205 protein-coding genes, 3 tRNA genes, 2 pseudogenes and 1 riboswitch (2 of these 211 running past the window's edge) are annotated in these 230686 nt (G+C 33.2%); of the genes and pseudogenes, 98 read left to right on the forward strand and 112 right to left on the reverse strand.

The window, feature by feature from the left end:
• A protein-coding gene (locus JOOMADRAFT_RS02895) for an SCO family protein (RefSeq protein ID WP_008611213.1) crosses the window boundary here: on the reverse strand, positions 1-7 show its 5' portion. The gene continues 674 nt to the left of window position 1, outside the view; the window shows 7 of its 681 coding nt (coding positions 1-7); the start codon lies at positions 5-7; its stop codon lies beyond the left edge, outside the window.
• Between the two features lie 158 nt (positions 8-165).
• Here JOOMADRAFT_RS02895 and rseP point away from each other — a divergent pair, with 158 nt between their 5' ends.
• From rseP to JOOMADRAFT_RS02995, 20 genes are all read left to right on the forward strand, one after another.
• A complete protein-coding gene (gene rseP / locus JOOMADRAFT_RS02900; RefSeq protein ID WP_008611214.1) occupies positions 166-1491 on the forward strand; it encodes an RIP metalloprotease RseP in 1326 nt (441 codons plus the stop codon).
• A gap of 124 nt (positions 1492-1615) precedes the next feature.
• Positions 1616-1689, forward strand: a tRNA-Asn gene (locus JOOMADRAFT_RS02905).
• 230 nt (positions 1690-1919) lie between these two features.
• A complete protein-coding gene (locus JOOMADRAFT_RS02910; RefSeq protein ID WP_008611215.1) occupies positions 1920-3128 on the forward strand; it encodes a site-specific integrase in 1209 nt (402 codons plus the stop codon).
• 193 nt (positions 3129-3321) lie between these two features.
• Positions 3322-4470, forward strand: a complete 1149-nt coding sequence (locus tag JOOMADRAFT_RS02915; RefSeq protein ID WP_157136647.1) for a hypothetical protein — start codon at positions 3322-3324, stop codon at positions 4468-4470.
• Positions 4471-4591: 121 nt separating this feature from the next.
• Entirely contained in the window at positions 4592-4936 is a 345-nt protein-coding gene (locus tag JOOMADRAFT_RS02920) for a hypothetical protein (RefSeq protein ID WP_008611221.1), read from the forward strand.
• 88 nt (positions 4937-5024) lie between these two features.
• A complete protein-coding gene (locus tag JOOMADRAFT_RS02925) occupies positions 5025-5894 on the forward strand; it encodes an AAA family ATPase (protein WP_008611222.1) in 870 nt (289 codons plus the stop codon).
• The gene (locus JOOMADRAFT_RS02930; RefSeq protein WP_008611223.1) at positions 5857-6864 is read left to right on the forward strand and encodes a DUF3871 family protein; all 1008 of its coding nucleotides are present in this window, start codon (positions 5857-5859) and stop codon (positions 6862-6864) included. Before JOOMADRAFT_RS02925 ends, JOOMADRAFT_RS02930 begins: the two co-directional genes overlap by 38 nt.
• A gap of 104 nt (positions 6865-6968) precedes the next feature.
• Positions 6969-7223 carry a hypothetical protein gene (locus tag JOOMADRAFT_RS02935; protein WP_008611224.1) on the forward strand — a complete coding sequence of 85 codons (255 nt, stop codon included), beginning with the start codon at positions 6969-6971 and terminating at the stop codon, positions 7221-7223.
• Between the two features lie 253 nt (positions 7224-7476).
• Complete coding sequence (locus tag JOOMADRAFT_RS02940) at positions 7477-8175, forward strand: hypothetical protein (RefSeq protein WP_157136648.1); 699 nt, start codon at positions 7477-7479, stop codon at positions 8173-8175.
• 20 nt (positions 8176-8195) lie between these two features.
• Positions 8196-8927, forward strand: coding sequence for a hypothetical protein (locus tag JOOMADRAFT_RS02945; protein ID WP_008611226.1), 732 nt, complete (start codon positions 8196-8198; stop codon positions 8925-8927).
• 115 nt (positions 8928-9042) lie between these two features.
• Positions 9043-10443 carry a primase-helicase family protein gene (locus JOOMADRAFT_RS02950; RefSeq protein WP_008611227.1) on the forward strand — a complete coding sequence of 467 codons (1401 nt, stop codon included), beginning with the start codon at positions 9043-9045 and terminating at the stop codon, positions 10441-10443.
• Between the two features lies 1 nt (position 10444).
• Positions 10445-11092: an NUMOD1 domain-containing DNA-binding protein gene (locus JOOMADRAFT_RS02955; protein ID WP_008611230.1), complete on the forward strand. Its 648-nt coding sequence runs from the start codon at positions 10445-10447 to the stop codon at positions 11090-11092.
• A gap of 123 nt (positions 11093-11215) precedes the next feature.
• Positions 11216-11584, forward strand: a complete 369-nt coding sequence (locus JOOMADRAFT_RS02960) for a hypothetical protein (protein ID WP_008611231.1) — start codon at positions 11216-11218, stop codon at positions 11582-11584.
• An 89-nt stretch (positions 11585-11673) separates the two neighbouring features.
• Positions 11674-14373, forward strand: a complete 2700-nt coding sequence (locus tag JOOMADRAFT_RS02965; protein WP_008611232.1) for a class I SAM-dependent DNA methyltransferase — start codon at positions 11674-11676, stop codon at positions 14371-14373.
• Positions 14374-14377: 4 nt separating this feature from the next.
• Positions 14378-14893: a hypothetical protein gene (locus JOOMADRAFT_RS02970; protein WP_008611233.1), complete on the forward strand. Its 516-nt coding sequence runs from the start codon at positions 14378-14380 to the stop codon at positions 14891-14893.
• Between the two features lie 12 nt (positions 14894-14905).
• Entirely contained in the window at positions 14906-16843 is a 1938-nt protein-coding gene (locus JOOMADRAFT_RS02975) for a DEAD/DEAH box helicase (RefSeq protein ID WP_008611234.1), read from the forward strand.
• A complete protein-coding gene (locus JOOMADRAFT_RS02980) occupies positions 16836-18047 on the forward strand; it encodes a GIY-YIG nuclease family protein (RefSeq protein ID WP_008611235.1) in 1212 nt (403 codons plus the stop codon). The genes JOOMADRAFT_RS02975 and JOOMADRAFT_RS02980 overlap by 8 nt, the downstream gene beginning before the upstream one ends.
• 492 nt (positions 18048-18539) lie before the next feature.
• Positions 18540-18935, forward strand: a complete 396-nt coding sequence (locus JOOMADRAFT_RS02985) for a hypothetical protein (RefSeq protein WP_008611236.1) — start codon at positions 18540-18542, stop codon at positions 18933-18935.
• Between the two features lie 5 nt (positions 18936-18940).
• Positions 18941-19366 carry a J domain-containing protein gene (locus JOOMADRAFT_RS02990; RefSeq protein WP_008611237.1) on the forward strand — a complete coding sequence of 142 codons (426 nt, stop codon included), beginning with the start codon at positions 18941-18943 and terminating at the stop codon, positions 19364-19366.
• 2 nt (positions 19367-19368) lie between these two features.
• Complete coding sequence (locus JOOMADRAFT_RS02995) at positions 19369-19575, forward strand: hypothetical protein (protein WP_008611238.1); 207 nt, start codon at positions 19369-19371, stop codon at positions 19573-19575.
• 203 nt (positions 19576-19778) lie between these two features.
• Here JOOMADRAFT_RS02995 and JOOMADRAFT_RS20110 read toward each other — a convergent pair whose 3' ends face one another.
• A complete protein-coding gene (locus tag JOOMADRAFT_RS20110; RefSeq protein ID WP_157136649.1) occupies positions 19779-19949 on the reverse strand; it encodes a hypothetical protein in 171 nt (56 codons plus the stop codon).
• A gap of 191 nt (positions 19950-20140) precedes the next feature.
• Between JOOMADRAFT_RS20110 and JOOMADRAFT_RS03005 the strand changes: the two genes are divergently transcribed.
• From JOOMADRAFT_RS03005 to JOOMADRAFT_RS03040, 11 genes are all read left to right on the forward strand, one after another.
• On the forward strand, positions 20141-20506 hold the full coding sequence (locus JOOMADRAFT_RS03005; protein ID WP_008611240.1) for a hypothetical protein: 366 nt from the start codon (positions 20141-20143) through the stop codon (positions 20504-20506).
• A gap of 109 nt (positions 20507-20615) precedes the next feature.
• A complete protein-coding gene (locus JOOMADRAFT_RS03010; protein ID WP_008611241.1) occupies positions 20616-22181 on the forward strand; it encodes a type I restriction-modification system subunit M in 1566 nt (521 codons plus the stop codon).
• A gap of 1 nt (position 22182) precedes the next feature.
• Complete coding sequence (locus tag JOOMADRAFT_RS03015; RefSeq protein ID WP_050989651.1) at positions 22183-23004, forward strand: restriction endonuclease subunit S; 822 nt, start codon at positions 22183-22185, stop codon at positions 23002-23004.
• Positions 23005-23055: 51 nt separating this feature from the next.
• A complete protein-coding gene (locus tag JOOMADRAFT_RS19620) occupies positions 23056-23391 on the forward strand; it encodes a restriction endonuclease subunit S (protein WP_050989653.1) in 336 nt (111 codons plus the stop codon).
• Positions 23392-23410: 19 nt separating this feature from the next.
• Entirely contained in the window at positions 23411-24604 is a 1194-nt protein-coding gene (locus tag JOOMADRAFT_RS19625) for a PD-(D/E)XK nuclease family protein (RefSeq protein WP_008611244.1), read from the forward strand.
• The gene (locus tag JOOMADRAFT_RS20620) at positions 24591-24716 is read left to right on the forward strand and encodes a hypothetical protein (RefSeq protein WP_008611245.1); all 126 of its coding nucleotides are present in this window, start codon (positions 24591-24593) and stop codon (positions 24714-24716) included. Before JOOMADRAFT_RS19625 ends, JOOMADRAFT_RS20620 begins: the two co-directional genes overlap by 14 nt.
• A gap of 270 nt (positions 24717-24986) precedes the next feature.
• Positions 24987-25133, forward strand: coding sequence for a hypothetical protein (locus tag JOOMADRAFT_RS20115; RefSeq protein WP_157136650.1), 147 nt, complete (start codon positions 24987-24989; stop codon positions 25131-25133).
• 95 nt (positions 25134-25228) lie between these two features.
• Positions 25229-25762: a calponin homology domain-containing protein gene (locus JOOMADRAFT_RS03025; RefSeq protein ID WP_008611246.1), complete on the forward strand. Its 534-nt coding sequence runs from the start codon at positions 25229-25231 to the stop codon at positions 25760-25762.
• The gene (locus JOOMADRAFT_RS19630) at positions 25759-26232 is read left to right on the forward strand and encodes a helix-turn-helix transcriptional regulator (RefSeq protein WP_008611247.1); all 474 of its coding nucleotides are present in this window, start codon (positions 25759-25761) and stop codon (positions 26230-26232) included. The genes JOOMADRAFT_RS03025 and JOOMADRAFT_RS19630 overlap by 4 nt, the downstream gene beginning before the upstream one ends.
• On the forward strand, positions 26232-26663 hold the full coding sequence (locus tag JOOMADRAFT_RS03035; protein WP_008611248.1) for a hypothetical protein: 432 nt from the start codon (positions 26232-26234) through the stop codon (positions 26661-26663). The genes JOOMADRAFT_RS19630 and JOOMADRAFT_RS03035 overlap by 1 nt, the downstream gene beginning before the upstream one ends.
• A 9-nt stretch (positions 26664-26672) precedes the next feature.
• Complete coding sequence (locus tag JOOMADRAFT_RS03040) at positions 26673-29513, forward strand: type I restriction endonuclease subunit R (RefSeq protein ID WP_008611249.1); 2841 nt, start codon at positions 26673-26675, stop codon at positions 29511-29513.
• 304 nt (positions 29514-29817) lie between these two features.
• Here JOOMADRAFT_RS03040 and JOOMADRAFT_RS03045 read toward each other — a convergent pair.
• A pseudogene (locus JOOMADRAFT_RS03045) lies at positions 29818-30695 on the reverse strand (IS982 family transposase).
• A gap of 103 nt (positions 30696-30798) precedes the next feature.
• On the opposite strand from JOOMADRAFT_RS03045, the gene JOOMADRAFT_RS03050 reads away from it, so the two are divergent.
• Together JOOMADRAFT_RS03050 and JOOMADRAFT_RS19635 are read left to right on the forward strand one after the other, a co-directional pair.
• Positions 30799-31089: a nucleotidyltransferase family protein gene (locus tag JOOMADRAFT_RS03050; protein WP_008611254.1), complete on the forward strand. Its 291-nt coding sequence runs from the start codon at positions 30799-30801 to the stop codon at positions 31087-31089.
• Between the two features lie 52 nt (positions 31090-31141).
• Positions 31142-31354, forward strand: coding sequence for a HepT-like ribonuclease domain-containing protein (locus tag JOOMADRAFT_RS19635; RefSeq protein ID WP_008611255.1), 213 nt, complete (start codon positions 31142-31144; stop codon positions 31352-31354).
• Between the two features lie 203 nt (positions 31355-31557).
• Here the strand turns inward: JOOMADRAFT_RS19635 and JOOMADRAFT_RS03060 are convergent, their stop codons facing one another.
• Positions 31558-31809: a hypothetical protein gene (locus JOOMADRAFT_RS03060; RefSeq protein ID WP_040879493.1), complete on the reverse strand. Its 252-nt coding sequence runs from the start codon at positions 31807-31809 to the stop codon at positions 31558-31560.
• 85 nt (positions 31810-31894) lie between these two features.
• Between JOOMADRAFT_RS03060 and JOOMADRAFT_RS03065 the strand changes: the two genes are divergently transcribed.
• The 4 genes from JOOMADRAFT_RS03065 to JOOMADRAFT_RS03080 all read left to right on the forward strand — a co-directional run bounded on the left by JOOMADRAFT_RS03065 (position 31895) and on the right by JOOMADRAFT_RS03080 (position 35984).
• The gene (locus tag JOOMADRAFT_RS03065) at positions 31895-32173 is read left to right on the forward strand and encodes a transposase (RefSeq protein ID WP_008611014.1); all 279 of its coding nucleotides are present in this window, start codon (positions 31895-31897) and stop codon (positions 32171-32173) included.
• On the forward strand, positions 32170-33018 hold the full coding sequence (locus JOOMADRAFT_RS03070) for an IS3 family transposase (RefSeq protein WP_008611013.1): 849 nt from the start codon (positions 32170-32172) through the stop codon (positions 33016-33018). Before JOOMADRAFT_RS03065 ends, JOOMADRAFT_RS03070 begins: the two co-directional genes overlap by 4 nt.
• A gap of 321 nt (positions 33019-33339) precedes the next feature.
• A complete protein-coding gene (locus JOOMADRAFT_RS03075) occupies positions 33340-33528 on the forward strand; it encodes a nucleotidyltransferase family protein (RefSeq protein ID WP_008611258.1) in 189 nt (62 codons plus the stop codon).
• Between the two features lie 488 nt (positions 33529-34016).
• Positions 34017-35984, forward strand: coding sequence for a M1 family metallopeptidase (locus tag JOOMADRAFT_RS03080; protein ID WP_008611260.1), 1968 nt, complete (start codon positions 34017-34019; stop codon positions 35982-35984).
• Positions 35985-36144: 160 nt separating this feature from the next.
• Here JOOMADRAFT_RS03080 and JOOMADRAFT_RS03085 read toward each other — a convergent pair whose 3' ends face one another.
• Positions 36145-37173: a LacI family DNA-binding transcriptional regulator gene (locus tag JOOMADRAFT_RS03085; RefSeq protein WP_008611262.1), complete on the reverse strand. Its 1029-nt coding sequence runs from the start codon at positions 37171-37173 to the stop codon at positions 36145-36147.
• A gap of 231 nt (positions 37174-37404) precedes the next feature.
• On the opposite strand from JOOMADRAFT_RS03085, the gene kduI reads away from it, so the two are divergent.
• Genes kduI through JOOMADRAFT_RS03100 form a run of 3 tightly spaced genes read left to right on the forward strand, consistent with a single transcriptional unit; the run spans position 37405 to position 40235 of the window.
• A complete protein-coding gene (kduI, locus tag JOOMADRAFT_RS03090) occupies positions 37405-38241 on the forward strand; it encodes a 5-dehydro-4-deoxy-D-glucuronate isomerase (protein ID WP_008611264.1) in 837 nt (278 codons plus the stop codon).
• Positions 38242-39036, forward strand: a complete 795-nt coding sequence (locus JOOMADRAFT_RS03095; protein WP_008611265.1) for a gluconate 5-dehydrogenase — start codon at positions 38242-38244, stop codon at positions 39034-39036.
• A 20-nt stretch (positions 39037-39056) separates the two neighbouring features.
• The gene (locus JOOMADRAFT_RS03100; protein WP_008611266.1) at positions 39057-40235 is read left to right on the forward strand and encodes a DUF4861 domain-containing protein; all 1179 of its coding nucleotides are present in this window, start codon (positions 39057-39059) and stop codon (positions 40233-40235) included.
• 75 nt (positions 40236-40310) lie between these two features.
• On the opposite strand, the gene JOOMADRAFT_RS03105 is transcribed toward JOOMADRAFT_RS03100, so the two are convergent.
• Complete coding sequence (locus JOOMADRAFT_RS03105) at positions 40311-41327, reverse strand: LLM class flavin-dependent oxidoreductase (protein WP_008611268.1); 1017 nt, start codon at positions 41325-41327, stop codon at positions 40311-40313.
• 88 nt (positions 41328-41415) lie between these two features.
• The gene (locus JOOMADRAFT_RS03110; protein WP_040879495.1) at positions 41416-43950 is read right to left on the reverse strand and encodes a zinc-dependent metalloprotease; all 2535 of its coding nucleotides are present in this window, start codon (positions 43948-43950) and stop codon (positions 41416-41418) included.
• A 227-nt stretch (positions 43951-44177) separates the two neighbouring features.
• On the opposite strand from JOOMADRAFT_RS03110, the gene JOOMADRAFT_RS03115 reads away from it, so the two are divergent.
• Positions 44178-45173, forward strand: a complete 996-nt coding sequence (locus tag JOOMADRAFT_RS03115) for a DUF4421 family protein (RefSeq protein WP_008611270.1) — start codon at positions 44178-44180, stop codon at positions 45171-45173.
• A gap of 68 nt (positions 45174-45241) precedes the next feature.
• On the opposite strand, the gene JOOMADRAFT_RS03120 is transcribed toward JOOMADRAFT_RS03115, so the two are convergent.
• Positions 45242-45850: a superoxide dismutase gene (locus tag JOOMADRAFT_RS03120; protein ID WP_008611272.1), complete on the reverse strand. Its 609-nt coding sequence runs from the start codon at positions 45848-45850 to the stop codon at positions 45242-45244.
• Positions 45851-45967: 117 nt separating this feature from the next.
• On the opposite strand from JOOMADRAFT_RS03120, the gene JOOMADRAFT_RS03125 reads away from it, so the two are divergent.
• The 5 genes from JOOMADRAFT_RS03125 to JOOMADRAFT_RS03145 all read left to right on the forward strand — a co-directional run bounded on the left by JOOMADRAFT_RS03125 (position 45968) and on the right by JOOMADRAFT_RS03145 (position 55530).
• A complete protein-coding gene (locus JOOMADRAFT_RS03125; RefSeq protein ID WP_008611273.1) occupies positions 45968-49096 on the forward strand; it encodes a UvrD-helicase domain-containing protein in 3129 nt (1042 codons plus the stop codon).
• 38 nt (positions 49097-49134) lie between these two features.
• A complete protein-coding gene (kbl, locus tag JOOMADRAFT_RS03130) occupies positions 49135-50328 on the forward strand; it encodes a glycine C-acetyltransferase (protein WP_008611274.1) in 1194 nt (397 codons plus the stop codon).
• Between the two features lie 109 nt (positions 50329-50437).
• The gene (locus tag JOOMADRAFT_RS03135) at positions 50438-51787 is read left to right on the forward strand and encodes an OmpA family protein (RefSeq protein ID WP_008611275.1); all 1350 of its coding nucleotides are present in this window, start codon (positions 50438-50440) and stop codon (positions 51785-51787) included.
• A gap of 145 nt (positions 51788-51932) precedes the next feature.
• Entirely contained in the window at positions 51933-54695 is a 2763-nt protein-coding gene (locus tag JOOMADRAFT_RS03140) for a PD-(D/E)XK nuclease family protein (RefSeq protein ID WP_008611276.1), read from the forward strand.
• A complete protein-coding gene (locus JOOMADRAFT_RS03145) occupies positions 54685-55530 on the forward strand; it encodes an alpha/beta hydrolase family protein (protein WP_008611278.1) in 846 nt (281 codons plus the stop codon). The genes JOOMADRAFT_RS03140 and JOOMADRAFT_RS03145 overlap by 11 nt, the downstream gene beginning before the upstream one ends.
• Before the next feature lie 74 nt (positions 55531-55604).
• Here the strand turns inward: JOOMADRAFT_RS03145 and JOOMADRAFT_RS03150 are convergent, their stop codons facing one another.
• The 3 genes from JOOMADRAFT_RS03150 to JOOMADRAFT_RS03160 all read right to left on the reverse strand — a co-directional run bounded on the left by JOOMADRAFT_RS03150 (position 55605) and on the right by JOOMADRAFT_RS03160 (position 58327).
• Positions 55605-56318, reverse strand: coding sequence for an SDR family oxidoreductase (locus JOOMADRAFT_RS03150; protein ID WP_008611279.1), 714 nt, complete (start codon positions 56316-56318; stop codon positions 55605-55607).
• Positions 56319-56514: 196 nt separating this feature from the next.
• Entirely contained in the window at positions 56515-57681 is a 1167-nt protein-coding gene (locus JOOMADRAFT_RS03155) for a hypothetical protein (protein ID WP_008611280.1), read from the reverse strand.
• Positions 57682-57736: 55 nt separating this feature from the next.
• A complete protein-coding gene (locus JOOMADRAFT_RS03160) occupies positions 57737-58327 on the reverse strand; it encodes a riboflavin synthase (protein ID WP_008611281.1) in 591 nt (196 codons plus the stop codon).
• A 283-nt stretch (positions 58328-58610) separates the two neighbouring features.
• On the opposite strand from JOOMADRAFT_RS03160, the gene pdxA reads away from it, so the two are divergent.
• From pdxA to mtgA, 7 genes are all read left to right on the forward strand, one after another.
• Positions 58611-59669, forward strand: coding sequence for a 4-hydroxythreonine-4-phosphate dehydrogenase PdxA (pdxA, locus tag JOOMADRAFT_RS03165; RefSeq protein ID WP_008611282.1), 1059 nt, complete (start codon positions 58611-58613; stop codon positions 59667-59669).
• Between the two features lie 283 nt (positions 59670-59952).
• Entirely contained in the window at positions 59953-60489 is a 537-nt protein-coding gene (locus tag JOOMADRAFT_RS03170; RefSeq protein WP_008611283.1) for a YceD family protein, read from the forward strand.
• Positions 60490-60497: 8 nt separating this feature from the next.
• Entirely contained in the window at positions 60498-60695 is a 198-nt protein-coding gene (gene rpmF / locus JOOMADRAFT_RS03175; RefSeq protein WP_008611284.1) for a 50S ribosomal protein L32, read from the forward strand.
• A gap of 174 nt (positions 60696-60869) precedes the next feature.
• Positions 60870-61871: a beta-ketoacyl-ACP synthase III gene (locus JOOMADRAFT_RS03180; protein ID WP_008611285.1), complete on the forward strand. Its 1002-nt coding sequence runs from the start codon at positions 60870-60872 to the stop codon at positions 61869-61871.
• Between the two features lie 25 nt (positions 61872-61896).
• Complete coding sequence (accB, locus tag JOOMADRAFT_RS03185; RefSeq protein WP_008611286.1) at positions 61897-62391, forward strand: acetyl-CoA carboxylase biotin carboxyl carrier protein; 495 nt, start codon at positions 61897-61899, stop codon at positions 62389-62391.
• Between the two features lie 85 nt (positions 62392-62476).
• Positions 62477-63829: an acetyl-CoA carboxylase biotin carboxylase subunit gene (gene accC, locus JOOMADRAFT_RS03190; protein ID WP_008611287.1), complete on the forward strand. Its 1353-nt coding sequence runs from the start codon at positions 62477-62479 to the stop codon at positions 63827-63829.
• 79 nt (positions 63830-63908) lie between these two features.
• On the forward strand, positions 63909-64595 hold the full coding sequence (gene mtgA / locus JOOMADRAFT_RS03195) for a monofunctional biosynthetic peptidoglycan transglycosylase (RefSeq protein WP_008611289.1): 687 nt from the start codon (positions 63909-63911) through the stop codon (positions 64593-64595).
• On the opposite strand, the gene JOOMADRAFT_RS03200 is transcribed toward mtgA, so the two are convergent.
• On the reverse strand, positions 64596-65588 hold the full coding sequence (locus tag JOOMADRAFT_RS03200; RefSeq protein ID WP_008611290.1) for a sterol desaturase family protein: 993 nt from the start codon (positions 65586-65588) through the stop codon (positions 64596-64598).
• Between the two features lie 233 nt (positions 65589-65821).
• Between JOOMADRAFT_RS03200 and JOOMADRAFT_RS03205 the strand changes: the two genes are divergently transcribed.
• From JOOMADRAFT_RS03205 to JOOMADRAFT_RS03225, 5 genes are all read left to right on the forward strand, one after another.
• Positions 65822-66928 (forward strand): DUF2891 domain-containing protein, encoded by a 1107-nt coding sequence (locus JOOMADRAFT_RS03205; protein WP_008611292.1) that lies wholly within the window; start codon positions 65822-65824, stop codon positions 66926-66928.
• On the forward strand, positions 66929-68131 hold the full coding sequence (locus JOOMADRAFT_RS03210) for an Nramp family divalent metal transporter (protein ID WP_008611293.1): 1203 nt from the start codon (positions 66929-66931) through the stop codon (positions 68129-68131).
• Between the two features lie 10 nt (positions 68132-68141).
• Positions 68142-68606 carry a GreA/GreB family elongation factor gene (locus tag JOOMADRAFT_RS03215; protein ID WP_040879496.1) on the forward strand — a complete coding sequence of 155 codons (465 nt, stop codon included), beginning with the start codon at positions 68142-68144 and terminating at the stop codon, positions 68604-68606.
• Between the two features lie 265 nt (positions 68607-68871).
• Positions 68872-69414, forward strand: a complete 543-nt coding sequence (locus tag JOOMADRAFT_RS03220) for a DUF5004 domain-containing protein (protein WP_008611297.1) — start codon at positions 68872-68874, stop codon at positions 69412-69414.
• A 129-nt stretch (positions 69415-69543) separates the two neighbouring features.
• Complete coding sequence (locus JOOMADRAFT_RS03225) at positions 69544-70359, forward strand: hypothetical protein (RefSeq protein ID WP_008611298.1); 816 nt, start codon at positions 69544-69546, stop codon at positions 70357-70359.
• Here JOOMADRAFT_RS03225 and JOOMADRAFT_RS03230 read toward each other — a convergent pair.
• Entirely contained in the window at positions 70356-71303 is a 948-nt protein-coding gene (locus JOOMADRAFT_RS03230) for an ABC transporter ATP-binding protein (protein WP_008611299.1), read from the reverse strand. The genes JOOMADRAFT_RS03225 and JOOMADRAFT_RS03230 overlap by 4 nt on opposite strands.
• A 138-nt stretch (positions 71304-71441) precedes the next feature.
• On the opposite strand from JOOMADRAFT_RS03230, the gene JOOMADRAFT_RS03235 reads away from it, so the two are divergent.
• Positions 71442-71885, forward strand: coding sequence for a GNAT family N-acetyltransferase (locus JOOMADRAFT_RS03235; protein ID WP_008611300.1), 444 nt, complete (start codon positions 71442-71444; stop codon positions 71883-71885).
• Here the strand turns inward: JOOMADRAFT_RS03235 and JOOMADRAFT_RS03240 are convergent.
• The gene (locus JOOMADRAFT_RS03240; protein WP_008611301.1) at positions 71875-72252 is read right to left on the reverse strand and encodes a hypothetical protein; all 378 of its coding nucleotides are present in this window, start codon (positions 72250-72252) and stop codon (positions 71875-71877) included. The two genes, JOOMADRAFT_RS03235 and JOOMADRAFT_RS03240, sit on opposite strands and share 11 nt — an antisense overlap.
• A gap of 138 nt (positions 72253-72390) precedes the next feature.
• On the opposite strand from JOOMADRAFT_RS03240, the gene JOOMADRAFT_RS03245 reads away from it, so the two are divergent.
• Positions 72391-72777 (forward strand): SpoIIAA family protein, encoded by a 387-nt coding sequence (locus tag JOOMADRAFT_RS03245; RefSeq protein ID WP_008611303.1) that lies wholly within the window; start codon positions 72391-72393, stop codon positions 72775-72777.
• A 55-nt stretch (positions 72778-72832) separates the two neighbouring features.
• On the opposite strand, the gene JOOMADRAFT_RS03250 is transcribed toward JOOMADRAFT_RS03245, so the two are convergent.
• Positions 72833-74557, reverse strand: a complete 1725-nt coding sequence (locus JOOMADRAFT_RS03250) for a hypothetical protein (protein ID WP_008611304.1) — start codon at positions 74555-74557, stop codon at positions 72833-72835.
• A gap of 449 nt (positions 74558-75006) precedes the next feature.
• Between JOOMADRAFT_RS03250 and JOOMADRAFT_RS03255 the strand changes: the two genes are divergently transcribed.
• A complete protein-coding gene (locus JOOMADRAFT_RS03255; RefSeq protein WP_245547646.1) occupies positions 75007-75621 on the forward strand; it encodes a hypothetical protein in 615 nt (204 codons plus the stop codon).
• 39 nt (positions 75622-75660) lie between these two features.
• Here JOOMADRAFT_RS03255 and JOOMADRAFT_RS03260 read toward each other — a convergent pair whose 3' ends face one another.
• From JOOMADRAFT_RS03260 to JOOMADRAFT_RS03280, 5 genes are all read right to left on the reverse strand, one after another.
• A complete protein-coding gene (locus tag JOOMADRAFT_RS03260) occupies positions 75661-77277 on the reverse strand; it encodes a S41 family peptidase (protein WP_008611306.1) in 1617 nt (538 codons plus the stop codon).
• Positions 77278-77406: 129 nt separating this feature from the next.
• Positions 77407-77784, reverse strand: coding sequence for a ribonuclease P protein component (gene rnpA / locus JOOMADRAFT_RS03265; protein ID WP_008611307.1), 378 nt, complete (start codon positions 77782-77784; stop codon positions 77407-77409).
• 283 nt (positions 77785-78067) lie between these two features.
• On the reverse strand, positions 78068-79954 hold the full coding sequence (locus tag JOOMADRAFT_RS03270; RefSeq protein WP_008611309.1) for a M1 family metallopeptidase: 1887 nt from the start codon (positions 79952-79954) through the stop codon (positions 78068-78070).
• A 28-nt stretch (positions 79955-79982) separates the two neighbouring features.
• A complete protein-coding gene (locus JOOMADRAFT_RS03275; protein ID WP_008611311.1) occupies positions 79983-81614 on the reverse strand; it encodes a S8 family serine peptidase in 1632 nt (543 codons plus the stop codon).
• Between the two features lie 10 nt (positions 81615-81624).
• Entirely contained in the window at positions 81625-82485 is an 861-nt protein-coding gene (locus JOOMADRAFT_RS03280) for an MBL fold metallo-hydrolase (protein ID WP_008611313.1), read from the reverse strand.
• A gap of 136 nt (positions 82486-82621) precedes the next feature.
• Between JOOMADRAFT_RS03280 and JOOMADRAFT_RS03285 the strand changes: the two genes are divergently transcribed.
• The gene (locus tag JOOMADRAFT_RS03285) at positions 82622-84499 is read left to right on the forward strand and encodes a cation:proton antiporter (protein ID WP_040879896.1); all 1878 of its coding nucleotides are present in this window, start codon (positions 82622-82624) and stop codon (positions 84497-84499) included.
• Between the two features lie 92 nt (positions 84500-84591).
• Positions 84592-85140, forward strand: coding sequence for a hypothetical protein (locus tag JOOMADRAFT_RS03290; RefSeq protein ID WP_008611315.1), 549 nt, complete (start codon positions 84592-84594; stop codon positions 85138-85140).
• Positions 85141-85203: 63 nt separating this feature from the next.
• Here JOOMADRAFT_RS03290 and lepA read toward each other — a convergent pair whose 3' ends face one another.
• Entirely contained in the window at positions 85204-87000 is a 1797-nt protein-coding gene (lepA, locus tag JOOMADRAFT_RS03295; protein WP_008611316.1) for a translation elongation factor 4, read from the reverse strand.
• A 244-nt stretch (positions 87001-87244) separates the two neighbouring features.
• On the opposite strand from lepA, the gene JOOMADRAFT_RS03300 reads away from it, so the two are divergent.
• The 3 genes from JOOMADRAFT_RS03300 (at position 87245) to dusB (ending at position 92074) form a co-directional block, all read left to right on the forward strand.
• On the forward strand, positions 87245-89587 hold the full coding sequence (locus JOOMADRAFT_RS03300) for an outer membrane beta-barrel protein (RefSeq protein ID WP_169313484.1): 2343 nt from the start codon (positions 87245-87247) through the stop codon (positions 89585-89587).
• Positions 89588-89726: 139 nt separating this feature from the next.
• Positions 89727-90923 carry a C40 family peptidase gene (locus JOOMADRAFT_RS03305; protein ID WP_008611320.1) on the forward strand — a complete coding sequence of 399 codons (1197 nt, stop codon included), beginning with the start codon at positions 89727-89729 and terminating at the stop codon, positions 90921-90923.
• Between the two features lie 158 nt (positions 90924-91081).
• Complete coding sequence (dusB, locus tag JOOMADRAFT_RS03310; protein ID WP_008611321.1) at positions 91082-92074, forward strand: tRNA dihydrouridine synthase DusB; 993 nt, start codon at positions 91082-91084, stop codon at positions 92072-92074.
• 1995 nt (positions 92075-94069) lie between these two features.
• On the opposite strand, the gene JOOMADRAFT_RS03315 is transcribed toward dusB, so the two are convergent.
• From JOOMADRAFT_RS03315 to JOOMADRAFT_RS03370, 12 genes are all read right to left on the reverse strand, one after another.
• Positions 94070-94714 carry a 2OG-Fe(II) oxygenase gene (locus tag JOOMADRAFT_RS03315; RefSeq protein WP_008611322.1) on the reverse strand — a complete coding sequence of 215 codons (645 nt, stop codon included), beginning with the start codon at positions 94712-94714 and terminating at the stop codon, positions 94070-94072.
• 97 nt (positions 94715-94811) lie between these two features.
• Positions 94812-96485, reverse strand: coding sequence for an alpha/beta hydrolase fold domain-containing protein (locus JOOMADRAFT_RS03320; protein ID WP_008611323.1), 1674 nt, complete (start codon positions 96483-96485; stop codon positions 94812-94814).
• Between the two features lie 11 nt (positions 96486-96496).
• A complete protein-coding gene (locus JOOMADRAFT_RS03325; protein ID WP_008611324.1) occupies positions 96497-99133 on the reverse strand; it encodes a glycoside hydrolase family 3 C-terminal domain-containing protein in 2637 nt (878 codons plus the stop codon).
• Positions 99134-99186: 53 nt separating this feature from the next.
• Entirely contained in the window at positions 99187-100860 is a 1674-nt protein-coding gene (locus tag JOOMADRAFT_RS03330) for a glycoside hydrolase family 28 protein (RefSeq protein ID WP_040879501.1), read from the reverse strand.
• Positions 100861-101180: 320 nt separating this feature from the next.
• Positions 101181-103637 carry a glycoside hydrolase family 95 protein gene (locus tag JOOMADRAFT_RS03335; protein ID WP_008611326.1) on the reverse strand — a complete coding sequence of 819 codons (2457 nt, stop codon included), beginning with the start codon at positions 103635-103637 and terminating at the stop codon, positions 101181-101183.
• The gene (locus tag JOOMADRAFT_RS03340) at positions 103627-105273 is read right to left on the reverse strand and encodes a glycoside hydrolase family 43 protein (RefSeq protein ID WP_008611331.1); all 1647 of its coding nucleotides are present in this window, start codon (positions 105271-105273) and stop codon (positions 103627-103629) included. Before JOOMADRAFT_RS03340 ends, JOOMADRAFT_RS03335 begins: the two co-directional genes overlap by 11 nt.
• Positions 105274-105290: 17 nt before the next feature.
• Positions 105291-106697: a glycoside hydrolase family 28 protein gene (locus JOOMADRAFT_RS03345; RefSeq protein WP_008611333.1), complete on the reverse strand. Its 1407-nt coding sequence runs from the start codon at positions 106695-106697 to the stop codon at positions 105291-105293.
• Between the two features lie 23 nt (positions 106698-106720).
• Positions 106721-108925, reverse strand: a complete 2205-nt coding sequence (locus JOOMADRAFT_RS03350) for a pectinesterase family protein (RefSeq protein ID WP_008611334.1) — start codon at positions 108923-108925, stop codon at positions 106721-106723.
• Between the two features lie 4 nt (positions 108926-108929).
• A complete protein-coding gene (locus JOOMADRAFT_RS03355; RefSeq protein WP_008611335.1) occupies positions 108930-110426 on the reverse strand; it encodes a pectate lyase family protein in 1497 nt (498 codons plus the stop codon).
• Positions 110427-110577: 151 nt separating this feature from the next.
• A complete protein-coding gene (locus tag JOOMADRAFT_RS03360) occupies positions 110578-112257 on the reverse strand; it encodes a DUF5123 domain-containing protein (protein WP_008611336.1) in 1680 nt (559 codons plus the stop codon).
• Between the two features lie 21 nt (positions 112258-112278).
• Positions 112279-114105 carry a RagB/SusD family nutrient uptake outer membrane protein gene (locus JOOMADRAFT_RS03365; protein WP_040879898.1) on the reverse strand — a complete coding sequence of 609 codons (1827 nt, stop codon included), beginning with the start codon at positions 114103-114105 and terminating at the stop codon, positions 112279-112281.
• An 11-nt stretch (positions 114106-114116) separates the two neighbouring features.
• Positions 114117-117332 (reverse strand): SusC/RagA family TonB-linked outer membrane protein, encoded by a 3216-nt coding sequence (locus JOOMADRAFT_RS03370; protein ID WP_008611338.1) that lies wholly within the window; start codon positions 117330-117332, stop codon positions 114117-114119.
• Between the two features lie 480 nt (positions 117333-117812).
• On the opposite strand from JOOMADRAFT_RS03370, the gene JOOMADRAFT_RS03375 reads away from it, so the two are divergent.
• The 4 genes from JOOMADRAFT_RS03375 (at position 117813) to JOOMADRAFT_RS03390 (ending at position 121163) form a co-directional block, all read left to right on the forward strand.
• Complete coding sequence (locus JOOMADRAFT_RS03375) at positions 117813-118265, forward strand: 6-pyruvoyl trahydropterin synthase family protein (protein WP_040879503.1); 453 nt, start codon at positions 117813-117815, stop codon at positions 118263-118265.
• Positions 118266-118369: 104 nt separating this feature from the next.
• Positions 118370-119134: a UDP-2,3-diacylglucosamine diphosphatase gene (locus tag JOOMADRAFT_RS03380; protein WP_008611341.1), complete on the forward strand. Its 765-nt coding sequence runs from the start codon at positions 118370-118372 to the stop codon at positions 119132-119134.
• Entirely contained in the window at positions 119118-120005 is an 888-nt protein-coding gene (locus JOOMADRAFT_RS03385; protein ID WP_008611342.1) for an alpha/beta fold hydrolase, read from the forward strand. Before JOOMADRAFT_RS03380 ends, JOOMADRAFT_RS03385 begins: the two co-directional genes overlap by 17 nt.
• Positions 120006-120101: 96 nt before the next feature.
• Positions 120102-121163 carry a transporter substrate-binding domain-containing protein gene (locus tag JOOMADRAFT_RS03390; RefSeq protein ID WP_008611343.1) on the forward strand — a complete coding sequence of 354 codons (1062 nt, stop codon included), beginning with the start codon at positions 120102-120104 and terminating at the stop codon, positions 121161-121163.
• 7 nt (positions 121164-121170) lie between these two features.
• Here the strand turns inward: JOOMADRAFT_RS03390 and JOOMADRAFT_RS03395 are convergent, their stop codons facing one another.
• The 20 genes from JOOMADRAFT_RS03395 to JOOMADRAFT_RS03495 all read right to left on the reverse strand — a co-directional run bounded on the left by JOOMADRAFT_RS03395 (position 121171) and on the right by JOOMADRAFT_RS03495 (position 133892).
• Entirely contained in the window at positions 121171-122133 is a 963-nt protein-coding gene (locus tag JOOMADRAFT_RS03395; protein WP_008611344.1) for an aldo/keto reductase, read from the reverse strand.
• Entirely contained in the window at positions 122133-122408 is a 276-nt protein-coding gene (locus tag JOOMADRAFT_RS03400; RefSeq protein ID WP_008611345.1) for a hypothetical protein, read from the reverse strand. Before JOOMADRAFT_RS03400 ends, JOOMADRAFT_RS03395 begins: the two co-directional genes overlap by 1 nt.
• Positions 122409-122411: 3 nt before the next feature.
• Positions 122412-123638 carry a bifunctional alpha/beta hydrolase/OsmC family protein gene (locus tag JOOMADRAFT_RS03405; RefSeq protein WP_008611346.1) on the reverse strand — a complete coding sequence of 409 codons (1227 nt, stop codon included), beginning with the start codon at positions 123636-123638 and terminating at the stop codon, positions 122412-122414.
• A 158-nt stretch (positions 123639-123796) separates the two neighbouring features.
• The gene (locus tag JOOMADRAFT_RS03410) at positions 123797-124300 is read right to left on the reverse strand and encodes a peptide-methionine (S)-S-oxide reductase (protein ID WP_008611347.1); all 504 of its coding nucleotides are present in this window, start codon (positions 124298-124300) and stop codon (positions 123797-123799) included.
• Positions 124301-124303: 3 nt separating this feature from the next.
• The gene (locus JOOMADRAFT_RS03415; protein WP_008611349.1) at positions 124304-124597 is read right to left on the reverse strand and encodes a DUF427 domain-containing protein; all 294 of its coding nucleotides are present in this window, start codon (positions 124595-124597) and stop codon (positions 124304-124306) included.
• A 26-nt stretch (positions 124598-124623) separates the two neighbouring features.
• Positions 124624-124869, reverse strand: a complete 246-nt coding sequence (locus tag JOOMADRAFT_RS03420; RefSeq protein ID WP_008611350.1) for a hypothetical protein — start codon at positions 124867-124869, stop codon at positions 124624-124626.
• On the reverse strand, positions 124866-125270 hold the full coding sequence (locus tag JOOMADRAFT_RS03425; RefSeq protein ID WP_008611351.1) for a DM13 domain-containing protein: 405 nt from the start codon (positions 125268-125270) through the stop codon (positions 124866-124868). The genes JOOMADRAFT_RS03420 and JOOMADRAFT_RS03425 overlap by 4 nt, the downstream gene beginning before the upstream one ends.
• Before the next feature lie 14 nt (positions 125271-125284).
• Positions 125285-126847 carry a protein adenylyltransferase SelO gene (locus JOOMADRAFT_RS03430; RefSeq protein ID WP_040879902.1) on the reverse strand — a complete coding sequence of 521 codons (1563 nt, stop codon included), beginning with the start codon at positions 126845-126847 and terminating at the stop codon, positions 125285-125287.
• Between the two features lie 13 nt (positions 126848-126860).
• A complete protein-coding gene (locus JOOMADRAFT_RS20465; protein ID WP_008611353.1) occupies positions 126861-127397 on the reverse strand; it encodes an N-acetyltransferase in 537 nt (178 codons plus the stop codon).
• Complete coding sequence (locus tag JOOMADRAFT_RS03445; protein WP_008611354.1) at positions 127397-127888, reverse strand: peroxiredoxin family protein; 492 nt, start codon at positions 127886-127888, stop codon at positions 127397-127399. Before JOOMADRAFT_RS03445 ends, JOOMADRAFT_RS20465 begins: the two co-directional genes overlap by 1 nt.
• A 146-nt stretch (positions 127889-128034) precedes the next feature.
• Positions 128035-128586, reverse strand: a complete 552-nt coding sequence (msrA, locus tag JOOMADRAFT_RS03450; protein WP_008611355.1) for a peptide-methionine (S)-S-oxide reductase MsrA — start codon at positions 128584-128586, stop codon at positions 128035-128037.
• Positions 128576-129034, reverse strand: coding sequence for a peptide-methionine (R)-S-oxide reductase MsrB (gene msrB, locus JOOMADRAFT_RS03455; protein WP_008611356.1), 459 nt, complete (start codon positions 129032-129034; stop codon positions 128576-128578). Before msrB ends, msrA begins: the two co-directional genes overlap by 11 nt.
• 253 nt (positions 129035-129287) lie before the next feature.
• Positions 129288-130979 (reverse strand): single-stranded-DNA-specific exonuclease RecJ, encoded by a 1692-nt coding sequence (recJ, locus tag JOOMADRAFT_RS03460; protein WP_008611357.1) that lies wholly within the window; start codon positions 130977-130979, stop codon positions 129288-129290.
• An 84-nt stretch (positions 130980-131063) separates the two neighbouring features.
• Positions 131064-131489, reverse strand: coding sequence for an OsmC family protein (locus JOOMADRAFT_RS03465; protein WP_008611358.1), 426 nt, complete (start codon positions 131487-131489; stop codon positions 131064-131066).
• Positions 131490-131670: 181 nt separating this feature from the next.
• Entirely contained in the window at positions 131671-132243 is a 573-nt protein-coding gene (locus JOOMADRAFT_RS03470; protein WP_008611359.1) for a uracil-DNA glycosylase family protein, read from the reverse strand.
• 108 nt (positions 132244-132351) lie between these two features.
• Positions 132352-132645, reverse strand: coding sequence for a type II toxin-antitoxin system RelE/ParE family toxin (locus tag JOOMADRAFT_RS03475; RefSeq protein ID WP_008611360.1), 294 nt, complete (start codon positions 132643-132645; stop codon positions 132352-132354).
• A complete protein-coding gene (locus tag JOOMADRAFT_RS03480; RefSeq protein ID WP_008611361.1) occupies positions 132636-132863 on the reverse strand; it encodes a hypothetical protein in 228 nt (75 codons plus the stop codon). The genes JOOMADRAFT_RS03475 and JOOMADRAFT_RS03480 overlap by 10 nt, the downstream gene beginning before the upstream one ends.
• A gap of 139 nt (positions 132864-133002) precedes the next feature.
• The gene (locus tag JOOMADRAFT_RS03485; protein WP_040879507.1) at positions 133003-133191 is read right to left on the reverse strand and encodes a hypothetical protein; all 189 of its coding nucleotides are present in this window, start codon (positions 133189-133191) and stop codon (positions 133003-133005) included.
• Between the two features lie 45 nt (positions 133192-133236).
• Positions 133237-133650: a type II toxin-antitoxin system VapC family toxin gene (locus JOOMADRAFT_RS03490; protein ID WP_008611362.1), complete on the reverse strand. Its 414-nt coding sequence runs from the start codon at positions 133648-133650 to the stop codon at positions 133237-133239.
• Complete coding sequence (locus JOOMADRAFT_RS03495) at positions 133647-133892, reverse strand: DUF6364 family protein (RefSeq protein ID WP_008611363.1); 246 nt, start codon at positions 133890-133892, stop codon at positions 133647-133649. The genes JOOMADRAFT_RS03490 and JOOMADRAFT_RS03495 overlap by 4 nt, the downstream gene beginning before the upstream one ends.
• 403 nt (positions 133893-134295) lie before the next feature.
• Between JOOMADRAFT_RS03495 and JOOMADRAFT_RS03500 the strand changes: the two genes are divergently transcribed.
• Both JOOMADRAFT_RS03500 and JOOMADRAFT_RS03505 read left to right on the forward strand, forming a co-directional pair.
• Positions 134296-134574, forward strand: coding sequence for a transposase (locus JOOMADRAFT_RS03500; RefSeq protein WP_008611014.1), 279 nt, complete (start codon positions 134296-134298; stop codon positions 134572-134574).
• The gene (locus JOOMADRAFT_RS03505) at positions 134571-135419 is read left to right on the forward strand and encodes an IS3 family transposase (protein WP_008611013.1); all 849 of its coding nucleotides are present in this window, start codon (positions 134571-134573) and stop codon (positions 135417-135419) included. The genes JOOMADRAFT_RS03500 and JOOMADRAFT_RS03505 overlap by 4 nt, the downstream gene beginning before the upstream one ends.
• A gap of 209 nt (positions 135420-135628) precedes the next feature.
• Here JOOMADRAFT_RS03505 and JOOMADRAFT_RS20470 read toward each other — a convergent pair.
• The 6 genes and pseudogenes from JOOMADRAFT_RS20470 to JOOMADRAFT_RS03535 all read right to left on the reverse strand — a co-directional run.
• A pseudogene (locus JOOMADRAFT_RS20470) lies at positions 135629-135739 on the reverse strand (type I restriction-modification system subunit M N-terminal domain-containing protein); the annotation flags it as partial.
• Positions 135740-135765: 26 nt separating this feature from the next.
• Positions 135766-136557 carry a nucleotidyl transferase AbiEii/AbiGii toxin family protein gene (locus JOOMADRAFT_RS03515; RefSeq protein WP_008611366.1) on the reverse strand — a complete coding sequence of 264 codons (792 nt, stop codon included), beginning with the start codon at positions 136555-136557 and terminating at the stop codon, positions 135766-135768.
• Complete coding sequence (locus tag JOOMADRAFT_RS03520) at positions 136554-137345, reverse strand: type IV toxin-antitoxin system AbiEi family antitoxin domain-containing protein (RefSeq protein WP_008611367.1); 792 nt, start codon at positions 137343-137345, stop codon at positions 136554-136556. Before JOOMADRAFT_RS03520 ends, JOOMADRAFT_RS03515 begins: the two co-directional genes overlap by 4 nt.
• Before the next feature lie 212 nt (positions 137346-137557).
• The gene (gene rsmI / locus JOOMADRAFT_RS03525; protein ID WP_008611371.1) at positions 137558-138229 is read right to left on the reverse strand and encodes a 16S rRNA (cytidine(1402)-2'-O)-methyltransferase; all 672 of its coding nucleotides are present in this window, start codon (positions 138227-138229) and stop codon (positions 137558-137560) included.
• 48 nt (positions 138230-138277) lie between these two features.
• On the reverse strand, positions 138278-138649 hold the full coding sequence (locus JOOMADRAFT_RS03530) for a DoxX family protein (protein ID WP_008611376.1): 372 nt from the start codon (positions 138647-138649) through the stop codon (positions 138278-138280).
• Between the two features lie 29 nt (positions 138650-138678).
• Entirely contained in the window at positions 138679-139377 is a 699-nt protein-coding gene (locus JOOMADRAFT_RS03535) for a hypothetical protein (RefSeq protein ID WP_008611377.1), read from the reverse strand.
• Positions 139378-139680: 303 nt separating this feature from the next.
• On the opposite strand from JOOMADRAFT_RS03535, the gene JOOMADRAFT_RS03540 reads away from it, so the two are divergent.
• The 3 genes from JOOMADRAFT_RS03540 (at position 139681) to mscL (ending at position 142080) form a co-directional block, all read left to right on the forward strand.
• A complete protein-coding gene (locus tag JOOMADRAFT_RS03540; RefSeq protein WP_008611378.1) occupies positions 139681-140364 on the forward strand; it encodes a thymidine kinase in 684 nt (227 codons plus the stop codon).
• Positions 140330-141433, forward strand: a complete 1104-nt coding sequence (gene alr, locus JOOMADRAFT_RS03545; protein ID WP_040879510.1) for an alanine racemase — start codon at positions 140330-140332, stop codon at positions 141431-141433. The genes JOOMADRAFT_RS03540 and alr overlap by 35 nt, the downstream gene beginning before the upstream one ends.
• A 224-nt stretch (positions 141434-141657) precedes the next feature.
• Positions 141658-142080, forward strand: a complete 423-nt coding sequence (mscL, locus tag JOOMADRAFT_RS03550) for a large-conductance mechanosensitive channel protein MscL (protein WP_008611381.1) — start codon at positions 141658-141660, stop codon at positions 142078-142080.
• Positions 142081-142201: 121 nt separating this feature from the next.
• Here mscL and JOOMADRAFT_RS03555 read toward each other — a convergent pair whose 3' ends face one another.
• The gene (locus tag JOOMADRAFT_RS03555; protein ID WP_008611382.1) at positions 142202-143014 is read right to left on the reverse strand and encodes a tetratricopeptide repeat protein; all 813 of its coding nucleotides are present in this window, start codon (positions 143012-143014) and stop codon (positions 142202-142204) included.
• A 514-nt stretch (positions 143015-143528) separates the two neighbouring features.
• Between JOOMADRAFT_RS03555 and JOOMADRAFT_RS03560 the strand changes: the two genes are divergently transcribed.
• From JOOMADRAFT_RS03560 to JOOMADRAFT_RS03575, 4 genes are all read left to right on the forward strand, one after another.
• Positions 143529-144518, forward strand: coding sequence for an aspartate-semialdehyde dehydrogenase (locus tag JOOMADRAFT_RS03560; protein WP_008611383.1), 990 nt, complete (start codon positions 143529-143531; stop codon positions 144516-144518).
• A 97-nt stretch (positions 144519-144615) separates the two neighbouring features.
• Positions 144616-146775 (forward strand): prolyl oligopeptidase family serine peptidase, encoded by a 2160-nt coding sequence (locus JOOMADRAFT_RS03565; protein ID WP_008611384.1) that lies wholly within the window; start codon positions 144616-144618, stop codon positions 146773-146775.
• Positions 146776-146785: 10 nt separating this feature from the next.
• On the forward strand, positions 146786-148336 hold the full coding sequence (locus JOOMADRAFT_RS03570; RefSeq protein WP_008611385.1) for a M20/M25/M40 family metallo-hydrolase: 1551 nt from the start codon (positions 146786-146788) through the stop codon (positions 148334-148336).
• A gap of 99 nt (positions 148337-148435) precedes the next feature.
• Complete coding sequence (locus tag JOOMADRAFT_RS03575; RefSeq protein WP_008611386.1) at positions 148436-148972, forward strand: DUF1697 domain-containing protein; 537 nt, start codon at positions 148436-148438, stop codon at positions 148970-148972.
• Between the two features lie 557 nt (positions 148973-149529).
• On the opposite strand, the gene thiH is transcribed toward JOOMADRAFT_RS03575, so the two are convergent.
• The 10 genes from thiH to JOOMADRAFT_RS03625 form a co-directional block, all read right to left on the reverse strand.
• Entirely contained in the window at positions 149530-150642 is a 1113-nt protein-coding gene (gene thiH / locus JOOMADRAFT_RS03580; RefSeq protein WP_008611388.1) for a 2-iminoacetate synthase ThiH, read from the reverse strand.
• The gene (locus JOOMADRAFT_RS03585) at positions 150635-151414 is read right to left on the reverse strand and encodes a thiazole synthase (RefSeq protein ID WP_008611390.1); all 780 of its coding nucleotides are present in this window, start codon (positions 151412-151414) and stop codon (positions 150635-150637) included. Before JOOMADRAFT_RS03585 ends, thiH begins: the two co-directional genes overlap by 8 nt.
• Complete coding sequence (locus JOOMADRAFT_RS03590) at positions 151411-152073, reverse strand: thiamine phosphate synthase (RefSeq protein WP_008611391.1); 663 nt, start codon at positions 152071-152073, stop codon at positions 151411-151413. The genes JOOMADRAFT_RS03585 and JOOMADRAFT_RS03590 overlap by 4 nt, the downstream gene beginning before the upstream one ends.
• Positions 152070-152828 (reverse strand): hydroxymethylpyrimidine/phosphomethylpyrimidine kinase, encoded by a 759-nt coding sequence (locus JOOMADRAFT_RS03595; RefSeq protein WP_008611392.1) that lies wholly within the window; start codon positions 152826-152828, stop codon positions 152070-152072. Before JOOMADRAFT_RS03595 ends, JOOMADRAFT_RS03590 begins: the two co-directional genes overlap by 4 nt.
• Positions 152818-153420 (reverse strand): thiamine phosphate synthase, encoded by a 603-nt coding sequence (locus tag JOOMADRAFT_RS03600; RefSeq protein WP_008611393.1) that lies wholly within the window; start codon positions 153418-153420, stop codon positions 152818-152820. Before JOOMADRAFT_RS03600 ends, JOOMADRAFT_RS03595 begins: the two co-directional genes overlap by 11 nt.
• Positions 153421-153776: 356 nt before the next feature.
• Positions 153777-155633 carry a phosphomethylpyrimidine synthase ThiC gene (gene thiC, locus JOOMADRAFT_RS03605; RefSeq protein ID WP_008611394.1) on the reverse strand — a complete coding sequence of 619 codons (1857 nt, stop codon included), beginning with the start codon at positions 155631-155633 and terminating at the stop codon, positions 153777-153779.
• A 152-nt stretch (positions 155634-155785) separates the two neighbouring features.
• Entirely contained in the window at positions 155786-155986 is a 201-nt protein-coding gene (thiS, locus tag JOOMADRAFT_RS03610) for a sulfur carrier protein ThiS (protein WP_008611395.1), read from the reverse strand.
• Positions 155987-156097: 111 nt separating this feature from the next.
• A riboswitch (TPP riboswitch) is annotated at positions 156098-156192 on the reverse strand.
• Positions 156193-156411: 219 nt separating this feature from the next.
• The gene (locus JOOMADRAFT_RS03615) at positions 156412-157077 is read right to left on the reverse strand and encodes a DNA-binding response regulator (protein WP_008611396.1); all 666 of its coding nucleotides are present in this window, start codon (positions 157075-157077) and stop codon (positions 156412-156414) included.
• A gap of 3 nt (positions 157078-157080) precedes the next feature.
• Complete coding sequence (locus JOOMADRAFT_RS03620) at positions 157081-159030, reverse strand: tetratricopeptide repeat-containing sensor histidine kinase (protein WP_008611397.1); 1950 nt, start codon at positions 159028-159030, stop codon at positions 157081-157083.
• A gap of 27 nt (positions 159031-159057) precedes the next feature.
• On the reverse strand, positions 159058-159237 hold the full coding sequence (locus tag JOOMADRAFT_RS03625; RefSeq protein ID WP_008611399.1) for a hypothetical protein: 180 nt from the start codon (positions 159235-159237) through the stop codon (positions 159058-159060).
• A 355-nt stretch (positions 159238-159592) separates the two neighbouring features.
• Between JOOMADRAFT_RS03625 and JOOMADRAFT_RS03630 the strand changes: the two genes are divergently transcribed.
• Positions 159593-160276 (forward strand): hypothetical protein, encoded by a 684-nt coding sequence (locus JOOMADRAFT_RS03630; protein WP_008611400.1) that lies wholly within the window; start codon positions 159593-159595, stop codon positions 160274-160276.
• 70 nt (positions 160277-160346) lie between these two features.
• On the opposite strand, the gene JOOMADRAFT_RS03635 is transcribed toward JOOMADRAFT_RS03630, so the two are convergent.
• Positions 160347-161114: a hypothetical protein gene (locus JOOMADRAFT_RS03635; RefSeq protein WP_008611401.1), complete on the reverse strand. Its 768-nt coding sequence runs from the start codon at positions 161112-161114 to the stop codon at positions 160347-160349.
• A gap of 667 nt (positions 161115-161781) precedes the next feature.
• Between JOOMADRAFT_RS03635 and JOOMADRAFT_RS03640 the strand changes: the two genes are divergently transcribed.
• A complete protein-coding gene (locus JOOMADRAFT_RS03640) occupies positions 161782-162861 on the forward strand; it encodes a DUF2971 domain-containing protein (protein ID WP_008611403.1) in 1080 nt (359 codons plus the stop codon).
• A gap of 148 nt (positions 162862-163009) precedes the next feature.
• Here JOOMADRAFT_RS03640 and JOOMADRAFT_RS03645 read toward each other — a convergent pair whose 3' ends face one another.
• The 3 genes from JOOMADRAFT_RS03645 to mce form a co-directional block, all read right to left on the reverse strand.
• Complete coding sequence (locus tag JOOMADRAFT_RS03645; RefSeq protein ID WP_008611405.1) at positions 163010-164149, reverse strand: Fic family protein; 1140 nt, start codon at positions 164147-164149, stop codon at positions 163010-163012.
• Positions 164150-164367: 218 nt separating this feature from the next.
• Positions 164368-164441, reverse strand: a tRNA-Ile gene (locus JOOMADRAFT_RS03650).
• Positions 164442-164533: 92 nt separating this feature from the next.
• Entirely contained in the window at positions 164534-164944 is a 411-nt protein-coding gene (gene mce, locus JOOMADRAFT_RS03655; RefSeq protein ID WP_008611406.1) for a methylmalonyl-CoA epimerase, read from the reverse strand.
• A 91-nt stretch (positions 164945-165035) separates the two neighbouring features.
• Between mce and rbfA the strand changes: the two genes are divergently transcribed.
• Positions 165036-165428: a 30S ribosome-binding factor RbfA gene (gene rbfA, locus JOOMADRAFT_RS03660; protein ID WP_008611407.1), complete on the forward strand. Its 393-nt coding sequence runs from the start codon at positions 165036-165038 to the stop codon at positions 165426-165428.
• A 3-nt stretch (positions 165429-165431) separates the two neighbouring features.
• Positions 165432-166649, forward strand: a complete 1218-nt coding sequence (locus JOOMADRAFT_RS03665) for an ABC transporter permease (RefSeq protein WP_008611409.1) — start codon at positions 165432-165434, stop codon at positions 166647-166649.
• A gap of 106 nt (positions 166650-166755) precedes the next feature.
• On the opposite strand, the gene JOOMADRAFT_RS03670 is transcribed toward JOOMADRAFT_RS03665, so the two are convergent.
• The 9 genes from JOOMADRAFT_RS03670 to JOOMADRAFT_RS03710 form a co-directional block, all read right to left on the reverse strand.
• A complete protein-coding gene (locus JOOMADRAFT_RS03670; RefSeq protein WP_008611410.1) occupies positions 166756-167325 on the reverse strand; it encodes a hypothetical protein in 570 nt (189 codons plus the stop codon).
• A gap of 229 nt (positions 167326-167554) precedes the next feature.
• Positions 167555-168715: an alpha/beta hydrolase-fold protein gene (locus JOOMADRAFT_RS03675; RefSeq protein ID WP_008611411.1), complete on the reverse strand. Its 1161-nt coding sequence runs from the start codon at positions 168713-168715 to the stop codon at positions 167555-167557.
• A 60-nt stretch (positions 168716-168775) separates the two neighbouring features.
• Positions 168776-169870: a serine hydrolase domain-containing protein gene (locus tag JOOMADRAFT_RS03680; RefSeq protein ID WP_008611412.1), complete on the reverse strand. Its 1095-nt coding sequence runs from the start codon at positions 169868-169870 to the stop codon at positions 168776-168778.
• Between the two features lie 13 nt (positions 169871-169883).
• On the reverse strand, positions 169884-171005 hold the full coding sequence (locus JOOMADRAFT_RS03685) for a DUF418 domain-containing protein (protein WP_245547647.1): 1122 nt from the start codon (positions 171003-171005) through the stop codon (positions 169884-169886).
• Positions 171006-171351: 346 nt separating this feature from the next.
• Complete coding sequence (locus JOOMADRAFT_RS03690; protein WP_008611414.1) at positions 171352-172446, reverse strand: HigA family addiction module antitoxin; 1095 nt, start codon at positions 172444-172446, stop codon at positions 171352-171354.
• 11 nt (positions 172447-172457) lie between these two features.
• On the reverse strand, positions 172458-172721 hold the full coding sequence (locus JOOMADRAFT_RS03695; RefSeq protein ID WP_008611415.1) for a type II toxin-antitoxin system RelE/ParE family toxin: 264 nt from the start codon (positions 172719-172721) through the stop codon (positions 172458-172460).
• A 10-nt stretch (positions 172722-172731) separates the two neighbouring features.
• Positions 172732-172974 carry an NAD(P)H-binding protein gene (locus JOOMADRAFT_RS03700; protein WP_008611417.1) on the reverse strand — a complete coding sequence of 81 codons (243 nt, stop codon included), beginning with the start codon at positions 172972-172974 and terminating at the stop codon, positions 172732-172734.
• A 370-nt stretch (positions 172975-173344) separates the two neighbouring features.
• Positions 173345-173418: transfer RNA gene (locus tag JOOMADRAFT_RS03705), tRNA-Ala, on the reverse strand.
• 25 nt (positions 173419-173443) lie between these two features.
• Positions 173444-174238: a universal stress protein gene (locus JOOMADRAFT_RS03710; RefSeq protein WP_008611419.1), complete on the reverse strand. Its 795-nt coding sequence runs from the start codon at positions 174236-174238 to the stop codon at positions 173444-173446.
• Between the two features lie 234 nt (positions 174239-174472).
• On the opposite strand from JOOMADRAFT_RS03710, the gene JOOMADRAFT_RS03715 reads away from it, so the two are divergent.
• Both JOOMADRAFT_RS03715 and JOOMADRAFT_RS03720 read left to right on the forward strand, forming a co-directional pair.
• Positions 174473-175801, forward strand: coding sequence for an MATE family efflux transporter (locus JOOMADRAFT_RS03715; protein WP_008611421.1), 1329 nt, complete (start codon positions 174473-174475; stop codon positions 175799-175801).
• Positions 175802-175840: 39 nt separating this feature from the next.
• Positions 175841-176608 carry an enoyl-CoA hydratase/isomerase family protein gene (locus JOOMADRAFT_RS03720; protein WP_008611422.1) on the forward strand — a complete coding sequence of 256 codons (768 nt, stop codon included), beginning with the start codon at positions 175841-175843 and terminating at the stop codon, positions 176606-176608.
• Here JOOMADRAFT_RS03720 and JOOMADRAFT_RS03725 read toward each other — a convergent pair.
• The 12 genes from JOOMADRAFT_RS03725 to JOOMADRAFT_RS03780 form a co-directional block, all read right to left on the reverse strand.
• Positions 176598-176945 (reverse strand): hypothetical protein, encoded by a 348-nt coding sequence (locus JOOMADRAFT_RS03725; RefSeq protein ID WP_008611423.1) that lies wholly within the window; start codon positions 176943-176945, stop codon positions 176598-176600. The two genes, JOOMADRAFT_RS03720 and JOOMADRAFT_RS03725, sit on opposite strands and share 11 nt — an antisense overlap.
• A 118-nt stretch (positions 176946-177063) precedes the next feature.
• Positions 177064-178242, reverse strand: coding sequence for an acyl-CoA dehydrogenase family protein (locus JOOMADRAFT_RS03730; RefSeq protein WP_008611425.1), 1179 nt, complete (start codon positions 178240-178242; stop codon positions 177064-177066).
• Between the two features lie 280 nt (positions 178243-178522).
• Entirely contained in the window at positions 178523-178738 is a 216-nt protein-coding gene (locus JOOMADRAFT_RS03735) for a hypothetical protein (RefSeq protein ID WP_008611426.1), read from the reverse strand.
• Between the two features lie 198 nt (positions 178739-178936).
• Entirely contained in the window at positions 178937-179653 is a 717-nt protein-coding gene (locus JOOMADRAFT_RS03740) for a gluconate 2-dehydrogenase subunit 3 family protein (RefSeq protein ID WP_008611427.1), read from the reverse strand.
• A 12-nt stretch (positions 179654-179665) separates the two neighbouring features.
• Positions 179666-181396: a GMC family oxidoreductase gene (locus JOOMADRAFT_RS03745; protein WP_008611428.1), complete on the reverse strand. Its 1731-nt coding sequence runs from the start codon at positions 181394-181396 to the stop codon at positions 179666-179668.
• 79 nt (positions 181397-181475) lie between these two features.
• Positions 181476-183854 carry a GH92 family glycosyl hydrolase gene (locus JOOMADRAFT_RS03750; RefSeq protein ID WP_008611429.1) on the reverse strand — a complete coding sequence of 793 codons (2379 nt, stop codon included), beginning with the start codon at positions 183852-183854 and terminating at the stop codon, positions 181476-181478.
• A gap of 23 nt (positions 183855-183877) precedes the next feature.
• Positions 183878-186163, reverse strand: coding sequence for a GH92 family glycosyl hydrolase (locus JOOMADRAFT_RS03755; protein WP_040879909.1), 2286 nt, complete (start codon positions 186161-186163; stop codon positions 183878-183880).
• 202 nt (positions 186164-186365) lie between these two features.
• Complete coding sequence (locus tag JOOMADRAFT_RS03760) at positions 186366-187865, reverse strand: RagB/SusD family nutrient uptake outer membrane protein (RefSeq protein WP_008611431.1); 1500 nt, start codon at positions 187863-187865, stop codon at positions 186366-186368.
• 18 nt (positions 187866-187883) lie between these two features.
• Positions 187884-190946, reverse strand: a complete 3063-nt coding sequence (locus JOOMADRAFT_RS03765) for a SusC/RagA family TonB-linked outer membrane protein (RefSeq protein ID WP_008611432.1) — start codon at positions 190944-190946, stop codon at positions 187884-187886.
• Between the two features lie 277 nt (positions 190947-191223).
• A complete protein-coding gene (locus JOOMADRAFT_RS03770) occupies positions 191224-191940 on the reverse strand; it encodes a tRNA1(Val) (adenine(37)-N6)-methyltransferase (protein WP_008611433.1) in 717 nt (238 codons plus the stop codon).
• Between the two features lie 38 nt (positions 191941-191978).
• Entirely contained in the window at positions 191979-192503 is a 525-nt protein-coding gene (gene rimM, locus JOOMADRAFT_RS03775; RefSeq protein ID WP_008611434.1) for a ribosome maturation factor RimM, read from the reverse strand.
• A 12-nt stretch (positions 192504-192515) separates the two neighbouring features.
• Positions 192516-193073, reverse strand: a complete 558-nt coding sequence (locus JOOMADRAFT_RS03780; RefSeq protein ID WP_008611435.1) for a 30S ribosomal protein S16 — start codon at positions 193071-193073, stop codon at positions 192516-192518.
• A gap of 484 nt (positions 193074-193557) precedes the next feature.
• Here JOOMADRAFT_RS03780 and JOOMADRAFT_RS19640 point away from each other — a divergent pair, with 484 nt between their 5' ends.
• The 10 genes from JOOMADRAFT_RS19640 (at position 193558) to tyrS (ending at position 205613) form a co-directional block, all read left to right on the forward strand.
• The gene (locus JOOMADRAFT_RS19640) at positions 193558-194451 is read left to right on the forward strand and encodes a hypothetical protein (protein WP_008611436.1); all 894 of its coding nucleotides are present in this window, start codon (positions 193558-193560) and stop codon (positions 194449-194451) included.
• Positions 194452-194682: 231 nt separating this feature from the next.
• Positions 194683-195144 (forward strand): DUF417 family protein, encoded by a 462-nt coding sequence (locus JOOMADRAFT_RS03790; RefSeq protein ID WP_008611438.1) that lies wholly within the window; start codon positions 194683-194685, stop codon positions 195142-195144.
• A 517-nt stretch (positions 195145-195661) separates the two neighbouring features.
• Positions 195662-197959 (forward strand): FdhF/YdeP family oxidoreductase, encoded by a 2298-nt coding sequence (locus JOOMADRAFT_RS03795; RefSeq protein WP_008611439.1) that lies wholly within the window; start codon positions 195662-195664, stop codon positions 197957-197959.
• Between the two features lie 27 nt (positions 197960-197986).
• On the forward strand, positions 197987-199129 hold the full coding sequence (gene hemW / locus JOOMADRAFT_RS03800; RefSeq protein ID WP_008611441.1) for a radical SAM family heme chaperone HemW: 1143 nt from the start codon (positions 197987-197989) through the stop codon (positions 199127-199129).
• A complete protein-coding gene (locus tag JOOMADRAFT_RS03805; protein ID WP_008611442.1) occupies positions 199129-199884 on the forward strand; it encodes a cyclase family protein in 756 nt (251 codons plus the stop codon). The genes hemW and JOOMADRAFT_RS03805 overlap by 1 nt, the downstream gene beginning before the upstream one ends.
• 289 nt (positions 199885-200173) lie before the next feature.
• Positions 200174-201718, forward strand: coding sequence for an IS21 family transposase (gene istA, locus JOOMADRAFT_RS03810; protein ID WP_008610833.1), 1545 nt, complete (start codon positions 200174-200176; stop codon positions 201716-201718).
• 17 nt (positions 201719-201735) lie between these two features.
• A complete protein-coding gene (gene istB / locus JOOMADRAFT_RS03815; protein WP_008610832.1) occupies positions 201736-202482 on the forward strand; it encodes an IS21-like element helper ATPase IstB in 747 nt (248 codons plus the stop codon).
• Positions 202483-202990: 508 nt separating this feature from the next.
• The gene (locus JOOMADRAFT_RS03820; protein WP_008611443.1) at positions 202991-203350 is read left to right on the forward strand and encodes a DUF4260 domain-containing protein; all 360 of its coding nucleotides are present in this window, start codon (positions 202991-202993) and stop codon (positions 203348-203350) included.
• Positions 203343-203990, forward strand: a complete 648-nt coding sequence (locus JOOMADRAFT_RS03825; protein ID WP_008611444.1) for a DUF4230 domain-containing protein — start codon at positions 203343-203345, stop codon at positions 203988-203990. Before JOOMADRAFT_RS03820 ends, JOOMADRAFT_RS03825 begins: the two co-directional genes overlap by 8 nt.
• Positions 203991-204299: 309 nt before the next feature.
• Positions 204300-205613, forward strand: a complete 1314-nt coding sequence (gene tyrS / locus JOOMADRAFT_RS03830; RefSeq protein ID WP_008611445.1) for a tyrosine--tRNA ligase — start codon at positions 204300-204302, stop codon at positions 205611-205613.
• A 165-nt stretch (positions 205614-205778) separates the two neighbouring features.
• On the opposite strand, the gene JOOMADRAFT_RS03835 is transcribed toward tyrS, so the two are convergent.
• From JOOMADRAFT_RS03835 to JOOMADRAFT_RS03895, 13 genes are all read right to left on the reverse strand, one after another.
• Positions 205779-207548 carry a MutS-related protein gene (locus tag JOOMADRAFT_RS03835; protein WP_008611446.1) on the reverse strand — a complete coding sequence of 590 codons (1770 nt, stop codon included), beginning with the start codon at positions 207546-207548 and terminating at the stop codon, positions 205779-205781.
• 127 nt (positions 207549-207675) lie between these two features.
• On the reverse strand, positions 207676-207870 hold the full coding sequence (gene rpsU, locus JOOMADRAFT_RS03840) for a 30S ribosomal protein S21 (protein ID WP_008611447.1): 195 nt from the start codon (positions 207868-207870) through the stop codon (positions 207676-207678).
• A 191-nt stretch (positions 207871-208061) separates the two neighbouring features.
• Complete coding sequence (locus JOOMADRAFT_RS03845; protein ID WP_008611453.1) at positions 208062-209312, reverse strand: NAD(P)/FAD-dependent oxidoreductase; 1251 nt, start codon at positions 209310-209312, stop codon at positions 208062-208064.
• Positions 209313-209345: 33 nt separating this feature from the next.
• Entirely contained in the window at positions 209346-210353 is a 1008-nt protein-coding gene (locus tag JOOMADRAFT_RS03850) for a 4-hydroxyproline epimerase (protein ID WP_008611454.1), read from the reverse strand.
• 11 nt (positions 210354-210364) lie between these two features.
• A complete protein-coding gene (locus tag JOOMADRAFT_RS03855) occupies positions 210365-212101 on the reverse strand; it encodes a DUF885 domain-containing protein (protein ID WP_008611455.1) in 1737 nt (578 codons plus the stop codon).
• A 3-nt stretch (positions 212102-212104) separates the two neighbouring features.
• Positions 212105-213688 (reverse strand): aldehyde dehydrogenase (NADP(+)), encoded by a 1584-nt coding sequence (locus JOOMADRAFT_RS03860; protein WP_008611456.1) that lies wholly within the window; start codon positions 213686-213688, stop codon positions 212105-212107.
• Between the two features lie 144 nt (positions 213689-213832).
• On the reverse strand, positions 213833-214762 hold the full coding sequence (locus tag JOOMADRAFT_RS03865) for a dihydrodipicolinate synthase family protein (protein ID WP_008611457.1): 930 nt from the start codon (positions 214760-214762) through the stop codon (positions 213833-213835).
• A 233-nt stretch (positions 214763-214995) separates the two neighbouring features.
• Positions 214996-215358, reverse strand: coding sequence for an MmcQ/YjbR family DNA-binding protein (locus JOOMADRAFT_RS03870; RefSeq protein WP_008611458.1), 363 nt, complete (start codon positions 215356-215358; stop codon positions 214996-214998).
• A gap of 736 nt (positions 215359-216094) precedes the next feature.
• Complete coding sequence (locus JOOMADRAFT_RS03875) at positions 216095-216787, reverse strand: zinc metallopeptidase (RefSeq protein WP_008611459.1); 693 nt, start codon at positions 216785-216787, stop codon at positions 216095-216097.
• A gap of 95 nt (positions 216788-216882) precedes the next feature.
• Entirely contained in the window at positions 216883-217983 is a 1101-nt protein-coding gene (ald, locus tag JOOMADRAFT_RS03880) for an alanine dehydrogenase (protein ID WP_008611460.1), read from the reverse strand.
• A gap of 376 nt (positions 217984-218359) precedes the next feature.
• Entirely contained in the window at positions 218360-221251 is a 2892-nt protein-coding gene (locus tag JOOMADRAFT_RS03885; RefSeq protein ID WP_008611461.1) for a leucine--tRNA ligase, read from the reverse strand.
• A 313-nt stretch (positions 221252-221564) separates the two neighbouring features.
• Positions 221565-222035, reverse strand: coding sequence for an Lrp/AsnC ligand binding domain-containing protein (locus JOOMADRAFT_RS03890; protein WP_008611462.1), 471 nt, complete (start codon positions 222033-222035; stop codon positions 221565-221567).
• Between the two features lie 173 nt (positions 222036-222208).
• Positions 222209-223309 carry an esterase-like activity of phytase family protein gene (locus JOOMADRAFT_RS03895; protein ID WP_008611463.1) on the reverse strand — a complete coding sequence of 367 codons (1101 nt, stop codon included), beginning with the start codon at positions 223307-223309 and terminating at the stop codon, positions 222209-222211.
• Between the two features lie 74 nt (positions 223310-223383).
• On the opposite strand from JOOMADRAFT_RS03895, the gene JOOMADRAFT_RS03900 reads away from it, so the two are divergent.
• Positions 223384-223791 carry an iron chaperone gene (locus tag JOOMADRAFT_RS03900; RefSeq protein WP_008611464.1) on the forward strand — a complete coding sequence of 136 codons (408 nt, stop codon included), beginning with the start codon at positions 223384-223386 and terminating at the stop codon, positions 223789-223791.
• Positions 223792-223823: 32 nt separating this feature from the next.
• Here the strand turns inward: JOOMADRAFT_RS03900 and JOOMADRAFT_RS03905 are convergent, their stop codons facing one another.
• The gene (locus JOOMADRAFT_RS03905) at positions 223824-225194 is read right to left on the reverse strand and encodes a saccharopine dehydrogenase family protein (protein WP_008611465.1); all 1371 of its coding nucleotides are present in this window, start codon (positions 225192-225194) and stop codon (positions 223824-223826) included.
• A 72-nt stretch (positions 225195-225266) separates the two neighbouring features.
• Between JOOMADRAFT_RS03905 and JOOMADRAFT_RS03910 the strand changes: the two genes are divergently transcribed.
• Both JOOMADRAFT_RS03910 and pckA read left to right on the forward strand, forming a co-directional pair.
• Positions 225267-225656 (forward strand): DUF423 domain-containing protein, encoded by a 390-nt coding sequence (locus JOOMADRAFT_RS03910; protein WP_008611466.1) that lies wholly within the window; start codon positions 225267-225269, stop codon positions 225654-225656.
• Between the two features lie 146 nt (positions 225657-225802).
• Positions 225803-227416 (forward strand): phosphoenolpyruvate carboxykinase (ATP), encoded by a 1614-nt coding sequence (gene pckA, locus JOOMADRAFT_RS03915; protein WP_008611467.1) that lies wholly within the window; start codon positions 225803-225805, stop codon positions 227414-227416.
• A 442-nt stretch (positions 227417-227858) separates the two neighbouring features.
• Here pckA and JOOMADRAFT_RS03920 read toward each other — a convergent pair whose 3' ends face one another.
• The 3 genes in view from JOOMADRAFT_RS03920 to JOOMADRAFT_RS03930 are tightly spaced (at most 9 nt apart) and all read right to left on the reverse strand, a layout consistent with a single transcriptional unit that may run on beyond the window.
• Positions 227859-228605 carry a uroporphyrinogen-III synthase gene (locus JOOMADRAFT_RS03920; RefSeq protein WP_008611468.1) on the reverse strand — a complete coding sequence of 249 codons (747 nt, stop codon included), beginning with the start codon at positions 228603-228605 and terminating at the stop codon, positions 227859-227861.
• Between the two features lie 9 nt (positions 228606-228614).
• Positions 228615-229277: a DUF4271 domain-containing protein gene (locus JOOMADRAFT_RS03925; RefSeq protein WP_008611469.1), complete on the reverse strand. Its 663-nt coding sequence runs from the start codon at positions 229275-229277 to the stop codon at positions 228615-228617.
• Positions 229277-230686, reverse strand: partial view of an ArnT family glycosyltransferase gene (locus JOOMADRAFT_RS03930; RefSeq protein WP_008611470.1) — the 3' portion only. It continues 273 nt past the right edge of the window; only the last 1410 of its 1683 coding nucleotides appear in the window; the start codon falls outside the window, past its right edge; the stop codon is at positions 229277-229279. Before JOOMADRAFT_RS03930 ends, JOOMADRAFT_RS03925 begins: the two co-directional genes overlap by 1 nt.

The raw sequence follows: 230686 nt of genomic DNA on the forward strand, positions 1-230686 counted from the left end.
GTAGCATCTTGTTACATTTAATGTGCTTGCAAAAATACAACAATAGGCAGGAAAAATGAGCTTTTTATCTTAAAACCATCATAAAAACTTAGGCATACTTGATTTTGATTGTGCTATATAGAAGTAAAACGTTACTTTTGTCCGATTGAAAATGAAACCTAATTTATGAGTCCAATTTTAGTTAAGGCTATTCAACTTTTTTTAAGTTTATCTATACTTATTATTTTACATGAGCTTGGTCATTTTATTCCAGCCAAAATCTTTAAAACTCGTGTTGAGAAATTCTTTTTATTCTTTGATGTAAAATTCGCTTTATTCAAAAAGAAAATAGGCGAAACCGAATATGGTATCGGTTGGCTTCCATTGGGAGGTTATGTTAAAATTTCGGGAATGATAGATGAGAGCATGGACAAGGAGCAGATGGCACAACCACCTCAACCATGGGAATTCCGTTCCAAACCAGCTTGGCAACGTTTAATTATTATGTTAGGCGGGGTTACTGTAAACCTTTTACTTGGTTTCTTTATCTATGCCATGGTATTATATGCTTGGGGAAGTAATGAAGTTTCTCAAAATGTTTTTCCAAATGGATTTGCAGTTGCAGATCAAATGGAGCAATATGGATTTAAAGATGGAGACAAAATATTAAAAATTGATGGCAAAGCTCCTGAAAATATACTAGATATAAGCAGATTGGTTGTTGTTAGAGGCATTGAAAATATAGAAGTAAAGCATCCTAACGGCAAAACTGAAACTTTAAGTTTGCCCGATACCTTAGGCACCTATTTATACAAACAAGGAGTTTTAAAACCTTTTACACCCCGTACAGCTCCAATTTTAGATAGTATAGTTCCCGATAGACCTGCTGCTATGGCTGGACTGCAAACTAACGACAGAATTGTTTCTGTAGATGGTAATGCTATTACTTTTGCTGATGAATTTTCCGACAAGCTAAAAAATGCAAACGGGAAGGCTTTAAGTCTTGTTGTTGAAAGAAATAAAATTACCGACACCATATCGGTTACTCCAGAAGAAGATAATACTATTGGAATTTCCTATGGATATTCTTTAACTGAAAAAGATATTACCAAGAAAACATATAGCTTAGCGGAAGCTATTCCTGCAGGAATTAACTACGGATATTGGACCTTAAGAGATTATATAAGCTCCATGAAGTTTCTTTTTACCAAAAAAGGAGCTACAGAAGTAGGTGGATTTGGAACCATTGCGAAGCTTTTTCCTGAGACATGGGACTGGCAAGGATTCTGGCTTTCTACCGCCTTTATATCTATAATTCTGGCATTTATGAACATTTTACCAATTCCAGCACTCGATGGAGGACATGTAATGTTCTTATTATATGAAATGATTACGGGAAGAAAACCAAGTGAAAAATTCTTAGAATATGCACAAATGATTGGTTTCTTTATATTAATTGCATTACTTTTGTACGCCAACGGAAACGACCTTTATAAGGCGATTTTCAAATAAAATAAAAAAGTTTATTTTTTGTTTGGTGTAAAGAAAAAAACATATATATTTGCATCCGCAAAACAGGAATAAAAAGCTTCTCAAGCAAGCATCTATAAAGGCTTAGAAGTATTTAAAAATAAATTCCTCCTTAGCTCAGTTGGTTAGAGCATCTGACTGTTAATCAGAGGGTCCTTGGTTCGAGCCCAAGAGGGGGAGCAAATTCAAATCCAGTCTATTCAAAATAGGCTGGATTTTTTGCTTTATAACACTTTTGAAATGCAGGTTTAGCTACACTAACTGCATTTTACGTATTTCCACTAAAAAGTCAACTTGTTAAGTTTTTGAGAGAAAAAAGGTGTACATCTAGGTGTACCTATACTAAATGTAAGGTGTACATATCTCAAACCAAATTGTATGTCAATTGTTCAACTTAAAATCAATTGATTATGCATCAAAATTCATTAACAATCTTATTTTACTTGCAGCGCGCAAGAATTAATCAAAAAGGGTTATCACCAATCAGGTGTAGAATTACTTATCTAGGGAAAAGAAAGGAATTTTCAACAGGTCAGTTTGTAAGCCCTGATGATTGGAATTCCAAAAAGCAGTTAGCAGTATCTAATGAAAAGAACAACTCCATTCTTAACGCAGAATTAGCACTGATTAGATCTAAAATTGAAAAAGCACATTTAAAATTACAGCTTGAAGAAAACGATTTTACAGTGGACGATATACTTCAAAAGTATCTAAATAAAAAAGTAAAAAAAGAGGATGGTGTTATTAGCTATTTCAAAAAGTACCTAGACAAGCAAGAGAAACTTATAGGGAGGGATATTCAAAAAGCTACATGGAATAAATTTAACTACGTATGTACTCACGTAAGCTCGTTTATCTACAGCAAATACAAAAAGAAAGATTATCCTCTTGAAAAGCTAAATCAGCAGTTTTTAGATGATTTTGAATATTATCTCAAAACAGAGAAGAATCAACGCCAGATCACCATAAATAAAGCTATACAGCGCTTTAGAAAGCCTATGAGAATTGCTGTGTCAGAAGGATATATTGATCGAGACCCTTTTTCTCTACACAAACCTAAAAGAGTAGCTAAAAGTGTAGTATTCTTAAATCAAGAAGAGTTACAGAAGCTAGAGAACTATATTTTACAACAAAATAGATTAAACCTTGTTAGAGACTTATTTATCTTCTGCTGTTATACTGGGTTAGCATATAATGAAATGAACACCCTAAAAAGGGAACATCTAATTAAAGGATTCGATGGTAATAAATGGATACAAATGAAACGTCAAAAAACGGGGAAAGATATATCAGTACCATTACTACCTAAAGCAAATGAAATAATTAAAAAGTACACTTCAGAATCTGAATATGTACTTCCAAAAATGAGTAATCAAAAAATCAATTCTTATCTAAAAGAGATAGCAGCCATCGTTGGTATAGAAAAAAGAGTAACTCATCATACAGCTCGTAAAACTTTTGCTTCTACCGTACTATTATATAATGACGTTCCTATGGAAATTGTAAGTGAACTTTTAGGACATTCAAGTATAAGTATCACTGAAGGGTATTACGGAAAAGTAGTACAAAAGAAAGTTAGCGAACAAATGTACTCTTTATCGAAAAGACTTCAAAAATGAAGCTATAATGAGGAATACCGTAATAAAACACAAAATCAAATAATTAGTTTTAACTTTTTAAAACATATTTAACACAGCAACTATTATGCAAATGACTAAAAAACTCCTTAAAAAGTATAGTTCGACTATATCAAATAAATTAAATGGTTATAAAATTTACTTAATAATAATATTTTTGTTAATTTTTATACCATTGCATTCACAGTATAATTCATTTAAAATCGAAAAACCTTATGACAAATATTCTAAGATTAATGTTGTTCAAGTCGATTTTAGAGATTATAGTACACTAGTACATCTTGAACTTATAAACGGATCTGATATTGGGGAGTACTTTTACATTAATGAAAACTTTATCTTGAAAGACATAGACACAAATAAAGAATATAAGCTTTTAAATAGTTTCAATATACCTCTAGAAAACAGTAATACATTTGCATTTACTAAATCTTATGGAGAAAAAATCAACTTTACACTTGAATTTGAAAAAGCTCCTTCTAATCTTAAGAAATTTGATTTAATTGAAGAAAAAGATAGTGATTCTGCCTTTAATATTTATGGAATTGAAATTAATAAAAGTGAGTCAACCGACATGTTGAACCTAAATGACTACATAGATGAAACTCCTATTAAGTATGTAGGCTATTATTATAAAGATGGTATTCAAATAAAACGTTTTATTGATGAATCAGGGGTAGAAATTGCTCTTTTCTTAACACTTGATAATAGTTATGGAAAATACTTACGCGCTAATATTTTAATAAAAAATTTATCTGGAAATACAGTAAATATAAACCCCGAAAACATTACTGCGTATTATATATCTAAATTAGGCCCCAATCAGTCTGAAGAAGCTAAGATTCTTAGCTATACAGACTATATGAAAAAAGTAAAAAGAAAACAAAATTGGAATGCCTTTGCAACAGCATTTAGTGAAAGTATAGCTGCAGCTGATGCAGGATATTCTAGCTCAACTACAAATTCGTCAACAGCAGCTTTTACAAGCTCATATGGGTCGGCTTATGGGTATAACGGGAATACGTTTACTAGCGCTTATGGTGCATCATACTCATATGGAAATGCATATACATCGAGTCAAACAAACTCATATGATGGCAATGCAGCTTATATGGCACAACAAAATGCAAATAAAAATATTGAAAACTTATCAAGGCAGCAATATCAAATTAAGAAATCTCTAAGCGATGGATACTTGAAAAGAAACTCTATCGAAAATCAAACAGAATATATTGGATATATCAATATTCCTTATAAAAAGAAATTTAAAAAAATAAGAATCGATCTACCACTTAATGGGGAGAATTATGTTTTTATATTCTAATTAAAAAAATTCAGAATTTTTTCTGAAAAACTCACTCTTAACCAACCCACAAAACACCCCACCCTTTTTTAGATTTGGGGAGAATCCCCGTCACTAATATATAAATCTAAAAATATAAATCATGGTTAAAGTAATTGATTTTAAGACTAGAACAAATGATGAGGGGGAAGAATTTAATGTCCTTATCGTACAAGGTGGGGCTGAGCCTATCAGAAGTCAGCAAACAGGTAAACTATACATTACAGCTAAAACAGCATCTGTACCATCTACATTTGATGCAGATACCTGTAAAAGCCTTATTGGAACTTCATTTGAAGGTTCTGTTAAAAGGGTAGAGTGCGAACCTTTTGATTATGTGATGCAAGAAACTGGAGAGGTAATAGAACTATCTCATCGCTATGAACTTGTTAATGAAGAAATGGAAATACTAGAAGAACAAACCTTACCTACAGAAGTAGTAAGATAAATACTAAAATACTTTAGTAACTATATAAAGAGAGCCTATATGAGCTCTCTTTTTTTATTTATAAACTATACAAAAAAAATATATACTCATGAGATTACAGACAGCACAACGTCAACAAGTACGACTTAAAATAGGGTTAAGTGGAGCTAGTGGATTTGGTAAAACTTATTCCGCTTTATTAATAGCATATGGCATCACACAGGATTGGTCTAAAATAGCCTTGATAGATACAGAGAATGGAAGTGGTAGTTTGTACGCTCACTTAGGCAATTATAATGTGTTAGAGCTTAATGCACCATATAGTCCAGAGCGCTACATAGAAGCCATTAAATACTGTGAAAAGGCTAAAATGGAGGTAATTATTATTGACTCTATTTCACACGAATGGCAAGGAAAAGGAGGATGTTTAGAGATACACGAAAAACTTGGAGGAAGATTTCAAGATTGGTCTAAAATAACTCCTCGACACGCTGCTTTTATAGATAGTATTTTACAGTCTAACTGTCACATTATAACAACTGCAAGACGTAAAATAGAATATTCATTGGACACAGATCAAAATGGAAAAGTAAAGGTAACTAAGGTAGGTACAAAAGAGGAAACTCGTAGTGGATTTGAATATGAACTTACAGTAAGCTTTGAACTTATCAATGACAATCATTTAGCTAAAGCATCCAAAGACAGAACAGGGCTCTTTATGAATAAACCAGAGTTTATTGTCAATCAATCCACAGGGAAAAAGCTTATTCAATGGTGCACTTCAGTCTCTAATATAGAAGATGTTAATAAGGAAATTAAACAAACTACCACCATTGAAGGGCTAAAACATATCTATAATAAATATCCACTTTTTCAATCCAAAATAAAGAATAGCATTCTTACTCGCAAAAGAGAATTAGAAACTATTGATGAACAAATAATTGAATCAGCTGAAATCACTAAAACAACAGAGAATTGAACTAATTAAAACAACACCAAATATTATTATTTCTGAGGATGAAGTAATCCAAGAATCTCATGGTAATTTTATTGAAGCTAACACTTCTAAAGTAACCTTAGAGCACCTTAAAAAGGATTGTATTATCCCCGTATTTAGCAAGGACAACGAGACCACCATAAGTCATTATGAGTTTGTTAATTCAATTCATTCAGCCATATCAGAAATCTTCAGCAACAGTCTAATTTTAAAGCCAGATATAAGGGTTTCTCACGTTATAAAGGGTAGAGTTCCAACTGCCATTGGAAAGCCTGCAAAAGAACTGTTAGATCATGAGAAAACCATCTATTGGGAGCGCATGGCATTTATGTTTGAACTCCCTGAAATAACTCGTGTAATCAACGGAAATAAACTCACATTAATGGTGGGTGGAGTAAGAGCATATAATCTAGAAAACCTATACAGTAAAAAAGGTATGGAGAAATTTAAAATCTTCATTGGATTTAAGAATATGGTATGTTGTAATATGTGCATCAGTACAGATGGTTATTTTGGGGAATTACGTGTAAGCGCAATTGATCAATTGATTGAAAAATCATTAGAGTTATTTTCAACATATAATGTAGAAAGACACATGGAGGCTATGGAGTTTTTGGGTAAGCATCAAATATCAGAAAGGCAATTTGCACATTTAATGGGGAAGCTTAAAATGGCTTCACACGCTCCTAAATTATCTAATAGAGAAAAAGGGGTATTTGATATTAATGACGGTCAAATCAACAATGTTATTAAGAATTACTACACAGATGATAACTTCTGTAAGGGCATGGACAACTCTTTAAATCTATGGAATCTCTACAATTTGTTTACAGGTGCCAACAAGTCAAGTTATATTCATAATAATATAGACCGCAATGTTGGTTCTTTTGAATTCTGTACTTCACTTGCAAATTCGTTAGATAGTAATGTGGGAAATTGGTTTTTAAATTAAAAATTCTTGAGTAATTGAAAAGTGTGGATAAGTAAAAAAGCCACTTTTTAATCGTTTTAAGCACATTTTGAACACATACCACATTAATAATATATAGCTAACACGTGAAAAAACAAGAATTAATTCAACTACTCAAATATTCTTCTCCAACGAGTATTTGGGTAGTTTCTTATAAAAATGAACTGCAAGAGCTACAATGCCCAATTAAGGTAATAGCTATTAAAGATATTGGAGGTTTAAAGCAAGGAAAGATATATTCTGTAACCTATATAAAATTAGCTACCAATTTAAAGGTTGTATTCATAATAAAAGGACAACCCTACTTCTATTACCATTTTGAAATATTAACGCCTAGATGATCTAATCAGTAGTTATGCTGTATTTTTACTTTACAACTGTAAAGAATTTTGAGACGGTTTCTACTTTATCAAAAAACCACTGAAAAATAATGAGCTCAATAAAATGTATAATCCCTATTGTTTTACATGGGGGTTGTATATTTTTATAAAAAACTTGACAACTTGTCTAATTACAAATAATATTCATATGAACCATGTTTTGATTACAGATTTTAAAAGTGATAGTACATATTTAAAGCTTCAAAATAGATTCTTGAAGAAATGTGATGCAGGTTCTTTCTATAACAAACAATTTAAAGAGCCAAGGAGGGAAGATTTTGATATAAAGTATAATGAAGGTGAGATAGTATTTAGGAATGATGAATTATTTTCAAAAGATAAATATATTACTGTTTCGTTTCATAAATGGCTAGTTAAAAGAATGAATGTCTTGGCTCAAAATTACATTACATCTTTTAAAGAAATATTGGAAGAAAGACTAATTCTAGACGAAGATCAAGTCAAGTTATTAGCCAAGAAGTATGTCATGGAGGCTATTGAAGTTGAGGAATATGTAAAGAATTCCCAATACCTCAATTATGAATTAAAAAATAAGCTTAAAAATCAGATAAGTAAAATTATAGAATACTTATCCCAAATTCACGTCTTATCAAATTATGGGATTGACGATAGAATAAAAATAAATGCCAATAAAAATGACTTACTCCTTTTATTCTTACTGCTTAGGGAGCATAAATTTATAGATTGCCCCTATGATTCAGAGCTAGGTTTCTTAATAGAAAAATCATTTATGTTCTATGATGAAAAAACGGAAGAATACAAGTATATACAAAAGGCAGGAAAAGAACTCAACAATATAAAGAATAACAACAAGCCAGTAGAGAAATCGTTTAAAAGATTAAAAAAAATCCTTACCTCTATAATTGAATCCAATGATATAGACTCAAATTAATAACATATAATGGTAACTTTATGCATATACATTTAAACCTAAAATTTGAATCATTTATAAATGAAAAGGAATTCATTAGACTTCAGGATAGCTTTATAGCAAAAGATGAAGTGAATCCAACTAGATCATTTTCTAATAAAGTCGAAGATGATATAATTATAAAACTAAACCCTGTTCATCCTGACATGAGGGAATTATATTCCTTAAAAGAAACTTTGAAATTTAATATCACTCGTTTGAGTGAGAACTACGTCAACAAATACAAAGAGGATATTGAAAAGAACAAACTGTTTTCTCCAGAACAAAAATTAGCTTACGCTAAACACCAACTAGAAAAATTAAATACATGGTATTATAGTATTCGTGAAGTAACATTTTTATCAAAGGCTATACAAACATCTCTTTTAAATGAATTGGAAAACACACATGAGTATTTATCAAATTCATTTATTCTACCATCAATAGATGAATCCTCTAAAATTAAGTTTAATATGAACAAGACAGATTTAATTGTATTATTTCAGCTTTTAAGAAAGCATAAAATAATTGAAGATTATTCTGATGCGGAATTAGGTAGACTTATAGAGACAAACTATTTATTTTTAGATAATAGATCAAATTATAAAGCCTTAAAGAATACGAGAAAATTTTTAAATGATATAAAAAAAGGGAATAAAACTGCTGCTAAATCTGAAGAAAGACTAAAAGATTTATTAACAAATAAAATTGATTATGATGTAACCTCCTATTAATAGTGACTTTTTATAGGGGACACTAATTTATCCCCTACGCACATTTAACCTTCGACATACATTTGTCCCAGAATTAGCGCTGATTCTTTTTTATAAATTTTTTAAATTTTCAAAAATGAGAAAAGAACAAATTACAATAGAAGAAAATATCTTCTGGGACAATAACAAAGGAAAAATAGAGATAAATAGCTCTAAATTAGTTGACTTCTTGTCAGCACATGGTTTTGCCAAGGCAATGACATCAGAAACAGACTATCTGTTTGTAAGGGTTGAAAATAATTTGATGAATGAAGTAAAAGAATTCCATATTTCAAATTTTATTCAAGAATTTCTTAAGAAAAATCATCTTACCCAGGTTTATGAGGTTTTTGTAAAAGGTATATCTTCTTATATAACTAGATCAAGGTTGGAGTTATTAAAAACAATACCTTATGAAAATGATAGAGATAATGAGAACTCTACAGCTTTTTACTTTAACAACTGCTTTACAAAAGTATATAAGTTTGGTATAAAGGAATATACTTATGAAGAGTTGGATAAAAAAGTATGGCAAAATAGGATTCTACAAAGAAGTTTTTATGCACCAAAAGAAGGTGAAGTTGGGGACTTTGAAAGATTCATTCATATAATATGTAAAAACGAAGAAGATAGAATCCAAAGTTTTAAGAGTATTCTAGGTTATTTACTCCATAGGCATCAAGACCTTTCTTGTGCAAAAGCAATCATCTTTATGGATGAAAATATTTCTGGGGACAGTACCGCTAATGGAGGAACTGGAAAAGGAATTATTGGTCAAGCTCTTTCCCATTGTAGAGAAGTCGAAACAATGGATGGTAAAAATATCAAAACCAAAAGTTGGTTTAAATACCAAAGAGTAACAAGAACAACCGATATTATCTTTTATGATGATGTTCCACAAGACTTCAATTTAGAAGAATTGTATTCTATTATAACAAATGGAATGCAGATTGAGAAGAAACATAAGGATGAAATTTTTATTCCACCCCATGAAACGCCAAAAATTTTAATAGCATCTAATTACACAGTAAGAGGCACAGGAGGCTCTACTGATAGAAGGAGACGATTTGAATTTGAAATTGCTAACTATTATAGTGATAAATTAACGCCCATGGATGAATTTGGCAGACTATTTTTCGAACAATGGGATGAAGATGAATGGAATAAGTTCTACTATTTTATGATGGAGTGTGCTCAAGTCTTTCTTGATAAAGGACTTATTCCTGTAAAAAGCATAAATCTAGAAAAAAACAAACTAATTAATGAGACTTCTAAAGAATTCTATGAATTCATGAAACTGAATTTTCAACCGAATAGGATATATAACAAAAGGGACTTTCAAGCTAAGTTTGTTAAAGAATATCCCTCATATCAAGATTTAAGCCCTCATTCATTTTCAAAGTCCCTATCAACGTGGGCAGAACATAATAATCTAGATTTTAAAACAAAGTCATCAGGAGGAAATTACCTTTTTACTATGAATAATAAAAAAGATTAGCATGGAAAGGTTAATAGTTTACAAGGTAACTCATAAAGAATCAGGGAAAACCTATATCGGTGCAACATCTAAATCTATAGATGACAGAAAGAAAGACCATGAACAAAAAGCATCTCAAGAAGTAGGCAGTAAATTTCAAGAAGCTATCGGGACATATAGTCCCGAAGCTTTCACTTGGGAACAAATAGATACAGCTAACAGCCCTAATGAATTAGCAGAAAAAGAGAAAAAGTATATTCTTAAATATAATTCAAAAGAAGAAGGTTATAATGCTGATTCTGGTGGTGGTTTAAAAAAGAATATTTATCAATATGATATAGATGGAGAGTTTATAGCAGAATATAACTCTTTAGAAAGTGCAGCTAATGCAGTAAGTGCGTATAAAACTTGTGTAGGTAATGCTTGCATAGGGCAAAATAAAACCTGCAAAGGATATTATTGGAGTTATAACTTATATGATAAATACCCATTGGATAGAGATGCCAGAAAGAAGAAAGTACTTCAATTGGAATTAGATGGCGAAGTAACTGGAGAATTTGATTCTGTATCTGAAGCCAGCGAACTAACAGGTATATCCAAAACTTGTATATCAAGAGTTTGCAGAGGTGAAAGGGAACAAACAGGTGGATTTATATTTAAGTACGCCTAGAAATTAAGGGATGGTAGAAATGCTATCCCTTTTTTTATTTCATTCAAAACCTATCGTTTACGGAATTCCGTATGCATTTTAAAATTGGGTTGGTTAGTTTTGTCTAACAACAACCATAACCTAATGAAAAACACAATTTTAACTATTATATTTATTGTCATTACTTTTAGCGCAAATGCACAATCATGTGGTGAGATATTAGCGTATGTAAAATCTCAAAGTAGAGGAACAACTTATAGTAGTCCTTTAAGCACTGCTATATCGAAAGTTACTTTTTATACTACCAAAATAGACTATAAAACCCATTATTTTGCTGTTGTGTGTTTTAAAGAAAATGAATACTCTTATGATTGTAATGAGTATATTTATCAAGTAGGTCGTGATACACAGTATAATTACGCTTACTATTATCTAGATAGTGCTGGAAAGGCTTTTTGGGAATATATCCAACCGTACAATAAAAATCTAGGGGGTGCTCCAAATTTTAATTAAATTAACACATAGCAAAATATTTATACGAAGACACTAATAAAGTATTACTATTTTTACATCATACTTGTCAATCTACTATATTTTAGTGTATGAATACATCCCAAATAGAAAAAAACGTAATAGCATTAGTTGAAAACTTCAACAAAGAAGAATTTGTATTCGATTTATTAAAGGCATACGGTATATCCAAAACATCGATTACACGTTTAAAGAAGGGTGATTTTAATTTATCTAAAGTAGAAGGAGAAATACTTTATAAGAGCAAAATGCTCTTTAAAGAAGTTGAATCTGGAACACTTCTAACTGTTATCGATGACCTAACAAAAGAACCAGAAGCTCTAAAACACAATCCACGATTTGTAATTGTAACCGATTATAAAACACTAGTAGCTAAAGATATTAGAACAGGTGCAGCTTTAGATATACCAATTCTTGAAATACACAAACACTTTAGCTTCTTTTTACCCTGGGCAGGTCAAGAAAAGTATTCTCAAAAAAACGAGAATTACGCCGATAGAAAAGCGTCATATAAAATGGCGAAGCTCTATGATATATTGGTGACTGAAAACCCAAACATCTATGATGATGGTGGTCATAACCTAAATATCTTTTTATCTCGTTTACTCTTTTGTTTTTTTGCAGAAGATACCGACATATTCCCAATTGAGGGGATGTTTACCGATACTTTAGCGCAACACACTAAAGAAGATGGTAGCGATGTCAATACGTTTTTAGATAGGCTCTTTAAGGTCCTGAACACTAAAGACAATAGTAAAGAAGCATCCCATTTTAGAGAGTTTCCTTATGTAAATGGTGGATTGTTTAGAGATACTATTGTATCACCACAATTTACCAGAGAAGCACGTAAAATTATTTTAGAATGTGGCGATTTAGATTGGAGTGAAATCAACCCAGATATTTTTGGTTCTATGATACAAGCAGTTGTAAATCCTGCATATCGTAGCGGTTTGGGTATGCATTATACCTCTGTTCCTAATATTATGAAGGTGATTGAACCTTTGTTTCTAAATGAGTTGTATGATGAGTTTGAAAAGCATAAAGAAAACCCTAAAAAACTACGTCAATTAATTTATAGAATATCCAAACTTAAAATATTTGACCCTGCTTGTGGTAGCGGTAACTTTTTAATTATTGCTTATAAAGAATTACGAAAATTAGAAATAAAAATTTGGCGACAAATAAATGATTTAGAACCGCAATATTCTTTTGTATTTACAGAAGTAAAGCTATCACAGTTTTATGGTATAGAGTTAGATGATTTTGCTCACGAAATGGCAATTCTATCATTATGGTTAGCAGAACACCAAATGAACAAAATATTTGTAGATGAGTTGTTTGATTTTGGTAGAGCCAAACCTATTTTACCCTTAAAAGAAGCAGGCCATATCACACAAGGTAATGCAACACGTTTAAATTGGGAAGATACCTGTCCTAAAAATGATGGTGATGAAATCTATATTTTAGGGAATCCACCTTATGCAGGTCAAAAGAAACAAGACAAAATTCAAAAAGAAGATTTGAAATTACTGTTTAAAGGCAAAACAAATTATAAAACTTTAGATTATGTTTCTTGTTGGTTTTACAAAGGCTCTAATTATTTAGAAGGAAACATTAAAATGGGACTGGTGTCTACAAATTCTATTTGTCAGGGAAATCAAGTAGGTTTATTGTGGCCTTCTGTTTTAAAAACAGGTAATGTTGAAATATTTTTTGCTGTACCTAACTTTAAATGGACAAATAATGCAAAGGGCAATGCAGGTGTTACTTGCTCTATTATTGGGCTTCAAAGGACAATTAAAAATTTTCAGAAATTAATTTATACAGATAGAAATGTCATCAAAGCATCCAATATTAATGCATATTTAACTGATGGTATAGATATAATAGTTCAAAAAAGAATGACAGCATTGAGTGCATTGCCAAAAATGGTATCGGGTAATATGGCATTGGATGATGGTCATTTGATGTTGACGGAAAAGGAAAAAAATGATATTGTAAACCAATATCCAGATTCCGAAGTATATATTAGAGAAACCACAGGCGCAAATGAATTTATTAAAGGTTTAAAAAGATATTGCCTTTGGATTGAGGATGATGAATTAGAAGATGCTTTAGAGATACCATTCATTAAAAATAGAGTTGAAAGCTGCAAGAAATTTCGAGAAAATGGAGGTGAAGTTGCTCGTACTTTAGTCGATAGAGCACATCAATTTAGATACAGACATCAACCCGTAAATAGTCAAATTATTATTCCATTAACATCTTCAGAAAGAAGAGATTATATCCCAATGGGGTTTCTAGGTGAAAAGGTAGTTATTCAACAAAGCGCACAAGTTTTATATGACCCTGAACCTTTTGTTTTTGGAGTGATAACTTCCAGAATGCATATGGTATGGATTGATGCTGTAGGTGGTAAACTTGAAACTCGTTATAGTTATTCAGTTGGGATTTGTTACAATACTTTTCCATTCCCTGAAATCACCCAAAAACAAAAAGAACAAATTACTTTGCACGTATTTGAAGTTTTGGAAGAACGAGAAAAGTATTCTGATAAAACAATGGCACAATTATACGACCCAGATAAAATGCCTAAAGGCTTAAAAGAAGCGCATCATCAATTAGATTTAGCTATTGAGCGTTGTTATCGTTTAAAACCATTTGAAAGCGATACAGAGCGTTTAGAATATCTTTTTAAGGAATATGAAAAGATGATAAATAAAGATACGTTGTTGGAGAAAACTAAAAAGAAAAGGAAGAAAAAAGCATAGAGAAATGGAACAAGGAATTATAGATGTTTTAAAGAAGCTTAAAAATGATATCCCAGTAGTAAGAACTAAGGAAACTACTAATGTGGAAGATAAGGCTATTGAAAAGTTACTCGCGTTTGATATCATTTCACAAAATAGGCATCAAGTTAAATTAACCTCAAAGGGATATAAGTTTATTGATAAATTGATAAATACTAATAAATCTTTGGAAGACTTTAATTTTTCTGAACCAATAGCCATGGGCATCACAAACAATTTTAATCAAGTTACCATAGGACAGGTCAATCAGAATACGACCAATAGCGTTTTGGAGAAAATGAATATCAAGGTAGTAGTAGAATCATTAAAAGAAGAATTGAGTGAGGAGCAGTTAGCAGAAATACAGAACATTATTGAAACATATAATAAGCCCGATGAGCAGAAAAACAAAATGATAGAAAAACTGAAAACTTTTGGATTGAATGTTATCTCAAATATTGTTGCGGGTATTCTCACTAACCCATCCCTTTACGGAATGTAATTTTTTATAAATATGCCAGATATAGTACACGTAACATACCAACAAACAGGAAAAAGCAAAAGCACCAACGAATTGGGTATGCGAGAAATGCAACAAAAAGCATTTGAAGCGCGTACAGCTCAATATTTATTAATTAAAGCACCGCCAGCTTCTGGTAAATCTCGTGCCTTAATGTTTATTGGTTTAGATAAATTAATTAATCAAGGGATTAAAAAAGTCATCGTTGCAGTTCCAGAAAGGTCTATAGGTAGCTCGTTTGCTAAAACAGAATTAAAAAAGCACGGTTTTTTTGCAGATTGGACACCAAATCCTAAATACAATTTGTGCACACCAGGAGGTGAACAAAGTAAGGTGAAAGCGTTTTTAGAGTTTTTAGATACAGATGAGCAAATCTTAATATGTACGCACGCTACCTTACGCTTTGCCTTTGAAGCAATAGACGAAAAACAATTAAACGACTGCTTATTAGCAATAGATGAATTTCACCACGTATCTGTAGATGGCGATAATAAATTAGGCTTAGTGTTAAGTAATGTAATGTCTAAATCTAATGCACACGTAGTAGCAATGACAGGTTCTTTTTTTAGAGGAGATTCTGTGCCTATTTTGTTACCAGAAGATGAAGAAAAATTTACAAAGGTTAAATACGATTATTACCAACAGTTAAATGGCTATAACTATTTAAAATCATTGGGAATTGGCTATCACTTTTACCAAGGTAGATATACTTCTGCTATCAATGAGATATTAGATGAAAACAAAAAAACCATAGTTCATATTCCAAGTGTAAACTCAGGTGAATCTACTAAAGATAAATATGAAGAAGTAAATAGAATTGTAGATAGCTTAGGAGATTTAGAATACCAAGACCCAGATACAGGTGTATTATATGTAAAAAGTGCTAAAAGTGGCAGGACTTTGAAAATTGCAGACTTAGTACATGACAATCCAAAAGACAGAGATAAAATTCAAGAATATCTCCGTAATGTAAAAAGTGTTGATGATATTGATATCATCATTGCTTTAGGGATGGCAAAAGAAGGTTTTGATTGGCCTTATTGCGAACATGCCCTTACTGTAGGGTACAGAGGTTCTTTAACAGAGATCATTCAAATTATTGGTAGAGCAACAAGAGATAGTGAGAACAAAACGCATTCACAATTTACCAATTTAATAGCGCAACCAGACGCAGAAGATGATTTGGTGAAACTTTCGGTTAATAATATGCTAAAAGCCATAACAGCATCATTATTAATGGAGCAAGTTTTAGCACCAAATTGGAAGTTCAAGCCTAAATTTCCAGAAGAAGAAGAGCAAGACACAGACGAAGATGATGGTACAATAAAAATTAGAGGGTTTAAGCTTCCAAGTTCCCAAAGGGCTAAAGATATTATTGAAAGTGATTTGAATGACTTGAAGGCAAAAATTATGCAAGATGACCAGATGCTTAAAGCAATGCCTGGTAATGTAGATCCAGAGGTTATCAACAAGGTTTTAATACCTAAAATCATTAAAGAAACCTATCCCGATTTATCCAATGAAGAAGTAGAAGCAGTACGCCAACACGTAGTTGTAGATTCTGTTTTTAAAAACGGAACTATTGAAGAACAAGGTGATAAACGTTTTATTCGTATGGCGGATAGTTTTGTTAATATTGATAATATAAATATCGATTTGATAGATACTATAAATCCATTCCAAAAAGCGTTTGAAATATTATCTAAATCGGTAACTGCATCAGTATTTAAAGCAATCCAAGAAACTATTGATGCAACAAGAATAACTATGACTGAGGAAGAAGCCATTATTTTATGGCCTAAAATAAAAAATTGGATAGCAAAAACAGGAGAACAACCAAGTGTTCAATCTTTTGATCCTCAAGAAAGACGTTTAGCAGAAGCTATTATATTTTTAAAAGAGGCGAAACGAAAAGCAGCAGCTAATGAGTAAGAAAAAAACATTAGACGATATATTTAATGATGATGAGTTTGGAATTTTAGATTCTAAACCCAAAAACTCTAATGTGAAAACTGAAGATGAACGTTTAATTGAATCGTTCCAAGAAATTAATGCATTTTTTGAAAAGAATAATCGTGAGCCAGAAGCTACAAATGTTACCGAGTTCAAATTGCTCTCAAGGTTAAAGGCATTAAGAAATGACGTAAAAAAGACGGCAGTTTTAAAACCTTATGACGACCATAATTTACTTAACACCAAAGAAGAAGTAAAGTCAGTTACAGATATTTTAAATGATGATGATTTAGGGATATTAGACACTGAAGAAACCTTATCTATTTTTAAACTAAAAAACGTACCAAGTACAACAGATAGAGCAGAATCTGACTTTGTAGCGCAAAGAACAGCTATGAAAGATGAAGAGTTTTTGCCTTATGAATTGATGTTTAAAAAGGTACATAAAGAATTGAGAGAAGGCAAAAGAAAATTATATATCTATGAAAATGCTGATAAAAACTTAAAAGCTGGTTCATATTATGTGCTTAATGGAGTTTTATTATTCCTTGAAGAAACTAATTTAGAAACAGATAATGTAACGCTTCCTTCGGGAGACAGAGTGCGTAAAGATGGACGCACACGTATTATTTTTGAAAATGGTACGAAGAGTAATATGTTATATCGTTCATTAGATAAAGCTCTTTTACATAGGAATAATGACGGCAAAATAGTATCCCATACAGATGATGAAATAGAAAAAGAGTTATTCGATAAAGTAAATTCTGTAAATGAAGGTGATTTAGAGACTGGATGGATTTATATTTTAAAATCAAAATCTACTCATAAGGACATTGAATCATTATCAAATCTTTATAAAATAGGTTATTCAACAGTTGCAGTGTCTGAACGCATCAAAAACGCATCAAAAGAGCCAACGTATTTAATGGCTGACGTAGATATTGTAGCATCGTACAAAACGTATAATATAAACGCCCAAAAGTTTGAAAATTTAATACATCGCTTTTTTGCAGAAGTATGTCTAAATATTGATATTTTTGACGATAAAGGTAGAAGTATCAGGCCAAGAGAATGGTTTGTAGTTCCTTTACCTATTATTGATAAAGTTATTGAGCTAATACTATCGGGAAACATTGTACAGTACCATTATGACCATAAAAATCAAAAACTGATTAACAATTAAATTTAAAAAAGGCATACAATTCGGCAATAAAAGTTGACGAGTTGACGACATAGCTGGAAAATACAGTATCTCCCAACCCTGGTTCGAGCCCAAGAGGGGGAGCAAAATCAAAATCCAGTCTACAAAATAGACTGGATTTTTTGCTTTTATAAGCTTTTGTAATGCAGGTTTAGCTACATTAACTGCATTTTACGAATTTCCACTAAAAAGTCAACTTGTTAAGTTTTGGGGAGAAATTAGGTGTCCCTTTAGGTGTCCCATTTTCAAAACTGAATTGCATGCCAATTGTTCAACTTAAAACCAATTGGTTATGCATCAAGAAAAATTATCAATCCTTTATGTAGTTAGTAAAACTGCAATACATCTAACTAAATCACATTCTTAAATATAATGAATAAAATTAGTCCTTTACGGAATTCCGTAAGGATAAGACAAAGAGACTTATTATGTTTAAACAAAAATATATCAACCCAAAAAATCATAAATAAACTTATGTGGTATAAAATTATAGAAGTTAAAGAGTGGTTCGGTGATATGGCAGAACGCTACCGCTTAATTAAAGAATTTAACCAAGCTGCTAAAAATTCTTTTATTGTTGGAGTTGCACCAACATTACTCGAAGCAAAAATCACAAAAGGAGATAGTAATTACAGACATGCCTTTTCAAAATGGAGAGGAGGAGGTTTTAGGATTAAGGCTCTCTCAGGAAGACCATTAGAAAAAAGTGAAATGGTAGAAATTGGAAGAGTTGTATTAGACAATGAAAGTCTCACAAGAAAAATGATCTCTCTAGGTTGGGATACCCTAGAAGTTCATGCTAATGCAGGCTATTTAGGAGTTAAATGGCCTTTAAAAGAATATGCAAACATTGGAGGGTTTCTAAATTGAGAATTATGAAAAACATATCATTATTTATTCAAACAAATAAAGAAGTTGAGGTTCTTGCGAATACAGACATCGATATACTTCCATTTTGGATGTGGATTGCAATAGGTGAGCTAATCATTATCATAGCATTATTTCTGAAATTAAAAACTAAAAAGAAACAGTTAGCATTTGGCGGTTTAACAAAAAATAAAGTTAGAAAGGCAAAAGAAGTAGACGTAGATATGGGTGATTTAATGAATAGTATTAATAATTCAAAAAATCTGTATAAAGAATTAAGCAGATCCTGTCATCCAGATCGATTTATCAATTCTAATAAACAAAAAAAAGCAGAAGAGATTTTTCAAGAAATCTCAGAAAATAAAAGAAATTTTAAAAAACTAATGGAACTAAAACAAGAAGCAATTACTGAATTAAATATTAAAATAAAATAAAAATGGAAGAACAAGGAATCATCGTATTTATTCAATTTGGATTAAGAATTGTAGGAGCTGTAGTATGTTCTCAAAAGGCAACAGAATTAAACAGAAGCTCAGGTGGCTGGGGGTTCTTTGGGTTTGTCATGCCAATTATTGCTATGATATGGATTCACTTTATGAAACCAATAATGAAATGGGATGAAAATATTAATGCCAAAAGATAAATACAGTGCGGTTGTAATAAAAAAACTAATGCGGTACTAGTCTTAGGTTTTGTTGCTATGATTAGTACAGCATTTACTACACCTCCATCCGTTTCAAGATTAGCATAAGAATGTGACGTCGCAGAATTCTATAAAGTTGAAGAAACTAAATATTGTAACGAATAGGCCACCTACGATGAAGTATATCTTATTGTAAAAAACAATTATGCATACACAAAAGGAACTGTAATTTTTTGAATGGTATTTTTAAATGAAAACTTCTTATATAAACGTATTTTAAATTGGGTTGGATGTGTTGGTTTAACAATTGGAGTCTCCTTAGGTATTACAGGTGGAGGAGACGCAAATAATAATTCATTAATTTTTAGCGTCATTGTTTTTATTATAGGAGGATTAATGAGTGGAAGGTGTAATTGATATAATTATGGAAATACATAAGAATGAAGTAATAATATTATTATTTCAATAAACTTTCAACTCCAACACCAATCCCCCTCATTACGGTTTTCCGTAAGTCTTTTTTATAAGAGTTAAGTAGTTTTGAGATTATATAAACTACTACCCTATGAAAAACACAATCCTAACTGCCTTTTTGCTGTTATTAACCTACGGAATTCAGGCACAATCTTGTGATGAATTAATGGAATTTGTAAAATCTGAAAGCTATGGATCAACTTATAATAGCCCTAGCAGTACGGCAATTTCCAAGGTTACATTTTACACTACCACCATAGATTATCAAACCTATTATTTTGCTATTGTGTGTTTTAAAAAGAATGAATACTCTTATAATTGTAGCGAGTACTTATACCAAGTAGCTTCTAATACAAAACTTAATTATTCCTACGATTACCTCAACAGTGCAGGAAAAGCATTTTGGAAGCACATCCAGCCTTATAATGAAAATTTAGGGTGTGCACCCGACTTTTAAACCATGTTATTATTTTAATTATTTTAACCATTTTATATATCCTTACATTCATACCTAGAATAAATCATTTGTTTATTTTTACATTTCGTGCTTAAACTAAATACCAAAAATGTCTGAAGATCATAAAAAACTACTCGAACAACAATTGTGGAATATCGCCAATACCCTCCGTGGAAAAATGGGAGCAGATGAGTTTAGAGACTACATCTTGGGCTTTATATTTTACAAATACCTGTCGGAAAAGCAATACATATATGCCAATTACTTACTAGAGGGAGAAGAAGAAACCGATTACCATAAAGTAACCGATGCAGATACTTTGGATGCTATTATGGACGAATCTCTTAATAAACTAGGCTATTTTTTAAAACCTAACGAGCTTTTTCATACCATTGCTGCCAAAGGAAATGCAAAAAATGAAGGGCAAAGCAGTTTTATTCTAGAAGATTTAGAGCGTATTCTTAACAGTATCGAGCAAAGTACCATGGGTACAGAAAGTGAAGACGATTTTGTTAAGCTGTTTGAAGATTTAGATTTAGGAAGCACCAAACTTGGAAGAACAGTAGAGGCTAGAAACGAACTTATTTCTAAAGTTTTATTTCATTTAAATAAAATAGATTTTAAGCTCGAAGATACCGATGCCGATGTTTTAGGAGATGCTTATGAGTATTTAATTGCTCAATTTGCTTCTGGAGCAGGAAAAAAAGCAGGGGAATTTTATACTCCTCAGCAGGTATCTACCATTTTAGCAAAATTAGTTACCGCTGGTAAAAAAAGGCTTAAAAGTGTGTACGATCCAACCTGTGGGAGTGGATCTTTACTGCTACGAGTGGCAAAAGAGGTAGAAGATATAGATGAGTTTTACGGACAAGAACTCAACCGTACTACTTACAACTTGGCTCGTATGAATATGATTTTACACGATGTACACTACCGCCAATTCGATTTAAAGCAAGAAGACACCCTAGAGAACCCACAACACCTCGACCAACGGTTTGAAGCCATTGTAGCCAACCCGCCGTTTTCTGCTAAATGGAAAGGAAAAGACAACCCTTTAAACAACAACGACGAACGGTTTTCTCAATACGGAAAGTTAGCCCCTAGCAGTAAGGCAGATTTTGCTTTTGTACAACATATGATTCACCAACTGGCAGACAATGGCACCATGGCTTGTGTGCTACCCCACGGTGTATTATTTAGAGGAGCTGCAGAAGGACACATACGAGAATACCTTATAAAAAACCTAAACTACCTCGATGCTGTAATAGGCTTGCCTGCCAATATATTTTACGGAACAAGCATTCCTACCTGCATTTTGGTATTGAGTAAATGCCGTACAGAAACCGAAAATGTACTGTTTATAGATGCCTCTCAGCATTTTGAAAAGGTAGGAAACCAAAACCAGCTACGAGGAGAAGATATCGATAAAATTATAGATACTTATAAAGAAAGAACCACTATCGATAAATACAGTTATGTAGCTACTTTAGAAGAAATTGCAGAGAACGACTACAATTTAAACATCCCACGGTATGTAGATACTTTTGAAGAAGAAGAGCCCGTAGACCTACAAGCGGTAGCACAGCAATTACAAGCTTTAGAAGGAAACATACAAGCTGTAGATAAAGAAATAGCCGCATTTTGCAAAGAGCTAGCAATAGAAAAACCTTTTTAAGATGACGGAAAAAAAATTAGTGCCCACCTTGCGGTTTCCTGAGTTTGAAGGAGAGTGGAGTGAAAATAGATTTAAAGATGTTGTGAAGATTAACCAGGGACTTCAGATAGCTATAGCAGATAGACTGATAGAACCTAAGAAAAATGCTTTGTTTTATATAACAAATGAATTTTTAAATCCTAAATCTGGAAAGAAATTTTATATTGAAAATGCTTCAGACTCTGTTAAATGTGATGAAAATGATATCCTGATGACAAGAACAGGAAATACAGGTAAAGTTGTTACAGGGGTAAAGGGAGCATTTCATAATAATTTCTTTAAAATAGCTTATCCAAATACAATTAATAAAAGTTATTTATATAACTTTTTGATCTTACCTAAAACACAAAATAAGATACTTAGATTGGCAGGGACTTCCACTATTCCGGATTTAAATCATTCTGATTTTTACAAGATACAATTCACTTTCCCCACCCTCCCTGAACAACAAAAAATAGCTTCCTTTTTAACATCGGTAGATGAAAAAATACGCTTGTTAACCGAGAAAAAAGCATTGTTGGAACAGTATAAAAAAGGAGTGATGCAGCAACTATTTAGTCAGCAACTCCGCTTTAAAGACGACAATGGCAAAGATTTCCCAGATTGGGGTTCTTTTAAAATAAATGAGATATTTAGCCCTTTTAAAGGCAAAGGAATTCCAAAAGGAGAATTAATTGACGATGGTCAAAATGATTGTATATTATACGGAGAACTCTATACTGTGTATAATGAAGTTATATCGAAGATAGTTAGCAAAACTAATAGCAGTGATGGCTTTCTATAAAAAAAAGGTGATTTATTAATACCTTCATCTACTACAACTACAGGTATTGATTTGGCAAATGTCACAGCCATAAATCATGATAATGTATTACTTGGTGGTGATATAATTGTAATGCGAGCTAAAGAAAAATTAAATAATATATTTTTCGCTTATTATCTGTCAAACTACAAAAAGTATGAAATAGCATCAAGAGCACAAGGCATTACAATTGTTCATCTTTATTTTAATACTATTAAAGATTTGTATATTGATTTTCCATTAGAAAAAGAGCAAACCAAGATAGCAGACTTTTTAAGCAGTATCGATAGCAAAATAGAAAAGGTAGCTACACAGCTACAACACACCCAGCAATTTAAAAAAGGCTTGTTGCAGCAATTGTTTGTGTAAAATGGAGAAAACAACAACTATGAAAATATTACTAGAAAAAGTAGGGACAGTACTTAAACAACAAGAAGCCTCAAGAATAGCCAAAGGAGAAACCTTTAATATCTTTTCTATTCTAAAAATGGAAAGAGCAGAAGTAAATACACACTCTGCTTTTCTAGCCGAGCTACTCAACCCAAAAGGTTCTCACCTAATGGGCGGTGTTTTTTTAGAGGCTTTTCTGTCGGTTATTAATCATCCTACAGCAATAGACATTCCTACCGCCAAAGTGTTTGTAGAATACTACATAGGCATGGTTAAAGAAACCACAGGCGGTCGTATCGATATTCTTATAAAAGATGGTAAAGGAACTTGTATCACCATAGAAAACAAAATAGATGCAGGAGACCAAAACAACCAATTAGTGCGGTATAAAAATTATAATACTGAAAAGAACACTGTTTATTACCTCAATATAGATGGTAAAGACCCTAGCGATAGCAGTAAAGGAGGGTTGGAAACAGGAAACGATTTCTCCATTATTAGTTACAGAGACGAGATTATAGCATGGCTACAGCAATGTTTATACATTTCCGCAGAGCAACCCCTACTTAGAGAGAGCATTAAACAATACCTATTGTTAATTAAAAAAATAACGAACACTTTGGATAATACACAGGAAAAAGAAGTCACAAATCTTATAATAAACCACCTAGAAGAAGCAGAACAAATTGCTGCTAAATACAACAAGGTTTTAGAAGAAATAAGAGAAAATTTTAGAAGTAAATTAAATACTTATTTAAAAAATCTACAGGAAACAGGTGAGTTATTAGAAGAGTTTGGGGTAATAGAGAAACATAAAAATGTTAATGATAGTTATTCAGGGATTTGGATGCCTTTAAAAGAGAATCCTAACAAAATGTTTGGCATAAGTAGTTTTAGCGGCAAAGGGCATGTAAACGGAAATTTCTTTATTGGTTTGTATGACCAGTTAAATAAAGAAAAATACCCTGTAGAAAATTACAACACCATTACTACTAATCCAGACTGGGTACACCATCAGTTACTTACATATACTTTTAATGGAGATTCTGAGTATATAATAAACCTTGGAGATAAAAAGTTTATAAAGTACATCGCAGAAGGTGCTAACTTAGAAAGTGTATTAAAAGAAGTAGAATCACAGATTGATAAATTTATAGATAAGCATATAAAATATCTAAATGGAAGTAAATGATAAAGATACTTTTTTAAACAATGAAGTTTGGGTATTAACATTTGGAGCTGCCTTTCAGCGAGCCAATATTTATAATAAAACAGCTACACAAGCTCAAAAGAAAAAGTTTTAAAAAAAACTCAGGTTTTATATTGAAAAGCTCGTTTTAGAAGAATACCACAAGGAAGGTATTACCGATGAAGTCCATATAAACAACATAAACTCAATAGTAAACTATACAATTAACTATAATAAAGAAAACGATATTTTAAGTAACGGAAAATTAAACTTTGGAGTTAGTCAAAAGCTATTAAATTTATATTTAAAATATAAATGGTGTTTAAAAAAGATTCCTACACCGCCACACTTTCCTGTAGACAGAAGGATACAATCTATTCTTAAAATGAAAAAGATTGCTTCTTGGACACAAATGGACGATTCAAAAGAATACGAAAAAATTATAGCAGCAGTTAGGGACTTGGCAGAAACGGAAGAACTTTCGGTTGCACACTATGAGTTAAAATATTTTCAAAGAAGTCAGAATGACTAAACAGCCAAAAAGTTCCCAGCAGTTTAAAAAAGGCTTGTTGCAGCAATTGTTTGTGTAGTTAAATGATGTTAAAAATAAACCTATAGGTTGATAAAATGAAAATTGTTAATATATTTGTTGAAAAATTGTTTGCCGTAGTTTATAACGATGAAGTTGGAAACGGCTATCAAGACAATGAATATGATAGACTTTTGGATCTTTGGACAGATGTTAATTATCTCAGGGAATTTGCAAAAGAGAATAAGGTAAAAAATGTAAACCAGTTTGTAGAAGATAGGCTGCGAGATGCAGAAAATATAGATGACTTATTACACGATTTAACCGAAGAGAATTTACCATTAGACAACTATTTTCACCAATTAGATAACAATGAAACAGGATTTAAACTTTTATCACTTCGAAAAGGTAAAGCTTCTTCATCAGATGGTTTAAGACTGTATGCTATTAAAATAGACACCAATTGTTTTTTAATAACAGGAGGTGCTATTAAAATGAGCCTTAAGATGAAGGATCACCCCAATACGAGGGAAGAATTAAACAAAATAGAAAGAGTCAAAGAGATGTTGAAAGAAAATGATGTAATCGACAGAGAGTCTTTTTATGAATTCAAAAATGAGCAAAACCAATGACTACCAACGAAGAAAAATTCAAAAAAATTGTTTCTAGCGAAAAAACTACTACACTCCAAAGAAGTAGAAAACGCATAAAGAATAGATCGCGACTAAGAGAGTCTCAAGATATTGCTCTTAAAGTTCTTACCAAACTAGATGAGCTAGGGTGGTCTCAAAAAAAACTTGCAGAAAAGTTAAGTGTATCTCCGCAGCAAATCACTAAGATTGTAAAAGGTAAAGAAAATCTCACCTTAGAAACACAAGTAAAGCTACAGGAAGTATTAGAAATTCCTATTTTGGCTAGTTTCTATGAGAAAAACATTACTAAATTTTCTTTTGAGGAATTTTCAGAGGTTAAGGTCTCTATCAATAACCACATAGTTAGCGAAGGTAAATCTTTTTACAAAGAACAGTTTACTAGGGAGTTTAAAAGTGTTCCACGTAAGGAGATTGCAAAGGATAAATATCATCTATCAGAAATAGCATAATGGAAAATAAAAAGATTGGTTTTGCTCTGGTAGCTCTTAAAACAGAACAATTTGCAAGTTTTGAGGAAAATTATAAAGAAGGTAAAAAAGTAGACCTTAAAACAGGACTGGAATTTAAATTTAATATTGAAGACAAAAATGTGGGGGTATTTGTTACTTTTACATTTGAACAATCTAAGAAGGCTTTCTTAAAAGTTCAGGTCAGTGGTCATTTTAGCATCACAGAAGAAGCTTTTAATGAATTCAGCAAAGAAGATAAAATTATTTTTCCTAAAGGATTTATGTGTCACCTTACAATGCTTGTGGTTAGCTCTGCACGAGGTATATTACATGCTAAGACTGAGGGCTCCAATTTTAATAAATTTTTGCTACCAACAATAGATGTAACGAAGATAGTATCAGATGATATTGAGTTTCATTTATCAGAGTAACATCTAATTATGACCAAACAGCCAGAACAAATACTAGAAAATAACCTTATAGAGCAGTTAGCAGACTTAGGCTATAAAAAGGTTATTCTAAAAGATGAAAAAGAATTACTTGCCAACTTAAAAGCGCAATTAGAGAAGCATAATAAAACTAAGCTATCCAATACTGAATTTGCTCAAGTAACGAACCACCTTAGCAAGGGCAATGTATTTGAAAAGGCTAAAACTCTAAGAGATAAAGTACAATACACCAAAGACAACGGAGAAACAGGGTATTTAGAGTTTATAAATCAGATTCATTGGTGCCAAAATGAGTTTCAGGTAGCACAGCAAATTACACAAGAGGGAAGTTATAAAACCAGATACGATGTTACCTTACTTATAAATGGCTTACCATTAGTACAAATAGAACTTAAAAGAAGAGGTTTAGAGCTTAAAGAAGCCTTTAACCAAATAAACAGGTATCATAGGCATTCTTTTTGGGCTAACACAGGCTTATTTCAGTATGTACAGCTATTTGTTATAAGTAATGGTGTAAACACAAAGTACTATGCTAATAATAAGAAACAGAGTTTTAAACAAACCTTTTTCTGGAGCGAACAAAACAACAAAATCATTTCGCAGTTAAAAGATTTTGCCAATGTATTTTTAGAGCCTTGCCATGTTTCTAAAATGATTACTAAATATGTAGTCCTTAATGAAGCTCAAAAAGCACTTATGGTGCTTCGCCCCTACCAATATTATGCCACAGAAGCTATTGTAGAGCGAGTTAAAAATAGTACCAAGAATGGGTATATTTGGCATACAACAGGATCTGGAAAAACACTAACCTCTTTTAAAGCAAGTCAGTTACTTACACAGCTTCCAAATGTCGATAAAGTGATATTTGTAGTCGACAGAAAAGATTTAGATCACCAAACCACCAAAGAGTTTAATAGTTTTAGTAAAGGGAGTATAGACGGTACGGGCAACACCAATAACCTAGTAAAACAGCTAGAAGACCATACAAAATTAATTGTAACTACCATTCAAAAACTAAATACTGCCATTTCTAAACAGCGGTATTTAAACAGAATTAAACATTTAAAAGAAGAGCGAATTGTTTTTATTTTTGATGAATGTCACCGTAGCCAATTTGGAGAAACTCATAACAGAATAAAAGCTTTTTTTGAAGGAGCACAGATGTTTGGTTTTACAGGAACTCCCATTTTTGCTGAAAATGCAGTTAGTAATGCCTTAGGTAAAAGAACCACAAAAGAACTTTTTGAAGATTGTTTACATAAATATGTTATTACCGATGCTATTAGAGACGGTAATGTACTTCGTTTCTCTATTGAATATATCCAAACTTTTAAGCAAAAGGAACACATACAAGACCTTCAGGTCGAAGATATAGACGATGCAGAAGTACTCAATGCCCCTGAACGATTGGAAGCAGTTACCGATTATATTATTAAAAATCATACTAGAAAAACACACAATAAAACTTTTACAGGAATGTTCTGTACAAGTAGTGTGGATTCTTTAATAAAATACTACGATTTATTTCAGCAGAAAAAAGAGCAAGGAGCACATAGCTTAAAAATTGCTACTATCTTTTCTTACCAAGCTAATGAAGAAGATAAGGATGCAAACGGTTATATGCAGGATCCAGAATTTCTTCAGGCAGCAGAACCAGATGCCGAGTATCAAAATGAGCATTCTAGAGATTCGTTAGATCGTTTTATTAGCGATTACAATGGCATGTATGGCACTAATTACTCCACAAAAAACTCTCAGGATTTTTACAACTACTATAATGATATTGCAAAACGAGTAAAAAATAAACAAGTAGATATCTTATTGGTAGTAAACATGTTTCTTACAGGTTTTGATAGTAAACCATTAAATACATTATATGTAGATAAGAATTTAAAGTACCACGGACTCATACAAGCTTTTTCTAGAACAAACAGGATATTAGACACAGTTAAATCACAAGGGAATATAGTATGTTTTAGAAACTTAAAACAAGCCACAGACGATGCTATTGCACTCTTTTCTAATCCCAATGCTAAAGATGAAATTATCTTAGCACCTTATGAAGATTATATAGAAACATTTAAGGAAGCATTAAAGAACTTAATTAAAGTAGCACCCAGCGTAAGTAGTGTAGATGAATTAAAAGATGAAGAAGAGGAATTAGAATTCATCAAGATGTTTAGAGCATTAATGCGAATAAAAAATGTATTGAGCACTTTTACAGAATTCTCTTATGAAGATGTGGATATGGAGGAGCAGCTGTTTGAAGACTATAAAAGTAAATACCTCGATTTATATGAAAAAACAAAGTCTACTCCCTCTAAAGAAAAAGTTTCCATTTTAAACGATGTCGATTTTGAATTAGAGCTTATCCATAGAGATGAAATAAATGTAGCATACATTTTAAAATTACTAGCAAATATAAAAGATGCTCCTGCTTCTGAAAAAGAGAGTAAGACCAAGGCAATTAAAGAAATATTATCTAGTGAAACTCAGTTAAGAAGTAAGAGAGAGTTAATTGAAAAATTCATTCAAGAACATTTACCGCTTATTGAGGACACAGAAATGATAGAGAGTGAGTTTGATGACTTTTGGAGTAAGGAGAAAGTAAAAGCAATCTCCTCTATAAGTAAAGAAGAGAATCTAGATCCAGAGCAGTTACAGAATGTAATAGGAGACTTTCTGTTTACCGAAAAGAAACCTTTGAGGGATGATGTTATTAACATGATGAATAAGCGCCCTAAGCTTAAAGAAAGAGCCACTGTAGCAGAGAGAATTACAAATAAAATAACAGAGTTTGTAGAAACTTTTATTAGCGGGATAGCTAGTTAAAAAACTATTTTTATTCTATATTTAGAATAAAAATTACAGTATTATAATAAACTAAAAAAAGACATACAATTCGGCAACAAAGGTTGTCAAGCTGGCTTCCAAGCTGGAATAAGTAAAGCTTTTCTAGGACTTGAGAGAGACCCAAGAGGGGAGCAAAATTAGAATCCAGTCTACAAAATAGGCTGGATTTTTTGCTTTTATAAGCTTTTGTAATGCAGGTTTAGCTACATTAACTGTATTTTACGAATTTCCACTAAAAAGTCACTATTTACGTAAATTTATATTAATCATACCCGTTGTGCATTTAGGCAATATTGATTTTTAGGTTATTGATATTTCTGTTGAATTCAAATATGTTTATATATTGAATGACCGTCATAGCCGTAATCTTAGATAATATTCTGTTTTTGAATCCCTCAAAAGATTTAGCATAATTCCTTCGAATCATAAATTGGTCGCAAAGTTGAGAAAACAATGTTTCAATACGCTTTCTGGATTTCTTAAAAACGTACGGCTGCTCCCTATAGTTATGCTGGTTTGTTCTCATAGGGGTTTCAAGTCTAATATTATGATATTCAAATAAATTCAATTGATATTCAGCCGACAAATACCCTTTATCACCAAGTAATATGCAATCACTTAATTGATGCTTTATATCCTTTAAATAATTAATATCGTGCACAGAGGCTGGACTAATATCCATACTTTCGATAACACCCTGAGCAGAACAGACAGCATGTAATTTATATCCATAATAATGGCTTGATTGACTTGCACAATATCCTTTTTCGGGCAGACTGTAGTTTTGTTCTTTACATATCTTACTTCTAGCGCTTCTTGATAATTTACAGACCTCTAACGGCATACTGTCAACAATATAACAATGCTCAGATTTATTCAACTTTCTCACTAATGCCTTGCGAAGTGATTCTCTAAAGAAAACAACTTACGCTTTCTTCTATTGTAGACACTGCGCTCTATTTTGCTGGATAGACCAGCAGGTAACATTCGAAAAAGCTGGCATTCACTATCAACACTCATATATTCTGATGTTAAATCAATAGCTATAAGCTCTTTATCTCTTAATTTAGGTTTACGGATTTGATGTAAATAATCCATTTTACAATCCAATTCTTTTAAAACCTTGAGGATTTTGTCGTAATTTGCTTGAAAGTTGTGCATATAAATTATAGTGTGGTTACTACAATTTACTGCATTTTAGCAGTTTGCACAACTTTTTCTAAATGCACAACGGGTTAATCATGTAATTTGCTATCTTTGATATATGCTAACACAAAGTCAAATAGATATTATTATTGATGCTATGAAACCATTTAATCCTACTAAAATTGGGGTGTTTGGTTCTGTGGCAAGAAATGAAGCTACAAAAAGTAGTGATATTGATATATTATATCAGTTTAAAAATACTATTGGTCTATTCAAGTTAATAGGATTAAAACAGGATTTAGAAAAAAAGCTGAACAAAAAAGTAGACTTAGTATCCGAAAAATATATCAACCCGAAACTTAAGCCTTATATTTTAAATGACTTAAACATTATCTATGGCAATGAATAAAAATCTATTCAGGTTGGAGCATATACAGGAATGTATTGCCTAAATAGAAGAATTGGTTAAGATTATAAAGACCTATGATAATTTTGAGGAAAAATGGATTGAACAAGATTCTGTAATAAGAAATCTTGAAATAATTGGAGAGGCTTCCAACCATATTTCAGATGATTTAAAACAAAAATATCCTGATGTGGCGTGGAATCAAATGAAAGGGATGCGTAATTTTATGACCCATGAATATTTTGGACTTCAATTGGACACTATTTGAGATGCAGCAGTTAATGACATACCAGTACTTAAAAAGCAAATTCAACAAATTATACAGGATATAGCTAAAGGGTAACATTTACCTCTGGCTATTTAGTAGTTTATGCAAAAATTGATTAATCTGAAAAGGAAGAGTTCTACGTTTCTAACTCCTCTATATTGAATTCTAAAAATATTGAATCATTTACAAAATGGTTATTCCTATCATTCAAATGGAATTAAATGTGTAGTTATATCTGGAGGTTTTGGTATAAACCTTTCTAAATTATCATTATAAATATCATAATAATCTTTAAAAAAATAATTCTTAAAAGATATTGGATACACATTATCAGCATTAATTCCATCTACCTTTAGAATATATGGTATTAATTGCTTCTTTAAATTGTAAGAATAATTAAATTCATTAAAATCTAGCTTACTTGATGATAAGTAAAACGAATTTAATGAAGGCAACTTAATTGAATCATTAGCGGCCTGACAATATAATACTCCCCAAATTTAGGACAGGAAATTAAGTTGTAATTTTAACCCTGTCAATATGAAAACATCAAGAAGAAAATTCAGCGCATCCTTTAAGGCCAAAGTAGCCATTGAAGCGATAAAAGAGCAGACAAGTATACCTGAACTTGCTGCCAAATTTGAATTGCATCCAGCCCAAATATCCAATTGGAAGCGAGAGTTTTTAAAAAACGCAGAACTTGCTTTCGAGTCCAAATCAGAAAAAGATACTCCAGCTGTGGATACCGCACCGCTTTATAGTAAGATCGGTCAATTACAAGTTGAGAATGATTTTTTAAAGAAAGTCTTGGGCAAATGAGTACTACTGAAAGAAGACAAAAGGTAGTAAAATCTCATCCAAGGCTGAGTCTTGCACAACAATGTAAAATCCTTAACATTCATCGCTCTGGTCTGTATTATAAGCCTAAAAGTGAGAGTCCATTGAATTTAGAACTGATGAAGGCAATAGATGCGCAGTTCCTGGAACACCCCTATTATGGAGTCGAACGGATGACTGATTATCTCATCCTTGATCTTGGCTACCACGTAAATGTGAAAAGAATAAGACGGCTGTATAAAATTATGGGATTACAGACCATATATAGAAAACCTAAAACCACCATCAGGGATCCTAAAAACTATAAGTACCCTTATCTCTTGAAGGGCTTAGTAATAGACCGCCCTAACCAAGTATGGCAGACTGACATCACCTATATTCCTATGTTCCGTGGCTTTATGTATATGAATGCTATCATTGATGTATATAGTAGAAAAATACTTAATTGGAGTATTTCAAACTCAATGGACAAACAGTGGTGTATCGAGCTTCTTAGAGACACTATCGCTCAATATGGCAATACGGAGATCCATAACTCCGATCAAGGGTCACAATATACCAGCTCCGAATATATTGAAGTGCTTAAAGAACATGATATTCAAATATCTATGGACAGCAAAGGAAGAGCTTTGGATAACATTTTTATTGAGCGCTTCTGGAAGTCTCTTAAATATGAAAAGATCTATCTAAACCCACCAAACGGAGGTCTAGATCTCTATCAAATGGTCACGGAATATATTGAATTCTATAACACCAAAAGAAGGCATACTGAAATAGGAAAAGTACCACCTGATCAAATTTATAATACAAAAAGAATAGCATCATAAATAATTAGATATATATTTAAACTGTCTTACAGATGGGGAGTAGTGTACAATATCCTTTCAAAGAGAAAAATATAAGAGATAAAACTAGTATTCGATTTTTCATTCTTCAGTAATTAAAAAATTATCCTTTTAAAATTATAAATAATAATTGATACCCCATCGATTATTAAACCTAATATTTTGCTAAAAAATTAGGTGGGATTTACTGAGAGTATTTTAAAGAAGCCTAACTTAAACTCAATTAAAAATTACAATAAATGCACTTTTATTCATCTATTTAAGAAAACTCATAGTAATTATCCAACTTGTTATCTTTGATATATGCTAACACAAAGTCAAATAGATATTATTATTGATGCTATGAAACCATTTAACCCTACTAAAATTGGGGTAATTGGTTCTGTAGCAAGAAATGAAGCTACCGAAAGTAGTGATGTTGATATATTGTACTCTTTTAATTCCAAGTATTCTTTATTTTATTTGGTAGAGTTCACAGCTATTCCTCTATAATTAAAGGATAGAAGTTATATGGAATACCGCAGTTTATGACATTCCTAAACCTAAAAAGGAAGTTCAATAAATTATACAAGATATAGCTGAAGAGTAATACTTACTTCTTAGCTTATAAGATTCTTTATACCTCTTACTATATTACAAAAAAATAATAGTCTGAAATTTAGATAATTAACTAAAGACAAGCCTACGAGGTATTGAAAGGAAAATAATTTAATCTATTTCGACCTAGTACACTTCGATATACTCAGAACAGGCTCTGGGAAATATAACCCTCAATTAGGAATTAAAAATCCACCACAACTTAATTAAGTTATAGTAAATTAATCAATCTAGCCTGCAAAGAGGCTGTATTTAGCGTTTCTTTCTTTTTGTTTTAAGATATTTCATATAAAAGCATACGGTTTTTTCATTCAATTCACTAGGTTTGTTCTTTTACAAGAACAATTCAATTTACTTTTTTAATCATTAGAATAATTTTCAATATGAAGATGAAAAATCAATTTCCAAAAGGGAAGCTTTTTCTTTCCTTATTTTTTATGCTTACAGCTTTTACAAGTTATGTTGCAAATGCACAAGGGTTAGACAACAATCAACAAGATTTTAGTGAATTCATGGATCGTAGCGGAAATCGTTATCGTTCGGCCTCTGGAATTCCCGGTCCCGATTATTGGCAAAATGAAGCTGATTATAAGATAAAAGCTACATTAAACGATACTCAACACACCCTAACAGGAGAAATTACTATTAACTACACAAATAATAGTCCAGATGCGCTTCCTTTTATATGGCTGTATTTAGAGCAAAACAGATTTACCGAAAATTCAAGAGGTAACTTAACCACTCCTATTGAAGGGAATCGATACAATGGCGATATTGACGGAGGGTATGAAATTACAAACCTTCAAGCTAAAACTGGAAGAAATACCTCTACAAAACATATTATTACAGATACCAGAATGCAAGTTTGGTTTAAAGAGCCTATAAAAGCAAATGGAGGAACGGCAACAGTTTCTATGAACTTTACTTACAAAATACCTGTTAAAGGAATGGATAGAATGGGAAGACTTGATGTAGAAGACGGAACAATTTATGCTATGGCTCAATGGTATCCACGTACCGCCGTTTATGATGATATTGAAGGTTGGAATGTAGAACCGTATTTAGGTGCGGGAGAGTTTTATTTAGAATATGGCGATTTTGATTATGAAATCACTGCTCCTTACAATCATATTGTAGTAGGTTCTGGTAGGTTAGAAAACCCTAGAGAGGTAATGTCTGAAACCATGAGAAACCGTATGGAAAAGGCTAAAGAAAGTAACGAAACTGTACATATAATAAAGCCAGAAGAAATAAACGATGCTTCTTTAAAGGCTAAACAAAGTGGTACTTTAACTTGGCATTTTACCATGAATAATTCTAGAGATATTGCTTTTGCATCCTCTAAAGCATTTATTTGGGACGCTGCTAAAATAGATCTTCCAAGTGGTAAAAAAGCCTTGGCTCAATCTGTGTATCCTAAAGAAAGCGCAGGCTCTCATGCTTGGAGTCGTTCTACAGAATACTCAAAACATTCTATTGAGAATTATTCAAACAAATGGTATGAATATCCTTATCCTGTGGCTACAAATGTTGCTGCTGATATAGGTGGTATGGAATATCCTGGATTAAATTTTTGTAGCTGGAAAAGTACAGGTGCTGGTTTATGGGGTGTTACCGATCATGAATTTGGACATAACTGGTTTCCTATGATTGTTGGTACTAATGAAAGAAGATATGCTTGGATGGATGAAGGTTTTAATTCTTTTATTAACTATTACAGCACTTTGGAGTTTGGAGAGTATCCAGCCAGACTTAACAAAACAAGAAATATGACGGATTGGTTTAATAGCGAAACTCGTGAAGGTATTGACACTTACCCAGATGTTACCAATTTGAGAAATCTAGGAATGACTGCCTATCGTAAACCTGCTATTGGTTTATTGCTTTTGAGAGAATATATTTTAGGACATGAGCGTTTTGATAATGCTTTTAAATCCTACATAAAAACATGGGCTTATAAACACCCTCAGCCTAAAGATTTCTTTAATCATATGGAAAATGTAGGGGGCGAAAACCTTTCTTGGTTCTTTAAAAATTGGTTTTATGGAACAGGAAATATTGATTTAGCTATTGAAGGTGTAAGACAAAATGAAGATAAAACTGGTTTTATTATTACAATTGCTAATAAAGGAGGAGTTCCTATGCCTGTTAAAATGAAGGTTACACATCGAGATAATTCAATAGAAAACATCACCCTTCCAGTAGAAATATGGCAAAGAGGAGATACATGGAGTTATTTATTAAAAACGGAGGTGCTTCCAATAAGCATAGAGATAGATCCAGACAAGATTTTACCAGACGTGAATTACTCCAATGATACTTGGCCAAGTAATTCTTTTTATAAAAATTAGTTTTATTAGTATTCTAATTTAGAATATCTTTTAAAAAGATAAAGAGGCTGTCTAAAAAGTGATTCATAGTTGTCAAACTCAGGACAACATCTAGAGTCTAGATACTTTTTAGACAGCCTCTTTTTATATCAAAATGAATAAATTTTAAAAACGAAAAAAGTTACTTCTTCCTTTTACTAGATTCTCTTATAATTAATGTGGGACTCAAAGTAACAGATTTAGCTATTGCACTTTCATTATCTGTCCTACTTATTCTATCTAACAATAAATTACACGCTATTCTTCCAATTTCATAACCCGATTGATCTACAGTGGTTAAAGATGGTTCTATGGCTTCAGAAATCGGTTCGTTACTAAACCCAGCCACAGCAACATCTTGAGGCACTTTAATCCCTACAGATTTTAAATACTTAATAGCGCCAATAGCTGCTAAGTCATTTGCAGAAAAAATCCCGTCAAATTCAATCCCTAAATCTATAAGCGTTTTTATAATTTTTCTTCCTTCTTGCTCATTAAGTGCAGAAGTATATACACGGTTTTCTTCAAAAGGTAAATTGTTTTCTTGCAATGCCTGTTTATACCCTTTAAACCTATCTTTATAGATATCTAAAGTTGCAGGTCCTCCTATATGCACAATTTTCCTACATCCTTGATCTATAAGATGCTGTGTTACATCATAAGAAGCTTTTATACTATCTATAAGAACTTTACTATTTGGCATTTCAGATAAAGCTCTATCAAAAAATACTAACGGAATATTACTTAAGTCAAACTGTTTTAAATGGGTATCTTCAGTTGTTTCCATAGAAACAGAAACCAATATCCCATCCACCCTATTTGAAATCAAATTATTTACAATTTTAATTTCCCTTTCAAGCTTCTCCATGGATTGGCAAATAATTACATTATAGCCTTGCGCATAGGATGCTTCTTCAATTCCTGCAATAGTAGACGAAAAAAAATGCCTTGAAATTCTAGGAACAATAACTCCAATGGTATTAGATTTGCTCTTTCTTAAATTTGAAGCTAAAAGATTTCGTTGATACCCAATTTCTTTTGCCTTTTTTAGAACTTTGTCTTTCGTTTTTTGGGTCACTAAATTACTGTTATTAAGAGCTCGGGACACTGTTGAACTATCAATATTCAATAATCTTGCTATCTCATGAATCGTCGGTTTATTCTTTTTCATCAAAAAATTAAAATAATAAGCCCCAGAAGGGGTATTTAATTACATAAAAGTAATATTTAGCACCTACAAATGTACTTATTTCCAATAAATTAATAAGGTCCTATCTAATTGTCTCATACAAACCAACATGAATACTCATCAACTTATTAAATAATATAACAAATTTAAGCTACAATCGATTGTAAAAACAAATACATTTATGTAATTTGCGTAAATTTTACAATTAAAATTATGATTTACAGTAAAAGATACGCTTCTAGTCCGAAAGAAGTTAAACAAATGGATACGGACACCTTAAGAGAGACTTTCTTGATAAACGATTTAATGCAGGAAGATGAGATTAGTCTTACTTATTCTCATTACGACAGATATATTGCTGGTTCTGCAGTTCCTAAAAAGAAAGAACTAAAACTAGAAACTGTTGATTTACTAAAAGCGGAATACTTTCTAGAAAGAAGAGAATTAGGAATTATAAATGTTGGAGCAAAAGGAAGTGTTTCGGTTGATGGAGAAACCTATACCTTAGAGCATAAGGAGGCATTGTATATTGGCTGCGGAAAAAAGGATGTTGTTTTTAAGAGTGAAGATAGCACTAGCCCAGCTAAATTCTATTTCAACTCTGCTCCTGCTCATAAAGAACTTCCTACAAAAAAAGTAGGCATGCAAGAGGCTAATAAATTAGAATTAGGCTCTTTAGAAACTGCAAATCACCGTACGGTAAATCAATTAATTATAGGCGGAATTGTAGAAACTTGTCAGTTACAAATGGGATTAACAGAACTTAAAACTGGGAGTGTTTGGAACACTATGCCTGCACATGTTCATGACAGAAGAATGGAAATTTATTTCTATTTAGATATTCCAGAAGAACAAGCTGTTTGCCATTTCATGGGGGAACCACAAGAAACTCGTCACGTTTGGATGCATAATCACCAAGCAATTATTTCGCCACCATGGTCTATTCATGCAGGTTCTGGTACTTCAAATTATAGTTTTATTTGGGGAATGGCTGGAGAGAATTTAGATTATGCTGATATGGATATTGCAAAAATTAAAGAATTAAGATAAATGAGCTTATCATTATTTAACATAGAAGGAAAAGTAGCTTTAATAACAGGAGCTACACACGGTTTAGGAATGGCAATGGCTATGCAACTTGGAAAAGCCGGTGCTACAATTGTTATAAACGGAAACTCATCACAACAAAAAATAGATGATGCACTAGAAGTTTACAAAAAAGAAAACATTAAAGCTTTTGGATACAAATTCAATGTAACTATAGAATCTGAAGTAGAAGCAGCCATTGCTTCTATAGAAAAAGAAGTAGGTGCCATAGATATTTTGGTAAATAATGCCGGAATTATAAAGAGAATTCCTCTTGAAACTATGGAAGTTGAGGCTTTTAGAGAGGTTATTGATGTAGATTTAGTAGCGCCATTTATAGTATCTAAACATGTAGTAAAAGGTATGATAGCTCGTAAAAGCGGGAAAATTATCAATATCTGCTCCATGATGTCGGAACTTGGTAGAAATACTGTTGGAGCCTATGCCGCTGCCAAAGGAGGTTTAAAAATGCTAACCAAAAATATGGCTACCGAATGGGCTAAGCACAACATCCAAATCAACGGAATTGGACCTGGGTACTTTGCTACCTCCCAAACAGCGCCTATTCGTGTAGACGGACATCCGTTTAACGAATTTATCATTAACAGAACTCCTGCTGCCAAATGGGGAGCACCAGAAGATTTAGGTGGAGCCGCAATATTTTTAGCTTCTCAGGCTAGTAATTTTGTAAACGGACATATACTGTATGTTGATGGAGGTATTTTGGCAACTATAGGAAAACCTTCTAACGAAGATTAAAAATTTATAATTTAACCAAAATGAATAAAAAAGTAAAAGCATACTTCCTCGTTTTCGCTTCATTATTTGCTATTTCTTGTAGTAATGATGGAAAAATTATTACTGTTAAAAACGAATTGAATCTCGACAGGAAATTTGAAACTGTTGAAATTAATTTAAAAGATTTAGCCCCAGATGCGCTAGACGAAGCATATAATTATTGGGGAGTTAGAAATGCAGAAGACAAATCTGAATTAACTTCTCAATTAATTGATATTGATGACGACGGAAAGTGGGATGTGCTTTTATTTCAACCAAAAATTAATGCTTCTTCTGAAATAAAATTTGAAATTTATCCGAAGAAAGATAAGTCTCCAGCAGACACAGCTACTGTATGCTATTCTCGTTTTGTTCCAGAAAGAACCGACGATTATGCGTGGGAAAATAACAAAGTTGCTTTTAGAACTTATGGCCCCGTAGCTCAAAAAATGGTAGAAGATAGTGTGCCAGGCGGAACGCTTTCTAGCGGAATTGACGCTTGGCTAAAACGTGTTGAATATCCAATTATTAATAAATGGTACAAAAAATATGTTTCTGGAACGGGTACTTATCATGAAGATACTGGGGAAGGACTTGACAATTTTCATGTTGGGAGTAGTCGTGGTATTGGTGGAATTGCCAAAAAAGTAGACACCTCTTATTACTTTTCAAAAAACTTTACCAGTTGGAAAACAATTACCAACGGTCCATTGCGTACCAGCTTTGAACTTACTTATGAAGCTTGGGATGCTAACGGAAAAACCATTTCTGAAAAGAAAATCATCTCTCTTGATTACGGTCAGAATGTATCAAGAATAACGCTTCAAGTAGAAGGCGTAAATTCTATCTCACCTGGAATAACACTTCATGAACAAAAAGGTAACACCAACACCAATAAAAAGGAAGGTTGGATGAGTTATTGGGAACCTCATGCCGATTCTGAATTAGGGATGGGAATTGTAACAGCTCCAGAAAACATAGTTAATTTTGATAAATATATTACCAATAAAACAGACGAGAGCAACCTTTTTGCTACGCTAAATTTAAACAATAATAAGGTAACTTATTACGCAGGATTTGGATGGAAAAAAGCAGGAGAATTTACTTCTCAAAAAGAATGGGAAGCTTATCTTTCAGACTTTGCTAAAAAACTAAGCTCCCCATTAAAAGTTATTCAATAATTAAGCTAAATGCTCCAAAGCCTGCCCTGAGTTTAACAAAGGGCTTGCTCCGATGTAGCTTACTATTGCGTAATTTTAAGCAGTAGTTTCAGAAAAAATATCACTTAAAATTTTATAGGATTTTAAGCGCGCTTCATGATTGTAAATGTGTGAAACAGCAATAATTTCTTTTACACCTGTACTTTCCACAAACTTAGAAAGCTCGCTTGCAATTGTATTTTTAGAGCCAATAAAAGTAAAATACATCATATTTTTTATCATGGCTTCTTGTTCCATACTCCAAACTCCATCCATCGAATCAATTGGTGGCGGTAATGGTCGGCGGGTATTTGTAATTATTCCCATTGCAAACTGATATAAACTTGTTGCTAAACGCTGTGCTTCCTCATCTGTTTCGGCGGCTATAACATTTACACAAGCCATTGGATAAGGGGTTTTATTTTCTTCGGAAGCTTTAAATCCTTCAGCATATAAATTAAGGGCATTAAATAATTGCGCAGGTGCAAAATGACTCGCAAAAGCGTATGGCAGTCCCTTTTCAGCAGCTAATTGCGCACTAAAAGTACTAGAACCCAATAAGTAAATCGGAATATCAAGACCCTCCCCTGGAATAGCACGTACTTTAGAATCTTGATTTTCTATAGAAAAATACTGCTGTAATTCCTCAATATCATTCGGAAAATCTTGAACACTTTCTTGTTTTCCTCTCCTTAATGCCTGTGCTGTAAGCTGATCTGTTCCTGGAGCTCTTCCTAAACCTAAATCAATCCGGTTAGGATATAAAGTTGCCAAGGTTCCAAATTGTTCCGCTACAATAAGCGGCGCATGGTTTGGCAACATTACACCTCCAGAACCAATTCGGATGGTAGAGGTTCCTTGTGCCAAATAACCTAATAATACAACTGTTGCAGAACTTACAATACTTTCCATATTATGGTGCTCGGAAACCCAAAAACGGTTGTATCCATATTTTTCGGCGTGTTGCGCTAAATCCAAACTATTCTCAATAGCTTCTATATGTTGTTTTCCTTGAGGAATTGGTACTAAATCTAAAACTGAAAACTTAGTATTTTGTAATATATTTTGAGACATATAATTATCTAGTTTTATTAGTATAAAATGTACCTTTTATGGTCGATAATTATATAAAAACTTACAGAATGAGATAAAGATTTCCTACTTAATTTGTAATCGGACGGTAGCTCCGTTCCATAGAATTTGTATCGCCCACCACCGCTTCAATTTCTTTTAATAAATACTGAAGATGTGCTCTTGAAATCCTATCCGAAACACTAGGAAGGAGGTTTTTTATTCTCCTTTCTAGGTTAATTAAATTATTTAAAGCCAATGCCCTAATATCTGTATTAGCTGTTTTTTCTTCAGAAAGTTTTGCCATTAATCCGGCCAATGGTCCTTGTGCTTCATCTGGCTTGTACAAAGCTATCATATCCGAAACATAGGTTTTCTGAAGTTTTCGTTCATAATCATTTGGACTATAAAACATATCTAAGTCACTCCAAATATAACTGCTTACATCATTCAGATATTCTTCTGGGGTATATGGATCGTTAAAATTATACCTATCTGCAATAAAAGAAATCCTACTCATTCTACTTCCTCCCAAAAGTGTCATCATTAAACTCTCCATCATTTCGGTAGTGGAATTTTTGGTATTTGGTTCTTCAATTTTATTTAAAATTTCATCATTCAAAAGCCAAGTAGGCTCATTAAAAACATATTTATCAATAAATAATAATGCTTCTTTTTGCTTCGCTTTAGAAACAGGTCTATACACATCGCCCTCTTCATTATTAGATTTTGGCGTAACATAAATCCCACCAATATTTTTGGCCACATGAAACAAATAATTACTGTATTGCTTTACCACATCATTATATATTTCTCCTAAATCCTTATAACTTTTTCCTGACTCATCTTTAGTCCATTCCATTAAATTTGGAACCACACGTTGTAAATTTTGAATTCCGTAGAAAGAGGCAACCATAGCATTATCTCCTAAATCTTCCGTTTGAGAACGCGGATCAAAATCTCGACCCTCTCCTCCAAACCACAGTCTCGGATTTTTAGAAATACTATCTACAACCATGGTACTTAGTTGCTCTTTTTCTTTTTCTGAAGAAAGACTATCTGGAAATTGCGAATATCCCCATTGAATTGCCCATTTATCATAATCTCCAATTCTAGGCATTAAATTTTCAACAGAAACACTATCCTCTGGTTGCGCCACATAATTAAAACGTGCATAATCCATAATAGAACTGGTGTGTCCATTTTTGTTGAGCCACTCATTATCTCTCAAACGCTCTACAGGTGTTGCATAACTTGCACCCATATTATGCCTTAGTCCGAGGGTATGCCCTACTTCATGCGAGGAAACAAAACGAATAAGCTCTCCCATCAGCTCCTCATCAAATGTCATTTTCCTTGCTCTTTCATCTACAGCACCTGCCTGAATTAAATACCAATTATGAAGTAGGTTCATTAAATTATGATACCACCCCATATGACTTTCTAAAATTTCCCCACTTCTTGGGTCAACAATATTAGGACCATATGCATTTTTAGAAGGCGAAGCAAAATATCTCAAAACAGAAAACCGAGCATCTTCCAAGCTCATAGAATCGTTAGCTTCTGGCCATTCTTTTCCTACAATTGCATTTTTAAAACCAGCCTGCTCAAATGCTTTTTGCCAATCGTTAATCCCTTGAATAAGATAAGGTCTCCATTTTTTTGGCGTAGCAGGATCTATATAATATACAATTTGCTTTTTAGGCTCCACTAATTCGCCTCGTCTCCATTTTTCAATATCCTCCGCTTTTGGTTCTAATCGCCATCTATGGATATAAATATTTTTATCTACTTTTTGTTGATTATCGCCATACAAAAGATAAGAACTAGCAAAATACCCTACTCGGGGATCATAAAAACGCTTTTTCATTGGCTCTTTAGGCAATAAAATAAAAGAGTTATTTAGCTCTAAAGTAACAACTCCCGACAAGGCAGCAGCAGGAAGACTCTTTTTATTATTGTGAGCTATGCTTGCATTATACGTTTTAACCGTCTTAACTTCTGTATTTATAGGATAACTATTTATTGTTGAAATATAAGACTTGTCTTTTTCCAAAGAAGTTAGATTATAAGTCTCTTTTTGCGATGCACTTAGAGCTAAAAGATTGTTTTCACTATTTATAAAATCGGTAACTTTTATAACAGAAGCAGCATTTTCCTCATTTCTAGCTTTTACATCAAAAGCTTCTAAAATGGGGGTGACATTAGAGTTGTTTACAGCTTTTGCAATAGCATCTTCTTCATTAGCCTGACTTACAAAAGTAGCCACTCTAAGGAATATTTTATTAGAAGGCCCTTTTTCAAAAAATATAGTTTTCTCTCCAATTTCTTCCCCCCCATAATTCCCAGCACCTCCAGGGGTTTTTATAAACCTCGTAACTACCAATATTTCTCTATTTAGCAAACTATCTGGAATTTCAAAATAGTAATCCTCGTTTACTTTATGAACTGTAAAAAGACCTTTTTTAGACTCTGAACCTTCAGGAATAACTTTATCATAAGGCTCAGTTGGCTCAAACGACATTCCTACCTCAGAAGTTTGAGACTGTTTTTGAGTTCCGCAGGAAATAAAAAATACAACCAACAGAATAAAATATATACTTTTTTGAAAAATGTTATTCTCCATGTATAATGCATTCAAATTAAACAAAATAAGAAGTGTAACAAGGCTACACAATTGCATTACAATAACTAAATAGGCACGAATAGGTATTTTAAAGATATAAAATTGAATAAATACTTCCTACTGATTAGGAATGAGTTAACACTTCTAGAACAAGCTTAACAGAATATTAGGAAACTACACAATTGTTCTATAGTTTTACAAAACCAACCTATCTAATTTTTACTTTTGTGAAATTAAAAGATTTTCTTTTTTTCATCATTTTCTTAAGTTTTATTTTAAGCTTAAAAGCTCAAGAGAGTAATCTAGACAGCATCTCTGTAGAAGTAGAGAATATTACTAAATATCCAGATAAAATAACCTTACGCGTAGGTCTTACTAACGAAGCAAATTCTTACGAGATTACCACTCCTTCGGAAGATTTTTCTGTTACTATTGCTCCAAATCAACGTTTGCGCTCTAATATTTCATTACTATTTAGATTTATAGAAATAAATATAGGATACACTCCAGCCTTTTTAAAATTTAATGACGACAACGATGAAAAGGGAAAAACTACTTTTTTTAACATAGGGACACGTTTTTACTACAAAAAATGGATGCAAAACCTAGAATGGAACAAAACAAAAGGATTTTATGTAGACCTAAACGATATTGCGCCTGGGGAACCAAATATAATATTTCCCGACTTTGAAGTGCTTAGAATTGGCGGAAATACTTCCTATATTTTTAATGACAACTTTTCTTTTAGAACTATTTTTAAACAAAATGAATGGCAAAAAAGAAGCGCAGGAAGTTTTGTGCCTACTTTGAGCTATTATTACTCCAGAATTTCTAACGACTCCTCTGATAAAGATAAATTTATAGACATCACCATCGGTCCTTCTTATTTCTACAATTGGGTAATTAACAAACGGTTTATAGTTACTTCTGGTGCACATTTGGGGGTTGGTTACAGCCACATAACTTCTAAATCTAATAATGTTACCACAAGCATGGATGGCCTAAATTACCAAGGGCAAGTAACCTTAGGTTTAGGATATAATATTCCTAATTTCTTTACTGGCGTAAGTCTCAATTCTCAATCTTTTAACCATAATACAGATGGAAACAACAAACTTTCCGACCAACATGCGTATGTAGAATTCCATATTGGCTATCGGTTTGATGCTCCCAAGAAAGTATTAGAAAAAATGAATCAACTACAACAAAAAGTTGGTTTATAAAAAAACAGCCACCTCATTTCGAGATAGCTGTTTTTAAAAATTTTAATCTGCTAATTCTAGCCTATTATTTATTTTTTAGAAGCATAAAGTTCTGCTACTTTCTCCCAATTAATTACATTAAAAAATGCAGAGATATAATCAGGACGCTTGTTTTGGTAATTTAAGTAATAAGCGTGCTCCCAAACATCCAATCCTAAAATTGGATCTCCTCCGCAACCAACACCTGGCATTAGAGAATTATCTTGGTTTGGTGTAGAGCAAACTTCTACTTTTCCACCTTTATGAACACATAACCATGCCCATCCAGAACCAAATCTAGTTCCAGCAGCTGTTGTAAAAGCTTCTTTAAATTTTTCAAAAGAACCAAAAGCGCTATTAATTGCTTCTGCTAATTCTCCAGATGGTTCTCCACCACCGTTTGGAGACATTACTTCCCAGAAAAGACTGTGGTTAAAAAATCCTCCCCCGTTATTTCTAACAGCACCATTATTCATGTCTAGATTTTTAAGAATCTCTTCAATAGATTTTCCTTCTAAATCTGTACCTTTAATAGCATCATTTAATTTGCTTGTATATCCTTGGTGATGTTTTGTATGGTGAATTTCCATAGTTCTTGCATCAATATGTGGTTCTAATGCGTCGTATGCGTACGGTAATTTTGGTAAATCAAAAGCCATTTTTATCTTTTTTTAGTTAATAATATTAGTTCTTCAAATTTAAGAAAAAGCTTCGGAAAACATGGTAATAATTTGTTAATACCTCATAGAGTTTCCTTATTTTGCAATAAACTTTTTATGTTGAATTCTGCACCTTTTCAAATATATAATGCCTCTGCTGGCTCTGGAAAAACTTTTACGCTTGTAAAAAAGTACTTAAGCATCCTTCTGAGTACTTCAAACATAGACACTTTCAAGCAAGTTTTGGCTATCACATTTACAAATAAAGCGGTAAATGAAATGAAGGAGCGGGTGCTAAATAATTTATATGAATTCTCTCAGGAGAGTATTCTAACCAAACCTACACCCCTTTTTTCTATTATTAGTGAAGAACTTGCTATTTCTGAAGAAGAATTAAATGCTAGATCCAAGAAAATACTTACAAGAATTCTACACAACTATGCCTTTTTTGATATTGTAACAATTGATAAATTTAACCATAGATTGCTTCGAACTTTTGCATTTGATTTAAAACTCCCCACTAATTTTGAAGTTTCTTTAGACGAAAAAACATTAACCCGTGAGGCGGTAGACAATCTAATCTATCAGGCAGGAAACAACAAACTTCTTACCGATGTTTTAATAGATTTTGCATTAGAAAAAACCGATGATGATAAAAGTTGGGATATCTCTAGAGAGTTAAACGAAATTGCCAAGCTACTTTCTAACGAAGAATACATACACCATATTGAAGCCTTAGAAAGCAAAAATTTAGAAGATTTTAAAGCGCTAGGAAAACAACTAAAAGAACTGATTGCTGAGCTGGAAACTGCAATTACAAGTAAAGCAAAAAACGTAATTGAAAAATTACACTCAAATCAGCTTGATGCCTCCTCTTTTAACCGCGGAACTTTATATAATCATTTCATTAAAATAATTGAAAATAATATTGCTAGATTATATGAAAATAAGTTAGAAGAAAATTTAATTAACAATAGCCAACTATACACTAAAACCACCAACGACAGTATTAAGTCTACAATAGATGAGATAAGACCTTTTTTGTTAGAAAATTACTTAGAAATTAAAAATCACTTCGGTCAATTAAACTTTCTAAAAAACTTTTATAAAAATTTAGTTCCATTATCTCTTTTAAATGCTATAAATGCGGAGCTTAATAAAATTAAAGAAGAACGTAACTTATTGTTAATCTCCGAATTCAATAGGCTCATTTCTTCTGCTATTGCCAACCAGCCTGCTCCCTTTATTTATGAGCGTATTGGAGAGAAATACAAGCACTATTTTATAGACGAGTTTCAAGACACCTCTTCTATGCAATGGAAAAACATTCAACCTTTAATTTCTAACGCGCTAGAAGCCGAATTACCAAGCGGAAAAACTGGAAGTTTAATGATTGTTGGAGATGCTAAACAGGCTATTTATAGATGGAGAGGTGGAAAAGCAGAACAATTTATAGATTTGTACAATAAAAAGAATCCATTTCAAGCGGAAATAAATGTTGAAAATCTGCCTAAAAACTTCCGTAGTCATGACAAAATAGTAGAATTCAACAACAACTTTTTTCAGCATATTTCTCAATACTTAAATAACGAAACCTATAGAGAACTGTTTGAAAAATACAGTAAACAAGAAACTAACAACAAAGCTGGAGGTTTTATTAATCTTACTTTTATAGACGAAAAAGAGAATAAAGAAAGTGAGGATAATCTCTATTGTACAGCCACTCAAAATGCCATTTCCTCATCTCTAGAAAAAGGATTTACATACAATGATATGTGTATTATAACTAGATCTAAAGCACAAGGAATTACTATTGCGAACTATCTAGCTGAACAAGAAATTCCAATTATTTCTTCGGAGACTTTACTTCTTAAAAACGATAAAAAAGTAGCTTTTTTAATAGATTTAATTACGTATTTTAATCAACCATTAGACGCTGAAATTCACTTAAAGATATTGCGTTTTTTAGCTGAAAAAAATAAGGTAGAAAACCTACACGAATATTACAGTAAAAAGCTCTCCGATATAAATTCAGTATTCGAAGAAGAGAACTTTAATACCAAATATTTCCTACAACTCCCTTTTTATAACGCAGTAGAATATGCTATTAATGCATTTGAAATTAGTAATGGCAACGAAGCTTACTTACAGTTCTTTTTAGATGAAATAATATCTTTTACACAAAACAACAACGACAGTCTGAGTAACTTTCTAGCCTATTGGGAACAAAAGCAAGATAGTTTAAGCATTGTGGCTCCATCGTCTTCAAATGCTATTCAACTAATGACCATCCATAAATCTAAGGGTCTTGAATTTCCTGTGGTAATTTATCCTTTTGCAAATACTAGTATTTACGACTCTCGGAACTTTAATTTATGGTTTCCAGTTGATAAAAACCTTTTTGGAATAGACTACAGTCTCTTTAATTCTAAAAGCGCTATTGAAAACATAAACGACACAGGAAAACTGTTTGTTAAAGAGTATGAGGAAAAAGAAGAGCTCGATAATTTAAACCTATTATATGTTACATTAACACGCGCTGTAGAGCAACTTCATATAATTTGCAAAAGAGAAATTAATACAAAAGGAGAGGAAAATGTAAAAACTTTTGCGGGACTCTTCATTAACTTTTTAAAAGCTGAAGGACTTTGGAATGATAACAACACAGAATACACTCTTGGAGCTCCAGAAAAACATTCAGAAGTAAAAAAGAAACACTTGAGTACTTCTGAAGATATTCCGTTTATATCCAATGCTTCCTTTGGAAACTCCTTTGAATTAATTACTAAAAGTGGCTCTCTATGGGATACAAAGCAGCAAAGAGCCATAGATAAAGGAAATATTTATCATCATTTATTATCTAAAATATTCTTCAGTCATGATGTAATTCCAACCATTGAAGAGGCTATAGGAAATGGCTTAATTCCTGAGACTGAAAAAGAACAATTTGAAAATTATCTTACAAATTTAACTCAACATCCTATGCTAGAAGCCTACTTTACTTCAGCATATAAAATTTTTAATGAACGTGAAATTATTACTGCCAATGGAGTTTTTCTTCGTCCAGATAGATTTGTTGTTAAAAACAACGAAGTAACTATTATTGATTATAAAACTGGTTCTTTTTCTGAAACTTATAAAAACCAAATAAAAGGATACGCAAGCGCTATTTCTGAAATTGGTTACGAAGTGAAAGAAAAATTATTGGTTTTCGTAAATGAGAATGTTGAAATTATACAGGTATAGTTCCAATAATCCTATAACTTTGCAAAAAACAGAATACCATGTACGGAAAAATAAAAGAACACTTAGAACAAGAATTAGCCGATATTAAAGAGGCAGGACTTTATAAGAAAGAACGCATTATAACGTCCAAACAAGGAGCAGAAATTACTGTTGATACTGGAGAAACGGTATTAAACTTTTGTGCAAACAATTACCTTGGCTTATCATCACACCCAGAGGTAATTCAGGCAGCAAAAGACACATTAGATTCTCATGGCTTCGGAATGTCTTCGGTACGCTTTATCTGTGGCACACAAGACATCCACAAGGAACTTGAGGGAAAAATAGCCGAATTCTACGGAACTGAAGACACCATTCTTTATGCAGCCGCTTTTGATGCTAATGGAGGTATTTTTGAACCTTTACTAACTGCCGAAGATGCTATTATTTCAGATTCCTTAAATCATGCATCTATAATTGATGGGGTTAGATTATGCAAGGCAAAACGCTACCGTTATCAAAATAGCGATATGGCAGATCTCGAAAAACAATTACAACAAGCAAATGCAGACGGATCACGCTTTAAAATTATTGTAACAGACGGAGTATTTTCTATGGACGGCTTGGTTGCTCCTCTGGATAAAATTTGTGATCTAGCAGACAAATATGATGCCTTAGTAATGATAGACGAATGTCATGCTACAGGTTTTATTGGAGAGACAGGAAGAGGTACTTTGGAAGAAAAAGGAGTGCTAGATAGAATTGATATTATAACAGGAACCCTTGGAAAAGCACTTGGTGGGGCAATGGGTGGTTATACTACTGGAAAGAAAGAAATTATAGAAATTTTACGTCAGCGTTCTCGTCCATATTTATTCTCAAATTCTCTAGCACCGAATATAGTTGGCGCATCAATAAAAGTTTTCGACATGTTGTCAAAAAGTACAGAACTTAGAGATAAACTTGAAGAAAACACAAAATATTTCAAAAAAGGCATGAAAAATGCGGGTTTTGATATCATTGACGGGGATTCAGCAATAGTTCCAGTAATGCTTTATGATGCCAAATTATCGCAGACTATGGCCGATGAGCTTTTAGAAAAAGGAATATATGTTATAGGATTTTTCTACCCTGTTGTACCTAAAGAAAAAGCTCGAATTAGAGTTCAATTATCGGCTGCGCATACCCGAGAACACTTGGATAGAGCCATAAATGCCTTTACCGAAGTTGGGAAGAAATTAGGGGTAGTTTAAACTACATCTCTTTTCATTTTAACTAAAAAATTATATATTTGTTTTTGTTAATAAGTTGTAACAACTTACATTTGTCTTTAAATTAACACTTAAAATTAAATAATTGAACATGAAACATCTTAGCAAATTACTAGTTGCTGCGTTCCTTTTTGTAGGAATTAGCAACATGAATGCTCAAGACCAAAACAATCCATGGCAAATCGCATTTGGGGTAAACGCAGTTGATGCATACCCAACAAATTCTGATAGACCATATGCTTCTGAAGCTTGGTTCGACGAGTATTTCAACGCAAGTGATCACTGGAACATCCTACCTTCTATTTCTTACGTATCTGTTTCTAAGTACGTAGGTAGTGGAATCTCTTTAGGAGTTCGTGGATCACTTAACAAAATTGAAAACCTTGGTGACACTAGTGTAGATGATTTATCTTACTACGGTGTAGATGGTACTATTAAGTACAACTTTACTCAAGGTCATGTATTTGATCCATTCATCGAAATCGGTGGGGGTTATACATGGTTAGACGAAATTGGAGCTGGAACTCTTAACGGAGGTGTTGGTTTCAATGTATGGTTTACTGAAAACCTTGGTCTTACTGTACAAACTGGATACAAGCATGTATTCGAAGATTACAGCACTCCTCACTTCCAGCACTTAGCTGGTCTTGCTATCAAATTTGGTGGTACTGACTCTGACGGAGATGGTGTATACGATAAAGACGATGCTTGTCCTGAAGTTCCTGGTTTAAAAGCTTTCAACGGTTGTCCTGATTCTGACGGAGATGGTATCGAAGATTCTAAAGATGCTTGTCCTAACGAAGCTGGTACTGCTGACATGAATGGTTGTCCTGATTCTGACGGAGATGGTGTAGCTGATCCTCAAGATGAGTGTCCTAATACTCCAGGTCTTAAAGAATTAGCTGGATGTCCAGATGCTGACGGTGACGGTGTAGCTGATAAAGATGATCAGTGTCCAGATGTTGCTGGTCCTGCTTCTTCTAACGGTTGTCCAGATAAAGACGGAGACGGTGTACTTGACAAAGATGACAAGTGTCCTGAAACTCCTGGAACTGTAGCTAATGACGGATGTCCTGAATTATCTGCTGAAGTTCAAAAAGCATTAAATAACTATGCTAAAACTATCTTGTTTGATACTGGTAAATCTTCTATCAAACCTCAGTCTGAGCAAGTGTTATCTGATATCATTGCAATTCTTAATGAATATCCAAATGCTAAATTTACTGTAGACGGTCACACAGATAGTACTGGTAGTGATTCTCTTAACCAAAGACTTTCTGAGTCTAGAGCTCTTTCTGTGAAAGAATATTTAACTTCTCATGGAATTGACGGATTCAGATTATCTTCTGCTGGTTACGGTGAAACTAAACCAATCGCTTCTAACTCTACTAGAGATGGTAGAGCTCAAAACAGAAGAGTTGAAATTAACTTAGTTAAGTAATTAACTAAATTAGTTCAAACCATATAATAGAAAACGCTCCGATATTCGGAGCGTTTTTTTATTTATTATACTTTAAATTTTGGTAATTTAGTTGTTGTATTCATCCCGAGGATTCGGGACTCATAAAGCGAGTAAATAACAACCAATGAAATCATTCCTAGCTCAAGTAGCCTCAGAAATATATTCCAAACACAAAGAACAATTACCAAATCTTGCTATTATTCTTCCAAGTAAAAGAGCGGTAACTTTTTTAAAAAATGAACTTTTAAACCTTGTTGAAAAAACTACTATTGCTCCTAAAATTATAAGCATTGAAGAATTTATTCAGGAGTTAGCTAACTTGAAATTGGCATCCAATATTCAATTATCATTTGAGCTATATGAAGTCTATAAAAAAATAACTCCCGAAAACGAACAGGAAGACTTTTACGCGTTTACCTCTTGGTCTCAAACTATCTTACAAGATTTTAATGAGATTGATAGATATTTAATTGATACCGAAACATTCTTTTCTCATTTATTTAATATAAAAGAGCTAGACCAATTCCATTGGACCAATGCTGACGACAAGACCATTTTACAAAAAAAATATTTAAAATTCTGGGAAAAACTAAACGTCTATTATACTGTATATAACGAACACCTCCAAAAAAAAGGCATTGGATACCAAGGTATGATTTACCGTGAAGCGAATGATAATGTTGAATACTACATTCAAAACAATATAAACTCAACACATTTATTTATTGGTTTTAATGCGTTGAATAATGCTGAAAAAAATATAATTCAGGAGTTTCTCACCAATACAAATGCTGAAGTTTTTTGGGATATTGACCAAAAATTTATGGATAATAAAGACCATGATGCTGGTCTATTTTTAAGAAACTACAAAGCATCGTGGCCTTATTTTAAGAACAAGGAATTTAAAAATATAAGTAATCATTTTTCAGAAGAAAAAAACATTGAAATTATTGGGGTTCCAAAAAATATAGGGCAAGCAAAATATGTAGGAAAAATTTTAGGAAAATTACAAGGCTCCATAAAAAATACAGCCATTGTTTTAGGAAATGAAAATCTACTAGCTCCTATATTAAATAGCATCCCTTCAGAAATAAATAAAGCAAATATAACAAGTGGATTTCCATTAGATTTATCGCCTTTTGCCTCCTTCTTTGAAACATTATTTGAAATCTGGGAGAAAAATACAGATGGGGTTTGGTACTATCAAGATGTTATAAATATACTTTCGAACCCGATTAGCTATAGCATGACAACAGATACGGCTGAGGAAATCCAACAACTAATTGAAAAAATTAAGAATCAGAACCTCATCTATATCAAACAAAGTGAGTTAGAAACTATAAATAAAACAGGTGCTAAATTATTCATAAACAAAAAAGATACAACCATTTCTTCGGTTATTGATAATTGCTTAGCCATTATCCTATCATTAAAAAACACTTATACTTCGGAAGAACAGAAGAATCCTCTTTTTCTAGAATATCTATATCGCTTTTACGAGGTCTTTAATCAGCTTAAAACATTCAATGCGGAATACAATACAATTACAGGAATAAAAGCACTCAAGAAAATTTATAGTGAATTATTAGCAAGTGAAACTATCGATTTTAAAGGAGAACCTTTAGAAGGCTTACAAATAATGGGAATGCTAGAAAGTAGAAATTTAGATTTTGAAACCGTTATTATAACCTCCGTAAATGAAGGTATTTTACCAACTGGAAAAACTAACAATTCTTTTATTCCTTTCGATTTAAAAACGGTATTTGGTCTCCCCACATACAAAGAAAAGGATGCTATTTATTCCTATCACTTTTACAGATTATTACAACGAGCTAAAAATATTTATTTAGTGTATAATACTGAACCAGATGCTCTTGAAGGAGGGGAAAAAAGCAGACTCTTACAGCAATTAACTATGCTAAAAGAAGAAAAACATGCCATTACTGAAATTGTTGCGAGTCCAACTATAAAAAATAACACTCTTGAATTATCTACAATTACAAAAGACGAAAATGTAATCCATAGACTTAAAGAAATAGCTGCCAAAGGATTTTCACCAACATCGCTAAGTAATTATGTTCGTAACCCATTAGATTTTTACACACAATCTGTTCTTGGAATTAGAGAAACAGAAGAGGTTGAAGAAACTATTGCAGCAAACACATTAGGAACCATAGTACACGACACGCTAGAATCTTTTTACAAACCTTTAGAAGGAAAGTTTATTAGCATTGAGGACCTCAACAAAATGCGGAAAGAACTTAACAAAGAAGTAGCAAATCACTTTTCAAAATCGTATACAGAAACTACCGATTTAAGAGGGAAGAATCTGATTTCTTTTCATGTTGCGAAACGTTATATTCAAAACTTCTTAAATTTTGAAGAAAATAGATTAAAAAGCGGAAAGCAAATCAAAATTCTTCAAATTGAAAGTAATTTAAGAGCTTTGATTCCAATCCAAGCATTAGATTTCCCTGTTTACATTAGAGGTAAAGTAGACCGCGTTGAAGAAGTAGACGGCACTATAAATATTATAGATTATAAAACGGGCAAGGTAGAACAAAAAGATGTTAGCATTACAGATTGGGAGATTCTTACAGAAGATTATAAATACAGTAAAGCGTTTCAGATATTATGTTATGCCTACATGATCCAAAGCGAAACCATTTACAATGAATTTGAAGGAGGAATAATCTCATTTAAAAACATAAAAGGAGGACTTCTAAAATTCAATTTTAAATACGGCTCAAAGCATAATGAGAGACAATATAAAATTGATACTGAAATTCAATCAAAATACAAAGCAGAACTGGAAAAACTAATCCTTGATATATTTAACAAGGAAACTCCTTTCCAAGAAAAAGAAATAAAGACGCATGCATATTAAAAGAAATATAATTTTAGAAGGAAAACATACCAGACCTATCCTAACCGATGTTTACATAAAAGAAGAGTCTAAAAAAAGCCCCATTGTACTATTTTGCCACGGCTACAAAGGTTTTAAAGATTGGGGATATTGGGATTTGGTTGCTAGAGAATTTGCTTCGAATGGATACTGCTTTATTAAATTCAATTTTTCTCATAACGGAGGAACCATAGAACAACCTATTGATTTCCCAGACCTAGAAGCCTTTGCTCTAAATAATTTTAGTATTGAGCTTGATGATGTAAATTCCGTAATAAATTGGATTACAAATTCAGAAAATGAATTTTCTAAAACTATAGATACTTCTAATATTACTTTAATTGGTCATTCTCGTGGTGGCGGAATTGTTACCATAAAAGCTTCCGAAGATAAAAGAATTACCAAACTAATTACTTGGGCAAGTGTAAGCGATTTTAAGGCGCGTTTTGCGGATGAAAAGGCACGTGCATATTGGAAAAGCCAAGGGGTAATCCATGTAGAAAATAGCAGAACAAAACAGCAATTACCCCATTATTATCAATTCTACGAAGATTTTATTGAAAATGAAGAACGCTTCACTATAAAAACTTCAGCAGAAAAAATTGAAATCCCTTTTCTAATTATCCATGGAACAAACGATCCAACTGTCGATTTAAAAGAAGCAAAAGCATTGCATACATGGAATCCAAATAGCAAATTACTTGTTATTGAAGAAGCAGACCATGTTTTTGGTGGCAAACATCCTTGGGAAGAAAAAAAGCTTCCACAACACATGAAACAAGTTGTAGAAGCTTCTCTTAAATTTATTAAAAACTAAATTGCGCTGCTCTGAAAAGAAAGAGATTTGTATCTGACTTAAAATCTGTTTGCTGCAATTTATAGTAAAAAAATTTATTTTTTATCTGGACGCGTTGGTCTTACCTCTATTTTACTAGGCAATGTTCTTGGATTCATTTTTAATAAATCAAGCACAAGCTGCCCAATATCTTCTGGCTGAATTTTCCATGCATCGTCTTTAGAAGGCGTATGATCGTTAAAATGAGAAGCCACAGAACCAGGCATTATGGTAGATACTTTAATATCATATTGACGTAAGTCTAACATTGCAGCTTGCGTAAAACCAACAACTCCAAACTTTGTAGCATTATATCCTGCCGCTGTTGGAAAGAAATTAGTTCCTGCCAAACTTGCTAGCGTTATATAATATCCTTTAGATTGTTTTAAAGCAGCCACAGACGCTTTTAACGTATGGTAGACTCCATTCAAATTTGTATCAATCATTTGGTGCCATTTGTCATCTTCAAGCTCATCAATCGGAGCAAAATGTCCAACTCCAGCATTTGCTAATACCACATCTACTTGCCCCCACTTTTCTTCTATGCTTTTAATTGCATCCTTTTCATCTTGGAGTTTTGTTACATCAGAAGAGAGTCCGAGAACCAAATCTGCATCGTTACTCAAACTCTTTGCAGCTTTTTGAGCGTCTTCTAATTTACGTCCGCTAATTGCAACTTTCATTCCCGCCTCAAGCAAGCTCTCGGCTACTCCATATCCTATTCCTTTTGTACCGCCAGTTATATAGGCTACTTTTCCTTTTAAGTCCATTTATTTTAATTTTTACATAAAGATAAAAGCTTGCTTAGAGACTAAAAAACCAGTAGCGTTATTGTTTTCTTAAAAGGTGCTTATCCCTTCAAAAATTCTATATAACTTTTATGGCATGCCCCTTCGGGTCGGGCTTTCGCTACTCGCTTCCAAATATTTATTTGGAGAGCTCAAACATACCGCTCAATCCCTCATGCTATTTTAAATTAGAAATTGCTCGATACTCGTTGTCTTTTGCATTAACCGTGCTTAAAAAATCGAGCATTTCATTGGTTAGCAACAGCTGATTCTGTTTTTCCCAAAAATCGGGGTTATAAGGATACTTCAGCCTAAAAATATCTTTTTTAACCGAGGCGTTTTTTTGAGTATTTAATTCTTTAAAATTATCGTGGGTAGTAATAATATAGGTACAGTTATAAATATCTTTTTTTGCCGTTTTAATATTAACTACCGCTACTAAAACTTCAACTTTAGCATTTTTTAAAAAATACTTTCGGTTAGTAGCTTTTTCATAAAAGGCATTAACTTCCATATGGGTAGTTCTGTATTTATAGGGACCAGATTTTTCATAATCAACAGAATCTCTTCGAATAACTAAATGGTTTTCGAGAATTGCTTTGTTATTAGAATTAATTTTTAAATAGCCACTATTATTACTATGTATAGCATTTACAATAGAATCTTTTACGGTAAATTCCACCATATCAACTGTGTCATTTATTGCTCCAGATTTAACATCGTATTTATCATTTTCTAAGGGAGCATGTAAAATAAACCAGTTTAGAATCTTTGTAAAATCTCCCAACATAAACTCTACATTTTCTTCTTTCAAACCTGCTTTTCGCATATTTAAAAGCTCCACTTCATAGTTTTTTCTTGGCATTCGATGCTTTTGGGTAGCAAAAAGCTGCTTTCGTTTTAATTTACCTGTAAGGTCTTGCAATTTTAGAACCGTATCATTTTTCTTTAAAAAAGCACGTAATGTAAAACGCTCCTCATACGGAAAAAAGGGATAGTTATTCTCTATACTTTTAGCAAGCTGACTGTAAATATCATTCTTACCAGTTAGCACTACCGCATCTAAAACCACAGTTTCTTCAGCCAGAAATATTATTTTTTTATTTTGAAGCTCATTAAAAGTAGTTCTAATAGGTTTATATCCGAGGTATTTTATAAAAACAGAATCTCCACTAGACGTAAACATAAAAGAACCATCGGCATTGGAAGTAGTATAATTATAATGATTATACACATCTGCAAACTCAATTGGTGCTTTTGTAGTACTATCTAAAAGCACCGCTTGTAGTTGATTTTGACTGTATGTTATTTGTGTACAAAGTAAAAGGAAGAATAAAAATCGCATCCATTCTTAGTTTAGCATCACTAAAAATAACGAATTATATCTACGCTTAAAAAAATTATTTTTGCAAGTCCATTAATCGCGATACATATTTCCCTATAACATCAAATTCTAGGTTTACTTCGTCCCCTATTTTGTAGTTTTTAAAACGGGTATGCTCAAAAGTATATGGAATAATAGCAACGCTAAACTCATCTTTTTTAGAATCTACCACTGTTAAACTAGTTCCATCTATAGTAATGGAGCCTTTTTCTATAGTTACATTATTTTTAGAAGCATCATAAACAAAGGTAAATCGCCAACTTCCGTTTTCTTCAACAATTTTATCGCAAATTCCTGTTTGATCTACATGCCCCTGTACAATGTGCCCATCTAGGCGGGTTCCCATTTTCATGGCGCGTTCTAAATTTACTACATCTCCTGTAGTAAGTTTCCCTAAAGCGGTTTTATCTAGGGTCTCTTTAATTGCCGTTACCGTATACTCATCCCCATTAATAGCAACTACAGTAAGGCATACACCATTATGCGCAACACTTTGGTCTATCTTCAATTCGTTGGTTATCGAACTTTTTATTGTAATATGTAAATTATCAGCTTCTTTTACAATATTCGTTACCAATGCTAACTCTTCTATAATTCCCGTAAACATTTCTATATTTATTAATTAAATTTGCATGTATTCACTTTTAGTCGGATACCAATAAACAAACCTACTAAAGATAACAACAATCCGCAATAGGTCTTTTTATAAACTGAATTGTTACAAGCGCAAAGTAAACAATAGGAAGCCCTCTTAGAGGGATTTAACATAATCAAGGCAATTGCCTCTAAAAAAAAGAGATAAAAAAAGCATCGATTTTTAAAAGATAGCAGCTCCTTGCATAATTAATATAAGGTCTAAAAAACTAAATGTTTAATATCAATATATTCGCATGAAAACAGATAACAGCATAAGAGTGGGAATTTCCATTGGAGATTTAAATGGTATAGGTTGCGAGGTAATTCTTAAAACCTTCGAAGATAGCAGAATGTTGGAGTTTTGTACGCCTGTAATATTTGGATCCACCAAGGTTATAAACTATCAACGCAAAATGCTAAAAATGGAACTTGCTTATAATGGTGTGGATGCTGCAAATAAAGCTGTTGATGGAAAACTAAATGTGGTAAATGTATGGAAGGAAACTCCAAATATAGAACCAGGAAAGGAGACTGAAGAAGGCGGAAAATATGCTTTTTTATCATTAAAAGCAGCTGTTACCGCTTTAAAAAATGATGAAATTGATGTATTAGTTACTGCCCCAATTAATAAGCATAATATTCAATCGGAAGAATTTAATTTCCCTGGCCATACAGATTATTTAGCCAAAGAACTGGAAGGAGAGGCATTAATGTTTATGGTTACAAACGATTTAAAAGTTGGTTTATTAACCGACCATGTGCCCGTAAAAGACGTCAGTAAAAAAATAACAGCCAAATTAGTAGAAACTAAAGTCAATAAAATTTACAACTCTTTAATAGAAGATTTTAGGGTTAGGAAACCAAAAATTGCTGTATTGGGCATTAATCCACATACAGGAGATAATGGGGTTATAGGAAAAGAAGATGACGAAGTACTCCGTCCAATTATTACTAAAATAAACGATTCTGGAAAACTAGTGTATGGTCCCTATGCTGCCGATAGTTTTTTCGGTTCTGGAGCACATCATAATTTCGATGCTATTTTAGCATCTTATCACGACCAAGGTTTGATTCCTTTTAAAACACTTTCCTTCGGAAAAGGAGTAAATTATACGGCAGGGCTATCTAAAGTACGTACCTCTCCAGACCACGGAACGGCTTTTGAAATTGCTGGAAAGGGAGAAGCTAATCATAAATCATTTGAAGAAGCAGTATTTACTGCCCTTCAAATTTTCAAGAATAGAGAAGAATATAAAGAGCTGACAGAAAATCAGCTAAAAAAATTAAGCAAGAAAACACCTGAAAGAAACTAAACTAAGTCCAATGGTTCTTTTTAAGATTGGATTTCCTTTAAAAGACGAATTCAATCTTAAATATATATTCTTTGCAGGTACTTATAGATCTATTACATTTTTGTAGACATCTCTTTAAAACACTAGTGTTTTCTAGTGTTCTCAAAGTGAATTAACTACAAGGATGCGGGAAATGATAGTTATAAACAAAAAAAAGTTAATAACATTATTATCATAAATAAAAATTTATATCTTTGCACCCGCCTTATACTTGAGGTATAGGCAATTAAAACTGATGTTTAAAATGAAGAAGTTCAAGGAGTTTGACATCCAATTTGTAGGATTAAAACAAGGAAAACACCAGTTCGACTTTGAAATAAAGCAAAAGTTCTTTGATGCTTTTGAGTTTGAAGAGTTTAACGATGCCAATGTGCATGTTGATCTTACTTTGGATAAAAAAAGCACTATGTTGGAGTTAACCTTTGAATGTGAAGGATTTGTAAATGTTTATTGCGATTTATCCAATGAGCCTTACGATCAAGAAATCAAAAGTAAACTTCATCTATTAGTTAAGTTTGGTGATGAGTATAACGATGAGAACGAAGAAGTTCTAATTATACCACATAGCGAATATCAAATAAATGTAGCACAATATATTTATGAGATGATCGTACTTTCGGTTCCTAACAAAAGGATTCATCCGGGAGTAAAAGATGGAACTTTATCGACAGAAATTTTAGAGAAACTGGAAGCGTTTCAACCAAAAGAAGAAAAAGAAAATAAAGACGGAGAAACAGATCCTCGATGGGATCAATTGAAAAAACTATTAACGGATAAATAAGATTTAAAATGGCACATCCTAAAAGAAGACAGTCTAGCACAAGAAGAGATAAAAGAAGAACGCATTACAAAGCTACGACTCCTCAAATCGCTACAGACCCAACAACGGGTGAAGCGCATGTGTATCACAGAGCTCACTGGCATGAAGGCAAACTTTATTACAGAGGACAAGTTCTTATCGATAACACAACTGAAGAAGTAGCGTAATGCTAAAAAATTTAGTTAAAAGTTAAAACTCTCACATGAAGTGAGAGTTTTTTTATTCAAAATTTTTCTATAAGTCAAAAACACCCTATTTTGCACCGCTATTCGAAGGAAAATTAGTAAATTCGATTAATTTCCGTCGAATTTTGCCGTTTTTGACAAAAAACTAAGCGAATTATGAATAGACTTAAGGCAGCTATTACAGCTGTAGGAGCATATGTGCCCGAATATGTATTAACCAACCAAATATTGGAAACTATGGTTGATACAAATGATGAATGGATAACTTCTAGAACTGGAATTAAGCAGAGGCATATATTAAAAGAAGAAGGAAAGGGTACTTCGTACCTTGCAATTAAAGCAGCAGAAGACCTCCTTCAAAAAAGTGGTGCCAATCCAGAAGAGATTGACATGGTTATTGTCGGAACGGCAACCCCAGACCAACCCGTAGCAGCAACCGCTGCTTATGTAGCTTCTCAAATAGGAGCTGTAAATGCATTTTCCTACGATTTACAAGCAGCATGTTCCAGCTTTTTATTCGGAATGTCTACCGCTGCTAGTTATATAGAATCTGGACGTTACAAGAAAGTATTACTTATAGGAGCCGATAAAATGTCTTCTATATTAGATTATACCGATAGAACTACCTGTATAATCTTTGGAGATGGAGCTGGAGCCGCTCTTTTTGAACCTAATGAAGAAGGATTAGGATTACAAGATGAGTATTTAAGAAGTGATGGAATTGGAAGAGACTTTCTGAAAATTGAAGCAGGAGGTTCTATTTTACCAGCTTCCGAAGAAACTGTGAAAAATAAACAACATTTTGTATATCAAGATGGTAAAACTGTATTTAAATTTGCTGTTTCAAATATGGCAGATGTTACAGAAAAAATAATGACACGTAATAATCTTACTAAAGAGGACGTTCAATGGCTAGTACCGCATCAAGCTAATAAACGTATTATAGATGCTACTGCTAATCGTGCAGAATTAGATCCATCTAAAGTAATGGTTAATATTCAGAAATACGGTAATACAACTTCGGCAACACTGCCTTTGTTACTTAACGATTATGAAAAGCAACTCAAAAAGGGCGACAATTTAATATTTGCTGCTTTTGGAGGTGGATTTACCTGGGGTTCCATTTATTTAAAATGGGCATATAACGCAAAACAATAGAACTCAAAACTAACAAAACTAAATCATGGATTTAAAAGAGATTCAAAATTTGATCAAATTCGTGGCAAAATCTGGTGCAAGCGAAGTAAAGCTTGAAATGGAGGATGTAAAGATTACTATTAAAACAGGGTCTGAAGACAAAAATGGTGAAACTACTACTTTTGTTCAACAAATCCCTATGAATCAACCAATGCCTCAACAAGGCATTGCTCCTCAACCAGTTGCTGCTCCTGCAGAAACCGAAGCTTCTTCACCAGCTACTAAAGAAGACGACAGTAAATACATTACAATTAAATCGCCAATTATTGGTACATTCTACAGAAGACCTTCTCCAGACAAGCCTAATTTTGCTGAAGTTGGAGATACTATCGCTAAAGGTGATGTACTTTGTATTATTGAAGCGATGAAACTTTTCAATGAAATTGAATCAGAAGTTTCTGGTAAAATTGTAAAAGTATTGGCTGATGAATCTTCTCCTGTTGAATTCGATCAGCCATTATTTTTGGTAGACCCATCATAAGAAATTTGAAAGGATGAATTACTAATGATGAATTTAGAAATCATCATTTAAAAGGATTTAAAATTTAGAATTTAAAATTTCAGAGATGTTTAAAAAAATATTGATCGCAAATAGAGGAGAAATAGCACTTCGTGTTATTAGAACCTGCAAAGAGATGGGCATCAAAACAGTGGCTGTATACTCAAAAGCAGACGAAGAAAGTTTGCATGTACGTTTTGCCGACGAAGCTGTTTGCATTGGTCCAGCACCAAGCAAGGATTCTTATCTTAAAATATCAAGCATTATTGCTGCTGCAGAAATTACAAATGCAGATGCTATCCACCCAGGGTATGGGTTTCTTTCTGAAAATGCTAATTTTTCAAGAATTTGTAAGGAACATGGTATCAAATTTATTGGTGCAGGTCCAGAAATGATTGAAAAAATGGGAGATAAAGCGAGTGCTAAATCTACCATGAAAGCTGCAAAAGTACCTACCGTTCCTGGTTCTGATGGTCTTTTAGAATCTTTAGACCAAACCAAAAAGCTAGCTAAAGAAATGGGATATCCTGTTATGCTAAAAGCTACTGCCGGAGGTGGAGGAAAAGGAATGCGTGCCGTTTGGAAAGAAGAAGATTTACAAAAAGCATACGAAAGTGCTAAACAAGAAGCTGCAGCTTCTTTTGGTAACGATGGTATGTATATGGAAAAACTTATCGAAGAACCTCGACATATAGAAATCCAGGTAGTAGGAGACCAATTCGGAAAAGCATGCCATCTTTCAGAAAGAGATTGCTCAGTACAAAGACGTCATCAAAAACTTACCGAAGAAACTCCTTCTCCATTTATGACCGATGAACTTCGAGATAAAATGGGAAAAGCCGCTGTAAAAGCAGCCGAGTTTATTAAATATGAAGGAGCTGGTACTGTTGAGTTTCTAGTTGATAAGCACCGTAATTTCTATTTTATGGAAATGAATACGCGGATTCAAGTAGAACACCCAATTACAGAACAGGTAATTGATTACGACTTAATCCGTGAACAAATTTTAGTTGCCGCTGGAGTGCCAATTTCTGGTAAAAACTACACTCCAAAACTACACTCTATTGAATGTAGAATTAACGCGGAAGACCCGTATAACGACTTTAGACCTTCTCCAGGAAAAATTACAACTTTACATGCCCCTGGAGGACACGGAGTACGTTTAGACACCCATGTGTATAGCGGCTATATTATCCCTCCAAACTATGACTCTATGATTGCTAAGTTGATTACAACTGCGCAAACAAGAGAAGAAGCTATCAATAAAATGAAGCGTGCTTTGGACGAGTTTGTAATTGAAGGTGTAAAAACTACGATTCCATTTCATAGACAGTTAATGGACGAACCAGATTATATTTCTGGTAACTACACAACTAAGTTTATGGAGACTTTTAAAATGAACCCTCCAGTAGAAGAATAAATCTTCTAGTGTTTTTAAAATATAAACCCGTATCATTTTATACATTTGATACGGGTTTTTTAATTTATTGACGTCGTTTATGAAGGTTTTTCGTTTTCTTTTTAAGGTTTTGCTGTGGTTTATTGGGATTTCTGTTATTTGGGTGTTAATCTATAAATGGGTTCCCGTTCCTGTTACTCCTTTAATGGCAATACGGACTATTCAGCAAAATAATATGCAAGAAACAATCATTTGGAAACACAACTGGGTTTCTATTGATAAAATTTCAAAAAACCTTCAATTGGCAGTTATTTGTAGTGAAGACCAAAAGTTTGAAAAACACAATGGTTTTGATGTGAAAGCAATTGAAAAAGTAATTAAAAACTCATCAGAAGGGAAAAAGCTTAGAGGCGCAAGCACTATAAGTCAGCAAACAGCAAAAAATGTTTTTTTATGGCCTGGAAGAAGCTGGATTAGAAAAGGCTTTGAGGTCTACTTTACTTTTTTAATTGAACAATTATGGAGCAAAGAACGCATTATAGAAATCTATTTAAACAGCATTGAAATGGGAAATGGAATCTACGGAGCGGAAGCAGCTTCTAAATTTTGGTTTCATAAAAAAGCATCCCAATTATCTAAACAAGAAGCCGCAGCAATAGCAGCAATATTACCAAATCCATTGGTTTTAAAAGCTTCTCCAGCATCAAGCTATATTCAGAATAGGAAAAATTGGATTCTAAGGCAGATGAATTTTTACGGTTCCTTCAATTTAAAAAATCCGAAATAATTAATCCATACTTCTCTCTTTTAAAAACTCTTGTCGTACAATTTTTGCAGTTTTATGTTCGCCCGTATGACTCCATCCAGGAGGCATTACTATATAAGCCAGTTTGTTTTTAATGCCAGGAGCATGATATACATCTTTGCAAAGGGCAAAAATTTCACCAAAATAAACATCTATAAAATTTCCAGAATTCATTTTCCGGGTAATCCCGTATTCTATTTTTAAGTTCTTTTCTTCATTTTGAAAGGTTCCAAAAACTTTGTCCCATATATTCAAGAGATTACAAAAATTGGTGTCCATATATAAGGGATTCTTAGCATGATGTACTCTATGATGGGAAGGAGTTAAAATAATTTTATTCAAAAAACCTAGCCTCCCATCTTTAATTAAATTCTCTCCAACATGAATAAATGCTCCATAAGTGCCATCTATAAACATAATAATAAATAGCATTTCTGGTTTGATTCCCGCCAAAATACATACGGTAGTCCGGATTGCATCTGCATAAGGAGCTTCTAAGAAAAAATGTGCATGAGTAACGGAAAGATTCATGTCTTCGGGAGCATGATGTGTAGAATGCAAACACCAAAATAAACGAACTTTATGTCCCCAATAATGATAAAGAAAATGAGCAAACTCCCACACAACATATCCATATAGAAACCAATACCATTTTAGAGATGTTTGTATAGGTGCGTATGGCTCTAATACGCCAATAAGAAAAGTTGTAACTGCAATAGCAATAAACCTACCGATAAAACGATTTAGGACATAAGTCAAAAATGTAATTTTATAAACTTTAGTTTGTGGCTTTTTATAGATTAAACCCAATATAAATTCCAAAAGAATTAATAATGGAATAATAGGAAATATTAAAGCTGTAATCCCTTCATATGTTCTAAGAGCTTCATAATTACCGCTTTGCAAAATATCCCAAGCCTGAGATATCCCTAAAAAATTTATTATTTCTTCAATAAAAGTGTTAAATACATCCATTTTCAACTAGATTAAGAGTCAAAATTTATAATTATTGAAAAATAGTAAAAAATAATCTATATTTCAATAATTAATTACATAAAGCTTGGCTTTGTTAAATAATTGCTTTCAATAACTTATATTTACTTTTAAGTGAAAGGGATTATCTTAGCTTTTTCAGTTTGAGAAAAAATAATACTTTTCAAATATGTACTCCTAAACAACGGCGAAATAAAATTTAATCAAAATAGATTATGACGAAAACTAAATTGCTTTTCATTTTTATAATTACCTTATTATTTAATGCTTGTAAAGGCGATAAAACTAAAAAAGAAACTGTTCAAAATACTGCTCCAATTCCTGTTTTGAATCTTGAGGAGGCTAACCGACTTGCATCCTTACCACTTGAATGTATGCAAATAGAATTTCCTAACAAACTCAACCAAACCCTTCAAGATAGCTCTCAATTAGCAGCACCAAAAAAACTACACCCAGCTTTTTATGGATGTTTCGACTGGCATTCTTCTGTACATGGACATTGGTCTTTAGTTTCACTTTTAAAGCAGTTTCCTTCTTTAAATCATTCAGAAATCATCAGAAAAAAATTAAAAGAGAACATCTCAAAAGAAAATATAGAAGCTGAACTTGCTTATTTTAAAATGAAAGGCAACACCTCTTTCGAAAGAACGTACGGTTGGGCTTGGATCCTAAAATTAGCTGAGGAATTACATACTTGGGACGATCCGCTAGGTAAAGAACTAGAAAAAAATTTAGCGCCATTAACCAATTATATTGCAACTTCATATATTGAATTTCTTCCTAAATTGAATTATCCTATTCGTGTTGGGGAACATACAAATACTGCCTTCGGACTTTCCTTAGCTTGGGATTACGCTTCTACACTTCAAAACAATGAATTACAGACAAGCATAACAGAAACCGTAAACAGATTTTATAAAAGCGATACAAATTGCCCTTTGAGTTGGGAACCAAGCGGATTTGATTTCCTTTCTCCTTGTTTAGAAGAAGCAAACCTTGTAAGAAAAGTATATGCTAAAGAGGATTTTAAAGTTTGGTTAAATAATTTCTTACCTCAATTAACACATTCAGATTTTGAATTAGCTCCAGGAAAAGTGGGCGACAGAGAGGATGGTAAATTAGTTCATTTAGATGGTTTAAATTTTAGTCGCGCATGGTGTTTATATGGCATCGCACAAACACTTCCAGAATATAATCATTTAAAAAATATTGCCAATCAACATATTAATTATTCACTACCAAATATTGTAGACAACAATTACAGTGGCACACATTGGCTAGGAACTTTTGCCTTGTATTCTTTAAACCATGTACCCAAATAAATGTTTAAAAAAGTAGGACCAGGAGTTTTAGTTGCAGCGGCTTTTATTGGGCCGGGAACAGTTACTACCTGTATGTTAACAGGAAATTCTTTTGGATTTTCACTGTTATGGGCAATGTTATTTTCTATAATAGCTACTATTTTTTTACAAGAAATGGCAGCACGTATTGGGATTATAACCCAAAAAGGCTTAGGAGATGTAGTTGCAACCGAAATATACAAACCTTGGTTACGATGGCTTGTTATAACCCTAATTTTAGGAGCAATTGTTATTGGAAACACCGCTTATGAAGGCGGAAATATTGGCGGAGCAACCCTTGGCCTCCAAGCACTATTTGGAACCGAACACTCTTATTTATACCCACTAATTATTGGTAGTTTGGCATTTATATTTTTATACATCGGGAAATATAAAACAATAGAAAAAATTCTTGTTGCTCTAGTAATACTAATGAGTATCTCTTTTATACTCACTGCCATTGTAACCAAACCAAATATTATAGAGATTCTTAAAGGTCTTTTTATACCTACAGCACCAAAAAATAGCCTTCTAAGCATAATAGCCTTAGTTGGAACTACAATTGTACCCTATAATTTATTTCTGCACGCTTCTTTAGTAAGCAAAAAATGGAATAAAACTACAGATTTAAAATATGCACAAAGAGACACTATTCTATCCATTTCCTTAGGCGGACTAGTATCCATAGCTATAATGATTACAGCAGCAAAAACTCAAAGCTTAGAAATAAAAAATGTGCTCGACCTCGCAATTGGACTAGAACCGATTTACGGAAATAGCGCCAAATATTTTATGGGAATAGGACTCTTTGCAGCCGGATTAACCTCTGCCATTACCGCCCCACTAGCTGCCGCATTTGTTGCCAATAGTTGCTTTGGATGGGGTTCTAATATGCAAAACAAACGCTTCAAAGCAGTTTGGATGTTTATAATTATTCTTGGCGTTATTTTAATGTCCTTTGGAATAAAGCCTATTGAAGTTATAAAACTGGCGCAAATAGCAAATGGTATTTTACTCCCTATTATAACCATTTTTTTACTTTGGGCAGTAAACAGAACTTCCATTTTAAAAACATATAAGAATACTTTAATTCAGAATATTATAGGAATCATTATTGTGGTATTAACATTAGGACTTGGAATAATGAGCGTTTTAAAAGTGTTTGGAATACAAGTTTTTGCATAAATTTGAAATGATGAAAACTACAAAAGAACTTTTAATAAGTAAATGCCAAGAGCTTTTAAACCAACGGCTATATCAAGTACAAAAAGCAATTGCCACAATTGAAGAATCTTTTGCTTCTGAAACAAAAAGTAGTGCAGGAGATAAACATGAAACTGGCCGTGCAATGCTTCAATTAGAAAGAGAAAAAGCCGGAAATCGACTTCGGGAAATTGAAAATATGCTGCATGCTTTTTCTAGAATTAACTATGATAAGTCTTCTGAAGAAAAAAATCAAAAAGTCAAAGTAGGTAGTCTTATAAAAACCAACCTTGCTTCTTATTTTATAGCTGTTTCCTTAGGACAACTTACCGTTCAAAATGAGGACATTTATTGCATCTCAGCGCAATCTCCTATTGGACAACTATTATTAGGAAAAACAATTAACGATGACGTTTCTTTTCAATCATCAAAAATAAAAATTCTAGAAATTCATTAATTCGTTATTTATCTTCTTATTACCCGTAAGGGATCCCTTTTAACTTAGATTTCCACTTTAAAAAACTACCTCGAAGTAAGCCTACGAGGTATTTTAAGGAAACTAATTTAATCCTTTTCGACGTAGAACCCTTCGATATACTCAGAACAGGCTCTAGGGAATAAAACCCTCAATGAGGGATTTAAAAAATTAACAGCTTCCTACGCAACCTTTCTTACATTCTTGCTTCTTATAAATATAAAAAACTTAAAAGCATATATTTTAAATGAAAACAAGAAAACTAATTGCAGCTTCTTTAGTTGTAGCACTTACAGGATTATTTATTAGCTGTTCTGACGACGACACAACTAGCTGTGTACCAGATTATACAGGAGCACTTTCTGAACAAGAATCAGGATTTGCTGGAACTTGGAAGCTTACAGCAATTGAATCTAGTAAGGAACTTGATTTAACAGATGATGACGAAGACAATCCAACTACCGATATTTTTATACAACAAACAGATTGTCAAAACGACATCTCATACACATACGGAACCGATAGAAGTTATATTTATGAAGTAGGAGAAAATGCCGAAGATTGTACCAATGCAAGGTCTGGAACTGGTACCTGGAAATTAGGTGGAAACTCTTTAGGTGTTATTTCTGCTTGTTATGAAGATATTCAGAACTTAGAATTTAATACTGAAAGAAATGAATACAAAATTCAAAACACAGGAACCGGTACAGATGTAAACGGGAAATCTTTCCAAATAATTGTTACTTACACTTTTACAAAAGAACTGGCAGATGTAGAGCCTGCTGACTAAAAATAAAGTTTTAGGTTAAAAAGCTGATATATTAATGAAAGTTAATTATCAGCTTTTTTTATGAAAAATCTTAACTGCCTTGTAGGGGAAATAATAATTATATATTTTTATCTATCAAAAATCAACCTGATGAAAAAAATATTAATCCTTTCTAGTTTACTTATCACTTTCTTACTTTTTCCGAATAAAATCCATGCACAATTTTGGAAAAAAATCCAAGACAAGGTAGAAAAAAAGGCAGAAGATGTTACCGATGATATTTTAAATGGAAGTGATAAAAGCACACAAGAAGAAGCGGAAAAAAAGGATGAAATTCCTTACGTAGAAAAAACCTTTTCTTATGTTCCTGGAAAAAACACCTACTTTGAGGATGAGTTTGAAAATGATGATTTCGGAGCTATGCCTACTTATTGGAAAACAAATGGCGTAGGTTCTATAGTTGAAATTTCTGGAATCCCAGGGAAATGGTTAGAGTTAGGACAAAGATCAAGTTTTAAGCTAGATACATTACTGTCAATGCCAGAGAATTTCACCCTTGAATTTGATATCCTAACCCGAAGTGATAAAGCAGAAGACTTAGGGGCTATGAATTTTGGATTCAGCAAAGACAACAGTGTCCGTTCTTGGATTTCTGATGCCTATAACGATAACTCCATTACCTCTACTGAACTACATTTCTGGAATAAAGATGTGACTCACAGTAGCAGTGCTACAGATAACAGAAGCACCTTAGATTTTCCACTAGATGCATACGGAAATACCGTTATACATATCTCTATTGCAGTAAATAATGAGCAAATGAGACTGTACTTAGACAAGTCAAAATTACTAGATGCGAAAATGTTTTTAAACAATCCGAATAAGTATTTTTATATCAGTGCTCCAATATCTTACGACCATGGTGCACAAATTTATATTGGAAACATAAAAATTGCTAAAAACTAAGCCTTTATAGAAAGCATTACTTCTTGGTTCTCATGGAGATTAGAGTTGTGATTAAAAAAAATTGGTTTTCTATTTCTAACACTTTCAATTAAATAATGAGTTCCTTGAAAGTAGCTTTTTTTTACTTTAACTTTTAAAGACGAAGAGGAAACTACTTCCAATTGATGTGGGTATAACAATACTTTTTTAGTTGAAGAATTATCAGGATACAATAAGCTCTTAGGCAATTCATTTACCTCCCCAAAAAGTGAAGCTACGTATTTATTTTTTGGCGTTTCAAATAGTGTTTTAGGATTATCAAAAGCTATTGCCTTCCCCTCTTTTAAAACCATTGTTATATCTGCATAAGCGAGACTGTCCGTATTGTCGTGCGTTGCAGTAATACATGCAATATTTTCTTGTTTTAAATAGCTAAAAATATCGCGTCTTAAAGCATTTTTTTTAAAGTTATCAATATTACTAAAAGGCTCGTCCAGTAAAAGTAATTCTGGCTCTCTTGCCAAAGCTTTTGCTAAAGCTACTCTTTGTTGTTGTCCACCACTTAATTCGGTTGGTTTAATTTTGGCATAGGCTGTCATTCCTACAAGCTCAAGCAATTCTGCAACTCTTTTTTTCTTTTTTCGAGGATAAAAATTAGATAGGAATTTTCCGATATTTTCTTCTACCGTAATAAAAGGCATTAAATCGTAATCCTGAGCAACATATTTTATAAAAGGTTCCCCAGGAACTATGTTATAATTTGGTCCAAGCATGGGTTTTTTATCCCAAAAAAGTTTTCCTTTTTTTAAATCGTATAATCCATAAATAATTTTTAAAAGGGTACTTTTTCCTGAACCACTTTCTCCAATTATAGAGAGGTGTTCTCCTTTATCTAAATCAAAATTAATATTTTTTAAAATAGAGGCTTCCTCATATTCAAAAGAGACCTTTTTTACTTCGAGCATGCTAATTAGGTTTTAGCAAATATAAGAAGTTGAAATAGTATCGAGATGACAACTCATGTAATTATTGAAGAAATAAAAAGTAATAAAATAGATTTTAGCTCTGCTACAAATTAATACTTTTGCAAAAACAATTAATAGATGCTTTCTATAGAAGTAAAATCATTTTCAGCAATTACTAAAGAAGAATTATACGAAATGCTTCAATTACGGAGTGAAGTATTTGTTGTAGAGCAAGATTGCGTATATCAAGATATTGATTACAAAGACCAAAAAGCCTTACATGTTTTAGGGAAAAAAGAGGGGAAACTGGTTGCTTATACCCGTATTTTCAACTCTGGAGATTACTTTGACAACCCAAGTATAGGAAGAGTTATTGTTAAAATGGAGGAACGTAAGTTTGGTTATGGTCATACTATTATGAAAGCTTCTATCGAAGCTATTTATGAACGTTTTGAAAAACAAGACATAGAAATTTCCGCCCAATGCTATTTAAGAAAATTCTACAATTCGCATGGGTTTACTCAAACAAGTGAAGAATATTTAGAGGATGGGATTCCACATATAAAAATGATTAAGAATTAATCTTAATCATTTTTTTATCCATATTTAAATCGTCAAGCATAGTGTTGGTAAACTTATAATGTCCTTTAGTACTAATAATTTTAAATCGGTACGACTTCATCTTACTCAACACATCTAAAAACATCCATTTAGACTTTAATAAGTGTGGTTTTTCTGACTTAACACTAATTTCAAAGAAATGTTTGATTCCTTTTTTGTCTGCAACAATATCTGGAGTAATTATAACATCACTCCCCTTTTTAACAAACGATTTTGGCGTTTCATACCCATCTAAATCGGCTTTAATATTATCAAACCCACGGTTCTCTAAATAATTAACTGATCTGTTTAAAAATTCTGTATAATTTAATTTATCTGTTGCTATCATATATACAGTATACAAATAATAATGTAATTATCCAATTATCAGACAGTTAAATAATGTTAATCTTAGGTTTAGCTATGTTATATTTCTTAAATTTGAAAGTAATGGGTTATATATCTCGTAGAGAAAAATCAACAAATTATGATTTCACAAATTAAAACATTCGAAAGTAATGTGCTTGCTTTTGAAGTCTTTGAGGGCTTTACTAAAGCGGATGAAAAAATATGTCAAAAATTATTTGAAGAGAAGCTAAAGCATGGTTTCGAAAAGGTGAATATCTTGATTAAGTTGGATGAAATTAAAATTTCTAAAAGTAGCACCAAAGCATTTTTTGAAGATATTTTATGGTCTCTTCGGCATTATAAAAAGCTAGGGCATCTAGCAATTGTTGCACATTCTAATATAGTTAAAGTGCTAGTTCCAATAGATAATTTATTTTTTGAACGCGCCAGTAAAGGACGTTATGAAAGGTACTTTGACGCTTCTCAAATGGAGGAAGCTATGATGTTTGTAAATTCAACGGTATAGATTCCCCCGTACCTACATTAATCAATTTTTAAAAAGCATATTCTGAAGGGGTTTACTACCTCAATAAATTCGCTTCACTTAAACTATTTCTCACAGTATCTATAACTAGTTTATAAGCTTTTCGTTGAAATATAAGTCGAAAAGCAAAAGTTAATATTCCACTTCTAGAAATACTTCGTACTAAGCTTCTAATCCTTTTCTTTATAGGAGCCTTATAAGCCTGCTCAAACTCCTCTAAATCAATTTTTGGATATGTAGGGTAGTCTAGAGTAGCATCGGTTCCGTAGTCTTCTAAATTAAACTTTTGATTAAAAGCCTCTATGGTTTTCATGTCTGGAATAATCGGGAAAAAACGTGCTCCATTTTTAGTAGATGGCGGGTTTGTATAAGAAAACCTATCTATAGCTTCCTTTGGAATTTCTTCTCCCAAACGTTTGACAATATTTTCTTCTTTTACTGAAAAATGATATCTCAGAAAATCCTGACAATTTTTTCTTCCTAATTCAAAATCGTGCTTTCTTAATTTTTCATCCATAAAACCCGAAAAACCACTTATAGGAGACGATGCTAAATGATGTTGCTCTCTAATAGCCTCTCCATTTAAAATTGTTTTCCTACTGGGAGCCACCAAAAATTTAGTTCTATCGCTTAAAGATAATGCTTCAAAAATTCCATCTTGATTAAACATCACCTGATTTCTCAATGCCTTAAACATGCCTTTGGCAACACTCAAAATATCTCGCTCAGAATTAAACAACGACGGATTATTATCTTGATTAGGGAACGGATCTACCATTACTACCGCATAATTATCGTTCGTTTTTAGAGTTTTATTTTTTTCATTTAAAACCTTAATCCCAATCCCATAAGGCTCGTTATTTATGAGTCCGCCATCAATAGAATTAAATTTATAACTCTCTTCATTATCTAAAATTAAAGGTGAAATCCCTTTTCGCATCCCGAACAAATATTTTGGGTAACGTTCAATATATTTTTTAGAGATTTCTATCTCCCGAGACTTTAAACCAATTGGAAAGGCTGCGGTACTGAGCGTGGCATCTTTTAAATAATTTATGTCTTGATTTTCGTTAAGGTCTAACACATAAAAAAGTGAATCTTCCTGTGGAGGAACTCCTCTTTCAAACAATTCATTTTTCACTTTATATCTAAAAAAACCGCCATGATTGGTAATAATATTTGCTGAATTGGTTTTACTATCTCCACTAAAATCAACTTTAAAATTAAGGCCTCGAAGATTGGTTGTAGTTAAAATTAAATCCAAATCTTTAGACACAAATGGAGGATAACGCACCTCTGAATTTATTGTTAGTGCTTCGTTGGCAATTTTATCTATAGCAATACTATTAAGTAACGATTCAGGGATTTTATTTTTTGATAAATCGTTGGTATTTAAAAGTTTTTCGAGCGTTTTACTTTTATCATCATCGGCCATTTTGACCCAACATTTGTAAAACAAATTATCCTCTCCTTTTGGGTTTGAACGATTTACAGGTTTATGATTTTTACTCAATAAACTCATCAACGTTAGTGTACCTGTAATACCTCCCGCAGAAGCGCCACTAAGCACATCAATTTCTACGTTATGCATTGGAACAGAATGATTGTATTCTGGATGATTAACTCCTAATTTCCTGTTGGTGGCTTTTGCTTCTTCCCACAGTGTTAAGGTTTCTATTAAATAATCTAGTACTCCACCAGTAAAAGACCCTGCAGAAACAGCACCAGCCATAGTTAAGCATAATTTAAACGATTTGGGCATACGTTTTAATTTTAAATTTCAATAAAGTTACTGTAATACCATTTACCAATGCAATTTACTGGAATAAAATGTACTCTTTCCCTTTCAATTTCAAGATAAAAAAGAGTATGTAGCGAAGACTATGCTTTATTTTTCTGCTTTATATAAAGGAAAAAAATCATCATTTTATTTTACCGTAAATTCAATCAGTAACTACTATAATTACTAAAAAACTCTTAAGATTTTGATAGGATTACAAAAACTATCACAAATTGCCGTGAAACTTGTGTTAAAGGAAACCCAGACAGCTTTGAAATGAGATATATTGGCTTTCCTAATACGCTATACATGTGATAAAATTACTTAATCTATTATTATTTCTCTTCTTACTATTTTTGAGTTCATTCCAGCTATTTTCTCAAGAAGAAAAAAAAGTACTTAAAATCTTTATTTATAAAGATAATATAGCAATGACAAAATTTGGGATTGCCAATATCACAACAAAAACAGAAGGGAGTTATAAGAATGATTTTCATACCATTACAGCCTCAGAAGGCGACCAATTATTTATTGCTTCTGAAGCGTTTAAAAACTTCTATAAAATTGTGGCCACAGAAGATATTATGAATGGTAAAATAGAGGTTTACATTAAAGATGGTGTAATTCAGCTTGAAGAAGTAGTACTTACCGATTACAGAATTAATGTCGGAAAATTAACCGATTATACTCCTAAAACCTACACTCCAGCAGAAAGACGTTTAGCAGCAGCCTCCAAATACCATTACAAAGGAGGAGGAATGTCTGTGAGTTTAGACCCATTAATTAACGCAATAAGCGGACGCACAAAAAAATTAAAAAAACGATTAAAAGCAGAAACTAAAAATATAATTGTTGGTTTTTTAGAAGACAATTACAAAGATTATATTTTAAACGATTTGGATGTTCCGAGGGATCAATTCGGGCTGTTTTGTTATTATATTTCAGAAAAATACAAAGCCATCCATCGTACTCCAGATAGAAGACGGGTAGAAACTCTACTTCGTCGTGGTTATCTTGATTTTGTAAAAGATCCTGCGGAAGAGTAACTCATTAGACTAGGCTTTTCAAAAACGCTATTTATAAAATTACTTCAAGATACTTTTATACTTTGCAGCATCTTTTAAAATTGCAGTTGCATTTTTTATAGCATCGTCATTCTGTAAATAATATTTGTACAAGCCGTCTCTATAGAAGTAACGTACAATAAGTTCGTCTTCAAGGTTTTTTGTAATACTTTCTTGATATTCATCAAGAGATGCTAATTTACTATGATTTATATCTGTAAGTAATTTCTTATAATCATTCTTCACAGACTCTCCAAACTCATCTATTTCTTGACTATTCATTACTTTTTTAAGTGCTTTTTCGGTTTTAGTTTCATAAGTAAATCCACTTTCAGTAACGTATTTTTTAAAGTCTTGATAATCGGTTTCAGAAAAACTAAAATTGTCCATGTTAGTTATTGGGTGTTTATAATAGTAGTCTGTAGCATAATCAAAAAGTACATTGTTAGCTATTAATGCTGAAGTAAGACTATTATCTTTCAATCCCTTCACTTCAAGATCGGGCATTACACCACCACCATCATAAACTTTTCTTCCACTACGAGTTTTAAATTCATTGAAATCCTTCTTAACAACCGCTTTTCCATCTGCATCCCTATTCCAATAATCCATCGACTGGATACAACGTCCACTTGGTGTATAATAACGAGAAATAGTTACTTTAAGCTGGGTTCCATAGTTTAATTTAATAGGACGCTGCACTAATCCTTTTCCAAAACTACGTGCGCCAACAATAACAGCACGATCCAAATCTTGTAAGGCACCACTCACAATTTCACTTGCAGAAGCACTTCTTCCATTAATAAGTATTGCTAACGGAATTTCTGTATCGACAGGATTTCTACGTGTATAATATTCTTGATTGAATTTTTTAACCTTCGATTTTGTACTTACAATAAGTTCCTTTTTAGGCACAAATAAATTACAAACATCTATTGCTTCGGTTAGCAATCCACCTGGATTTCCTCTTAAATCTAAGATAATTTTCTTTGCTCCTCTTTCTTTTAAATCTTCCAAAGCTTCTTCTGTTTGCTTAGAAGCCTTGCTATTAAATTTTGAAAGTACAATGTATCCTGTTTCAGCATCTATCATATTAAAATAAGGGACGGCATCAATTTCTATTTCATCTCTAGAAACCGTTGTAGTCATTGTTTTTCCTTGCCTTTTATAAGCTATAGAAACATTGCTTTTGGTAGCTCCTTTTAATAATTCTGTTGCATCTTCTTTAAAATCTGATACGTTTATGTCTCCAATTTTTACAATTTCGTCTCCAGCTTTTAATCCTGCTTTATCGGCAGGATACCCTTCATAAGGCTCAATAATTAGAAGTCTATCATCATAACTCTTCACTACAGCTCCAATTCCAGAATACTCTCCTGCATTGCTTATTTTAAAACCTTCTACATCCTGCTCATTCATAAAGTTTGTATAAGGATCTAAATCTTCAAGCATGCTTTTTATAGCGGTGTCCATAAGTTCCGCAGGATTCGTTTCATCTACATAATTCATATTTAACTCCTTAAACAACGTAGTAAAAATCTCTACTTGCTTAGCAATTTCAAAAAAATCGTTTTTAAAACTAGTTCCTACTAGTAAAACAATTAATGCTAGTGCTGGAATTATAATTTTCTTCTTCATAATAGCTTCATATTATTTTCTGAAAAATGAGAATTAATACTTCTCATAGTGAAGTACAAGGTACTAGATTCATTAAAATTTAGCAAGTTGAAGATGAATCTATTGAAAAATGACTTTAATTTATCTATACTATGATTCTTTTTTAAGGTGCTCTTGAAATTTTTGGTGCAATTTCTGCATCACACTGTTCAGTTTTTCAAACGTAGGCATTTCTTTGCCAGTATATAAAAACATAAAGCCATAAGAATCTCCTTCAACAGTATCAAAAAAGAGATGTTTATTAAGTCGGTATGCTTCTCGTAGGAGTCTTTTTATTCTATTCCTAGCTACTGCTTTTTTAAAAGAGCGTTTAGAGACGGACACCCCTGCTTTAATTTTTACCTCATCTTCTAGCTTTGTAAAAACTAATCGGATAGGATATTTGGACACAGAATCTCCTTCAGCAAATAACTGGCTAATAAGCGTAGCGCTTTTGAGTTTTTCTTTTGAAGGAAATGACTGATCCATATACTATTTAAAATTGGGTGTAAAAATAAGAAAAGGCTTTATTTAAAAAGCCTTTTCTTTTAGATATGTATGTTTGAACTTGGTATTCTTTCCGTTAATAAGCTAACTTTTTAAAAAATATCCCTCCGTATAACTTTAGTTAAATCAACTATCTCGAGCCAAGCTTACGAGGTGTTCAAAAGAAAATAATTTAATCCTTTTCGACGTAGAACACTTCGGTATACCCAGAACAGGTTCTGGGGAATAAAACCCTCAATGAGGGATTTAAACATTATCCAAACCCTTATTCTGCTTGATATTCGTTATTCTCTCTATTAACATCTGCCATTAATCCAGAAGGATCTACTGCTATTCCTACAATTTCACTCTTTGGAGTATCAATTGTAAAGCTATATGTTGGAAAAGCCCAAGGCCAATCTGGAAGTACTGTTCTTTCAACTCCATCAAATGGATTAGCTTTCTCTCCATGCATCATTCTAAGTGGAGCGTAGAAATACTTAGCAGAACCGTCTTTATACAACACCATTACATCAATAGGCATTGGCATAAGTCCAATACGTTCCATTTCTATTTTTGTTTTCCCGTCTTCTTCAGTAACACTTTTAATTCCGTAATCTATAGTATTGGTAGTTTTAGTCCAATCTGTTAAATACCAATCCAACTGCATTCCTGAAACTTTTTCAGCAGTACGCATAATATCGTTTGGAGTTGGGTGCTTAAATTTAAAATCGTTGTAATACTTTCTAAGTGTTTTCATTACATTATCCTGACCAATAACATACCCTAACTGTGCTAAGAAAACTTCCCCTTTGCTGTATGCAGAAATACTATATGATCTGTTGTAATTATATCTATCTGCATGCGTAGTTTGTGGTTGTTCAAAACCAGAATTTGCTAGTGCGATATAACCTCTATAAGCCCCTTCAAATGGATTTGGTTTGTTTTCTCCCATAATTTGGTTCATACATAAATCGGAAATAAAAGAAGTAAATCCTTCATCCATCCATTCATTTTTAGACTCATTAGAAGCTAAAACATGTTGAAACCAAGAATGCGCAAACTCATGGGCAGTTACTCCTACAAGACTTCCAAATTTACGTTCTCCAGTAATAAGCGTACACATAGCATACTCCATACCACCATCTCCTCCTTGAATAACAGAGTATTGTTTGTAAGGATACTTCCCTACGTTTTTATTATAAAACGCTAGCATTTCTGCTGTTTTTGGCTGAAGTTTTTTCCAGTTTTCTTTAATTTCTTCCTTGTCTTTATAGAAAAAATGAAGCGTTGTACCGCTAGGAGTTTCTAAAGTATCATGAATAAATTCTGGATCTGCTCCCCAAGCAAAATCGTGTACCATAGGTGCTACAAAATGCCATGTAAGTGTTTTTCCTTTTACTTTTTTCTGTTTTGTCCCTTCAGGAAGGTATCCATGTCCAACTTCCTCTGGATTTTGTAAATATCCAGTACCACCTACTACATACTCTTTGTCTAAGGTTAATTTTACATCAAAATCTCCCCAAACGCCTTGGAATTCACGACCAATATATGGGTCTGCATGCCAACCTTCAAAATCATATTCGGCCATTTTAGGGTACCACTGTGTCATAGAAAGAGCAACACCCTCCGCATTATCACGTCCACTTCTACGAATCTGTTGTGGCACTTGCCCGTTAAATTCCATATCAAACTTAACTGTTTGCCCAGGAAGAATCGGTTTATTTAAGGTAACTTCAAGAATAGTTCCTTCTTCGTTATATTTAATAGCAGTTCCATCTTGTTTTAGACTACTTACTCTTAAATACCCTATTTCTGAAGGTGATAGTTTACTAATTCTATCTTCTACTCTTCTATCTGGATCTTGAATTGTTCTACTTCTCACATCCATTTCGCTCCCTGGTTGGAAGGCATTAAAGAATAAATGATAAAATACCGTTTTTAAAGTATCTGGAGAATTGTTGGTATACTTTAGTTCTTGTGTTCCTGTATATTTATAATCTTTTACATCCATATCAACATTCATTTTATAGACAACATGTTGTTGCCAATAAGTTGTTGAATTGGGTTGTATAGTTTCTAATGGATTACCGTTAGTAGGCGTAGTTACTGCAAATGCTTGAGATAGCATAGCAACACTTAAACCTATAGCAGTGATAAATGTTCGTTTCATATATTTGAGTTTAGTTAAAAAGTATGATTTATAACTTCGCTTTTCCGTTTGCAACTTTATCAGCAAGAATCATAGCGTTATAAAGATTTACCATTTTCCCAGATTTTGAAGCCTCTGCAAATGGTTTTTTATAATTTGGATTCCCTCCTAAAATTACATTTGCAGTTGAAGTAAGTCCAGATTGCATAATAATTTTCTTTACTTCTGATGCTTTTAATGAAGGGTAATATGCTCTAATCAATGCTGCAACACCAGCTACCGCAGGGGCTGCCATAGAGGTTCCTTGTAAATACTCATATCCATTGTTTGGAGTAGTAGACCAAATTTTGGTTCCAGGAGCAAAAACATCTACATTATTTTTCCCATAATTAGAGAAAGTAGCTACCATTTCTGGCCCATATTCGTAATTTAAAGCTCCAACAGTTAAGAAATTATCTGCTATTTCTGCAGTATTATTTTCGTTATCGTTTGGATATACATTGTTTTCATCTAAATCCATCGATTCGTTTCCAGCAGCTTTAATAATTAAAACATCTTTTGAAGCCGCATATTTAATAGCGTCCCAAACCCAGTCTTTGTGTGGAGAATAGTATTTACCAAAACTTCCATTTAAAACTTTAGCACCATTGTCTACAGCATAACGTATTGCCAAAGCAACATCTTTATCGTACTCATCTCCATTTGGAACAGTTCGTACTGCCATAATTTTAACATGCTCTGCAACTCCATCCATTCCAACACTGTTATTACGTTCTGCAGCAATAATACCAGCTACATGCGTTCCATGTTTTGCATGCTCTTTATCTCCAATAACATCATTGTTTCCGTATCCAATATCATTAATATCGTCTGGATTATCTCCTACAATACTTCTTCCGTCGAAATCTTTGTTTAGGTTATAATTTAATTGATCTGCAAAATACTCAATTCCTTCTTTTAATTCTTTCTTTACTGCAGGAACAGAATCTTCAAAACTAAACATTTGCATCATCATTCCTTTAGCCGCTTGCCCTTGCTCTGCAGAAGGCTCGTATGCAGCCAACTCCTCTTTAGTATAAACTTCTTTCCCTAATTCTTTTTGAAGAAACGCATCAGCAGCATTTACAGAACTTAAAATCTGCTCATATCTTGTTTTATTTTGAACTGCTTCGTTATACTTTTCATCATATTCTTTTAAAGCTCTTTTATATTCTTCAGAACCGTCGTCTCCTTTTACTAAAATTCTTACAAACTCTAATTGCTCATCATTAGCTTCGCCTAAAAAATTCCATCCATGGATATCATCAACAAAACCATTTTTATCATCGTCAATTCCATTTCCAGGAATCTCATCTTCATTTGTCCAAATTACATTTTTAAGATCTGGATGCTCAATATCAACTCCCGAATCTAAAACTCCAACAATTACTGTTGTAGGCTTTAAACTTTTCAGTTTATTAAAAATATCGCTATAGGCTTTATCTACACTCATCCCAGGAATGGTATCCGTAAGTAAGTCTTTATGCCCCCAATCTTTTAATTGAGTATCTGTAAGTGGATCCACTTTTAATACTACAGAATCTATATTTTCTTCTGGTGTTAAAATTATAGCAGGAGATCCACATCCTACAAATAAGGAAGTTGCAATTGCGCAATAAGCAACAGATTTTTTAATAGTCATTGTCAAATATTTAAATAAATAATTCGTTAAATAAAAAGGTTTCTTTCATCCTAACCCCTTTTTCTGTTTTTTGAAGTGTACACACTTGGTTGTGTGCGTCGTGCTCTAATAATAAATAAAAATTATTATCTGCAGCTGTTTCTAAAAATGTTTTTTTCTCTTCTATGGTAAGTAATGGTCTAGTATCATAACCCATTACATATGGTAACGGAATATGGCCTACGGTTGGAAGTAAATCGGCCATAAAAACTAAGGTTTTATCTTGGTATTTTATATGCGGAATCATTTGTTTATCGGTATGTCCATCTACATAAAGTATATCAAAACCGAGTTCAGAATTCTTTAAAAATCTGTTTTCTGGAACAGAAAGAAAATTTAATTGTCCACTTTCTTGAATGGGGAGAATGTTTTCTGAAAGAAAAGAAGCCTTTTCTCGTGCATTAGGTTTTGTTGCCCATTGCCAGTGGTTTTCATTACTCCAAAAACGTGCGTTTTTAAAAGCAGGTTCATAGCCGTTTTTTTCTTTATTTAACTGAATACAACCGCCACAATGATCAAAATGAAGATGTGTAAGAAAAACATCTGTAATATCATCTCGATGAAAACCGTGCTTTTTAAGTGAAGCATCCAAATTATCATTTCCCCACAAGTAATAATACCCAAAAAACTTATCAGATTGTTTATTCCCTAAGCCTGTATCGACAAGGATAAGTCTGTCGCCATCCTCTATTAATAAAGACCTAGCGGCAATATCAATCATATTATTACTATCGGCAGGATTTGTTTTATTCCAAATTGATTTTGGCACTACTCCAAACATAGCTCCCCCATCTAATTTGAAATTTCCTGTTTCAATTGTGTATAACTTCATGTAAAATGTTATGATTCCAACGCACCGCAAATTAAGAAAAGGGAATAACATTCATCATAAAGACATCTTTTATTAAATGTTTTTTAACATTTTTTTACTATTATTGAAGTTATATTCGCTGTACAATCAAAAATTTATGATAGAGCTTGCTGGAATTGTAATATTGGGGATTATTGCACAATGGGTAGCATGGAGATTTAAAATACCTGCTATTCTACCCCTCATCTTGATAGGAATGTTTGTTGGTCCTTTTTCTACGCTGTTTACGGAAGATGGAACAAAGCTTATTGAACCTATCTGGAACCCGCAATTGGATAAAGGATTATTTCCTGGAGAAGGATTATTTCACTTTGTATCATTAGCCATAAGTGTAATTCTTTTTGAAGGAGGTTTAACTTTAAAGAGAAACGAAGTTTTAAATGTTGGTCCTGTAATTTTTAAACTAATTACCATAGGTACTATAGTTACTTTTTTAGGTGCTGGTTTTGCATCTCATTTTCTCTTTAATTTAAGCTGGCCTATTTCTTTCTTATTTGCCGCTTTAATTATTGTAACTGGTCCAACCGTAATTACCCCTATTCTTAGAAATATCCCTCTGAAAAAAGATATTTCTGCAGTTTTAAAATGGGAAGGTATTTTAATAGACCCAATTGGAGCGGTTGCTGCCGTATTGGTTTTCGAATTTATATCCGTTGGAAAAGGAACAGAATATACCCAACAAGCTTTAGTAGAGTTTGGAAAAACAGTGGTAGTAGGCTTTTCAATCGGGTTTTCTTTTGCATATGCTCTCTATTTTGCCATTAAGAAAAATGCAATTCCTCATTTTTTAATGAATGTAGTTTCTCTTTCTTTTGTAATTGGTGTGTATCTATTATCTGAACAATTTGCTCATGAATCTGGACTACTTTCTGTAGTGGTAATGGGAATGGTACTTGGTAATATAGATTTACCTAATATTAAAGAATTACTCTACTTTAAAGAGTCGCTAAGTGTTTTACTAATTTCCATTCTTTTTATTCTGCTGTCTGCAAATATAAATATGCAAGACTTGTATTTAATTTACAATTGGAATACACTCATCTTATTTGGGTGCGTTGTATTTTTAATTCGCCCAATTGGGGTTATGTTAAGTACCATTAATTCTGGTTTAAAAACAAACGAAAAAGCATTTATAAGTTGGGTAGGCCCTCGTGGTATTGTAGCGGCTGGGATTGCTTCTCTATTTGGAAACCGACTTGTTTTAGAAGGGGAACCTGGCGCAGAGTACATAACACCACTTGTGTTTATGATTGTATTAGGTACTGTACTTTTTAATGCAACAACAGCCAGATTATTTGCTAAAATTTCTGGAGTTTTCTTAAAAGAGTCTACTGGTATTTTAATTGTTGGAGCTTCTAATATTTCTAGAATTATAGCTAAATATCTTCAAAAAAACGGTCGCCATGTTGTGCTTATAGACAGTAATAAAGAAAATATTGAGCGCGCAAAAGGTATGGATTTGGATGCTGAAGAGGCTAATATTTTTTCTGATGATTTAACTAATAATATCGAACTCAACGATATTGGATATCTAATGGCATTAACTGCAAGTGAAGAGGTTAATAAACATGCTATAGAACGCTTCAAAAATCAATTAGGAGAGAACGGCGCTTTTAGATTAATTACAACCGAAGAAATGAAAAGCGATTATATTGAAATGGTAGAATTGCTCTTCTCAAAAAAAGACGATTATATTAACTTAAGTGAAGTTGCCCGCGACTATCCTAAAATTAATGAAGTTGAATTGGAATCTAAAAAGCATTTCTTGGAGCAGATAGAAAAGCTTAACAATGAAAAAGATGCCATTCCTATCTTCATAAAAGACAATAATGAAGACTTGCATATTATTGCTTCTTACACCAGTAATATGGAAATAGCTGAAGGTAATAAATTGGTATATTTAGGAAAACCAATGGATGTAATGGATGTTAAAAACGATAAATCCGACGAAGAAGAAGCTCCCGATAACAATTAAAAAATAATGAAATATCCATTTATAGACACACAGCAGAATAATTATTTGGATGTTCCATTTGACCGTTTAAAAAGTGGTAAAAAAACAAACACATGAAAACTCTCTTTTTAAAACTGATAATTTTCTTACTCGCTATTATTTGGATTTCTAGTTGTGACCAAACACGTTTTCGTAATAAAGGCAATCAACTTTTTGGGGAAAATCCATACCTAGCAACTACAAATTACACATCTAAAGAAGTGCCCGAAGGCTATGCAGAAATTCAAATCGATTCTGCTTTAGCAAACAATTTTGTTGTAAATACAAAATATCATACTACAGATGATAAAATTCTTAAAGTAGAAAAAAACAAGCTTGGAGAGATCCATAAAACTGTTTATAAAGAATTTCATTCTGATCTTTCTGTTTATTATAAAAACAATCTTGTGCTGAAAAAGCGTGTTGAAAAAGATACTTTCAATATAAAAGACAACCCTATGTTAGAAGCTGCATTTATGCAATCTTTTAAACTGAATGAAATTGCTTCTACTACAAATGAAGTAGTATTTTCGGTTACATTTTACAACCCTTCCGCAGAAAATTATATAGATTACGAATTTGTAGTAGACAAAATAGGCGATTATTACATCCGAAAAGTATAACCTACTCTTTTAAAAATATAAACAACATAAAAAAAGACCGTTTTTAACAGTCTTTTTTTATGTTTAATCGTTAAGTTTTAATACCGCCATAAATGCTTGTTGAGGAATTTCAACATTCCCTACTTGACGCATTCTCTTTTTACCTTTTTTCTGTTTCTCTAAAAGTTTTCTTTTACGAGAAATATCTCCTCCGTAACATTTTGCAGTTACATCTTTTCTTAATGCTTTAACCGTTTCTCTAGAAATAATTTTAGCCCCAATTGCAGCTTGAATTGGAATATCAAATTGCTGTCTTGGAATTAATTCTTTCAACTTCTCCACCATTTTCTTACCAATATTATAAGCATTATCGGCATGAATTAATGCTGAAAGGGCATCTACAGAGTTTGCATTTAATAAAATATCTACCCTTACCAATTTAGATTCGTGCATTCCTATAGGCGAATAATCAAATGATGCATATCCTTTTGATACCGTTTTTAAGCGGTCATAAAAATCGAACACTATTTCTGCAAGAGGCATATCAAAAGAAAGCTCAACACGTTCTGGTGTTAAATAAGTTTGATTGGTAATAATTCCTCTTTTTTCAATACATAAAGACATTACTGGACCTACAAAATCGGCTTTTGTAATAATTGTAGCTTTAATATATGGCTCCTCCACCCGATCAATACTTGAAGGGTCTGGAAGATCTGATGGATTGTTTAATATTATCTTTTCGTCTGGGTTCTTCTTAGTATAGGCATGGTAACTAACGTTTGGTACGGTAGTAATAACCGTCATATCAAACTCACGCTCTAAACGTTCCTGAATAATTTCAAGGTGAAGCATTCCTAAGAATCCACAACGGAAACCAAAACCAAGAGCTGCAGAACTTTCTGGAGTAAAAACCAAAGAAGCATCATTCAACTGTAGTTTTTCCATAGCACCTCTAAGCTCTTCATAATCTTCTGTATCTACAGGATATACTCCTGCAAATACCATAGGTTTTACATTTTCAAAACCTGCAATCATATTTTTAGTTGGATTGGCTGAGTCTGTAATAGTATCTCCCACTTTTACCTCTCTAGCATCCTTAATTCCTGTAATTAAATACCCTACATCTCCAGTTTTAACCACTTTTTTAGGGTGCTGAATAAGCTTTAACGTTCCAACCTCATCGGCATCATAAGTTTTTCCAGTGGCCAAAAATTTAATCTTTTGTCCTTTTGAAATTTCTCCATTAATAACTCTAAAATAGGTTTCTACTCCTCTAAACGGATTATAAACAGAGTCAAAAATTAAAGCTTGAAGTGGCTCTTCTGGATTTCCTTTAGGCGGTGGAATTCTTTCAATAATTGCAGAAAGAATTTCCTCAATTCCAATACCTGTTTTGGCGCTAGCAGGAATTACTTCCTCAGCATCACAACCTAATAAATCTACAATATCATCGGTTACTTCTTCTGGATTTGCACTCGGAAGATCCACTTTATTAAGCACTGGAATAATCTCAAGATCATTCTCCAATGCTAAATATAAATTAGAAATTGTTTGCGCTTGGATACTTTGAGCTGCATCTACAACCAGTAAAGCACCTTCACAAGCTGCAATAGAACGAGAAACCTCATACGAGAAATCTACGTGCCCAGGAGTATCTATCAAGTTTAAAATATATTCTTCTCCTTTATATATGTATTCCATTTGAATAGCGTGACTCTTAATGGTAATACCACGTTCACGCTCTAAATCCATACTATCTAAAAGTTGTTCTTTCTTTTCTCGCTCGGTAACAGATCCAGTAAAATCTAATAACCTATCTGCCAACGTACTTTTCCCGTGGTCAATATGAGCGATTATACAAAAGTTTCTTATGTGCTTCATAGCCGTTTATCAATGCAAATTTTCAATCAGCAAATATAAACTATTTTAACACGCTTGAATAAGATATTATTTTTTATTGAAAATATATCAACTATAAATTCTAAATTACAGAGTTAAAAATATAAGGTTTTAAAAAAAAATCTATATTTATAGCCCTAAATCGCCTAAATCCATGCACCGAAACCAAGTTTTAGTACTCCTTTTTTTGCTAGTTACTTGTAAACCTCTTCTTTCACAAGAATTTATGGTTAAAGGAAAAACTATAGATTCTAACAATAGAACACTCTCTTTTGTAAATGTTATGCTTTTAAATGCAAAAGATTCGGTATCTATTGCAGGCACCTCCACTGAAGAAAATGGAACTTTCATTCTCAATAAAATCCCAGAAGGAAATTATATTTTAAAAACTTCTTATATAGGGTATCATAATAATTATAAAAATATAACTGTCCATAATAACTTTAATGCTGATACTATTATCTTAAAGCATGATATAGAAAACTTGGAAGAGGTAACCCTAAGTTTTCAAAAACCACGACTAGAAAAAAAGAATGGGCGACTTATTTTTCAGGTAGAAAATTCCACTTTATCCTCTTTATCTACCTATGAAATTCTACAAAGAACTCCTGGAGTTATCTCTTTAGATGATAAAATTTCAGTAAAAAATTTAAAAACCACCGTCTATATAAATAATAAGAGAGTTTACCTTGATGATAGAGAACTGAAAAATCTCTTGGAAAACTTTGCAGGCAATAATATTGCTTCCATAGAGGTAATTACAAACCCATCGGCAAAATACGATGCTGAAGGTGGTGCTGTACTTAATATAGTTACCTCAAAAAACATTTCTATAGGTTATAAAGGAGCTGTAAATGGGACATGGGAAGATGCTATTTTTCCTAAATATACACTCGGAACAAGTCATTATTACAAAAATAATGTAGTAGATTTTTATGCAGGATATTCTTTCAACCCAAGAAAAGATTATAAAAGAAGCGATAGTTATGTAAATTTTTTTGATGGTAATTTACCAAGCAACCAATGGGAGACCTCTTTATACAAAACAACACGCTCTAAAGCGCATAATTTCAATACTATTTTAGATTTTAATTTAGATGATAAAAATAAAGTAAGCTTTTCTTCCAACATTATTTACAACCCAAGTAAAAGTATTGAAAACAAAGTCAATACCGATGTTTTATCTGCGGAAGACACTAAAGAAAGTAGCTTTAACACCAATAGCGATATTGATATAGACAATACTAATATTACCTTAAACGCAACTTATAATAGAGAAATTGGCAAAAATGGAACCCATTTGGATATTCAAACTAATTATGTTTATTATAACGAAGGAGAAAACCAAATATTAGCAACCGATTATTTTGATGAGAACGACTCTTACCAATACACCAATGCTTTCGATACAGAAGCAAGTCAGAAAAACAATATTTTTACCGGGCAAATAGACTTTTCTAGTCCGTTAGGCGTCAATAATTTAGAATTAGGAGCTAAATACTCTTCTATTAGTAGCGGAAATATAATTGCTTTTTATGGAGATTACACTCCGAGTTCGTCCAGAGATGACCATTTTGATTACGACGAACAGATTTGGGCTTCCTATGCAAATTTCTCACGAGATTGGGACTCATGGTCTTTAGTAGCCGGTTTAAGAGGAGAATACACAGATGCTATCGGGAATTCTGTTGCGCTAGGGACTATAAACAAACAACATTATTTAGAATTGTTTCCTACTTTCAGTTTACACCATCAAGTTTCGGAAAAGCATGAAATAGGAGTAAGCTACAAGCGTGCCATTGCAAGACCGCGCTACCAAAGTTTAAATCCATTTCGATATTATTTAAATGAAAATAATTTTATAGCTGGAAATCCTTATTTAAAACCTTCTATTGAAAATAAAATATCCTTAGACTACACTTTTGATGGAAATTATATTTTTGAAGTGTATTATCAGCAAGAAAAAAACGAATTAAACAATTTAACTTTTCAGAGGAATAATGCACAAGTAGTTTATAATTCTACTTTTAATATTGAAGAATCTTTCCAATACAGCATTGATTTTATCCATTACAGACCAATTACTAAATGGTGGTTTTTAAGTACGTATATGTCTGGTTTTTTCTATGAAATGTCTTTTATAGCTAGAGAAAGTAACGATGCTATACAAACACAAAATACTGTTGGTTATTTCGGACAATTATACAATTCGTTTACCATTTCCAAAGAAAAATCGATATCAGCCGATGTATATCTAGAATATGTATCTAGATTTTTTATTGGAAATTACCTGATGAAAGACCGATTTAAAACAAACATTGGCTTACGTAAAAAACTATGGAACGGCAGAGCAAGCCTAAACATAAATTTAAATGATGTATTTAATACTTATAACATCCCCCTTACCACTAGGTATTTAAACCAAGATAATGGGTATACTGCAAAGCCTGAACAAAGAACATTTACCATTGGCTTTAATTATAAATTTGGAAACTTTAGATTAGCAGATAACAAAAGAAATATCGATTTTAAAGAAGAAGAGAGATTAAAAGAAGAAACAGAATTTTAACACTTCTCTTTAGAAATCTTATGTTACTTTGCATTTTTAACCAACTTTTGGTTATAAAACAACTACTTATAATTAGTTAAAACTAATATAGTATTCAAGGCATTCTAGCTACGTTTTAAAGAATAATAAATATTGACAAATGAATTTTATAAAGAAAAATGTCCTTTTATTTTTAGGAGTTACTACACTATTTATTTCGTGTAAAGAAACTCCTCAAAAGGAAGAAGTAAGTAAAGTTGACCCGATAATTAATTCGGTAAAAGAACAATATGCGCCAGATAAAAGGGTTGCCATGTTTGATATTGAAACTATTAAATCCAATAATGGTTATGTGGTAAAAGGAAGTTCTAATTTACCAGATGCCGTAGCAGATTTAAAAGGGAAACTAAAAGCTGAAAACATCAATTTTGTAGATAGCATTGAGATTTTACCTTCAAAAAAATTAGAAGGAAAAACTCAAGGAATTATAGCAATTTCTGCAGCAAATTTGAGAGGTAATCCAAGGCATTCCGCAGAACTCGTAACGCAAGGAACTTTAGGAATGCCCGTAAATATTTTTAAGAAAGAAGGAAGCTGGTATTTAATCCAAACCCCAGATAAATACATTGCTTGGGTAGATTATGGAGGCGTAACACCTATGGATAAAGAAGAATTTAATACATGGAAAGCTTCAGATAAAATTATTTTTACCGCTACCGCAGGGAGTTCTTATGCTGAAGCAAATGCCAACTCACAAGTAATTTCTGATCTCGTTGGTGGGAATATTTTAAGTTTACTAGACGAGAAAAATGATTTTTATGAAGTAAAATACCCTGACGGAAGGGTTGCTTATCTTAAAAAGAACGAAGCTAAACCTTACAAAGAGTGGATTAACTCTTTAACTCACACCAAAGAAAGCTTAGTAGAAACCTCTAAAACCCTCATGGGCTTACCATATCTATGGGGAGGAACCTCTCCAAAAGGTGTGGACTGTAGCGGATTTACCAAAACTGTATATTTCTTAAACGGAATGGTGATTCCTAGAGATGCTTCCCAACAAATTAATGAAGGAATTTTAGTAGACGATACCAAAGATTTTAGTAAACTAATTCCTGGAGATTTACTTTTCTTTGGAAAAAAAGCAACAGGTTCTACCAAAGAGCGTGTTATTCATGTTGGTATGTGGATTGGCAACAACGAGTTTATTCATTCAGCAGGAAGCGTACATATTAGTAGTATGGATAAAAACGCAGATAATTATGATGAATACAACCTAAACCGCTACTTACGTACTAAACGTATTTTAAATGAAGATTCTAAAGGGCTTATTTACTTGGATAAGAAAAATATTTTTTAATCCTTCCTAAAGAAATCAAACCCTTTATGAGAGATTGGAAAAATTAAACTTCCTCTATGGGGATTAAAATCCTGCTGAGCAGTTTTTTTTAAATCCCTATCTTTGCAAAATCAATAAACGCAAGTTAGAAAACCTATACAGCATTAAAACATAGAACTGTGGCAAAAATTGGAACGATAGATGTTGGAGAATTTCCGCTTTTACTAGCGCCAATGGAAGATGTTAGTGATCCTCCATTTCGTGCATTGTGTAAAGAGCAAGGAGCCGATGTAGTTTATACCGAATTTATCTCTTCGGAAGGTCTTATTCGAGATGCTGCAAAAAGTATGCAAAAACTCGATATCTACGAGAAGGAACGCCCTGTTGGAATCCAGATTTTTGGAGCAGAACTCGACTCTATGCTTCAAGCTATTGATATTGTAGAGAAATCAAATCCAGATATTATTGATATCAATTTTGGATGTCCTGTAAAAAAAGTGGTTAGTAAAAATGCTGGCGCTGGGATTTTAAAAGATATCCCTCTGATGGTAAAACTTACCGAAGAAATGGTAAAGCGCACCAATTTACCTATTACCGTAAAAACTCGTTTAGGTTGGGATGCCGATTCTATAAAAATTGTTGAAGTTGCTGAGCGACTCCAAGACGTTGGAATTAAAGCAATTTCTATTCATGGACGTACTCGTGTCCAAATGTACAAGGGAAATGCTAATTGGGCTCCTATTGCTGAAGTAAAAAATAACCAACGGATGCACATTCCAGTTTTTGGAAATGGAGATGTTGACACTCCAGAAATGGCCGTTAAAATGCGAGACGAATACGGATTAGACGGCGCAATGATTGGGAGAGCTAGTATTGGATACCCTTGGTTTTTTAAAGAAGTAAAACACTTTTTTAAAACTGGAGAACATTTAAATCCGCCTACTATTGAGGAAAGAGTAAAAGCCGCTCGCCGACACCTTCAAATGTCGATAGATTGGAAAGGTGAAAAACTGGGTGTTTTTGAAACTAGAAGACATTATACCAATTATTTTAAAGGGATTCCACACTTTAAAGAATACCGAATGAAAATGGTAACAAGCGATGAATCTGCAGATGTTTTCGCTGCTTTTGATGAAGTAGAGGAAAAGTTTTCTGATTTTCAGTTTGTGTAAAGTATGTTTTTAGATGTTTCATACCCCACAGTCATACCGACCAAAGGGGGCTTCTCATTACCAAAAGCATCCTTGAACAGTCATGTCGACCAAAGGGAGACATCTCACTACCAGAAACATCCTTGAACAGTCATGCTAACCAAAGGAGCCACTCACTACCAAAAGCATCCTTGAACAGTCATGCTGACCAAAGGGAGACATCCCATCCCAAAAATACTCTTGAATTAAAAAACAAGAATGCGATTTCTCCTTTCAGTCGAAAGGACTCGATGATTTGATATATAAAAATTCTTTTCTAAAACTCCACAGTCATGCTAACCAAAAGGAGGCATCTCATTACCAAAAAGCATCCTTGAACAGTCATGTCGACCAAGGGGGACTTCTCATTACCAAAAAGCATCCTTGAACAGTCATGTCGACCAAAGGGGACTTCTCATTACCAAAAGCATCCTCGAACAGTCATGTCGACCAAAGGGAGACATCTCATCCCCAGAAATACTTTTAAATTAAAAAACAAGAATGCGATTTCTCCTTTCAGTCGAAAGGACTCGATGATTTGATATATAAAAATTCTTTTCTAAAACTCCACAGTCATACCCACCAAAGGAGCCACTCACTACCAGAAACATCCTTGAACAGTCATGCCCACCAAAAGGGGACTTCTCATTACCAAAAAGCATCCTTGAACAGTCATGTCGACCAAAGGGGACTTCTCATTACCAAAAGCATCCTCGAACAGTCATGTCGACCAAAGGGAGACATCTCATCCCCAGAAATACTTTTAAATTAAAAAACAAGAATGCGATTTCTCCTTTCAGTCGAAAGGACTCGATGATATGATATATAAAAATTCTTTTCTAAAACTCCACGGTCATGCTAACCAAAGGAGCCATTCACTACCAGAAACATCCTTGAACAGTCATGCCGACCAAAGGGGGACTTCTCATTACCAAAAAGCATCCTTGAACAGTCATGTCGACCAAAGGGGACTTCTCATTACCAAAAGCATCCTCGAACAGTCATGTCGACCAAAGGGAGACATCTCATCCCCAGAAATACTTTTAAATTAAAAAACAAGAATAGCGATTTCTCCTTTCAGTCGAAAGGACTCGATGATTTGATATATAAAAATTCTTTTCTAAAACTCCACGGTCATGCTAACCAAAGGAGCCATTCACTACCAAAAGCATCCTTGAACAGTCATGTCGACCAAGGGGGACTTCTCATTACCAAAAAGCATCCTTGTACAGTCATGTCGACCAAAGGGAGACATCTCATCCCAAAAAATACTCTTGAATTAAAAAACAAGAATGTGATTTCTCCTTTCAGTCGAAAGGACTCGATGATTTGATTTATAAAAATTCTTTTATAAAACTCCACAGTCATGCCCACCAAAAGGAGGCATCTCACTACCAGAAACATCCTTGAACAGTCATGCCGACCAAGGGGGACTTCTCATTACCAAAAAGCATCTTTGAACAGTCATGTCGACCAAAGGGAGACATCTCATCCCCAGAAATACTTTTAAATTAAAAAACAAGAATGCGATTTCTCCCTTTGGTCGAAAGGACTCGATGATTTGATTTATAAAAATTCTTTTCTAAAACTCCACAGTCATGCCCACCAAAAGGAGGCATCTCACTACCAGAAACATCCTTGAACAGTCATGTCGACCAAAGGGAGACATCTCATCCCCAGAAATACTTTTAAATTAAAAAACAAGAATGTGATTTCTCCTTTCAGTCGAAAGGACTCGATGATATGATATATAAAAATTCTTTTCTAAAACTCCACGGTCATGCTAACCAAAGGAGCCATTCACTACCAGAAACATCCTTGAACAGTCATGCCGACCAAAGGGGGACTTCTCATTACCAAAAAGCATCCTTGAACAGTCATGTCGACCAAAGGGAGACATCCCATCCCAAAAATACTCTTGAATTAAAAAACAAGAATGCGATTTCTCCCTTTGATTGAAAGGACTTGTTTACAAAATCATCTTGTCTTCAACCAACCTGTTATACTATATCTTTCGGAAGCGAGTACAGTTTTTACCTCATGTTCTAATAACTGACTTTCAAAAATTACAACTCGCCCAGGAAGTGGATATAAATTTTTTGGAACTTCCATTCCGTTCTCATCTTTATAAATAACAAGTTCTCCTCCATTTTCATTCTTCCAATTTTCATCATTTAAATAACAAACAAAAGAAAGCTTTCGGCGATCATCGTTCTGAAAAGTATCTAAATGTCGCTTATAAAAAGTACCTTCAGGATAGATTGCATAATGAAATTCTTTATGCAAAATCCCTAAAAAACAGGTTTTATTTAAATAATCAATCAGACTATTAATTTTATTAAAGAAAAGCTTTTCAGCAGAATTACTATTTTTTTCATCTATCCAAAGCACAAAATCCCCACGGATAGATTTTATTATTTGCTCTTCAAACTTATTTCCAATAGCTGCCTTTTTAAACTTGTCTTCTTCATATTTATCCAACAAAGAAGCCCTAAGTAAAAAAACTTCCTCAGCAGAAAAGAAATTATCTACAACGCTATACTGTTGTTCCAAAAGATCCTCAATAATTGATTCATATAGTGGGTTTTCAATAAACTCCAACTGATCGAACAACTCATCCATTATGCGCTATTTAAAAAAAGTGCGCAAATATAGACTTTAATTCAATTGGTATTAATTAATTTTTTAATGTAAAAAAACCACTTTAAATCCTCGCTTTTTACTTCAAAGTTTTCTTTAGAAAATCCAATGTGTATTTTAAAGTTGGCTGAAACCATGGATTCATCAACCAAAAAGAATGTGGTGAATCTGGTAATGTATGCACTTCAGCATAAATATTATATTCATCTAACTTTAAAATCATATCGTCTCGCCCTGCATGAAATCTAGGCTGGGCACTATTAACAAACAAAATAGGCGGGGTATCTTCTCCTGCATATTCCAACGGAGATGCCGACTTCCAATTTGTCGGGTTTTCATTTCTTAAACCCCCCAACCATTTTCCTGCTATTTCACTTTCTTCAGCTTCAGGATGAATAAAAGAAGTAATCCCATCAATATTAACAATCGCCTGAACCTTATCTGAGACTGAACTTGAAGTTTTAAAAGATGGATTATTTGGAGTAACTCCTACCAAAGTTGCTAGTTGCGCGCCTGCAGAAGCTCCTAAAACAGCTATTTTATCAGTATCTATTTTTAAATTATCTCCATGAGTTCGCATCCATTTCAATGCATCCTTTATGTCTAAAACAGCTTGCGGATATGGCGCCACCGTACTCAATGTATAATTAATTGACACCGATACATAGCCATTTTCAGCTAACTTTTGAGCCATTATTTTTTGATTTTCTTTACTCCCAGAAATCCATCCACCGCCATGAATTAATAAAACCGCAGGATAATTTTCTTTCTTTTTATTCGGAATAAAAACATCGGCAGTCAAATCTTTCTCCTTCGTAGTTTTATAAATTACATTTTCAATACTTATAATTTCTGAAGATTTATCTTCAGAAATAGGACTAATCTCTGGATAATGTTTTTTTAGTTTCTCATACGTAGTTTCAATAGTATATGGCTTCGGTTTTATAGTGTTTGAAGAAATTCTTTTTAAATCGTTAAAAACCAATTGCGCTATTGCTTCTGCACCTTTAGGCTGAAAGTGAGTGTTATCATTTTGGCCTTCAGGATATGCTTTATATTTTCCTGCAGGTAAATTCATAAAGTAGTTTTTAGTTACAAAATCTTTTCCTTTAGAAGTAAAATACGCTTGCGATAGTCTATTTAAATCGATTAAATTCACATCCATTTCTTCAGCAACTTCTTTTGGGGCTATATCATAATCTCCATGAACATCTTTTAAAACACCATTTTCCCAAGGATAATTTCGAGCCACAGGAGTTAAAATAATTGGCAAACCTCCCTTTTCTCTAGTTTGAGATACATATAAGCGTAAAAACTCTTTATAACCCTCAATATCTACATAACGTTCTGGCTTATTCTCAGCTGCATCATTATGTCCAAATTGCATAATAACGATATCATTTGGTTGTAAATTTTCAAAAACCGATCTCCAACGTCCTTCCTGAAAAAAAGTTCGTGTACTTCTTCCTCCACGAGCACGATCGTCTACAATTACCTGACCTCCAAAAATGAGATTTTTTATTTGAGACAAGCTATCATCCACAAAAAACTGTTGGAATACTTGCCCCCAACCCGTTACTGGATACCGGGTTTCCATATAGTCTTTATCTGGATCATAATCTCCAGTATAATCGGCCATCGTAGAATCGCCTATTAAATAAATTGTAGTCGGTTTCTCTTGAGCTTGTAATATAAAACAGTTAGCAATTATAGTAAACAATAGCAAATACAATGGCTTGTATCTTCTTAACATAATGGTTTTATTTAAAATTCTAATTCGGTAGTTTTTCCTTTTATTTCAACCCTTCCGATTACTGTGTTTGTAGAATTAATATGTTTATTTTCTGTGAAATTTGGTTGTGAACCTCCTACAGAAATAGAGAACCAACCAGGCTCAATTACAAATTTATCATCCTTATTTATCATTGCTAACTCCCTAGGCTGAATAGTAAATTCTACCTTCTGCCTAGCACCTTTTTTTAGATGAATTCTTTTAAACCCAACCAATTCACAAATAGGCCTAGGAGTAGAGCCTTCTTCATCTCTTACATACAATTGAACAACCTCATCGCCATCAAAATCTCCCTCATTAGCAACTTGAACGGAAACTTTTATAGGCTCGTTTATTTTTATTTCTAAAGGAATTTCTAGATTTGAATATTTAAATTTTGTATAACTTAATCCATACCCAAAAGGATAAAGCGGTTCTTTTTTAAAATATTTATACGTCCGCCCATCCATATTATAATCTTCAAAAGGTGGCAAATCGTCAACCGATTTATAATAAGTTACAGGAAGTCTTCCCGCAGGGTTATAATCGCCAAACAATACATTTGCAATAGCATTTCCACCTTCTTGCCCTGGGTAGCCAGCTGAAATTATAGCAGGAATATTCTCTGAAGCCCAATTAATAGATAATGCGCTTCCATTAAGTAATACAAGTACTACTGGTTTTCCTGTAGCAACTACTTCCTTCATTAACTCAACCTGCTTTTTAGGAAGATTTAAGCTAGTACGATCGCCATCGGCAAATCCTTCTACTTCTACCTTCATTTCTTCTCCCTCTAACCGTTCATTTAACCCTAAAGCCAATACTACTACATCCGATTTATTAGCTGCTAATACTGCTTTTTCAAGTTGGTTTTCTGTAGGAATACTCCACATCATTTTTGCAGTAGCATCTCCATAATAATTGTTATATCTTATTTCAATTTTATACTTTTCACCTTCCTCTAAATACATATTTTTTGGGTTTATAACCGCATGATGCTCATGCGTGCCTCCTCCTTTTATAGTATCGGAAATTGTAAACGCCATAAATGGCTTTCCCCAATCGCTAAAATAATACGTCCCCGATTTAGGAGGTGTTATGTAGCCCGACCAACGCACGCTATAATTTCCTATTTTTAAACGTGAGTCTGGCGTATCAATATCCCATTGAAAATTTACAGCTTGATCTACCCTAGTAAAAAGAGGTGCTCCTTTCCATTCTGTACTATTGTAATATGCTGATGTAAGACCTTGCTTTCCGTCTTCTGTAGAAAAATATGCTGATGGAATTACTTCCATAGTTGGGATTCCTTTTGCTAATGGCGCTCCTTCCTCAAAATGTACATTTACTTGTGCTCCCACTTTATTTTTTATTCCTTCTAAAACGGTAACAGGATTTTTTGGCATTCCATTATAATTCCCCCAAAGCGATTGTATATTATCGGCATTTGGACCAATAACAGCTATATTTTTTAGATTTTTAGACAATGGTAAAATAGCATTCTCATTTTTTAATAAGACAATACTTTTTTGAGCCGCTTTAAGTGCTAACACCTTATGTTTTGGATTATTATTTACTGAAAAAGGAATCTTTGCATAAGGTACTTTTTCATCTGAATCAAACATTCCAAGTTTAAAACGTGCACGCATCAATCGGTGAAGCGCAACATCTAAATCTGCTTCTGTAATAAGTCCATCTTGAAGAGCATCTGTAAGTTTTTCATAGGAATTTCCACAGTTTAAATCGCATCCTTCTTTAACCGCCATTGCAGAAGCTTCGGCAGCATCTTTAGCTACATGATGTGTTTTCCACATATCTGCAATTGCTCCACAATCTGAAACTACATAGCCATTAAAGCCCCATTTATCTCTTAAAATAGAATATAACGAATTACTTGCGCTGGCCGCTTCTCCATAAATTCTATTATAAGCCGTCATAATAGAATACACATTCCCATCTTTTACTAAAGTTCGGAAAGCTGGTAAATACGTTTCCCACAAATCTCGTTGAGAAGGAGCTACATCAAACTCATGTCTTAGAGGCTCTGGTCCCGAATGCACAGCAAAGTGTTTTGCGGTAGCCACCACTTTTAAATACTTAGCATTGTTTCCTTGTAATCCTTTTACATATTCTGTTCCTAAAACTCCTGTTAAATATGGATCTTCTCCATAAGTTTCATGACCACGACCCCAGCGAGGGTCTCTAAAAATATTGATGTTAGGCGACCAAAAAGTTAGTCCTTGGTAAATATCATGTTGTCCTCTCCGGAGATACTCATGGTGTTTTGCTCTCGCTTCATCTGAAATTACATTTGCAACCTCAGCAACCAATTCATCATCCCAAGAGGCTGCAATAGTGATAGATTGAGGAAATACTGTTGCATATCCTGCTCGAGCTACGCCGTGTAAAGACTCATTCCACCAGTTGTATGCTGGAATTCCTAATCTTTCAATTGCTGGAGATTGATACAGTAATTGCGCTATTTTTTCGTCTACTGTTAATCTATTTATTAAATCGTTTACACGCTCATCTTCAGGTAATTCGGTATTTTGAAATGGATATTTTTCTGATTGCGAAAAACAAAAATTAAAACTTAAAAAAAGAAATAGAATCGTAGTTAATTGCTTCATAGTTGGTTGGTTTTACTCGATAATTGAGACATAAATATCTCCGAGTTAATTTACTACTGAAAAGATACGGTTTCTTTTGATAATGATTTAGCAATTGATATTTGTTGCTTTACATTGTTAAAGTCTGCCAACTCTAATTTAATCTCAGAAGAAGTTGTACCTAAAACCTTAACGGCCTTTTTACCATTATCAGAAAAAGTAAAACCTTCAACAACAATATCATTAGAATTATAAATGATAAGCGCTTCTGTTTTCTTGCTAATCACTTTTACATTTTTTAGCTGAAGACCACGAGTATCAATTACAGTAATTCCTTCATCAGCTTCAAGCATCGCATTTTCTAAGGTTACATTTTCTAAACTTTTCTCTGGAAGTCCCATAAAAAAAGCTGCTTTTCCTGAATTTGTTGCTATGATATTTTTCATATAAATATTTTTAAAAACAGGAGTTTCTTCAGTTACAGCAACCTTTTGTTCGTCTCTTTGTTCATCTTCTGCATTTTGATTTTCTTCTAAAATAGGAGCGTTTCCGCTATAAAACATATTAAACCGAATAGCTTCCGTAGGAATATTTATCATATTAATGTCAGATATATAGATGTTTTCTACCACTCCCCCTCTTCCACGAGTACTTTTAAAACGCAAACCAACATCGGTTCCAATAAAATTACAATTAGATACATTTATATTTTTTACACCTCCAGACATTTCACTCCCTATTACAAAACCTCCATGAGCATGATAAACGGTATTATTTTTAACAATAACATTTTCAGTAGGAATGCCTCTATCTCGACCGTCTTTATCTTTACCAGATTTAATGCAAATGGCATCGTCTCCAACATCAAAAGTATTATTGTAGATTAAAACATTTTTACAAGATTCTAAATCTAATCCATCTCCATTTTGACTGTACCAAGGATTTCTTACCTTAAGATTTCTTATAATTACATTCTCACTCATTAATGGATGAATATTCCAAGCAGGAGAATTCTGAAATGTTGGCCCATCTAATAACACTTTATTACAATTTACAATGCTTACCATTACTGGACGAAGAAAATCTTTCACCGATTCTAAGTCTTCTTTTTTTGTAAGATTAGGCACATTAAAATATTCTCTGCTATCAAATCCTTTTTTAGAGCTTTTTGTTGGAAACCATATTTTCCCGTCTTCAGAAAGCACTCCTCCAGAAGCTACTAAATTATCCCATTGCTTTGAAGTCATTTTTCCCTTCTTTACAGGTCTCCACGCATCTCCATTTCCATCAATAACACCTTTCCCTGTAATTGCAATATTCTCAACATTCATTGCATTTATTGGAGAGATACAGCGCATGGTATTTAAGCCTTCAAAACTGGTATCAGTCAAAGGATAATCTTCAAAATTTTTACTGAATAACAACAAAGCACCATCTTCTAAATGAAGATTAATATTACTCTTTAATGTAATAGGGCCTGTTAACCAAATACCTCTCGGGATTTTAACAGTTCCACCTCCCTTTTTAGACACCTCACTAATTGCCTTTTCTATAGCTTGTGTATTCTTCTCCAACCCTCCAGCAACGGCACCATATTTTTCAATACTAACAGTTAATTTTGGAAAAGAAACCAACGGCACTTTTGACATCTCAATAGCTACATTTTCATAAATCGAAGAGGGGACAGGCTCAATTTCTTGAGACATTCCTATGGTAAAACTTAATAATATACATATTAGAATATGCATTTTGAAAGTATGAGTATTTTGAAATTTGTTCTTCACAAGAATATATTTATGTTATACATTTTAATTTTAAATCATTAATGTCCTAGTAAAAATACAAGACCGCTTCACTATAAGAAAAAAGACTAAATCTTAACTGCCATAAAACAAGTAGTTTAAAGAAACAACATTACTAAAACCCTCTTTTAATTCATTTTTATTAATAGCTAGGAGTCTATTTTAAAAACCTTCGATTTATTCAGCTCCTTTTACTTATTTCTACACAGAGTCTTTAGGCAAACTCAGGACAAGACCTAGGGACTTAAACCCTCTATGGGATTAAATTATTCTTTGGTTATAAAACTATAAGAAGTTCCTTTTTTTGTAGGAATCTCGTACAAATAAAAATTATACTCCTCTTCGTCTTCTAATTGTGCGTCTTTTGAAATAATAACGTCTTTTATTGACGGATTTTGATAAAACAAATTTTTATTTTCTCCCAATGCTTTTGGTAATTCCTTCCCAGAAGCATCAAGCAAAACTTCTTTTGTACGAATACGCAAATTCCCACCAAGTTTAGACTTAACTTTTACCGATACAAGTTTGTTATGAGTCCAATTTAAATCTACTTCAAAACCACCTCTCGCCATAAGTCCTTTTACACCTCCTTTATCCCAATCGGATGGCAATGCAGGTAAGAGAAATAATGCCTCATCATGAGATTGAATTAACATCTCTGCAATCCCCGCTGTACAACCAAAATTACCATCAATCTGAAAAGGAGGATGCGCATCAAATAAATTAGGATAGGTTCCTCCAGAAGTGGTTCCATCTTCCACCATGGTAAGTTGTTCTTGTATTAATTTATAAGCACGATTTCCATTTAGCATTCTTGCCCAAAAATTTACTTTCCAACCCATAGACCACCCTGTAGATTTATCGCCTCGCTGATTTAATGTATTTCTTGACGCCTGAAATAGTTCTGGATTTTTAAAAGGAGATATTTGAGCCGATGGATATAACCCGTATAAATGAGAGATATGCCTATGTTTATTATTAGGGTTATCCCAATCTTCAATCCACTCTTGTAATTGAGCGTGTTTTCCTATTTGCATAGGCGGTAATTTTGACTTCTTCTCTTCAACCACCTTAATAAAATCGGCATCTATATTTAAAGTTTTTGCTGCAGTAATGACATTATTAAAAACATCAAAAACCAATTGATTATCCATAGTTGTACCATAAGTTACCCCTACACCATCGATGTATTTATTTTCTGGAGAGATGGAAGGCGTTACTACAAGCCATCCATTTTTAGGTTCTTTTTGTAAAACATCAACATAAAAAAGTGCTGTTTCTTTTAAAATTGGATAATACTTTTTTAAAAAATTTATATCTCCTGTAAATAAAAAATGCTGCCATAAATGCTGACTTAACCATGCGCCTCCCATTGGCCAAAATCCATAAAAACCTCCGTCTACAATTCCAGAAATTCGCCATATATCTGTATTATGATGCATATTCCATCCTCTAGCATGATACATTTTATGAGCACTTTCCTTCCCCGTTTCCGATAAATCTTCTAGCATTGAAAATAAAGGAGCATGAAGTTCTGATAAGTTAGTAACTTCTGCTGGCCAATAATTCATTTCAGTATTAATATTTACTGTGTATTTACTGTCCCATGGCGGCGATAATTTATTATTCCAAATTCCTTGCAGGTTTGCTGGTTGCCCGCCTTCTCTAGAACTCGAAATTAATAAATACCGTCCAAATTGAAAGTATAAGGAAATCAAAGATAAATCATGATTTTTAGAAAATGTTTTCAACCTTTCATCTGTAGTTAGATTGCTCAAGTTTTCTTTTCCTAATTTTAAATCTACTCGCTTAAATAAGTCCTGATAATCTTCAATATGGGATTCTAACAATGCTTCTATAGATTTATTTTTAACATTATTTAAAAACTTTAAAGCAACTTCGTCTTCGGCATTAGATAAATCGTTGTACTTTTTAAAGTTTGTACCTATACTTATAAAAAGTAGTACTTCTTGTGCTTTTTCTACACTAAGTTTTCCTTCCCTGCTTACTATTTTTCCTTCTCCAATTATCTTAGGATAAATTAGTGTACTAAACTTTACTTTTCCTGGTTTATTTTCACGGGTTTCACTAACGCCTTTTAAATGAAGTATGTTATTTTCAATAGAAGCTACATGCTTTTGAGCACTTTGAATTTCAATATCAAAATTCAATTTCTCTGATTTATTTGCTTGGAGATGAATTGCCATAACCTGATCTGGATATGAAACAAAATACTGTCTATTGTATTGAACTCCATCGGCCAAATAACTAACTTTTGCTACAGCATTTTCAATATTTAATTCTCTTCGGAAATTGGAAATTTTATTATGGTTTTTAAATGCCAATTTAATATTTCCTACTGTTTGGTATGGCATTCCGTAGTTAGTATTGTCTGGAGTGTTTTTAGGAAAAACTTCTAAAGCTTTTTGTTGAGCTTCTGTATATTTTCCATTAAATAGTAGTTCTCTAATAGACTCTACATCTTGATAATAATCTTTAGCAATATTATTTCCTGGACTACCAGCCCAAACAGTTTCTTCGTTTAGCTGAATTTGATCAACTTTTTCACCTCCATATAACATAGCGCCAATTCTCCCATTTCCTATGGGCAGCGCTTCATTCCAATTATCGGCAGGCTCATCATACCATAAAACATGATTGCTTTGAGCATTCCCAATGGTAATACATAAAAATAATAATAACGTATAAAACTTAGTTTTCATTAGGCTCCACTTTAAACCAATCAAAATCTGCATACCCACCACGTTTTGCTTCTTGAGTACTCACACTAAATATCCCTACTTTGGCACCAATCCATTTTCCTGGTTGTGCCTTAAAAGGTTTTCCTATCTTTTTATAATTTCTTCCATTTTCGCTATAGCTAAACTGACACGTTGCATCTGGAGCTGTAACCGTTACTTTAAAATAAACCTCATTACTTTTGATTCGCTCTTTAGCATTTTCATTTTCTGCATTTCCTTTAATGGCTCCTAAAGCTTCTGTTTGGGTAATATAATACCCCTCTTTATCTAATGAAATGGTAAGGGTTGCATAATCCATCCCCATAATTATAAGTCCAGCGCTTTTACCACTCTCTGCCTCTTCTGGAAACAATTTAACCTTTGTGGATGCTGAAAAATTTGGAGCTGGAAATTTTTGTAATAATAAATTTGGAACCATCCATAAATTAGGACTCTCTTCTGGAACTTTTATAGAGAAAAGTCTTAAATAATCGGTATTTCTAAATTGTGCGTTCCAAAGTACATTTGGATTTGCTTGCCATTGCCATTGCAATCCTAATTCGTCCATATCAAACTCATCAGTCTCAACTGGAGTAACTATAGAATAAGATTTTCCAACATTAGGTTTTTTGTGTATTGCAACTGGCTCTCCAATTCCGTTTTTATCGTAATCTTCTCCCATTACTGGCCAATCGTTTTTCCAACTCATGGGTTGTAAATGCACAATCCTACCATAAGCATCTACGTCTTGAAAATGATAAAACCATGATTCTCCATTTGGAGTATCCACCCACGCTCCTTGATGTGGCCCATTAATTTTAGTACTTCCTTGTTCTAATACGACTTTCTCCTCATAAGGTCCATATACATCTTTAGACCTCAAAATAAGCTGCCATCCTGTAGCAACTCCTCCCGCAGGCGCAAAAATGTAATAATATCCATTTCTCTTATAAAATTTAGACCCTTCAACAGTAGGATGATTTTCATGACCATCAAAAACATGTTTTCCACTATCGAGAACTTTGGTTCCATCAGCATTCATTTCATGAACCGTCAACAAACTTTTTACCCCAGCACGACTCCCAGCCCAAGCGTGTACTATATATGCTTTTCCATTATCATCCCAAAGCGGACTAGGATCAATTGCTCCTTTAGCTTCCATTACTAATACTGGTGCCTCCCATTCTCCAAAAGGATCTTTGGTCTTTACCATATAAATTCCAAAATCTGGATCTCCCCAATAAATATAAACTTCATTGTTATGGTAACGAATACTTGGCGCCCAAACTCCATTACCGTGTTGCGGAACCGAGAAATGGTCTACTGGAACTTGCTCGGGCAACGCATAATTAATTAGCTTCCAATTTACCATGTCCTTAGAGTGTAAAATGGGCAATCCAGGCGCACAGTTAAAGCTGGAGGCAGTCATAAAATAATCGTCTCCCACACGTACCACATCTGGATCTGAATAATCGGCATACAGAATTGGATTTTTATAAGTTCCATCTCCTTGGTCTGCAACCCACACTTTAGACTTATAATTGTCTGGGTTTTGTCCGTAGGAAAAACTTACTAGTAGAGATAAAATAAAAAATAGTTTTGATTGGCGTAAATTCATTCTTGTAAAATAAGTGTTTAATATTGTTTTCCGTTAATTGATGTATTTGTAAATTGAATCGGTTCTGAATGTTCAATAAGCATAGGAGTAGCTGCCTTATTTATTACCACATTTTTAAACGTAATATTTTTAACTGGTAACGCTTCTCTGCCTCGCACTAAAATTCCGTACTTCCCACCATTGTCTACTTTTACATCTTCAATATGAATATTTTTAATAGAAGGCATATAATCTCCTTCTTGATTAGCATAAATTCCGTAGTGTGTATTTACCTTTAAAAAAGCTTCTTTTACTTGACCTACTTCAATATTTTTTACAAAAACATTTTCCACAAAACCTCCTCTAAGAGTATTTGTTTTTATTCTGATAGCTCTATCTAAATTAGGACTATCCATTTTACAGTTTCTAACATATACATTTCGTACGCCCGCAGAAATTTCGCTTCCCATTACTACACCACCATGACCATCTTTCATTTCACAGTTTTCAACCACAATATTTTCACTTGGTATGTTTACACGTCTACCATCATCGTTTCTTCCCGATTTAATGGCAATACAATCATCTCCTGTATCAAATAAGCAATTTTTTATATGAACATTTTTAGAATACTCTGGGTCGCAACCGTCGTTATTTGGTCCATGACTACGAACCGTAACTCCATCCACCGTAATGTTTACAGATTTTATAGGATGCATAACCCAAAAAGGCGCATTGGTAAACGTAACATCCTTAACTAAAATATTTTCACATTCAAATGGCTCAAAAAATGTAGGTCGCAATTGATAACCTTCTCCAAAAACACGTTCTGCAACAGGAGTTCCAGCTTCATTCATTTTTCGAAGTCTCGGAAGATTTACAGAATCTTTTTGCTGAGGCTCTCCTTCAATATGACCGTAACGCTCTGCTCCACACCAAGGCCACCAATTATCTTTCCCTGCTTGTCCGTTAAAAGTTCCTTTTCCTGTTACTGCAATATTTTTTTGTTTATATGCATAGATTAATGGAGAGTAATTCATCAATTCCACCCCTTCATAAGAAGTGTGAACTACAGGCAAATAAGCTTTTTTATCTTTTGTAAAAAGTATTTCTGCTCCTTCTTCTAAATGAAAATTCACATTACTTAATAAATGAATTGGCCCTGTAACATACTTTCCTTTAGGAACAATTACTTTTCCTCCTCCAGCATCATTACATGCTTTTATAGCATCTTTAATAGCTTTTGAATTATTTGTTTCTCCATCGTTTACTGCTCCGTAATCTTTAATATTGAAATTTTTATCAGGAAAGTTAGGCACAACAATTTGACTGATAATTTTATCGGCTGGGTCTTGTAATTCAGCAGTAGCTTTCTTCGACTCTTCTTTACAAGAAAAGCAAGTAAAAATTACAATAAGACTTAAAAATAGATTGTTTAGTTTCATGCGTTAATGATTATTATTCTTATTTAGTTTGGATTCCAGTTATCGTTTCCTTTTAAAACTTCTTCTTTAGTATATTTTTTAATATCCGAAGCTGTTAATTGTTTTGCCCATGGTACACGCTTATTAGACGCTCCTGGACCTGTAGTATTGTATTCAGCATAGAAAGTAGTTTTTTCGGCTTGTGGCTTATTCCAATTATGCCAGCCCTCTGGTTTTATATGGTTTTCCATATAACAATTAATCCAAATGGTTTGCGCATAATCTCGCCAAGGTCTTCCTAAATAAAACGAGTGTTCTTCGGCTTTGCTTAAAAGCTTACAATTGTAAAACACCATTCCGTAATTAGCACTCTTTTCTGTAGAAGCAGCTGTAACATATCCGTGGTCTTTACTCATAATTGTACAGTTCTCAAAAAAAGCGGTAGCCCAACCGAATATATAATCCACCGTTCCCTCTATATAGCAATCTTTATAGTATTGACGACTCTCTTTTCCATGCAAGTAAAGCGTATCTTGATTTCCTAAAAACTTGCAATTATTAAAACACACTCTATCCCCATCTACACGAACTGCAACTGCTTGCCCAACAGGTCCAGCACTATTTTCAAAAGTAATATTTTCAGCATAGAAGTCGTCTCCAAAAACAAAGAAAGAAGTAGAGCCTGTTGTTCCCATTTCTTCTCCAAAAGCATTGTGTTTACTTGCATAATCGTTGAATGTCAATATAGTATTTTCTTTATCTTCTCCAATAAAAGCAACATTAGTTTTAGAAGCTGGGAGTACTAATTTTTCTTTATAGACTCCATTTTTAATAAAAATACGTGTTTGTTTTTTTCTGAAATTTGGCACCTCATCTATTGCTGCTTGAACTGAGGTAAAATCTCCTGTACCGTCTAGACTTACTATATAATCAAACTCCCTTTTTTTAAGAAGAGAATTTGCATAAACTTCCATATTACTATATTCACTTTTAGCAATTATATGTGAATCCTTAATAGTAGGTTTTAAATTATTCTTAAGTTCCCAATCGTCTGGAATTCCATCTTCGTCCTTATCATTTTCTATTGAAACCTCTTTTAAAGTTGGCCAGCCTCCTACATCTTTTTGGGAGTCAATGATTCCATTTTTATAAGTAGCTGTTCCTTTTTTAACTTCAGAAATAATTCTTTTATCTACAGCATCTCTAACCTTGCTTGCTCCTGCATTTTTCAATACCGAGGCATATGATTCTGTTGCTGTTTGTGTGTTTACATTAGTTATTTTTTCTTCTGAAGAAAGTTTTACTTCGTCTAAATCATCAACTAAAAGACCTTTCCAATTATCTTCTGAAATTTCGGAGTTCCCTTCTAAAAAATTACCTTCTACATAAAATTTACCATAAGGCTTATAGGGATTTACAATTCTATTAGTTTTTGATTTTTCGGTTGCAGGTCCTGGTTTATAATAATTATTAATGATATTATAACGTCCTTTTTCACCCCCATAGGTATTGTCTAGTTTCCAATTATAAATGACGTTATTTCTAAAATCAACAAACTCATCTTTTGTATTTGGGGTTGATGAAGAACCGCTAAATCTAGGATTTCGACTACTATTACTTGCAATTAAATTATGATGAAAAGAGGCATTTTGTCCACCCCAAATTCCGCCATATCCATGCGCTCCTTTTTTATGAATAGAACGATTTAATGCCTCGGAAATAATACACCATTGCATGGTGAAGTTTTTGGTATGATAAAATGATGCATTTTCATCGGTAGACCAACTTATAGAACAATGATCAATAATGGCATTTTCGAAACCTCGCCCTCCAAATGCATCGTCTTCTACTCCATACACATCGCCCATTCTAAACCTTAAATATCTAATAATAACATTGTCTGCTTTTACACTTACAGGATATCCTTTTATTGTAATTCCATCGCCAGGAGCCGTTTGTCCAAGAATGGTAAGATCTCCTTTGTTAATATCTAAATCTGACTTTAAATTTATAGTCCCAGAAATATTAAAAACAATAGTTCGGGGACCATTTTTCACAATTCCCTTCCGCAAACTTCCTTCACCATCGTCGTTAAGGTTTGTAACCACATAAACTTGTCCGCCACGACCACCTGTTGCATAGCGACCAAAACCTTCAGCATTTGGAAATGCCAATTGTTGAGCGCTTAAGAAAGCGCTTACAACTAAAAAAAGTGAGAAAAGAAATGTTATTTTTTTCTGATAAAACATTTAATTATTTGTTTTGCTGTTCGGTAATCAATGCTACAAGACTATTTATATAAACTTCTATATTGTCATAAGCAGTACTCAATTCATTTCCGTTAGGATTATTAGCCTCGGGATTAAGCTTCATTTCAATCTTCCAATCGTCTGGCATTCCATCTTTAGAAGAATCTTGTGGTGGCGTTTCACTTTTAAGTTCTGGCCAACCTCCAACATCATTTTGAGAATCTATAATTCCTTTTGAACTTCCATTAGATCCTTCATAGGTATAATTTCCAGCTTCTACTTCTTTAACTATTCTTTGGTCTATTTCATCTCTAACTAAAGAAGAACCCCCAAATTCTAGAACTCTTTTATATGCATCTTGAGCTGTATGTGTAGTAACGTTATTCTCAACATCTAGGGGAGAAGGAAGTCTCATTGCTTGTTTTTCTTCTTCTGAAACCTCTCCATAGCTATGATGGATCTGATTGTAAACTCCATAATTCCAATTATCTTGAGTTACAACTTTACTCCCCTCCATATAATTTCCAGAAATGTAAAATTTTCCCCAAATATCATACACTTCGGTATCTGTATTTTTATTTTTATCTATAGCTATTATTCTATCTCTTTTTGCGGTTGCAGGTCCTGGTTTATAGTAACAATTTACAATATTAACATTCATAGCTTCCCCTCCATAAGCACTATTATTTCCCCAATTATAAATAACGTTATTCCTTAAATCCACCAAATCTGTTAATGCAAAGGCTTTCCCAGCTTGCTCTCCCAAACGCGGATTGCGACTATCATGATGTGCTAGTAAATTATGATGAAAAGATGCTTTTTTACCACCCCAAATACCTCCATAACCATGTGCTCCTTTTTCATGAACAGAGTTTCTTAAACTCTCCGTTACAAAGCACCATTGAAGCGTTGTGTTTTCATTTGCATAGAAAGTTGCCGTTTCGTCGGTACTCCAACTAATAGAGCAATGATCTACAATAATATTTTTTTGAAAGCGTGCTTCTAATCCATCTGCCTGTTGCTGCTCTTCGTCTCCCATTCGAAAACGCAGAAACCTAATGATTACATTGTCTGCTTTAATTAAAACGGGATAATCTTTAATAGTAATTCCATCACCAGGAGCTGTTTGTCCTGCTATAGTAAGATCTCCATTTTCAATAACTAACCTCGATTTTAAACTTATATTTCCAGAAACCTTAAAAAGAATATATCGAGAGCCTGCTGTTTCTATGGCTTTTCTAAAACTACCTTCACCACTATCATTTAAATTAGTTACAAAAAGTACTTTTCCTCCTCTCCCTCCTGTTGTATTCCTACCAAATCCCTCAGCTCCTGGAAAAGCATATGCTTCTTCTTCAATTTGGGGTGGCTTTTCTACGGAGGAGTTTTCTGGTACTGTATCGTCATCATGATTTATTCCTGTTCCGTCGCTATTAGAACAACTCATAAAGCAGGTAATCAATAAAATAAAAAAGGAATATAAACTTGCTTTATATTTCATGTGCTTATATGTATTATTTTAAAATAAAGTTATTTACTAATAAATAATAGTATTTCAATTAATAAAAACAACCAAAGCTAGCACCATTCTATGCCTATTTGAGGTGCTAGCCTTTAGTTGAATTTGCATACTAACTAAAACAAACTAATTATTATAATTGTGCTCTCCATCTAGGATCTCCAGAATTATATTTCCCAGAGAATCCTGTATCTTTAAAATTGAAATCGTTATTATCTACATCTTTCCATAAATCGTCTTGAGTACCAGAATAGTTTCCTACAGGAAATCCTGGAATTTCTTTTCCTTCATTGAAGGAGAAGTTTGACGTACTATAAATATTTAATAACTCAAAATTGGTGCTTTCTAATCCTTCTCCAACTCCTTGAATTCCATATACACCCTCACCAGATTGATCCCAAGAATGTCCGAATATTGAATTCCTTATCTGAATTCCATTAGCTACATTATTATTTCCATCACCTCCTCGGTAACGTAAAAATCTAGCTCCCGTATTGATAAAGTTTGCAAACGTACAGCTTTCAATAACCAAAGATTGAGAGTTGTTTCTAGACTGAACTCCTGTATCTACTTTGTTAAAAGTACTGTTGCTAAAAGTTATGTTATTAAATCTAGCCGTTGGTGTTTCTCCAGCATCCGCAGGATTAGTATCGGCAGTAATAATTCCGTAATTACCAATACTGTCCACTACACTATTATTAATAATGAAATTATCTATCTCTACAGTACCCCTAATACGCATTATTCCTCTTAAAGTTCCAATTTGACAATTTTCAAAACTTACTTCTCTAACATAAATATTATCTGTATTTGGATTGAAAATATAATCTCCTGAAAAATCTTCTCCTCTCAACTCAAGGTCTACAAAACGGATATGATCAATATTAGAATTACCTTCAATATTCCAGTTTCCAGTAGTGTATAATTTTGCCTTTTGTTCTCCAAAACCATACGCTGCTTGAATAGTGATAGATTTTGTTAAATTGTCTCCTGGTAAATCATACGTTACTCCACGTTTTACTAATATAGTTGCTCCATCTGGTGCGGCCGCAACTGCATCTGCAACTGCACTAGCACTTTCATTTTCTCTAATGTCTATTACATTAGGATCGGAAGCATCTATATCTGCAACTTTTGTAGTGTAATTTACCCAACCACGGATATCTTCTCCGCTATAAATTGCAATTTGATATGCTGTTTCCGGACTCAAGCCTTCTACAAAACCTTCCCCATTATCATTCTCTTCTGAAGAAACTGGAGTCTCTTCAAATAAAGGTTCTTGAAGTTTTAAGTCTTCAGCAGCAAAAACTTTAATTCCCGTAACCGCTGCCCCCGCAGGTGTCCATGTTACTCTTGCAGCCACATCGGTAACATCATAAGCTTCAGGGATATTTAAAATAGTTGGAAAACGCTGTGTTCTTACATTCCCTAAATCCGACAATTTACTATCGTACTGAGGATCGGAAGCATGAGCAGTTGCTCTTACTTGATAAAGTGTATTCCAAAACAAATCTTCTCCAACTAATGTTTTATTTATTTCTACATAATTAGTATCTGCTTGAATAGTATATTCTATAGTTGTAAAGGTATCTCTACTAACTTCTAATGTATAAGACTCTGCTTCTTTAAGTTTTCCCATATTTACAATAATGGTATTTCCTTCAGAAAACAAATCTTCATTAAGTACTGGTCTAAAAAGTCTTGTTTGCTCAAAACTTTTATCGTCGTCTTTATCACAGGCATTAAAAAGGGTGATGCACAGCAATAAGCCTAACAACGATTTTATATTAAATATGCTTTTATTGTTTTTCATTTGTTCCTTTTTTAAGTTGATTTAGAATCCGTAACCATCATTTTGCAATGTTCCTTGACTGTTCTCTACGGCTATGGTTGGAATTGGAAAAATATATCTTGCCACTCCTGGATTAGGACCGTTTATATAATTTTCCCAGTCGCGTAAAATCCATTCGTCATATGTAGTGGTATCATCATGTAAATCAAGTAAAAAAGGAACTTGATTCCATGTTTCGTCTGGTGGAGCAACTACTCTTGAGTTTCTATTTAAGATGGTAAATTTCCCTTCTTCATCTAATTTCCAATACATATAATCTGGTAAATCTGTGGTTCCATTATATGCTTCATCTGCTAATTGTTTAAGTCCTTCAACAGTTTCCGACATTTTTTCAGAGTAAATTCCCCAACGGATTAACTCATATTTACGAATCATTTCTCCTCCAAATTCCCATGCGCGCTCGTTTACAATTGCTTCAAAAAATGAATCTTTACTTGAGGAAACACTCGTTAAATACTGATCTACTTTTTCAGCCCAATCGGCATCCTCAAAAGCTCTTTGACGAACTCTTCTAAGTGCATTTTGCGCTTCCATTGTTGGCCCATTTAATTCGTTTTCTGCTTCTGCGTACATTAAAAGTACATCTGCATAACGCATCATTGGCCAGTTAATACCCGTACTTTTTGCCGTTGAAGCTCCAGGTGGCGTTTCCAATAAATGACGTCCCCATTTTCCTTGAGAAATATTCATCGGTCCATCTATAAATTCAGGTTCAAAGTCTGTATTTATTCTGTATAAACCACAGGTAACATCTCTTCTAACATCTAACGTATCAAACGAAAAATAATAGGTAACAGGCATTGCCATATAGTTGTTTCCTGAACCATAATTGTGAGAAGATGTTGGACCTCCTTCTACTTCAATTCCAATATTCCAACCTACATCTCCACTGTTAAGAGAAAAAGGAACTTCAAATAAAACTTCACTATTTACTGGAGTTTGAAAGGTAACGTTGTTTAAGAAAATCTGACGAAAATCTGTCGGTAATGGTCTATCTTTAAGGTCGATTAACTTTTTAGCATAATCTCTCGCAATGGTATAATATTCTTGATAATTACTCCCTCTAGCTTGCGACAAATCTGGCTTTAAATAATAACCTCCTCTTTGCAATGCCAATCTCGCAATCATTGCCAAAGTATATTCTCTGTTAACTTGTTCTACTCCATAACGAGTTTCGTCTGCCCAAAGCATGTTTTCTTCTACTTCGATAAGATTTTGAATCTCACCACTTAGAATTTCATTTCGGTCGGTTTTTGGCAAATTAAAATTATCGCCAGCTACTGGTGCAGCAACTACATAAGGTACATCTCCAAAATAGTAAATTAACATACTATACCAATAAGCTCTTAAAGTATAAGCCTCTCCAAGCAATTGATTCATTGTTTTTCGAACAGTTTCATCCTCATTCTCCAAATTTCCGCTAGCTGTAATACCTTCAATAGAAATATTAGCATCTCTAATGGCTCTATAAGCATTTGTCCATACAATGTCTAAATCTCGGTTACTAGGTAATGCATCTAAATTCCATATTTGGTACCTATCTCCATTACTGTTCCAACCAGATTGATGTTCTATATCTGTATTTCCAGCCATATTGTTGGATAATCTCGAACGAAATGCGTCTTGATTAAAGTAAGAATATATAGCATTAACACCATTTCTGGCATCGTCTACATTGGAATAAATGTAATTATTATCGAAGGTAGAAATCGAATCTGGCTCCATAAAATCGTCACTACACGCACTTGTTACTAGTGTCAATGATAATGAGGCAATTATTATTTTAGCTGAATTATATATATTTTTCATTTTATTGACCATTAAAAAGTTAAGTTAAGACCTATAGTGTACGAACGGCTTCTAGGAAAAGAAGAATAATCTACTCCAGGAGTTAATCCTCCGCCCGATGAGCTCACTTCAGGATCATAACCTGAATAATTTGTCCAGATATGTAAGTTTCTTCCGGTAGCAAAAAGTCTAAATTGACTTAAACCCACTTTAGAAATCCATTGTTTTGGGAAATTATACCCAAATGTTAGGTTGTTTAATCTAAGGAAAGAACCGTCTTCTATTGCCCATGAATGAACAACTGCTCCTGCGATACCATGACTGGCATGAGACCAAATATCTTTATCGCCATTTAATTGCTGTAACTGATTTAAATCTGTTACTACACCTCCTGGTGTTCCGGTATATTGTCCGTCTATATCGATATACGTAAAACGATTGTCAGAATTCATGGTATTCAACATATTACCGTAAGTAACTCTTCGGAATTGGTTATATTGAATTTTTCCTGTGTTATAAACATCATTTCCATATTGATAATTAAAAAATATAGATACATCAAACCCTTTGTAACGAGCATTCACTCCAAAACCTCCTTGGAAGTCTGGCAATGCATTACCTATAACTTGTCTATCGTCTGCATTAATCTCTCCATTTCCATCAAGATCTTTCAATTTTAAGAACCCTGGACGAATGTTTGTATTTCCTACAACACCTCCAGAAGAAGCTATTCCGTCTTTTAAAATGTAATCTCCAGAAGCTTCATCATAACTTTCAAAATCGTTTACGGTATACATTCCATCGGTTACATATCCGTAGATATCTCCAACTTTACCTCCTACTTGTAAGTAATAATCGTTGATATTATTTAAATCGGTACTTGCCCAATTTGATCTAAAGAAACGCTCATTGGTTCCATCTAAAGATTCTATTTTAAAGGTATTAGCTCCAATATTAAAATTAGCCGATAAACTAAAATCTGTATTCTCAATAATATAGGAATTAAGACCAAGCTCAACCCCTTGATTTGAAGTAGAACCAACATTATCCCATTGATTTTCAAAACCTGTATTATTTGGAATAGCAGATTCTAATAGTAAATCCCTTGTTTCGTTTTTGTAGTAATCAAAACTACCTCTTAAACGACTATTAAAGAAGGCAAAATCCAACCCTATATTATTGGTAACAGTAGTTTCCCATTTTAAATCTGGATTATAAAGCACATCACTACTAGGTGTGTAATACACATTATCTATATTTCCAAAACCAGGACCTCTGTTGGTTGTTGCGCCAAATAAGAATTGTGTAGCTGTTGGGTCGATTCTGTCGTTCCCTGTTTCTCCGTAGGTAATTCTCAGTTTTAATTCGTCTATAAAATCAGCATTTTTTAAGAAATCTTCATTCTTTAATTTCCAAGCAAATGCCAATGCTGGAAAAATTCCTAAACGGTTATCTTTTGCAAAACGACTCGATTCATCTCCTCTAAAAGTAAGTGTCCAGATATATTTATCTTGAAGTTGAAAATCCAATCTTCCAAATAAAGAACGCCTGTTTACATCGGTATCTTCTGAGGTTAATAATCTATCTACACGACCAAAAGCCATGTTTGCAAACAACTCTTCTGGAGTAATAGAAAGTCTAAAATCTTCCGCACGAATAAAGCTTCTTTTTCCTCCCGCAGAAGACATTTCAAAACCTAATAAGAAATCTAATTTATAATCTTCTCCCCAATTCTTTTTATAGTTCAAAGTATTTAACCATCTATAAGAATCGTTCTCCCTATTATCTTTTTGTCCCAAAGGCATACTCCCACCATTGTTAAAAGATTCTCCTGTTAAAGGACCATAAAAACGAAGGTCTTCTCTAAATTTCTTTTCGGTTGTAAAAGTTGTTTTAAAGTCTAAATCAGAAAAAATAGACCATGTCAAACCTGCATTCAATACATAACTATTTTCCGTTCTTTTACGCCAATCCTGTTTAACAAGTTCTGTAGGATCTACTAAACTCAATAAGAACTGCTGGTAATCGTCGTCATTATTAGGTTGATTTAAATCTATTTCCAATTCATCTGCAATACCATTTACAGGTCTTGCTTGCACTGCATCTTTAATTTTTAATTGCGCATTGTTAGATGTTCCTGCTCCATCTATAACAGAGTTTGTAATTCTGGTAGACACATCTAAGCGTAGTGGATCTGCTAATTTCTGGTTCAATTTAAAGTTAACTGCTGTTCTCTCATATGCAGAACCTGTTAAAAGTCCTTCATCGTCATTTCTAGAAACACTCAATCTCATTTTGGTCATATCTGTACCCCCGCTAATTGCGATATTGTGATATTGAGATAAACGCGAGCCTCCAAAAAGTTCATCTTGCCAATCGGTTCCTGGCTTAGATTTATACAATTCTATATCATCATATTTTCCAAAATACTTTTCAAAATTATCAACAGATGATTGCCCTTGTAGTTTAGCATACTCATAATTTGCCAGCACATATTCATAAGGAGATAACACCTCATAACGTCTATCTTCTGGAAGTGTATTAAATTGAAAGAAATTGTTATAAGAAATAGAAACTTTCCCAGCAATAGGAGATTTTGTGGTAATTACAATAACTCCATTAGAAGCTTGCGCTCCATAAACAGCAGTTGCTGCTGCATCTTTAAGTACATCTATATTTGCAATATCGTTTGGCGGAATATCGTTAATACTACTTACAATAAATCCATCCACAACATATAATGGAGAGTTATCTTGGGTAATAGATCCACCTCCACGAACTCTAATTTTAATATCTGCTCCAGGCTCTCCATCGGCTGTGGTTACATTTACCCCAGGAAGTCTTCCTGAGAGTGCTTCAGCTGCACTAGAAACTGGAATCTTAGAAATTTCTTTGGCAGACATGGTAGCTACGGATCCTGTCATATCTTGCCTCTTTACTTTTCCGTAACCATAATCAATCAAGACAACTTCATCTAATTGATTAACGTCGGCTTCTAAACTAACATTAATTTCCGACTGATCATTCACCGCTACTTCTTTGGTAATATAGCCGATGTATGAAAAAATTAAGGTAGCACTAGGGTTAGAAACTGTAATATTATAATTCCCATCAAAATCTGTGGCTACCCCATTACTGGTTCCTTTTTCAATAACTGTAACGCCAGGTAAAGGGCCAGAAATATCTGCTGCACTTACTTGCCCAATTACATTAAGCTCTTGGGACGCAATCGTTGTAGTAAAAAACATAAAAAAAAGCAGTATTGAAAAACACCATCATTCTTTAGGAGGACTTTGAACATTGCTTAAACTCAATGAAGAGCTGTAGCAACTTAAAAAGTTTAGGTTTGTCATAAAAGTTATTTTTTGGTTAGCTAGTTTATTTATTCGACTTCAAAAATTCCATCCTTACCGTTTTATGAAAAAATAGTCTATTTGACTATAAGTTTTGATTGCAGTAAAGCACAATTTCATGTAATCGATTGCACAAATATATTTATAAATTACAAATTTCCAAATTTTGATAGCATTTTTTTAATATTCACATAAAAATAGCGCCAATATTATACGAAATAAACGTTTTTAAAGCTAAATAATCAATGCTTATACTGATTTTAATGAATATATGTAATCGATAACATTATGTGGGAAATTTTCTATGAACATCCGTAACCGATAAAAAACAAAACCCATAAAAACTCCCTATCTTTGCATAAAGAACCAAAGGTAATGAGCAACATACGTATAACTAAACAATTTAACTTTGAAACTGGGCACGCCCTATATGGCTATGATGGCAAATGCAGAAACGTACATGGGCATAGCTATAAACTTTCTGTTACAGTTATTGGTACTCCAATAACCGATACTGCCAATGTAAAATTAGGAATGGTGATAGATTTTGGAGATCTAAAAAAAATAGTTAAAGAAGATATTGTTGATGTTTTTGACCATGCTACCGTATTTAATAAAAATACTCCTCACGTAGAATTAGCACAAGAACTCTCTACTCGTGGACACAATGTTATTTTGGTTGATTATCAACCTACAAGCGAAAATATGGTCATAGATTTTGCTGAAAAAATTAAAAAAAGACTTCCTGAGCATATCCAACTGCACTCCTTAAAACTACAAGAAACAGAAACCTCATTTGCCGAATGGTACGCTACAGATAATAACTAGGGCGTTACCCCAAAAGGGGTCGGGTTTTCCGCGCTACACGGTAGCTTGCTTCAACCCCTAACGCAAAAACAATTTTTCTATCTTTACATCTTTAAATACAAAGAATGAATATTCCTGAAGGTAAAAAAGTATATTTCGCATCAGATAACCACTTAGGAGCACCTACTCGAAAAGAAAGTGCAATCCGTGAAAAAAAATTTGTTGCTTGGCTCGACGAAGTAAAGCAAGATGCAGCAGCTATTTTTTTATTAGGAGACTTATTCGACTTTTGGTTTGAATATAAAACAGTAATTCCAAAAGGGTTTTCTAGAACTTTTGGAAAACTAGCAGAGATTACAGATGCCGGAATCCCAATCTATTATTTTGTTGGTAACCACGATTTATGGATGGATGGTTATTTTGAAGAAGAACTCAATATTCCTGTTTATCATACTCCTCAAGAATTTACTTTTAACAATAAAAAATTTTTCATCGGTCACGGAGATGGTCTAGGCCCAGGCGACAAAGGGTACAAACGCATGAAAAAAGTATTTACTAATCCTGTTGCTAAATGGTTTTTTAGATGGCTACATCCAGATCTAGGTGTTAAATTAGCACAATATCTGTCGGTAAAAAACAAACTTATTTCTGGAGATGAGGATATTAAATTTTTAGGCGAAGAGAATGAATGGCTTGTGCAATATTGCAAACGAAAACTAGAAAGTGAACACCGCGATTATTTTGTATTTGGACACCGACACTTACCTCTTGAAATAGATTTGAATAACAATAGTAAATATGTAAATTTAGGAGACTGGATACATTATTATACCTACGCAGAATTTGGCGGAACCGAACTCCGACTAAAAACTTATGATATACAGAAATAACCATAAAAAACACCCTTTAAAAAGAAAGCGTTTTCTCTTTGCGCTGTTTGTGGTTGTTTTATGTGTTTTTTCTCATTTCTTTTTTCAATTTAGAACATCCGATAAAGAAACACTACGTATTTTTAAAAAATCGGAAGTTTCTGCTTCTATAAAATACATCCCTTCAAACATAATTTCTTCTAAAGTAAGGGTTATTCAAACAGGAAATTCTAAAAAAAATACAGTCTTATTTATTCATGGAGCTCCAGGTTCTGGGAACGCTTTTTATGGGTATCTAAAAGATTCTTCCTTATTAAAAAACGCCAAACTAATTACGTTCGATCGTCCCGGTTATGGCTATTCTGGTTTTGGAAAGTCGCTTCCCTCCATAGAAAAACAAGCCTTAATTGTAGATGAAATAATCCAGGCTTTAGATTTGAAAAATGTAATTGTTGTAGGACATTCTTATGGAGGACCAATTGCTGCACTCTCAGCATTAAAAAATAATAAAATAAAAGACATAGTTATGCTTTCTCCAGCAATAGATCCAAATTCAGAAGAATATTTTTGGGTTGGAAATTTTGCCAAATGGAAAGCTACCCGTTGGTTAGTCCCAAGAGCTTTTGTAGTAGCAGCCGATGAAAAATATGCTCATGCCGAAGAATTAAAAACTATGGAAAGTTTATGGAAAAAAATACCAGTTCCTGTGCTTATACTACATGGAAAAAAGGATTTTTTAGCTCCCTATAAAAACATGGAATATGTTGAGGATTATTTCCCAAAAACACTCCTAAATTCCATAACACTTCCAAATGAAAATCATTTTATTCCATGGACAAAACAACAACTTATTATAAAAGAAATTGACTCTCTAATCCAAAATATTCAATAGTTATTTAATTTATAATTATCTCTAATTACAATCTAATCAGTAGATTTTTTTCTGCATCCCAAAGATTTTTATACTTTTGAATAAAATAAAACTACAATGCGCTTTCTCTTCTTTTTACTTTTATCCGCTATAAGCATTCTTAACTTATATCCACAATCGGTTAACGACAGTATTTTACGGGTTGGTTATGGTGGGTCTGAGCCTTTTGTATATACTAATGAAACTCCAAAAGGAATAATTGTAGATGTGTGGCGAGAAATAGCATTTAATGAGGATTTTAAATATAAGCTATATCCATACAAAACAATTGATTCTGGCTTACTTGCAGTAAAAAACAATAAAATTGATGTTTTTATTGGCCCAATAACCATTAATTCTAATCGGGCTCAACATGCTACTTTCTCTCAGCCTTATTTTGATACAGAAATGGCTATTCTGGCTCCCGTACTAGATTTAACTTTTTGGGAACGTATTCAGCCATTTTTTAGTACAACTTTTTTGTATGCCGTGCTTGGTTTGCTATTGGTACTTACCATTGTTGGAATATTATTCTGGCTTGCCGAAGGAAAACATATGGGAGCAGAGTATGGTGAGAGCGCTATAAAAGGAATAGGAACTGGTATTTGGCTTGCTATTGTAACGATGACAACTGTTGGATATGGTGATTATGCTCCAAAAACCATTTTAGGTAGGTTTATTATAGGAAGCTGGATGATTATATCTCTTATTATGGCTACTTCTTTTGTGGCTGGAATTGCTACAACACTCTCTATTACATCCAAGGAAGGAAAAACTATTACTTCTCTTACACATCTAGAAAGTAAAAAAGTTGCCGTGCCATCCAATCAAAAGTTAATAGACAATATTAATATCTTTGGAGGAGAAACGGTAATTGTAACAAATGCCAAGGAAGGTTATAAAAAATTAATGAATGGTGATGTAGATGCATTAGTTTATGATATTGTACCCTTAGAACACATCTTTAAGAATAGTAAAAAAGAGGGGTTTCTTTTAAGTAAAAAGGGTATTTTACCTCAACATTATGGCTTTGCTTTTCCTGAAGCAAATGCATTAAAAAAACAGATTGATATTGAAATATTAAGACTGAAGGAAAGTGGTGAAATTAATAAAATTATAAAAGAATGGGTTAATCGGTAATTCATTCTTAATGCCAATCTAACTTAGCTCTTTCCTCCCAATATTCATTTACAGCAATTTTATGCTTAGTTAATAGTGCAATTTCCGCTTCAGATAATTCAAAAGTATATGCTTTCAAATTATCTATTAATTGAGACTTAGAAGAGGCTCCACTCAAAACAATGGAAGGTTCTATACTATCCATAACATAACGCAAAGCAATGGCATCCAACCCTACATTATATTTTATAGAAAGTGTTTTTAAAAGCTCATATAAATCAGAATAATGTGGATAACTCTCATTCTTAAAAACTCTTCCATTGGCCAAAGCTTCTTTTATAATAACAGTTTTTTGTTTCTTTATTGCGTCCTTTAAAATATTGAAAACACTCTGCTCAAATATATTATATGTTACTTGAAAGCTATCGAATAATTCTAAACCATCTATCTCTAAACTTAATGCAGTTTTTATAACTTCTGATTGATTAATTCCGCTAGATGTTAAGCCTATTTTTAATCCAAATTCTCTTTTTAATTTAGAAAGCTTAACTAGAACGTCCTTATTGAATAAAACCCCACTTTCTAAGGTAGCGGAATGTATTTGATAATACTTAAGCTGTGGTAATAACACTTTAGAAACTTCCCATTGCTCGGTTAATTTTGATAAAGAATGTTCTTTAATTTCATGTTTTCCAGCATATCCAAGTTCCCAATCTGCCATATATGTATAGCCCCATTTAGTGCCCAAAACAACATCTGTGTAGCCGTGTTTAACATTCCATTCATACAAAAAAGCTTCTCCCTTTCCGTAAGAAGGAGCAGTATCAAAATAACGAATTCCCAATTTATAAGCTTGATCTAAAACTTCAAATGCATTATTTTTAAAAGCTTTTTCTGACTTATTATCTACAACCGAATTATTTACATTAATATATTCTGGACGTCCAAGCGCTGCTAAACCTAAACCTATTTTTGTCTTATTTCCACTCATTAATCATACTTTATTTGGCATGTAACACATGTATACGTGTGTTCGTCCAAAATAATACCACTTATATGTTGAATAACAAATTCTTTGATGAAATTATTATAATTATCATGAAGTGGGTTTACGTCTTTGGCTCTCATAAGCTCATAAAACTGCCCTTCCCATTCTTGGCTTCCCCAACAGTTTGGGCAAATTCCCTCTGGAGATTTCCCTACAGAATCATTATTTTCTTTACTCTTAAAATACCTTTTTACACTATCAACAATACTTTCTTTCATTTTTTATTGATTTTTAATTTCTTCTGTTTCAATAATCACTTCATTCTGTAATGTTCTATGAACAGGACATTTCGAAGCAATTTCTTTTAATTTATTCCGTTGGGTTTCATCCAAATTTCCTACAAATTTTAATTTCTTGGATAAATAATCAATCCGTCCAGGTTTTTCTACATCTACCTTTAAATCGTCGCTGTGTTTTTTTGAATGTGTTATATATACAAATACTTCTTCCAGCGGCCATCCTTTCCTTTCTGCATAAAGTTTTATCGTCATGGTTGTGCAAGCAGCCAATCCAGCGCTTAAATAATCATAGGGACCTGGCCCAAAATCATCTCCACCAAAACTTTGGGGTTCATCTGCAATAAAGGCGTGATTTTTCGTCTGAATATTAGTAGTGAAATTATCTTCTTTTAAGTTTAAATGAGCTACTAATTGCTCGCCATTTGGACTTAACATTTTATTTTCTTCTGAAGAGAAATAACGTTGTGTCCACATTCCAATTATATTTCCTGCATACTCACTATCTTTCGTCTCCGACAAAAGATGATCTGCATCATCTAAACTGATAAAACTTTTTGGATGCATTGCATTATGATACAATTCTTGTGCATTCTCAATCCCAACCTTCTTATCAAAAGGAGCATGCATAATTAATAAAGGCTTTCTTAAGGATTTTACAATTTCTGGAAGGTTTTTCTTATCAAAATCTTCCACAAAATCCTTGTCAATTGTAAAAGGTCTCCCTCCAATGTTTACTTCAATATCTCCTTTCTTTTCTATGTCTTCAATTTGATGAGAAAACAACTGCTTAACATGGGAAATCGAAGCTGGTGCTCCAATAGTTGCTACCGCTTTTACCGAATTCAACATAGATGCAGCCACTAAAACCGCTGCCCCTCCAAGAGAATGACCTACCAGTAGTGAAGGTTCGGCATAATTTTCTTTTATAAACTGATTCACAGCCAGCAAATCATCAACATTTGCAGAAAAGTGACTTTCCGCAAACTCTCCTTCACTTCGTCCTAAACCCGTAAAATCAAAACGTATTACTCCAAAGCCAAAATTTGTAAGCGACCTACTTATATTACGTACTGCACCAAAACTACTGTTACATGTAAAACAATGCGCAAAAATTGCATAATAATTAGGTTTTTGGTTTGCAGGAAGCTCTAAATAAGCTTGTAACTTATATCCCCTTTTATTAATAATATCTAGCTTTGAATTTTTCACACGAATAAAATTAAGTTAAACATTTATTTTTTAGAATATTACATAATTAAGTACTCAAGCACTACCTCTTAAAAAGCCTTCGCTTTATTCATCTCCTTTTGTGGAGGCATTTATTTTGACTATAATAAATCCCTCAATAAGGCCTGCATATATCAGTTTTATAAAGTGCTTTCTAACTTTTCTTTATTTGTAAATTCAGAAAATTCTTTTAATAACTTTTTCAATTTAGGATTGATGTAGCTTTTACAAAACGGCTTTTCTGGATTACTGAAATAATAATTATGAAACATTTCTTCAGAAGGTTTAAAGCTTTCAAAACTATATACCTTGGTAATTATTTCTTCTGAAAATTCTTTCTGTAACAACTCTAAAACCTCCATCGATTTATCTTTCTGCTCTTCTGAAAAAGTATAGATTGCAGATTTATAAGCATCTCTCCAACTATGATTAACAGTGCTTTTATGGGTGTGTAAGTGAATTTCTATAAGCGTTTTCAAAGAAATTTCATCTGGAATAAAATGAACAATAATAGCCTCAGAAAATTGGTCTTTATACTCTTTTGAAGCTACAAACCCCTGCGCTACTTTTTTCACTCCTACAAGCGACTGGTAAATAGCTTCCATACACCAATAACAGCTCCCGCTAAGTGCTATTTTATTCATTTACTATCCTTCTTCTGTTATTTCTACCCCTTTCCAAAAGGCTACATAATCTTTAATTTCTTTTGCCAATGGCGTTGGATTTGGATAATACCATGCAGCCATTTTATTAGTCTTACCAGCTACATCAATATTAAAATAAGATGCTTTTCCTTTCCAAGAACAAGTAGTATGTGTTTCTGTTTCCTTAAAAAATTGTTTGTTAAGACTATTCTGAGGAAAATATTTATTTCCTTCTATCTCTTTAATCTCACTACTTTCAGCTAAAATTTCTCCATTCCAACTTGCTCTGTATTTCATTTTAATTATTATTGTTTTTTTAATTTTTACCCTTTATAATTATTTAAAAAATGAATCACTTTTTGTTCAGGCATTTCACAAGGTTTTAAATTTTCAGATTTACTTGTTATATAGTAATTCAAACTAATAAAATCATTTCCTCCAAGCTCTTTAGCATAGATTTTAATGCTTTTACCATCATTAAAATCGGCTCTAGTTACTCCATATTTTTTCTGTTGATATTCAACTTCAGAATAACCAAGAGGTAAATTTTTTATTTTTTCAAGTATCATTCTTCATCCATTAAATCAATACCTCCCCAAACAACTGAAAATTTCTGACAATGTATTACCAAAGATTTATAGTCTGCTATATTTACTTCTGGCGGAAATTTATACTTCTGCGCCCCCTTATTCGACTTTAAACTTGCAACATAAACGCCTCCTTCTTTGTCGATAGCATCTCTGTTGTTAATTTCACTCATCTCTTTTTGAGAGAGATATAACTTCAAATCTGGACCAGCCAAGGTGTAAAAATCCCCTCCAAGTACAAAGTACATCTCTTTATTTTCTTTCTGAACGCTCCAATTTCCTCTAATACTATATACTTTATCTACCCATTGATTTCCTTTTTGAGCAATTCCTTCAGCATTGGTCATAACTATTAGTAATAGTGTTAATACGGTTGTTTTCATTTTTTTATTTTTGGTTAAGAACTACACGATAACATGGAACAACCTACTTTATGGCGTGCCCATTCAGGGCGTTTAACAAACCATTTCTCATTGTCTGGTTGTTCATCATACGGTTTTTTTAGTAATTGATATAACTCTTCTATCAAAGAATAATTGCCTTTATCGGCACTCTCTATTGCTAGTTGAGCCATATAATTTCTCAATACATATTTAGGGTTTACATTATTCATTTTCTCTTTTCTAGCTTCATCAGATAAGCGCTCTTTTTTCAATCGGTTTCTATAAAAAGTAAACCAAGTGTTCCATTTTTCAAGAATTTCTCCTTGAATTTCTTCCGAAGAATAAAAAGCCTCTTTTACTATGTCTACCCCACTCCCATTTTTTTCTTTCGTAAATTTACTCAAATTTCTGAAAAAAATCGTCATGTCTGTTTCTGATAATTCTAAATTTTCTTCTAATTGAAGAATTAAACGAGAATCTTCCTCCTCCTTTTGCTCTAATCCAAGCTTACTTCGCATCATCTCTAAAGACTTTTCTTCAAAATCTACCTTATAGTCGTTTAGTATTTTTTCTAACCCTTCTACTTCATCAATTAACGGATAAATAGCATTTGCCAACTGATACAAATTCCAAAGTCCAATATTTGGTTGATTTCCAAAACGGTATCTTTTATTAGTAGCATCTGTTGTATTGGGCGTCCATCCAAAATCAAATCCTTCAAGCCAACCATAAGGCCCATAATCTATGGTAAGACCTAGAATAGACATATTATCTGTATTAAGAACTCCGTGTACAAAGCCAACTCGTTGCCAATGCAATACCGTTTCTAAAGTTCGGGTTGCTACTTCTTTAAAAAACTGAATATAAACCTCTTTTGAAGGAGTAACTAAATACGGATAAAAATGTTTTATGGTATAGTCGGCTAGCTTTTTTAAACTCTCATGATCTCCCCTTGCTGCAAAAATTTCAAAATTCCCGAATCGTATAAATGAAGGTGCAACCCTACAAACTACAGCCCCTTTTTCATAAGCTGGATTTCCATTATAAAGCACATCTCTTAATACCTCATCTCCAGTAAGCGCAAGAGACAAGGCTCTTGTTGTTGGAACTCCTAAATGAAACATTGCTTCGCTACACAAATATTCTCGAATTGAAGAACGCAATACTGCAAGTCCGTCAGCAGACCTAGAATATGGCGTTTCTCCAGCCCCTTTTAATTGGATTGCCCACCGCTTATTATTGTGAACTACTTCTCCAAGGTTAATAGCGCGACCATCTCCAAGTTGTCCTGCCCAATTCCCAAATTGATGTCCGCCATAGCACATAGCATAAGGCTTGGTGTTATCCAACACCTCATTTCCAGTGAAAATTTTTAAAAAAGCATCCGATTTTTTTTCCTCCTCAGATATCCCAAGCGCTTGCAACATAGCATCCGACACATGGAGTAACGCTGGCGCTGTCGTTTTTTTGGGAGTAACATATGAAAAGAAAGCCTCTTTAACTTGCCTTCTTGAATTTTCTAAAATAGGGTCTGCTGGGAGTTCTTTATTAAAAGTATCTTGTATGTTTAGTTGTATAGTATTCACTTTTTTAAAATTCTATTATTTCTTTCCATTTATCACTTCTCTTAGCTACAGCTTTAACATAAGAACAAACAGCAACTGCTTTATAACCTTCTTTAGTTAATTTTTCAAATGTTTTTTCTACCAATTCTTTTCCTATTCCTCTACCTCTTAATTGTATCGGAACTTCAGAATGAATTAAATACATTTTACCATTTTTAAGTTGATATTCAACTTTTGCTATTTCCTCATTAATAGCTAAAAGATACGCATTATTTACTTTATCATGTTGTACATCCAAAATTGACGGTATTAGCTTATTAAGCCATTTATTGAGTTCCTCTTTATTAGGATTTCTCAACTTTTTTGATCCAATTGTAATTGTTGGAAAATTTAATTTCCCAGATTCATACAAACTTCTTAGTTCCTCAGCATAATCTTCATTTTTTTCTACATCCAAAAATTGAAAAGGAAGTCCACGCGCTTCCAACAATAATTGGTAGTAGCGCGTTTTATGACAACCTTCTGCTCCGTATAATTTAATTATAGGAATATTTTTTTTCATTAAACTGTTTTTAAAAATTCAATCGCATTCTCCACATTTAAATGAAAGTCTGCAAAAACTACCTTATCATGCTTATCAATAAAAATAAACCAAGGTGTTCCTCCCGTTTGGTAATTAGTTAGGATTTTAGAACGATTTCCTGTAGTCTCATCTCCAGGATCATGTCCAAAAGGAATCTTTAAATTGTATTTAGCCTGCGTTTCTACCATTTTTTCAAAAGTATTAGCATCATGTCCTTCAAAAACGGTTTGAATGGCTAAAAATTCTACCTCATCCTTGTTTTTTAATGCTTCTACCATTTTCTGTAAGGCTGGAAGTCCCTGACTATGACAGCCTAGACACCAACTTTGAAAACAATATATTACTTTGAATTTTCCTTGAAAATCGGACAACTCAATGGGATTTGTTTTATTTCCATCAGCATCTATCCATAAATTTACATCAAATGCTGGAGCATTAAATATTGTTTTGTCTTCATTTTGATTGCTCATTATTCATTCCCTTTCTTTTTAAAATGATTACACTTATTTGGAATAAAAAGCACCTAAAAGATAAACTCTTAGGTGCTCAAAATGTTAAATAATCTAAGTAAATTCCCTCAATATAAAATAAGCTTATGAGGTATTAGCACTAAAAATTACGAAGCCGCCTTTTTTAATTTATCGGCATGCATTTTACGTAGTTTTGTCAATTTTGGAGTTATTACAGCACTGCAATAACCTTGTGTTTGATTATTTTTATAGTAATCTTGATGATACTCCTCCGCTTCAAAAAACGCTCCTATCGGACTAATTTCTGTAACAATCTCATCTTCATAATAAGGTGCTATTTGCTTTACTACTTCTTCGGCAATTTTCTTTTGTTCCTCATTATGATAATAAATAACCGAACGGTATTGAGAACCAACATCTGCTCCTTGACGATTCATGGTTGTTGGATCATGACTTGTCATAAAAATAACTAACAAATCATCATAAGAAATAACTTGTGGGTCAAAGCTTATCTGTATTACCTCCGCATGCCCTGTAAGTCCAGAACATACCTCTCGGTAAGTAGGTTTTCCAGGAGCATTACCCCCTGTATAACCAGAAACAACTTTTTCTACCCCTGCAACTTCTTGAAAAACTGCTTCAATACACCAAAAACATCCGCCACCTATTGTTGCTAATTCTAATTTTTTAGTTGTCATTTTCTTTCCTTTCTAATTTAATTGATGCTGAATTTATACAATATCGTAATCCACTTGGTTCTGGACCATCTGGAAAAACATGTCCCTGATGCGCATCGCAAGTATTACACAAAACTTCTACACGTACCATTCCAAAGGAGCTATCTTTTATATATTTAATAGCATTCTCTTTTATTGGTTGTGTAAAACTTGGCCATCCAGAACTCGAATCGTATTTTATGGTAGAATCAAACAAAGGTGTATCACAACATACACAATTATACTGTCCAGCATCATAAATAGAACATAAAGCACCCGAATGTGCCATTTCCGTGCCTTTTAAACGTGTTATTCTATATTGTTCTGGTGTGAGTATTTCTTTCCATTCTGCCTCTGTTTTTTCAACACGCCTGTCTGGCTTTGGATTCCCTTTTACAGAAAAATTAATAACGTCTTTCCAAGTTAACATACTGTAGTGTCCTTTCTTTATTGGTTAAAAATGTTCTTAATGAAATTTTGGTATCTCGACTTATTTGATACTTAATAATAGTCGAAGTAACTATCAATTCCTTACAATTATAAACATAACTTCTTCTAAATATATAGAATTTAATCGTAATTATGCAAATCCTATTTCTTCTTTTAAAACTAATACTGAAATATGTAAAATACTATAAATTGAAGTTAAATGATAAGCAGAAAAAGATAAAATTAGATTGCTCTTATTTGATGTCTTTTAATTTAAGTTGAAGGGAAATAGTTCCATTCCATTCATTTTCATCAATAGCATACACAGCAGAAAATGTTTGTTGGTTTTTAATCCTTGCTATTTTATCTCCAAGATTAAAACCAATTCCATTAATAGAAGGACTTCCATTTTGAGATACGCTTATTTTTAAATGTGCATCATCTTGTCCCACACATTTGCTATATCCTGTATCTTTTAAATTTTGGGTAAGAAACACTGGCGATAAATTCCCTGGGCCAAATGGAGCAAATTGTTTTAAAATACGATAAAACTTAGGTGTAATTTGGTCTAAATTAAGCTCGCTATCAATAATAATTTCAGGAGTTAAAAGTTTTGTGTCAATAGTTTCCGAAACTACTTTCTCAAACTTTGTTTTAAAAGCTTCATATTGCTGCGGCTTTAAAGTAAGTCCTGCCGCATATTTGTGTCCTCCAAATTGCTCCAAACAATCTTCACAAGCTTCAATAGCATTATAAACATCAAAACCTTTTACCGAACGGGCTGAAGCAGCAAGTTTTTCACCACTTTTTGTAAATACTAAAGTAGGTCTATAATGAGTTTCTATAAGTCTTGAAGCTACAATTCCGATAACACCTTTATGCCAACCTTCATTATAAACTACCGAAGTAAATTTATCTTCTTCTTTATTATCTATAATTTGCTGAAGCGCTTCTTTCGTTATTTCTTTATCTAAGCTTTTTCTATCCGAATTAAAAATATCTATTTCTTCAGCAAAACTTTGCGCTGTTTCGAAATCTTTCTCTGTTAAAAGTTGCACTGCATGCAACCCATGTTTCATTCTTCCAGCTGCATTTATCCGAGGAGCTATTACAAAAACAACATCGGTAATAGTTAATTTCTTTTTAAGGTGTTTGGAGATAATTGCTTTAATTCCAGCTCTAGGATTGTCATTTATAACCTTTAATCCAAAATAAGCCAGCACTCTATTTTCTCCAGTTATAGGCACAATATCGGCACCAATAGCAGTAGCCACCAAATCTAAATACGGAATAAAATCAAGGATTGTTTTTCCAGCTTTTGTACCCAAAGCCTGGATTAATTTAAACCCAACTCCACAACCACAAAGTTCGTCGTATGGATAGTTACAATCGTCTTGTTTAGGGTCTAAAATAGCTACCGCATCTGGAATTACATCGCCTGGTCTATGGTGATCGCAAATTATAAAATCGATTCCTTTTTCTTTGGCATAAGCTACTTTATCTACAGCTTTAATGCCACAATCTAGTGCTATAATTAAGGTAAAACCATTGTCATCTGCAAAATCAATTCCTTGATAAGAAACACCATATCCTTCATTATACCTATCTGGAATATATGTTGCTACATTTGGATATGCTTCTAAAAGATAAGACGACATCAAAGAAACTGCCGTAGTTCCATCCACATCATAATCTCCATACACTAAAATATTCTCTCCTTCGGCAATTGCCTTTTCAATTCTAGATACCGCTTTTTCCATATCCTTCATCAAAAAAGGATCGTGTAAATGACTCAAAGAAGGGCGAAAAAACTTTTTTGCTTCTTCATAATTTGTAATTTCTCTTTGTAAAAGTAAACTAGCAATAACAGTATCCACTCCCAATGTTTCTGAAAGTGAGTTAATAGCTTCTTTATTATGTGATGCTTTTACAGTCCAACGAGTCATTTAAAAATATATATGTTTTACTCAACAATCAATAATTATTGCTTTCAGAGTTTACTATGAGGTAGTTTATTTTAGTAAAATATTTTATGCTGAATGAAACGTAGTTTCAATTTCCATTGCTGCAAATTGACGAAACATTTCCATTACACCACAATATTTTTCTACGGAAAGATCTACTGCTCTCTGTAATTTTTTTTCATCTAAAGCAGCTCCATAAAAGTGATATTCTACTTTTACTTTATGATAATATTTAGGATGCTCATCGGTAAGTTCTGCAATAATATCTATTCTGAAATCGTCTACTTCCAATTTCATTTTCTTAATTAATGAAGCTACATCCAACCCAGAACAACCTGCCAATGCAGAAAGCATTAATGCCTTAGGCCTTAGTCCATCGCCATTTCCACCATCTTCAGGACTAGCATCAATAATTAAATCGCCTGCTGGATTTGTTGAATGAAATTGCATGTTCTTTTTCCATGTAGTAATTACGGTATTTGTAGCTCCCATTTTTATTATTTTAATTCGACTTTCTTATGGATTTCTTCAAGAGTTAATTTCTCAAAAGCTTGCCCTAAGCTTCCCAAAGGGCATTGCCAAAGTATGAGTTATAGTTATTTGTCTTGGAGACTTCAAAAATACACATTCTCTTTTGAAGACACTACATTCATTTAAGGACTTCGTGTACTTTTTATTTTAAAATTTCTTTTACTTTCTGCTGAAGAATAGGTATTACATCGGTTTCAAACCATTTATTTTTTGCTATCCAAAATCTATTAGTAGGAGATGGATGTGGAATAGGAAGGAATTCTGGTAGAAATTCATTGTATTTTCTTACTGTTTCGGTAAGATTCATTTCAAATCTGTCTTTTAAATAACTTTTTTGAGCATATTGTCCCACCAAAATAGTGAGTTCTACAGATTCCAATTGTTTTACTACTTTATCATGCCACTGAGGTTTGCATTCTGGTCGAGGCGGTAAATCTCCGCTTTTTGCTTTTCCAGGGTAACAAAATCCCATTGGGAGAATTCCAAAATTATCTGAATTATAAAAAGTATAGTTATCTACTCCAAGCCAAGTTCTTAATTTTTTTCCACTTTGATCATCCCAATCAATCCCACTTGTATGAACCTTTAATCCTGGTGCCTGACCAATAATTAAAATTTTAGATTTTTTTGTAACCCTTAAAACAGGCCTTGGCTCTAACGGAAGGTATTCCGCACAAACTTGACATTGACTTATTTCTTGAAGTAACTTTTGCATCAATTAATAAATATCTTGATTAGATTGTAAAACAAAAGGACTTAAATTTATTTCGTTTTTAGAAAACGTAAAGACTTGTGCAACGGTTACTGGTGTTAGGCAATGTTTTTATTTTATCGGTTTTTGTTTTGTCCCTCTAAAATTAATGATTTCTATTAATTCCTTTTTTGGTCGAATTCTGTAGATTATGTAATTGTTTTTATCAACCAATCCTTTATGAACATTATTAAACTTTCCAGTTTGAGGACAAATTTTAGGATATTTACTTATACGTTTTAAAAAGTCATTTATACTCTGTTCTAAATTCAGAATTTCCATTATTGTCCATTCTTTTTCTAAATAACCTATAACCTTATTTAATCCATTTTCGGCTTGTGGTGTCCAAACGGTTTTTAATGCCATTTATCAAAACATTTCATTACTGTTTCATTAGCTTTATATTCACCCTTATCGGCTTGAGCTAAACCAGTTTTGATTTCTTCTTGTTCATTTTTTGACATTTCACTCCACCAGTCAACTTGCTCTTCCTCAAAAACGGATTTAAGTTTCATTAGAATACTTTCTTTCTGTGTTTGAAGTAAAAGATGTATTAATTCTAGTTTTGTCGTTTCTATATCCATAATCCTAACTATTACTATAACAAAGATAGTATTATATCTACAAACTTTATTCCGAATTAATTTGTTAGTAACATTTTGGTATTTTACTTAAGTTTGATGATTTTGGATGTCCTCCAGCTTGTGCAATCGGTTACCGGTGTTATGCAACGGTTTTTTCTTTCGGTGTTGATTTATATTCACTATTTGCACTTTCCATAATTTTCTTTTCAAATATTTTCGGAAAGTATTTCATTATTATTTTTGATTTTAACTTTGTAAATCCGTTAAAATTCTGGTTAGATTTTTTCCATAAATTTTCAGCCTCTTTTTCAGTCAGTATTTTTTCCAATCCGAAATCGTTGCGTTTTGGACATAATTATGTTAGCCACTGGCATTATTTGCGAGCTAAAAATTCTTTCGCTGTCAATACAGGAATTTTAGAATTTTTAAAGTCTTTTTTATTCCTTGTAATTATCACATCAATTTGGTTTTCAATAGCGGAATAATATTGAAGTCCATCCTCAAAATCAGGAAAATTGTCATCGCTCAAAGCTAATTCTGTTACTTTATCATCTAAAGCTAGTAATTCCACAAGTACTTTAAATTTTCTCAAAATTTCTCTTGCTTCCTTTGCAGATTTTAGTTTTGTCAGAATATAATTTGTATTCGCAAAGGTTAATGATGAAATTGTGAGTTCCAATTCTTTTTTGTCAGCACGAGAAAATAAATCCGCAGCCTCGTCATAGAATTTTTCTCTTTTTGAAAGAAGGTCCATAACAATATTAATGTCAATTAGTAATCTGCTCATTTGTATTTCTCAATTAGGTAATCAGTATAAGCGTCTTTTACGTCAAAATCTTCATCAAGATTAATTACTCCACTTAAACTTTCAACAAGAGGTGTGATTTCGGTTGAATTTTTTTTCCGTTTAGTAAGTGTTGTCAAATAAGATTCGATAAGTTTTGACAAGCTAATATTATTTGATTTAGCATAATTCTTTGCATCTTCGATAATTGCTTTGTCTAAACTCAATGTCAATTTTTTATCCATAACATTTGTCTTACGTACAAATTTAATAAATTATTACGTAAACTTAATTTCATTACGGATTTTTTGCTTACGGCTAACGGTCTCGGCTCGTTTTGCTGGGTGGTTAAGTAATAAAGTTAGCAAATAAATCACAAATAGAAAGTCCGCGAGGACTTTCGTAAGTAGGCTAGAACTAGCAATGAATTATACACGGCTTGTATGCCGTTATTGTTTCAATCCTTTAAATATTTCGGTTAATACATTAACATCTGACGAATTTTCAACTAATCTGTATTTAGTCGCCTCGTCAAGTTTTTCCCATTCTGCATTTATTTCAATTCCTTTAAATTTCATTAGTTCTTCAGGTTATAATACTCCCCAAATTTAGGACAGGAAATTAAGTTGTAATTTTAACCCTGTCAATATGAAAACATCAAGAAGAAAATTCAGCGCATCCTTTAAGGCCAAAGTAGCCATTGAAGCGATAAAAGAGCAGACAAGTATACCTGAACTTGCTGCCAAATTTGAATTGCATCCAGCCCAAATATCCAATTGGAAGCGAGAGTTTTTAAAAAACGCAGAACTTGCTTTCGAGTCCAAATCAGAAAAAGATACTCCAGCTGTGGATACCGCACCGCTTTATAGTAAGATCGGTCAATTACAAGTTGAGAATGATTTTTTAAAGAAAGTCTTGGGCAAATGAGTACTACTGAAAGAAGACAAAAGGTAGTAAAATCTCATCCAAGGCTGAGTCTTGCACAACAATGTAAAATCCTTAACATTCATCGCTCTGGTCTGTATTATAAGCCTAAAAGTGAGAGTCCATTGAATTTAGAACTGATGAAGGCAATAGATGCGCAGTTCCTGGAACACCCCTATTATGGAGTCGAACGGATGACTGATTATCTCATCCTTGATCTTGGCTACCACGTAAATGTGAAAAGAATAAGACGGCTGTATAAAATTATGGGATTACAGACCATATATAGAAAACCTAAAACCACCATCAGGGATCCTAAAAACTATAAGTACCCTTATCTCTTGAAGGGCTTAGTAATAGACCGCCCTAACCAAGTATGGCAGACTGACATCACCTATATTCCTATGTTCCGTGGCTTTATGTATATGAATGCTATCATTGATGTATATAGTAGAAAAATACTTAATTGGAGTATTTCAAACTCAATGGACAAACAGTGGTGTATCGAGCTTCTTAGAGACACTATCGCTCAATATGGCAATACGGAGATCCATAACTCCGATCAAGGGTCACAATATACCAGCTCCGAATATATTGAAGTGCTTAAAGAACATGATATTCAAATATCTATGGACAGCAAAGGAAGAGCTTTGGATAACATTTTTATTGAGCGCTTCTGGAAGTCTCTTAAATATGAAAAGATCTATCTAAACCCACCAAACGGAGGTCTAGATCTCTATCAAATGGTCACGGAATATATTGAATTCTATAACACCAAAAGAAGGCATACTGAAATAGGAAAAGTACCACCTGATCAAATTTATAATACAAAAAGAATAGCATCATAAATAATTAGATATATATTTAAACTGTCTTACAGATGGGGAGTAGTGTAGGTGTCCTTGTTATGAAATTGAATTTCAATTTGTGAATTAGTATTTATTTCATAATTAACAATCATTGAAGGTTCTAAAATTTTCAAAATTATTCCACTAATAATGGTGGAAATATGTTGATATAAAATTAGGCAAGTTTCATTCTCTGTAAAAGGAAAAGTTATTTCATTGGCGAAAATTTCCATTTTTTCACTCAGGTATTTATAGAAAATGAATCCTAAAATATAGTCACGGAATTCATCTGCATTCATTTTCCCTATAGTTGTTTTAATACTTTTTAGTGGTCTTCAGACATATACTATATTTTTTCTAAAATTTCTTTTTTCAACCAAGCAAATGCTTCTTCTTGGTTATATATTATTTCGGGTCTCAATAAAGCTTCCATGTCTCCTGTAAAATCAGGGTCAATTTCTTTTTCTTCAATATTCAATAGAAATTCCTTTTTACTTGGAGGTTTGTTTCCTGTTGCAAAAGTGGTGTACTCCTTAAAACAATGGATAATTTCATCAATATTCAATTCCATATTTAATCTGGAATAATCTAAATCAAATAAATCTCGCCCTTTGCTGCGTTGGTATAAAGCCCTCAACTTTGTTCCTAAAAGTTCATTGATACTGTAGGTTTTTATTTTACACTTTCCAGAAAACCATTCACTTTCAACTTCAAAAGGAAAGTCAACCCAATCCAACACATTAAAATGCTCTTTGCAGTTAATTTCTAATTTTAGACGTAATCGAATTTCTTCATATTCAGAAGTAAAACGGTACAATGCTTTTGCTCCATGACCTTTTACCTGCGTTTTTCTTGGTTCTTCAAAAAAAGTAATCACCTCTTTGAGCCGTTCCATGATAGGCTTAATTGGTCCAGCTTTAATTTGAACTAAGTCAATATCTTCTGAATATCTTGGTGCAGGGTTTAGATACAATTTATGTAAAGCCGTTCCTCCTCTAAAAGCTAAGTTTTCATGCAAAAAGGCATCCGAGAATATTTCTACTAAAGCTCGACTAGTTACCAAGTCTTGTTCAACTTGATAAAATTGTTTCCAAGGAGCATGGTCTTGCCATTTGGCTATGTGTGGTTTAGGGATCATAAATCACTTTCCAGTTTAATATTTATAGCTACTTTCCAAAAATTGTCAACAGCTCCAGGTTTTTGTCCCGTTTTTGGGCTCAGTAATACAGGAAAGAACTTAGATTTTTTTAGATGATTTTTTATTTGGTTGCTTAAACTTTCATCAGCCCCAACTTCTTCAAGTAAAAAGCCAAAGCGTTGTAAAGTGCTTTTATGTGGGTACCAAGTCAATAATTCTGCAATGTCGTTTTGGTTTATCTCTTCTGTTAATTCTTCTAAAATGGCGAGCATTCTGTTTAATCCACCTAGTTTCGTTTGGTGATGTATTAAATCTACAGCGGTTAGGGCAGGGCTTGAAATTTTAAAAATCCCAGCATCTGATTTTCTGTCCAAAAGGTTCTTATTTGACCATTTTGTTGTTGTAAAAAAACGAATGTCAAAAGTTTTTTTCTTTATGTCATTTAACTTTGGCTTTTCAGTCATTAAATAATCTCGCTGAGTCTGTTGATGGCTTGCCCCGTGAAATTTAGCAGCTGAGTAAAATCCTAAATAGTAGTTACGATTGAGGTATTTAAATAGTTTTTCAATATAAAGCTGAATCGGTACTTGTCCTTGCTTACTGTACCTTGGAGGGATTATTAAGTAAAATCCTTTTCTTAGATTAACAATTGTTTTTTTTTCTATTAATCTTGATAACTCACTTTTTATAGATGTTTCACTTTTATCAAGTACAGTTTGGAGTTCATTCAATGAGAATGAGTACTCTTCGACTGATAAACATTGTTTTATGTAGTCTGCTACTGTCAATTATAGTAAAATTTTGAGCAAGATACTTATTTTGAAGAATATTCTCGAATTATTACTATTGTTTTTCTGTGCGTAGGAAAATTTTAGCTCTTTTGGTTTTTCGGATTGGTTTTGGGAGTTGGAAAAACCAAATGTGCTAAAATGTGCGGTTGATTTTTTTGCATGAAACACAACAACCACATAAACACACCATTTATATTATACAAAAAAACCTATTTCTTTCCAGCTACTACTAAAACAAACTCACCTCTAGGGGCAGTTTCTTCAAAATGCTGAATCAGTTCTTTTAAGGTTCCTCTTACAGTTTCTTCATGTAGTTTTGTTATTTCTCTAGAAACAGAAGCTTGTCTTTCTTCTTCAAAATAGGTAGAAAAATCGTTTAGGGTTTTTAGTAGTTTGTGAGGCGACTCATAAAAAACCATCGTTCTTGTTTCTTCAGCTAAAAATTTTAATCGTGTTTGGCGCCCTTTTTTTACAGGAAGAAAACCCTCAAAAACAAACTTATCGTTTGGGAGTCCACTATTAACAATTGCGGGCACAAAAGCAGTAGCACCTGGTAAACAATCCACTTCTATTCCTTTTTCTATACAAGATCGGGTTAATAAAAAGCCTGGGTCGGAAATTGCAGGAGTTCCTGCATCACTAATTAATGCTACCGATGTTCCACTTAGAATTTTCTGGCATATGCCTTCCACCATTTTATGCTCATTGTGCATATGGTGACTTTGCATATGCGTTTGCACATTTAGGTGTTTTAAAAGTTTTCCACTAGTACGGGTATCTTCTGCAAGAATAAGATCCACTTCTTTTAATACGCTAATAGCTCTTAAGGTTATATCTTCGAGATTCCCAATAGGCGTAGGTACAATGTATAATTTAGACATACTATAGTTTGTAGCAAAGGTAAAAAAAGGAAATTAGCCTAAATACTTTTACCCCCTAATAATCCATGGGCGAACTTGCTTCCCTAAAAAATAAGATATAATCAATAAAACCAAAGCAATAACTGCGCCACCACCTTCACCATCATTTGCGGCATAATGTACTAAAAATGCTAAAATAAAATTATAAAATAAGCCTGCATACGCCCATTCTTTTAGCACTCCCTTTACGGGCACTAACAGCGCTATAATCCCGAGAACTTTACCAATAATCAACACATAAATAAGGTACGATGGGTAATTATACGATTGAAGCATCTCCTGCACCATTTCAAATTTTGTGAGGTAATTAAAAACGGCAAATGCAAGAAATAAAGACAGAAGTCCTGTTACTATCCAATATAAAATTAGCTTTGTTTTCATAATTAATTAAGCTTAATAATTTAGAGTTTTCAAGAAAATTTTTTCTCGATAATCTCTAAAAAACGATTTTCATAAGTTTCTTTTCCCTCCCAATTTTCATAATCGGGTTTTATCATTTCAGTTATAAAACCATGGGCTTCTTCAAAAGAATCCATCGTATTAATTTGAGAAATCACTCTAATGTAATCTTCATTACTGCCGTTAAATAAATGTTTTATAAATGCCAATTTATCATTCAAACCAATGGCAAAACCTCCTTTTAATTGTTCATTTAAAGAGCGGGCTCTTTTTTCTGCAACTGCAGTATTTCCGTTACTTACCTTTGGTGTTACCAAATCCATATCGCGTTTTACAAATGTAGGGTTTGGTGTTATTCCAGATAAGATGTCATCTAGTGTTTCTTCTTCTGGCATTTCTTGTACAATATCTCTAATAGTGTTTATAACAGGCGTCATAATTTCATCCTCATGTTCATTTGGGTTTGATTCTGGCACATCAGAATTTCCCTTTAAAACAGAATTTGCAAGGATTTCAAACTTATCGGCTACTTCACTTCTTCCAGTAGTTGACTGTAATTCTCCAAAATGATCTTCAACATACTTTAACAATGTCAACTTCTCATATAATTTTTGAGCCTCACTTTGCAAAGCATCAAGATTTTCTCTTCCTTTTAATTTTAAAATCCTGTGCGCTATACTAACTAATTCTTCTTCTAATTTCTTCTTCATACTATTGTTCTCTAAAGTTTAAAACTTTTCAATAAACACCAACTTGCTTGGTTTTAAGTTTATTACTACCAAATACGCATAAAAGATAGCTATTTTTTTACTATTTCTCTATTAATTTTCTTTTAAAACTAAAACTGATGTTCCTTATAACAGTGAGCTTGCTTAAACAGGTTTCTTAAAAAAAAGTTCACTTTTGTTGATATTATTTCTCCAATACTAAATCCAACTTTAAATATTTGCTTAAGTTTGTTTAGTTTTTCTAGAAAAGAAATCTCTTTTCTTTTCAGTACAGAAAATTACAAAATGTTTCTCGAAAATACAGTAAATCATAAAGAGCAATTTGGCTGGATAGAAGTCATCTGCGGATCCATGTTTTCCGGTAAAACCGAAGAGCTTATCCGTAGGCTAAAACGTGCCCAATTTGCAAGGCAAAGAGTAGAAATTTTTAAACCAGCGGTAGATGTTCGTTATGATGATGAAATGGTGGTTTCTCATGATGCTAATGAAATCCGTTCTACGCCCGTTCCTGCCGCAGCTAATATTCGTTTATTAGCAGATGGTTGCGATGTTGTTGGTATTGATGAAGCTCAATTTTTTGATGATGAAATTGTATCGGTATGTAACGATCTTGCCAATAAAGGCATAAGAGTAGTGGTAGCTGGATTAGACATGGATTTTAAAGGAAATCCATTTGGTCCCATGCCTGCTTTAATGGCTACTGCCGAGTATGTTACCAAAGTACACGCCATTTGTACCCGAACAGGAAATCTTGCTAATTACAGTTTTAGAAAATCTACTAATGATAAATTAGTATTACTTGGAGAAACAGAAGAGTATGAACCTTTAAGTAGAGCTGCTTTTTTTAAAGCTATGCTGAGAGAAAAAGTACAAAAAATAGAAGTAAAAGATCCTGTTGAATTACTTTCAAAAGAAAGTGGAAAAAATATTGATGATGACGAAAATTCAGGAAACAACCCTAGAAATTAATCTCCCAGCATTACAAAATAATTTATCTTTTTTAAAGTCTAAAATAAAACCGTCTACCAAGTTTATGGCGGTTGTAAAAGCATATGCCTACGGAAGTGACGCCGAACAATTAGCCCTTTTTCTAGAAAAACTTCAAGTGGATTATTTTGCGGTGGCTTATACCGATGAAGGAATTGCATTAAGAAAAGCTGGCGTTACCAAGCCTATTTTAGTTTTGCACCCGCTCCCTATACATTTTCCAGAGCTTATTGCTTATAAATTAGAACCTAGCCTTTATAACAAGTACGTTTTTGATGCCTTTTTAATAGCTTCGGAAAAGGAAAAAGAATATCCTGTGCATCTAAAATTTAACACTGGACTCAATAGGCTTGGTTTTTCTGCGGAAGACATTTCTACCTTAGAAAACCATTTGATTAACAATGAAAATATAAAGGTTGCCTCCGTATTTTCGCATTTAGGAGCTTCGGAAGATTTGACAGAAAAAGCATTTACACTTCAGCAAATTACTTCGTTTAAAGAAATAACAAATCGTTTACTTTCACTATTAAATTATAAACCCTTACTCCATATTCTAAATACTTCTGGCATATTAAATTATGCCGACATAGCTCAATTTGACATGGTAAGAAGTGGTATTGGTCTTTATGGTTTTGGAAATGATGCTCGTTTTAAAGAAGACTTTAAACCTGTAGTTGCTTTAAAAAGTGTGATTTCTCAAATTCATAGCATTACACCTAACCAAAGCATAGGCTACAATAAGGGGCATATTGCAAAGACAACTATGAAAACAGCAACGATTCCTTTAGGACACGCCGATGGAATTGGCAGACACTATGGAAAGGGAAAAGGTTTTTTAACAGTACACGGAAAAAAATGCCCTATTATTGGTAATGTATGTATGGATATGCTTATGATAGACGTTACTAATGTAGCGTGTAAAGAAGGAGACGAAGTTGTTGTTTTTGGAGAAAACCCAACGGCTAGTGAATTTGCTGCTACCGCTGGAACAATTTCTTACGAAATCCTAACTGCCATTTCCCAAAGGATAAGACGTAAAATTGTTTATTAGGTATTTGTAAAGAATTACATTCTCTATAAATAATATTTAGCACTCAATTTTTTCATTATTTATCGACTAAAAACTTTATCATTTTTTTTATATCTTTATTTAATGACTAAATTAACTACCTCGGGGCAAACTCACAAGGTATTCAAAGGAAACAAATTTAATTCATTTCGACGCAGAGCGTCGGGGAATTAGACCCTCTATGAGGGATTAACACAAAAACATATATGGGATTTTTTAAAGATTTTAAAGCTTTCTTACTAAAAGGCGATATCGTAAACTTGGCTACCGCCGTAATTGTGGGTGGTGCCTTCGGAAAAATTGTTACTTCTTTTACAAAAGATATTTTAATGCCTCCCATAGGAATGCTTCTTGGGGGTGTAAAATTTACTGAACTTAAAATTGTTTTAAAAGATGCTGTTTTAAACGGGGAAGAAGTCGTAACAGAAGCCGTAACCATTAATTATGGTATGTTTATCCAAACAATAATGGATTTTGTAATTATAGGTTTCTGTATTTTTATGGTATTAAAAGCATACGAAAAAACTAAAAAGAAAGAAGAAGAAACGCCTGCAGCGCCTGCTGGACCTACTACCGAAGAATTGTTAGCAGAAATTAGAGACGAGCTTAAAAAGCAAAACACTAAATAATATAGCTCATTAATTGAGACAAAACCGCTACACACGTAGTCTAACTTAAACCACCTTATAAACAGGTGGTTTTTTTAGTACTGTTATATTATAAAGGACTACTGTAGGCTATAAAAAATTACTACTTCCATCTCCTTTGGTATGGATATGTTTCGTAAATACTATTGTCTTCATTTATCGAAAATCCATTTTCTGCGTCTAAATTTGCTTCTGCATAAAGCGCGCTCGCTTCCTCTATTTTCTCTAATTTAAACAAGCAAGTGGCTTTAAAAAACTTAACATCTGCAAACTCCTTGTATTGCAATAAAGACTTATCAAACTGTACAATTGCTTCTTCCCACTTATCTTGTTCATATAAAGAAATTCCGTAATAAAATAAATCTAAGTAATGTCCTTCTCCCCATTGCTCTTTTTGGTTAAAAATATCGTCTTTAAAAATTTTTTCTGCCTTTTGAAATTCATTTAATTGTAATAAAGATAGTGCTATATAGAAATTGTAAGTATGATCCATTACATAATTGTTTCCTTCTAACTCTTTAGCTTTTTCAAAGTCTACAATAGCATCACGATACGTTTTAGCAAAAATGCATTTTATAAATGCCCGATAGCCTAAATATCGTTTTGGATTGTATTTTACTGCCTTATCAATATATTCCATCCCTACCTCATATTTTCTTGCTTTAAAATAAGGCATTGCTTTTTGTTGCCATAAATATGCAATTGTGCTATCTACCGCCAAACCCTTATCCAAACAATCTTGCCATTTTTTCATATCAAGATTGTAGTTATAAGCATGTGCACATTCTGCAGCATACATCTTGATAATGGAATCCTGAGTTTTTTTATCAACTACAACAGCATTCTCCCCGCTATTACTAATAGTAGTACAGCTACAAAGCTGGAAAATAATTATATAGAAAAATATTTTATTCATTTAGTTTATTTTTAATCATATAAGGAAATACCTCATCAAAACGTTCTATATAAGGCTCATCCATTTGATAACTGATATATTTATCTGCCAAATCAACTACCTCGAGGTAAGCCTACGAGGGATTCAAAGGAAAATAATTTAATCCATTTAGACGTAGAGCCCTACGGTAAATTCAGCACAGGCTCTGGGGAATAAAAACCTCTATGAGGGATTCAATAAATATAGTACATTTTCTCTTCACCTACTCAATTTCTTCTTTTTTCTGAAAAACAATTTCTAAAAAGTTATTTTTATAACAATCTGTTATATTTTTTTGAATTTTCTTTTTTTAGGTTGTACAACTGTGAATATTAATTACTTTTGCCTTACATAATTGAAGAAGAAACAAGTTTACCAGCAATAAACTTTACATTAATACGATAAAGATGAAACATCCATGTCTAAATGTAGACATCCTGTAAAATGATTATTTTAGATGTTCCATGTTACCGTTAAAAACAATAAAAATAAACACATGAAAATAGCCGTTGTAGGAGCAACCGGAATGGTTGGAGAAGTAATGCTTAAAGTTTTAGAGGAACGTAATTTCCCTATTACAGAATTATTATTAGTTGCATCAGAGCGATCTGTAGGAAAAGAACTTTCTTTTAAAGATAAAACATATAAAGTAATAGGTCTAGAAGATGCTGTGGCTGCAAAACCAGACATCGCCATTTTCTCTGCCGGTGGTGGAACTTCATTAGAATGGGCACCAAAATTTGCAGAAGCTGGGGTTACCGTTATCGATAATTCTTCGGCTTGGCGTATGGATCCTACAAAGAAATTAGTAGTTCCAGAAATTAATGCAAATGAGCTTACAAAAGAAGACAAAATAATTGCGAACCCTAACTGCTCTACTATTCAGTTAGTAATGGCATTAGCACCACTACACAAACAATACCGAATGAAGCGTGTGGTAGTTTCTACCTATCAATCTATTTCTGGTACGGGTGTAAAAGCTGTTAAACAGTTGGAAAACGAGTTGGCTGGTGTAGAAGGAGAAATGGCTTACCCTTATCCAATTAACAGAAATGCCTTACCTCATTGTGATGTTTTTGAAGAAAATGGATACACAAAAGAGGAAATGAAATTAGCCCGCGAGCCACAAAAAATATTAAGCGATAAAACATTTGCTGTATCTGCAACAGCAGTTAGAATTCCTACTTCTGGGGGACACTCTGAAGCTGTAAATGTTCAATTTGAAAAAGATTTTACTTTAGCAGATATCCGAAGAGTTTTAAACGATACTCCTGGGGTTGTAGTGCAAGATAATCCAGATACAAATACATATCCAATGCCAATTTATGCGCATGATAAAGACGATGTGTTTGTAGGAAGAATTCGAAGAGATGAGTCGCAACCTAACACCCTTAATATGTGGATTGTAGCCGATAACCTTCGTAAAGGTGCTGCAACAAACGCAGTACAAATTGCTGAGTATTTGGTAGAAAATAAATTGGTGTAATAAGGATACCATAAAAATATGTTAAAAAAGCCCTTGATAGTAAGCTATCAAGGGCTTTTTCTTTAAATTATCCTCGCTAATTACTAATCAATAAATAATGAAGAAACTCATCACTTGCGTAGTGATTGCTGGGGTTTTAACCTCTTGTGATACTACCGAAAACAAAAAAGATTTAACATTGAAATATCCTGCTACTAAAAAAGTAGATACCGTAAACACCTATTTCGGTACCGAAGTAAAAGACCCATACCGTTGGTTGGAAGACGACCGCTCTGAAGAAACTGCTACTTGGGTAAAAAATGAAAATGAAGTAACTTTTGGGTATCTGGAAAAAATCCCTTTTAGAAATCAGTTAAAAGGACGATTAGAAAAACTATGGAATTTCGAGAAAATTTCTGCCCCTTTTAAAGAAGGAGATTATACGTATTACTACAAAAATGACGGACTACAGAATCAATATGTAGTGTACCGCAAAAAAGGAGAAGAAGGAAACGAAGAAGTATTTTTAGATCCAAATACTTTTTCTGAAGACGGAACTACTTCTTTAGGCGGATTAAGTTTTTCTAAAAGTGGAAATCTAGCTGCTTACTCAATCTCTGAAGGAGGAAGCGATTGGAGAAAAGTAATTATAAAAGATGCTAAAACTAAAGAAATTGTAGAAGATACTATAGTTGATGTAAAGTTTAGCGGCCTCTCTTGGAAAGGAGACGAAGGCTTCTTTTATTCGAGCTACGACAAGCCAAAAGGAAGTGAACTTTCAGCAAAAACAGATCAGCATAAATTGTACTACCATAAATTAGGAACTCCTCAAAAAGACGATCAGCTTATATTTGGAGGGACAGAAGCCGAGAAACACCGTTATGTTGGTGGAAACGTTACCGAGGACAATAATTATTTATTAATTAGTGCATCTATTTCCACCTCTGGAAACAAGCTATTTATTAAAGACCTCAATAAAAAGAACGCTCCTTTAATTCCCATCATCGAAACTACAGAAAGTGATACTTATGTAATAGAAAATGTAGGTTCTAAACTTTATTTGGTAACCAATTTAAACGCTCCAAACAAAAAAATAGTTACTGTAGATGCTTCTAATCCGAGTCCAGAAAATTGGGAAGATTTTATTTCAGAAACAGAACATGTTTTGAGTCCGAATACGGGAAGTGGTTATTTCTTTGCGGAATATATGGTGGATGCCGTTTCTCAAGTAAAGCAATATGATTACGACGGGAAATTAGTTCGAGATGTTAAATTACCAGGTATTGGAAGTGTTGGTGGTTTTGGAAGTAAAAAGGAAGACGATGTAATCTATTATTCTTTTACCAATTACAACACCCCAGGAAGTACTTATAAATACAATCCTGAAACAGGAGAGTCTGAAGTTTATTGGACTCCAGAAATAGATTTTAATAGCAACGATTTCGAGTCAAAACAAGTTTTTTATACTTCAAAAGATGGTACAAAAGTTCCTATGCTTATTACCTATAAAAAAGGAATCGAGCTTAACGGAAAAAACCCAACTATTCTTTATGGTTACGGCGGATTCAACATTAGCTTAACACCTTCATTTAGTACGGCTATGGCTGTTTGGTTAGAACAAGGTGGTGTGTATGCAGTTCCAAACTTACGCGGTGGTGGAGAATACGGCAAAAAATGGCATGATGCTGGAACAAAACTTCAGAAACAAAATGTTTTTGACGACTTTATTGCAGCGGGAGAATACCTCATCAAAGAAAATTATACTTCATCAGATTATTTAGCAATCCGCGGAGGTTCTAATGGAGGACTATTGGTTGGCGCAACCATGACACAGCGTCCAGATTTAATGAAAGTAGCTTTACCAGCTGTAGGAGTTTTAGATATGCTTCGTTACCATACATTTACTGCGGGTGCAGGTTGGGCGTACGATTATGGTACTGCCGAAGACGATAAAGAAATGTTTGAATACCTAAAAGCATATTCGCCTGTTCATAATGTAAAAGAAGGAACTGCTTATCCAGCAACGCTAATAACAACGGGAGACCATGACGACCGCGTAGTACCTGCTCATAGTTTTAAATTTGCGGCAGAATTACAAGAAAAACAAAGTGGAAACAATCCTGTGCTTATTAGAATTGAAACCAATGCTGGACACGGAGCTGGAACTCCAGTAAGCAAAACAATAGACCAATATGCAGATATTTTTGGATTTACCCTTTACAATATGGGTTATAAAGAATTACCTAACAAAGCTGCATTAAAAGAATTTAAAAAATAACCTATAGAACATGATTAAAAAAATAAACCTACTATCCGCATTCTTTATCATTACCAGTGTTGTAAATGCACAAACCGATAAAGAAGTTATTGAGAATATTGTAAATGAAGCTTCTCAAAATTCGCAATTAAAAGAATTGGCTTATGAGCTTATGGATGGCATTGGTCCGCGTTTAGTGGGAACTCCACAGATGGAACAAGCGCATGACTGGGCCGTTAAGAAATTTGATTCTTGGGGTATTGCTGCAGAAAATGAAAAATGGGGCGAATGGAAAGGCTGGGAACGAGGAATTACTCATATTGACATGGTCTATCCGCGTGTAAAAACTATTGAAGGCACACAGCTTGCTTGGAATCCTGGTACTTCTAGCAAAGGAGTTACAGCAGAATTAATAGTTCTTCCTACAGTAAAAGATTCCTTGGCTTTTGATAAATGGCTAAAATCTGTAAAAGGAAAAATTGTAATGGTTTCTATGAACCAGATTACTGGAAGACCAGACGATAATTGGGAAGAATATGCTACCCCAGAATCTTTTGAAAAAATGAAAGCAGAACGCGATTCTTTAGACAAAGCATGGCGAGATAACATGAGAAAAACGGGTTATACTTCTAGAACACTTCCAGAAGCATTAGAAAAAGCTGGCGCTGCTGGAATTGCACAATCCTATTGGTCTAAAGGTTTTGGAGTTAATAAAATTTTTAGTGCTCGTACTAAAAAAATTCCAATGGTAGATATTGCTTTAGAAGACTACGGAATGCTTTACAGAATGGTAGAGCATGGAGCAAAACCTCAACTTAAAATAGTAGCAGAAGCCAAAGACCTTGGCGTAGTTCCTACTTTTAATACCATCGCAACAATTAAAGGAACCGAAAAGCCAGAGGAGTATGTTATTCTTTCTGCTCATTTCGATTCGTGGGATGGAGGAACTGGAGCAACCGATAACGGTACTGGAACCATTACCATGATGGAAACTGCGAGAGTTTTAAAGAAAATGTATCCTAATCCAAAGCGTACTATTATTATCGGACTATGGGGAAGTGAGGAACAAGGGTTGAATGGCTCTCGTTCTTTTGTAGAAGACCATCCGGAGATTGTAAAAAATGTGCAAGCTGTATTTAATCAGGATAATGGAACCGGTAGGGTTGTAAATCTTTCTGGACAAGGATTTTTGCATTCGTATGATTATTTAGGAAAGTGGCTTAATGCTGTTCCTAAAGACGTTTCAAAACATATCGAAACTCATTTTCCAGGCACTCCTTCTAGAGGAGGTTCTGATTATGCCTCTTTTGTAGCCGCTGGTGCACCTGCATTTTCGTTAAGCTCTTTAAGCTGGTCTTATTGGAATTATACATGGCATACCAATAGAGATACTTATGATAAAATTGTTTTTGATGATGTTCAGAACAATGTAATTCTAACTGCTATTTTAACTTATATGGCTAGTGAAGATCCTGAAAAAACATCAACAGAAAAAAGTGTTTTACCTATTGATGATGAAACTGGAAAACCTCAAGAATGGCCTAGTCAAAGAGAACCTACTAGAAGAGGCGGTTTGGATTAAAACAATAATCCCTAACATAACAATAAACCTCAAGGATTATTTAATCTTTGAGGTTTATTATTTTCAATACCTTTAATCTCATTTCTGATATAAAAAACTATGCAAGCTTTTGTTTTATTACTGCGAGGAATCAATGTTGGTGGTCATCGAAAAGTAAAAATGGCCGAACTAAAAGTTGTTCTTCAAGAACTCGATTTTCAAAATATAGCCACCTATATCCAAAGTGGAAATGTTATTTTTTCTACGGAAGAAACTAATATTTCAAAGCTTAAACATACCGCTGAAGAAGCTATAAAAGTACATTTTGGATTTGCTGTGAGTTGTTTTATAATTCCGAAAGAAACTTTCTTAACAATTATCGAGAACAATCCGTTTATAGAAACTGAAGAAATTACCAAACTCTATATTACTTTTTTAAATGAAACTCCAAATCCAGAAAAACTAGAAACCTTAAAAACTTTTGAGAGCTCAGATGAATTGTTTATTCTGAAAAATAATACTCTTTATTTCTGCTATGAAAATGGCTACGGAAAAGCAAAAATTGCTAATCCGTTTATTGAAAAGAAACTCAATTTACAAGCCACCACCAGAAATTGGAAAACAATGATGAAGCTTCTGGAGATGTTGAATAGTTGATTTGTTAGTTGTTAGTTGTTAGTTTAAAAATATTTCCCTTTTTTCAGACTTCCAACTCCCGATTTCTGACATCTTTCTTTTTTCAACCTTTTTAACCTTCTCCTGACTTCCGACTTCCGACTTCCGACATCTTTCTTTTTAAATCCTTCAATCTTTAAATTTTTCAATATAAAGAAAAGTGCTCCGTAGGCGTACATTTTTGATCAAGAGTCAGGAACCAAGAGTCAAAAATGCAAAAAAAATTGTATCTGTTCTTTTTTCTTACCTCCCTTTACTCATTAACTTTTCACTCAAAGATGCAGAGGTTCAAAGTCATAAATTTGTTGATTTGAAAATTGTTCTGACTTCTTTCTTTTTTCAACCTTTTTAACCTTCTCCTGACTTCCGACTTCCGACTTCTTTCTTTTTCAATCCTTCAATCCTTCAATCTTTAAATTTTTCAATATAAAGAAAAGTGCTCCGTAAGCAGTTTTTTCATAGTAACAGCATAACTTTTTACTTCGGACTCCCGACTTCACTTTTTCACTTTAAAACATTACAAACTCTCAACCATCAACTCACTCCCAATTGTTTTCCCAATCTTTCCAAACTACTTCTAGGTTTTGAGCTTTTAGCATTTGAGTAATTTGTTCTGTAGAACGTTCATCGGAAATTTCAAACTGATCTAGCGATTGCTTATCTACTACATAGCCTCCAGGGTTGGTTTTAGATTCGGCGCTCATGGAGGTAATACCAAGATTTACAATGTTATTTCTAAAGGTTTCACTCTCTCTAGTTGAAATGGTTAACTCTACATCTTCTTCCAACATTCTATAGGCAGAAATCAATTGTACCAAATCGGCATCTGTCATTTCTACTTTTGGGTCTAATCCCCCAGAAAAAGGTCGGAGTCGAGGAAAAGAAATAGAAAACTTAGTTTGCCAATAGGTTTTTTTTAGATAGTGTAAATGTAATGCTGTAAAGAAACTATCGGCACGCCAATCTTCCAATCCAAATAAGGCTCCTAGTCCAATTTTATGAACTCCAGCACGTCCTAATCTATCGGGAGTTTCTAAGCGATAGAAAAAATTTGATTTCTTTCCCTTTGGATGGTGTTTTTTGTATTCTTCTTCATGATATGTTTCTTGATATACTAATACCCCATATAAACCATTTTCTTTCAATAAAACATATTCATTTTCATCTAAAGGCTGTACTTCAATACTTACATTAGAAAAATGATTTCTTATAAGTTGAATAGCATTTTTAAGGTATGATACACCAACTGTAGTGTTTGCTTCTCCTGTAACCAATAAAATATGATTGAAACCTTTACTTTTTATATACTCAACTTCTTTTAAAATTTCGACATCGGTTAAAGTACGTCTCGGAATTTTGTTGGTAAAGCTAAACCCGCAGTAAGTGCAAATATTTTGACACTCATTGCTTAAATACATGGGCGCAAACATTTGCATAGTATTTCCAAAACGCCGTTTGGTAATACGCTTACTTTCTTGCGCCATTTCTTCTAGAAAGGGTTTTGCAGCAGGAGCTATCAAGGCTTTAAAATCTTCTAAATTTCGATTGGGTTTTTCAATAGCCCGAATTACGTCATTTCCCGATTTATCTTGGATGCTTTTAAGAACATCGTCCCACGAATATTGTAAAAATGTATCTTTAAAATTAGTCATATAAAAAACTGGTTAACGGACTACTAGCTTCTGCATTCTGTTTTACTGGTGCGAGGGATGCTAAATAAGCTTCGCGTCCTGCTTCTATACTTTTTTTGAAGGCTTTTGCCATTTGGATAGGATTGTTGGAAACTGCAATTGCGGTATTAACCAACACAGCATCGGCACCCATCTCCATAGCTGCTGCCGCATGAGAAGGAGCTCCAATACCAGCATCTACAATAACGGGTACCTTACTTTGTTCAATAATAATTTCTAAAAAATCAAAGGTTTTTAATCCTTTATTAGTTCCTATGGGAGCCCCCAAAGGCATTACGCATTGTACTCCTACATCTTCCAAACGCTTGCACAACACAGGATCTGCATGTATATACGGCATCACTACAAATCCTTTTTTTACCAATGCTTCGGTAGCAGCCAAAGTTTCTATAGGATCTGGTAGTAAGTAATTTGGATCTGGATGAATTTCTAATTTCACCCAATTTGTTTCCAATGCTTCTCGTGCCAATTCAGCAGCAAAAATGGCTTCTTTGGCATTTCTAACCCCAGAAGTGTTGGGTAATAAATTTATGGTAGGGTGTGGTAATCCACTTAAAATATCATCATTTTCTAAGGTTGAATCTACTCTTTTTAAAGCTACCGTTACAAGGTCACTTTTACTCGCAAGAATGGACTCTCTCATTAGTTTTGAGGAACTAAATTTTCCAGTTCCTAGAAACAATCGAGAAGAAAACTCCTTATCTGCTATTTTTAATATGTCTGGATAACTCATACGTTTATTGTTTTCTGATTTAAAATTTCCTTTATAACATCTAATCTTTTGGTTAAGTCATGGTTTTTTATCTCCCTAATCTCAGAAGTTAAATAACCCGACATAGCAACTCCGTAAATACCTGCCAGTTTTAATTCTTCTATATCTTCTTTTACAATGCCTCCAATAGCAATTATTGGGGTGGTTTTTGTTTTTTTATTCAACTCAAAAAAGATGTTTTTATAACCTTTAATTCCTAAAATCGGACTTAATTTTTCTTTGGTATTTGTATGTCTAAAGGGACCTAAACCGATGTAATCAACTCCTTTTTTAATCAATTTTTCTATGTCTTGGGATGTATTTGCAGTGCCTCCTATAATTTTTTCTTTCCCTAGAATTTTCCTAGCTACTTGGGGGCACATATCTTCTTTTCCAAGATGAACCCCATCTGCATTTACTACATTGGCAACTTCTACATGGTCGTTAATAATGAGTTTAGCACTGTATTGTTGGCATATTTCTTTAGCCTTCATAGCTGTTTCTAAAACTTCTTTTGGCGTTTTATTTTTCAGGCGTAATTGAATCCAACGTCCGCCACACTCACATACTTTTTGAATATTTTGAAGATGTATAGTAGGTGTGTTTCCTTGCGAGATGTATTGTATAGTATCTATTTTCATGAATGATATGCTAGTTTTGTTGGGTTTGATTGCAGCGCTTTTTCGGTATATCTTTTGGCATCTTCACAAGCATTAGCTAAAGATTTTCCTTGTGCTAAATAACTTGTAATAGCTGAAGATAAGATGCAGCCACTTCCATGCTTTTCATATATTTTTTCTTCGGAAGGAAAAAAGTTAAAAACGGTTTTATCTTTTAGATATAAAGTGTCTTTTCCTTTTTCCGATGGATGATGTCCACCTTTTAGCAATACTGATGTAAATTGTTGTAAGCGTGTTATTTTTTCTGACAAAGAGGATGCGTTGGAAAGCTGAAAAATTTCTTCATAATTAGGCGTAATCAACGAGATATTTTTTAAAATATCAGCTGAGAATAATAGTTTTTCTCCTTGAAAAGAATGGCCGCTACTTGACTTCAAAACAGGGTCTAAAACTATTGGAAGTTCCTTTTTATATGCTTTTAATACTTTTAACAACTGTTCTAAAAGAGTTAGATTTTCTATTATTCCAATTTTAACAGCTGCTATATTAAAACGGTCTAAAAGTAGTTGCAATTGCTTTAAAACTACAGTAGCGTCCACCCAATAGCAGTCTTTGAAATAAACATCGGTTTGTAGGGTGTTTGCCGTACAAACAGCCATTGCATAGCATCCGTTATTTTCTATTGTTTTTATATCGGCAAGTAAACCAGCTCCCCCAGAAGGGTCAAAACCAGCAATACTTAAAACAATAGGTTTTTGTATGTTTTTATCCGTCATAAAACACGTTTTTATAAACTTTTTGCAATTCTTTATATGCTGTTACGGGGTGTTTAGATTGCCAAATGCTTCCTAAAATTGCAACCCCTTGGTATCCCATTTTTTTTACTTCGGAAATAGTTGCTGAGGTAATTCCGCCAAGCGCAATAACTTTTATTGGGAATGCCGTTACCTCAAATTCTTTTCCTTGATAATTTTCTTTAGAAATAGAATTGAAAACGGGACTCAAAAAACTATAATCATAATTTGCTCCTTCTTTTTTTAAAGCTGAAATTGAATGAAAACCCGTACTCACCACTCTTCCCATTTTTTGATGGTTTTTAATGTATTCTGAATCATTTTCAAGCATTTTTCTATGTTTCTCGGTCAAATGAATGCCTTTTACATTAAATTCTGATGCCAATTCATGGTGCTGATGAAGCATAATTTTATTGTGATTTTTTACATCTATCAATTCTAAATAGTTTTTCAAGGCTACTTTTTCTAACCTTGGTTTACGTATGTGTAAAGTTTCCAATCCATATGCAAACAACCTATTTAGGCTTTCTATTTCTTGCTCCAAGGCAATCTCTGATGTAATTACAATAAGCATGGGTTTAGGTTTTTATTTCAGAGGTTCAGAGGGGCAAAGTTGTAAAATTGAAGATTTGAAAATTAGGAAAAAAGTGCTCAGTGGGCAGTTGCAGTAAGCAGTTTTTTTCTTTGTAACAGCCATAACTTTTAACTTCTGACTTCCAACTTCTAACTCCATCCTTATCTTAATTCTCCACTTTTAACTCATTAACTTTTCATTCAAAGAGCAAAGAGGCAAAGTTGTAAATTTGAAGATTTGAAAATGAGGAAAAAAGTGCTCAGTGGGCAGTTGCAGTAAGCAGTTTTTTTCTTTGTAACAGCATAACTTTTAACTTCTGACTTCCGACCTCTTTCTTTTTTCAACCTTCAACTCAATCACAAATACACTTCACTTCCTTTTTCTTTAAACTCTTCTGCTTTTTTCTTCATCCCTTCTTCAATAGCTTCATGACTATCCAGTCCATTTTCTTTAGCATAATTCCGAACGTCCTGAGTAATTTTCATAGAGCAAAAATTAGGACCACACATAGAGCAGAAATGTGCCACTTTAGCATTGTCCGATGGTAATGTTTCATCATGATACGCTTTTGCGGTATCTGGATCCAGGGCTAAATTGAATTGGTCTTCCCAACGGAATTCAAATCGAGCTTTACTCATGGCATCATCTCGGTGTTGCGCCCCTGGATGACCCTTTGCTAAATCGGCGGCATGCGCAGCTATTTTATACGTAATAACTCCTGTTTTTACATCTTCTTTATTTGGGAGTCCTAAGTGTTCTTTTGGGGTAACATAGCACAACATGGCGCACCCGTACCAACCAATCATGGCAGCACCAATACCACTTGTAATATGGTCATAACCAGGAGCAATATCTGTAGTAAGCGGACCTAAGGTGTAAAAAGGAGCTTCTCCACAGGCTTCCAATTGCTTGTCCATATTTTCTTTAATCATATGCATTGGAATATGTCCAGGCCCTTCAATAATGGTTTGTACATCGTGTTTCCAAGCTATTTTTGTAAGTTCTCCAAGAGTTTCTAGCTCTGCAAATTGTGCATAATCGTTGGCATCGGCAATACTCCCAGGACGGAGTCCGTCGCCAAGAGAAAAGGACACATCATAGGCTTTCATAATTTCGCAGATTTCCTCGAAATGAGTATATAAAAAGCTCTCCTTATGATGCGCCAAACACCATTTTGCCATGATAGAACCTCCTCTAGAAACGATTCCTGTTACACGTTTGGCAGTGTGTGGCACATATTGTAAGCGCACCCCAGCATGAATAGTAAAATAATCTACTCCCTGTTCTGCTTGTTCAATTAAAGTATCTCTAAAAATTTCCCAAGTAAGGTCTTCGGCTTTTCCGTTTACTTTTTCTAAAGCTTGATAAATAGGCACAGTACCAATAGGAACTGGCGAATTTCTTAAAATCCACTCGCGGGTTTCATGGATATTTTTTCCGGTAGATAAGTCCATAATATTATCTGCTCCCCAACGGCATGCCCAAACTGCTTTTTCTACCTCTTCTTCTATGGAAGATGTTACCGCAGAATTACCAATATTGGCATTTATTTTAACCAAAAAGTTACGTCCAATAATCATAGGTTCGCTTTCTGGATGATTTATATTACATGGAATTACGGCTCTCCCGCTAGCTACCTCTTGACGTACAAATTCTGGAGTGATTTCTTTTGGAATGGAAGCACCAAAACTCTCTCCAGGATGTTGTTTTGTAATTTCTTTTACTTGCTGTAGTTTCTGATTTTCGCGAATGGCAATAAACTCCATTTCTGGAGTTATAATTCCTTTACGGGCATAATGCATTTGCGTTACATTTTTTCCAGCTTTTGCTTTTAATGGATTTTTAAGGTGTTTGAAACGAAGTTCGTCTAGCTTTTTATCATTAAGGCGTTCGTTTCCGTAATTAGAGGAGAGTCCGCTGAGCTCTTCTACGTCCCCACGACTTCTTATCCATTGCTCTCGAATGGGTTTTAGTCCTTTTTTTACATCTATTTCTATGTTTGGATCTGTATATGGACCGCTGGTGTCATACACTAAAACAGGGTCATTTTTTTCGGTAGTACCATTAAATTTATCAACCGTGTCACTAAGAGAAATTTGTCTCATTGGTACTTTTATATCCTTGTGAAGGTTTCCATAGACATAAATTTTTGAAGAATTTGGAAAGGGTTCGCGACTAATTTCTGTGTTGGGTTTTTGCTGTTGTGTTTTCATGTGTTTCTTGTTTTTGTTTGAATACCTTGTGGGTCTAAACCCGAGGCAGTTGATTTTTTTTTTGCGTGAAGGATAGTAGCGACATCCTTTTTATTTTTTTAAAAAGATATAGCGAATAGCCTGACCGTAACGGAGTGAAGGGCACGCCCTAATTAACCTCCCTGGGTGGCTTTTATAATAAGAATATTAGCATTGTTTTCTAACGGTTCTTCCCATTTAGATTTTGGGAGAACGTTATTATTAAGTGCCAAAGCAATGCCGTTGGGAGAAATGTTTAAATGCTCCAAGAGCTGTTTGGCGCTCAATGAGTTCTGAAATGTGTGTAAGGTGTTGTTTACGTTTACAGTGGTCATAATCTTATGTTTTACTGTAAACTTTAGGAGGAAGTCCTAAAAAAGTGGATTACTTAGGAGTTTTTTTAATGCTGAATTAAAAAAGTACCTATAGCCAAATTTATGGCGTTATGTAGTGTCTCAACTTTTCCCTTCGCACGTCCTAACGCGATCAGGTTCTAAGGGTTTTATCTCAGCCGGCTTTCACGGCACCCCTAAAGTTTACTTATAATCAATATTTATTTCCAAAAGCCTGCCCAGAATTTACGCTGATGCAGTAACTTATTTCAAAGGTATGGAATTATGATGGAGAATGACAACTATTGAGGTTAAAAAAGGAGCTATTGATATGATGGGGATATTTTAGGATACAAAAAACCCTTACTGAAAATCAGTAAGGATCTTTTCCCTCAAAAACTACTTAGTTAAGTAACTAAATAGTGATTTTATATAAGTCCTAAATCTTTGGCTATAGCAACCAGATGTGTGGCGTTTTTAGCTTTAAAAGAAATTCTTAAGCTACTAATGCGTTTTTCAATAGTGCTTACGCTACATGGTGTAATGCCTTCGGATTTGAACTTTTTTCTAATTTCGTCTTGAGAATTTCCTTGAGAAAGAGCGTCCAATAATAAAATATCATAGTCTTCTATTTCTAAATTTTTAGTTTCTTTTATGGCATGCTTTAAATTTGCTGGGATGTACTGTTCTTTATTGTAAACCGTTTCAATGGCGGTAACCATTTCGTTGGTGCTATTTCTACCTTTACAGACATAACCATTAATAAATATGGTGTCGAAAAAGGACTTAATCATATGTGGGCGGTCTTCAATAGAATACATAATAACAGCAATATCTGGTTGCTCTAATTTTATTTTTGCAACTAGTTTGTCTCCAGATTCAATTTTAGATTGCCTGTGGTCTTGCTTAAAAGAAAGGTCTGTTATTAAAAGGTCGAAAGGAGAATTTTTTAAGATTCCTTTCTTGATTTTTAAATATGCATCATCGCAATATTTGGCGTGTTCAATTTCAAAATCATAAGCTTTACTTAAGGTATTTATCAACCCTAAATTTATGCTATCGATATCTTCGGCAATAAGAACTTTTTTAAACATCGTTTATATTGGAATTGTTATAGTGGCTTTAAACCCTTTTCCGGGCATTGTGTCAAAAATAAAGTTTCCATCTACGCCTTCAATACGGTTTTCCACATTTGCTAATCCGTTTATGATAAAATTTTTGGAAATGTCCGTCCCTTGTCCGTTATCGGAATAAGAAATTTTTAAATTTTTCTTCTCTAAAGTAAAATTAAATACTACTACAGACGCCTTGCTATGTTTTTTCATGTTCACTAAAAGCTCTTGCAGAGACCTGTAAATAACGCGTTTTATATATGTAGGGATTTCTTCTGAAGGGAATGTAGCTAGCCCACGGTTTAATATATTAACATCCTCATTACAGTAACTATTGATAAGAGATATTATTTTTTCTGAAAAGTTGGTGTCTAAATCTATTTTTCCGTTTCCTCTAGCAATATTTCTAGCTTTTTCATAGATGGCATCTAATTGCAGAAGAAGATTACTTTTGATAGTTTTTTCAACAGGAGTATTTTCGGTAAATGCAATAATATTAAATACATCGTTGGCGAGCTCATCATGTATTTTTTTTGAAATTCGCATTTCGGTTTGGTAAGCTTCGTCTACTTTTTCTCGTTGATGCTTTATTTTTATAAACCGATAATATATAAAGCCAGCACTAAGAATGATTCCAATTATAATTATTAAAAGTAAGTTTCTGCTTTGTTGATTTTCTAATCGTAATTTATTGATTTTTGCTTCGTTGGTAAGCTTTAAGTTTTCTTGTTGATTTTTTTCACTTTCGTATTTTATTTTGGCAAATGTATTTTTTAATCGCCCTTGGGAGGTATGAATGCTATCGGTTAGATTTTTATAGACTACCGCGTATGTTTTTGGATTTTGGGAAGATTCTATTAATAAAGATAAGGCCTCTAAGGTATCATCGGTACTTTTGGTTTGCTGTGCCAACTCAAAAGCTTTTAAAGCCATTTTTCTAGCTTTTGTTGTTTGATTATTGTTTAAGTAATATTGAGAGAGATGGAGGTAACTTGTGGTTTGACCAGAAATATCATCATTACTTTTTCTAATTTCAAGCGCTTTCTTAAGGTCGTTTTCCGCATTAGAAATTTTTAATAAACTAGCAACATAAGCTCTGTTGTCAATATTTTTGGCATAACTATCTGGATTGTTTTCTAATTCTGGACTTTTTTCTAGTTTTTCTAATAAGGTATGTGCTTTTTCATATTCTTCTTGGTAGGTGTAAACTACCGCAATATTGTTAAGGATTTTTATTTTTGAAATTGAGTCGCTTGCTACGTTTAAAGCCTTGTTATACCAATGTAAGGCTTCATTATAGATTTTTTGTTCTTTAGAAGCAATGGCAAGAGCATTGTAGGTGCCAGCTATGTATTTTTTATTGGCAGATTTTTCTAAATACTGTAATGCCTTGACCCCTGTTTGTTCAGCTTCATTATAGTTCCCTATAGAATTTAAAAGATTGGTAAGGTTTACCAATTTAATTCCTGCTTCAATAGTGTCTTTTATACGCTCGTATGTTTTGATAGAATTGTAATAAGCGTTAAGCGATTTAGCAATTTCATTGTTTTTTCTATAATAAAACCCAAGTCGGAAGTAAGCATCTCCTATACTTAAACTATCTTTTCTTTGTTGCTGAAGTGTTAATAGTTTATTGGAATAAAATAACGTACTATCAATATTTACATTTCGGAAAAGGGAGGCGCTAGTTAATAAAATCTCAACTTTAATAGAATCATTATAAGTGTTGATATTTTTTATAAGTTTTTGATTTAAAAGAAGAGCGCTATCAGGATTACTTTTTCGTAAGTGCTTTATTTTTTGTAATTGATTGTCTACACTATTTTCAGCAGAAGGGATATTAGAAGTTTTATTTTTTTTAGTAGAAATATTGCATGCAAAAAAGCATAACAAAATACCCAAAAAAAAGGGGAATGCTAGTAGTAGTTTTTTCATTCCCCTAAAATAAAAATTATTTAGCCTTTATTCTCCGTTTTTTGGAGTTTCTGGTTCGTCGGGCTCATCTGGATCCTGATTTATTTCTTCATCTTCCGAAGCTTGTGTATTGTAAAGAGCGTCTGTACTTGCTACACTTTCTTTTGTACACGATTGTAAAATAGCATTTAATGAGATTACAGTAAGTATTAAAAGTATTTTTTTCATAATAATGGATTTAAAAAATTAAACAATAGAGTTGCTGTCCGCCTATGCAGAGATTTTTATAGAGCAACTAAAATTTGTAAGGAAATACTCCTTAATATTTTGGGAAGTGGAGATCCAAATGTGTTACTTAATAGCTGCTTCCCTGTTACTATTTTTCTCACATTGTGGATTTCCGTAAGAAAAGTTGATGCGCTTTGGTTATGTTAGCTAAACACAACCTCAACCAATCTTGACAGCAAAGGAAAGGGAGGTTTGCCGTTTAATTGTGGACAAAACATGGAAAAGAATGTCCGACAAAAATGACCATCGATTGTCTAATTATTTTTATTTTTAAAGCCCTGAACTTAATCCAATTATGAAAAATCCATATGAAGAACTTGTAAAACGAGTTTTTGATAAAGCTAAATCAAAAGGTGGCAGTAAAACTAAAAATGGACAAGCTACCCACCTGTCGACTATCTTTACTGAAGATTATAAGCATCCTATTTCGGTAAGAACATTTACTACTATATACAACTTCTATCTTTTAAAAGATACTAGCAGGTCCGTTACTCTTAAAATTGAATTATTAGATTTAATGGCGCATTATGTTGGAGATAGTAATTACGAAGATTTTATAAAAAAGAATGCAGAAGATGGGGCAAAGGTTGCATTAGATTCTCCAAAAAATAAATTTAATGGTGAGCGGATATTGCTTATAATTTTGGGAATTATGCTCTTACTAGGGCTTAGTTACAGCATATTTTTCAAATCTGAACCGAAATGTATGTCGTGGAAAGAATTTCAGTACGAAATAGTATCATGTAATATTAGCGAGACAGAAACTACTAATGAAATTATTATTTATGATGTTACAGTTTATAAAAAATTAAAAAAGATACATATTAAAGAAGTTAAGATAGGAAAAACATACTACTGCAAAATGGAAGATGGCACTATTGAATACTTCTCTTATTTTGGGAAGCATCCAGTAACAAAAGAGCATCTAAAGCCCGTTACGCCCTATATGTACAATAAGTATGTAGAGCCTTCTCTTTAGAAAAGGACATATAAAAAGCCGTTTTGAAAATTCTCAAAACGGCTTCGTTGGTTAATGCATCATTGCTTGGTTAATCTTTGTAGCTATATATTACAGTATATTGGCTGGTTTCACCTGAATTTAGATCTGATGTAGTAATAACAGCTTCAGTTGGATAATTGTCGTTATCATATTCATAATCAGCATTATAAAGATAAATTATTTCGTTATTAGAATTTTTATATGTAATTCTAGTAGGGTTATTGTTAGGAAAAAGGTTTCTAGCTGCAACAATTTCAGAGGCCTGCGGTGTCATACTAAAATTAAGCTGAACTTTATCCATAGCCTCTATAAATCCAGCTGCTTTTAAAGTATGGAAATATGGATTTGGAACGTTGTCATATTCTAATTCGGCTGTATATTGCTCGTATACATAATCTTGGGTTTCATAATCATAATCCTCTTCAATAAATGAGATGATTTTAGGATTTCCATTGTCATCATATTCTTCCACATGCCCTACTTCAAAGGCATCATATGGAGATTTATAAAGTTCATTCATACTAAAAGCATCACTATTTCCTCCAGTAATATTAGATAAACTCCCATTATCATCATACACAAAAATGCTGCTTTCTGACCCATTTGAAGCAGTAGAAACACGATTATTTGAATCGTATCCAATGGCGAATGTTCTGTTGTAGTAATCGTTTTGAGGGGATAAAGTGGTAACACCTTTTAGGTATTTTTCTTTTACATTTCCATTTACTTCTTCAAATTCATCCGAAGTAGAATCATCACAGCCAACCATAGCTAAGGTTAATAATACAGCTGCAATTGGAAAATTTCTAATTTTCATCTTTTTTAGTTTAAGAATTATTTTCAGCTCAAATGTAAAATGATAGAATTTATTTTCCTTACGGAATTCCGTAAAGGAGAGAATTATTTTTCTTTTGAATATCTCGTAGGTTCATCTCGAGGTTGTTGATTTATAGAGGGAATAAAAAAAGGATTTTTTGTAACTCTACTAGGATGAGTGTAGTTTGAATCTAATTTTTTATCTTCTAGCTAGCACGAGTGTCTTGCTTGTTTTAGTTTTGCTAACTACATAATAAAGGATTGATAATTTTTCTTGATGCATAACCAATTGGTTTTAAGTTGAACAATTGGCATACAATTCAGTTTTGAAAATGGAACACCTAATTCCTCTCAAAAACTTGACAAGTTGACTTTTTAGTGGAAATTCGTAAAATGCAGTTTGTGGAGCTAAATGTGCCTTATTACTATGTATAAAGCAAAAAATCCAGCCTATTTGTATAGACTGGATTTCTCTGATTGTGGTCCCACATGGACGCCCTTTATTTTTGTTTTATTTTATCTTATTTTATTGAGTAATAGTTTATTAAGTGCTGTTTTACAAGGGTTTTTAAATTAACTTAAATAAGGCTAAATTAAACGAAATTAAAATTATTCGTCCCCTGATTCGTCCCCTGTATATAGTTAATTTATATCTTAGTAAAAAAAACATGAGTGAATTCCCTTATAACGGATTTAAATATATTCGTAATAATTCTAAAGATAAACCTTTAGTTTCAATAGAGCATGAAAAAGAAATCCCTGAGTTCTTGTTTAAATATTATAGTTTTAGTAAGTATAACGTTTCTGCTTTAATTAATTCATATTTATATGCATCCCATCCCTTTGAATTAAATGACATATTAGACAGTAGTGTATTTTTATTGCAGACCTCACAACCAATTCCATATGATTTATATGAAAAATTATATTATCCAACACTGAGCAAAGTAGAAATTAAAGAGTTTTATGAAGAAGATTTAGAAAATAAATGTACTGGATATATTTTTGAACTATGGCAACTCATGACTAATGTATTGGGAATTATATCTCTAACTGAAAGGGAACATCATCCTCTAATGTGGCCTCATTATACAAATGAGAAAGGTTTTCAAATAAAGTATAGAACAAAAAACTTGGAGAATTCAATTAAAAAAGAATATCCTGAACATGGTTCATATGCAGGGCTATTTCCTATTAATTATACAAAATATTTAAGCCCAGTAGATATATCCCAATTTAAAGACCACTTTATACCCCTGTATTACATTTTAAATATAAAATACCATAAATGGGAATATGAAGATGAATGGAGATTAATAATGAGCAGACCTCAAATGGGAGTTCCGTATAGCAAAGCTTCTTTTAGCACCAGAAAAGATTATGAAACGGATATAAAAAACAGATATATTAATTATGATTCTTCTGTGATTGAGGAAATAACCCTAGGCATGAATTTTATTAATGGTAAAGATTTTGAAATTCATAACATTGAGAAATCAGATATGAGAATTAAGCCTTTAAATAGTAATGTTGATTCCTTAGAAGAAACAGGTAATTTAATTAAGTTCCTTAATTATTTAATTGATTCTAAAATACAGGTTTATTATTCTGGGGTTAAGTATGAAAACAACTCTCAAGATGAGATTTGTTTAGTCCGAACAAAAGAATTAATTCAGTTAAGTTATGGAGAAGATGGATATTATATTTTCAGAAGAACTAATGATGTGAAGATTTTATTAGATAACTAAAAAATATATCCATGTCCAAAGCCAAATTCATTCTAAAAGAGCCTAACAGAAATAAATGATCTATTGAATCATCTAATTTACACCATAGTTTAGCTAGTTTTTTAATGATCCTATTCATGGCTATATTTTATTATAATACACTTTATTTTCATTCTAGATTTTTATCTACTTTAAATAGATCTAGATACTCATTAAAAGAGTAAAGTCTTCCCCTTTGTCCTCCCGTAATTTCTTTAATAATCCCTAGATTTTCGAGAGAGTCTATTAACTTGTACGCTGGGCGTGGGGTCTTTTCAATAATATCCGCAACTTTTATAGCATCCAAAATTGGATTGGTATATAGGTAGTCGACTACTTTTCTACCGTCACCGCTTCTTGATCCTAATTGTTTTAATTGTTCATCAATATTTTTTTGAAGCTGCATGATGGAATTAAAGGTTTGTACACCCGATTGTGCAGTTTCAATAACTCCAGTGAGAAAGAATTTAAACCATTGGGACAGGTCATTATGTGTTCTAACACGCATGAGGTTGTCATAATATAGGGATCTGTTTCTTTCAAAAAAATCAGATAAATATAAAATGGGTTGTTTTAAAATGCCTTTACTAACAAGATAGAGTGTTATTAATAACCTGCCTACCCTTCCGTTCCCATCTAAAAAAGGGTGAATAGTTTCAAACTGATAATGGATCAAGGCAATTTTTAATAAATCGGGAAGTGGATTCAATTCATCGTTGGCGAATTTTTCGATGTCAGACATTAAATCTCCTATAGAATTGTGAGCAGGAGGAATAAAAACGGCATCATTTATTGAAGCCCCACCTATCCAATTTTGACTTGTCCGATATGCCCCTGGTAGTTTATGGGTTCCTCTTACACCTCGTAATAATATTTTATGCGTTTGTCGAATTAACCTAGATGAAAAAGGCAGGGTATGGAGCATTTTTACGGCCTCATTCATTGCCGAAATATAATTCTGTACTTCCTCCCAATCATCCCTTTTTTCAATGGCTACATCCTCTTTTTTTAAGAATGCTTCTTCCATATTGGTTTGGGTACCCTCTATTTTTGATGATTGGGTAGCCTCTTTAGCAATATGCATACTAATAAATAAATCAATATTTACATATTCTGAATACATGTCCAACCTTCCTAGTTGTCTATCAGCTTTACTAAGCAAATTGAAGACTTCCATATTATTTATAATCCATTCTTTATTGATAGAATTGGGTTGGAAGCTTTTGTAATAGCCTTGGCTTATATAGGAACCAGATTTGAAATTTTCCACAAGAGTATATTAAGAAATTTATTTAATGTACAATATTACTAAAAATGTATAATAAAGAAAATTGTTATTATACATTTTAATCTGATATGTATAATAACAAAAATGTTGTTATACCATAAATGTAATAAAATGAAATTAAATTTTTGTTGTACATATGTTGTACTTGCTTGAAAACAAAAAAGCCACTCAATCTCTTGAATGGCTTTCTATCATTGTTGTGGTCCCACATGGGCTCGAACCATGGACCCCCTGATTATGAGTCAGGTGCTCTAACCAGCTGAGCTATGGGACCTGCAAATTGCGGATGCAATATTACTATATATTTTTAAGCTCTGCAAGACTATTCAAAGGTTTTTATAGATTTCTACTTTTTTTAACTGTTATCTATGCCTTATCGTCTATTTCTTGGCACAATTCAATTAAAACGCCATTGGTTGTTTTAGGGTGTAAAAAAGCAACCCATTTATTATCGGCACCTCGCTTGGGAATTTCATTTAATACAGTAAAACCTTCCTCTTTTAATCGTTTTATTTCCGCTTGGATATCGCCTACTTCAAAAGCTATATGGTGGATTCCTTCTCCTTTTTTAGCAATAAATTTAGCAATAGCACTATCATTAGTCATTGCCTCTAAAAGTTCTATCTTACTTTCTCCAGTCTTAAAAAATGAAGTTTTTACTCCCTCTGAGGCAACTTCTTCTGTTTTATAGGGAGCTACACCTAGCAATTTATGAAAAAGTGTATTTGAAGTTTCGATGTCATTTACTGCAATTCCAATGTGCTCAATTTTATTCATATCGTTATTTTTTCAGATAAAACACTTAATTAAAGGCTTTCATCAAAAATAATACTTTAAATTGTAATTATTATTCTTGTATTTTTGCAGTATGGAAACAAACAGACAGAAAAAGATTGGTGGGGTTATACAAAAGGATTTAGCTGAAATTCTACAAAGAGCAGCAAAAGAAGGAGGCATGTCTGGAACCCTTATTAGCGTAACCAAGGTAAATGTTACCACAGATTTATCAATGGCAAAAGTATATGTAAGTATTTTCCCAGTAGATAAAGCCAAAGAACTTATAGAAGGCATACGTTCCAACCAACCGCTTATTAAGCATGAGTTGTCGCAACGCACAAAAAATCAGTTACGACGCGTACCTGAATTAGAATTTTATATTGACGATTCTCTTGAATACATAGATCGTATAGACAAGTCGCTTAAAGGAAGTGAAAATCCTATTAGCAACCCCGATTTATTAGCTAAAAGGAAGAAGTCATAATTTTTGAATATCGCCCTGTACATAGCAAAAAGGTATCTGATTTCTAAAAGCAGTCAGAATGCAGTTAACATTATCAATTTTGTTACATTTTTGGTAATAGTAATTGGTGCAGCCTCTTTATTTGTTGTACTTTCTGCTTTTGCAGGACTTAAAACCTTAAGTCTTTCGTTTTCTAATTCTTTTGATCCCGACCTTAAAGCGGTTTCTGCCGAAGGTAAATATTTCGATTTTACCGAAAACGATGCCCAAAACCTTAATAAAATAGAAGGGATAGCCGATTATTCCAAAGAAATTGAAGAGCGGGTTTTCCTTACTTTCAAACAGAAAAATCATATAGCATATATCAAGGCAGTCGACAGTAATTACACACGTGTAACAGGCATTGATAGTATGTTGTATTACGGCAGTTGGATAGGAAAAGACCCCTACCAAGTAGTAAGTGGAATAGGAGTTGCAAATTTATTGGGATTAGGGATTAACGATTATAGAAATCCGCTTGAAATTTTAGCGCCAAAACCAGGAGAAGGGAGTATTGCTACAGGAATTTCAGGCTCCCAAAGACCTTATAATGAACTATCGGTAACCCTTTCTGGGGTTTATGCAATAAACGACGATTTAGATAAAAAGTACGTATTTGCAAGCCTTTCCACCGTTCAGCCTTTATTAGAGAAAAAGGAAAATCAAATCACAGGAATCAATTTTAAGATAAAACCTACAGCTCCTGTAGAATTAGTAAGCGCACAAATAGCAGCAGCATTAAGTAATAAAGTAAGTTTAAAAACGCGTGCGCAACTCAACGATTCTCTTTATAAAATGCTCAATACCGAAAATTTGGTACTGTATCTCATCTTTACTTTGGTACTTATTATTGCACTTTTCAATGTTGTTGGCGCTATTATAATGATGATTCTCGATAAAAAAGACAACGCAACTACACTTTACAGTATGGGCGTATCTATAAAACAACTAAAACGGATTTTCTTCTTACAGGGACTCCTAGTTACCGTTGTAGGCGGCATTGTAGGCATCGCTTTTGCATCGCTTTTAGTGTGGACACAAATCACTTTTCAATGGATAAAACTTAGTCCAACCTTGGCATACCCTGTGGAATATAAGCTTATCAATATAGCCATTGTATTTGCCACAATTTTTGTTTTAGGATTTTTGGCATCCAAAATTGCTGCCAATCGAGTTAATAAACAACTTATTCAATATACTTAGGAGCGCCAATTCTTGTGTAAATAGCTGTTGCTGTTTCCCGCTTTCGCCACTACACGGTAGTTGGCTCTATCGGGGCTAGCAGGTTTTATTTGGGAGTTTAGATTTATTAGCTACAGTATTTTTCAGCTTCATTAATATTTTTATTAAGCTTTCTATTTGTTGTAATAAAATGTAAAATAATCATTCCATAAAACAATGATATTGGAACCTTCATAAAGATCCAATATGGATTATTACCTGATACTATTTGCCAAATTCCCATAATAAAAATTAAGATTACTAGGATTATTAGACTCCAGCTAGTTTTTATTCCATTGTTTAATTTGTCTACTATGCTTTTTAATTCGTTATTAAGTTTATCAATTCCCTCAAATTCAACTTCAGAATTTATTTTTTTTAAATGCTTTAATAATTTAAGTTCAAAAAATTGATTAGGAAGGTTTATTACAAGGCTTAAACTTAAAATGGTCATTAGTCCCGATTTTTGCCAGATAAATATTTCATAATCAAATAGCTCAGGAATAATTGATAAAATTATTATTCCTACACTAATTATCGTAAAAACTAAATTGAGAGTAATTGTTATTTTCAAAAACTCAATTCTTTTTTCAATTCCTTTTTTCGACTCTCCTAAATTTGATTTTAGAGAAACGATAATGTTTTTTCTTTCGTTCATTTTCTTCAAAGGTATTGTCTCCTAAATATAGGAACAGATTATAATTGAATTCATGCTGCTAATTTCAATGTAATCATTTGAGGTTTAAATCCCTCATAGAAGGTCTAATTCCCCAACGCCTGTCCTGAGTCTATCGAAGGGTTTTGCGTTGAAATAGATTAAATTATTTTTCTTTGAATACCTCGCGGGCTTGTTCCGAGGTAGTTAATTAAATTATTGAAGTTACTCTTTAATTGTCAAAATAGTTCTCAATCTCAAATTCAAATTCAGATTTTTCTTCAGGTTTTATGGTAATATTTCCATAGGTTCCAATTACTTCCGCTTCAGATTCCCAATTTCCTTTTGTAAGCTTAAATTGTGCAGGGCTTTTAAGTTTTAATTTTATTTCCCGCTCTAAATCGGAAATTCTTTCTAATTCTATTTTTTCTGGATTCCAATCTCCTAAATTCTCTTGATTTCCTGTAATGTATATGGTATCGTCTTTGTTTAAAACCTTTACTTTTATTGTAGTATCATATTCTTTTTTGCTTAGTTCCTTTTCCTGTAAATCATGGATGTTTTCGAAATAAAAATCAAGTGCTTTATTTAAACTAACTGAAAAGGTATTCCAATGATTGTTTTCAGGGAATTTATCGATTTTAACTTTCAAGTTATCATTCTTTATTGACTTGTTAAAAAAGGAATATACTTTCTCTCTAGCAGGTTTCCATTCCTGCCAGTATTTTATACCTTCATTTGCATTGCTTAAGTATAAATAAGTAGGTTTCTCTATTTTAGAATAATCAAAATTTACAAGTTTGTTTGCTAATTTGTCGTTATCATACGCAAGGTTTGGCGAAATAGCTATGTAATCGTTAAACAAGGTATGATTTTTAATAAAAATATCTAAAACAAAGGAAGCACTTAATGAGTGTCCAATTGCTATTTTATTATTTAATGTTCTGTAATGAGAATCGATATATGGCACGACTTCAGTGCTTACATAAGCAAAGAAATTATTAGCATTTCCAGAATATTTCCCGTACTTGTCAATAGATTTTTTGGCTTCTAAAACAGGCAATAGGTCATTATTTCTAGAGTAATCAAGTTCTTCATTATAAGGCGAAGTAATTCCAACAACAATAAAAGAATTGGTATTGTCGGTCAAAAAGGAAATTATAGAACTTGTATAATCAAAAAACTCTCTACTGTGGCTGTCAAATACATAGATTACGTTAAAGTATTCGTTAACTCGCCAATCGTAATCAATAGGAGTATAAATTAATATCTCCCTTTCTTGATTTAAAGATTTTGATTGGATTTTTACATTTTCAACTCGGGCAATATTTTGACCAAATGTTACACTTGTCCATAGGGCAATCAAAATAATTATTATAATATTTTTCATCATAGTTGTATCGGTTTTGTTTAGTTATAAAAAATATTTTTGCTTGGTATAGAGAGCTGTTTTTTATGGCTCTTTATCGGCTATCAATTCCATAAAAAAATCTGATAATTTAGAAGCTCCATTATCTCCGCCATCGTCTATATTAGATAAAATTATAACGGTATACTTGTCTTTCATAAAATCCATTAATTCGCAATGAATTCCGTACCAACCTCCAGCATGACCAATAATGGTTTGATTGTATCTTTGGTCAACACCAATTCCATAGCCCATATCTGTATTGTAACCTTTCACTTTTGGTTCAAACATCAATTCAGTTGTTCTTTTATTCAAAAGTTTATAATTTCTTAAGGCTTTTGAAAAGTTGAATAAGTCGCTTATAGTAGAATAATAAAAGCCTCCTGGTGATGCTTTTGTTAAATAGTAGTCATTTTTCTTGAGAGTTTTATTTTCTCCAAACATCGACGTATATCCACTTGCTTTATTTTTCACAATAGAATCAATTTCTAATTCGGTAGTGTTGTACATTTCCGCAGGTTTTAAAATGGCGTCCTTTACATAGTTGTAATAGTTTTTACCACTAACTTTTTCTATAATTAGTCCAAGTATTACGAAACCTGAAGCACTATAATCATACTTAGTACCGGGTTTGGATAAAAGTGTATCGTTAACAAAAAGTGGAACAAAACCTGAAGTCTTCTGATAATCAATATTCTTTATCTTATCCCAGTCTGCAACGTAAAAGTTATTAAGACCCGAAGTGTGTGTTAGTAGCTGATGAATGGTAACGGAATCTCTAACAATTTTGTTGGAATATTCGGGTAAATAGTCGCCAACAGGACTTTTTAATTTTATCTTTCCTTGCTCATATAGTTGTAGGGTTGCAACAGTCGTAAACAATTTGGTAATAGAAGCTATGTTGAATTTGGTATCGATATTGTTTTTTACGTTAAATTCAATATTTGCTAGTCCATAAGCTCGTTTCTCTATTATTTTGTTGTTATGTGCAATTAGTACTGTTCCCGAAAAATCGTCTTCACTTAAATTGTTAAGAAATAAATTGATTTCAGATTCTTTTTCAGTACCCGATTGTCCGAAACATAAAATTCCAGTCAATAAAAAAAGGATGATTATATAGTTTTTTGTTCTAATTGTCATACTCCATGCTTTTTTATAAGTTGTTGGAAAAATTTCTAGGCACCCTAATCGGGATCAATTCTTTATATGTTAAGCATCGCCACACCCATTCTAATGGTCCGAATCTGAAATATTTTAACCAAACCTTACTCCATATAATTTGAACGATAAAAACTATAATTGCAAGGATAAGTGCTTCTGATGGACTTAAAGTTTCATAAAGTTTAAACCCTATTGATGAAAATAGAATTAGACCAATAAAGCTTTGCATTATGTAGTTAGTTAAAGCCATTCTACCTACATATTTTAAGGGAGACAAGACCTTTTTCCATTTAGTATTGTAGTATAACCAGCCAATAAGCCATAGGTAGAATAATCCCATTACAACGTCTGAAATCACCATTGCCTTGACGAATAATTCTCTATAATTTTCTAGTTTAAAAATTTTAAGATCTACTAAAACAAACAGAAATGCTATTCTGTAAATATTTGTAATAGCAATTATCAATAGTATGGGTGTTTTTATTTGCTGAATAAATAACTCTAATGAGTTATAAATTTTGTTTTTACCGAGGTAAAGCCCCAATAAAAACATTGAAAAGGCTATGGGTGCTAAAAATCCGAAAAGCATTGGAATATTAGAAATATATTCTAAAATCCTTAATTTTAAACCTTCCAAATAAGTTCCATGTTTAATTATTTTGTTTACCATTGCTCCCGTATACTCTTTTAAATAGACTTCTGGTTGGAAATTTATAAGACTGAATAAAAATTCAAAAACCTGATTATAAAACGGAAAAAAAAGAAAGACACCCGATAGAATAAGAATTAATTTGTTTGGCCATTTTATTATAAGTGTAGTAAACAAGCCAAGAATAGCATAAAGATTTAAAACATCTCCAGACCATAATAATATAATATGTAAAACTCCAATTAAAAATAGGATTAACATACGCCTTCCAAAAAAGGAAAATGATAATCTATTTTCATCAAGCATTTTTAATGCTTGTATTGAAATACCTAATCCAAAAAGCAGTGAGAATATCGGGAAGAATTTAGTGTAAAAAAACAACTGAAGTATTTTCTCCGAAATTTGGTCAATGTTAGAAGTAAACTGTAAAGCAAATTCGTCCTGATTTAAAAAGGTTGAATTCATTATGGTAATATTGACAACAAATATTCCTAAGATTGCAAATCCTCGGAATATATCTAATATTTCAATTCGTTTTTTTGATTTAGTTGGTTGGGTGTTCAATTTTCTCTATAGTATTTAGGCATAAACCAAATATACGTTAAAATAGCTTTGTTGTAATTTAACAATGTGTATTGCAAGGGATAAGGGTTCTATTTTGAGAACCTCATTTAAACCTTGATATAAGTGGGTTCAATAAATTCCGTTAACTTTTATCGGACAACAATACTTTTTAATTGGATAAACTATATGATAAATAATTAGGTCTAATAAACTTGGTTTTTTAACCAAGTAATTTAAGTGCAAACAGTTATTTCATTTTTTTATTAATCTTGGTTTTTATCGCATAGTAATCCATTTCGTAGCAAATTCTCCCTAGTAGAATAGCTGGATTAATTTTATGTTTATTTGCTAAAGCTATTATTTTATCATCGTTTAAGGGGAGGTAATTGTTTAATATATCTTGCCAAATCCTTTTAGGGATTAGTTTTTCTTGAGCATAGTTATCTGCTTCATTTTCAAATTGATCTAAATTTTGTTTTTTAGTTAAATCCATGAATTTTCTTTCCCTATCATTTCTTAAATGCAAGTCGATATGCCCAATTTCGTGCATAATTGTAAAAGCAAAATTGTCAATCCGATTATATCTCAAAGTCAGAGCAATTGCAGGGTTTTTACCTGACCAAAAAGAGAATCCGTCTATAGGAGCTTTCTCTAGCTTATTAATTAGTAACATTTTAATTCCAAATTGATTAAGTATAGATTTTACGCGCTCTGGTGTTCTGGAATTTTCGTAGAATATATTATTTAGATTAACACAGAGTTGGTTTATATTGTCAAAATTAAAAGTATTCGTTTTTTGATTTTTAGCCTCATATTGAGCTAATGCACTCCATGCGAACATATTTTTATTATCAATTTTTAATTTATCTGACTTACGATAATATGCAAACTTCTCTTTTGAGAAGGATGAAACAAGTTCATCAATAGTTGTTATATCATAAATATTCTTAATCGCTTTAATGTCGCTCTCAATGTCGTTTTGTAAATAATTATGCTTTTTGAAATATAGGACAGGTACATATTCTTTTATGATATTCCATAGTTCTATGTTTTTTAATTTTTTAATATTTTTTTCCTTAAGTCTTGCCTTGTCAATCTCGTATTGGGATTGAAATTTCATCCAATAATCTGCTGAAATACCTAATGTCTTTTCTAATAAAATTGCAATATCTGCTGTTACGGGTCTTTTCCCTTTGATAATTTCATTTAAAAATGATGGTTTTACATCCAATTCCTTTGCCAATATTCTTTGGTTTAAATTAGGAGTAGCCTCCAATTCATCTTTGATTAATACTCCTGGATGTGTTGCTTGTGCTGGTATTAAAGTTTTGTTTGTTGCCATCTTCCTCGCATTTATTTATAGTGATTACTCAATTCAATGATTGAGCATACTGTAATACTGTTAGGTTCTTCTCCCTCTAGTTTAGTTATAAATTCTATTCGATATTTATGATCTAATCGAACAGATTCTAATCCTTTTTTATCTCCAATTAAACGTTCGTAATTCAAACTTTTAATTGGATATAATTCTTCTGTGCTTTTTGCAACCCTTAATTTATCTATTGTTTGTATATACTTTTTGATAATATTTGGTTGAAACCTATGTTTTTTAATCATTACTGTCCGATTAAAAATACAAGACCGCTTCGCTATAAGAAAAAAGACTAATTATTCCTTTACATCCTTGTATTGCATTTTCTAAATCGGCAACCTGTTCGGGAGAACCTTTATATATTTTATGATTTTTATGATTTTCAACAATTTTGTTTGGTTCTCTAACTAAACAATGTATGTAATAACCTTTATTTAAAGCTTCTACCAAAATCAATTTTCCAGTTCTTTCAGTAGCTCCAAGTATCAATATTTTCATTTGAGTTCTAGATTTTCAAGACCTAATGACGAATATAATCTATTTTTCTGTTTTATATCATTTGGAAGGAGTTTATAGATGAAAGATTGAAGTCGGAAGCCCGAAGTTATGCTGCTACAAAGAAAAAAACTGCTTACGGAGCAGCTTCCTTAATATTGAAAAATTTAAAGATTGAAGGATTAAAAAAGAAAGAAGTCAGGAGTCAGGAGTCAGGAGAAGATTAAAAAGGTTGAAAAAAAAGAAGTCAGAACAATTTTCAAATCTTCAAATCAACAAATTTATAACTTTGACCCTCTGAACCTTTGTCCATATGAGTTAAAAGTAAAAACTACAGCATAAAGCTTACAGCCTATTGCCTTATTTGCCTTTGTGGAGCATATCGGAGTCGAACCGATGACCTCTACACTGCCAGTGTAGCGCTCTAGCCAGCTGAGCTAATGCCCCTATCTACAATAGGTTTTAAGAAAATTTATTTCTTAACACTTAATATTAAAAGTGGAATACTGCATCTAAATTCACGCTTCAAAATTATATTTTTTTCCCATAACTTGGTAAAAAATCCACGCTTTCTTCTAAATACAATTAAGATATCTGGATTATGCTCTTGAAAATGTTCCAACACGCCTTCAAAAGTAGTAGTGTTTTCTGAGGTTTGTACCTCTTCACTTAACGACTTTAACTTGTCGTCAATCTCTAAATCTTCAGTAACATAATTCGGTGTTTTTACTAAAAGAAGATTTAAATTCAGCTTAAATCGTTCTTTAAATGCAACTAAAGGATCTAAAATTGTGGGATGTTTTACAATTCCCGATTTAAAAGCTACCAAACCAGTATTATAATCTTTAAATGTATTACCCTCTGGAACTATTAAAGTAGGAATATTGGTTTGCTTAACAATTTTTCCGGTTGTTTTACCCAGAAAAACTTCTTCGCGTATATCCGTACTTCTGGGTTCCATAATAAGTAAATCAATTCCATACTGCTGGTCAACCGCCTTTATCCCATCTAATACCTCCCCATTATATGCAGTAATTGTAACAGAAACCCCTTTTTTATCTACTTTATTGAGCACTTCTTCTAATTGTTCTGTAGTATTTTTAGCAACAACATCCTCCACATTTGCAATAGAACCTGCTTTATTTATAAAAGTAAAGGCCTGCATTAAATATATTTTGCTGTCGAAAAATTTAGCAAAATCTATGGCATATTGTAATGTGTTTATTGTATTTGAAGATGTTCCAATTGGAACCAAAATGTTTTTCATAAGGTATCTTATTTAAGGTATGATTGATAAATGCTTTATTACTTTTGCACTTAAATTTACACAAAATTATTTTTCTGCTAGTTTTTCTTTTAAAAATTGGTAAATCATTTACCTCAGGAGCAAGCTCACAAGGTATTCAAAAGGAAAATAATTTAATCCATTTCGACGTAGAGCCCTTCGATAAACTCAGGACAGGCTCTAGGGAATAAAAACCTCAATGAGGGATTCGGTACAATGAAAGAAGCTAAAATTAACTTTAAAGAGATCAATCAATTGGCAATTCCTGCTATTATTGCGGGAATTGCAGAACCACTTATTTCTCTTACCGATATAGCAATTATTGGTAATGTAGATAAAAATCCTGTTGAAGCATTGGCTGCTGCTGGAATTGTAGGTTCTTTTCTTTCTGCTATTATTTGGATTGTAGCGCAAACAAAAACTGCTATTTCTGCAATTGTTTCACAACACTTTGGAGCAAACAGATTACACGCAGTAAAAACATTAGTTCCACAAGCCTTAGCCTTTAATTTCTTGTTTAGTTTACTAATTTACTTCGGAACCGCTTGGGTAGCAGAAAATATTTTTAGTTTGTATAATGCTGAAGGACTTATTTTACAATATACGGCCGATTATTATCAAATTAGAGCCATTGGCTATCCGCTTACGCTAGTTACTTTCGGAATTTTTGGGGTTTTTAGAGGGATGCAAAATACGCTTTGGGCAATGAAATGCAGTTTAACTGGTGCCGCCGTAAATATTGTTTTGGATTATATTTTAGTATATGGAATTGATGGAATTATTCCTGCCATGCATCTTAAAGGGGCGGGTTATGCAAGTGTTATTGCCCAGTTAGTAATGTTACTCATGGCAACTTATTTTTACGTTAAAAAAACACCTTTCAATTTTAAATTGAGCTTTAATATTAATCCGCAAATGAAAAAGCTCTTATTAATGAGCGCCAATTTATTTGTACGTACTGCCGCTTTAAACTTTGCCATTTACCTTGCAAATGCATATGCTACAGATTATGGAAAAAATTATATTGCTGCACAGAGTATTTTAATGAATATTTGGTTGTTTTTTTCCTTTTTTATTGATGGGTATGCCAATGCTGGAAATGCAATTTCAGGAAGGTTATTAGGAGCTAAAGACTACAACCGTTTGTGGTTTTTAAGTATTGATATCTGTAAATATGCTATCATCATTTCGTTTATTTTAATGGCTGTTTGTGGCTTATTTTATAATGAAATTGGAATTCTATTCAATAAAGAAGAAACTGTTCTAGCTCTTTTTTCATCCGTATTTTGGATTGTATTAATTATGCAACCAGTTAATGCGGTTGCTTTTATGTTTGATGGTATTTTTAAAGGTTTAGGAGAAGCAAGTTACCTTAGAAATGTATTATTAGCAGCTACTTTTTTAGGATTTGCTCCTACCTTATTTTTATTCAATTTCTTCGGATTTAAATTGTATGCTATTTGGATTGCATTCTTTGTTTGGATGTTAATACGCTCCCTCGCATTAGTTATTAAATTCAGACGGAAATACGTTAATGAAGTTTAGTTTCCTTAATTTTGAAGAACAACATTTTAAGATATTCACATGGGCACAGATAGAATCAACGGGAGTTTATTTACCAATATTGAAAATAAAATAGCAACTGTAGAGTTTGGCCATCCAGCTAGTAATTCATTTCCCTCTATATTGTTAAAACGACTTTCTTCTGAAATAAATGCACTTTCGATTAATAAAGAAGTTCAGCTTATTATATTGAAAAGTGAAGGTGAAAAAGCGTTTTGTGCTGGGGCTTCTTTTGATGAGCTCGTAGCAATTACAAATCAAGAAGAAGGAGAAGCTTTTTTTAGTGGCTTTGGAAATGTAATAAATGCGATGCGGAAATGTAATAAACTTATTATTGGTCGTGTACAAGGAAAAACTGTAGGAGGTGGAGTAGGACTTATTGCAGCCTGCGATTATGCTATTGCAACAGAAGCAGCAGCTATTAAATTATCTGAGTTAACAATTGGGATTGGTCCTTTTGTAATTGCCCCAGCTGTAGAGCGTAAAATGGGTGTAGCTGCCTTAGCAGAACTTACACTTGCTGCCACCGAATGGAAAAATGCGTATTGGGCAAAAGAAAAAGGGTTATATGCCAAAGTTTTTGAAACTATTACCGAAGTGGATAATGAAATCGAGACCCTAACGAACAAATTAGCAGCATATAACCCTGAAGCTTTAAGTACTTTGAAAAAAGCTTTATGGGAAAACACCAATCACTGGGATTTGCTACTTATAGATAGAGCAAAAACATCTGGTAAATTGGTGCTTTCCGATTTTACTAAAAAAGCTTTAGAAAAGTTTAAAAAGTAATTTCATTACTAGATAATGCTCTAGTTACATTAGCTTCTATTGTTGGGAAGCTACTAAAAAACTTACGTCCATCTTTTCTTTGTAGCACAGCTATTTGCTCTCCACTTTCATTAGCCTCTACTTTTTTAACAATAACTTCATTGTTAAAAACAGATTTATAATTTGGTACACCACCTCTTTTTATAATGATATTTTTTCTAGGAAGATCAATATGCTGATAGGTACTTTCAGAAGTACTGTTAATTGTTAAAACATCTCCAACTTTAACCTCTTTATCTTGCGCTTGTGATACAAAAGCAAAAAATGAGAATACTGCAATAAATAGCCTTTTTTTCATAGTCAAACAATTTAATTGTTAATATATACTCGTTATATTAACAAATATACAAAATATGACCATTATTTTTAATTCGGAAATTCTTAAATATTTACTAAATATTGGGCATTATTCAACCCTATTTAAAGGCTTGTTCTCCTGTGATATCCGCCCCTGTAATGAGAAGGTGAATATCATGGGTTCCCTCATAGGTAATAACGCTCTCTAAGTTCATCATATGGCGCATAATGCTATACTCTCCTGTAATCCCCATAGCTCCTAATACTTGTCGAGCTTCTCTAGCTATATTTAGTGCCATGGCTACATTATTACGTTTTGCCATAGAAATTTGTGCAGTACTTGCTTTTCCTTCATTTTTTAGCTGTCCTAAACGGAGCGCTAACAACTGAGCTTTGGTAATTTCGGTAACCATTTCTGCTAATTTTTTTTGCTGAAGTTGAGTTGCAGCAATAGGTTTTCCAAATTGAATACGCTCTTTTGCATAACGCAATGCGGTGTCATAACAATCCATTGCTGCTCCAATTGCACCCCATGCAATTCCGTAGCGAGCAGAATCTAAACACCCTAGAGGAGCGCCGAGTCCGCTTTTTTCTGGCAGAAGATTTTCTTTGGGGACTTTTACATTATCAAAAATTAATTCCCCAGTAGCCGATGCCCTTAAAGACCATTTATTATGGGTTTCTGGCGTAGAAAACCCTTCCATACCTCGTTCTACAATGAGACCGTGGATTCTCCCTTCTTCGTTCTTTGCCCATACCACAGCAAGATCTGCAAATGGAGCATTAGAAATCCAGAGTTTGGCACCATTTAAAAGATAATAATCTCCTGCATCTTTAAATTTGGTTTCCATTCCTCCCGGATTAGACCCATGGTTAGGCTCTGTAAGTCCAAAGCATCCTATAAACTCTCCTGAAGCTAATTTAGGGAGGTATTTTTTCCGTTGAGCTTCTGTTCCATACTTCCAAATAGGATACATTACTAAAGAGGATTGTACAGAGGCTGTGGAGCGTACACCACTATCTCCTCTTTCAATTTCTTGCATAATTAAACCGTAGCTAATTTGGTCGAGACCAGCGCCTCCATATTCTTCTGGAATATAAGGACCAAAAGCCCCTATTTCTGCCAAACCATTAATAATTTGTTTTGGAAACTCAGCTTTTTGTGCAAAGTCTTCAATAATAGGAGAAACTTCCTTTTTAACCCAACTTCGGGCAGCATCTCTAACTAATTTATGTTCTTCAGAAAGTAAATCGTCTAAATTATAATAATCGGGAGCTTCAAAAAGGTCTGGTTTCATGGTTTATTTTATAAGAATTGTTTCTCTCAAATATAACCAAAGAAATATAACATATGAACGATGTATTGTTATATTTTATAGTTCTTTACATATGGAGTTAAATTAATCTTTACTCGAAAATCGAGATTTATACGTCCTAGCGCTTGCTTAGTACTATTATAGTGATGCTTATAACATTGTTAATAGTTAGTTATATGCTCTATAGCGGGTTGCTTTCCTATTTTCTGAAGATAAAAAATAATGACTTAGGATAACATAGGTAGTTAGGAAAAAGAGACTTCTAGAAGTTTAATACGTTTGCCCATTTTAATATAAATATAACAAAAAGAGTTCCAGCAGTACTTGTTATTATTGAGCTTTGCCAAAAATATAGCCTACCTCCCCATGTTTTCCACATTTTTTTCCCGCCTACTTTCTTAGCATAACCATTAAGAACTATATAATGAACAAAATTAATTATTATAAAAATTAAAGTTGTAATAACTGCTATCCACATATTCTTTTATTTATAGTTTTAATGTAAAAACTAACCAATTTAGCTCTTGTTTAACTAAATATAATAAAAATTATTAATACTGAAGGAATGGCAACATTTCTACCTTTTAAAACTTTATATAAAGTTTACATACTAAAAAAGAGCATCTAAAATTAATTAAATGCTCTATTCATTATTTTAAAACTAATTTACTAGGTGTTATACTTCGTAATTATCCCAAGTAGCAATTTCGTTTCTTTCTTCAGGTTTGATACAAATATCTAAAGTACGCTGGTCGTATTTTAAGTTGTATTGCGCCAACACATCATCTGGAACACCATCCCAAACATTAGGCGTATTTCCTACGTATCCAAGATATTTTATTCCTTCTTCACTTGTAAAATACCCAGTAGAAACCAAGTCTCTTAAACGAGAGAAAAAGCGTTCTCCTTGAATAAATTGTGGTTTTACATCATCTGGATATGCAATATCTTCAACAATTTCTATTTGCTGCTCCTTAGAAGCATCTTTAAAGACTTTATTAAAGCGCTTATTACTTTCGTGGTCTATCCACATTAATCCACCGCGCAATGGCAATTGGTGGTGCGGCATATCAAAAACTATATATGCAATAAAATCTACAACCCCAACTTCACTAGCGGCACTATATTCTCCTTCAGCAGGAATAATAATATCTGCTAAAACAGTAAGGGTAGCCAATTCATGGTCATTAAAATAAACCCCTTTTGCACGTAATTCTTCTTCGTAAGCAAGTTCTTCTTTTGTACGAGTGGTATCGTAATTATTATCGCTATCGCTTGGTGCGTCGGTTTTTGCTATCGTTGGTTCTTCGGTGTCTGTTAAACACGACGAAAACATAAATCCGGAAGTTACCGTACCAGCCACCATGGCTTTTAAACTTTTTCTTCTATCCATGATTTTTATGTTTTAAATATTCATTTTTTTCATTTCCTGAGTCAGATAATCCGATGCTCTCCAAGCAAGGGCAAGAATTGTCCATGTTGGGTTTTTATCGGCTTGAGATACAAAAGCTCCTCCATCTACTACAAATAAGTTTGGCACATCGTGCGACTGACTATACTTGTTCAAAACAGAAGTTTTAGGATCGTTCCCCATACGAGTTGTTCCCACCTCATGAATTATTCTACCAGGTGCTTCCAAGCCGTAATTATCTTCTTTCCCTGGTTTATCGCCTAATGGAATAGCTCCCATATTATGATACAATTCTTCAAAAGTATCTTGCATATGTTTTGCCTGTTTAACCTCATCGTCTGTCCAATTATAGTTAAAACGCAATACAGGGATTCCAAATTTATCAACTACATTCGGATCGATTTCACAATAATTATCTTTTTGTGGAATACTTTCTCCTCTTCCTGCCATTCCTACGGTTGCACCATAAAATTTATGAACATCTTCTTTTAGACCTACACCATAACCTCCAGCTTTTTTCTTCTCTCCAAATCTTCCATTAAGATTTTCCATTCCCATTCCAGCTCCATAGGATGGCATTCCCATTCCACCCCAATATTCTATATGGTATCCTCTAGAAAATCCAAGATCTTTTTTATCGTTTAACCACCATGGTACATATAAATGCATTCCACCAACACCATCTTCGTTATAACGTTTACGCTCCATTAATTCTGGTATGATAGCCGAACGACCAGCACCAGTAGAATCGTGTAAGTATTTTCCAACTACGCCACTAGAATTTGCCAATCCGTTAGGGAATCTTTCCGATTTTGAATTTAATAGAATTCTAGCAGAACCACAAGCACTAGCCGCCAATATTACAACTTTTGCTTTTACGGTATATTCTTGATTATCATATTTATTTACGTAGGATACTCCTGTTGCTTTTCCGCTTTCGTCTGTTAAAACTTCTCTAACCATTGCATTTACATACAAGTCTACGTTATCATATTCTAATGCAGGTTTTACTAATACAGAAGAAGAAGAAAAATCTCCATAAATACTACAAGAACGAGAACACTGACTACAATAAAAACAAGCCCCACGGCGATCATCAACTCTTTTAGTAAGGATTGATAACCTTGAAGGAATTACAGGAATATTAGATTTTGCTCCTGCTTTTTTCAAATATAGTTCATGCAAACGAGGTTTTGGAGGTGGTAAGAAGAAGCCATCTGGCTCATTATGGATATTCTCTTTACTTCCAAACACTCCAATTAACTTATCAACTTTGTCATAATAAGGTTTTACATCATCATAACCAATAGGCCAATTATCTCCTTTACCATCAAAGTCTTTTCTTTTAAAATCTAAAGGACCAAAACGAAGGGAAATACGTCCCCAGTGATTTGTTCTACCTCCAACCATTCTTGAACGAAACCAATCAAATTTAGTTCCGTTTTTATGTGTGTAAGGTTCCCCATCTAGTTCCCATCCTCCATAGGCCATATCAAAATCTCCAAAAGGACGTTTTGTACCAGCACCACGACGCGGGGATTCATAAGGCCATTTAAATTGTGTTTGTTGCTCGGGGTTTGCAGGATCAAAATTTGGACCCGCTTCTAGCAATGCTATTTTAAAGCCAGCCTCAGATAGAATTTTGGTAGCCATTCCTCCTCCGGCTCCAGAGCCTACAACTAATATGTCGTATACTTTAGAAGCTTCTTTAATTTGAAAAGACATTTTGAGTTTGTGTTTAGTTAATATTAATTACGTTTCTTTTGAAAATCTCGTAGGCAAACTACAAGGTAGTTTATTTTAGTTATTTATAAAGAGTTTTGTTGGGGCTATTACTCATGTGAAAGTTTAGCTCTCCCCCTTTTTCAATATCACTATGTTTTATAAATGGTTGTTTTAACTCTTTTCCATTTAATAAAACTTTGTCTACAAAGACATTTTCTTCGGATTGATTTTCAACAATCACTTTAAATTTATTTCCGTTCTCAAGATTTAAGGTAGCACTTTTCATTGCAGGACTTCCTAATGCATATACATCTGAGCCTGGAGCAACAGGGTAAAACCCTAAAGTACTAAAAATATACCAAGCACTCATTTGTCCGAAGTCGTCATTCCCACCTAAACCATCTGCTTTTGGCTGGTACATTGCTTTTAAAATCATTCTAATTTTATCTTGAGATTTCCATGGAGTATCTGTCCAATTATATAGATACACTACATGATGAGAAGGTTCGTTTCCATGCACATAATTTCCAATTATTCCTTCACGAGAAATATCTTCAGTATTCTCAAAATATTTATCTGGTAAATCCATAGAAAATAGCGAATCTAAATGTTGGGAGAAGGTCTCTTTTCCACCCATCATTTCAATCATAGTTTTAGGTGCATGAGGCACATACAAACTATAGTTCCAAGAATTCCCTTCTATAAAACCTTGTCCGTGTGTATTTAAAGGATCAAAATCTTTTTTAAAGGTACCATCGTTTAATTTTGGACGCATGAAACCACTTTTGGCATCATAAACATTTTTATAATTTTCGGCACGTTTACTAAATTCATTATAAATAGCGTCCTTTCCAAGTTTTTTTGCTGCTTGAGCAATTGCCCAATCGTCATAAGCGTATTCTAAGGTTTTAGAAACAGAAGAACCATTTTTATCTTCTGGAACATATCCTTTTTCCATGTAATATTTTAATCCATCATAATATGGAACTTTTGCAGTATGAACGCTTGCCATAAGCGCAGCCTCCGCATCAAAACCTGTATTTCCTTTTACAATAGCATCGGCAATTACAGAAACACTATGGTACCCAATCATACACCAATTCTCGTTAGCATAATGAGACCAAACAGGTAGCATACCGTGTACACTTTGATTGTAATGCGCTACCATAGAATTAATCATATCCGAATTTCTCTTTGGCTGTAACACATTAAATAATGGGTGTAAAGCTCTGTAAGTATCCCACAATGAAAAACTAGTGTAGTTTGTAAAGTTTTCTGCTTGGTGAATATTCATATCCAAACCACGGTATTTTCCATCAACATCCATATATATTGTAGGCCCAAGAAAAGCATGATACATGGCTGTGTAGAAATTTATCATTTCATCATGATTGATTGGATCTAGTTGTACTTTATTAAGCTCTACATTCCAATTATTCTGAGTTTCTTGTTTTACCTTTTCAAAATCCCAATGAGGAATTTCTACTTTCATATTATTAATAGCACCTTCTGTACTTACAGGAGAAATGGCAAATTTAATCTTAACTTTTTCTCCTTCGGAAGTATTAAAATCGAAATATGTTTTGATATTTTCTCCAGCCATTTCAGGAAAGTTAGTACTTTGATCAAACTTTCTCCAAAAACCTTTATAAACATTATCATTATGGTTTTCCTGTCCATATTTTGCAATTGGTTTACTAAAAGCCATAGCAAAGTATACTTTACGAGTTCTAGCCCAACCATTAGTTTGTCTGTAACCAGTAACTAGCGTATCGTTTTCAACCCTAACAAAAGTCCAAACGTTTTTTTCTTTGTAATTATAGATTCCAGATGTTAGATCTAAAATAATATGAGACGCTTCCGATTTTGGAAATGTATATTGATGCATTCCCACGCGCGTAGTAGCAGTTAACTCTGCTTTAATATTATAATCTTCTAGCTGAACACTATAATAACCAGCTTCTGCATGTTCATTTTTATGTGAAAAACGAGAGCGATATCCACTATCAGGATTAGTTTCTGTTCCCGGATTTAATTGAAGGTTTCCAGTAGTAGGCATAATTAAAAAATCTCCTAAATCTGAATGTCCTGTCCCGCTGAAATGGGTATGGCTAAAACCTACAATAGTGGCATCATCATATTGATATCCTGCACAATATTTATAAACATCTGGGTTGTAATGCCCATCTATTTCATAGGGAATGGTGTCTGTATCTGGACTCAATTGTACGCTTCCAAAGGGAGCCGTTGCTCCAGGATATGTATGTCCCATTTTGGCAGTACCAATCATAGGATCTACATATTGAACCAAATTTTGGAGTTCATCAGTAGCTTTAGAAGTTACCTCCTGAGAGTTTTCCTTTTTTTGACTACATGCTGCTGCAAATACTGCTACCGATACATATATCGTTCCTCTTAAAATATTCCTGTTTATAAATCTAGGGGATTTAATCATCATTGCTCTTGTTTTCAATTTCTATTTTATTCGTTGGATAAAGAATAAGGAGCATCGTCTTTTGCTGTTCCTCTATTTTTATTAGGAGTATTGCTCATTTCAAAATCGATTTTGGCACCTTCTAATAGCGCTTCATGACTGATATAATTTTTGCTATAATTCTGACCATTAAAACTCATTTGTTGTACATATTTGTTGCTATGGTCATTGTTTGGAGCATTGATAATTACCTCATTACCGTTTTGCAATTCTAAAGTAAGCTTTTTAAATAATGGTGTCCCTATAACATATTCGTCGGTTGCTGGACACACAGGATAGAATCCCATAGCAGAAAATACATACCAAGCAGATGTTTGTCCGTTATCTTCATCTCCGCAATAACCATCTGGAGTAGGCATATACATTCTATCCATTGTTTCTCTAACCCAATATTGAGCTTTCCATGGTTGTGATGCATAATTATACAAATAAATCATATGCTGAATAGGTTGATTTCCATGTGCATACTGTCCCATATTTGCAATTTGCATTTCTCGAATTTCATGAATAACACCTCCATAATAGCTTTCATCAAAAACTGGAGGTAAAGAAAATACTTCGTCTAATTTGGCAGTAAAGTTATCTTTTCCACCCATTAAATCTATAAGTCCTTGTACATCATGAAAAACAGACCATGTATAATGCCAGCTATTACCTTCTGTAAAAGCATCACCCCATTTAAAAGGGTTAAATGGTTTCATAAATTTACCATCTTTATTTTTACCCCGCATTAAATTGGTTTCCTTGTCAAATAAATTTTTATAATTTAAGCTTCTTTTTTTGTATAAATTAATCTCTTTTTTTGGTCTGTCTAATGCTTTTGCTAGTTGATAAATTGCAAAATCATCATAGGCATATTCTAAGGTACGCGCTGCATTTTCATTAATATCAACATCATAAGGCACATACCCTAAATCTTTATAATACGCTGCACCAGCACGACCAACAGCGGTAAGTGGACCCGCATTATTTGCTCCATGAATAACAGCTTCGTAAAGCGTTTCTATATCATATTTAGCATTTTTATTTTTGAGATAAGCGTCTGCAACTACCGATGCTGAATTATTACCAACCATAACATTTCTAAGTCCTGGGCTTGCCCATTCTGGTAACCATCCGCTTTCTTTATATGCATTTGCTAAACCTTCTTGCATTTGAACACTTAATTCAGGATACATTAAATTTAATAAAGGAAATAAAGAACGGAACGTATCCCAAAATCCTGTGTCTGTAAACATATACCCAGGAAGTACTTTTCCGTTGTATGGGCTATAATGTACAACATTTCCATCTTTATCGTATTCAAAAAACTTTCTAGGGAATAGTAATGAACGGTATAAGCAAGAGTAAAATGTTTCAAATTGATCTATGGTTCCCCCTTCAACTTTAAGTCTGCTTAACTCTTTATTCCAAGTTTGTTTTCCAGCTTCTTTTAACGCATCAAAATCTTTATCTTTTATTTCTTTCAAGTTAATTTCAGCTTGTTCAAAACTGATAAAAGAAGAAGCTATTTTAGCATTTACTTGCTGTCCTTTTTTAGTTTTGAATCCGATTACAGCACCTACGTGGTCTGCTTTATTCTCTAAGGCATCTTGTAATTTATTATTACTGAAAGTATTTGTACTAGTAAATGGTGTATCAAATTCAATTACAAAGTAGTTTTTAAAATTTTCTGGAACTCCGCCACTATTTTTTGTAGTATACCCAATAAGCTTATTTTCTTCTGGGAGTAGTTTTATATAAGAACCTTTATCTAGTGCATCTATTACTACGTATGCGCTATCGGTTTCGGGGAAAGTAAATCTAAAACGCGCAGCTCTTTCTGTGGGAGTAATTTCTGTAGTTACATTATGATCTGCTAGGTAAACACTATAATAATGCGGTTTAACAATTTCAGATTTATGAGAAAACCAACTTGCACGTTCATCTTCATTGAAAACTAATTTTCCAGTTATTGGCATAATGGCAAACTGTCCATAATCGTTCATCCAAGGAGATGGTTGATGCGTTTGTTTAAACGCTCGAAGCTTATCTGCATCATATTCATAAGCCCAACCGCTTCCCATTTTACCTGTTTGTGGGGTCCAGAAATTCATACCCCAAGGCATTGCAATTGCTGGATAAACGTTTCCGTTAGACAAACTCGGATTTGAGTCGGTTCCCATTAAAGGTTTGACATAATCTATTGGGTTTTCAATGGATGTTATTTGTTTTGTTTGTCCAATAGAAAGTGTACAAACAAATAATAGTGAGGTAAGGAGTAAAGTTCTCATAAAGTATAACTTAAGTTGTCTCCACATTGTGTGGTTTATTATATTCTTTTATAATTTAATTAACCGATTTAGTCACTAAAATATAAAAGTATTCTTTTTGAATGTGTAATGTAAACCAATCTTCTTTAAAATGATTCTCCCACTCATAAAAAAACAGAGCGGGAGTAATCAAACTAACTAATTGATTATAAAGAATTATTTTTTACCATCCTGGGTTTTGCGTTAACTGTTTATTATTATTAATTTCTCTTTGTGGGATTGGAAATAATAAATATTTATCTGTTAACGTAGGGCCATATGAAAATTGGTGACCTACAAAGTTTTCAAAACTTCCAGTGCTAAGGTTTAGAGCTTTTCTTCTTCTTGCCATATCAAACCAATATTTGTTCTCAAATGAAAGTTCGTAGAAACGTTCTTTCCAAATATCTTCTTCTGTAATACTTGCATCATAAAGAGGTAAATTAGCTCTGTCTCTAATTTCGTTTATTGCTGCAAGCACCTCTGTAGTAGGTCCATAAGCTTCAAACCCTGCTTCAGCATATGTTAATAATACTTCAGCATATCTAAAAAACTTCCAACCAAGACTACTTTGCGCAGTTCTTAAAACTGCATCTTCATCAAAATATTTGTAAATATAAGTAGCACTAAAGTCTACCGTTTCATCTGGATTTTCAATAGAAGGATATTCAGTAAAATAAAACTCTTGTTCTTCTAATCGTTTATCTCCAGTTTCATGAGCATCAATAAACTGTTGAGTTGGATATAATGCTCCATATTCATCTGAAAATTGAGAAATCCCTCTTGATCTAGGCAACATCCACGCAGTTAATCCACTAGTTGCAAACCCAATTAAATATTGGTTTTGAAAGATTATCTCTCCAGTATTATTAATACTTGGATCATGTAAATTATCGTAATCTGTAAAAAGGCTATACTTTTTACTATCTATAACTTCTTTAGCTTTATCTGCAGCCAATTTATAGTAATTATCTCCAGCCTGTAGTGGATAACCAGCCATAGTTAGGTATACGCTTGATAATAATGTTTTTGCAGCACCTAAACCAACTCTTCCAGATTCATCAGTAAATGGTAGTCCAGAATTTTCAACATCTTTAAGGTCGGTAACAATTGCATTATATACTTCTTGTTGTGGACTTCTTGCTGGATAAAGTAATTCTGAAGATGCGTCAACAGGTTCTAAAATTAGTGGAACATCTCCAAATAGTCTTACTAAATGAAAATAGTAAAAAGCTCTAATAAATTTAGCTTGCCCAACAAGGTTATCCTTATCGGTTTGTGCCATATCTATTTCAGGAATACGCGCAATTGCCAAGTTTGCATTGGCTATAGCTCTATATGAGTTCTGCCACCAATTTAACGCATATGCATCTTCTGAGTTTGCAGTTAAATTTCGGTATGCGTTGTTAAACTGACTTTGCCCAACTTCTGTATTACATAAACCTGTTGCGAACTCAAGCATCATAAATGGACTCTCTCCATAAGTACCAGAACCGTCACTTACAAATCTTAAAGAAGCATAAAGGGTGTTAATTGCTGATTCTGCTTGTTCTCTAGTTTGAAAATAATTGTCTTGCGTATATTCAGATTCATTTTCTTCAGTTAAAAAATCTGAACAACTACTCACGCCTAATAAAACTAGGCATAAGAGTGCGTTGATATATATTTTTTTTGAAATTTTCATTGCTATCATTTTTTAAGTTTAAAAAGTAAGGTTTACTCCTAAAGTGAATGTTCGAGGTTTAGGATAATCAAAAAATGTGATTCCTTGCGCGAAAGCATCACCATATGTGCTTACTTCAGGATCGTATCCTGTGTAGTCTGTAGCTAAAAAGAAATTTTGTACAGAAGCGTATAGTCTTAATCTTTTTAATTTAAATTTATCTAAAACATCTTGCGAAAAATTATAGCCTAGAATTAGATTTCTACCTCTTATAAAAGATGCATCTTCTACCATTCTAGAATCTATGGTAGATCTATAATATGCGCTTGAAGGTCTGTTTTGTGCAATCATTGTGTTTTGATTGTCTGGTGTCCATCCATCTAAAACAGTTGCATAACTATTTGCTTGTCCTGTTCTGTCTTCTCCAGAGTGTCTAGATAAATTCAACACATCATTTCCATATGAGAATTGAAGATCTACTGTTAGGTCTATATTTTTATATGTAAAGGTGTTAAATAAAGCACCAAATCCTTCAGGATAACCACTTCCTATTATTTTTCTGTCAGCAGCATTTATTTGCCCATCGTCATTTAAGTCTGCATGTTTAATATCTCCAGGTAGAAGGCCATATACTGCTGCTTCTGCAGCTTCGTCGCTCCCCCAAGTTCCTTCTCTTACTAATCCGTAAAATGATCCTACAGACTCTCCAACTCTTAGAATATTTGTGTCAGATAAAAATCCTGGTCCAGGAAAAATATCGTCGTCTTGTTCTCCTAGAGCCAATATTTCATTTTTATTGAAGGAAATATTGAAGGTGGTAGTCCATGAAAAATCTTCCGAACGAATATTAACAGTGTTTAAAGTAAGTTCTAAACCTTTATTTTCCATACTACCAATGTTAGAGTAGATGTTAGAATATCCACTAGATGTTGGCACAGGTGCATTTAATAGCATGTCTGTAGTTTTTTTGTAATAAACATCCGTCTCTAATTCTATTCTGTTATTAAACATACCCAATTCTATACCAGCATCAAATTGTGCTGTTTTTTCCCATTTTAAATCTGGATTTGCTAAAGTTCCGATACCAACACCAGGAAATCTCTCACCTCCAAGAATTGCAGTACTAGATCCTAAACTAGCAAGAGATTGGTAAACCCCAATTTCTGAGTTTCCTGTTTCTCCATAACTTGTTCTAAATTTTAGGTTGGAAATAGTCTCACTGTCTTTTAAGAAATCTTCTTCTGAAACTTTCCAAGCAAATGCAGCCGAAGGAAAGAATGCTCTTTTGTTATCTTCTCCAAACTTAGAAGACCCATCTAAACGACCCGTAATGGTGAATAAATATTTATTCATTAGGCTATAATTAACTCTTCCGAAGAAAGAATTTAGAGTCCATTGATAAACATCTGAATCTGGTGTTAGCGGATTTGCTCCTACTTCTAAATTATTATATTGATAAAAATCGTCTGTAAAACCTCTACTTCCTGCAAAACTATAGAAGTAATCATATTGTTGCCAGCTTAAACCTCCCATGGCATTAATCCTATGGTTCTCATTGATTTCATAATCATAAGTAAGAAAGTTCTCAAACTGCCAGTAATTAGTTCTAGTATTTCTTATAGTAGCTTCCCCTTGAAAGTTAGCACTTAAGTTGTTTAGTTCTCTACCAGAATAGAAATTATCTTGCGTATTATTAATATTCGCTCCAATACTAGTTCTTAACTGTAGATTTTTTGCAATATCTATATTAGCATAAACGTCTCCTAAGAAAGTTTGAGTCTTTAAGATGTTTGTTCTGTTTAAAAGAATATTGACTGGGTTTTCTCCACCTTCCATGTTTGGATAATCTGCATTTGTACCATAATCTCCACTAGGATATTTTACTGGCACAATAGGAAGCGTTTCCACCATCATTCTTAAAGCTGTTAAACCACCAACACCGCCATCAACTCTGTTTTCTTCTATATGGTTGAATGTAAAACTACCTCCAACTTTTAGCCAATCTTTAACCTGACCGTCTAATACTAATCTTCCAGAATATCTTTTTAAATATGATTCTAAAAGAACACCTTCTTGATCCGAATGATTTAAATATAAACCATATGATGTTTTTTCATCTCCTCCTGTAAACGATAGGTTATGGTTTTGAGTTATAGCAGTTCTAGTAGCTTCTTCTTGCCAATCTGTATCGTATAAAGGGTTTCCGTTAGCATCAAATAATGTACGGTCGTTTCTATAGTTCATTGGGTTTTCATATTTCCCATTTGCCCAACCTACTGGATCATATTTTTGAGCATTGTTGTAAGAATTCATTTCTACTTGTAAAAACTCTTCAGAGTTTAATACATCTAGCTTTCTTACCATTTCTCCAATACTAATAAAAGAATCAAAACTTACCTGACCTCCAGTTTTAGAACCTCTTTTAGTAGTTACAATAATAACTCCATTAGCACCTCGTGCACCATAAATAGCAGTAGCAGAAGCATCTTTTAAAACCTCCATCGACTTAATGTCGTTCGGATTTAAATAGTTAATCGGTCCAGCGCCAATTACTCCATCTACAACATATAAAGGAGAGTTGTTAGCGTTAATTGAGTTGTTACCTCGAATTCTAACGTTAGTATTTCCACCTGGTCTCCCTGAATTTGAAGAAACATTAACACCCGCTGCCTTACCAGCTAATGCTTGTTCAGGATTTGTAGTAGGCATTTCTTGTATTGATTCACTACTAATTGTAGAAACCGACCCTGTTAAATCCGATTTTCTTTGCGTACCATAACCAATCACAACCACTTCATCTAAAGCTTGTGTGTCACTTTGAAGTATTGCATTAATGGTAGATTGTCCCCCAACAGGAACTTCTTTTGTTTTAAAACTGATAAAACTAAAAACTAATACGGCGTCGTTAGGCACATCGCTTAGTTCATAATTTCCATCAAAATCTGTTTGTGTTCCGTTTGTTGTTCCTTTTACCAAAACATTGGCCCCAGGCAATGGACCGTTTTCATCAGAAACAGTTCCAGAAACTGTTTGTGCTTGTGTGTATCCAAAGCATATAAATGCTATTGGCAACACTAACCTTTTAAATAAATTAGTTTTCATAAATACAGTTAGTTTATAATTAATTTTATACTAAAACGATTTATTAATTAAAGAAAAAACAATGCTAAAACTTAGCTAAGACAAATAGCTAAAACGTTTTAGCAATACGTTTAAAAAAATAGAAATGATTTTATCTCTATAAGTTTCAATTAATAAATTGCATAATATACCCGCTATATTACAAAAAATATGACATTCCTACAAAATAAAACATATTATTTTAAGAAATAAGTAATTTAATATATGGGTAATTCTGATTAAGAATAGAAGGCTAGACCTACATTTTTAAATAGAAATCTTTTGTAAGTGCTATGTATTCTGGGGTGTATACATGCCTTTCGGTTTCTATGATTAATTCAGAATAAGTAGATGAAACGTTTTTAAATGAAAGCTCTAAAAGTGTTCTTTTTATTTCTGAAGTAGGGTTTCCTTTTACACGGGTAATACTTAAAGGGAAGAGGTTGTTAGCTTTGGCAATTTCAAGAAAATAACTTTCTTCTTTATAAGGTAAAATAACATTGAATGTTCCATTTGGACTTAATAATTTAGCAGCTCCAGAAATTAATTCTTCAAAAGGGAGTGAAAAATTAAATCTAGCTTTGTCTCTCTGCTCATTTTCTGTTGTATAATTTTCAGTATAAAATGGCGGATTGGAAAGTATCAAATCGTATGTGTCGTCTATTTCTGCAACAAACTCATCAAAACCTGCATGGTAGCAAAATAAACGATCTCCCCATGGAGAAGCTTCTAAATTATCAACACATTGCTCGTAAGTAGCATCGTCAATTTCGAGAGCATCTATTAATTCCGCAGTGCTTCTCTGAGCCATCATTAATGTTAATAAACCTGTTCCTGCTCCAATATCGAGAATAGAATTTGGTTCTTGAGCTAATGAAGCCCAAGCACCTAGCAACACTCCATCGGTGCCAACTTTCATTGCACACCTGTCTTGTTGGATTGTAAATTCTTTAAATTGAAATGGTTTATTTGACATATAAAACGAACATTGAGACTCGCAAAATTAGTAGCAACTTATAAATATAAATCTATAAGTCCTTCTGGAGTATTTACAATTATTTGTTTATTCTCGCGATCTACTTTTTCGATAAACTCATCGTTCATCGGAATTAAAATTTGTTTGCCATTGTTCTCTACTTCAAATAGTGCTTGAGCAGTATTATCGTTTACAGAAACAATAGTTCCAACTACTCCATAATTGCTATCCTTCATGGAAAAACCAATAATTTCATGGAAATAAAATTGATTTCCAGATAATTTTGGTAAAAACGCTAAAGGTAAATAGAGTTCACTCTTTAAAATAGCATCAGCTTCGGCTTCTGTGTCTACATCTTCTAATCGCATTCTTAATAATTGCGACTTATGAAGGGAAGATTTTTCTATAAAAAAAGGAACCAGATTATTGCCATGGGCAATAAATACTGATTCCAAATTTTCGTAGAGTTTAGGTTCGTCGGTATCAAGCTTTGCTAATACCTCACCCTTAAAGCCGTACTTTTTAACTATTTTGCCGAGATAGAAGCATTCTTCTTTTCTCATGAAAATAATATATTAAGCGTCTGCTTTGTTTTCTTCTTCTGCATCTGCTGCAGGCTCTTCAGCTTGTGCCTCTGCTTCTGGAGCAGCTTCTTCAGCTACTTCTTCTTCAGCTGGAGCTTCTGCTTCTGCTGCTGCTGCAATACGCTTCTCATTAATTTCTTTTTCTGCTTCAAAAGCTTTAGCTTTAGCTTCTTCTTTAGCTTTTTCTAAATCTCCTTTTTTAGCATCAACTTTTCCAGTTTTCTCTTCAACCCAAGCTTCAAATTTCTTTTGAGCTTCTTCTTCAGTTAAAGCTCCTTTTGCTACACCTCCTAATAAGTGGTGTTTCAATAAAACTCCTTTGTAAGATAAAATTCTTTTTGCAGTATCAGTAGGTTGTGCACCATTCTGAAGCCACTTTACAGAACCATCAACATCTAAGTCTATTTGAGCTGGATTTGTGTTTGGATTGTAAGTTCCTAATTTTTCAAGAAATTTACCGTCTCTTTTTGCGCGAGCATCTGCCGCTACTACCCAATAAAAAGGTTTTCCTTTTTTACCGTGTCTTTGTAATCTAATTTTTACTGGCATAATCCATTAATTAGCGGGGTTCTCGACCCCTATTATTAATAATAATTTGCTTGCCTTATGGCTTAAGCGGGTGCAAATATAAGCTATTTCTTTAATACAAATAATAAATAAGTTAATTTTTTACAACTTAAAGAGATGCTAACTTATTGTGTATAAAACTTTAAAAGGTGATGGAATAGTGAAATTGCTTTAAACAATAGTATTTGTGACTATTAAGAACAATTAATGTAACGTATAACTTCAACTTTTATATTCTTTGATTGATAATATAATTGTTACTAAGATGCAGTACAAAGGATAAAATAGACGATTCATCGTAATTATATGATATTAGTAGAAAATAATGATTCTTATTGAAATTATTTTCGTAGATTTTCTTGAGTTTAAAAAATAGATAACTCTGCTTTCACCCCATTTTAAAATATTAAAGAATTAATAGTATAAGAAAGCGTAAAGTATTTACACCCATTAAAAAAGTAAGCACATGGAAACTTCAAAGTTAAAAGATTCAATTCTAACATTTTTTGTTGCAGTATTAATAATTACATCTGCTAGCGCACAAATAGAGAATACCCCATTAGGTGTTACTTCTGAAGTTCTTAAAACCCTAAAAGTGTCAGATATTGTTATCCCTGAAGGCAATAAACCCATAGAATGTAGAGGTTTACGATTGAGACGTTTAGATGTTGTTCCAGGAGGTAAAATACCCGTACATAGTCATGAAAATCGTCCGGCAATTTTAAGTATTGTAAGTGGTGAAGGAATGGATGTAAGTAGTTATAGTATGGAGGATGAGGATGAGGAAAAGCTTGTAACGGTTCCTTATGCTACATCTTATGCAGAATTTAATGAGATTGTTCATTATGCGGTAAATTTATCTAGTAGTGATACTCTTAAGTTAATTACTTTCGATTTTTTAGATAATGGCTCGCTTTGTAACGGAAATAAATATGCTGAAAAATTAGAGCTTTTTGATAAATTAAAAACTGAAGAAAATCCGTTTTATATAAACAACTCAACTCATGTAGAAGGCGCAGAAGTAAGTACATCTATATTTTATGTTCCACTTTCAGATATTAATTTTCCAGAAGGTTCTACTGCTTTAAACGAGCGAACATTACGCACTAGAAAAATTAAAATTAAATCTGGAGACTCTCTTCCTGAGCAAAACTATCTCAACAGACCTACTTATATATATGTATTGGAAGGAGCCTTAGAAATTCAAAAAAATAAATTCGTAAAAGAAATAATACAATCGGGTGGTGCTTCCAAATTAATTAACCATGGTAATGCAACCATTCGTAATGCTTCTACTACCCAAAAAGTAATATATATTACAATGGAACTTTGGGATCCAACAGAGGAAGATGTTCTGTAGGAAACTCCCTCGGAACAAGATCACGAGGTATTCAAAGGAAACAAATTAAACCCATTTCGATGCAGAGTACTTCTGCAAACTCAGCACAGGCTCTGAGGAATTAAACCCTCAATGAGGGATTAAAAGGAAAAGCTAAAAAATATTTCGTATTAATCCCTTCGGAAAACTCAGGACAGGTTTTGGAGCATTCAAATCTCGATTATCAAGTAACAACAGGAACTCATAAGTTATATGAAGACAAATTATTGTGAAAAAATAGGATATACAATTGCGGTACTAGGTACAGCAACAATTTTAATTTGGATAGGCTTATTTAAGTTTACGGAAACAGAAGCAAAAGCCATCGAAAATTTAGTGGCTAACCACCCGATGATGAATATTTTTTATTCATTTTTTTCCATCCAAGAAACCTCTATTATTATAGGTATAATGGAAATTATTACAGCTCTGGGATTAATTCTCTCTTTTTGGAGTAAAAAAGCAGGAGTTATAGCTGGAACATTAACAACGCTAACTTTTTTAACTACACTTAGCTTTTTATATACTACTCCTAATACTTGGAAATTTGTGGATGATTTTTTTGTTACAAATTTCTTTATACTAAAAGACCTTCCAATATTTGGGATAGGACTCATAGTATTGGGGAAAAGTTTAAATAAATCCAAGAATAGTAATCGTAGAGGCGTGTATTAAATACAGCCATTTTTAGGTATTTGAATTGTATTTAACTAAAACCTTTCAATTTTATATAATTTATTGATTGTAAAAAAATAGTTTAATAATAATGTAAAAAATACTTCATAATGTGAAATATTTTATCTATATTAGTACGTATATATACCTCACGTCTTTATAATTTAATTTTTCAATTTTTATATAATATTTGGTGGTAAAGAAACCATCCCCCCATGCTACTAACGTTGCAAGCTAAATATTGTAACTATTTTGATTAATTCCAAAGTCCAGATGTTTCTGGACTTTTTTTGTATTTTATTTCATTAATGTCAGAGAAAAAATGCAAGACCGCTTCGCTGCAAGAAAATATAGTTATTAAATCCGCTACTTGTTTATATTTTTTAATGGTAAGATTTCATTTTAAAAACCTCATATAAGACTTGATATAACAGAAGTTTAATAAATTCTATATATTTTAAAAGGATAGCAATGATTACCTTTATACAATCCACAGGAATTTTATGAAATAGATAAAATGACAAAAAGAAAGTATCGAGATATTAGTACGGAGGGGAATATTAAATTTTCTGGAATTACACTTAAAGAACCCGAAACATATGCGGCAGGATTTAAAGCTGTGAAAGTAGCTTTGAAACATGCTTTTAAAGAAATGGGGATTACTCGTCCGTTAGGAGCACTTTCCCATATGAATCAAAAGGGAGGTTTTGATTGCCCAAGTTGCGCCTGGCCTGACCCAGAGCATCGTTCAAAATTAGGGGAGTATTGTGAAAACGGAGCGAAAGCGCTAGCAGAAGAAGCTACTACCAAGCGTGTAAATACTGATTTTTTTAAAAAATATGCTGTTGAAGAACTCTCCACATGGACAGATTATGAAATTGGAAAAAGTGGCCGTATTGAAACACCTATGTTTTTAGATACTGAAAGTTCTAATTATACACCTATTTCATGGCAGGATGCTTTTAATATTGTAGCTGAAGAGTTACAGCTACTTAATTCTCCAGATGAAGCTATTTTTTATACCTCTGGAAGGTCTAGTAATGAAGCTGCCTTTTTATACGGGCTTTTTGCACGTGCTTTTGGAACTAACAATATGCCCGATTGTTCCAATATGTGTCATGAGTCAAGCGGCGTAGCATTAGGTGAAACACTAGGTATCGGAAAGGGTTCTGTAAAACTTGAAGATTTATATAAAGCTGAGGCTATTATGGTGATTGGGCAAAATCCAGGTACAAATCATCCTCGAATGTTATCCGCATTAGAAAAATGTAAAAATAATGGCGGCCATATAATAAGTGTAAATCCTTTGGAAGAAGCTGGTCTAACACGGTTTAAAAATCCGCAGGAAGTAAACGGATTTTTTTCAGGAACTGCTATAAGCAATATCCATCTTCCTGTAAAAATTAATGGAGATGTAGCATTATTAAAGCTAATCATGAAAAAATTAGCCATTCTGGATGAAGGTAATAAGGAGGTTTTTGATCATCATTTTATTGAAAAATATACTGCAGGATATCAATCTTTTATAAATCATTTAAATCAATTTTCAGAAGAAGAACTTTTAAATCAATGTGGAGTCAACGAGGGTTTAATAAATCAAACTGTTGCATTATTAGCAAAAAATAAGAAAATTATTATATGCTGGGCAATGGGACTTACACAACATAAAAATGGAGTTGAAAATATCCAAGAATGTGTAAATTTATTATTGCTGAAGGGGAGTTTAGGGAAACCTGGTGCAGGCACATGCCCTGTTCGGGGGCATAGCAATGTACAAGGAGATCGAACGGTTGGGATTATGCATTTTGTGAATGAAAAATTAAATGAAAATATTAAAAAAACATTTTTATTTGACGCACCAACCAAAGAAGGTTTTGATACCGTAAAAGCTATTAAAGCAATGCATGAAGAACGTGCAAAAGTGTTTGTAGCCTTGGGAGGAAATTTTTTATCTGCAGCCTCAGATACTAATTATACAGCCACGGCATTACAAAACTGTAATCTTACGGTGCATATAAGCACAAAATTAAATCGGTCGCATCTGGTTCCAGGAAAGAAAGCATTGATTTTACCAACGCTAGGTCGGTCTGAACAAGATAAAAAAAATGGAACTTCTCGTTTTTTAACAGTTGAAAATAGTATGGGTAAAGTTCATCAAACCAAAGGAATTTTAAAGCCTGCCTCGAGTAATTTAAAGAGCGAGCCTGAAATAATTGGAGGGATTGCAAATGCTTATTTTAAAGGAGAACATCCTGTAAATTGGCTGGAATTAAGCGCAAATTACCATTTGATTAGAGAAAAAATGGGAGCTGTACTTTCTGGTTTTAAAAAGGTCTCAGAAAAAAGTGAAGCAGGAGGTTACTATCTTCCAAATAATGTTAGAGAATTAGATTTTAGTATGCTTCCACAGGGAAAAGCGCAATTTACCAATTGCAATTTACCGTTGCATAATTTAAATGAAAATGAATTTCTATTGATGACTATTCGCTCACACGACCAATTTAATACTACAATTTATGGGCTTAACGACCGTTATCGAGGGATTTACAATGAGAGACGTGTTGTTTTGATGAATGAAGAGGACATGAAAAAGCATCAATTAAAGAAACTTGATATTGTAGATTTAGTTAGTAATTATGATGGTATTGAACGTATTGCAAAACAATTCTTAGTAGTTCCGTATAAAATTCCGAAGCAAAATTTAGCAGCTTATTTTCCTGAAACAAATGTGTTGATTCCTATTAATCAATATGCCGATAAAAGTTATACCCCCATTAGCAAGTCTATAAAAGTAAGTATTAAAAAAGCGAAGTAATTTTTTCTGAAACAATACCTTTGCATTATGGCTGGAATTTATATTCATATCCCGTTTTGCAAGCAAGCTTGCCATTATTGCGATTTTCATTTTTCAACTTCTATGAAAAAGAAAACAGCTATGGTAGAAGCTTTAGAGAAGGAATTAATACTCCGAAAGAATGAAATTAATGAGCCAATAGAAACCATTTATTTTGGTGGGGGAACGCCAAGTGTACTTTCGGTAGCAGAAATTAATTTATTGATAGCCGCTGTTTATCATCATTTTGACGTGGCCGAAAATCCAGAAATTACCTTAGAAGCCAATCCAGACGATCTGGATAAAGAAAAAATTATTGCCCTTGCTCAAACACTTGTTAACCGACTCAGTATCGGGATTCAGTCTTTTTTTGAAGAAGATTTGAAGTTGATGAACAGAGCGCATAATGCGCAAGAGGCAATAAATTGTTTAGAAACTGCCACACAATATTTTAGTAACATCTCAATAGATTTAATTTACGGCATTCAGCATATGTCGCCTGAACATTGGAAGGAAAATATTGCAACCGCATTGTCGTTTAATATTCCGCACATTTCTAGTTATGCTCTTACTGTTGAACCCAAAACTGCATTGGCAAAATTTATTGAAAAAGGGATTATAGAGGATGTTGATGACGCCTTAGCGCAACAACACTTCAACATCCTTACCGAGACACTGGAAAAAAATAATTTTGTGCATTATGAACTGTCCAATTTTGGAAAGGAAGGTTTTTTTAGTAAAAATAATACCGCTTATTGGCTCGGTAAAAAATACCTTGGTATTGGTCCCTCAGCACATAGTTTTGACGGCAATAATAGAAGTTGGAATATAAATAATAACAGTAAATACATACAAATAATTACGGAGAATAAGTTGCCTAGCGAAGTAGAAAATCTTTCGGTAACAGATAGATATAATGAAGCGGTTATGACTGGACTAAGAACGGTTTGGGGTGTTTCTTTAAAAAAAATAACCGAGGATTTTGGTGAAAATTATGTAGCTTACCTTTTAAAACAAGCCAAAAAATATCTTGAAAAAGAACTTTTAATAATTACAGACGAGGCTTCTGGTAAGACATTAAAAGCCACTCAAAAAGGAAAATTTCTTACCGATGGAATTGCTTCAGATTTATTTATAATTGATGAAATTTAATGAAGAGCATTATTCAATATAAAAACAAAAATTACACAATAGATTTTTCTGCACCTATTGATATTTCTATCCTGTTAAAAGGCGATGATAGCAATCCTAATGCATGGTATGTACCTGCTCCTGAGATTAAACCTGTAACTACCAAAGATTTTATAGGAAGTGTAAAAAGTGGGGCTTCTACTAATTTTAACAACATCTTTTTTAATCCGCATGCACATGGAACACATACCGAATGTGTTGGGCATATTACCAAAGATTTTTATAGTGTAAACGACGTTTTAAAACAGTTTTTTTTCTTAGCTGAAGTTATTTCCATAACTCCCGAAAAAGTAGGAGACGATTTTGTGATTCAAAAGCATCAGTTAGGAACGGTTTTAAAAGACACCACCGCAGAAGCCCTTGTTATTAGAACATTTCCTAATTCTGAAGAAAAATTATCAAAACATTATTCGCATACCAATCCGCCATATCTTTCTGAAGAAACCGCTATATTTATTCGAGAATCTGGCATTAAGCATTTGCTAATAGATTTACCATCGGTTGATAAAGAAAAAGACGATGGGAAATTATTAGCTCATAAAGCTTTTTGGAGTTATGATGAGGAATTAAGGCTAGATGCTACCATTACGGAGTTTATTTTTATACCCAATTTGGTAGTTGACGGCTTGTATTTTTTAAACCTACAAATAGCTTCGTTTGTTAACGATGCTTCTCCCAGTAAACCTATTTTATATAAAATTTTAGATACACAGTAAAATGATTGTTTGGATATTCCATCTCCCCCTTGAAAAACAATAAAAATATACTGATGAAATCCTCACAGAGAGATTTAATATAGACAAGGCAAATGCCTCCACAAAAGGGGGAAATAAATCAAAAGCTTTTAATAGGTGGAAATTCTTGCCAAACTGACCCATGTAATCCTGCGAAAGTGACCCACTGAATCCTATTTAAAGTGACCCGGGTATTCCTGTCTAAATTGACCCACCTCTAGAAAGAGCATGTATTAAATAACTTGTATGGTTATAATCAAGAAAAATAACCATGGCAAACATACATTTAGACATGCGAAAAATCAAACAACTATATCGTTTACATACTCAAGGAGTTAGTAAGCGGAGCATCAGTAAACAACTTGGTATATCCAGGAATACTGTTCGCAAATACATCGAATTATTACTAAAGAGCAAGCTTACAAGTGAAGAGGTTGATAAGCTTGGTTTTGAAGATTTACGTATATTATTGCATATTGATGAGACCCACATAACGACTCGTCATGAGTATGTTTTTAAGTTATACCCAGAGGTAAGCAAACGCCTTAAAAAGGTTGGAGTTACTCGTTACATGATCTGGGAGGACTATTATCAAAATAAAAAGGTATTTATCTCTTATTCTAGATTTTGTCATTTGTATAGAGTTTGGTCTCGTACTCAAAATCCAGTCATGCGATTTAACCATAAGGCTGGGGATAAAATGTTTGTGGACTTCACAGGAAAGAAATTAGCTATCATAGATCCCGCTACTGGTTTACTAAAAGAAATGGAAGTATTTATTGCTGTACTAGGAGCAAGCGGCTATACCTATGTAGAAGCTTGTCGTTCACAAAAACGAGAGGATTTTATTGGGTGCATAGTAGGTGCATTACATTTTTTCGGAGGCGTTCCTAGAGCAATAGTAACTGATAACTTAAAGTCAGCTGTTACAAAAAGTAGCAAGTATGAGCCTATCCTTAATGAGAGTTTATTGGCTATGGCAACTCATTATGATACCACGATACTTCCAACAAGAACCTATCGTCCAAGAGATAAGGCACTAGTAGAAAATGCTGTAAAGATTATCTACACAAGAGTTTTTGCTCCATTAAATGGGAATGATTATTATACCTTAAGTGCTTTAAATGAAGCTGTATTAGAACTCACGGGGAAGCATAATAAAATTAACTTTCAAGCAAGGGACTGTTCTAGGTTAGATTTATTTACATCTTTGGAGCAAGAAGAATTATTGCCATTGCCTACAGATAAATATCAACTACGTGCCTACCTAATGGGAACAGTATATAAGACCTCTCATATCCACATTAATAAAGATAAGCATTATTACAGCGTTCCTTATCGTTATATAGGAAAGAAGGTTCGCATCATTTATACAAAAGACACCGTTGAAATTTACTATAAGCAAAAACGGATTGCTGTTCATAAAAGAGGCTTAAAACGTCATGGTTACACTACCGATAGCGAGCATATGCCTTCAACACATCGTTATGTAGCTGATTGGAATCCTGACACCTTTTTAAATTGGGCTGAAGGTATTGGAGGCCATTGTAAAACTTTCATCACTTTATTATTAGGAAAAAGACAACATCCTGAACAATCCTATAAATCTTGTGCTGGTGTATTAGGGCTAGCTAAAAAAGTTGGGAATGAACGTCTTGATAATGCTTGTAAACGAGCTTTAGATTATGAACGCATCAATTATCAAAGTGTTAAAAGTATTCTTGAAAAAGGATTGGATTTTATACAGGAAGATACCAATACAGAATCTACAATCCCTAAGCATGGAAACATCAGAGGGGGCGATTATTATAAATAATTAAATCATTATAAATTATGAATGACCAAACATTACAACAAATGAAACAACTAAGGCTATATGGCATGCATAGAGCCTTTACGACAACACTAGAAGCAAATCATCTAGCATATACTAATGATGAGCTAGTAGCGTATTTATTACAATCTGAATGGGATGATAAACACAATAGAAAAATAGAACGATTAACCAAAGCAGCCAAGTTTAGATATAAAGCTTCTGTAGAAGAGATATCTTTTGAATCCAGCCGAATGATTGACAAAAACCTATTAATTAGGTTCACATCGTGCGAGTTTATTAAAAACAAGGAAAACATACTCATTACAGGAAGCACAGGTGTTGGTAAAAGCTTTATTGCCTCAGCTATTGGATACCAAGCTTGTTCTCTAGGGTATAAAGTCAAATATTACAATATCAATAAGCTTTTTGCTAAACTCAAACTAGCTAAAGCAGACGGTTCATACATGAAAGAAATCGATAGAATAGAAAAACAGGATTTGCTCATTCTTGATGATTTTGGACTTCAAGAACTTGATACTAATAAAAGACAAGCTTTTATGGAAATCATCGAAGATAGACATGGAAAACGTGCTACTATCATAGCCTCACAACTACCAATTATGGGATGGCATCAAATTATCGGAGAACAAACTATTGCTGATGCTATTTTAGATCGACTGGTACATGCAGCACATAGAGTGGAACTTAAAGGTGAATCCATGAGAAAAAAAGAAAAAACAATGATAAATTTTATATTTTTATAAGCACAAAACTGCTCTTTTTAGAACCTGTTTTACTATGCTCAATTTAAACAGGAATGGGTGGGTCAACTTTACAGGAATTTACACTCAAGCTCTTTTTTAATCAAATTTCTAATTAAAAGCAGTTCTTGAAAATGACATGTGCTTAGAAAACAACAACTTACCTATTACTAAAAATTAGGATAATCCTCTTTTCTTATAAATTTAGAGTTGTGCAACGGTTACAACGTATATAATTAATGGCTAGTTCAAGCTTACTTAGTTTTTCTTTTTTCATTTTAATTTCTTAGCACTTATTTATTTTGGTTTTGTGCCGATTTTTGGTTTATCATTAAATTTGGGCAAATAATGTCCTTTTACGTGTTTGACAATATTACTGGAATCATGATGAGGAATCAAGGCTAGATGCTACCATTACGGAGTTTATTTTCGTGCCCAATTTGGTAGCTAAGGCTTGTATTTTTAATTGTGGCTATGCAGCATTAAAAACACTTTATATAAACGTATTTGTATGAAATTAAGCTTAAAAATAGAAGAACTTATCATGTTCCTTTTAGGGATTTTTATGTTTACGAATTTATCTATAAGTTGGTGGTGGTTTATTGGTTTATTTTTAGCTCCCGATATCGGAATGTTGGGTTATCTTTTCAATTCAAAAATTGGAGCTTTTGCCTATAATTTGTTTCACCATAAAGGGGTAGCATTGATTTTTTATTTTATTGGTGTATTTTTATCCTCTGAAGTGTTACAATTTATCGGAATTTTACTGTTCTCCCATGCTTCTTTTGACAGAATTTTTGGCTACGGATTAAAATACAACGATGATTTTCAAAATACACATTTAGGAAAAATAGGAAAAACACATGAGTGATATTCTTCAAATACTTTTAGGATTATTATTAGGAATTTTAGGAACCTATTGGTTGGTTTCTATTTTTTGGAAACGACGTTCTTCTGAAAACACTCAGGAGCAATCAATAATTATTCTTGAAAAAATTAGAAATGTTTATAAACTGATTACTGTAGAAGGTGAATTTGCTGAAATTTATCAGTATGAAAACGTAAGAGAACATTTCTTAAAACTAATCAGCAGTAAGAAAAAAGCATTATTAGTAATTAATGCAAAAGTAAATGTAGGTTTCGATTTAAAAAAAATTGAAATGCATGCAGATCCAAGTTCTAAGAAGATAATTCTTACTTCCTTTCCTGAGCCTGAAGTGTTAAGCATAGAACCAGATGTAAAATATTACGATATTAAAGAAGGCCTTTTTAATTGGTTTAAAACCGATGACCTTTCTACTTTACACAGTGAGGCTAAAGAACATATTTTAAAGAAAATTCCAGAAAGCGGTCTTCTAGAATCTGCAAAAAAAGAAGCGCTAGATGCAGTACTTATGATTGAAAATATGGTACAAGCTATAGGCTGGAAACTAGATTACAAGGCACTAGAAATAGATTTAATTCCTGAAAAACCTAAGGCCAAACCAAAGCTTAAAAAGAATCAAGTTTGAGTTTAAAATATAACCGAGAGATTAGCGTATCTATTTATTAGGGATTACTTTTCATCACTATTTAACTTGACATTAAATATTCTAATCAACTACCTCGAGGCAAACCTACGAGGTATTCAAAGGAAACAAATTAAAACCATTTCGATGCAGAGCACTTCGGTAAACTCAGTACAGGCTTTGGGGAATTAAACCCTCAATGAGGGATTAAATCAAAGTGTGTACTTTACCTATGCGCTGTATTCTTGTATAAAACAATTCCTCAAATAAATCTATTGTTCTATCTTTGCGGCTGTCTAAAAAACAAAAGAAATGGCTACAAATTTAGTAGAAGAATTACGCTGGAGAGGCATGGTACACGACATGATGCCGGGAACGGAGGAACAACTTACAAAAGAAATGACGACGGCTTATATTGGTTTTGATCCAACGTCAGATTCATTACATATTGGAAGTTTAGTGCCTATTATACTTTTAGTTCACCTTTATAAAGCAGGGCATAGACCAATTGCTCTTGTAGGGGGTGCTACAGGAATGATTGGAGATCCGTCAGGAAAATCTGATGAGCGTAATTTATTAGACGAAGCTACCCTTGCGAAAAATGTTGCAGGTATTAGAGGCGTACTTTCTAGATATTTAGACTTTAATGCATCTACTGAAAATGCACCTATGCTTGTAAATAATTATGATTGGATGAAGGACTTTTCCTTTATCGAATTTGCTAGAGACGTAGGAAAACGCATTACCGTAAATTATATGATGTCTAAAGATTCTGTAAAGAAACGTTTGAGCGCAGATTCTGGGGTTGGAATGTCTTTTACTGAATTTACATATCAATTAATTCAAGGATACGATTTTTACCACTTGCATAAAGAATACGGATGTATGTTGCAAATGGGAGGAAGCGACCAATGGGGGAATATTACTACAGGAACCGAATTGGTTCGAAGAATGAATGTTGATAGTGAAGGAGAAGAGCCTGCGAAAGCTTTTGCCCTTACTTGTCCGCTTATTACTAAAGCCGATGGTTCTAAATTTGGAAAATCTGAAGGAGGAAATGTATGGTTAGATGCCGATAAAACCTCTCCTTATAAATTTTACCAGTTTTGGTTAAACACTTCGGATGAAGATGCTGAAAAATATATTAAAATCTTTACTTTTTTAGATAAAGCAGCTATAGATAATTTAATTGCTGAGCACAAAGAAGCGCCACATATGCGTTTATTGCAAAAACGATTAGCAGAAGAAGTTACTACATTTGTACATTCAAAAGAAGAATACGAGAATGCCGTAAAAGCTTCTCAAATTTTGTTTGGAGGTGGTGCAGACGATTTAAAGCAACTTAATGAGAAAACTTTTTTAGATGTTTTTGAAGGAGTGCCGCAAGCGGAAGTTAGTAAAAGCGAGATTGAAGCAGGATTAGATATTATTGGAGCCTTGGCGGTTAATACAGGGTTTTTAAAATCTAATGGAGAAGCTAGACGTGCGCTTAAAGAAAACTCTATTTCTGTAAACAAAGAAAAGGTAAAAGAAGATTACCAAATAACCGTAAACGACCTTATAAATAATAAGTTTGTATTGCTACAACGCGGAAAGAAAAATTACTTTTTAATAAGAGTAGTTTAAGCACACTAAAGAAGTTATAAGAAAAGAATGTCAGTTTGAGTAGAGTCGAGAAAAGTTCTAAAACGTAACTCGACTCTACTTAATAAGACAGTTTCTTTTTCCAGTATTTGGTTAACTCATCACTTCGCCAACTTACCAACTCAACGCCTTATCAGCTTAACATCATCATACAATTCCCATATTCTCTAGTAGGAAAGAAGCGTTCATGTTTTCACAAACACCCTTTTTAAATGTATAATCAAAGGTGAGTTCTTTTCCGTTGATAAAAGCCTCAAAAAAGTAATTTTCTACTTTGTTATTCTCTTTAGCTACCTCACATAAACTTAAGTCGTGCGTAGCAATAATTCCTGTAGAATGGGAAGCTGAGAGTTTCTCCACAAATTTACGGGAACCAATGGCTTTGTCTTTACTGTTTGTTCCTTTTAAAATTTCGTCTAAAACTACAAAATAGGTGTCGGTTTTAATTTTATCAACAATCAGTTTTAAGCGTTTTAACTCTGCGTAAAAGTATGAAGCATCATCGGTAAGAGAATCGGCAGTCCGCATGCTTGTAATAAGCTTAATCGGGCTATATTCACTTGTAGTAGCACAAACAGGTAGGCCACAATTTGCCATAACAATATGTAAGGATACCGTTCTTAAAAAAGTACTTTTTCCAGCCATATTTGCCCCTGTAATAACAAAAAAGTGCTCTCTATCAATTCTTAAATCGTTATACACCAATTTATCTTCAGCAATTAAAGGATGTCCTAATTGGTTCGCCTTTACGGTAGTTTGGTTATTATTTATCTTCGGAAAAGTATAATTAGGATGGTTAAAAGCAAAATTTCCGAGCGAATTATATGCATCAAAAAAAGCAATCACTTCAAACCAACTTCCCACTTCATTTTTATTAGTTTTTATCCATTTTTCAATTCGATTTGTATTGTATCGGTCCATTTGAAAAAAAGCATTTCCTGGCACAGAAATCAAAAGGTTGGCACGTTGTTCTAGTGCATCCAACATTTTAGAAAATTGCTTAATTGTTTTAGAAGTAGAAGTGTTATTTCTTAAAACAATTTGTTGTTTTTCTTTAAGTAAATCACTGCTAAAATTAGCTTCTTCAATTTTTGAAATTAATTGATGGTATTGCTGAAATGTATCTTGAGTTTTAGAAGCATATTCCGACAGCTTATTTACTTCTTTTACTTTTTTTCCGGCTACAATAATTCCGAAGATAAACCAATATAATACAACAGAACTAGGAATAACATCTAAAAAAGCAAGCGTACATATTACTAGAGAACAAATTGAAAAAACATATGGCAACCATGTCCAATTTTTACTAATTATAGACGTATGGTTTTGGAGCCATTGTATAATTGTTTCTGCAGAAGCTTCCGTTTTTACTTGCGCTGCTGTAGCACTAAAATCTTGTCGCCAATTGGACATCTCGGCTAATTCTTCAATAGCTTTTTGTTTCTTCGGAATCTCCTCTGTATTATTTTCAGTATAAATTTTTACAAGGAATTTTTGTCCTGCATTTGTGGCTGTTCGATTGCTGTATTGAAAGAAACTTCCTTTTCCAAAAAGGTCTATATCGTGACTAAAATCGTGCTCGTAATTTGAGTATTGTTTACCATCTTCTAAAAAATGAAACTCTTTTTTAAGGACTTTTAATTCAGTTTCATTGGTATGAATTCGTACTTGAAGTTTATTTTTTTCATATTTATAATCGCTATGTTTTGAAACCAAAGCAATGAATAAAATAATCCCAATAAGGATGCTTGGCAATAAAACCAATGTATTTCCCCAAAAAAAGTAGATAATTGCTACAAGAGCCAAAAAAACAAGCAGCCTAAAAACACTAAGTGTGGCTAGTGTTTTTTGAACTGCTTTTAATTGTTTTTGAAAAAGCGATAGCCTTTCTATATAATGTTGCTGCGGATTTTTCATTTAGAATATTTCTGAACCAAAGTTTGCGGTGTCATTTAAAAATAAGCACATAACAAACTTGGAATATTTAGTCTCTATTGTTGAGTAAAACTAAATAAATATTCTAAATCTAAAAGCCAAAAAAAGGTTATTCTTCCAACCCTCTCAAATATTGCTCTTTATAAGCCGCTTTTTGTTTTGTCTGACGTTTTGCTTCTGAAGGTTTTGTGTATTGTTTTCTCTCTCGAAGTTGTTGAAGCACTTTGGTATTTCTAAATTTACGTTTATAACGCTTAAGCGCTCTTTCAATACTCTCTCCTTCTTTTACTACAGTTTTTAACATATGTTGATTTTAATATTTATACTACCTATAGTATAATAAAATTTCTGACAAATGTTGTTAAAGAAGCGATAAAATTTGTACTTAAACTACTTCGTAAGCCTTCCAAACAAAACCGATAGGAAGAGGCCACGAGGTTTGTAAGTAAATTCCTTTATATAAATGTCTCTAAGAGTTCGATTCTCCATAAGGGATTAAAACTTTCTATCTGGATGGAAGGCAGCCAAATCCATAGATGGTTTTGTGTTATTTATAATTTCGGTAACTAATTTTCCTGTAGCAGGTCCTAAACTCCACCCCATCATTGCATGACCTGTAGCAAAAATTACATTTTTACAATAATTAGTTCGTCCAATATATGGCATTCCATCTGGAGAAACTGGTCGCAATCCGCTTTGTGCTAGGTCTTTTTCTTCAGAAGTAATTTCTATTTCTGGATAATAATTTTTAGCAGCATTCGCTATGGCCTCTACTCGTTGTTTTCGGATGGTTTTATTAATTCCAGAAAATTCCATTGTTCCTGCAAAACGTGTAAATCCATTCATGGGAGTCATAGCCACTTTTGCTTCCATTAAAATTGCTGGAAGTGTAATATTGGTAGATTTATGCAAATCTATTCGGTAACCTTTTCCTGCTTGAAGAGGGATTTTGGCTCCAATTTTTTTAGCTATTTCATTACTCCAAGAGCCAGAGGCTACTACAACCTCATCGGGTGTGTAGGTGTTTTTATCTGTAATTACTTTTGTTACCTTCTCATTAGAAACCTCTATATTCTCAACGGTTTCATCCGTTTTAACAACTACCCCATTTGCCTTTAAATAGGCTAGCATTTTGGGCATTATTTCGGTAGGAGTGCTATGTGCATCACATTCATAAAAAATAGCTCCTTTGGCATCTATTTGAACATTTGGTTCTAATTTGTCTAACTCATCTTTGTCTAAATGACGAGCCTCAAGCCCTTCAAATTGAGCTTTTTTAGCTACTTCAAATTCGTCAGCACCCGCTTGCTCTGTTTTATAGAGCATCAATAAGCCCTCATGCTTAAAATGAAAACTTCCAAAATCATCAGAAGCTAAAATATCTTTATATAATTCTCTACTGAGGACATTTATTTCTTTTATCACAGGAATCGCTTTCGCTACTTTTTCATGTGTAGACGATTTATGAAAATACCAAGACCACTTAAAAAAATCGGTATCCCAGCGAGGCTTCATGTAAAAAGGACTGGAAGAATTAAACATCCATTTTACTCCTTTGGCTATCATTCCAGGCGTTGCCAATGGGATAATATGACTAGGAGTAATATACCCTGCGTTTACAAAGGAAGCGCCTTCAGAAACACTGCCTTTATCAATAACAGTAACCTGATGCCCAGATTTTTGTAAATAGTATGCCGTAGAGAGCCCTATAATTCCTCCTCCAATAATAACAACGTCTTTTTGCATGCCTTCTAATAAATAAATTAAACCTTAGTTGTTTTAAATCACCTGAAATCCGTGTGCGTATGGGTCGTCATCGTCAATAATAATATTATTATAACCATATACTTTTGCCCATCCTTGAATACTTGGAATAATTGCTTTTTTTCCTACAAGAGTAGTTTCTTCTTCAATTCTTCCAATAAATTGAGACCCTATAAAACTTTCATGTATAAACTCATCGCCTGGTTTTAAAAGTCCTTTAGCGTGCCATTGAGCCATTCTTGCAGATGTTCCTGTTCCACATGGGGAACGATCAATAGCCTTATCGCCATAAAATACCGCATTTCTAGCAGTCGATTTTGGATTGATAGGGTTTCCTGTCCAAAGCATATGACTTACACCATTGATAGTTTTATCTTCTGGATGTACAAATATATCCTTGTATTTTGCATTTATCTTTTGACGTACTTCCTGACTATAATTAATAAGCTTACTTGCTGAAAAGTTATGTATTCCAGAAAAGTTTTTCTGTGGATCTACAATAGCATAAAAATTACCACCATAAGAAACATCAAAAACCAACTCGCCTAATTCGTCACAATCAATAGTAAGTTCGGTGGCTGCCAAATAAGATTTTACATTGGTTAGCTTTACCCAATCTACTTTATTTCCTGTTTGCTGGTATTCAATTTCAATTAATCCAGCGGGGGCTTCCATTCTAATTTTCCCAGGAATTTTAGGAGTAATTAGTCCTTCCTCTATGGCAATTGTAATGGTTCCGATAGTTCCATGTCCGCACATAGGAAGACATCCACTAGTTTCTACAAAAATAATCCCGAAATCATTTTCCGGATTTATTGGAGGATATAATAAGCTTCCGCTCATCATATCATGACCACGAGGTTCAAACATTAATCCTTTTCGAATCCAATCGTATTCTTTTATAAAATGTTGTCTTTTTTCACTCATGTCCTTCCCTTCAAGGTTAGGACCGCCGCCAGCAATTACTCTAACGGGATTGCCACATGTATGGGCATCAACACAAAAAAAAGTTTTTCTTGCCATTTAAAGTCAATCTATATTTTAGTAGCTTCTTCAATGTATTTGTTTACCATTTTCTCTAAAATTGGGAGGGTAACGGTTCCTTGTTCTAATATCACTTCATGAAAATCTCTGATATTAAAATCTGCTCCCAACTCTTTTTCTGCTTTTGTGCGTAATTCCCTAATTTTTAATTCGCCCATTTTATAAGAAATAGCTTGCGCAGGCCATCCTATATATCTATCTGTTTCTGTATTAATTTCATGCTCAGAAAGTGCGGTATTACTTTTCATATATTCAACCACTTTTTCTCGCGACCATCCTTTTGCATGAATTCCAGTATCTACAACCAATCTACATGCACGCCACATTTCATAGGTAAGTTTACCAAATTGTTCATAAGGAGTGGTATAAATTCCCATTTCTTCAGCTAAAAACTCAGTATACAAAGCCCATCCTTCGCCGTAAGCCGACAAATAAAAACCTTTTCTAAACTCAGGAATACTGTCTCCTAACTCTTGGTTAAGAGAGATTTGTAAATGATGACCAGGAACTGCCTCATGAGCTGTTAACGCAGGTAAATTATATAAAGAACGACTCTCTAGTTTATAAGTGTTTACCAGATAATAACCAGGCTCTGTGCTACTTTGACTTCCAGAATAGCGCCCCCCAGTATATTTAGGAGCTATGGCATCGGGAACTTTTATTACACCATAAGGTTTTCTAGGTAATGTATTAAAAAACTTTGGGAGCTCTGCATCTATTCTCTTAGCAATATCTCTAGCTTCTTTAAGTAAATCTTTTCCAGTGGTTGCGTAAAATTGCTCGTCGGTTCTCAAAAAGTTTAAGAACTCTGGAAAACTTCCATCAAAACCAACCTCAGCAATAATTTTATCCATTTCGGTTCTAATTCTTGCTACTTCACTCAATCCTATTTTATGAATATCATCTGCAGTATACCCTGTTGTTGTAGTGTAAAAGTTAATTCTATTCTGATAAAATTCTTTTCCTCCAGGGGTTTCCGAAACTCCAATGGCATCTCGTGTGTTTGGAATATAATCTTCTTCAAAAAAAGTTTTTATTTTTTTAAATGAAGGGATTACATTTTTGGTAATCGCAGTTTGCGCTTCTTGTAAAATAGAATCTTTTTGATGCTGTGTAAAAGTAGTAGGGAGTTTCTCAAAAGGAGAATAGAAATAACTTTCGGTATAACTATCTACAATATGCTTATTGTAAGAGGACTCATATCCTTTAAAAATAATTTTAGGTTGAGAAACTCCTTTTTCAAGGCCTTCTTTAATCAAAGCTATATTTTGGTCTACAAAATGAGGAATATCATTTAAGACATTTAAATATGCTTTTGCATCCTCATAATCAAGTATCGGTTTTACCCGATAATTTAGGTTTAGATGAAATCCTTGATCTGCTTGAATAGGATTCAGATACATTTCAAACTTATTAAAATCAACTATATCTTTAAGCTTGAATTGTAATAACTCAGAAGAGATTCTTTCTGTTTCTGTAAGCGATTCAGGATTTAAGCTTTCTAATTTTTGCAATTGCTGTTGCGCAAAATCAGCTTCTTTTTTATACAATTCCTTTTCATAATTTCCTAAAGGATGCTTTTCTGTACCTTCAACTTTGAAATTGTCTACCTCTTGAATGATATTTAACAACTGCATTGAAGCATCTTCCTCTTCACTTTTACAGGAAACAAGAAAGACGCTTAAAATAAGTAACTGATAAAAAAAGCCACTGATAATTTTTGACATATTTTAAATAGATTTATTAGAATGTTCGCTATTAATTAAACGCATAATCTGTAACGGATTTTCATTTTTTAAAGCATTTGGTAATAATTCCAATGGCCAGTTTTGATATGCTACTGGACGCACCCAACGCTTAATTGCACTCACTCCTACCGATGTGTATTTAGCATCTGTGGTTGATGGAAATGGCCCTCCATGATGCATAGACGGACAAACCTCCACTCCAGTTGGAACACTGTTTAAGATAAGTCTTCCTACTCGCTCTTTTAAAGCTTCAACAATTTCAGATTTATGAGCTAATTCGTTACTATTTCCTAAAATTGTTCCTGTAAGTTGCCCTTCTATAGCGTCTAAAACAGTTTTTAATTCTGCATCATTTTCACATTGAACAATAATGGAATAAGGACCAAAAACTTCTTGATGTAAAACAGGGTTTTTTAGAAATTCTCTACCTGCTACAGTTAGTACTTTTTGCTTTCCAAAATTTGGCGAAGCTTCAGTATCATAACTAGCAACTACAGAAGTGTTACTTTGTTCTGAGGCAGTTTTAACCCCTTTTTGATATGTTTTACATATATTAGGATGCAACATTGGTGTAGGGGCAATCTCGCTAATTTCTTTTCCTAATTCAGTAATAAAGCTTTCTAAAGCATTGCTTTTTACCGCTAACAATAAGCCTGGATTGGTACAAAATTGTCCAGCTCCTACTGTAATAGAACCTGCATATTGTTTAGCCCAAAAACTTCCTTTTTCTTCTAAAGCTGAAGGTAAAATAACAACAGGATTAATACTTCCCATCTCCGCATAAACAGGAATCGGTTCTTTACGATTATTAGCCAATTTATAAAGAGCTGTTCCTCCTTTTATACTTCCTGTAAAACCAACTGCTTTTACTTTAGGATGTTTTACCAATTGCTGTCCAACCTCAATACCACTGCTATTTACATTTGAAAAAACTCCATTTGGCATTCCTGTTTTTTCTGCCGCTTTAATAATAGCAGATGCAACTAGTTCTCCAGTTCCTGCATGCATTGGGTGACTCTTAACAATTACTGGGCATCCAGATGCTAATGCACTAGCTGTATCTCCTCCAGCCGTTGAAAAGGCTAATGGAAAATTACTTGCTCCAAAAACTACTACTGGCCCTATTGGAAATAGCATTTTTCGGATGTCTGGTTTTGGCAACGGTTCTCTATCTGGTTGAGCAGTATCAATAGATGCTTCTACCCAAGAACCTTCTTCTAATAAGGTTGCAAAAGCACGCAGTTGTCCCATAGTTCTTCCGCGTTCACCACGAGCTCTTCCTTCTGGTAAACCTGATTCTGCGGTGTAAGTTTCAATAAGAATATCTCCTAAAGCTTCAATTTCATCTGCAATAGTATTTAAAAAACTTGCTTTTTCTGCTCCAGAAAAGTTTTTATAGGTTTGAAAGGCTTCCGAAGCTAATGTAACAGCTTCATCAATTTCACTTTCTATAGCTTCATAAAAAGTCCAATCGGTTTCTTTATTTTCCTTAGGATTGAATGTTTTGTAGGTTTTAGTACCATTTGCAGTTAATTTACTGCCGATATAATTTTTTCCTGTAATCATTTTAAAACCTTTTTTTGTTTGTATTTCTCAAGGGGTTTTCCCAAGAGTGCTGTATGTTTAAAATATCAAGAGTCATTACCCTAAAAGCACTTAAAAATAAGTTTTTTTAGCATAATGACTTTCAATAAATAGGATATTATTTTTTTAAACCGTTGCGGTTCTTAACGCCTTATAATCTGGTAATTGTGGACGGTTTTTCATTCCATCTTCAATCACTTTTAAAACACGCTCACGTTCTTTCCCTTGTAATGGTAATCTTGGTGCTCTTACAGTTTCTGTACCAATACCAGTTGCTACCTCAGCAAGTTTTATATTTTGTACCAATTGCGGATTAATATCTAATTCTAACAATGGTAAAAACCAACGGTAAATAGCCAATGCTTCTTGGTTTTTGCCAGCTTTTGCAAGCTCGTAAATTGCTACTGTTTCTGCAGGATAAGCACATACCAATCCGGCAACCCAACCATCGGCACCCATAAAAATACTCTCCAATCCAAGTGTATCTACCCCAGTAAGTACTTTTAAACGGTCTCCAAATCTGTTTTTTATGCGAGTAACATTAGAAATATCACGAGTAGATTCTTTTACAGCCTGAATATTTTCACACGCTAAAAGCTCTTCAAACATATCTAAGGTTACTTCAATACCATAATCTACAGGATTGTTATAAACCATAATTGGTAAATCGGTACTATTGGCTACTTCTTTAAAATAAGTTACCGTTTCAAAATCGTTTGCTTTGTAACGCATTGGAGGCAACATCATTAATCCGCTTGCACCATTTTCTTTTGCAATAGCAGCTGCTTTGATAGCGCCTTTGGTAGTTTGTTCTGCAACATTAATAATAACAGGAATTTTATTATCAACTATTCTTACAGTTTCTCTTATTAAAGTCACTTTTTCATCATCTGTAAGTGTACTCGCTTCTCCTAGAGTACCTCCAAGAATAATTCCGTTTACACCCGCTTCGAGTTGTGCTTTTATATTTACTTCAAACATTTTCAAATCTAAAGCGTCATTTTCGTCGAATTTGGTTGTAACCGCTGGCATTACGCCTTCCCATTTTACTTGCATAACTATATAATTTATGTTAATCCCTTATTGAGGGGCTAATTCCCCGATACTTATATCGAAAAGAATTATGTTATTTTCTTTGAATACCTTGAGAAACTGTCTCGAGGTAATTAATTACAAAGCTATGGCAATAAGTAAAAGTAAGTTTGAAGGATGTTAACCAGAATTATGCATATATTATCCCATTTTAGAGATTGTAGGAGTATTAAAGTGAATTTATGCTGAATTATGAGTTATGACAATTCATTTCTTACTTTTTTTGGTAGGTTTTTTACTACCATATCGTAAGAATGATCTATTAATTCTTTTAAGAATGAAGAAGATATTTCAGAAGAATTTAGAGAAACCGTATTCCAGTGTTTTTTGCTCATATGATACCCTGGCTTAATACTTTCATATGAAGCTCTAAGTTCTAAAGCCCATTCAGGATCACATTTTAAATTGATGCTTTTATCGCCACCTTCCCACTTTTCAAGTCCGCAAAGAGCGAACATTTTTTCGCAGACCTTAAAAACTAGTGTTTGTTTATCAAAAGGAAAATCTTCTGTAACTCCTTTTTTAGAAAGACAATAATTATAAAGTTCCTCTATGTTCATAAATTCTCTTTTTTAATAGTATACAATTATAGGCAGTAGGCAGTTTTTTCTTTGTAACATCGTAACTCCATAACAGCGTAACTTTTTAATTCAAAGGGGCAAAGGTGCAAAGTGGCAGAGGGACAAAGTTATAAATTTGCTAATGAGGAAATGAAATGAAGACGGAAGTCCGAAGACGGGAGTGTTCAGTTGACAGTTAAAGTATGCAGTTTTTTCTTTGTAACAGCGTATCTCCATAACAGCGTAACTTTTTAACTCAAAGGGGCAAAGGTTCAAAGATGCAAAGATGCAAAGTTATAAATTTGCTAATTTGGAAAATGAGGAAATGAAAACCGAAGTCTGAAGTTGGGAATCGTTGTATTCAGTAAGATGTAGAACAAGTTTTTTTTCATTGTAACATCGTAACTCCATAACAGCGTAACTTTTTAACTCAAAGGGGCAAAGGGGCAAAGTGGCAGAGGGACAAAGTTATAAATTTGCTAATGAGGAAATGAAATGAAGACGGAAGTCCGAAGACGGGAGTGTTCAGTTGACAGTTACAGTATACAGTTTTTTCATTGTAACATCGTAACTCCATAACAGCGTAACTTTTTACTTCCGTCTTCCGTCTTCCGACTCTCCTAACTTCCAACCTCTTCCCTATTCTTCTTTCCTTCTAACTTTTTACTTTGCCACTTTGCATCTTTGAACCTTTGAACCTTTACAAACTTTCAACTATCCTCTTCTCAAACAAACTTTAATCTCTTCCTCCAAAAACTTGTAGGGCAAAATAAAGTAATGTTGCTAGGGAACCTATTGCAGCTACTACATACGTTCTAGCAGCCCATTTTAAGGAATCCTCTGCTCCATTATATTCTTCTGGAGTTACTATATTTCTATTTTTTAACCAAGCCAAAGCTCTATTACTAGCATCGTACTCTACAGGTAATGTTACAAAACTGAATAATGTACCCATTCCAAACATTATTAATCCAATTACAGCTACCGTATAACCAAGTCCAGAAGCAGCCCCTAAAACTAAACCTCCAAAAATAACCCAAGTAGACATTCCAGAAGCTACACTTACCACAGGCACTAGTTTAGAACGTAATTGCAACCATTCGTACCCTTTAGCGTGTTGTACTGCGTGCCCACATTCATGAGCAGCAACAGCAGCAGCGGCAGCGTTACGCTGGTTATACACCCCTTCACTTAAATTAACTGTCTTTTTAGCAGGATTGTAATGGTCTGTTAACATTCCTGGGGTAGAAATTACCTCAACATCTGTAATTCCATTATCGTGAAGCATTTTACGAGCTATCTCTGCACCACTCATTCCATTTCTAAGATGTACTTTTGAGTAATGCTTAAATTTACTTTTCAACTTAGAACTTACCAACATACTAATAAGTCCAAGACCTCCAATTATAATCCAATATCCTATTCCCATATCAATTATTTTTAAAACTAAATTACAATTTAAAAAGCAAAAACCCCGCCAAATTTAGCGAGGTTTAACATTCTGCCGTAAAGACAGTTCCTTGATTATGAATAACTGACTTCCCATCCGAAAGCCTCTGCTATACCTTCGTATACTATAGTACCTTTTACAATATTTAATCCTTTTTGTAATGATTTATCTGCATTACAGGCTTTTTCCCAACCTAAATTTGCTAATTTTAATACAAACGGAAGCGTTACATTTGTTAAAGCAACCGTAGAAGTATAAGGTACAGCGCCGGGCATATTGGCAACACAATAATGTACCACATCATCAATTATATAAGTTGGGTCTTCATGCGTAGTTGCTTTTGTAGTTTCTATGCACCCCCCTTGATCTACCGCCACATCTACAATTACGGTACCTGGATGCATTTCTTTAAGCATATCTCTAGTAATTAAACTTGGTGCTTTTGCTCCTGGAATCAATACTCCACCTATAATTAGGTCGTGGGTTTTTATATGTTTTCTGATGTTGTATTCATTAGAAAACTCGGTAACAACATGACTTGGCATAATATCATTCACATGGCGTAAACGTTTCATATTAATATCTAAAATAGTAACATGAGCCCCTAATCCCGCTGCCATTTTTGCTGCTTGAATTCCTACTGTCCCAGCTCCCAAAATAAGTACTTTCCCTGGAGGTACTCCAGGAACACCGCCTAATAATACGCCTCGTCCTTTAATAGGTTTCTCCAAATACTTAGCCCCTTGCTGGATTGCCATTCTTCCAGCAACTTCAGACATTGGGGTTAGCAAAGGCAAAGTACCATCTACATCCTCAACGGTTTCATAAGCTATACACACCGCTTTACTTTTTATCATTGCTTTGGTAAGTGCTTCACTAGAAGCAAAATGAAAATAGGTAAAAACAAGCTGATTTTCTTTGATAAGATTATATTCTGGAGCTATTGGTTCTTTAACCTTAACAATCATATCGCTTTGAGCGTATACTTCTTCAATAGTATCAACAAGTATAGCACCCACATTTAAATAATCATCATCAAAAAAACCACTCCCATCTCCTGCTGTAGATTGCACATACACTGTATGTTTGTTTTTTACTAACTCAAAAACACCGGCTGGAGTCATTCCAACCCTGTTTTCGTTATTTTTAATTTCTTTTGGAATCCCTATTTTCACAACTCATGTTTTTAATGTTGAGTGCAATTTCAGATTTACTTTTTAAGTATTCAAATAAAATTGATAAAAACAGGGGGTATTCTCAATAAAAAATGATTTTTTTAATATACTACCCCTAAAAAATAAGGGGTGTATATTAAAATATATTGTTTTTTTAATGAATTATATTTTTTAATAGGGGTATGTTGAATAAATAAAAAAATATCTAAAAAGTATTCAAACTCTAAATGTCATCCTCAACTTGTTGAAGGATCTTTTTAGTGTTAGTTATGAAACTTCGACAAGCTCAGTTCGACAAGCTCCTTTGACAGGCTCAGTTTAACAACTATAAATTACTTTTTAGACAGTCTTTTTTATACTTTTAGTAGCACATAAATTAGCCAACTATATTTACTATTTTTCCAGGAACAATAATAATCTTCTTAGGTGTTCTTCCCTCTAATTGTGCTTGTGTTTTTTCGTGTGCCATCACCTCTTTCTCGATGTCTTCTTTACTCATATCCATCGGTAAATCGAGGGTAAAACGCATTTTTCCGTTAAAAGAAATAGGATATGTTTTACTACTTTCTACTAAATGTTTTTCATCAAAAACAGGAAAATCTGCCGTTGAAATTGAATTTGAATTCCCTAACTGACTCCAAAGTTCTTCGGCAATATGTGGTGCATAAGGCGAAATTAAAACCGCTAATGGCTCTAAAATATCTTTGCTGGTACATTTTTGGGCAGTAAGTTCATTCGCACATATCATAAAAGTAGAAACCGACGTATTAAAAGAGAAATTCTCAATATCCTCTTCTACTTTTTTAATGGTTTTATGAAGTGTTTTCAAGCTCTCTTTAGAAGGCTCGCTGTTGGTAACTTTAAGTCCGTTATCGTTGAAATACAATTTCCAAAGTTTCTTTAAAAATCCGTGTACTCCTGTAATACCTGCTGTATTCCAAGGTTTTGCTTGCTCCAAAGGTCCTAAAAACATTTCGTACATACGCAGCGTATCGGCTCCATAATTCTCGCAAATCTCATCTGGATTTACCACATTGTACTTGGATTTGGACATTTTTTCGACTTCGCGACCAACAATAAAAGCCCTATTATCCTCCCCCTTGCCCCCTCCAGAGGAGGGGGTATTCTCGTTACAAACTTTACCATTTTCAAGAATGAAAGTAACATCTTTAAATTCGGGACGCCAATTTTTAAAGGCTTCAATATCTAATTCATTAGAAGCGTTTACGAAAGAAACGTCTGTGTGGATTGGCGTTACATTTTTATCACCTATTAAGTTTTTAGAAATAAATGTATTACTGTCTTGTAAACGATACACAAAAGCGCTAGTTCCCAAAATCATTCCTTGATTGATAAGTTTTTTAGCAAATTCATCTACAGGAAGCAAGTTTTGGTCAAACAAAAACTTTTGCCAAAAACGAGCGTATAATAAATGGCCTGTTGCATGTTCGCTTCCGCCAATATATAAATCTACATCCTGCCAATAATTCAACGCCTCTTTAGAAGCAAATGCTTCGCTATTATGGGCATCCATATAACGGTTAAAATACCATGAACTTCCAGCCCAACCTGGCATAGTGTTGAGCTCAAGAGCCCCTCCCTTCCTCCCCATAGGGGAGGTGTTTTCAAACGTTTGTTGAGAAACTACGTTGCCTACTCCATCTTTTTCTAACCAATACCACTCCTTAGCATTCCCTAAAGGTGGTTCTCCGGTTTCGGTAGGTAAATACTTTTCTACCTCAGGAAGTTCAATAGGTAAATGCTTTGCATCAATCATTTGTGGCAATCCGTTTACATAATATACTGGAAATGGTTCTCCCCAATAACGTTGACGTGAAAAAACAGCATCGCGCAAACGGTAATTAGTTTTTCCTTTTCCTTGCCCTATTTCTTCTAAAGCTTCAATTGCCTTTTTAGTAGCTTCTTTATAACCTAATCCGTTTAAGAAATCGCTATTTCCAATTACCGTTTTTTCTTTATCTGCAAAAGCCTCTTCGCTAATATCTACTCCGTCAAAAATATTTGGAATTTCAATGTCAAAATGCTTAGCAAAATCATAGTCCCGCTGGTCTCCACATGGCACCGCCATTACAGCTCCTGTTCCATAGCCTGCCAATACGTAATCTCCTATCCAAATTGGCACAGGTTTTTTGGTAAACGGATGCTCGGCATAAGCGCCTGTAAACACACCACTTATGGTTTTTACATCTGCCATACGCTCACGCTCACTACGTTTTGCGGTTGCTTCTACATAGGCTTCTACCGCTTCTTTTTGCTCGGGAGTAGTAATTTTACTTACCAATTCGTGCTCTGGTGCTAACGTCATAAACGATACTCCAAAAATAGTATCGGGACGTGTCGTAAAAACGTCAATTCTAAATTCTGAATTTTGAATTTTGAATTGAACTTCTGCACCAACAGATTTTCCAATCCAATTACGCTGAATTTCTTTTAACGGCTCTGGCCAATCTAATTTATTTAATCCTTGAAGTAAGCGCTCCGCATAAGCAGAAATACGCATACTCCATTGCTTCATTTTTTTACGAACTACTGGATGCCCCCCACGCTCTGAAACTCCGTTTACAATCTCGTCGTTTGCAAGTACAGTTCCTAAAGCAGGACACCAATTTACTTCGGTTTCCGCTAAATAGGTAAGTCGGTATTGAAGTAGTATTTTTTGTTGTTCTTCTGAAGAATATGCATTCCATTCCGAAGCAGAAAAAGTATCTACGTTATCATCAGAAACAGCATTTACAGTTCTATTTCCTTCAGCAGAAAATTTATTAATTAAGGTTAAAATGTTTTCAGCCTTATCTGTATCCTTATTATACCACGAGTTGAATAATTGAATAAAAATCCACTGTGTCCACTTATAATAATCAGAATTTGAAGTACGTACCTCCCTGCTCCAATCGAATGAAAAACCTATTTTATCTAGCTGTTCACGGTAACGTGCAATATTTTCTTTGGTGGTTTTATCTGGATGTTGTCCTGTTTGAATAGCGTACTGCTCTGCTGGCAACCCAAAACTATCATACCCCATTGGATGAAGCACATTAAACCCTTTATGACGTTTGTAACGTGCATAAATATCACTAGCAATATACCCCAACGGATGCCCCACATGCAACCCCGCTCCAGAAGGATAAGGAAACATATCTAACACATAATATTTTGGTTTGTCGGAATTATTACTTGCTTTAAACGTTTGGTTATCTGCCCAATGTTTTTGCCATTTGGCTTCAATTTCATTGAAATTGTACTTCATTGCTATCTTTTTTATGCTGAATCTTATAAGAATTGCAAAAATACAGTTATTCAATGAATATGGAAAGTTATTTAATTAAAAGTGGCAAAGGGGAATAAGAGGCAGAGGTTCAGAGGTTCAGAGTTTCAGAGGTGCAAAGGGGCAAAGGGGCAAAGGGGCAAAGATACCAATTTGAAGATTTGAAGATTTGGAGATGCGGGAATGTGGGAATGTGGGAATGTGGGAATGTGGGAATGTAAAATAAAATCTTCACGCTCCCGGCTTCGAACTTCCGACTTCTTTTAACTTTTTTACTTTACAACATTTCAACAAACTATACAGAAATCTGCCTATCTATTTGTTGATTTAGGGAAATAAAAGTTTCGGTTCTAGAAACGCCTTCAATGGACTGCACTTTATGATTTAAAACATTCATTAAATGTTCGTTGTCTTTACAAAGAATTTTAATCAGAATGGACCAATTCCCTGTAGTATAATGACATTCTAGCACTTCTGGAATTTCTTTTAATTGCTTTACAGCTTCTGGATTTCTCATAGCTTTATCCAAATAAATTCCGATAAATGCCATTGTGTGATATCCCAACATTCGAGGATTAATAACAAATTTAGATCCAGAAATAAGTCCAGAATTTTCTAATTTTCTTAAACGTTGATGGATTGCAGCCCCAGAAATACCAATCTTTCTAGCTATTTCCAAAATGGGCTTCCGAGCGTCTTCCATTAGACTTCTTAGAATCTCTTTGTCGATTCCATCTATTTCTACGGTTTCATTAGTGAATTTCATCTAAAACATTTTAAATATCAACAAAGATACCTAAAACCAGTTCTAGATTGTAAGTAAAAAAGTTAAATGAGGATGTCTCATTTATAATTTTACATCCAACTATTTTTCAGACTCCATTCAAAAAAACTGGGTAGATAGACCCATGGGGAATTATAATTTCTAGCTATTTATGTTTATTGTTTAACGATTTCGAACAATAAAAACTGATTTATTTGCGGACTCATAGTGTTGAAATTATTATCGGAAATTAGAATTAGCGTTTTATTTCCATTAGCAAGTGTTGGTCCGTAGCAAATACCTTCAATATTATCGATTGTATTTTTTTGCAATCCTTTTCTAATAGACTCTAAATTGAATGCTAATTTTTTTGAAACAGGCTTAATCTTACTTTCAGATAGATGCTGAGTTTCCAACGTATTCTCGCTATTAGAAGCATCTACCTCATAAATTTTTAATCCGTTTGCTTTCTTTCCCCAACCCGAAGAATATGAGCGCTCTAACATCAAAAATTTCTTATTACCAATGGTGAATAAATCTGACAATCCGTTTACAGCAAAGTCGCCTTTTGGAGCTTTTTCAATTTTATCTAACGGATAAATAAACTGAAATTTAGGTGTTTCGCTATTCCAATCGTAATAGGTAATTCTCACTGGAGAATACGCTTCTTTGGTTGTTGGTTCTGGGCCATCGGTTTCTAAAGGTAATTCTGTTCCCATCCAAAAACCTGTGTTGTCGTAATTTCTTGCCAAACCTTCAAATAATCCGTTATGTCTAGGTTTATAAGGACTTTCAGCATAAAAATAAGAAGGAATCTCATAGCTATTAACAAACGCTCCTGTTGTAGAAACATTAAAAATAGACGGGTCTCTTTGGTTTTTAATACTGCCCTCACTAGAAAGTAAAATATGCTGTGTTTCTGGATTATATAAAATAGACTCTAAATCTAAAAACGTATTTTCCATGAACGGATCTTCATAAGAAAAAAACGTGGTATTTGTAAAAATTACAGTATCTATTTTATCATTTTCAATTTTAATTTTTGCAGTATAAATACGAGGATTTTTAGAGTCGTCGCATACTATAAGGTAATCATCTTTAAAATTATCAATCCCTGAAAGTCCGCCAATTTCTGTATCGTCCAATATTACTTTTGCAGGAAAAATATATTCGTCTAAAAATTTCAATTTTGTATCTGCTGTAGGTTTGTTTTTAACTGAAGAACAACTAGCTAATAAAACAACAAAACAGGTAAATAAGATATTTCTTACTTTCATTATCAAATCTATTTATTGATATTAGGTTGCAAGATAACTGAATTTGATTTATTTTTAAAGGTATATACTGTGAAGTGACCGATAAAAATAAAGATACTCCGAATAAAAAAACAGGTAACAATCTATTCCTTACCGCTAAAGAATATTTTGAATCTCAACCTGAAGAAACAAGGCAAGCGTTGTTAGAACTAAAAGAGTGCATCTTAAAAGTAGCACCAAACGCAACCGAATTAATAAATTATAATATTCTAGCATATTCACTTATAAAAGGAGGAAAAAGAGAACAACAAATTATGATTGCTGGTTATAAAAAGCATGTAGGATTTTACCCTCATCCAACAACAATGGAAAAATTTGAATCCGAATTAAATGGGTTTAAAAAAGGAAAAGGTTCGGTCCAATTTCCTTTAGACAGACCATTGCCAAAAGACCTTATTGAAAAAATGGTTACCTACCGAATGAAGCTTATTAAAGAAAAATAAGGAAGTAGCTAAAACTGTGTTTTTATGCTAATTTATCCTGCTACATTATTTGGATTATAGCCCATATAAGGAACTTCTTTTTCAATAAAAGTAATTCCATAATTTTCTAAAGCCGACAAAACAGGCTCATAAATATCTTTTGAAATAGGGATTACAACCCCAGTAGCAGTAATTTCCTTATTTAAAATTTTTAACGCAGCAATTCCTAAAGGCAAACCAACAGTTTTAGACATTGCTGTGTAAGTTTTATCTTTCCCAAGAGCAACCATACTAGAATCTATTTGATGTTTCTTTCCGTTTAAAGTATAACCAAATTTATGGTACATTACAATCATATCTTTATCGTCGTCATTAAGTAACCAATGGTCTTCTAATATTTTCTGAAGCGCTTGAGCTGGTGTTGCATTTTCAATTCCTATTTTTTTAGAAGCGTCGAATAAATCAAGTTCTTGGAGCTTCTCCCACATAATATCATCTTGATCGATTTTTAAATAATGTCGAAGTTTTAATTCCACTGCATCCGTAGGTGAATACGGAAGAAAGGAATTTACAAATTCTCTATAGGACATGTTTTCAGAATCTTCCAAAACAAAAGTATCGTCGGTCATTCCTAATTGAACAAACATATTCCATGCTTTCGAAAAACCAACACGACGGATGGTTCCTCTATACAAGGTTAAAATATCATTTAAACCATAAGCACTTCTATATTTTAGAGAATCCCGATTGGCATAGCCTTCAAATTTTCCGTAGCCTTCTATCTCAAAAAATTCTGTTCTTCGGAAAAGTTTATGATATGGAATGTATTTATAATTCCCTTCTTGAATAAACATTGCAGTTCCCCCCTGCCCTGCCACGACTACATTTCTAGGATTCCAAGTAAATTTATAGTTCCATAAATTGGTATCGCTTTCTGGAGCCACCAATCCGCCAGTAAACGATTCAAATAATATCATTTTCCCTCCTTTGCCTCGGATTTTATCTATTACCTTCATGGCGCTCATATGGTCAATTCCAGGGTCTACTCCAATTTCATTTAAAAAAATAAGTCCTTTTGCCTTAACTTCTTCATCCAAAGCTTCCATTTCTTTACTTACATAGGAAGCCGTGACCATATTTTTTTCATACAAAAGACAATCTTTTGCAACTTCAATATGAAATCTAGCAGGAAGCATTGAGATTACTAAATCTGCTTTTTTAATTGCATTTTTGCGTTCTTCTTCCTTAAAAATATCTAATTTTATAGCGGTGCAATTGGGTTTATCTTTTAAAAGGTTTTTAGCGTTTTCTATATTGATATCTCCAACAACAATATGTAATTGCTCTGATGCTGCTTTTTCCAATAAATATTTAAGTAAATAAGAAGTAGATTTTCCAGCACCAATTAATAAAATAGTACGCATGTGAATTTGTTTATTAATTTCACACTAATGTATTAAAATGTTATAAACATAACAATTAAAAATAGATGAATTATGCATAAAGGAATATTAATAGCAGGAGGAGTATTAGGATTTTTAGCAATAATATTAGGTGCTTTCGGGGCGCATGCGTTAAAAAGTGCTTTAGATGCAGAGGCTTTAAAAACATTTGAAACTGGTGTAAAATACCAAATGTATCATGCCCTATTATTATTATTTGTAGGAAGCTTGCCTATACTTACTTCAGGGACTAAAAATACCATTTTATATCTCGTAGTTATTGGGGTTATTCTATTTTCTGGTTCTATTTATGGTTTAGCAACCAATGCACTTACTTCTTTCGACTTTAAAAAAATAGGTTTTGTAACCCCTATAGGTGGAACTTTACTAATTATTTCCTGGGGAATTTTGATATATAACTTTATAAGGTTAAAAATAAATTAATTCTAAGGAAGAATCCATAAATAGATTCAGATTATTTGTTAATAGTAGTAAAATCTTGAATTTTTATTAAAAATACACAACTCAAACGTTGTAGTAGAATATTTTTAATACATTTGTCTTAGCTACTAACATCAACAATTTAAAAAATGACGGTGGACAAAACACTTGTTACGCAAACGATTTCGTTGAAAAATTACGGAATTATAAATGCGACAATTAATTACCAATTAAGTCCTGAAGAATTGCACCGTATCACCTTAGAAAAAGGAATGGGAAAAGAAGCTTCCTCAGGAGCTTTAGCCATAAATACTGGTGAATTTACAGGACGCTCTCCAAAAGACAGATTTATTGTAAAAGATAAAATTACTGCGGATAAAGTATGGTGGGGATCTATAAACCTCCCTTTTGATGCTGATAAATTTGATGCTTTACAAAAAAAGGTAACCGACTATTTGTCGGAAAAAGAATTGTATGTACGCGACTGTTATGCCTGTGCAGATAAGGATTACCAATTAAATATTAGGGTTATAAACGAGTATCCTTGGAGTAATTTATTTGCCTATAATATGTTTCTGCGTCCAAAGGAAGAGGAGTTAAAAGACTTTAATGCAGAATGGACCGTTATTAATGCTCCAGGTTTCAAAGCAAACCCAGAAACTGATGGAACACGCCAAGAGAATTTTGCTATTTTAAACTTTACTAAAAAAGTAGTCCTTATTGGGGGTACAGGATATACCGGAGAAATTAAGAAAGGTATTTTTTCAGCACTAAATTTTTTGTTGCCTGTATACCAAAATACACTTCCAATGCATTGTAGTGCAAATGTAGGAACAAATGGAGATACTTCTATATTTTTTGGATTATCTGGAACAGGAAAAACAACACTTTCTGCCGACCCAAAACGTAAATTAATTGGAGATGACGAACACGGATGGACAAAAGACAATAGCGTTTTTAATTTTGAAGGAGGATGCTATGCTAAAGTTATAAATCTTTCCGAAGAAAATGAACCCGATATTTTTAGAGCCATCCAAAAAGGGGCTTTACTAGAAAATGTTAGTTTAGATTCCGAAGGGAATGTTGATTTTAAAGACACTTCCATCACTCAAAACACACGAGTAAGTTATCCTATTTATCATATTAAAAACATTCAAAAACCTTCTATAGGCTTTTCTCCAAAGAATATATTTTTCTTAACGGCAGATGCTTTTGGGGTTTTACCTCCTATTTCCAAATTAACACCAGGACAAGCAGCATATCATTTTATTTCTGGATATACTGCTAAAGTTGCAGGTACCGAAGCAGGAGTAGACGAACCTGTACCCTCCTTCTCTGCGTGTTTTGGAGCTCCATTTATGCCGTTACACCCAACAGCCTATGCAGAAATGCTTAGTGAGAAAATGAAGGAAGCTAACGTAAATGTATGGCTTATAAATACTGGATGGACTGGTGGTCCTTACGGAATTGGGAAGCGTATGGCTTTAAAATACACTAGAGCCATGATTACCGCTGCAATGAATAATGAATTAGGAGAAGAAATTACTCCAGAAAAATATCATATCCACTCTGTTTTTGGTTTAGCACAACCTAGAAGTTGTCCTAATGTACCAGATGAAATATTGAGTTCTAGAAAAACTTGGAATAATGATGAAGGCTATTACAAAAAAGCCCATCAGCTAGCGGCTGCTTTTAAAGAAAATTTTGAAAAGTTTGCATCCTATGCTAGTGAAGAAACAAAGGACGGCGGTCCTTTGGTCTGATTTTAATTTTAGAAGGGTAACCTTCGAAGCTTGCCAAATAGTTAGTAGGAAAGCCTCTGGAAACCCCAGAGGCTTTTTAATATTTATTATCATTAATGTCCGAGTAAAAATACAAGACCGCTTCGCTGTAAGAGAAAAGAACAAAGACTAAATCTTAACTATTTTAAATGAGTAGTTTAAAAGAAATAACATTAGTAAACTCCTCTTTTTATTCATTTTTATTAATAGCAAGGGGGCTACTATTTTAAAAACCTTATTTAAACCTTTATATAAGTAGAGTCCAATAAATTTCGTTAACCTTTATCGGACAACAATAATTTATTATTTAAGCTCCCAAAAATCGTTTTGAAAATGTACCGTTATTAGTAATAGAAACTAAAATATTAATATAAAAAAGAAAGCCGTCCCTGTTAGGATGGCTTCATTTTATATGTATGTATTTTTATTTTTTATTGACTTGAGCAATATATTTCTCTAAAGCCATTGTCATAGAAGGTGTTTCTGGTGTTGGAGCCTCTATATCGATACGAAGACCAGCTTCGGTAGCTGCTTTAACGGTTGTATTACCAAAAACAGCTATTCTAGTATTATTTTGTTCGAAATCTGGGAAGTTTTTCAATAAAGACTCAATTCCAGATGGACTAAAAAATACCAAAATATCGTAATATACATCTCTTAAATCAGAAAGATCGCTGATTACTGTTTTATACAGAATTGCTCTTTTCCAATCTACTTTTAATTCGTTTAATGTTTCTGGAACCAAAGGTTTTAAAACATCAGAAGAAGGTAATAAGAATTTTTCATCCTTATACTTCTTAACTAAAGGTGCTAATTCCTGAAAAGTACGTTTACCAACATAAATTTTACGTTTTCTGTAAACTACATATTTCTGTAAATAATAAGCTACTGCTTCCGATTGACAGAAGTATTTCATAGAATCAGGAACTTTAAATCGCATTTCTTCTGCAATTCTAAAGAAATGATCCACAGCATTTCGACTCGTTAGAATAATTGCTGTAAACTGGGTTAAGTCAATTTTTTGCTGTCTTACATCTCTCGCATTAACTCCCTCCACATGAATAAAAGGTCTAAAATCTACCTTTATTTTTTGTTTTTCAACCAGCCTTAAATAAGGAGAATTCTCCACTTTTGGCTCAGGTTGTGAAACCAAGATTGTCTTAACTTTCATAAATATCCGTTAGTTTGAAGCCTTATCAATAAAATAAAATTTTATTAGTATCAAATAAGGGGCTATTTCTAGCGCGCAAAGATACAAAATAAAATAAAATAAATATTTTCCTATTAATTTTTGATGATTTCTTAATGTAAGTACTGTAGAAATAGTATTAAGAGAAAGAAATGTAAGTATTATTATATAAAATACAATATTGCCCCTTAAATCGCTGTAAATGAATAAACTAATCAACGGAAGTAATACTAATGCTGAAAGATTTCTATAAGTTACTTTATGAAAATGAAAACTTTCTACAAAAGGCAATATATCAAAAATTGTTGCTATTATTTTTTCTAAATAAAACTTAAAAAGAATAAATAGAAATAAAAATGGAAGTATTAAATATGGGTTTATAGTTAACGGAAAATCTAAAAATTCTACGGTAATCCAAACTATTAAAGAAAGGCAAACAAGCTGCGGTATAAATAAGAAAAAATTAAAAACACTTGTTGATTGATTCCCTTCTTTGCTATATATTTTTAAATATTTATAATTAATAAAAAGCATGATAAATGCTTGAAACTTCTGTTCGTTCATTAGCTTAGCAAGTGTAAGACTTACTAAAGCTGAAAAGAGCAAAATCGTTTCAGTGGTATGAAAGTTGGTATTTCTTAATACTTCGTTCACTAGTTATCTAACTTTATCATTTCTCCTTGAAACCCTGGATATATACCATTATGAATTATTCCCATTCTAAAATATTGTATCTCCGGAATTACAACAGTGTCTGGAATTTTTACCTGAATAGAAACTGTTTCTTCTTTTTTTATTTTAGCTGAAGAATTATCCACTAATAGAGGGATAACCTTAATACCTCTTTTGTTAGTGTCGTAAAATACAGCTGCATATGTTAAGGAATCTGTTGGAATAGTTTCGTTATAAGGATTATACAATTCCGCAGAGAAATTTGTAGCAACTTTATTTTTAAAAGAATCCTTATCTATTGTAATCTTCATTTTTTTGTAAGTCTTCAATGAGTCAATTATAGTTCCTCTAATTTTATGATTTTTAAATTCTCTGATTATAGAAACTGTAGAATCAATTAAATATTCATGATTTCCAGTTAGATAAGCAACCTTTTTATTTCTCACTTTAAATTCAGAGCTATCCAAATCAAATTGATTTTGTCTGGCGTGTAAATCATTAGAAGAAAATACCGTACCTCCTTCAGAATAAAAACCATACATTGCGGCATCTCTATATGAGTTATGAAAAACTACAGGAATCCCTTTAACCTTATCTTTTAGCTCTGTTACCCACTTTTTATTACCATAAGCCTCATATTTAATAGGAGATATGGGTTGGTAAATAAGAGCTACTCTTAAATAGAGAATTAAAATAACCGAAAAAACACTAATTCTAAAAAGCCATTTTCTATAATTCTCATGCTCATATGCGTATCTTAATGTAAATAAAATTAGCGGAATTACAATTAAAATAACCCATTGCGCTTGTGTTTTTCTGGAGAAACTAGAAAATAAGAAAAATAGAAAAACACCATACCCTAAAAACTTTAATGCTTTATCGAACTTGTCTTTAGAAGGAAGTTTATAAAAAGCAAAATACATTAAAGGAAAACATAAACCAGCAACTGCAATACAATTTACAAGATAATCAAGCGTAAACTTTATACGGTAAGCGCTATTTGCACGATCAAAAAGATGGTATTTTAAAGGCGCAAAATCTACTTGATACAGCCACACTAAATGGGGAGTATATAATACCAAAGAAATAGCTGTTGCCAACCAAAATTTACTATTTTTTAAAAGCGCTAGGTTTGATAGTAAGACAAAGCCTATAAGCAATATTCCGTGGTATTTACAATACATAACGGCAGCCATACTAAATCCTAAAACCAACACCGAGATAGTGTCTTTTTTTAATAAAAAGCGCTTATAAGCCCAAACAAATAACAAGCTAAAAGTTAGCAAAGCAGTATCTGGCAAAATCATAAATCCGTATGCTACCATTAAACCTATGCTGCTAACAAAAGCCATAAAAAGCCAAGTATATTTATACTTTTTGTCTGTTTCTAT

This window comes from Galbibacter orientalis DSM 19592 (genome assembly GCF_000260115.1).
Lineage (GTDB): Bacteria > Bacteroidota > Bacteroidia > Flavobacteriales > Flavobacteriaceae > Galbibacter > Galbibacter orientalis.

Excerpts from the sequence above, each read along its gene's own strand:
- JOOMADRAFT_RS03285 (WP_040879896.1), top strand. The coding sequence starts at position 82,622 with ATGATAGAGCTTGCTGGAATTGTAATATTGGGGATTATTGCACAATGG.
- JOOMADRAFT_RS03365 (WP_040879898.1), bottom strand. The coding sequence starts at position 114,105 with ATGAAAAATATATATAATTCAGCTAAAATAATAATTGCCTCATTATCA.
- rpsU (WP_008611447.1), bottom strand. The coding sequence starts at position 207,870 with ATGTTAAAAACTGTAGTAAAAGAAGGAGAGAGTATTGAAAGAGCGCTT.
- JOOMADRAFT_RS02950 (WP_008611227.1), top strand. The coding sequence starts at position 9,043 with ATGAGAAAAGAACAAATTACAATAGAAGAAAATATCTTCTGGGACAAT.
- JOOMADRAFT_RS03895 (WP_008611463.1), bottom strand. The coding sequence starts at position 223,309 with ATGAAAGTAAGAAATATCTTATTTACCTGTTTTGTTGTTTTATTAGCT.
- JOOMADRAFT_RS03415 (WP_008611349.1), bottom strand. The coding sequence starts at position 124,597 with ATGAAATACAGAGCAAGTTGGAATGGAGAAATTTTAGCTGAAAGTAGT.
- JOOMADRAFT_RS03215 (WP_040879496.1), top strand. The coding sequence starts at position 68,142 with ATGAAAACTACAAAAGAACTTTTAATAAGTAAATGCCAAGAGCTTTTA.
- rpmF (WP_008611284.1), top strand. The coding sequence starts at position 60,498 with ATGGCACATCCTAAAAGAAGACAGTCTAGCACAAGAAGAGATAAAAGA.
- istA (WP_008610833.1), top strand. The coding sequence starts at position 200,174 with ATGGCAAACATACATTTAGACATGCGAAAAATCAAACAACTATATCGT.
- JOOMADRAFT_RS03160 (WP_008611281.1), bottom strand. The coding sequence starts at position 58,327 with ATGTTTACGGGAATTATAGAAGAGTTAGCATTGGTAACGAATATTGTA.
- JOOMADRAFT_RS03380 (WP_008611341.1), top strand. The coding sequence starts at position 118,370 with ATGAATATTCCTGAAGGTAAAAAAGTATATTTCGCATCAGATAACCAC.
- JOOMADRAFT_RS03245 (WP_008611303.1), top strand. The coding sequence starts at position 72,391 with ATGATTTCACAAATTAAAACATTCGAAAGTAATGTGCTTGCTTTTGAA.
- JOOMADRAFT_RS03010 (WP_008611241.1), top strand. The coding sequence starts at position 20,616 with ATGTCTGAAGATCATAAAAAACTACTCGAACAACAATTGTGGAATATC.
- tyrS (WP_008611445.1), top strand. The coding sequence starts at position 204,300 with ATGGCTACAAATTTAGTAGAAGAATTACGCTGGAGAGGCATGGTACAC.
- JOOMADRAFT_RS03250 (WP_008611304.1), bottom strand. The coding sequence starts at position 74,557 with ATGCCCAAATCGTTTAAATTATGCTTAACTATGGCTGGTGCTGTTTCT.
- thiH (WP_008611388.1), bottom strand. The coding sequence starts at position 150,642 with ATGACTAATTTTAAAGATACATTTTTACAATATTCGTGGGACGATGTT.
- JOOMADRAFT_RS03555 (WP_008611382.1), bottom strand. The coding sequence starts at position 143,014 with ATGAATAAAATATTTTTCTATATAATTATTTTCCAGCTTTGTAGCTGT.
- JOOMADRAFT_RS03110 (WP_040879495.1), bottom strand. The coding sequence starts at position 43,950 with ATGGAGAATAACATTTTTCAAAAAAGTATATATTTTATTCTGTTGGTT.
- JOOMADRAFT_RS03475 (WP_008611360.1), bottom strand. The coding sequence starts at position 132,645 with ATGGCATTAAAAACCGTTTGGACACCACAAGCCGAAAATGGATTAAAT.
- JOOMADRAFT_RS03595 (WP_008611392.1), bottom strand. The coding sequence starts at position 152,828 with ATGACGGATAAAAACATACAAAAACCTATTGTTTTAAGTATTGCTGGT.
- JOOMADRAFT_RS03355 (WP_008611335.1), bottom strand. The coding sequence starts at position 110,426 with ATGAAATATAAAGCAAGTTTATATTCCTTTTTTATTTTATTGATTACC.
- JOOMADRAFT_RS03260 (WP_008611306.1), bottom strand. The coding sequence starts at position 77,277 with ATGAAGAAGAAAATTATAATTCCAGCACTAGCATTAATTGTTTTACTA.
- istB (WP_008610832.1), top strand. The coding sequence starts at position 201,736 with ATGAATGACCAAACATTACAACAAATGAAACAACTAAGGCTATATGGC.
- JOOMADRAFT_RS03050 (WP_008611254.1), top strand. The coding sequence starts at position 30,799 with ATGCTAACACAAAGTCAAATAGATATTATTATTGATGCTATGAAACCA.
- JOOMADRAFT_RS03065 (WP_008611014.1), top strand. The coding sequence starts at position 31,895 with ATGAAAACATCAAGAAGAAAATTCAGCGCATCCTTTAAGGCCAAAGTA.
- JOOMADRAFT_RS03085 (WP_008611262.1), bottom strand. The coding sequence starts at position 37,173 with ATGAAAAAGAATAAACCGACGATTCATGAGATAGCAAGATTATTGAAT.
- JOOMADRAFT_RS03835 (WP_008611446.1), bottom strand. The coding sequence starts at position 207,548 with ATGAAAAATCCGCAGCAACATTATATAGAAAGGCTATCGCTTTTTCAA.
- JOOMADRAFT_RS03690 (WP_008611414.1), bottom strand. The coding sequence starts at position 172,446 with ATGGCAACAAACAAAACTTTAATACCAGCACAAGCAACACATCCAGGA.
- JOOMADRAFT_RS03445 (WP_008611354.1), bottom strand. The coding sequence starts at position 127,888 with ATGAGCAATCAAAATGAAGACAAAACAATATTTAATGCTCCAGCATTT.
- JOOMADRAFT_RS03585 (WP_008611390.1), bottom strand. The coding sequence starts at position 151,414 with ATGAGTTATCCAGACATATTAAAAATAGCAGATAAGGAGTTTTCTTCT.
- JOOMADRAFT_RS03620 (WP_008611397.1), bottom strand. The coding sequence starts at position 159,030 with ATGAAAAAACTACTACTAGCATTCCCCTTTTTTTTGGGTATTTTGTTA.
- JOOMADRAFT_RS03220 (WP_008611297.1), top strand. The coding sequence starts at position 68,872 with ATGAAAACAAGAAAACTAATTGCAGCTTCTTTAGTTGTAGCACTTACA.
- JOOMADRAFT_RS03890 (WP_008611462.1), bottom strand. The coding sequence starts at position 222,035 with ATGAAATTCACTAATGAAACCGTAGAAATAGATGGAATCGACAAAGAG.
- JOOMADRAFT_RS03180 (WP_008611285.1), top strand. The coding sequence starts at position 60,870 with ATGAATAGACTTAAGGCAGCTATTACAGCTGTAGGAGCATATGTGCCC.
- JOOMADRAFT_RS03535 (WP_008611377.1), bottom strand. The coding sequence starts at position 139,377 with ATGAAGAAGAAATTAGAAGAAGAATTAGTTAGTATAGCGCACAGGATT.
- JOOMADRAFT_RS03820 (WP_008611443.1), top strand. The coding sequence starts at position 202,991 with ATGAAATTAAGCTTAAAAATAGAAGAACTTATCATGTTCCTTTTAGGG.
- thiS (WP_008611395.1), bottom strand. The coding sequence starts at position 155,986 with ATGACCACTGTAAACGTAAACAACACCTTACACACATTTCAGAACTCA.
- JOOMADRAFT_RS03780 (WP_008611435.1), bottom strand. The coding sequence starts at position 193,073 with ATGCCAGTAAAAATTAGATTACAAAGACACGGTAAAAAAGGAAAACCT.
- JOOMADRAFT_RS03340 (WP_008611331.1), bottom strand. The coding sequence starts at position 105,273 with ATGAATTTACGCCAATCAAAACTATTTTTTATTTTATCTCTACTAGTA.
- JOOMADRAFT_RS03735 (WP_008611426.1), bottom strand. The coding sequence starts at position 178,738 with ATGTGGATAGCAGTTATTACAACTTTAATTTTTATAATAATTAATTTT.
- JOOMADRAFT_RS03630 (WP_008611400.1), top strand. The coding sequence starts at position 159,593 with ATGAAAAATCCATATGAAGAACTTGTAAAACGAGTTTTTGATAAAGCT.
- JOOMADRAFT_RS03590 (WP_008611391.1), bottom strand. The coding sequence starts at position 152,073 with ATGAAAATAGATACTATACAATACATCTCGCAAGGAAACACACCTACT.
- JOOMADRAFT_RS03760 (WP_008611431.1), bottom strand. The coding sequence starts at position 187,865 with ATGAAAATTTCAAAAAAAATATATATCAACGCACTCTTATGCCTAGTT.
- JOOMADRAFT_RS03515 (WP_008611366.1), bottom strand. The coding sequence starts at position 136,557 with ATGATCCCTAAACCACACATAGCCAAATGGCAAGACCATGCTCCTTGG.
- JOOMADRAFT_RS03145 (WP_008611278.1), top strand. The coding sequence starts at position 54,685 with ATGCATATTAAAAGAAATATAATTTTAGAAGGAAAACATACCAGACCT.
- JOOMADRAFT_RS03845 (WP_008611453.1), bottom strand. The coding sequence starts at position 209,312 with ATGCAAAAAGACGTTGTTATTATTGGAGGAGGAATTATAGGGCTCTCT.
- JOOMADRAFT_RS03200 (WP_008611290.1), bottom strand. The coding sequence starts at position 65,588 with ATGGATGTATTTAACACTTTTATTGAAGAAATAATAAATTTTTTAGGG.
- JOOMADRAFT_RS03345 (WP_008611333.1), bottom strand. The coding sequence starts at position 106,697 with ATGAAACTAAACAATCTATTTTTAAGTCTTATTGTAATTTTTACTTGC.
- JOOMADRAFT_RS03410 (WP_008611347.1), bottom strand. The coding sequence starts at position 124,300 with ATGAATAAAATAGCACTTAGCGGGAGCTGTTATTGGTGTATGGAAGCT.
- alr (WP_040879510.1), top strand. The coding sequence starts at position 140,330 with ATGACGAAAATTCAGGAAACAACCCTAGAAATTAATCTCCCAGCATTA.
- JOOMADRAFT_RS02960 (WP_008611231.1), top strand. The coding sequence starts at position 11,216 with ATGAAAAACACAATTTTAACTATTATATTTATTGTCATTACTTTTAGC.
- JOOMADRAFT_RS03255 (WP_245547646.1), top strand. The coding sequence starts at position 75,007 with ATGACAAAATTTGGGATTGCCAATATCACAACAAAAACAGAAGGGAGT.
- JOOMADRAFT_RS03270 (WP_008611309.1), bottom strand. The coding sequence starts at position 79,954 with ATGAAACGAACATTTATCACTGCTATAGGTTTAAGTGTTGCTATGCTA.
- JOOMADRAFT_RS03720 (WP_008611422.1), top strand. The coding sequence starts at position 175,841 with ATGGGCACAGATAGAATCAACGGGAGTTTATTTACCAATATTGAAAAT.
- JOOMADRAFT_RS03155 (WP_008611280.1), bottom strand. The coding sequence starts at position 57,681 with ATGCGATTTTTATTCTTCCTTTTACTTTGTACACAAATAACATACAGT.
- rseP (WP_008611214.1), top strand. The coding sequence starts at position 166 with ATGAGTCCAATTTTAGTTAAGGCTATTCAACTTTTTTTAAGTTTATCT.
- JOOMADRAFT_RS02980 (WP_008611235.1), top strand. The coding sequence starts at position 16,836 with ATGAGTAAGAAAAAAACATTAGACGATATATTTAATGATGATGAGTTT.
- JOOMADRAFT_RS03675 (WP_008611411.1), bottom strand. The coding sequence starts at position 168,715 with ATGATGAAAAATATTATAATAATTATTTTGATTGCCCTATGGACAAGT.
- rsmI (WP_008611371.1), bottom strand. The coding sequence starts at position 138,229 with ATGTCTAAATTATACATTGTACCTACGCCTATTGGGAATCTCGAAGAT.
- JOOMADRAFT_RS03385 (WP_008611342.1), top strand. The coding sequence starts at position 119,118 with ATGATATACAGAAATAACCATAAAAAACACCCTTTAAAAAGAAAGCGT.
- JOOMADRAFT_RS03790 (WP_008611438.1), top strand. The coding sequence starts at position 194,683 with ATGAAGACAAATTATTGTGAAAAAATAGGATATACAATTGCGGTACTA.
- JOOMADRAFT_RS03325 (WP_008611324.1), bottom strand. The coding sequence starts at position 99,133 with ATGAAGCAATTAACTACGATTCTATTTCTTTTTTTAAGTTTTAATTTT.
- accB (WP_008611286.1), top strand. The coding sequence starts at position 61,897 with ATGGATTTAAAAGAGATTCAAAATTTGATCAAATTCGTGGCAAAATCT.
- JOOMADRAFT_RS03350 (WP_008611334.1), bottom strand. The coding sequence starts at position 108,925 with ATGTTTTATCAGAAAAAAATAACATTTCTTTTCTCACTTTTTTTAGTT.
- JOOMADRAFT_RS03070 (WP_008611013.1), top strand. The coding sequence starts at position 32,170 with ATGAGTACTACTGAAAGAAGACAAAAGGTAGTAAAATCTCATCCAAGG.
- JOOMADRAFT_RS03870 (WP_008611458.1), bottom strand. The coding sequence starts at position 215,358 with ATGAACATAGAGGAACTTTATAATTATTGTCTTTCTAAAAAAGGAGTT.
- rnpA (WP_008611307.1), bottom strand. The coding sequence starts at position 77,784 with ATGGATCAGTCATTTCCTTCAAAAGAAAAACTCAAAAGCGCTACGCTT.
- JOOMADRAFT_RS03905 (WP_008611465.1), bottom strand. The coding sequence starts at position 225,194 with ATGCGTACTATTTTATTAATTGGTGCTGGAAAATCTACTTCTTATTTA.
- JOOMADRAFT_RS03100 (WP_008611266.1), top strand. The coding sequence starts at position 39,057 with ATGAATAAAAAAGTAAAAGCATACTTCCTCGTTTTCGCTTCATTATTT.
- JOOMADRAFT_RS03825 (WP_008611444.1), top strand. The coding sequence starts at position 203,343 with ATGAGTGATATTCTTCAAATACTTTTAGGATTATTATTAGGAATTTTA.
- rbfA (WP_008611407.1), top strand. The coding sequence starts at position 165,036 with ATGGAAACAAACAGACAGAAAAAGATTGGTGGGGTTATACAAAAGGAT.
- JOOMADRAFT_RS03135 (WP_008611275.1), top strand. The coding sequence starts at position 50,438 with ATGAAACATCTTAGCAAATTACTAGTTGCTGCGTTCCTTTTTGTAGGA.
- pckA (WP_008611467.1), top strand. The coding sequence starts at position 225,803 with ATGACGGTGGACAAAACACTTGTTACGCAAACGATTTCGTTGAAAAAT.
- JOOMADRAFT_RS20620 (WP_008611245.1), top strand. The coding sequence starts at position 24,591 with ATGGAAGTAAATGATAAAGATACTTTTTTAAACAATGAAGTTTGGGTA.
- JOOMADRAFT_RS03205 (WP_008611292.1), top strand. The coding sequence starts at position 65,822 with ATGACGAAAACTAAATTGCTTTTCATTTTTATAATTACCTTATTATTT.
- JOOMADRAFT_RS03750 (WP_008611429.1), bottom strand. The coding sequence starts at position 183,854 with ATGATGATTAAATCCCCTAGATTTATAAACAGGAATATTTTAAGAGGA.
- hemW (WP_008611441.1), top strand. The coding sequence starts at position 197,987 with ATGGCTGGAATTTATATTCATATCCCGTTTTGCAAGCAAGCTTGCCAT.
- JOOMADRAFT_RS03715 (WP_008611421.1), top strand. The coding sequence starts at position 174,473 with ATGAAAGAAGCTAAAATTAACTTTAAAGAGATCAATCAATTGGCAATT.
- JOOMADRAFT_RS02925 (WP_008611222.1), top strand. The coding sequence starts at position 5,025 with ATGAGATTACAGACAGCACAACGTCAACAAGTACGACTTAAAATAGGG.
- JOOMADRAFT_RS03560 (WP_008611383.1), top strand. The coding sequence starts at position 143,529 with ATGAAAATAGCCGTTGTAGGAGCAACCGGAATGGTTGGAGAAGTAATG.
- JOOMADRAFT_RS03875 (WP_008611459.1), bottom strand. The coding sequence starts at position 216,787 with ATGGGAATAGGATATTGGATTATAATTGGAGGTCTTGGACTTATTAGT.
- JOOMADRAFT_RS03040 (WP_008611249.1), top strand. The coding sequence starts at position 26,673 with ATGACCAAACAGCCAGAACAAATACTAGAAAATAACCTTATAGAGCAG.
- JOOMADRAFT_RS03740 (WP_008611427.1), bottom strand. The coding sequence starts at position 179,653 with ATGGATAGAAGAAAAAGTTTAAAAGCCATGGTGGCTGGTACGGTAACT.
- JOOMADRAFT_RS03240 (WP_008611301.1), bottom strand. The coding sequence starts at position 72,252 with ATGATAGCAACAGATAAATTAAATTATACAGAATTTTTAAACAGATCA.
- JOOMADRAFT_RS03015 (WP_050989651.1), top strand. The coding sequence starts at position 22,183 with ATGACGGAAAAAAAATTAGTGCCCACCTTGCGGTTTCCTGAGTTTGAA.
- JOOMADRAFT_RS02990 (WP_008611237.1), top strand. The coding sequence starts at position 18,941 with ATGAAAAACATATCATTATTTATTCAAACAAATAAAGAAGTTGAGGTT.
- JOOMADRAFT_RS19625 (WP_008611244.1), top strand. The coding sequence starts at position 23,411 with ATGAAAATATTACTAGAAAAAGTAGGGACAGTACTTAAACAACAAGAA.
- JOOMADRAFT_RS03280 (WP_008611313.1), bottom strand. The coding sequence starts at position 82,485 with ATGAAGTTATACACAATTGAAACAGGAAATTTCAAATTAGATGGGGGA.
- JOOMADRAFT_RS03540 (WP_008611378.1), top strand. The coding sequence starts at position 139,681 with ATGTTTCTCGAAAATACAGTAAATCATAAAGAGCAATTTGGCTGGATA.
- JOOMADRAFT_RS03730 (WP_008611425.1), bottom strand. The coding sequence starts at position 178,242 with ATGAAACCAGACCTTTTTGAAGCTCCCGATTATTATAATTTAGACGAT.
- JOOMADRAFT_RS03095 (WP_008611265.1), top strand. The coding sequence starts at position 38,242 with ATGAGCTTATCATTATTTAACATAGAAGGAAAAGTAGCTTTAATAACA.
- JOOMADRAFT_RS03565 (WP_008611384.1), top strand. The coding sequence starts at position 144,616 with ATGAAGAAACTCATCACTTGCGTAGTGATTGCTGGGGTTTTAACCTCT.
- JOOMADRAFT_RS03465 (WP_008611358.1), bottom strand. The coding sequence starts at position 131,489 with ATGGGAGCTACAAATACCGTAATTACTACATGGAAAAAGAACATGCAA.
- JOOMADRAFT_RS03755 (WP_040879909.1), bottom strand. The coding sequence starts at position 186,163 with ATGAGAACTTTACTCCTTACCTCACTATTATTTGTTTGTACACTTTCT.
- JOOMADRAFT_RS03795 (WP_008611439.1), top strand. The coding sequence starts at position 195,662 with ATGACAAAAAGAAAGTATCGAGATATTAGTACGGAGGGGAATATTAAA.
- JOOMADRAFT_RS03420 (WP_008611350.1), bottom strand. The coding sequence starts at position 124,869 with ATGATACTTGAAAAAATAAAAAATTTACCTCTTGGTTATTCTGAAGTT.
- JOOMADRAFT_RS03170 (WP_008611283.1), top strand. The coding sequence starts at position 59,953 with ATGAAGAAGTTCAAGGAGTTTGACATCCAATTTGTAGGATTAAAACAA.
- mce (WP_008611406.1), bottom strand. The coding sequence starts at position 164,944 with ATGAATAAAATTGAGCACATTGGAATTGCAGTAAATGACATCGAAACT.
- JOOMADRAFT_RS03765 (WP_008611432.1), bottom strand. The coding sequence starts at position 190,946 with ATGAAAACTAATTTATTTAAAAGGTTAGTGTTGCCAATAGCATTTATA.
- JOOMADRAFT_RS02910 (WP_008611215.1), top strand. The coding sequence starts at position 1,920 with ATGCATCAAAATTCATTAACAATCTTATTTTACTTGCAGCGCGCAAGA.
- JOOMADRAFT_RS02970 (WP_008611233.1), top strand. The coding sequence starts at position 14,378 with ATGGAACAAGGAATTATAGATGTTTTAAAGAAGCTTAAAAATGATATC.
- JOOMADRAFT_RS03680 (WP_008611412.1), bottom strand. The coding sequence starts at position 169,870 with ATGACAATTAGAACAAAAAACTATATAATCATCCTTTTTTTATTGACT.
- JOOMADRAFT_RS20110 (WP_157136649.1), bottom strand. The coding sequence starts at position 19,949 with ATGACGCTAAAAATTAATGAATTATTATTTGCGTCTCCTCCACCTGTA.
- JOOMADRAFT_RS03530 (WP_008611376.1), bottom strand. The coding sequence starts at position 138,649 with ATGAAAACAAAGCTAATTTTATATTGGATAGTAACAGGACTTCTGTCT.
- JOOMADRAFT_RS03480 (WP_008611361.1), bottom strand. The coding sequence starts at position 132,863 with ATGGATATAGAAACGACAAAACTAGAATTAATACATCTTTTACTTCAA.
- JOOMADRAFT_RS03370 (WP_008611338.1), bottom strand. The coding sequence starts at position 117,332 with ATGTTTTTTACTACAACGATTGCGTCCCAAGAGCTTAATGTAATTGGG.
- JOOMADRAFT_RS03575 (WP_008611386.1), top strand. The coding sequence starts at position 148,436 with ATGCAAGCTTTTGTTTTATTACTGCGAGGAATCAATGTTGGTGGTCAT.
- JOOMADRAFT_RS03505 (WP_008611013.1), top strand. The coding sequence starts at position 134,571 with ATGAGTACTACTGAAAGAAGACAAAAGGTAGTAAAATCTCATCCAAGG.
- JOOMADRAFT_RS03035 (WP_008611248.1), top strand. The coding sequence starts at position 26,232 with ATGGAAAATAAAAAGATTGGTTTTGCTCTGGTAGCTCTTAAAACAGAA.
- JOOMADRAFT_RS03080 (WP_008611260.1), top strand. The coding sequence starts at position 34,017 with ATGAAGATGAAAAATCAATTTCCAAAAGGGAAGCTTTTTCTTTCCTTA.
- JOOMADRAFT_RS03025 (WP_008611246.1), top strand. The coding sequence starts at position 25,229 with ATGAAAATTGTTAATATATTTGTTGAAAAATTGTTTGCCGTAGTTTAT.
- kduI (WP_008611264.1), top strand. The coding sequence starts at position 37,405 with ATGATTTACAGTAAAAGATACGCTTCTAGTCCGAAAGAAGTTAAACAA.
- JOOMADRAFT_RS03150 (WP_008611279.1), bottom strand. The coding sequence starts at position 56,318 with ATGGACTTAAAAGGAAAAGTAGCCTATATAACTGGCGGTACAAAAGGA.
- JOOMADRAFT_RS03640 (WP_008611403.1), top strand. The coding sequence starts at position 161,782 with ATGAGTGAATTCCCTTATAACGGATTTAAATATATTCGTAATAATTCT.
- pdxA (WP_008611282.1), top strand. The coding sequence starts at position 58,611 with ATGAAAACAGATAACAGCATAAGAGTGGGAATTTCCATTGGAGATTTA.
- JOOMADRAFT_RS02975 (WP_008611234.1), top strand. The coding sequence starts at position 14,906 with ATGCCAGATATAGTACACGTAACATACCAACAAACAGGAAAAAGCAAA.
- JOOMADRAFT_RS03490 (WP_008611362.1), bottom strand. The coding sequence starts at position 133,650 with ATGAGCAGATTACTAATTGACATTAATATTGTTATGGACCTTCTTTCA.
- JOOMADRAFT_RS03685 (WP_245547647.1), bottom strand. The coding sequence starts at position 171,005 with ATGAATTCAACCTTTTTAAATCAGGACGAATTTGCTTTACAGTTTACT.
- JOOMADRAFT_RS03230 (WP_008611299.1), bottom strand. The coding sequence starts at position 71,303 with ATGCTCGAAGTAAAAAAGGTCTCTTTTGAATATGAGGAAGCCTCTATT.
- JOOMADRAFT_RS03670 (WP_008611410.1), bottom strand. The coding sequence starts at position 167,325 with ATGAACGAAAGAAAAAACATTATCGTTTCTCTAAAATCAAATTTAGGA.
- JOOMADRAFT_RS03330 (WP_040879501.1), bottom strand. The coding sequence starts at position 100,860 with ATGCATATTCTAATATGTATATTATTAAGTTTTACCATAGGAATGTCT.
- JOOMADRAFT_RS20465 (WP_008611353.1), bottom strand. The coding sequence starts at position 127,397 with ATGAAAAAAAATATTCCTATAATTAAATTATACGGAGCAGAAGGTTGT.
- JOOMADRAFT_RS03615 (WP_008611396.1), bottom strand. The coding sequence starts at position 157,077 with ATGTTTAAAAAAGTTCTTATTGCCGAAGATATCGATAGCATAAATTTA.
- JOOMADRAFT_RS03910 (WP_008611466.1), top strand. The coding sequence starts at position 225,267 with ATGCATAAAGGAATATTAATAGCAGGAGGAGTATTAGGATTTTTAGCA.
- JOOMADRAFT_RS03075 (WP_008611258.1), top strand. The coding sequence starts at position 33,340 with ATGCTAACACAAAGTCAAATAGATATTATTATTGATGCTATGAAACCA.
- JOOMADRAFT_RS03140 (WP_008611276.1), top strand. The coding sequence starts at position 51,933 with ATGAAATCATTCCTAGCTCAAGTAGCCTCAGAAATATATTCCAAACAC.
- JOOMADRAFT_RS03290 (WP_008611315.1), top strand. The coding sequence starts at position 84,592 with ATGAAAACTCTCTTTTTAAAACTGATAATTTTCTTACTCGCTATTATT.
- JOOMADRAFT_RS03275 (WP_008611311.1), bottom strand. The coding sequence starts at position 81,614 with ATGACTATTAAAAAATCTGTTGCTTATTGCGCAATTGCAACTTCCTTA.
- mtgA (WP_008611289.1), top strand. The coding sequence starts at position 63,909 with ATGAAGGTTTTTCGTTTTCTTTTTAAGGTTTTGCTGTGGTTTATTGGG.
- JOOMADRAFT_RS03500 (WP_008611014.1), top strand. The coding sequence starts at position 134,296 with ATGAAAACATCAAGAAGAAAATTCAGCGCATCCTTTAAGGCCAAAGTA.
- JOOMADRAFT_RS03920 (WP_008611468.1), bottom strand. The coding sequence starts at position 228,605 with ATGAAAGTTAAGACAATCTTGGTTTCACAACCTGAGCCAAAAGTGGAG.
- JOOMADRAFT_RS02945 (WP_008611226.1), top strand. The coding sequence starts at position 8,196 with ATGCATATACATTTAAACCTAAAATTTGAATCATTTATAAATGAAAAG.
- JOOMADRAFT_RS03225 (WP_008611298.1), top strand. The coding sequence starts at position 69,544 with ATGAAAAAAATATTAATCCTTTCTAGTTTACTTATCACTTTCTTACTT.
- JOOMADRAFT_RS03710 (WP_008611419.1), bottom strand. The coding sequence starts at position 174,238 with ATGAAAAACATTTTGGTTCCAATTGGAACATCTTCAAATACAATAAAC.
- JOOMADRAFT_RS03335 (WP_008611326.1), bottom strand. The coding sequence starts at position 103,637 with ATGAAAACTAAGTTTTATACGTTATTATTATTTTTATGTATTACCATT.
- JOOMADRAFT_RS03625 (WP_008611399.1), bottom strand. The coding sequence starts at position 159,237 with ATGAAAAAAATACTTTTAATACTTACTGTAATCTCATTAAATGCTATT.
- JOOMADRAFT_RS03725 (WP_008611423.1), bottom strand. The coding sequence starts at position 176,945 with ATGAAAAAAAGGCTATTTATTGCAGTATTCTCATTTTTTGCTTTTGTA.
- JOOMADRAFT_RS03695 (WP_008611415.1), bottom strand. The coding sequence starts at position 172,721 with ATGATTAAAAAACATAGGTTTCAACCAAATATTATCAAAAAGTATATA.
- JOOMADRAFT_RS03305 (WP_008611320.1), top strand. The coding sequence starts at position 89,727 with ATGAATTTTATAAAGAAAAATGTCCTTTTATTTTTAGGAGTTACTACA.
- kbl (WP_008611274.1), top strand. The coding sequence starts at position 49,135 with ATGTACGGAAAAATAAAAGAACACTTAGAACAAGAATTAGCCGATATT.
- JOOMADRAFT_RS19630 (WP_008611247.1), top strand. The coding sequence starts at position 25,759 with ATGACTACCAACGAAGAAAAATTCAAAAAAATTGTTTCTAGCGAAAAA.
- JOOMADRAFT_RS03125 (WP_008611273.1), top strand. The coding sequence starts at position 45,968 with ATGTTGAATTCTGCACCTTTTCAAATATATAATGCCTCTGCTGGCTCT.
- JOOMADRAFT_RS03375 (WP_040879503.1), top strand. The coding sequence starts at position 117,813 with ATGAGCAACATACGTATAACTAAACAATTTAACTTTGAAACTGGGCAC.
- accC (WP_008611287.1), top strand. The coding sequence starts at position 62,477 with ATGTTTAAAAAAATATTGATCGCAAATAGAGGAGAAATAGCACTTCGT.
- JOOMADRAFT_RS03495 (WP_008611363.1), bottom strand. The coding sequence starts at position 133,892 with ATGGATAAAAAATTGACATTGAGTTTAGACAAAGCAATTATCGAAGAT.
- JOOMADRAFT_RS02965 (WP_008611232.1), top strand. The coding sequence starts at position 11,674 with ATGAATACATCCCAAATAGAAAAAAACGTAATAGCATTAGTTGAAAAC.
- JOOMADRAFT_RS03850 (WP_008611454.1), bottom strand. The coding sequence starts at position 210,353 with ATGGCAAGAAAAACTTTTTTTTGTGTTGATGCCCATACATGTGGCAAT.
- JOOMADRAFT_RS03425 (WP_008611351.1), bottom strand. The coding sequence starts at position 125,270 with ATGAAAACAACCGTATTAACACTATTACTAATAGTTATGACCAATGCT.
- thiC (WP_008611394.1), bottom strand. The coding sequence starts at position 155,633 with ATGAAAACACAACAGCAAAAACCCAACACAGAAATTAGTCGCGAACCC.
- recJ (WP_008611357.1), bottom strand. The coding sequence starts at position 130,979 with ATGACTCGTTGGACTGTAAAAGCATCACATAATAAAGAAGCTATTAAC.
- JOOMADRAFT_RS03860 (WP_008611456.1), bottom strand. The coding sequence starts at position 213,688 with ATGATTACAGGAAAAAATTATATCGGCAGTAAATTAACTGCAAATGGT.
- JOOMADRAFT_RS20115 (WP_157136650.1), top strand. The coding sequence starts at position 24,987 with ATGAAAAAGATTGCTTCTTGGACACAAATGGACGATTCAAAAGAATAC.
- JOOMADRAFT_RS03320 (WP_008611323.1), bottom strand. The coding sequence starts at position 96,485 with ATGTTAAGAAGATACAAGCCATTGTATTTGCTATTGTTTACTATAATT.
- JOOMADRAFT_RS03570 (WP_008611385.1), top strand. The coding sequence starts at position 146,786 with ATGATTAAAAAAATAAACCTACTATCCGCATTCTTTATCATTACCAGT.
- JOOMADRAFT_RS03470 (WP_008611359.1), bottom strand. The coding sequence starts at position 132,243 with ATGCAAAAGTTACTTCAAGAAATAAGTCAATGTCAAGTTTGTGCGGAA.
- mscL (WP_008611381.1), top strand. The coding sequence starts at position 141,658 with ATGGGATTTTTTAAAGATTTTAAAGCTTTCTTACTAAAAGGCGATATC.
- JOOMADRAFT_RS02995 (WP_008611238.1), top strand. The coding sequence starts at position 19,369 with ATGGAAGAACAAGGAATCATCGTATTTATTCAATTTGGATTAAGAATT.
- lepA (WP_008611316.1), bottom strand. The coding sequence starts at position 87,000 with ATGAAGCACATAAGAAACTTTTGTATAATCGCTCATATTGACCACGGG.
- JOOMADRAFT_RS03210 (WP_008611293.1), top strand. The coding sequence starts at position 66,929 with ATGTTTAAAAAAGTAGGACCAGGAGTTTTAGTTGCAGCGGCTTTTATT.
- JOOMADRAFT_RS03885 (WP_008611461.1), bottom strand. The coding sequence starts at position 221,251 with ATGAAGTACAATTTCAATGAAATTGAAGCCAAATGGCAAAAACATTGG.
- rimM (WP_008611434.1), bottom strand. The coding sequence starts at position 192,503 with ATGAGAAAAGAAGAATGCTTCTATCTCGGCAAAATAGTTAAAAAGTAC.
- JOOMADRAFT_RS03390 (WP_008611343.1), top strand. The coding sequence starts at position 120,102 with ATGCGCTTTCTCTTCTTTTTACTTTTATCCGCTATAAGCATTCTTAAC.
- msrB (WP_008611356.1), bottom strand. The coding sequence starts at position 129,034 with ATGTTAACTTGGAAAGACGTTATTAATTTTTCTGTAAAAGGGAATCCA.
- JOOMADRAFT_RS03600 (WP_008611393.1), bottom strand. The coding sequence starts at position 153,420 with ATGCTTATTGTAATTACATCAGAGATTGCCTTGGAGCAAGAAATAGAA.
- JOOMADRAFT_RS02920 (WP_008611221.1), top strand. The coding sequence starts at position 4,592 with ATGGTTAAAGTAATTGATTTTAAGACTAGAACAAATGATGAGGGGGAA.
- JOOMADRAFT_RS03805 (WP_008611442.1), top strand. The coding sequence starts at position 199,129 with ATGAAGAGCATTATTCAATATAAAAACAAAAATTACACAATAGATTTT.
- JOOMADRAFT_RS03360 (WP_008611336.1), bottom strand. The coding sequence starts at position 112,257 with ATGAAAAACAATAAAAGCATATTTAATATAAAATCGTTGTTAGGCTTA.
- JOOMADRAFT_RS03235 (WP_008611300.1), top strand. The coding sequence starts at position 71,442 with ATGCTTTCTATAGAAGTAAAATCATTTTCAGCAATTACTAAAGAAGAA.
- JOOMADRAFT_RS03855 (WP_008611455.1), bottom strand. The coding sequence starts at position 212,101 with ATGTCAAAAATTATCAGTGGCTTTTTTTATCAGTTACTTATTTTAAGC.
- JOOMADRAFT_RS03745 (WP_008611428.1), bottom strand. The coding sequence starts at position 181,396 with ATGTCTTTTCAAATTAAAGAAGCTTCTAAAGTATACGACATATTAGTT.
- JOOMADRAFT_RS03770 (WP_008611433.1), bottom strand. The coding sequence starts at position 191,940 with ATGTCAAATAAACCATTTCAATTTAAAGAATTTACAATCCAACAAGAC.
- JOOMADRAFT_RS19640 (WP_008611436.1), top strand. The coding sequence starts at position 193,558 with ATGGAAACTTCAAAGTTAAAAGATTCAATTCTAACATTTTTTGTTGCA.
- msrA (WP_008611355.1), bottom strand. The coding sequence starts at position 128,586 with ATGACAACTAAAAAATTAGAATTAGCAACAATAGGTGGCGGATGTTTT.
- JOOMADRAFT_RS02985 (WP_008611236.1), top strand. The coding sequence starts at position 18,540 with ATGTGGTATAAAATTATAGAAGTTAAAGAGTGGTTCGGTGATATGGCA.
- JOOMADRAFT_RS03315 (WP_008611322.1), bottom strand. The coding sequence starts at position 94,714 with ATGGATGAGTTGTTCGATCAGTTGGAGTTTATTGAAAACCCACTATAT.
- JOOMADRAFT_RS03700 (WP_008611417.1), bottom strand. The coding sequence starts at position 172,974 with ATGAAAATATTGATACTTGGAGCTACTGAAAGAACTGGAAAATTGATT.
- JOOMADRAFT_RS03400 (WP_008611345.1), bottom strand. The coding sequence starts at position 122,408 with ATGAAAGAAAGTATTGTTGATAGTGTAAAAAGGTATTTTAAGAGTAAA.
- JOOMADRAFT_RS03300 (WP_169313484.1), top strand. The coding sequence starts at position 87,245 with ATGGTTAAAGGAAAAACTATAGATTCTAACAATAGAACACTCTCTTTT.
- JOOMADRAFT_RS02955 (WP_008611230.1), top strand. The coding sequence starts at position 10,445 with ATGGAAAGGTTAATAGTTTACAAGGTAACTCATAAAGAATCAGGGAAA.
- JOOMADRAFT_RS03120 (WP_008611272.1), bottom strand. The coding sequence starts at position 45,850 with ATGGCTTTTGATTTACCAAAATTACCGTACGCATACGACGCATTAGAA.
- JOOMADRAFT_RS03395 (WP_008611344.1), bottom strand. The coding sequence starts at position 122,133 with ATGAGTGGAAATAAGACAAAAATAGGTTTAGGTTTAGCAGCGCTTGGA.
- JOOMADRAFT_RS03105 (WP_008611268.1), bottom strand. The coding sequence starts at position 41,327 with ATGTCTCAAAATATATTACAAAATACTAAGTTTTCAGTTTTAGATTTA.
- JOOMADRAFT_RS03005 (WP_008611240.1), top strand. The coding sequence starts at position 20,141 with ATGAAAAACACAATCCTAACTGCCTTTTTGCTGTTATTAACCTACGGA.
- JOOMADRAFT_RS03635 (WP_008611401.1), bottom strand. The coding sequence starts at position 161,114 with ATGAAAATTAGAAATTTTCCAATTGCAGCTGTATTATTAACCTTAGCT.
- JOOMADRAFT_RS03865 (WP_008611457.1), bottom strand. The coding sequence starts at position 214,762 with ATGCAAGTAAAATGGGAAGGCGTAATGCCAGCGGTTACAACCAAATTC.